This is a genomic window from Crossiella sp. S99.2 (assembly GCF_023094165.1).
Classification (GTDB): Bacteria; Actinomycetota; Actinomycetes; order Mycobacteriales; family Pseudonocardiaceae; genus Crossiella.
Genome location: NZ_JALMDK010000005.1, coordinates 228,800 through 457,027 on the forward strand (window position 1 = coordinate 228,800; position 228,228 = coordinate 457,027).

Here is a 228,228-nt window from a genome sequence, read left to right on the forward strand (position 1 = left end):
GTCGAGCAGCGCGCCGAGTTCGCCGCCCAGCTCGCCGAGGTCAACCCGGACGAGTGCACGATGAACTTCCTCATCCCGCAGCCGGGCACCCCGTACGAGAACTTCTCCATCGTGGAGGGCTCGGACGCGCTGCGCACCGTGGCCGCCTTCCGGCTGGCGCTGCCCCGCGCCATCCTGCGCTTCTCCGGCGGCCGCGAGCTGACCTTCGGCGACCTGGGCACCAGGCAGGGCATGCTGGGCGGCATCAACGCGATCATCGTCGGCAACTACCTGACCAACCTGGGTAGGCCGGCCAGCAGCGACCTGGACATGCTGGAAGAGCTGAACATGCCGATCAAGGCGCTCAATGACACGTTCTGACACGCCCCCGACTGACACGCCTCCCACCACGACGGCGATGACCCAGACATCCTTGTTCTGCGACATCTGCGGCAAACCCGAGATCGAGGGCGAGCACCGGGTCTGCCAGGCCCGGCGGGCCATCGACCCGCCGCGGTTCTGCCCGCAGTGCGCGCGCCGGATGATCGTGCAGGTCAGCCCGGCGGGCTGGTCGGCGAAGTGCAGCGTGCACGGTTCCACCGAGGGCGGCCAGGGAGGTCGGCTGTGATGAACGAGCCCCCACTGCCCGGACGGGCGGACCCACTGCGGATCCAGCCCGGCGGCGCGGTCGGCCAGCTGCCGGAAGAGGCGTACCTGCCCTTCCCGATGCCCCGGCCGATCCCGCGGGTGGTGGTCAAGCCCGATCTGCTGCCCGCGATCAGCATGGCCTCGCTGATCTCGTTGATCGGCATCCCGGTGGCGTTGCTGTGGTCGCTGCTGGCCCCGCCGATCCAGCGGCAGGTCGCCACCAACGGCCGCACCCCCGCGCTGCCCGGCGACTCCAACCACCAGTTCGACTCGCTGGCGGTGTTCGTGCTGCTCACCCTGGCCGCGGGCGTGATCACCGGCGCGGTGGTCTGGCTGCTGCGCCGGCGGCGCGGACCGGTGGTCATGATCGCGGCCACCGCCGGGTCGGCGCTGGCGGCCTACCTGGCCACGTTGATGGGCGGTCTGTTCACCGGTTTCTGGTACGACCTGCCCACCTCGGTGCAGCTCGGCGACGTCTACACGGTGGCGCCCGGCGCGGTGCACCTGACCGCGATCCTGGCTCAGCCGTTGGCTTTCATCGTGGTCTACGGCGCGTGCGCGGCCTGGAACGGCATGGACGACCTGGGCCGCAGGCTCGGCTAGCTCCGGTTCAGCCCGCGGGGCGCAGCTCGGCCGCGCTGGCCCGCAGTTCGGCGTGGAAGGCCAGCACCGCGGGGGAGCGGCGGGCGTGCCGCGGCACCGCCAGGCACACCGCGCGCCGCGGCGGATCCGGCGTGATCGGCCGCAGCACTACCTCCGCCGGGGTCCGGCCGGCCGCGATGCCGGGCACGATGGTCACCCCGAGCCCCTCGGCGACCAGGCCCAGCTTCGCGGTCCACTCGGCCACCCGCAGCGGGGTGTCCGGGGTGAACCCGGCACTCGCGCAGGTCGCGTTCAGCGCGCCGAGGGCCTCCGGGGTGTCCGCCACGATCCAGCTCTCCCCGGCCAGCTCGGCCAGCGGCACCCGCCGCCGGTTGGCCAGCCGGTGCGTCACCGGCAACGCGACCAGCAGCGGATCCTCCAGCACCGGCAGCAGCTCCGCGCCGGGCACATCCAGGCTCGGCCGTTTGTGCGTGCTGACCACGGCCAGATCCAGGTCACCGGCCTCTACCAGGGGCAGCAGCCGTTCCGTGGTGCCCTCGCGCAGGGTCAGCGTGATCTTGGGATAGGCGGTCCGGAACCGGGCCAGCGCACCGGGCAGCAGGGCCGCGTTGGCGCTGGCGAACGCGCCGATCCGCAGGCAGCCCGCGTCCAGGGTGCGCATCGCGTCCAGCGCCCTGGCGGTGTCGGTGAGCCGGTCCAGCAGCGACCGGGCATGGGGGAGCAGGTACTCCCCGGCCGGGGTCAGGCGCACACCGCGGGGGATCCGGGCGAACAGCTCCACGCCGCAGAGGTCTTCCAGAGCCGCCATCTGGCGGGACACTGCTGACTGGGTGTAGCCACCGGCTGAGGCAGCCCCGGTGAACGACCCGTGCTCGACCACCGACACGAAGGTCCGCAGCGCGATCGGGTCCAACAACTCCGCACGCACCCTCCGAGGTTACGCACCTGCGGCGCTGGTGAACACGCCCGCCCTGGCCGCGGCCAGGGCGGCGGCCACCGCCTGGGCGGTCAGCGGCTCGTCCAGGGGCTCCCTGGTCACGAACAACCGGAAGTACAGCGGCGCGGTCACCGCCCGGACCAGCGCCGCACCGTCGGTGCCCGCCGGCAGTTCGCCCCGGCGGACGGCGCGCGCGACGACCTCGGCGGAACGGGTGTGCCGGTCGGCGTAGAACCGCCGCAACGCGGCCGCGGCGCGCTCGGAGTCGAAGGCGGCCGCGACGAAGGCCGAGGGCGCGGCGGCCTGGGCCGGGTCGGTGAAGGTGCCGTACACCTGCCCGGCCAGTTCGGCCAGGTCACCGGCCAGCGAGCCGGTGTCCGGCGGGCGCCAGTCGTCCTCGCCTGCCAGTTCCAGGGCGTCCACCACCAGTCCGTCCGGCCCGCCCCAGCGGCGGTAGAGGGTGGTCTTGTGCACGCCGGAGCGCTCGGCCACGTTCTCCACGGTCAGGCCCTGGTAGCCGTGCCGGGCCAGCTCGGCGAGGGTGGCATCGCGGACCGCGGCCCTGGTCCGGGCGGTGCGCCCGCCGGGCCGGACGGTGCCCGGGGTGGTCTCGTCCACAGTCAAATGAAACTCCGGTTGCGTTAGTGCTCGGAAGTATGCCACTCTACATCTAACGCAACAACAGTTGCATTTGACTCGGAGGTACTGCTTGACGAACACCACCCAGCTGACCGCCCGCCGCCTGCGCAAGTCCTACGGCGAGCGACTGCTGCTGGACGACGTGTCCTTCTCGATCCGGCCCGGCGAGCGGGCAGGCATCGTCGGCGAGAACGGCGCGGGCAAGTCCACCCTGCTCCGCCTGCTGGCCGGGCTGGAAGCCCCCGACGATGGCGAGGTGATCGCGCAGGCCAACGGCATCGGCCACCTGGCCCAGGTCACCGCCCTGCCGTCGACCGCGACGGTCGCCGCGGCCATCGACGCGGCCCTGGCCGAGTTGCGCGCCATGGAGTCCCGCCTCCGCGAACTGGAGGCGGATCTGCGCGCACCCGCCGCGCTGGCCGAGTACGGCGACCTGCTCACCGCCTTCGAGCTGCGCGGCGGCTACGAGTCCGATGCCAGGGTGGACAAGGCCATCCACCACCTGGGCCTGGCCCAGCTCGACCGGCACCGCACCCTGGGCAGCCTCTCCGGCGGCGAACTCGCCCGCCTGGGCCTGGCCTGCCTGCTGGCCGCGGCCCCGGAACTGATGCTGCTGGACGAGCCGACCAACCACCTCGACGGTCAGGCCCTGGATTGGCTGGAGGACCAGCTCCGCGGCCACCACGGCACGATCGTCGTGGTCTCGCACGACCGGGTGTTCCTGGACCGGGTCGCCACGGTGATCCTGGAGGTCGACGCCGACCAGGCCAAGGTCACCCGCTACGGCCAGGACTACTCCGGCTACCTGGCCGAACGCGCCGCCGCCCGCCGCCGCTGGGAGCAGGACTTCGAGACCTGGTGCGAGGACATCCGGCAGCTCACCGTCGCCGCCACGGTCACCGCGCACCGGGTCGCCCCCGGCCGGGCGATCAAGGACGGCAACAAGATGGCCTACGACCGCGACGCGGGCCGGGTGCAAAGCTCCATCTCCAGCCGGGTCCGCAACGCCCAGGAACGCCTGCGCCGCCTGCACGAGACCCCCGTGCCCCGCCCCCCGGACCAACTCGCCTTCAGCGTGGCCCTGACCGGCGGCGCCACCGGCGATCTCCTGTCCCTACAAGGAATCCGGGTAGCCAACCGCCTCCAGATCGACACCCTCACCATCGCCGCCCAGGACCGCCTGCTGATCCACGGCCCCAACGGAGCGGGCAAATCCACCCTGCTCCGAGTCCTGGCCGCGGATCTGACCCCCGACACCGGCCAAGTCCACCGCCGAGGCCGAATCGGCTACCTGCCACAGGAAATCCCCACCCCCAACCCCCATGCCACCCTGCTCGCCGCCTACGCCCAAGGCCGCCCCGGCCCCGCTGAAGACCACGCAAGCCCCCTGCTCGCCCTCGGCCTGTTCCGCCCCCAGGACCTGCACGTCCCAGTAGGCGCCCTCTCCGCAGGCCAACGCCGCCGCCTGGCCCTGTCCCGCCTGCTCACTCAACCCTGGGACCTGCTCCTGCTGGACGAACCCACCAATCACCTCGCCCTGTCCCTGGTGGAGGACCTCGAACAGGCCCTGGCCCAGTTCCCCGGCGCGGTGGTCATCGTCTCGCACGACCGCCGCCTGCGCGCCAACTTCACTGGCACCCAACGCGAACTGACCGCGGGCCGCCTCACCGCCGGTGGTAGTGCCGGCTGACCCGAGCCCGATTCCCGCACGCAGGCGAACACCACCCCTGCCGCGGATGCGCGCGCAGGTAGTACTTCACACACCGAGGCCCCCGGCAAACCCGAAGCCCGAACCGCTCCGCAGACCCCAAGAACTCCACCGCCGCCCGCGCAAACCCATCCACCACAACCAAACCCCGCACAACCGCCTCCCCCGCAACGCCTATCTCCGCAGCGTCCGCCCCCACACCGTCCGTCCTCGCAACCGCCACCCCCGCAGCGCCCAGCCCCGCAACCTCCACCCGCGCAACGGGTTCATCCCCCCACTCCAGCACAGCCCGCGTCGGCAACACCGCCGCGTTGATCCGCCCCACCGCCTCCGCCACCGGCAACAGCCGACTCGCATCCGGCGCACTCGGCGGCTCCGGCGCGACCAGCACCGCGAACAGCGACCGCACCGCCCGCCGCAACCCCACCAACGCGAGTCGCCCCAGCTCATCGGCGTCCGGATCCCGCAACCAACGCCGATACCGGTCCAGGTCCCCGAGGTCGTCAGCCACCCCACCACGCCCGTCATGCCGGATCGTGCTCGCCAACGCCACAACCACCACACCACTGCCCACCACCCCACCCTAATGGTTAACTATCCAAAACCCATTAGGAGAGCGATGACCCCCGATCTGGTCCAGGGCCTGCACACCGCGAACAACCGCCTCCGCGCCCTGGTACGCACCGGTTTCGACACCACAGCCCCCTCCGCCCTCCCCGGCTGGACCCGCGGCCACGTGGTCGTCCACCTGACCAACCTGGCCGCCGCCTTCACCCGCCAGGCCGAATACGCCTACCGGGACGCCCAGATCGAGGTCTACGACGGCGGCCGCCCAGCCCGGGACGCCGCCATCGAGGCAGGCGCCCACCACCCACCCGAAGTCCTGCTCCCAGCCCTGCACCAGTCCCTGGACACCCTGGGCGCCACCTGGAACAGATCCACCCCGACCGACTGGCAACGCCCAGTCAGCTACCGCAACGGCACCCTGGAAGACACGGCCCTGGCCTGGTGGCGCGAAACAGAAATCCACACCACAGACCTACGGCTGGACTACACCCCCACCGACTGGACCCCAGCCTTCACCACCTACCTGACCACCTACCTGCAACCCCGCCTACCGCACCCGGTCCCCCTGCACGGCACCCCCACCGCCATCGCGGCCTGGCTGGCCGGCCGAGTCCCACCCACTCCGGTGACCACCACCGACGGCACCCCCTTGCCAACCCTCAACCCCTGGCCCTAACTCCCCCGCCGCCCTGCCTACAACCCCCACCCTCGCCTGCAACCCAGGTACCACCCCAGACCTGGCACCCCAGGTTGACGCCCCCGCCCCCTCAGCGTGAATACCTTCCAGCCACACCAAGGGAAGGTCTCCATGCGCCCCAACACAATCCGCACAATCCTGCCCGCCACCCTGCTGGCCCTCACCCTGCCCACAATGGCCACCGCCGCACCTCAACCCACCACCATCCCCGGCCCCGCCACCACCGGCCCCGGTCCCGCCGCCACCGCCGTCCCAGGCGCCACCGTCCCCAGTTCCGCCGCCCTCGCCATCACAGCCGCCGCCGCGCCGCACCTCACCGCCATCACCGCCGCGAACCCCAGCTCACCCGCAACCACAGCCCTTGCCCTGTCCCCACCCACTTCTCCTCCCACACACCCCTGCGCCACCGCCACCCAGCAGTGCGAAGGCACCCTCGAAGTCCCCCTCAACTGGTCAGACCCCACCGGTGAACGCATCCCCATCCCGTTCACCTACTACCCCCGCACCGACCAGTCCCGCCCCGCGGCGGGCACCGTCCTCGCTCTGGGCGGCGGCCCAGCGTCCTCCCTCGGCGGCGCCGTGCAAGGCCACCGCCGGGCCCTGGGCGCCGAATCGGCCAACTTCGACGTCCTCGCCGTGGAACGCCGAGGCTTCGGCCAGGCCGCCCCCTTCGCCTGCCCCGACCTGGACCTGACCACACCCCAGACCTTCACCGACTGCACCACCCGCATCGGTCCCCGGATCCAGTTCTTCACCACCGACCAGCGCGTCACCGACGTCGAAGCCGTCCGCACCGCCCTGGGCATCCCGGCCCTGATCCCCTACGGCACCTCCTACGGCACCCGCGACGCCACCGCCTACGCCGTCCGTTTTCCCCAGCGCACCAAGGCGATCATCTCCGACAGCAGCACCCCGGTGGGCCCCGACGGCTACGCGACCGGCGACACCTTCAACGACCGCCTCAAGATCACCGCGACCCAGCTCACCGCGATCTGCACCCCGTCACCGGCCTGCCGAGCCCTGCCCGGCACCCCCGTGAGCCGCTGGTCCGCCCTGATGGCCCGCCTCCGCGCGACCCCCGACCCCAAGCTCCCGCTGTTCGCCCTCAACGACATCATCGCCAAACCCGGCGAACCCTCGGTAGGCCGCGAAATCAACGCCGCCATCCACGCCTACCTCACCGACGACCCAGCCCCACTGCACCGCCTGGCCGCCACCGGCCCCACCCTCCCGCCCCGCGGATCTCCTTTCACCGCACCGTTCTTCGCCTACTGGTGCGCCGACAGCAGCTATCCCTTCTCCCGCAACGCCACCCCGGAAGCCCGTCGCGCGGAGTTGGCCCGCTACCGCCAGGCCAACCCGGAACGCCCGGTGACCGCCGCCGAGGTCATGGGTGCCTTCGGCTGGACCGAGGACTGGTGCGCCAACTGGCCCACCCCACGTCCCACCCCACTGATCCCACTCGGCGCCACCCTCCCCAACGTCCCCCTGCTCGCCATCGGCGGCCAGCTGGACCTGGGCGGCGACCAGGCAGCCCGCACCCTGGCGGCCGCCGTCCCCCAAGGCCGGGCCCTGATCATCCCCTTCGGCCAGCACGTCCCCAGCATCGCCAACTACGCCTACACCCCCTGCGCCGCCCAGGCAGTCCGCACCTTCTTGACCTCCCCGGCCAAACCCACCCCCACCTGCACCGCCGAGACCTACCAGGCCCAAGCCCACTTCCCCCGCACCACCCAAACCCTCCCCGCCCCCCAAGCCTCCACCCTCACCCGCCCCCAACGCACCGCCCTCGCGGTCGCCCTGACCACCGCCAACGACGCCCTGTCCCGCCGAAACCCCAACACCGCTCTCCAGGCGGGCCGCAAACAACTCCCCGGCGTCCGCGGCGGCACCATCCACTACGAGAACCCCCAGATCCGCCTGGACAACGTCCAGCACGTCACCGACGCCGCCGTCACCGGCACGATCACCATCCCCGCCCTGAACGAAGAAGCAACCGCCACCCTCACCGTCACCCAGGGCGCCACAACCACCCAGCTCACCCTGCGCTGGAACCCCTTCCACCCCAGACCCCTGCTCAAGATCCGCGGCGAGATCAACGGAACCAGCTTCACCGCGACCTTCCCGAACGCCACCTAGCCCGCGCGAGCCGCACCGCATCCACCGGGCCGGGCGCCCCGTGCCCCGGCTCGGTGCGCGGAGTCAGTTCCGGCCCTGCCGCCGCCCTGCCGCGCCCTGACCCTGCCTTGCCGCCCTGACCCTGCCTTGCCGCCCTGACCCCGCCTCGCCGTCCCGTCCCGCTCCGTCCCGGCTCCCGCCTCGATCCGCCACACCGTCCCGGCTCCCGCCCCGCCCTTCGTCTCTGCGCCACCCTCCACTCCCTCCTGCACCGGAGGTTAGGGTTGGCGGGTTGGCCAGGTGGTAATCGAGGACGGGGCTGGATGCGGCGCGGGCGGGAATCCAAGGGGCAGCGGAGCGTGGTGCGTGGCCCGGTGCCCGGCCAGTATCCGGTGCGGTTCGGCATGGCCGAGTTGCTCGCCGATCTCGACTGGCCCAATGGCTGGCTGCTCAGCGTCGACGGTGTCGCCCAGTCCTATGTGGACCTTGATGACCCGACCCACCTCGAATTCGATTACGTCCGCCGCATCGGTGACGTCATCGACTGTCTCGGCCAGCCCGAAGAAGCCCTGGACGCTCTGCACATCGGCGGCGGTGGCTGCACCGTCCCCCGCTACATCGCGGCCACCCGCCCCGGCTCGCGGCAACTTGTCTTCGACGCCGACGGCGACTTGATCGACCTGGTCCGCGAACACCTCCAGTTGCGCACCGTCCCAGCCCTGCGGGTGCGGGTGTGCGACGGCAGGGAGGGAGTCACCACGCGGCGCGACGACTCGGCGGATCTTGTTGTCCTGGACGCTTTCCAAAGCGCCTCCATGCCCGGCGGCCTGGCCACCCAGGAGTTCGTCGGAGATATCGCCCGGGTGCTCCGGCCGGACGGCACCGTGATCGTCAACGTCACCGACGGCCCCGGCCTGAAGTTCGCCCGTCGTGTCGTGGCCACTCTGCGCCTGGTCTTCCCACAGGTCCTGCTGGTCGCCGAACCCGCGGTGCTGCGCGGTCGCCGCTTCGGCAACCTGGTCCTGGTCGGCTCCACCGCGGACCTCCCGGTGGCGGAGATCACCACCCGGGTGCACTCGGCGGCCTTCCCGGCACGGTGTGTGGCCGATGCCGACCTGATCAAGCTGTGCGCGGGCGCCGAACCCATCACCGACACCGCGCCCATGGTCGCCCCGGTGCCGCCCAAACGCGCCTTCGGGGGTTGACCTCCAGTTCACTGGAGGTTTCATGCTGCTTGCATGAGTAGGGCTATGCGAGTTGGGGTGATCGGCGCCGAGCTGGCGCGGGGCTGGGCGACCCGCGCGCATTTCCCTGCGCTGCAAGGACTTCCCGGCATCGACCTGTTCGCAGTGGCTGACCCCGAACAGCCCGCCACCGCCGTCGCCGACCAGTGGGGCGCCCAGTTCACCTGCACCAGCCCCACCGAACTGGCCACCCATCGCCAGGTCGACATAGTCACCATCGCGGGTCCGGTCCCCGGGCACGACGACCTGGTGCGCACCGCGCTGTCCGCCGGGAAACACGTCTTCTGCGAGTGGCCCCTGACCACCAACGTCCACTCCGCCATCGAACTCCGCACCCTGGCCGCCCAATCCGGCGTCCATCACGTCGTCGGCCTGCGCGGCCGAGCCGACCCGGGCGTGCGTTTCGTCCGGGACCTCCTGGCACACGGCGAAATCGGCGAGGTGCTCGGCGTGACCCTGAGCGCCGCGCCCGCCACCTCACCGGAATTCTCGGTCGGCGAGTCCCTGCTCACCGGCGATGGCGGCCAGGCCCTGGACATCCTCCGCTTCTGCCTGGGCGAACTCGCCGAACTGTCCGCGACCTTCGCCACCCGCTGCCCCGGCGTGATCTCCCCGGACCAGGTGCTCGTCCAGGGGCTCCTGGAATCCGGCGTCGCCCTCTCCGTGCACCTGCAGGCCGGCGCTCCCGGTGGCACCGGCTTCCGCATGGAGGTACAGGGCCGTCGCGGAGCACTGATCCTGGTGTGCCCAGGTCGCATCGGCGAACAGGAGTCCACCGTGCTGCTGGCCCGGGGCTCGCGTGGCAGACCGAGCACGATGGCCAGCCGGACACCAACCGTCTCAGCGGAGGCAAGAATCGCCTCGCCCGCCACGGCAATGGCTGAGCCGGGGGCAGTCACGTCGCCGGATGAGGGCGAGGGGTTCGAGGCGGCCGCGCTGCGGGTGACCGGAACGCGAGCCGATGGCAGGCCATCGACTGTGCTCGCCGTGCCGGGCCAGCTCCCGTCGTGGGGAACGGCCGCAACACTGGAGTTGCTGTCGGCACTGGAGGTGCTTCCGGTGCCGGAGAGCTATCGGAGCGGGGTGGCCGCGGTGCCGGCGGGTCCCGCACAGGGCGTGGCCCGCCTGTACGCGGAACTTGTGCGGGCGGTGCGGACCGGGACACCGCAAGACCCGGACTTCACCACGGCGGTCGGATTGCACTGCCTGCTGGACACGGTGGCCGAAGCGGCGAGCAGCCGCCGGTGCCGCAGCTTCGGCTGACGGCAAGGCTCACTCCCGAGGGGGAACGGGTTCACCTCACAGCGGGAGGGGTCCCGCCGCACCGGTGCGAGAGTGTTGGCGGCAGGGGAGCCTGGGGGTGGGCACGGCGGCCCCGGCCGCCGTGCCCCGCGGCTCACCCGCGACGGCCCAGGCCGTGGAACAGTGTGGTGACAACGCGGTCGGCCAGTTCGTCGACATCGGTGCCGCGCTCGGCGCGTTCCCGCACCGCCTCACGCAGCAACGCGTAGTAGACCCGGGTCAGCCAATCCCGGCAGACCGCGGCATCCAGCAGCCCGGCCGCGGTGATCCGCTCGAACAGCGCCTGCGACTTGCCGCGGACCTGTTCCTCCGCCGTCAGCACCCGGGAATCGGCCAGCGCCTGCCTGTTCGGCGTGAACCGCCAGACGCTCTGCACCGTCACCAGGTTCGCGGTCAGTTGGTGCAAAGCGACCAGTGGCGGCGCGGTCTCCGTGCGGGCGGCATTGATCGCGCCCTCGACCTGGGCCATGATGGCGTCAATCATCGCCGCCACCAGGGCCTCCCTGGTGGCGAACCGGCGATGCACGGTCGTGCGGGCCACTCCGGCTGCGTCGGCGATCTGCTGCACTGTGGTCGTCGGATCCGCGCTCAGCAAGCGATCGGCCACCCGCAGGATCGCGTGGTGGGTGCGTTCCGCATCCGCACGTAGCGGCGGCTCCCAAGACATGGGTAGACGATACCCAGCCGTCGCATCTCTCCGTGAATACGCAACATGGGTGTTGTGTATTCACGTTAAGCCGATACGGTGATGTCTCGGGTCGAGCAGATCCGCTATCCCACCACAAACTGAGGGACACAAGACATGCGGCTGCGCACCCTCGGCGGCACCGGAATCAAGGTCAGCCCCTACTGTCTCGGCGCGATGATGTTCGGCGCCATGGGCAACGCCGACCACGACGAATCGGTGCGAATGATCCACACCGCGTTCGACGCGGGAATCAACTTCGTGGACACCGCCGACGTCTACTCCAACGGCGAGTCCGAGGAAATCCTCGGCAAGGCCCTCAAGGGCCGTCGCGACGACATCGTCGTGGCCAGCAAGGCGCACCTGCCGATGGGCGAGGACGCCAACCGGCGCGGCGGCTCCCGGCGGTGGCTGGTCCGCGCCGTGGAGGACAGCCTCCGCCGACTCGGCACCGACCACCTGGACCTGTACCAGCTACACCGACCCGACGAGGACACCGCCCTGGACGAAACCCTGGGGGCACTGTCGGATCTGGTGCGCTCCGGCAAGATTCGCGCGGTGGGCACCTCGACCTTCCCGGCCGAACTCATCGTGGAAATGCAGTGGGAGTCGGAACGGCGCGGCCATGTCCGGGTGCGCACCGAGCAACCGCCCTATTCGATTTTCAACCGTGCAGCCGAAACCTCCGTTCTGCCGACCTGCGCTCGCTATGGAATGGGCGTGCTGACCTGGGGCCCGCTCAACCGGGGCTGGCTCACCGGCCGCTACCGGCCCGGCTACCAACTGCCCGAAGGCGCGCACCCGGTGCAGCAGCAGATGTTCCACCCGGCGATCCCCGCCAACGCGCGGAAGTACGCCGTGATCGAACAACTGCTCAAACTCGCCGCGGACTCGGGCCATTCGCTGGCCCACCTCGCCGTGGCGTTCGTGCTGTCCCACCCCGCGGTGACCTCGGCGATCATCGGCCCGCGCACCCCGGAGCAGCTCGCGGACCTGTTGGCGGGCAAGGACACCGTGCTCGAGGACGAGGTGCTGAACCGCATCGACGAACTGGTCCCGCCAGGCACGGTCCTGAACCCCGACGACAGCTTCTACCAGCCGCCGGGCATCACCGACCTGACTCAGCGCCGCCGTCCACGGGAGACCAGGGCCGCGGTCTGACCCCGGCGCGCGGCGAGGACCACGCGCCGGGGGACAGACCCGCACCGGCCAGATCGGGCAGTGCCGTGCCAGCCTTGGCCCAACCCCCGTCCGGTCGGCTTCCACTGGGGCCGCTCGGGCAACACGGGATGGATCCGCTCCCGTGCTGGCCCGTGCGGTCCAGCGGAAGCCGCCGGCCGAGCTGAGGCAGTCGCGACCATGCCTCAACCCGCAGGGGCTTGCTGGGCAGTCCTCGCGGTTCGCGCCCCGGACGATCTGGCGGCTGAGCCGTCCTAGGCCGGCTCAGTGCCTGGATTGATGGGGTGCCGGCCGCGGGGACCTGGCTTGGCTGACCCGGCGCGGACATGTCGTCCTGCCTGGCCTGGCCGGAGCCCTTGTTGCCTCACCTCGGACCCGAGCCCTGACCGCGGCCGCACTGTGCGCCTGACAGGACTGGGTGCCTAACAGGACTGGGCGCCTGACAGCACTGCGTGCCTGCCGGGCAACGTGCCTGGCTGGTAGCCGGAGCCGGCTGACAACTGGACCTGCTCGGACGGTCCAGTGCGCCGATGCCCCGGCGGGCCTGCCGAACCAGCGGGATGGGTTCTCCGGCTTGGCTGGCCTCCGGACTTGCTCGATGACGTCCGGAAGCTGTGCCGCGCCTGGCCGCTGTGGGCTGGTTCAGCGAGGGCCGGGCCTGCCGCGCCGAGGTTGGCCTGAAAGGAATCGACTCGACTGCGGGTGCGTGCCGCGGTGGGGATGACCGGGGTGAGACGGGTCGGGCTGGGGGTGGTGGCCTGGTGGGGATATGGGTGTGGGGACCTCCTGATTCTGGTTGACATGGCGGAACCTGGGCGTGGATCGCACACACGCGGGGCAATACCGGGCTGCGTACTCGGCCCGCCTCCGGTTCGGCGGCACGGCGGGGGAGTTGCACAACGCGAACCAGACCCGGAGCTCTCGGGTCACCTGCAGCTGGTCGGCATCAGGAGCCACGCGATGCAGCAGAGGACGGAAGATACCTGGCCACCAGGGAACGTCCTCGCCATGCACAGTAGCGCCTCCGAGGGGAGGTTTCGACCAAGTCCTGGCCAAACGTAGCGAGTTCCCACGACCGTGGGATACCGCCGCCAGGGTCTTGCGGAATTGGCCGCACTATCAGTGACGTCTGGTGGTTTCGAGTACGTGAACTTGGGTCGGACTCCTACTTTGGGGGGTACCGGACAGGAGGTGGCAACCGATTGTGTTCGTCGCATTGACGGAACGACGACGCGCAAACGGGGCAACGACGATGAACGTGCTGCTGCTCGCCTATGGCTCGCTGGGGGACATCCAGCCTTTTGTCGCGCTCGGCCGCGCCCTCGATCGCGCTGGTCACAAGGTGGTGCTGGCCGCGCCCGCCCGCTTCGAGTCCTACGTCGGCGAGCACGATTTGCCTTTTGCGCCGATCAGTGATGCCCTTGTTGAGCTGGCCGACAGCGCGGACCTCCGGGCTTCGCGTGAAGGCGGCGCGCTGCAGTCCGGGGTGGCCTGGCTCGAAGCCCTCCGGCGCGGCGAGGACGCGGCGACCGCTGTGCTCGAGGACAGCTGGGCGGCCGCGGCGTTCGGGCCCGACCTGGTGGTGCATCACCCGATCACGGCTGGGCAGCACATCGCGGAGAAGCTTCGAGTTCCGTCAGTGCTGGCCTCGCCGCAACCTTCCTACGTGCCGACGGATGCGTTCCCCTGTTCGCTGATCTCGGTGCCGGACTGGCTGCCACCGGCGTTCAACCGGTTCACCTACACACTGCTCGCCTGGTCCGGCCGACTGCTGTCCGGACCGACCGACCGGTGGCGGGAGCAGGTGCTCGGCCTGCCTCGGCGCCGGGGAGCGCACGACCCGCTGCGCCAGCCGGACGGCAGGCACACGACGGTGCTGCACGCGTTCAGCCCACACGTGTTCCCGCCCGCGCCGGACTGGCCGGATTCCGTGCACAGCATGGGTTACTGGTTCCTGCCCGCGGCCACGGACTGGGCGCCGCCGCGAGCGCTGGTGGAGTTCCTGGACGCCGGTTCACCGCCGGTGTGCGTGACCTTCGGCAGCACTGTCGGCGGCGATCCGCGGCGCTCGGCGCGCACCGTCCTGGACGCGGTGCGGCTGGCGGGCGTGCGGGCGGTGCTGGTGTCCGGGTGGGGCGGTTTGCAGGCGGACGAACTGCCCGCGGAGGTCTTCCAGGCCGAGCACGTGCCGTTCGACTGGCTGTTCCCCAGGGTGTCGGCGGTGGTGCACCACGGTGGCGGCGGCACCAGCGCCGCGGCCGTCGCGGCTGGACGGCCACAGGTGACCTGTCCGTTCGGGGTGGACCAACCGCAGTGGGCACGGCGGATGCATCAGCTCGGGGTGGCGCCGCCGCCGATCCCGCAGCGCACGCTGACCACGGCCGCGCTGGCCGAGGCGATCCACCTGGCCGCCACCGACGCGGCGATGGCACGGCGTGCGGAGCGGCTCGGCAGGCTGGTGAACGCCGAGCCTGGAGCGGAGGCCGCGGTGGCGTTGCTGGAAAAACTCGTGTCGCGCAAGGGTTGACCTGGAGCGCGCTCCAGCCGACAGGCTCGGCGCATGCGAAAGATCACCCTTGGCGGCCCGGACGGACCGCGGGCCAGCGTGTTGTGCCTTGGCGCGTTGCCGTTCGGGTCTTCAGTGGACCGGGACACCTCCTTCGCCATCCTCGACCGGTTCGTCGAGGCCGGCGGGAACTTCATCGACTCCGCGAACAACTACGTGTTCTGGACCGAGAACGGAAAGGGTGACGAGAGCGAGAACCTGCTCGGCGATTGGTTGCGCACCAGGGGAAACCGGTCCGAGGTGGTGCTGGCGTCCAAGGTGGGCGCGCTGCCGGACCCGGCCAAGCCAGGGGCGTTCCCGGACAACGCGGAGGGCCTGTCCGCCGAGGTGATCAGCACCCAGCTCGACAACAGTCTGCGTCGGCTGGGCACTGACCACCTGGACGTGTACTACGCGCACATGGAGGACCGCTCGGTGCCGCTGGCCGAGACGGTCGGCGCGTTCGGCAAGGCCGTCGCGCAGGGCAAGGTACGGGTGCCCGGCTGCAGCAACCACCCGACCTGGCGGATCGACCGCGCGCGGGAACTCGCGAAGCAGGACGGGCTCGCGCCTTATGGCGTGCTGCAGTTCCGGCACAGCTACCTCCGGCCGCGGCCGGACATCAGGCTGCCCCAGGCCGGACATGTCCAGGCCAGCGATGAACTGCTGGACTACGTGCGCACCGAGGACAACCTGGTGCTGACCGCGTACACGACGTTGCTGTTCGGGGCCTACACCCGGCCGGACCGGCCGCTGCACGAGCACTACGACCACCCGGGCACCCAGCGCAAGATCGCCGTGCTCCAGGCCGTGGCCGCCGAGCTGGGCGCCACAGTGAACCAGGTGGTGCTGGCGTGGCTGTTGCACGGCAACCCGTTGGTGGTGCCAGTGCTGGGGGTCAGCTCGGTGGCGCAGCTGGAGGAGTCACTGGCCGCGGCGGAGTTGGAACTGAGCGTGGACCAGTTGGGCCGGCTGGCCGCGGCCTGCTGACTCCGGCGACTTCGGCCGGGTGCAGCGGGGCTGTGCGGGTCAGGCTGGGCGATGCGCCACTGGGGTGCGCGGGCCTGTCACGGCGAACCGCTTGTCCGGCATCGGTTGCTCTGCGCTTCGCGCCGGTTGCTCCGCGCGAGGCGGTGTGCGCCGGGTGGGGTGAACCTGTTGGTGCGACACGGTTCTGGGGATCGGTCGCGCGAGCCGGTCTTGTGGTCTGGCTGATGCGAAGCCCGGGTGACGCGATGCCGGGTGACGCGTCGCGGGGCATCGCGTGGCCGGGCGCAGCCGTGTTGGGCCGGCGGCGTGGGCGGCGGCGTGGGGCGTGACCGGAGTTCGGTCACGCCCCTGCCGTGCCGGTCACTGCTGCTCGTCCTCTTCGGCGAGGATCCGGTACAGATTTCGGCGGACCTCGGCGAGGAGTTGGCGGGCTCGGGCGGTCTGCTCCGGGGTGCCCGCGGCGGCGACCTGGAGGGCGGCCTGGTGGACCTGGCCGAGTAGCTCCTGGAGTTCGACCACGGTGGTGTCGACTCCGCCGCTGACGGTGTCCCAGACCACGGCCAGTCCGGCCTCGTTCTCAGCGACGTAGGCGCGGCCGGCGTCGGTCAGTTCGACCATCTGGCGGCCACCCTCCTTCTCCGAGACGACCAGGCCTTCCTCGGTGAGCTGCTTGAGCACCGGGTAGATCGAGCCGGGGCTGGGGCGCCAGAAACCGTCACTGCGTTCGGTGATGTCGGCGATGAGCTGGTAGCCGTGGGTCGGCCCGTCGACCAGTACGAGCAGCACCGCTGCCCGGACGTCGCCGCGACCGACCTTGGGGCGCTGCCAGCCGCTGCCGGGGCCGCCGAATCCGGGGGGCATGGGCGGGAACGGTACGCCGTGGCGCGGGCCGCCCGGTCCTCGGTCCGGGGTCCAGCCCCAGAAGTGGCGGTGGCCGCCTCGGCCTCGGCCGCCGTGGCCGCGCTCGCGGGGGCCGCCGCGCCGGTGGCCGCGCTCCTCGCGGTCGCCTCGGCGGTCGCGGTCGCCGCGATCCTCACGGTCACCGCGCTCGCCGCGGCCTTCGCCGGTGTCGTTGTGCATGCCCAACATGGTCCATGGCGTCCGCCGCGTGCGGGGGCCGCCGAACCAGGGGCCGAAAGCTGCTGCATGGGCAGTCATAGCGATCTCTCCTTGAACAGTCGCGACACGCTGATCGTGTCGTCGATGTGTTCACGATATATCGCGAACAGTCAGAGACGCAACCATGACTTGGGTTCGAACAGCGAAACGGCGGGCCCCTGGACCGGGACCCGCCGTGTTTGTGCAGCTCAGAGGCTAGGTGTTGGCTGGGACACGGTGCAGGGCGCGCAGGCGGTCGATGGCGCTGTGCAGGGTGTCGGGACGTTTGGGGAAGGCGAAGCGGATGAGCTTGCGGCCCTCCTCGGGGTTGGCGTAGAAGGACGAGCCCGGGACCACGGCCACGCCCAGTTCGGTGACCAGGCGGCGGGCGAACTCGATGTCGTGGCCGGCGGGGTCGAGATCCTCGGTGCCGCACAGCACGTAGTAGGCGCCGTCTGGCACGTGCAGCCGGAAGCCGATCTCGGTCAGCGCCGGGCAGAGCAGGTCCCGCAGCTCGCGGTAGTGCGCGGCCAGGCCGGTGTAGTACGTCGGCGGCAGGCCGAGCGCGGTCACCGAGGCCGCCTGCAACGGGGTGGGCGCGCCGACGGTGAGGAAGTCGTGCACGGTGCGGATCGCCTTGGTGGCCCAGGCCGGGGCGATGGTCCAGCCGACCCGCCAGCCGGTGACCGCGTAGGTCTTGGACACGCTGTTGATGGTGATCGTGCGGTCGGCCAGCCCCGGCACGGTGGCCGGCGGGATGTGGCCGCCGTCGCCGAGGAAGTGGATGTGCTCGTAGATCTCGTCGGTGATGCACAGGACGTCGTGTCGCTGGCACAGTTCGGCGATCAGTTCCAGCTCGGCGCGGCTGAACACCTTGCCGGTCGGGTTGTGCGGGGTGTTCACCACGATGGCCCTGGTGCGCTCGGTGAACGCGGCGCGCAGTTCGGCCTCGTCGATGGACCAGTCCGGGCGGTGCAGCGAGACGAACCGCGGGGTGGCGCCGGCGAGTACCGCGTCCGGGCCGTAGTTCTCGTAGTGCGGCTCGAACATGATCACCTCATCGCCCGGTTCGACCAGGGCGAGCATGGTGGCGACCATGGCTTCGGTGGCGCCGCAGGTCACGCAGATCTCGGTCTCCGGGTCGACCTGCCAGCCCGGGTAGGCCCAGGCGGTCTTGGTGGCGATGGCCGCGCGCAGCCCGGCCTCGCCATAGGTGATCGGGTACTGGTTCAGGTCGGCGTCCACCGCGTCCTTGACCGCCTGCTTCAACTCCGGCGGGCAGGCGAAGTCGGGCAGGCCCTGGGACAGGTTCACCGCGTCGTGCGCGGTGGCCAACCGGGTCATCTCCCGGATCACCGACTCGGTGAACGAGGCGACCTTGCTGCTGACCCGAGTGATCACGGGTTCTTCTCCTTGTGCATCGCGATGAGACTGATCAGTTCATAGGCGGTGTGCGCGGCGGCGATCGCGGTCAGTTCGGCGTGGTCGTAGGCCGGGCTGACCTCCACCACGTCCGCGCCGACCAGGTGACAACCCGCCAGGCCGCGCAGGATGCCGAGCAACTCCCGGCTGGTCAGCCCGCCCGCCTCCGGGGTGCCGGTGCCGGGGGCGTGCGCCGGGTCGAGCACGTCGATGTCCACCGAGATGTAGAGCGGGGCGTCGCCGATTCGGGCGGCGATGCGGGCCGCGATCTCGCGGGCGCTGGTCTCCTCCAGGTCCATCGAGGTGACCACCTGGAAGCCGAGCGCCGCGTCGGCGGCCAGGTCGCCGGGACCGTAGAGCGGGCCGCGGATGCCGACGTGGGTGAGCCGGGAGGTGTCGAGCAGGCCCTCGTCGGCAGCGCGGCGGAACACGGTGCCGTGGGTGTGCGCGGCGCCGAAATAGCTGTCCCAGGTGTCCAGGTGCGCGTCGAAGTGCAGCAGGGCCACTGGTCCGTGCCTGCCGGCGACCGCGCGCAGCATGGGCAGCGCGACGGTGTGGTCGCCGCCGAGAGCGACCGGGGTGGCGCCGGTGGCCACCAGGGCGGTGGTCGCGGCGGTCATCTGGGCCAGGGCCTCGGGGATGTCGAACGGGTTGGCGACGACGTCCCCGCAGTCGGCGACCTGGGCGCCGGCGAAGGGGGAGATCGCCAGGCCGGGGTGGTAGGGGCGGAGCAGGCGGCTGCCCTCGCGGATCGCGGCCGGGCCGAAGCGGGCGCCGGGGCGGTAGGAGGCGCCCGCGTCGAAGGGGAAGCCGAGGATGCCGATGTCGCAGTGGCCGACCTCGTCGCGGCGGGGCAGCCGGGCGAAGGTGGGCCAGCCCGCGAAACGGGGGACCTGGGCCGCGTCGACCGGGCCGAGGGTGGTGGATGAGCCGAGGGTGGTGGATGAGCCGAGGGTGGTGGATGAACCGCGGGTGGCGGAGGGATCGGGCACAGTTGGCGCGCCGGGGACGGCTGGGCTGCTGGCGGCTCCGGCCGGTGCGGGGGCGGTCATGGGGTTGGCACCGGTTTGGCTGGGTTGTCCTCGCCGGCGAGTCTGCGGGTCCAGGCGGCCAGTCGGGCCGGGTCGTCCGGTGGGGTGAGCAGGCTGACCGTGACGAAGCTGATCAGGCCGACGAGCAGACCGAGGTAGATCGGTTCCTGGGCGGAGAGGCCGAAGTAGGCCATGCAGCCGACGACGGTGAGGCCGCCCAGGGTCATCGCGGCCAGGGCGCCGGTGCGGGTGGCTCTGCGCCAGACCAGGCCGCCGAGGATGGGGACGAGTAGGCCACCCACCAGGAGGTTGTAGGCGACGTCCAAGGCCGTGACCACGTCGGAGACCAGGCAGGCGATGGCCACCCCGAGCAGGCCCAGGACCAGGGTGAACAGCCGGGTGGTGCGCAGGTCGTCGCCTGCTGTGGGGTTGCGGCGCAGCCGGGGCCACAGGTCGTTGCCGGCGACGGTGGCGCAGGCGATGAGGGCGCCGCTGGCGGTGGACATGACCGCGGCCAGCGCCGCGGCCAGGACCAGACCCTTGAGCCCGACCGGCAGGGCCTCGGTGACGATGGTGGCGAAGGCGCGGTCCCTGGATTCCAGAGCCGGGTAGAGGGCCTTGGTGGCGGTGCCGATGAGGGCGCCGGCGAAGGCGTAGACCAGGCAGTAGATGCCGGAGAAGGTGCCGCCGACGCGGGCGACCTTGTCATCGCGGGCGGTGAAGACCCGCTGCCAGATGTCCTGGCCGATGAGCAGGCCGAAGAAGTACAGCAGCACGTACTTGAAGATGTTGTCGCCGCCGATGGTCCACAGCGAGAAGAACTGCGGCTCCAGCTTCGCCGCCATCGCGCTGAAACCGCCCGCCTTGATGATCGCGGCGGGCAGCAGCACCAGCAGGATGCCGACGCTCTTGACCACGAACTGCACGATGTCGGTGGCGGTGATCGACCACATGCCGCCGAGCACCGAGTACAGCACCACGATGCCGCCGCCCAGCAGCACCGACGGGATGTGCGACATCCCGAACAGCACGCCGAAGATGGTGGCGCAGGCGATAGTCGAGGTGGCCATCAGCATCAGCGAATAGGCCCACATGACCACGCCCGAGACCGGCGCGGCCTTGCCGCCGTAGCGCAGGTCCAGCATCTCGCTGACCGTGTAGACCTTGAGCCGGGTGATCCGGGCGGCGAAGACCAGGCTCAGGCCGAGCACGCCGAGACCGATGGTCAGCACCATCCACGCCCCGGACAGCCCGAACTGGTAGCCGAGCCCGATGCCGCCGACCGTGGACGCGCCGCCGAGCACCACCGCGGACATGGTCCCGGAGTACATGACGTAGCCGAGCCGTCGGCCCGCGACCAGGAACTCGCTCTTGTTCTTGGCCCGTCGGGCCGCCCACCAGCCGATGACCACCATGGCCACCAGGTAGGTGATCATCACCGCCGAGTCGATCGTCACCGGTCCTCCTTCGCCGCGAGTGGAACCAGGTTGGTAGGACCGTAGGGATCCGCCGACCTGCTGCGAAGTGGATGATTCGCACAATGGATGCGACAGTCCAGGATGTTTCGTCCAGTAGCGGGGAGGTCGCGGCATGGCCACGGTGACCATTGGTCTGCACGAGCTGCTCGGCCGGGCCGATCTGGGGCTGACCCAGCTCAGCGGGCCGCGGGCGGACCGGACCATCCGCTGGGTGCACATCTGCGAGCTGCCGGATCCCGGGCTCTACCTCACCGGCGGCGAACTGCTGCTGACCGCGGGCGTGGACTTCCCGGACTCGCGGGTGGAGATCCACCGCTACGTGCGGCGGCTGGTCGCGGCGGGCGCGGCGGGGCTCGGGTTCGGGGTGACCCCGGTGCACGACGAGGTGCCGCCGGATCTGCTGACCGCGTGTCAGCGACACGGGTTGCCGCTGCTGCTGGTGCCCAGCCGGACCTCGTTCCTGGTGATCAGCCAGGTCGTCTCGTTGATGCTGGCCGCGCAGGAACGGGCCGGGCAGCACCGGATCTCGGTCGCGCAGGCCGCGCTGACCAGGGCGGCGGCCCGGCCGGACGGGGTGGCCGCGGTGGTCCGGCAGCTCGGGGCGGCACTGGGCGGGTGGGCGGTGCTGGTGGACGCCCGGCACCGGCTGAGCAGCGGGGGAGCGGTGCCCGCGGACGCCGGTGAAGTGGAGGAACTCGCCGCGCGGTTGCTGGCGCCGGGCGGGCCGTCCTCGGCGACCGCGCACCGGGACGGTGGCCAGGTGGTGGCCCTGGCGCTGGGCCGGACCGACCGGGTGCTGGTCGCGGGCAGGGAACCGGCCTTCTTCACCGCGGACCGGGCGATCCTGGAGGTCGGGGTGGCCCTGCTGACCGTGCTGAGCGGGGCGGACCGGCTGCCCGCGCCGGTGGCGGAGTCGGTGACGGCGCTGCTCGCGCTGGTGCTCGACGGCCCGGCGGCCGAGGTGGAGACCCATGTCGCGGCCGCCGCCGGGGTGCCCGCCGGGGGTGCGTGGCAGGTGGTGCGGGCGCGGCGGGCCGGGGCCGCAGGGGAGATCGACCGCGCCGAGGTGGCCACCCGGCTGGGCACCCCGCTGGCCGGACTGCTCGCCGACGGCGGGGTGCGGGCGCTGGTCCCGGCGACCGGGCCGTGCCCGCTGGCGGCGGATCCGCGCTGGCTGGTCGCGGTGAGCGCGCCGGTGCGCTGGGCCGAGCTGCCGGGCGCGGCGCGGCGGGTGGAGCGGTTGCTGCGGCAGGCGGTGGCGCAGGGCCACTCGATCACCGAGTCGCCGCGCGCCGGAGTGGACGGGCTGGTGCCCCAGGCGGAGGCGGCGGAGTTCGCCCTGGCCCGGCTGGCGCCGCTGTCCGGACACCCCGCGTCGCTGGTCGAGACGTTGCGGGCCTGGCTGGCCGGGGGCGGCAACTGGGAGACCGCGGCGGTGGTGCTGGGCGTGCACCGCAACACCGTGCGGCACCGGGTGGCCACCGCGGCGAAACTGCTCGGCTGCGATCCGCAGGACCCGGACATCCGCGCCGAACTGTGGCTGGCCCTGCGGTGGCTACCCGAAGACCGGCCTGCTCAAACGTGAGGTTTCTCCTGGTCAGGGCCGGTTCTCTGGGTGTTTCACCCACTAGTTTCGGCTAGGAGACAGCGGTGTCCGAGGTCATCGAAGGAGCCCGAGTGGTAGCCCGTGAGGCCGGAACCAACGGAAAACTCCTGGCCGGGAAGGCCAGTTTCGACCATATCTACGAACAGCGGGACCCGCGTGCCTACTTCAGCACGCTGGGCACGTTGGAGTACCAGATCCCGCACCACGCCCAGCGGGTCTTCCGCAGACTGCTGGAGGTGGGCCCCAGACCGTCGGCCGAGGCCACGGTGACCGATCTCTGTTGCTCCTACGGGATCAACACCGCCCTGCTGCGGCACGATCTGGTGCTCGACGACCTGTACGTGCGCTACGCGCAGGCCGAGGCGGACTCCACCGGGGACCTCGCCGCGCGGGACCGCCGGTTCTTCCACGGCCGTCGGCGTGCCAAGGCCCCGCGCACGGTCGGCATCGACCGTTCGGCCCGCGCGGTCGCCTACGCCCGCACCGCGGGCATGCTCGACGAGGGCTTCGGCGAGGACCTGGAAAGCGCCGAACCCAGTGCCGCCCTGCGCGCCGCGGTCGCCGACACCAGCATGGTCACCGTGACCGGCGGGGTCGGCTACATCACCCACCGGACCTTCCAGCGGTTGCTCGACTGCGTGCGCCGACCGCCATGGGTGGCTGCGTTCGTGCTGCGCGGGGTGGCCTACCAGCACATCGCCGAGGTCCTCGGCAAGCACGGGCTGGTCACCGAGAAACTGCCCGGCCGGACCTTCCGGCAGCGCCGGTTCGCCTCCCCCGAGGAGGCCAGAACCACCGTGAGCGCGCTGACCTCCGCGGGAATCCCGGTGCGGGACAAGGAGTCCACCGGCTACTTCCACACCGACCTGTACCTGTCCCGGCCCGCGGGCGATGTGGCCGCGCAGCCGCTGGACCGGTTGCTCGCGGACTGATCCAGCCCGCGGACCGATCTCAGTCGAAGGCGGCGGGATCCGCGCCCGGCCGGTGCGGCGGGGTCGCCCAGTACGGCGACTGACCGGCGATCGTGCCTGCCGGGCGCACGTGCCGGACCCGGCCGAACGGGGTGTCCGTCTCGGTCAGCAGGTCGGTGACCTCGACCTTCGGCAGGCCGAGCCCGTCGATCCGGCCCAGCCCGTCCAGCCAGGCGCCGGTGCGGGCCAGGGAGACCTCGGCGTGCCAGGAGCCGCCGTGCTGGGCGCGGCGGCGCAGCCCTTCGATCGCGGCCAGCGCGGCGAGGTGGCCGGTGGCGTGGTCGAGCAGTTGCGCGGGCAGCGGCACCGGGACGGCGGACTCGGCGGCGGTGGCCGTCTCGTGGGTGAACCCGGTGGCCACCTGCACCAGGCTGTCGAACCCGCGCCGCCCCGACCACGGACCGGCCTGGCCGTAGGCGCTGATGGACACGGTCACCAGGCCGGGGTTCAGCGCGGCGCAGTCCTCCACTCCCAGCCCGAGCTGGGCCAGCGCGCCGGGCCGGAACGCCTGGAGCAGCACATCGGCCTGCCGGATGAGCGCCCGCAGGCTGTCCCGGCCGGCCGGGGTGCGCAGGTCCAGGTGGCAGAAGCGTTTGCCAAAACCGGTGTCCACCACCAGCGCGTCCACCAGCTCCAGGTGGTCGGCGCCCACCCGCAGCACGTCCGCGCCGTGCGCGGCGAGCGTGCGCCCGGCGACCGGTCCGGCGATCACCCTGGTCATATCGAGCACCCGCACCCCGGACAGCGGCCGCCGCGCCGGGCCCAGCGGACGGCGCGGGGTGTCGAAACGGCTGGTCAGCGCCACCAGCGGCACCTTGGCCAGTGCTCGGGCCTGCGGCGTGGCCAGCCACTCGCTGCGGCTGCGCTGGGCGGCGGCCGCGCCACCGGCGGCCAGCACCGCCTCCTCCACCGCCACCGCTGAGGCGGTGCGCAGCGTGCGGGCCGCCGCGGACTCGGGCACCGCCAGCGCGCGCAGCACCGCCCGGTAGTGCGCCGGGTAGTTGGCGTGCAGCCGCACCCAGCCGTCCGCGGTCGGGTAGTCCCCGGACAGCGGCCCCCACACCGGCGGCGCCACGCCGTCCACCCGCAGGTAGCGCTCGCTGCGGAACGCGGTCACCGCGGCCCGGCCGTCCACCACCACCTCGGGGGCCGGACCACTACGGGTGTGCCACAACCTGGCCGCGGCCAGCGTGCTCGCCGCCACCGCCGCGGTGGCGGCCCCGGTCACCTTGAAGATCGACGGGAGGATCTCGTCCGGGCTGGTCACGGTGACCGAGGTCAGGTCGGCGGGCCTGCCGCCGATCGCGCCCCACACCTGTTGGAGAGCGTTCATGAATCGACGCTAGCCCTGAAAAAGCCCTGAGATCGGACATCCCCGTGCACATCACACCCGGCTGATAAGGCAGTCTGGTCGGGTGACATCCGCACCCCCACCACGTAACTCGCTGGCCGTGTTCGTCTCCGCGGTCCTGCGCCAGCCGAGCCTCATCGGCGCGGTCGTGCCCAGTTCCCCGGCGCTGGCGGCCCGGCTCGCCTCGGTCGTGCCCGGCCAGGGTGAGCCGCTGGTGGTCGAGCTGGGCGCCGGGACCGGTGCGGTCAGCGGCGCGATCGAGGCGCGGTTGGGTGGCCGGGGCCGCTACCTGGCCATCGAGCTGGAGCAGGACCTGGCCCAGCACGTGCAGTCGGCCTACCCGGCGATCGAGGTGGTCAACGCCAACGCGGCCGACCTGGACAAGGTGCTCGCCGACCGCGGTCACGGCGAACCCGGTTCGGTGGACGCGGTCGTCTCCGGCCTGCCCTGGGTGCTGATCCCGGAGCAGGTGCAGCGGCAGATCATCGGCCACGTCGCCGACGGCATCGGCCAGACCGGGGTGTTCACCACCTTCGCCTACGTGCACGCGCTCGGCATGGTCGGCGCGCGCAAGTTCCGCTACCTGCTCGAATCAGTCTTCGACGAGGTGCTGCTCACCCGGGTGGTCTGGCGCAACGTGCCGCCTGCCATCACCTACGTGTGCCGGCGCCCGAAGACATGATCGAGCTGCTGCGGGAGCATCTGAGCGGGCTCCCGCCGCTGCTGATCTGCCTGGCGGTCGGGCTGCTGCTCATCGCCGAGGCCGCGCTGGTCATCGGCGTGATCCTGCCCGGGGCCAGCGCGTTGCTCGTCTTCGGTTTCCTCACCCAGCTCGGCGCGGTGCCACTGGCCCCCGCGATGATCACCGCGGGCGCGGCGGCGCTGATCGGCTCGCAGCTGGCCTACTGGCGTGGCCGCAGCCTCGGCGGCACCGGTGATCTGCCGCGGAGCTGGACGGTCCGCCGGATCGGGCCGCGCCGCTGGCAGTGGATCAGCGGTCTGGTCGGCGATTTCGGCGAACGGGCCGTGCTGCTGGGCCAGTGGGTGGTCGGCGCGCGCACCCTGGTGCCGCGGCTGGCCGGCATGGCCGGGTTGCCCTATCACCGCTTCGCCCGGTGGAACGTGCCGGTCGCGCCGGTGTGGGGCGCGCTGTGGGTGCTCGTCGGCTGGGCCGCTGGCCGTTCCTACGAGCTGGTGGCCACCGTGTCCAGCTGGGTCAGCCTCGGTCTGCTCGGGGTGTTGGTGCTGGTAGCGCTGGTGCTGGCCTGGCGGCGGCGTCAGCCGAGCAGTTCGAGGGCTCTGGACCGGCCGTGTTCGGCGACCGCGCGGGCGGTGTCCGGGGAGAACCGGACGAACCCGGAGATGCTGAAGTCCGCGCTGGGCTCCACCAGCACCAGCTCCACCTGACGTTTCTCGGTCGCCCCGGTCTTGGCGAGTTCGTTGACCGTCTGCGCGTGCCGGAAGTCCTGCTCCACCGCGAACCGCGCCACGTTGGCGAAGAGCAGCCCGAGCGCCTCATCCAGTGAGTCCGGCCGGTCCGTGGCCTGTCGCCGGGAGGAGGCGGCCACCACCACCGTGTCCGGCTCGTAGGCCAGCGCGGGGGACAGCGGCGTGTTCGCGACCAGTCCGGCGTCGGTGTACTCCACCCCGTCGATCTCCACCGGCGGGAACAGCACCGGCGCGGCCGCACTGGCCAGCAGGTGGTCCACGGTCAGCTCGACCTGCCGGTACCGGTCGGTACGGCGGTGCTCCGGCGGCAGCGTGTTGGTGAACCGGGTGACCAGTCCGGTGGCGTGCTCCACCGCGGAGACCACCGCCACCACGTCCTCCCGGATGGACAGCCGGTCGCCGTCGAGCACCTTGGCCAGGGTCTTGCGCGCGGGGGAGGTGTCCAGCAGCCAGGTCCAGCCGATCACGCCCAGCGCGTTGCCCACCGGATCACCGGCCAGCCGCAGCAGTTGCCAGGGCCGCAGCAGCCGGTACAGGTCGGCGCGGAAACGGTAGACGTCGGAAGAACCCAGCTCGGCCCACAGGTGGGTCAGCGCGTCCGGTGTCATCCCGCCGGCCAGCAGCCCGATGTTCAGCGCGCCCGCCGAGGTCCCGGAGTAAATCCGCGGCGTGCGCCCCAGCTCGGCCAGCCCCTGCGCCACCCCCGCGCCGAAGTAGGCCGCCTGCGCCCCGCCGCCGGAGAGCACCAGCGCCAGTCCGCCGCTCATTCCTCGTCCTCGGGTCCGCGCGGGCCGTAGATCTCCCACAACCTGCCCAGGAACATCCGGCCGAACCGCTCCACCGATCCCAGCGGATCCGGCCCGGTGGCCCGGATCGTGGTGAGCTGCTGGAGGAAGTCCCGCTTGCGGATGTGCAGCACGCCCGCGCCGATCGGCTCGCCCGGCTCGTCGTCCTCGTAGACGTGCCCGGAGTACATCCGCACGTACAGCGTGGTGGTGTCCGACCACAGGTCAGGGCCCGCGTCGTCGTGCAGATCCTTGTGCCCGGTCAGGGTCAGCGGGTTGCCGGCCAGGTCGTCCAGGTGCAGCCGGTAGTACATGTGCCGGGTGTCCGTGGCCGAGCCCGGCACCAGCAGGTTGAACCGGCCGAAGGGCACCGCGAGCCGGCCGCCCAGGTCGTCGCAGTGCAGCCAGCCGGTGGCCTTGGCCAGGTGACTCGGGTCGTCCAGGAACCGGTCCAGGTCCTCGATGGCGATGGTGAGGCGGAAGGAGAGCCCGCGCTCATCCCGCCGTCCGACCAGCTCGCCCTGCCTGGGTTCGGTCTCGCCGAGGGCGAAGGAACCGGTCATCTCCTCGGTGAAGGACAACCCGGCGGAGCCGGCCGGCCCCCCTCGGCCGGCCGGCTCCTCGGTGACCCGCACCGCTCCCTCCGAACAGTGCGGGTCCATGGGCTCGACCGTCGATCCACAGTCGGACTCCCCTCCCCCGAGGAGCCGATCACAGAGGCGGTCCGCCCAGGCCGCGATGGTCATGGAGGGGTTCGGGCCAACTGGGCCCGGCATGGCCGAGCCGTCGGCGACGTAGAGCCCCGGGTATCCGTACACCTCGCCGTAGGGATCGCACAGGCCCTCGCCGGAGTGCTGCCCCATCGGCGCCCCGCCCAGCGGGTGCACGGTGATGATCCGCTTGGTCAGCCACATCGGGTTGTCCCGGTACTCCCCGCCCAGCACCTCGGACACCCCGCGCATGGTGGCGCGCACCCCGCTGAAGTACTCCTCGCTGGTCTCGGTGGTCCAGTCGACGTCCAGCCAGCCCTCGCGCATCCGGACCACCCCGTCCGGCACGTCCCGGCCCATGCCCAGCAGCGGCACCGAACTCTCGGTGAACACCCCGTCGTCGAGCAGTTCGGACAGGTCGTGCGAGAGCGAGGTGCTCGGCGACCGGTCGATCGCGTTGAGCAGCCGCTTGGCCGCGAACCCGAAGATCCGGTTGAGCTGGCTGGGCGCGTTGGCCGCCTCCACCAGCCAGGCCACGAAGCTCGGGTAGCCCGCGTCCTGGATGTAGTGCCCGCGCCCGGTGATGCCCTCCCCGTCCACCGCGTCCGGCACCCGGATCGCGCTGGTGATCACCGGTCCGCGGTTGGCCTCCAGATCGCGCACCCCGTCGCGGTCCTTGGCCTTGAGCAGGAAGGTGAGCAGGTCGCCGTTGCCGGTGAACCGGGTGCCCAGGGCCCGGCTCAGTCGCGGCAGCCGCGGCCGGTTGCGCAGCAGCAGGTGCAGGGTGCCGAAGGTGCCGGCGCCCAGCACCAGCCGGTCGCAGCTGATGGTGCGCGCCTTGGTGACCCCGTCCGGCTGGTGCTCCCGGTAGCCCACCTCGTAGCCGCCGCCCGGCAGCGGGCGGATCAACCGCACCTCGCACATGTCCCTGATGTCGGCGTCGTAGTGCTGCGCCGCGGACAGGTAGGTGTGGTCCAGGCTGTTCTTGGCGCCGTCGTTGCAGCCGATGTTGCACTCGCCGCACAACCGGCAGGTCCGGCGCTGCTCCCCGTGCAGGTTGCCGTAACCCGCCTCCTCGATCGGCAGCCCGGTTCCCGGCTCGCCCCCTGGCCGAGCCGCGAACCGGACTGCCAGCGGCGGTCGTTCGAACTCCAGGCCGAGCGCGGTCGCCGCCTCGCGCATGGCCTTCGTCCTCGGCATATCCGAGAAATCCGGGTGGTCCAGCGGGTACGGCGCCGGGGTCAGCATCCGTTCCACCGCGTCGTAGTGCGGGTCCAGTTCGGCCCGGCTGATCGGCCAGGTCTCGTAGCCGCCGCCGCGCAACGGCTCGTCGTGCACGAACCAGTTCTCGTCCTTGCGCTTGAGCACGTTGGCGTAGATCAGCGAGCCGCCGCCGACCCCGGCGGAGACCACCGAGGCGAAACCGCGGAAGCTCCACACGTCGAACAGCCCGTACTGGCGCCGCGCCGGGTCCCAGAAGTTGTTGCGCATCTCCGCGGGGGAGCGGGCGAAGGAGCCGGGCGGGTATTTCCGGCCGCGCTCCAGCACCACCACCGACTTGCCCGCCTCGGCTAGTCGATAGGCGCTGACGGAACCGCCGAATCCGGTTCCGACCACCACGACGTCGACGTGTTCGGCCATCTCAGCCGGCCTGTCGCTTGATGAAGTCGAGCAGGTGCGGGAAGACGTCCATATCGGCGTGCTCACCGATGAACGGGTCCAGGTGGCCGTAGCCGGGCAGGATGCGGAACTCGTGCCGCCCCGGCGTCATCTTCTCCAGCTTGCGGTAGCAGATCTCGTTGGAGTCGCCGAAGACCTTGTTGGCATCGCCGGTGGTCAGCAGGATCGGGGTGTCCACACTGGCCGCGTTGCCCAGGTAGTCGTTGGGCAGTTCCTCGTGCCGCTCGTCCTTGACGTCGTACTTCACCGCGCGCCCGGCCAGGTACATCTTGCGGACGTGCCGGTAGTAGTTCATCCCGCTGCCGCCGCACAGGTCGCCCAGCCTGCGGTGGGTGACCTCCAGCAGGTTCTCGTGCCGGTACATCGCCGGCCAGCCCGCTCCCCACAGGTGGCTCAGGATGTGGCAGGCGGACACATCGCATTCGCGGTGCATCGCCGAGATGACCTTCGCGGCCAGCCACGGCCGGGTGAACCGCGGCGCGTCGCCCCAGCGCGGGTCCATGTACTCAAAGCCCAGCACGTACTCGAACAGCTCTGGCTCGACGGCGATCTTGGCCGCGGAGTAGGTCGGCAGGTTCGGGGTGAGCGCGACGCTGTTGGCCACCACGCTGGTGATGCCGTCGACCACCCCGCCGAACAGGCTCATCAGGAAGGACACCGCGCCGAGGCAGTGCGAGATGACGTGCAGCCTGCGGTCAGGGCCGATCGCCTTGCGGATGGTCTCGATCGCCGCGGCGTTGTCCCAGTGCGCCACGTCGTCGAGGGTGTAGCGGTGCATGCCCTGGTTGTACGGGTGCCGGTTGCTGAGCCGGCTGTCCAGCGTCCACACGTCGCCGTAGCCGTTGTCCAGCAGGTAACTGACCAGGTTGCGGTGCTCGGGCATGATGTACATGTCGCTGGACTGGGTCAGTCCGGGGATGAGCAGCACGACGTCCTGGCTCTCCGCGCGCCGGAATCGCAGCATGCTGAGGCCGAGGCCGTCCTCGGTGGTGAACGGGTGCGTGGACACGTCCGCGTCGCGCACGCCGTCGAGCGTGTACAGCGGGATCTCGCGTTTCATGGGTCCTTCACCTGACCATCGTGTGTGTGTCCACCTTGGCCAGGACGCGTGGTCCCTGCCATCGTGGGAATCACTGACATCTTCATCCGGGTCGGGCCGCTGAGCTGCCCCGACCCCGATGCCGACGGTCGGTTCAGCCCTTGTCGTGGGCGTCCAGGGCGGGCCCGAGCACCCGGCCGACGCTGGCCCGTGAGGTCACGCCGAGCTTGGTGAACACGTGTGACACGTGGGTCTCCACCGTGCGGATGCCGATGAACAGCTTCTCAGCAATCTGCTGATTGGTGTGCCCGTCGAGCACAAGTCGGGCGATTTCGAGTTCTCGCGGTGACAATCCGAACGGCCCGCTCTGCTTCGGTCCACCTGGGACGGCCACCCGCACACCGAGGCGGCGGGTGGCGCGCAGAGCCTCGGCCCGCAGCGATTTCGCCTTGCAGGCGGCGAAGGCATCGGCCGCGGTCGCCAGTTCGGGCAGTGCCCTGACCCGGTCTTTCGCCGCGGTGTAGGCGAGTCCGGCGCGCAGCCGGGCGCGGGCTGCGTCCAGTTTGAGCCCGGCCTGTTCGAGCACGGCGGCCGAGCGCAGGGCCAGTTCGGCGGCGGCGGCCGGATCGGTGCCGGTCAGCGCGTGCGCCCGGACCGTGCCCGCCAGCGCCCGGTTGATCTCCAGGGCCGGGTCGGCGATCCGCTCGGCGCGGTCGGCCCAGGCTGCGGCCTCGGCCCAGCGGCCCGCGCCGGCCAGCAGGTGCGCCATGGCCTCGCAGCAGAACAGCAGCATCGGCTGGTCCCGCTGCACCGACTCCAGCAGATCGCACACCTCGTCCGCGGCGGCCCCGTCCAGATCGCCGGAGCAGGCCACCGCGATGGCCTGGGCGACCCGGGCCCGCAGGCCCCACCACTCGGGCACCAGGCCACCGGCCTCGGTCGCCTCGGCGGCCACCCGCAGTGCCTCGGTGTGCTCGCCGGACCAGGTGAGCAGCAGCGAGCGGGAACCCAGCGCCATCGCCATGGACTGCTGCGAGCCGCCGACCCTGGCCATGTCGATGGCCTCCTCGGTCAGCGTGAACGCCTCGTCCATGTCACCGAGCACCGCCGCCGCCTGGGCCTGACCGACCAGCAGCGGGGGGAGGATGTAGTTCTGGCCGGTGTTGCGGGCGATCTCCACCACCCGCTCGAACCGGGGCAGCGCGTTGCGGTAGCGGCCGGTGAGCAGGTCGCTGAAGCAGAGCCAGGTGAAGGCGTCCAGCCAGGGCGCGAGGTCGGTGGCGGTGGCGGTGGCCAGCACCCGGTCGGCCTCGTCGAGCAGGGCCAGGCCGCGCGCGCCGTCCCCGCCCGCGATGGCGGGCATCGGCCGGAGCGCGGCCACGGCGTAAGCGATCGGCTGCGGCACCGCGTCGGTGGGCACCTGGTCGAGCAGCCGGGTGGACTCGGCGTACTCCGCGGACCAGATGGCCTCCACGGCCAGGCGCAGGTGCAGTGGTCCGGCGTGCTGGATGGCCTCGGCCGGGACCGCGCGCAGCTCCCGCTGGAGCAGGGCCCGTGCCTCGACCGCCCGGCCGAGCAGCCGGGTCACCCTGGCGTAGATGTTGCCCGCGACCATCGCCCGCTGCTGGTATGCCTGCGCGGGCAGCCGTTCCAGCACGTCAAGGGCGGTGCCGCTGGCCTCGGTGAACTGGCTGGTCACGCCCTGGGCGGCGGCCAGTTCGATGAGCAGCTGGATCCGGTCGCCGGTGTTGGCCGGGATGTCCGGCAGCAGGCGCAGCGCCTGGGTGAGCCAGTAGGAGGCGGTCATCGGCGCGCGTGGCGCGACCGAGCGGGCGGCCTGGGTGAGCACGCCGACCGCGTCGACGTCGCCGAACCCGGCCGAGCGGACCACGTGCCGGGCCAGCTGCGGCGCGGGCGCGTTGAGCTTCTGCAGGTAGGCCGCGACCCGGCCGTGGGTGGCCATCCGCCAGCCCGCGGAGGCCGAGGTGTAGGCGGTGTGCCGGACCAGCGGGTGCCGGAAGCGGAAGCGGCCAGGGGTCGGCGCGATCCGCACCACGTCCCGGCCGACCAGCTCGTCCAGCACGGTCAGCGCCTCGGCGTCGGACAGCTCGGCGGCGGCGGCCGCGGCGGCGGGCTCGAACTCATCGCCCACCACGGCGGCGGCGTGCGCGATCAGCAGTGCCTTGGAGGAGAGCTGACCCAGTTCCACCTGGAGTGCCGAGCGCACCGCGTCCGGCACATCGCGCAGCGTGTCCTCGGCCAGGTCGCCGGTGATCTGGGACAGCGGGTTTCCGTTGCCGTTCTCCGCCCTGGACAACGCCTCCAGGTAGAACGGGTTGCCGCCGCTGGACTCGTACAGCCTGCGCCGCTTCGCCTGGCTCATCCCGGAACCGAGGAACTCCTCGGTCTCCTTCTGCGACAACGGACTCACCGTCACCCGGGTGCCCTGACCCGCGGGCACCTGGGACAGCGCGGTGCGCAGCCGGGCGGAGACCTGCGCAGGCCGGTAGGCCACCGCGATGACGACCTGCCCGCGCGGGGGATGCCGCACCAGGTAGTCGAGCAGTTCGATGGTGGCCTCATCGGCCCAGTGCACGTCGTCGAGCAGCAGGGTCAGGCCGGAGGACTCGGCGAGCACCTCCAGCAGCGTGCGCACGGCGCGGTGCAGCCGGTAGCGCGCGCCGCCGGCCCCGGCCGGGATCGGCACCTGTGGCAGGTCGATGGTCAGCCCGGGGAAGACCGAGGACAGCAACCGCGCCTCGGGCAACGGAAGTCGCCGGGTCAGCAGACCGATCTGGGATTCGAGGTGGTCGTCCAGGGCGTCCACCACCGCGGCGAAGGGCGCGTCCTGCTCGAACTCGGCCGCCCGGCCGGCCAGGGTGGCCATGCCCAGCTCGCGGGCCTGGTTCGCCACCTCGGTGACCAGCCGGGACTTGCCCACGCCGGGCTCGCCGACCAGCTCGACCAGGAAGAAGGTCTTGCGGGTGGAGCGTTTCAGCGTGTTGCCGAGGACCTTGAGCAATGGCTGCCGACCGACCAGCGGACGCAGCGTCGGGTCTGCCGTCGGGGTGATCTGCTGATCCCGCCGACCGGACATCGTTTCCGAACCCCCCACCCACATCGCCGCCGCGAAGTGATTATGCCAGTCCCACGGCGGCGACGCGGAGCCGTCCGATGGAGGGTTCTCCAGAGAAGGGCGTCAGCCGGGCAGCGTGACCGAGTCCAGTTCGGCCAGCAGCCTGGCCTTGGTGGCCGCACCGGCGAAGGACACCTCGACCCCGGTGCGCGCGATCTCGACCAGTTGTTTCGCGGTCAGGCCCATCTTCTCGTGCGCGGCCAGGTACTCGCGGTTGAGGTCGGTGTCGAACATGCCTGGGTCGTCGGTGTTGAGCACCACCGGCACGCCCGCCGCCAACAGTTTTGGCAGCGGGTGATCTGCCAGGTCGAGCACCTCGCGGGTGCGCAGGTTGGAGTGCGGGGAGATCTCCAGCGGGATGCGGTGCTCGGCCAGGTAGGCGACCAGCTCGGGGTCCTGCACCGAGTGGATGCCGTGCCCGATCCGCACCGCGCCCAGGTCGTGGATCGCCGACCACACCGACTCCGGGCCGGTGGTCTCCCCGGCGTGCGGCACGCTGGGCAGTCCGGCCTCGCGGGCCAGGTCGAACATGGGCTTGAACTGACCCCGGGGCACGCCGATCTCCGGCCCGCCCAGGCCGAAACCGACGGTGTGCTCGGGCTTGTGGTCCAGGTACCAGTTGACGGTCCGCCAACCGGCCTCGACGCCCTGCTCGCCGGGAATGTCGTAGATCCAGTTCAGCTCGACGCCGTGTTCGGCCTTGGCCCGCTCCCGGCCGGTGGCCAGCGCCCGCACCAGGGTCTCGTCGTCGATGCCTGCGTTGAAGAGGTTGACCGGGGTGACGGTGACCTCGGCGTAGCGGACCTGGTTGGCGGCCAGATCGCGGGCCAGGCCGACCAGCAGGGTGACCACGTCGGCCTCGGTGGTGACCAGCCTGCCCAGCGCGCCGATGACCTGGATGAAGTGCGCGAAGTCGGTGAACTCGTAGTACTTGGCGAGTTCGGCCCGGTCGGTGGGCACGCCGCGGTGCGGGTGCCTGCGGGCGAGTTCCAGCACGGTGTCCACCGAGGCGGCGCCGACGAGGTGCACGTGCAGCTCGGCCTTGGGCAGGGCGGCGACGAAGGAACGCATGTCCATGGGATGACCTTTCTGTTGGGGTGCGTGGGTGGAGGGCGGAAACCGCCGCTACCAGGCCAGGTCGCCCCGAGAGTGATCGCTGCCGTACAGCGGCAGCAGCGCATCGGTCACCAAGGTCACGCGGTCAGTCTTGACCATCGGCTGGGACCAGGTCAACGGGCTATTGACACGCGCCACACCTCGGGAAAGGGTGCCGATGCCAACCAGCACACAAGATCACCAGGAGTGCCCATGAGGCGTGCTCGCAGTGTTCCGTTGACCGTGGCGCTCGCGCTGGCCGCGCTGCCGCTGACCGTGGCCCCCGCCTCGGCCGCCCCGCCGAGCGGTCCGGTGTTCGCCGACGGCGCGGCCCAACCGGTGTTCGACCCGAAGGACGTGTTGCGGGAGAACGTTTGGGTGCGCGCGCCGGTCGACTCCGACCGGGACGGCAAGGACGACGAGGCGCACGCGCTGGTGGTGCGGCCCAAGGTGACCACGACGGGCCTGAAGGTGCCGGTGGTCTACCTGCCCAGCCCTTACTACGCGCCGACCAACGACGTGCCCAACCACAACGTCGACGTCGAACTGCACGTGCCCAGGCGCCCCGGCCGCGACGGCGCGGTCACCAGCGCCCGCACCGACGAGCGGGTCGAGGCCGCGGTGGGCGGACCGCGGGAGAAGCCGATCCCGGTGTCCCGCTACGAGGAGTACTTCACCTCCCGCGGGTTCGCGGTGGTCTACGGCGAGTCCCTGGGCACCGGCGAGTCCAGCGGCTGCCCCACCACCGGCGGCCGCAACGAGACCATCGGCGCGAAGTCCATTGTGGACTGGCTCAACGGCCGCGCCCCGGCCCGCGACGAGAAGGGCGCCGCCGCGACGGCGACCTGGAGCACCGGCAAGACCGGCATGATGGGCGTGTCCTACAACGGAACCCTGCCCAACGCGGTGGCCAGCACCGGGGTCAAGGGCCTGGAGGCCATCGTCCCGATCGCCGCGATCAGCAGCTGGTACGACTACTACCGCGCCGACGGCGCCGTGGTCGCCCCCGGCACCTACCAGGGCGAGGACGCCGACGTGCTCGCCGAGTACGTCTACACCCGCACCGACCGCGAGATCTGCAAGCCGATCATCGCCGAGGTCGCCACCGCCCAGGACCGGATCACCGGCGACTACAGCGAGTTCTGGGACGAGCGCAACTACCTCAACGACGTCCGCAAGGTGAAGGCCGCGACCCTGGTCGTGCACGGCCTCAACGACTGGAACGTCAAGACCAAGCACGCCGCGCAGTGGTACGAGCAGCTGCGCAAGCAGGGCACCCCGCACAAGATCTGGTGGCACCAGTCCGGCCACTCCGACCCGTTCAGCCTGCGCAAGGACGAGTGGCTCAAGACCCTGAACCGCTGGTTCACCCGGTACCTGTACAGCCAGCAGAACGGGGTGGAACAGGAACCCCGCGCCACCCTGCAGCGTGAGGACAAGAGCTGGGTGCAGGAGGCCGAGTGGCCCGCCCCCGGCACCCGCGAGGTCGGCTTCCACCCCCTGCCCGGCGGCAACACCACCGGCGCCCTGAGCCACGTCGACGGAGTCCATGGCCGACCGGTCCTGGAGAACATCGTCGATGACGCGACCAAGAAGGCGGAGGACCTGACCGCGGCCGCTGAGTCCCCGCACCGGTTGTCCTACTTCAGCGGCCCGGCCGCGGCCCCGCTGCGGGTGTCCGGCACCGTCGGCGTGGACCTCAAGGTCTCCTTCACCCGCCCCGCGGCCAACCTCACGGCGCTGCTGGTCGACCGAGCCCCCGACGGCAAGAACCACATCATCACCCGAGGCTGGACCGACCCCCAGAACCGCACCAGCGAAGACCGCACCCAGCCACTGCGCCCGGGAGTGCAGTACCGGGTGAACATCGAGATGCAGCCGGACGACTACGTCCTGCCCGCAGGCCACAAACTCGGCCTGGTCCTGCTCTCCAGCGACTACGACTACACCCTGCGCCCCAAGCCCGGCGCCGGCCTGTCGGTCAACCTGAACCAGACCGAGTTCACTCTCCCGGTCGTGGGCGGCACCTCCGCAGTCCGAGCAGCCTTCGGCTCGTAGCCCACAGCCCAACCATCGGCGACCCGGAGCCCAGCCCCAACCAACGGCGATTCAGCCGCTCAGCCCCAACCACCGAGGCCCTCGAGCACCCACGCTCGGGGGCCTCGGCCTGTCCCGCCCTGCTTCCGGTCCGGGTGCCTCGGCCACTGTCGCCTGGTCTCTACCTCTTCGCGCCCCATCCGCCCCGCCGGGCCGTCCAAACGTCGCCACCAGTCGTGATCAAGTCACCTGAACCGATTTCGAGAATTCTTAACCAAGTGACGCCGCAGTTTGTATATGGTTTGTAGGCGGGTTGTACAAGCCGCTGCTGTCCTGTGACCTCCTCATCCCTGCGGAGGTCACATGCCCAGCAAGCGTCTTGTCGCGGTGCTCGCCGGAGTCGTCGTCGCCCCTGTGCTGACCGTCGTGGTCGGCACGGGTTCGGCGAGTGCCGCACCCGCTTTCCAACTTCCGTTCCCCTGCGGGCAGGTCTGGTCCGGACAGACCCGCACCAACCACAACCCGCAGCTGTCCATCGACTTCAACCGCGCCAACGACGAGGGGGACATCGTGGACGCCTCGGCCGCCGGCACGGTGACGGTCGTCGGCAACCTCGGCTCCACCAGCTACGGCCGGTGGATCGAGATCGACCACGGCGCGGGCTGGCGGACCCGCTACGCCCACCTGTCGGTGCAACGGGTCAGCGTCGGCCAGCGGGTCGCCCGCGGCCAGCAGATCGGCAACGTCGGCAACACCGGTGGCTCCACCGGCGCCCACCTGCACTTCGAGCAGCGCCTCAACGGCGCCGCCGTCCGCATCGCGTTCAACGGCGCGGCCGCCCTGTACTACGGCACCCGGAACTACACCAGTCAGAACTGCTGACCCCTGACGTGGCGCGCCAGATCGCCCCCCCAGTGGCGCGTCACCCACGGACCTCCCGGTCTCACCCCCCTGGGCCGGGAGGTCCGCTTTTTCCTGGGCGTGTCATCCGGCGTCCATCTGGCGGCTAGTCAAACTTCCCCCAGGTGCGTTGTGCTTTCTGTTGGCAATTCACCAAACTGGATGTCCGTCCTGATCCGGAGGTCGCCGTGCGAGCCCTGCGCGCCACCGTCGCCCTGCTGTCGGTCCTCGCCCTCACCACCGCCGTCCCCGCCCCGGCTCTGGCCGAGCGACACGGCGTCACCGCTTCGCTGGGCCCGCGCCCGATCGAGGACGCCCCAGCCGCCTCCGCCGCCGACGGCGCCATCGCCACGCTCACCACGGCGGCGCCCCGCGCGGACGCCCTGCCGGTGAGCGAGGTGACCTCGCCGGTCGCCCCCGGCCTGGACCTGACCGAGTTCGACCGCCTGGACGCCCGCGGCTGGATCCGCGGCGACGTCCTCACCGCCGACCTGGGCCGTGGCACCCTGCGCCCCGCCTACCTGAGCCCAGGCATGGTCGCGGCCCGCAGCCCGCTGTCCGAACAGGCCGCCGCCCGAGGCGTGGTCGCCGGGGTCAACGGCGACTTCTTCGACATCAACGCCACCGGCGCCCCGCTCGGCGTCGGCATGGATGCGGGCGCGCTGCGCCACGCCCCTGCCGCCGGCCACAACCTCACCGCGGCCATCGGTCCCGCCGATCTGGGACGTCTCGCCGAGGTGTTCCTCGATGCCACCATCACCCTGCCCGGCGGCGTCAGCCTGACCGGCACCAACCTGAACTCACCGGTCGTCGCGGCCAACGGCGTCGGTGTGTTCACCGCGCTGTGGGGCCACGCGTCCCGCCGCACCGCCATCGGCACCGCGGCCAAGGCGACCGAGGTGGAACTGCGCGACGGCGTGGTGACCGCTATCCGCCCCGCACCGGGTGAGGGACCGATCCCGGCCAACACCGCCTACCTGCTCGGCGTCGACGCGGGCGCCGATCGCCTCGCCGGTCTCGTCCCGGGTCAACGGGTCGAGGTGGCCTACAAGCCGCGTACCGACGGCCCGGTCCCGCTCGCCGCGGTCGGCGGCAACCGGGTCCTGGTCAGGGACGGCGTCGTCCAGAACCTCGACGACACCACCATGCACCCGCGTACCGCCGTCGGCTTCTCCGCTGACAGCCGTCGCCTGTGGATGGTGACGGTCGACGGCAGACAGGCCGACAGCCGAGGCATGACCGAACGCGAACTCGCCGAACTGCTGCGCTCCTTCGGCGCCGACGACGCCCTGAATCTGGACGGCGGCGGCTCGTCCACACTGCTGGCCCGCCGTCCCGGCGACAGTGCCGCCGGCGTGCACAACCAGCCCTCCGACGGTGGCGAACGCTTGGTGCCCAACGGGATCGGCCTGACCGCGAATCGCGGCAGCGGTCGTCTGACCGCCTTCCGTGTAGAGCCGGCTGTCCGGGCCGGTGCGGCCGACCGAGTGCTTGCCGGTCAGACCCGAGTCGTGACTGCCCATGGTCACGACGAGACAGGTGCCCCAGTTCCCGGTGAACCCACCTGGCGTGTTGCCCCAACACGAGCAGGGAAGGTGTCCCGAGGTGTGTTCCACGCTAGCACTTCCGGGAAGGCGACTGTGACCGCTTCCCGGGGTTCTGCCAGGGGATCGACGACTTTCACCGTATTGGGTAAAGCCGCCCGGATCGACTCCGACACCGAGCGCGTCGCGCTGTCCGGCCTGGGCGCCCGCGGCCGGTTCCAGATCCTCGGGCAGGACGCCGAGGGCTTCAGCACCTGGCTCGAACCCGCCGACGTGACTCTCGAATACGACCAGCGCGTGGTGCAGATCAGCAAGGACCGCAACGGTTTCGTCGCCGCGGCCGTCACCGGCTCCGGCGCCACGGTGGTCAAGGCCAAGGTCGGCGATCTGACCACCCACCTGGGCGTCACCGTCGGCGTCAGTCCCCGCGTTGTGTCCACAATGGACGATCTGGCCGGCTGGCAGACGAGTGTGTTCCCCGCCGTGGTCGGCGCCGCGATTTCCCTGGTGCCAGGCCGAAACGGCGGCAAGGCGATCGGTCTCGACTACCGGCTGACCGGCACCACCGCGACCCGTGCCGCCTACCTGAACGCAGAACCGCCCGCCGTGCTGCCCCCGGGCACCCAACGGCTTGGCGTGTGGGCGCACGGCGACAACAGCAAGGCGTGGCTGCGCATGACCTTGCTGGACGCGGCGGGCACACCCACCGTCGTCGACCTCGCCCGCCAGGTCGACTGGACCGGCTGGCGCTACGTCGAGGCCCCGATCCCGGCCGCGCTGACCGGACAGCTCCGCCTGCAACGGCTCTACCTGGTGGAAACCGACCGCGAACGCCAGTACGAAGGCAAGATCGCCTTCGCCGAGCTGACCGCGCAGGCCGCCGTCCCGATCACCGTGCCCGGCGATCCCGCGGCCCAGGACCCGGCGATCATCCGCACCGGCACGCTGGAACCCCGTCCGGGCGCGGTGCGGGTGGCCGTGGTCAGCGACGCCCAGTTCACCGCGGACGCGCCCGAGGGGCCGCTGGTCGCACAGGCCCGGCGCACCCTCCGCGAAGCATTGGCCATCCGGCCTGACGTCGTGCTCATCAACGGCGACCTCGTCGACCGGGCCCTGCCCGCCGACATGGCCCTGGCCCGTCAGATCCTGGACAGCGAACTGGGCGACCGCGTTCCCTGGTTCTACCTGCCCGGCAACCACGAGACCTACGGACCGGGGGACACCTCCGAGTTCCGCAAGTACTTCGGCGCGACCCACCGGGTGGTCGACAAGAACGGCCTGCGCCTGATCCTGCTCGACTCCTCGCTGGGCTCACTCCGCGCGGGCGGGTTCGACCAGGTGCGCGCGCTGCGCACCGCGCTGGACACCGCGGCCACCGATCCGAACGTCAAGTCGGTGCTGGTCGCGATGCACCACCCGGTGGACGATCCGACTCCCGCCGCCGCCTCCGAGCTGTCCGATGCCAAGGAAGCCACCCTGCTGACCACCTGGCTGTCCGAATTCCGGGCCAGGAGCGGGAAACCGGCCGTGTCGGTGGCGGCGCACGCCGGCCTGTTCCACGCGACCAGGCGTGACGGCGTCCCCTACCTGATCAACGGCAACTCCGGGAAGGCACCGGCCGCGGCGCCGGCTGACGGCGGGTTCACCGGCTGGACGCTGCTCCGGGTCGACCCCGCCGCCGCGAATCCCGTGCAGGCCGAGCAGCGCCCGCACGTCGACGGCCTGACGCTGGACATCCCGGCCACGCTGGCCCCCGGCACCGGCCACCGGCCGACCCCGACCGTGCGGCAGGGCATCCGGACGTTCCCGATCACCTATCCCATCGCGGCCACCTACACCGCGACCGATGCCCTGCACCTGGGCCCACCGGCCACCGCGGGCCCGGCGCACATCGCCGCCTTCGACCCGGTGACCGGGATGCTCACCGCCCTGCGACCCGGCACGGCCACCCTCACGCTGACCGTCAACAACACGGCCACCAGCGCACCCGTCACCGTCCGCTGACCTGCGGCGGAATCCGAAATCCAGGAGGCGAGCCCGGCGCCCACCCCGCCGGGCTCGCCTTATACACCACCTCGCCGCCACCCCTGCCTGAAATCGCTCTCAAGATCGCGACCTATCCACAACAAGGCACCTGTCCACAGCCGACCCAGGAGCCGATTCCCTCCCCGCCCCCGCCCCGCCAAGCTCGACCCATGACCACAGCCACGGCCACCGCCGCCCCACCGCGCCCACCCCGGCAGACTGTCCACCTCTGGGAACCAGGCGACGTCATCGCCGCCCTCCCACCCCTCATCGGCTTCCACCCGACCGATTCGCTGGTGATCCTCTACCTCGTCGACCGCGCCAGACTGGAGATCCAACGCGTTCTCCGCGCCGATCTGCCCTCGCCGGCGGGCGAGGAGGAGTTCATCGCGTTCGCCTGCGACAACATCCTGGAGAGCGGAGCCACCTCGGTGCAGCTCTGCGTCATCGGCGGCGACACCCGAACAGCCGCCCAGCCGGAGGAATCCGGCACCGTCGTCGCCCTGCCCACCCGGCCGCCGCGGCGCGCGCTGGTCCTCGCCCTCACTCAGGTACTCCGCAAGCAAGGCATCGAGGTCATGGAATCGCTGTGGGCCGAAAGCACCCGGCACAACGCTTCTTGGCAGGACTACGAACACCCGGAGAACACCGGTGCCGTGCCCGATCCGGATGCCTCGCTGCTGACCGTGGCCACCGTCGCCGCGGGCGGTATCACCTACAACTCCCGCGAGGAGCTGGCCAAGAACCTGGAGGGTGAGGAACAGGCACTGAACAGGCGGAGTTGCCGGCTCGACTGGCACACGGACCACACGATCCCCGGTGGCGGCCCGACCCCCGCGGCCGGCATTCGCGCCATCCAGGCCGAGCTGAAGAACATCGCGGACGGCTCCTTCACGGTGACCGACAACCTCATCGTCCGCCTCGCGCTGGCCCTCAACGACCATCGGGTCCGGGACGTGGCCTTGACCATGACCCTGCGCGAGGAAGCCGGCGACGCCGCCGAGCGGCTGTGGCTGGAGCTGACTCGCGAGACCCCGGCGCCGGAATGCGCCGAACCGGCCACCCTGCTCGCCTTCGCCGCTTACCGCCGGGGCGACGGGGTGCTGGCCAACATCGCCCTGGAACACGCCACGAAGGCACAGCCGAGCCACATGCTGGCCTCGCTGCTCGGCCGGGCCATCGACGCCGGACTGCCGCCGAAGGACGTGTTGACCGCGGTCAACAACACCCACCGGCTCGGCATGGACATCGTCATCCCCCAGCAGTCGACCCCGGTGGACTGAATCGGGAGACCCCCGCCGGTCAGTCCGACCGGTACCGCAACAGCTCGCCCGGCTGACAGCCCAGTGCGTCGCACAGCAGGGTCAGCGTGGAGAACCGCATGGCTTTGGCCTTGCCGGTCTTGAGAATGGAGAGATTCACGATGCTGATCTGAACCCGATGGGACAGCTCGGTGAGTGTCATGCCCCGGCGCTCCAGGAGTTCGTCCAGCAACACCTCGATGCGATGCCCCTCGACCAGTTCGACCGGTGACATCAGACGGTGCCCTCCAGTTCATCCCGCAACACCACACCGCGCCGGACGATCTCCGACCCGGCCAGCGCGGCCAAGCCGACCAATGCCCAGGTCAACGCACGACCGTCCGGCCACTGGAACATTCCGGGGCTGGTCAGCACCACCTCGGTAAGCCCGGACCGCGCCACGGAGTCGAGTGCCCCGGCAGCCAGGTTGCCGAGCAGTAGCAGAAACCCTATGTGCCGCAACGATCTCACGGTTGCCGCGGCGAACATCGGCCGCTCACCCACATTGACCCGACGCATCACCCGAGCCACCAGGAGCAGTGCCACCACATCGATCAGCGCGTAAGGCAGCCAGGTCAGCAGCACCAACCAGAAGAACTCCGCCGAACCATCCTGAGTGAGGAAGGTGACGATCCCGCCGCCGACACGAAACCCCGGCGCCAGAGCCTCCGGCGCCGGCGCGGACATCGCCAGTCCGACGGACTGCTGCCCCACCGTCAGCCTGATCCCCATCTCGACCAGGCGGATGATCCCCAGGAACGCGGCGACCACCGCCAGCCACCGCAACCACCGGGTGGGCGTCCCGGCCCCCAACACAGCATGTTCCATGGTTCCCCCGAACTTCGGCCTTATCGAATAACGATAAGGCGTCCGGCCGCTGAACGGCTACCCCCGATCCTGCCGCTCAGCCACTGAACTCCCAGAGGTGATCCCGAGCCCACGACTCGAACCCCGTCGCGGCCCGCCCTGGCACTCGCGACCCGTCCTCGGTCACCACGGCGTTGTGCCCCCGCCGTGCCCAGGACGCCCCGGCGACGATCGCGTCCACGATCGCCGTGCCCATCCCCCGCGCAAGCAACCGAGCCCATGCCTCCGCCGGCGGCAGATCCTCTGTCACCACCGGACGGTTCAGCAGCTTCGCCAGGATCGCCGCCTGGTCCGGCACGCTGAGCGGCTCGGGGCCGGTCAATGTATAGGTCAGTCCATTGTGGATGGAAGAGAGGAGGGTCTCCGCCGCCACCGCGGCCACGTCCCGCGGATCGAGCACACCCTGGGGGGGCCGTGCCGGTCATGTTCGGCGCCGGTGCACCGGCCCGGAGCAGATCGGCCCAGTCCAGTGTGTTCGAGGCGAAGCTCGACGGCCGCAGGATCGTCCAGTCCGGCAAGCTGTCGCGCACCGCCCGCTCCGCCTCGGCGTGCCAGTGACCGATCACGGTGTCGCCGTCGCGTTCGCCCGAGCCGATCGCGGACAGCTTCACCACTCGCCGCACCCCGCCCGCCGCGGCGGCCGCCACCAGCGCTCGGTCCTGGTCGGCGGTCGGCGCAGGCGGGGCGGTCAACAGGAACACTGGGCTGAGGCATCGACCGAGGTGGTCAGAAACGCTGGATTGTCGTATCAGCCCGGTCAGGAAGGGCTGTTTATGGCCCTTGGAGGTTGCAGCTTGCCGTTGTGTCAAAGATGTAGGTGGCGCTGTGTCTAGTTTCGTTCGCATCGTTGCAATCGGTCAACTATATGGTAGGTCTTGGTCTCGTATAGATCCTAGTCTGCAGGACTTGTGTGAGGTGATTCGCGGGCTGACTGTTTGGCTGATTTTAATTGTTCGGAGCTTCATCTTGGGCTATAGCCTGTATGTCACGATGACAGGTTTGCGATGGTCGCCAATTAGGATAATGTGTTATTGCTGTTTGACGCGCGGCACCCCTCCCTTGCGTCCGATGTCGAACGCGATGCGGTAGACATCCGGTAGGTCCAATTTTTTGTTAGTGCGTATAGTCATGACTCCGAGATCGATTAGTTCCGAGATGAGGCCTTCGTAGTCGGTATTGAGTGGTCCTGTGGCGAACATTGCTTGGCCCCCATGGTCATCCTCGGGGAGCTCGCTGGTTCTGGATCGTTGCGTCGACAGCTCGCTAACCAATTCACTTTCTTCCCATCGGCGAATGACTTCATCTTTCTCGGTGGGTACCTGAGTTCCGCGTAGCGGTTCGATCGCGTTGGAAACCCAAGGTGTATCTTCTTTAACCTCCTGTACGCGGATCTGGGAGGCATGTTGTACGCCCTGGCGGATCGCGTCCCAATGTAGTGCGTACGCATGTCCCGAGAAATCTTCTTCGGTCCGCTGGGTGGCGCGCCAGAGGGCGCTGAGGAAACTTCGCGGGCTCACCTGTTGTCTGCCGTCAGCCAGATGGTTCGGCAACCAGGTATAGGTGTAACCTTTGCGATGGTCGGTTCCCATGTACTTGTTCGCGATACGTTCAAGGACGCCTCGCTGCTTGGCTTCGTCGCCGCTGAATCGGTCCGTCCAGCCAGTCTCCGATTTGAACCTTTTGCTATGCTCCGAGTCGGCGCCGCTCATGTAGTGAAATAGCAGTGCATATAGACTCGTCTCCGTCCAGCGCAGGTCGGTTATGTTAGCGATCAACTTTGATGCATCGGCGAAGTTGAGTCTGGCAGTGTCGAACATATCGTATCGGATGAACAGCTTTACTCGCAGATTTCGGGTGCTCGTACGCAGGTTTAGAGCCAACTCAAAGATCCCTTTAGCGAGTTGGTCTGCGATCCGGCGATCGCTGTGCAGGCGATCCATTGCGTCAAACAAGAGAAGTTTGATTCGGCCGTCTTGGCCTGCTTTTTCGTCCACTGTTAGGATTGAGTCTTCGACCTTGCCTGGGTTGTCGACAACCCACTGTACTCGCTCTGGCCAGTCCTCGAACGCTGTCAACTCTGGGATGCCGAATCCGAATAGTGCTACAGCGGTCCAGATGTCAGACGGTCGGAACTTGTCTACCAGGGACTGTAGCCTGCGGGGGTTGGGATACTGCTTGCTTAGATTCGCGCCGAATCCTGCCAGAGTGTCGACTCGGCCCAATCGGTCTAGTCGATAGTACTTTGCGGCAATTTCGCGGAGTGAGTTGTCTTGCAATGCTTTGAACCATACGGTCTTTCCGACGCCGCGTCCACCGCGGACGATGGTTGTGTCTGGGTCAAGCGCATTGCGATGACCAGAAGGGGTAAACAAAGTCTGTGGGTTCGGGTCGATGGTATCCGCGTCGACTACTGCAGGCAGTGCTGCGCCAAGCAGTTCTCGGTATTCAATGGCTGTCAGCATGTCAGGAACCTTCTTGAAGCATCGACGATACCGTAAGGGTAAATTCTCGGTATGCTGCCTCAATCAGGTCTGAGCTCGCCCAGGAATTGTTACGGCTTGGGTCGAGACCGATGAGGTCCGAGCTATGGGAGATGGACAACGGGTAGTGGGGGGCTGAGGGGTCGTCGGGAGCGAAGTTGAAGACCTCTAGATCTACGCTCCCTTCCTCGTCGTCGTATAGTGTAGTGGCGAAGCATTCCTGGGCGTTGTCAGCAAAGCTGCGCAGGTATACCTCGGCTCGGTTCGACGGGACCATGGCGGCGACCATTTTGATTCGGTTTCTGATGCGGTCTCTGGTCTCGGCATCTAGCCTGGTCCGCCACTGGTCGAACAGTGCATGGTATCCCTGCCAGGTCTGAGGATTGTCAGTCGCGAACAGCAAGGCCAGGGTGCTCAGCTGAGTGATAGCCACGGCGGCTACGTCGTGAATTCCTGCTCGGCTGTCCAACAGAACCACATCAGGTTGCCTGCTCCGTCTGGCGACTTGAGCTTCGCAGGCGGCAATGGCACTGGCGAGTCTACGGCCGAATGTCGTCACTTCCCCGTCCTGCTTGGATGGCAGGTCGAAGTAAGCGCGGTTGAGCTTGTCTAGGTAGGAGTAGCCGTCGCGCGGTCGGCCGCCCGCCGAGGCCAACCACACCTCGCCGTTGCCGTACAGTTCGCCGACGGAATCGCTCCTGGTGACCAGGTCTAGATCGCCCTGGTTTCCGACAGCCGACTCGACCAGGTGATCCACGATGCCGTGGTCGGCATACTGGAGGTCGGAATGGAGCAGCGAACTGACGCCTGGGGACTCTAGGTCGAGGTCAACTACTAGGACCGATTTGCCCTGACTGGCTAGATGACGGGCCAGGATGAAGGTGGCTGTGGAGCGGCCGACACCCCCCTTGAATCCATAGAGCGCAACGCGTTTGCCTGCTGGCTCCTGGGCAGGTCTGAGCCAGTCAGCCCCGACCGTGCCGCGCTCGATGACACTCACGCGTCCGGAGTCGGCAATGAAACTTGGGACCAAGTGCCGGTCCGAAGAATTAATGATCTGTTCTGGCGCAAAAAGGGTGCGGACCAATAGGACAGGCTGCTGGCCAATGAATGGACCACATGACTTGCGCAGGCTGTCTCGCAGGGCCGGGATCCTAGGATCGCTGTCGGGGAGGTCAACCACTATCGACGACCGGCCGAGCAAGTCGCGGAGGACGGTCACATCAACGTCAAGGTCCTTGGCGGCTCTGTTGGCGATCTTCAGTGCGCCGCGCCACGCATCGTCGAAGCGGATGGTCATGTCAACATCCCGTCGAGGTGAGCCTGTTCGAGGATCCCGATCACGGTACGTGCCGCGGAGAGATGGCTGGTTACGGCGGCCGGAGTCAGATGTGACCCGTCGCAATAGCGCTCATTGACGCTCCAGTCCGCGAACGGCTGGGAGGTGAGTACCGGTGTGAGTACGTTCGCAGCCCTGTCTCGCACGATGGTAGACATCTCTGGCCAGAGAGTGTTGATGTGTTGCTTGATCTGCTGGCCGGTATGTGGATGCACAACGAGGCTTTTCTGGTCGACGTGCCCGCCTAGGAAGCCCGCGATCAGGGCTTTAAGCGCGCACTCGGCAGCTAGGCCCGCTAGATGGTCTGCATTGGCTGGCCGGGACTGTACGTGTAGCAGCTCTGCGTCGGCCATGTGACGTTTGGCTGAGGAGTCGAAGTCGGCTCGGGGCGTGGTTGACACCGCGACAGAGTACCGGCCGATACCTCTGATAACAGATGACGAGGCCGTGTCGGGTGCGCCGTGATGAGTGTTCTTGGAAGGGAGCAGCAGGCTGCGTGGGGCTGCGGATGCTGTGCCTGTTGGGGAGTCTCGACTGGCTTGGCGACATCGATCGACGCACGGAGCCGCAACTTCAGGCGAGCAGCGCCGATGTTCCGCGCGTCGGCTCGGCGGGTTCTGGCACACAGCCTGTCGGCTTGCCAGACAGCCTTGGATGATCAATGCACGCAGGTGTAGATGGGTGGGCGGGTGGCGCGGCTGGTCTTGGCCCATCCGTTGAGCTAATAGACATAGACGCCGATCACAGCTGTCCACGTCGACGAGGTGATGTCCCGAACGGTCTGGCCCTGGCCGGACGTCATCAGCGCAAGCGCCCACCGAGTCTCGACAGAGTTGACGATTGTTCGACTACTCCATGCCGCCTCCGCCGTTCGTTCGGGGACAACGGCCGGACGAGCACTTTCGGCAGATGCTCCATTACCACCTCTCCCAGCCGGGTATGTGGAGTCAGCTTGGCTTGCTCACGTTGGAAGGCCAGCCACACGGCCTTGTCTTTGGACGAGGCACTAGCTGAGTTCGTCCGCCACCGCTGCCAGGACCTGTTCCCAAGGGATGCTGGGGCCGCTGGTGGTGGGCAGGATGCGGACGCCTGCATCGCGGAGGCGTTCCAGGTGGCCGGGCCAGGCTGGGTGGCGGGTGGAGTCCGGGGAGACCCTCGGGAGCAGGATGACCGGGGTGTTGGGCATGCCCAGGGCTTCGCACAGGTGGGTGAGGGCCTGGTTGTCGGACAGGCCCAGGGCGAGTTTGGCGATGGTGTTGGCCGTGGCGGGGGCTACCGCGTAGCAGTCCGCGGGCGGGTGTGGCTTGGGTTCCGTGGGCAGGCGGGAGGTCCAGCGGACCGGCAGGCCGGTGAGGTCTGCCAGGGGCGTGACCAGGTCGGCTGCCTCGAACCAGCGGGCGGCGGTGGGGGTCAGGGTGATGGCCACCTGCCAGCCCTGGGTGACGGCGGGGCGGACGAAGCCGTCGAGGAGTCCCTCGGCCCCGCCTGCCCCGGAGACGACCAGGCCGACCACCGGAGTGGCTGGGTCGACCACCGGGGTGGTCGGGGCGCTCGCCGGGGTGGCTGAGGTGGCCGCCGGGGCGGCGGGGGCGGGGGTGTCAGGCATGGGTCAGTTGGTCCTGGCCTTGGTGAACTCCCAGGCGTCGGCGACGATGCCGGCCAGGTCGGCGCGCTGGGGCTTCCAGCCCAGGTCCTCGCGGGCGCGGTCGCTGGCGGCGATCAGCACCGCGGGGTCGCCCGCGCGGCGGGGGGAGATCTTGGCGGGGATGGGGTGGCCGGTGACCGTGCGGCAGGTCTCGATGACCTGCTGGACGGAGAAGCCGGTGCCGTTGCCCAGGTTGAAGATCCGGTGTTCGCCGGCGGTGGCGTGTTCCAGGGCGAGGAGGTGGGCGTCGGCCAGGTCGACGACGTGGATGTAGTCGCGGACGCAGGTGCCGTCCTCGGTGGGCCAGTCGTCGCCGAAGACCTGGATCTGCTCGCGCTGGCCCAGGGCGACCTGGAGCACCAGTGGGATCAGGTGGGTCTCGGTGGCGTGGCGCTCGCCGAACTGGCCGTAGGCGCCGGCCACGTTGAAGTAGCGCAGGCTCATCGCGGCCAGGCCGTGGGCGGCGGCGTAGGAGGTCATCGCGTGGTCGATGGCCAGCTTGCTCGCGCCGTAGGTGTTGGTCGGGCTGGTCGGCGCGGTCTCCTGGATCGGGACCTCCTTCGGCTCGCCGTAGGTGGCGGCGGTGGAGGAGAAGACCAGGCGGGGGGTGCCGTGTTCCTTGATCGCGTCGAGGAGCTTCAGCGAGGTCACCACGTTGCCCTGCCAGTACTTGGCCGGGTCGACCATGGATTCGCCGACCAGGGACTTGGCGGCGAAGTGCAGCACGCCGTCGAAGCCCTCGGCGAGCAGGGTGCCCGCGACCTCGCCGATGTCGCCCTGCACGAACCGGGCGCCCGCGGGCACCGCGTCGGCGTGGCCGGTGGACAGGTCGTCCACCACGGTCACCTCATGTCCGGACTCCACCAACCGGGCAGCGCACACACTGCCCACGTATCCGGCGCCGCCCGTGACGAGAAGCCTCACTACGTCCAACCTTCCTGTGGGAGAAAAACTGCTGGTCAGCGTCGCCGCGAGGGAGATCCGCGGCGGCCGCCGACCGGGTCAACCTAGCGAAACGGCTACTTGTCCCTGCCGGCACCCGCCGCGGGCACCCCGCTGAACAGGCGCGGCGGGGTCAGCTTGCGTTCGGCGAAGGCGGCCGTGACCTCGGCGCGGACCCGCTCGCCCAGTTCGACCGGGACCAGGGCGATCGCCGAGCCGCCGAAACCGCCGCCGGTCATCCGGGCGCCCAGGGCGCCCGCGTTCAGGGCCGAGTCGACGGCGACGTCGAGTTCCAGGCAGGAGATGCGGTAGTCGTCGCGCATGCTCGCGTGCGAGGCGGTCAGGATCGGGCCGATCGCGGCGAGATCGCCCGCGCGCAGGTGGTCGACGGTGGCCAGGACCCGGGCGTTCTCGGTGACGATGTGCCGGAGAAGTGGGCGCAGGTTCTCCGGGAGGGCGGCTTCGGCCGCGGCCAGACCGTCCAGGGAGACATCGCGCAGGGCCGGGATGCCGAGCAGTTCGGCGGCCTGTTCGCAGCCGGCGCGGCGGGCGGCGTAGCCACCGTCGGTGTGCGAGTGGCTGGCCCGGGTGTCGATGACCAGGATTTCCAGGCCGTGGGCGGCGGCGTTGAAGGGGACCTGCTCGGTCTCGCCGGAGCGGACGTCCAGGAACAGGGCGTGGCCTTCGACGCAACGCAGGGACGCGGTCTGGTCCAGCAGGCCGGTGGGGGCGCCGACGAAGTCGTTCTCGGCGCGCTGGATCCAGCGCGCCAGGGTGGGCAGGTCGGGGGCGATGGTGCCGGCGGACCCGGGCTGGTCAGGGGCAGCGCCGGAGGCGGCGGGGCTGGCTGTGCCCGGGGCGGGGACTGGGGCGGGGCTGGCCGTGCCAGGGGAGGGGACCGCGGCAGGGCTGGCTGTGCCTGGTGCGGGGGCCGCAGCAGGGCTGGCTGCGTCCGAGGTGGGGACCGCGGCCGAGGTGGTGGCGGCGGTGTGCGGGTCGGACGCCGCGGGAGCGGGGACGGCGGGGTGGCCGGCGAGGTCCAGGAGGGCCAGGGCGGTGGCGCATTCCAGGGCGTGGGAGCTGGAGAGGCCGGCGCCCGCGGGGACGTCGCCCGCGATGAGCAGGGTGGCGCCGGTGACCGGGATGCCGTTCTCGCGCAGGGACCAGGCGACGCCGCTGGGATAGGCGGGCCAGCCGGAGAGCAGGCCGGGGGTCAGGGCGGCGACCGGGACGGGGTCGGCCTGGTTGAGCTTGCCGTCATCGCCCAGGGTGGCCACGGAGAGCAGGCCGTCGGTGCGAGGGGCGGCGGCCACGGCGATGCGGTGCGGGATGGCGAAGGGGAGCACGTAACCGTCGTTGTAGTCGGTGTGCTCGCCGATCAGGTTCACCCGGCCGGGGGCCGACCACACGCCAGTGGGTTCGCCGATGCGCGCGCGGAACTCCTCCGCCGCCCGTTGGGCCTGGTTCACACGTACTCCATTGGTGGGATAGCGGCGGCGGATGGTGAGCAAGCCGGTGGTGCGGCGCCCGAGGGATGGGCTGGCGGCGAGGCTTGGGGCCGGGCGCTGAGCGCGCGGTGGCGGGGCTGCCGGGCCGGGATGCCGCGTGCGGCCCAGGCCGCGTTGCCGGAGGCAGCCCAGGCCAGCGTTGCCGGAGGCGGCCCAGGCCAGCGTGCTGGGCGCCGCCCGGACCCGCTGCTGGTGGCCAGCGGGTCGGGCGGGTTCAGCTGGTTCGGACGAGCACCGCGTGCGCGATGTCGTAGGTCAGCTCGGCCGAGGCGGAGTCGCCGGTGACCCGCACGGGCTGGCTGGCGCCGGACTGGTGCACCCGAACGGTGCCGCCGGGGGTGATGCCCGCCGACTTCAGCTCGTTCATCAGGTCCGGGTCCGACTGGACGTGTTCGGCGATGCGGCAGACCTCCACCTCACCACCGCCCGCCCTGGCGATGTCGGTGAGCCGGCGCAGGTCCAGGTCCGCCGGCGGGGCCGGTTCGCCGACGCCCAGGCGGTCCAGGCCGGGGATGGGGTTGCCGTAGGGCGAGGTGGTGGGGTGGTTGAGGAGTTTGACGAGCTTGCGCTCGACGGCCTCGCTCATCACGTGTTCCCAGCGGCACGCCTCGCTGTGCACGTGCTCCCACTCCAGGCCGATGACGTCGACCAGCAGGCGTTCGGCGAGCCGGTGTTTGCGCATCACGGCGATCGCCCGGCTGCGGCCGGCGTCGGTCAGCTCAAGGTGCCGGTCGTCGGCGACAATGAGCAGGCCGTCGCGCTCCATCCGCGCGACGGTCTGACTGACCGTCGGCCCGCTCTGTTCCAGGCGCTCGGCGATGCGGGCGCGCAGTGGAACCACGCCCTCTTCCTCAAGCTCGTAGATGGTGCGGAGGTACATCTCGGTGGTGTCGATGAGGTCGTTCACACGCGCTCCCCTTCGTCGTGGGCAATGTTAGTCCTACTGGCTGACATCCATGGCGTTCACCCGGTGTCAGGAGTAGTGCGGGCGGGCAGTATGGGGTGGTGCACCCGTTGATCACTCCCGCCGCGCTGGCCGAGCTGCTCACCACTGACCGCCCGCCGGTGGTCCTCGACGTGCGGTGGCGGCTGGCCGGGCCGCCGGCCCGCGCCGACTACGACCGCGACCATCTGCCGGGCGCGGTCTTCGTCGACCTCGACGCCGACCTCTCTGCAACGCCGGGACCCCTCGGTCGTCATCCCCTGCCCGGCACAGATCACCTCCAGGCCGTGCTGCGCGCGGCCGGGGTGTCCGCCGGGACCCCCGTGGTGGCCTACGACGCGGGCGACGGATCGGTGGCGGCGCGGCTGTGGTGGCTGCTGCGCTGGGCCGGGCATCGCGAGGTCGCCGTACTCGACGGAGGTTACGCTGGGTGGACGAAGGCTGGACACCCGGTCACCGCCGACGTTCCCTCTCCACGGCCGGGTGACATCGTGGTCGAAGCGGGGCAGTTGCCGGTGCTGGACGCCGAGCAGGCCGGGAAATGGGCGCGGGAGGCGCTGCTGCTGGACGCCCGCGCGCCGGAGCGCTACCGCGGCGAGGTCGAGCCGATCGACCCGGCGGCCGGGCATGTGCCGGGGGCGGTGAACGCGCCGTTCTCCGGGCACATCGGGCCGGATGGGTCCTGGCGCACCGCCGAGGAGCTGGCGGCGCGGTTCCGGGAGCTGGGGGTCGCGGCGGGGCGGCCGGTGGGGGCCTACTGCGGGTCGGGGGTGACCGCGTCCTCGATCGTGCTCGCGCTGGAGGTGTCCGGGCTGACCAGTGCGGAGGCGCCGGCCGCGTTGTACGCGGGGTCGTGGTCGAACTGGTCGGCGGATCCGAGCCGTCCGGTGGCCACCGGCGAGCTGCCGGGCTGATTCGGAGGGTGCGGGCGGGCTGACCGGCTGACTCGGCGGGCGCCGCGAGGAAGGGCGGGGCGCGGCTAGGAAAGGCTGCGTGCCGCGGGAAGGCGAACGCCCCAGCAAATGCGAGCGCGGCCCGGAAAGGTGGGGCGCTGCCCGGAAAGCTGGGTGGGGTAAGGAAAATCGGATGACAGGGCATGGTGCGCCCTGTCATTCTTCGCGGCATGTTCGGGACCGTCCACAGCGCATCGCTCGCAGGCCACTGCCTGCCGGGCGCGCTGTCGGCCGTCTCAGTCTGGCTGTCCGGCGCGCGAAGCTGACCCTCCTCCCGCTGTGGAGAACCGAAGGAGGAGGGTGGCCCGCCCCGGCGGCCCCCGCTCCATCGTGAGTAGCCGGGGTCGTTGGTCGGTTCTCGCTTGACCCTCACCGAACGTGAGGGTCGAGCCTGGTCTCATCCGACCCGAGGAACAGTCATGAGCAAGCAGCAGTACACCCGGACCAAGCCGCACCTCAACATCGGCACCATGGGCCATGTCGACCACGGCAAGACGACCCTGACCACCGCGATCACCAAGGTGCTTGCCGAGCAGGCCGGGTCCACCACCGACTACGTGGCCTTCGACCGGATCGACAAGGCGCCGGAGGAGATCGAGCGCGGGATCACCATCAACATCGCGCACGTGGAGTACGAGACGCCGACCCGGCACTACGCGCACGTGGACATGCCGGGGCACGCCGACTACGTGAAGAACATGATCACGGGCGCGGCGCAGCTGGACGGGGCGATCCTGGTGGTCTCCGCCGAGGACGGGGTCAAGCCGCAGACCAGGGAGCACATCGTGCTCGCCCGGCGGATCGGGGTCGAGCACCTGGTGGTGGCGCTGAACAAGGCGGATGTGGTGGCCGATGAGGAGCTGCTGGACCTGGTGGAGCTGGAGATCCGGGATCTGTTGTCCCGGTACGGCTTCGACGGGGACGCGGTGCCGGTGATCCCGGTGTCGGGGCTGCGGGCGCTGGAGGGCGAGCAGCGCTGGGTGAACAGCGTGCTCGACCTGCTGCGCGCGGTGGACGAGCACGTGCCGGAGCCGGTGCGCCGCCTCGACCTGCCGTTCCTGATGCCGATCGAGAACGTGCTGACCATCACCGGTCGCGGCACCGTGGTGACCGGGGCGGTGGAGCAGGGCTCGATCGCGCTCGGCGACGCGGTGGAGGTGGTCGGGCTGGAGCCGACCTTCGCCAGCGTGTGCACGGGGCTGGAGACCTTCGGCAAGTCCCTGGACCGGGCGCAGGCCGGGGACAACGCGGCGATCCTGCTGCGTGGAGTGAAGCGGGAGCAGGTGCAGCGCGGGCAGGTGCTGGCGCTGCCCGGCAGCGTGCGGCCGCACACCGCGTTCACCGCGCAGGTGTACGTGCTCTCCACCCAGGAGGGCGGTCGCCGGACGCCGTTCCACGCCAACTACCGGCCGCAGTTCCACTTCCGCACCGCGGACGTGGTGGGCGAGATCGAGCTGCCCGAGGGTGTGGTGGTGCGTCCGGGCGACTCGGTCGAGCTGACCGTGCGGCTGGGCAAGCCGGTCGCGATGGGCGCTGGTCTGGGGTTCGCCATCCGTGAGGGTGGGCGGACCGTGGGCGCGGGCACCATCAGCGAGCTGCTCGACTGAAGCACTGGACTGACCTCGCGACCTCGCGTCGCGGGGTCAGTCCAGCAGGCCGTCGGGGGCGAAGACGGTGTTCTTGAGGTCGCAGTAGAAGTCGAAGCTCCACTGGCCGCCGCCGCGGCCGATGCCGGACTGCCGGGACCCGCCGTAGGGCGCGCGCAGGTCGCGCACCGCACCGCAGTTGACCCACACCGTCCCGGCGACCAGGTGCGCGGTGACCCGGCGGGCGCGGTCGGCGTTGCCGGTGAACACGGTCGCGGCCAGGCCGTGCCTGCTGTTGTTGGCCAGGGACAACGCCTGCGCCTCGGTGTCGAAGGTCTGCAGGGTGAGCACCGGGCCGAGGATCTCCTCGGTCAGGATCTCCCCGCCGGGCGGTGGATCGGCGAGCAGGGTGGGCCGGTAGTACAGGCCGCCGAGGCGTTCGTGCCGGGAGCCGCCCAGCAGTGGCCGGGCGCCGGCGGCCAGCGCGCGGGTGACAAAACCGTCGATGCGCTTGAGGTGGGTGCGGTGGATCTGCGGGCCGATGTCGGTGCGCACATCCCGCGGATCGCCTTGGCGCAGGGCGTTGGCGCGCACCAGGAGCCGGGTGCTGAACTCCTCGGCCACCCGCCGTTCCACCAGCAGCCGTCCGCCCGCGTGGCAGAACTGGCCGGCGTGGTCGAACTGCTCCACCGCGACCGCGGCGGCCCGGTCCAGATCGCTGTCGGCGAAGATGATGACCGGCGATTTTCCGCCCAGCTCCAACGAAACCGGGGTCAGCGTGGCCCCGGCCGCGGCGGCCACCCGGCGACCGGCGGGCGCGGATCCGGTGTAGGCCAGCCGGGCCAGTCCGGGATGCGCGGCCAGGGCGGCGCCCGCCTCGCTTCCGGTGCCCTGCACCAGGTTCAGCACCCCGTCGGGCAGGCCGGCCTCGGCGGTGATCCGGCACAGCAGCGCGGCGGTCAGCGGCGCCCACTCGGCCGGTTTCAGCACCACCGTGTTGCCGGCGGCCAGTGCCGGGGCGAGCCGCCAGCTCGCCTGCAGCAGGGGCGCGTGCCAGGGCGTGATCAGGCCGCACACCCCGGCCGGGTCCCAGCTCACGTGGTTGCGGTGCGCGCGCAGGTGGAAGTCGGGGTGGTGCAGTTCCAGCAGCCGGTCGGCGAAGAACCGGAAGTGGTGCGCGACCCTGGGCAGGGTGGCGCGCAGGTGGGTGCGCAGCAGGCCGCCGTTGTCCACCGTCTCCACCGCGGCCAGGTGGTCCAGCCGCACCAGCACCTCATCGGCGATGGCGTGCAACAGCTCGGCGCGTTCCTCCCTGGTGGTGCGGGAGAAATCGCGGAAGGCCCTGCGGGCGGCGGTGACCGCGGCGTCCACCTCGGCCGGGCCGCCGCGGGCCAGTTCGGCGATGGGCTGCTCGTCCAGCGGCGAGAGATCGGTGAACCGGCGGGCCGAGGGGACCCAGGCGCCGCCGATCCAATGCTCCTCGGGGATGCGCACCCCGGCCACGGTCGCGACCATTCCGCCCCCTGGCTTGTTCGGTTCCAAACAAGTTAGGTCGCGGCCGCAAGCGGGTCAACCGCCTGCCGGGCATGATGATTGGGCCGATCAGCCCTGTTCACGCAGGGCGGCCCGGCGCGGTTCGCCCTCGCGTTCGAGGTGGCCGATCAGCCCGCGCAGGGTGGTGGCCAGCTGCTGGCGGCGCGAGCTGGACAGCTCGTCGACCACGAAGGACTCCTCGGCGTTGAAGGCCGGGAACAGCTTGCGCATCAACCGCTTGCCCTTGGTGGTCAGGTGCAGCACCACCAGGCGGCCGTCCGCGGCGTGCTCGCGCCGTTCGACCAGGCCGCTCTGCTCCAGGGTCTTGACCACCCCGGTGAGCGTGCCCTTGGTGATCCCGGCCTCCGCGGCGACGTGCCTGGTCTCCATGTCACCCCAGATCCAGACCACCCAGAGCACCACGAACCCGGTCCAGGTCAGCCCCGCTGGGCGCAGGATGACGCTTTCCATGTGATTGCGCACCGCGACCGCGGCCCGGTGGATGTTGGCGACCGCGGCCATCGCCTCGAAGTCCAGCGGCAGGTCGCCGAGCCGCTCCCGGACCGCGTGCTCGGTCTCCTGGACGGTGCGCTGTGTCCTCACGCGATCATTGTGCGGGTAACCGGGCGCGCCGACCGAGTGAACGTGTCAGGCGTGCCCAAATCGTTTGCTTCCTTAATAGTGGACCAGACCGCTCAGTCGGTCGGTGCATGCGCATGCACATGGGCACCAAAGTTCATTTGGTGCCAAACGATTGACCCTTGTGTGCCGTGCGCTGCCCACTTATTGTTCGGATCCAAACAACTTTCCGGAGGGTCGGGTATGGCCGAAAGTGCGGGTGAGCGGGCCGCGGCGGTCGCGTCGGCGCTGGCCGCGGACGGCGTCGACCTGATCCGGGTGCTCTTCCCCGACCTGCTGGGCATCCCGCGCGGCAAGGAGATCCCGGTCCGGCTGCTGCCCCAGGTGGCCGAGCGCGGACTGTCCTTCTGCCGGGGCGTCTACTACACCAGCGCGCGCGGCGAGAACATCCCCGCGCCCACCGCGCTGGCGGCCGGACTGCCCGATGTGGTGGCCCGGCCGGTACTGGACACGGTGACCCGGTTGCCCTGGGCCGAGGGACTGGCCTGGTGCGTGGCCGAGGTGTCCGAGCCGGGCGGGTCGCCCGCGGTGGAGGATCCGCGGGCGGCCCTGCGCCGGGTGCTGGCGCACTTCGCGACCGAGGGGCTCAGCCCGGTGCTCGGCCCTGAGCTGGAGTTCTTCCTGCTGGAGGAGGCGGATGGCGGGCCCCGCCGGTACGGGCACGGGCTGGGCAACGTCTACACCACCGGCCTCAAGGGCGATCCGCGCGGACTGCTGCCGCAGTTCCTGCGCGGGCTGAGCGGGATGGGCCTGGACATCGTCGGCGGCAACCACGAGTTCGGCTCCGGCCAGTTCGAGATCAACCTGGGTCACACCGGCGCGCTTGCCGCCAGTGACGCCTGCTTCGGCTTCAAGCTCGGCGTGCGCGAGCTGGCCGCCACCCAGGGGCTGCACGCGACGTTCATGGGCAAGCCGTTCAACGACGACGGCGGCTCCGGCTTCCACCTGCACCTGTCCATAACGGACGGTGCGGGGGTGAACCTGTTCGACGATCCGGACGGCCCGCACGGACTGTCCGAGCTGGCCCTGTCCGCGGTGGCCGGGATCCTGGCGCACGCGCCCGCGCTGACCGCGCTGCTGGCGCCCACGATCAACGCCTACCGCCGGTTGCAGCCGGACACCCTGGCCCCGTTCCTGGTGGACTGGGGCCTGGACAACCGGTGCGCGCTGGTGCGGATCCCGCCCGAACGCGGTGGCGGGGCCCGGCTGGAGGTGCGGCTGGGTGATGCCGCGGCCAACCCGTACCTGGGCGCGGCCGCGGTGCTGGCCGCCGCCTACCTGGGCATCGCCGGGAAACTGCGGCCGGGCGACCCGCTGATCGGCTACGGCTACGACCCGGCCAAGGCGGGCGCGCTGCCGGGTGATCTGGGCGCCGCGGTGGACGCCCTGGTCGCCGACACCGCGCTCACCGAGGTGCTCGGCCCGGGGCTGGTCGAGGCATTCGCCGCGGTCAAGCGGTTCGAGGTGGCCGAGTTCGCCCGCTATGTCACCGACTGGGAGTTCCGCGAGTACGCCTACCACCTGTGAGGAGCTGACGGTGAATCTCCGGCACTGGCTGAGCGCCGCCGTTGACCAGCACGAGTCCTGGGCCAAGGGGTTCGGCGACTTCACCCCGCATCCGGCGCTGCAGGTGGACGAGACCCGCTTCGGCGAGGCACTCGGCGAGCTGGGGGAGCGGCTGCGGGACAACTACCCGTTCTTCCACCCGCGCTACGCCGGCCAGATGCTCAAGCCACCGCACCCGGCGGCCATCGTCGGCTACCTGGCCGCGATGCAGATCAACCCGAACAACCACGCCCTGGACGGCGGCCGGGCCACCGCGGAGCTGGAGAAGGAGGTGATCGCCCAGCTCGCCGGGATGTTCGGCTATGACACCCACCTGGGCCACCTCACCAGCAGCGGCACCATCGCCAACCTGGAGGCGCTGTTCGTGGCGCGGGAGACTCACCCGGGCAAGGTGGTGCTCTACAGCGCGGACGCGCACTACACGCACAGCCGGATGTGCCAGGTGCTCGGCATCACCGGTGAGGCGGTGCCCGCCGACGCCGGTGGGCGGATCGACCTGGACGCCCTGGAAGCGCGGCTGCGGCGCGGGGACGTCGGCACCGTGGTGCTCACCCCGGGCACCACCGGACTCGGCGCGCTGGACCCGATCCACGAGGCCCTCGCGCTCAAGGAGACCTACGGCGTCCGGATCCACGTGGACGCGGCCTACGGCGGGTTCTTCTCCCTGGTCGCGGGGGAGTTCGGCATCCCGGCCGCACCGTTCCAGGCCATCGCGCGCTGCGATTCGGTGGTGGTCGACCCGCACAAGCACGGCCTGCAGCCCTACGGCTGCGGCGCGGTGCTCTTCGCCGATCCCGCGGTGGGCCGCTTCTACCGGCACGACTCGCCCTACACCTACTTCACCTCCGGCGAACTGCACCTGGGTGAGATCTCCCTGGAGTGCAGCCGGGCCGGCGCCGCCGCGGCCGCGCTCTGGCTGACGCTGAAGGTGTTGCCACTGACCAGGTCCGGACTCGGCGAGGTGGTGGCCGCCGGACGGCGGGCCGCGCAACGCTGGACCGAGCTGATCGAGGACTCGGCGGAGCTGACCCTGTACCAGCGCCCCGAACTGGACATCGTCAGCTATTTCCCCACCAGGCCAACACTGTCCGAAGTGGACAGTGTCAGCGCCGGGACGATGGACCGGGGCATGACCAGTCAGACCGACCCGGTGTTCCTGGCCACCTACACCGTCACCCCCGAGGCGCTGCGGCAACGCGGGCACCGGCTCACCGAGGACGCCGCACACGCGCGGATCCTGCGCAGCGTGCTGATGAAACCCGAGCACGAGTCCACTGTGGACGCGCTACATGCCAGGGTGGAAGGTCTGGTCCGCGGCGGCGATCCGCTGGCGTAGCAGGTTCTTGCGCACCTTGCCCATCTCGTTGCGCGGCAGCTCGGCCACCAGCTCCAGTCGATGCGGCTGGTACCACTCGGTCATGCCGCGTTCGGTGAGGTAGGCGCGCAACTGGCTCAGCGTCGGCGGTGGACCGGCAGGCACCACCACCGCGCAGGCCAGCTCGCCCTGGAACCGGTCGGAATAGCCCACCAGCGCCACCTGGTCCACCGCCGGATGCCCGGCCAGCTCGTCCTCGACCTCCTTGACCAGGATCATCGAGATGCCGCCGATCCGGTCCACCCCGCGCCCGGTGACCCGGATCCCGCCGTTCCCGTCGGATCGGGCCAGATCGCCGGTGTCGTACCAGCCGTGCTCGGCCAGCACCCGGACCGCGCCGGAACCGGTGTCCAGGGTGCCCAGCGCCGCCGCCGCGCCGCGGATGAACAGCCGGGACTCCTCCGCGCTCGCGCCCGGCGCCAGCTCGAACTCCAGGTGCGGCCCGAACCGGCCGTCGCTGTAGGTGGCGGCATCGGCGGGATCCTCGGCCCTGGTCCAGCTGAACCCACCCTCGGTCATCGCCCACAGCGCGCGCAGTGGCAGCCCGTACTGCTCGGCCACCTCCCCGGGCAGTTGCCGGGGGATCGGCATGCCACCGGCCAGCACACACCGCCAGGACAGCGGCAGCGGCTCGGCCCGGTGCGCGGCCAGCAGCGCGGTGAGGAACGGTGGCGCGGCGGCCAGCACGGTGGCGCCCTCGGCCGAGATCAGCCGGTTCAGCCCGGCCGGATCCCACTCGTCCTGGTAGAGCGCGGTGCCGCCGCGCAGCAGCGGTAGCAGCACGCCGAAACCCAGTCCGGCGATCCGGGACAGCGAGTGCGGGGTCACCGTGATCACCGGATCACCCAGGTCCTCCTCGGCGGCGAAGTGGGCCAGGTTGGCGTGCAGGGTGTTGTGGCTGTGCAGCACGCCTTTGGGCTCGCCGGTGGTGCCGGAGGTGAACAGCACCAGGAACACCCGGTCCGGATCATCCGCTGACCCGTCGTCCGCACCGGTCCAGTCGCCGTCGAGGAAATAAGGCAGATCCTCGGCCAGCACACAGGTGCGCGCGCCGGTCCACTGCTGGAATTTGGCCCGTTCCCGCGGCCCCATGCTGGCCATGATCGGCGCGGCGATGGCGCCGACCACCGCGCAGGCCAGGGTCAGCGCGGCGTTCTCCCACCGGTTGGGCAGCTGGTAGGACACCACCTCACCAGGCCCGACACCCCGCGCCCGCAACGCGTCGGCGAACCGGAACACCTGGCGGTGCAGCTCGCGATAGGTCAGGCGCACCGGCTCCGCCCGTCCGGCGACCTGCGCGACTATCGCCCACCGCTCCGGAAACTCCGCCACGGCCCGGCGTAGATCGGACAACACGGTCGTGTCCCGCCACCCGCCGAGCGCGCGGTAGTGGTTGGCAAGCTCTCGATCCGGGGCGGAAATCCGAGGAATAGCCACGATGCACGATCGTGCCGGGGCACCATGGGCGCGTAAACACCCAGAACGAGCAAGGAGTGCCAAGGTGTCGGTGAACTCGGAGCTGCGCGCCACCCGTGAAGCGATCGTGCGGGAGCACATGGAGTCGGAGAATCGGCACGAGTTCGACGTCACCCTGGGCACCTTCGAGCACCCGCGCTACGAGATCGTCGCCACCGGGGACGTCTACGACGGCGCCGAGGCCGTGACCAGGTATTTCGACGAGAGCCGGACCGCGTTCCCAGACCAGCGCAACGAGCTGCTCGCGCTGCACCACGCCGACGACGCGGTGATCGTGGAGTTCTTACTCAAGGGCACCCACCAGGGCCCGTTGCGCGGCATCCCGGCCACCGGCCGCGAGTTCACCGTGCGGGCCACCGCGTTCTTCGTCTTCGAGGGCGCCCACCTGGTCTGCGAGCGGGTCTACACCGACATGCTGAGCATCCTGGTGCAGCTCGGGCTGGCCCCGATCCAGGGCTTGTCCGGCTGAGTTCGAGGTAGGTTTCACCTCATGGGTGACCGGGTCGCAGTCGTGTGGGACGAGTCGTTTCTGAGCTACGACCTCGGCGGGGACCATCCGCTCAACCCGGTCCGGCTCGACCTGACCGTGCGGCTGGCCCGCTCGCTGGGCGTCCTGGAAGGGGTGCCACTGCACCTGCCGGTGCCCGCCACCGAGGCCGAGCTGGAACGGGTGCACGAGCCCAGCTACCTGGCCGCGGTACAGGCCGCGCCGACCTCGGCCTGGGACGTCGGCCACGGCCTCGGCACCCCGGACAACCCGGTCTTCGAGCACATGCACGAGGCATCGGCGCTGGTCGCGGGCGGTTCGCTGGTCGCGGCTCGCGCTATCGGGGAGGGCCGGGCGGACCGCGCGGTCAACCTGGCAGGCGGCCTGCACCACGCGATGGCCGGGCACGCGGCCGGGTTCTGCGTCTACAACGACTGCTCGGTGGCCATCGCCGACCTGCTCGCCCAGGGCGTGGAACGAGTCGCCTACCTCGACGTCGACGTGCACCACGGCGACGGCGTGCAGGCGGCCTTCTACGACGACCCCCGGGTGCTCACCATCTCGCTGCACCAGCACCCGCTGACGCTGTGGCCGGGCACCGGCTACGCCCGCGAGCTGGGCATCGGGGACGCCGAGGGCACCTCGGTCAACATCGCGCTACCGCCCAGGGCCACCGACGCGGGCTGGCTGCGCGCCTTCCACGCCACGGTGCCCTCGCTGCTCAAGGCGTTCCGGCCGCAGGTGCTGGTCACCCAGTGCGGCGCCGACACCCACCGCGAGGACCCCCTGGCCGACCTGTCGCTGTCGGTGGACGGGCACCGGGCCACCTACCAGGCACTCCGCGAGCTGGCCGAGACCTACGCGGACGGCAAATGGCTGGTGCTCGGCGGCGGAGGCTACGCGCTGATGCGGGTGGTCCCCCGATCGTGGACGCACCTGCTGGCCACCGTGCTGGACCGCGACCTGGACCCCGACACCAGCCTGCCGGCGGACTGGATCGCGCACACGGCGCGACTCGCGCCACACGTGCCGCTGCCGACGAGCATGACCGACGAGTGCGACCCTACGTTCGTGCCATGGGACAACTCCGCCGAGGACGCGGTGGACTCGGCCATCCGGGACACCCGCCGAGCGGTGTTCCCCTTGCACGGCCTCGACCCCGATGATCCACGCGACTGAGGGACCGATGAGCGCGCCTGAGTCTGAACCGGATCCGTACGACTACCCGCGCCACTGGGAAGCCGACGTCGTGCTCTCCGACGGCGGCACGGTGCACCTGCGGCCGATCACCCCCGACGACGCCGAACGCCTGCGCGCCTTCCACGGCAGGCTGTCCGAGCGCACCCGCTACCTGCGCTACTTCGGCCCGTACCCACGCATCCCGGACCGCGACCTGAAACGGTTCACCACCGTCGACCACCAGCACCGGGTGGCCCTGGTCGCGCTGCTCGGCGACGACATCCTGGCGGTGGGCCGGTTCGACCGGCTCAGCGGCACCGGCAAGGCCGCGCTGATCAAATCCTCGGTCACCGCCCAGTCGCCCGACGGCGAGGTGGCCGAGGTCGCCTTCGTGGTGGAGGACCCGCACCAGGGCCGCGGCCTGGGCTCGATCCTGCTCGAACACCTCACCGCGGCCGGCCGTGAGGTCGGGGTGCGGCGGTTCGTGGCCGAGGTGCTCGCGGAGAACCGGCAGATGGTGCGGGTGTTCCGGGAAGCCGGCTACGAGGTGAGCCGGGCCTTCGACGAAGGCGTGCTGCACCTGGAATTCGCCATCGACCCCACCACCGAGTCACTCGCCGTCGCGCACTCCAGGGAGCAGGCCGCCGAGGCGCGCAGCGTGCACAACCTGCTGCACCCGCGCTCGGTCGCGGTGATCGGCGCCTCCACCGACCACGCCAAGGTCGGCCACGCCGTGCTCAGCAACCTCCTGGTCGCCGACTTCGCCGGACCCGTCTACCCGGTCAACGCCGAGCACCGCTCGGTCCGCGGCGTGCGCGCCTACCCCACGGTGCTCGACATCCCCGACGACGTGGACCTCGCGGTGGTCGCGGTGCCCGCCGCCAAGGTCGGCGAGGTGATGGACGCCTGTCTGGCCAAGGGAGTCAAGGCCCTGGTCGTGGTCAGCTCCGGGTTCGCCGAGACCGGCGCCGAGGGCGCCACCCGGCAGCGCGAGCTGGTCACCGAGGCCCGCGCGCACGGCATGCGGGTGGTCGGGCCCAACGCGCTCGGCGTGGTCAACATGGACGCGGCGGTGCGGCTCAACGCCAGCCTCGCGCCCACCCTGCCCGGCCGCGGCCGCACCGGCTTCTTCTGCCAGTCCGGCGCACTCGGCAGCGCCATCCTGGCCACCGCCGCCGACCGCGGACTGGGGCTGTCCACCTTCGTCTCCGCGGGCAACCGGGCCGATGTCTCCGGCAACGACCTGCTCCAGTACTGGGAGACCGATCCGGCCACCGATGTGGTGCTGCTGTACCTGGAATCCTTCGGCAACCCGCGCAAGTTCGGCAGGCTGGCCCGCAGGCTCGGCCGGTCCAAACCGATCATCGCGGTCAAGTCAGGGCGGCACGCGGTGCGGCCAGGGCTGGCGCTCACCTCGGTGGCGGTCGACGAGGCATCGGTGCAGGCGCTGTTCGAGCAGGCCGGGGTGATCCGGGTCGAGTCCCTCGCCCAGCTCTTCGACACCGCACTGCTCTTCGCCCACCAGCCGCTGCCGGCCGGAGGGCGGGTGGCCATCGTCGGCAACTCCTCGGCACTGGGCATGCTCGCCGCCGACTCCGCGCTCGCCCAGGGCCTGGAACTGGCCTGTGAGCCCATCGACGTCGGCCCGTCGGCCGCGCCGGAGGTCTTCGCCGAGGCCATCCGCGAGGCGGTGTGCCGGGACGATGTGGACGCCCTGGTCGCGGTGTTCGCCCCGCCGGTGGCGGTGCCGGGCACCGCCTACGCGCGGGCGCTGCGGGAAGCGGTCTCCGAGGGCTGCGGGGCGCGAAAGCCTGTGGTGTCCACGTTCCTGGCGGTGGAAGGCGTGCCGGCCGAGCTGGCCGTGCCCGGACCGGACGGCGCGCCAGGACCCGGCTCGCTGCCCTCCTACCCGAGCCCGGAACGCGCGGTGCTCGCCCTGTCCAGAGCGGTCCGGTACGCGCAGTGGCGATCCGCGCCCCAGGGCCACTTCTCCCGCCCCGAGGACATCGATCCGGCGCGGGCCCGTGCGCTGGTGGAGCAGTGGGTGACTGCCGAGGAGGTGCCGCTCACCGACGAGCAGGTGCTGGACCTGCTGGGCTGCTACGGCATCCGGATCGTGCCCTACCGGGTGGTGTCCGATGTGGACACCGCGATCGAGGCCGCCACCGAGATCGGTTACCCGGTGGCGCTCAAGTCCGCCAGCGCCCGCCTCCGGCACCGCGGCGACCTGGTCGGCGTGCGCCTGGACCTGCCCGGCCGGTACGCGGTCCGCTCGGCGTATGAGGACCTGCGCGAGGTCTCCGCCAACGACGAGGTCTACGTGCAGGCCATGGCCCCCAAGGGCGCTTCCTGTGTGATCGGCCTGCAGGACGACCCGTCCTTCGGCACCCTGGTCTCCTTCGGACTGTCCGGAGTGGTCAGTGACCTGCTCGGCGACCGCGCCTACCGGGCCGTGCCGCTCACCGACGTGGACGCGGACAGCCTGGTCCGCGCGCCCAAGGCGGCTCCACTGCTCACCGGCTACCGCGGCGACGTGCCCGCCGACCTGGACGCGCTGGCCGGGATCGTGCTCCGGGTGGCCGCGCTGGCCGAGGACCTGCCGGAGGTCCGATCGCTTGCCCTGGAACCGGTGCTGGCCTCCGCCGCGGGCGCGTTCGTGACCAGTGCCCGCGCCTGCCTCGGCCCGCCACCGTCCCGACCGGACAGTGGACCGCGCCGACTTCGCTGACTGGACATATGGTTGATCACATGCCACCTGCCCAGCCTGCCCACCGCGCCGGGGAACCGGTTCGCGACGGGATCCCCGAACACGGGCGGATCCCTCGTTACTACGCGGTCAAGGTCCAACTGCGCGCGGTGATCGAGGAGCTGGGCCCCGGCACCATGCTGCCGAGCGAACGCGAGCTGGCGGAACGGTTCGGCGTGTCCAGGGTCACCCTGCGGCAGGCCGTGGGGGAGCTGGTGCTGGAAGGCAAACTGCAACGGCGGCACGGCAGCGGCACCAGCATCGCGCCGCCCAAGCTGAGCCAGCCGCTGTCGCTGTCCAGCTACACCGAGGGCATGCGCGCCCAGGGCGTGCGGCCAGGACGCAACCTGATCACCATGGAACGGCTCACCGCTGACGCCGGCCTGGCCATCGACCTGCGGGTGGAGCTGGGCGCGCCGGTGATCCACATCGAGCGGGTGCTGCTGGCCGACGACGAGCGGGTCGGCCTGGAGTCGACCTACCTGCCCGAGGAGCGTTATCCCGGGCTGCTGGAGGTCTTCGACCCGGCCGAATCGCTCTACGCCTGCCTGCAGCAGCAGCTGGGCGTGGTCTTCGCCGAGGCGGAGGAACGGGTCGAGACGGTACTGGCCACCCCGCGGGAGGCGTTGCTGATCGGCACCAATCCGGCCCTGCCCATGCTGCTGCTGCACCGGATCTCCCTGGATCAGCACGGCAACCCGATCGAACGGGTCCGCTCACTGTTCCGCGGCGACCGGTTCAGCTTCGTCACCCGCCTCAGACCGCACTGAGGAACCCGAGCACCTCCGCCGCCCAGGCCGCGCCGTTCTCCTCGGCCACCGCGTGCCCGCAGTCCAGCTCCGCCAGCCGCGCCCCGGGGATGCCGGCGGCGAGCACCCGGGAATGCCCTGGCGTGCACAGCACATCGCCGCGGGCCGGGAGCACGAGTGTGGGCACCCGGACACCGGGCAGGTCGGGCCGCACGTCGACGTCGAGGGCCATGTCCAGTTGCGCGATCGCGCCCGGGATCGGGTCCTGGGCCAGCCACTTGGCCACCTCGCTCACCAGGGCGGGCACGTCGGCGGTGGCGAGGTAGTCGGTGCTGTGGCAGATCAGGGTCAGGTACTCGGCCAGCGCGGTCTGATCGCCGGACTCGATCAGCCGCCGCCAGACGTTGATGGCCAGGCGGAGGTGCGGCTCGGGATAGCCGAAACCGGCGGTGAGGATCAGTCCGTTGACGCGGTCCGGGTGCCGGGTGGCGATGCGCACGGCCACCGCGGTGCCGGTGGAGAAACCGAGCACGGTGAACGGGCCCTCGACCCCGGCGACCAGGCGGTCGGCCAGGCTGTCCAGGGTGAGCGGCTCGGGCGGGGTGGCGCCGGAGCCGGGGTAGTCCTGGGCGATGACGGTGTGCTCGCGGGCGAGGGTGTCCAGGATCGGGCCGAAGCTGTCCTCGATGGTGCTGCCGACGCCGTGGGCCAGCAGGACGGTATGGCGGGTCATGATCGCGACGGTAAACCCTGACATCCCTGTGAGAGTCAATACCGTCTCATCGGAACGTGGCGTGGCCGCCGAACGGGCGCTCAATGCGCACCCTGCGGCATGAGCGGAGGTCCTCCGGCGGTGTCCTACCGAACCGTGGTCCCGCTCGACACGTCAGGTGACACCTACGGCTTGGCTGATGAGGTGATCGGCGATCCGGCCGGGGCCGCGGAGTCCGGCACCCCCGCGTAGTCGGGCAGCTCGATGCCGTTGATCGCGCGCCCGACCAGCTCGGTGAACCATTCGCCGGCGAAATCGGGGCTCGGCTCGGCGTCTGGCCCGGGGGCCTCGCGGCTGCGGGCGTTCAATCGGCCGATCTCCTGGTTGGCCTCGACGAACGAGCGCATCCGCGCCTCGTAGCGGGCGAACCCGGTGTCGGGGTCCCACTCGGCGGCGGCCAGCTCTCCGGCCAGCAGGTAGGCGCCGACCAGAGCCAGCCCGGTGCCCTGCCCGGACATCGGCGACGAGCTGAACGCCGCGTCCCCGAGCAGGCCCACCCGTCCGCTCGACCAGCGGTCCAGCACCACCTGGGCGACCTGGTCGAGGTAGAAGTCCGGGGTGTCGTCCAGGTGCGCGAGGATGTCCGGGGCCAGCCAGCCCAGGCCCGCCATTCGCTCACGCAGCAGGCGCTTCTGGGCCGCGACGTCACGGTAGTCGACGTCGAAGTCAGCCGAGGCGAAGTAGAACATGGCCATCGCCCGGGTGGCGTCCTGGATGGGCCGCAGGAGGGCGGAGCGCCCGGACTCCTGGTATTCGAGCAGCCAGCGGTCCAGCCCGAACTCGTTGGGCACACTGTAGAAGGCCAGCACGTGCCCGAGGTGGCGGAGGAACCGCTCATGCGGCCCGAAGACCATCGCCCGCAGCGCCGAGTGCAGCCCGTCGGCCCCGACCACCAGGTCGAAGCGCCGCCGGTCGCCGCCCGCGAAGACCACGTCGACCCCGTCCGCGTCCTGGGCGAGCTCGGCGATCCGGTCGCCGAAGATGTACTCGACGCCGTCGCGGGTGTCGTCGTAGAGCACCTGGGACAGGTCCCCGCGCAGGATCTCGATGTCCGCGATGAACCCGTCGCCACCGTCGTCGTCCACGCGGAAGGTCTCCAGCACCTGCCCGTCCGCGTCCACGGTGTGCGCGCCGGCGGTGTCGGTGCACGCCGCGCGGACCGCCGCGTCCAGCCCCATGCGCCCGATGACCTCCTTGGCGACCCCGCGCGCGTCCACCGCCTGCCCGCCGGGACGCAGCTCGGAAGCCCGTTCCACCACGGTCACCTCGGCCCCCCGTCGGTGCAGCCAGTGGGCCAGCGCGGGTCCCGCGATGCTCGCCCCCGCCACCAACACCCTGGGACCGCTCACCCGCGTCCCCTGCTCGCCCGTCCGGATCGTGCGCTTGTGCTCGGAGTCGTCGACGCCCATCACTGCCTCCCTGTGCTTCCTCCCGCGCTGGAACGTGCCCAGCACAGGACCACCGCTGTCGGTGTGCCCAGTCGTACCGACCACGGATCCGCACAAAACTCATCGGTACGGCCGAAATCGCGCCCACGCTCCCCGCCAGCTACCCCCGAACACCGCCAACTTCACCCGGAAAGGACACCCAGCTCGTGGGCACCCCGATTGCCTTGGTAACGGGCTGATAACTGGTCTAGTTCATCTTTACCTGGGAGTTCACCCTTGGTTGGGCTGATGGTCCCGGGCTGTTCGGTTGCGCCGACAAGCGTGTGCCCGGTGCGAGTACTGATCGTGGGCGGCGGCGTGCTGGGGACCATGCACGCCTGGCAGGCCCTCTCCCGAGGCCATGACGTCATCCAGCTCGAACGCGAGGCCGAGGCCAGGGGCGCCTCGGTGCGCAACTTCGGCCTGGTCTGGGTGAGCGGGCGGTCCGAGGGCGCGGAACTGGCCACCGCGCTGCGCGCCAGGGAACTGTGGGAGCGGCTGGGTGTCGAGGTGCCGGGGCTCGGGTTCCGGGCGGCCGGATCGCTCACCGTGTTGCGGACCGACGCCGAACTGGCTGTGGCCGAGGCGTTCGCCGCCTCCGCCGCCGCGACCCAGCGCGGCACCACCCTGCTCGACCCGGAGCAGGCCCGGCTGCGCAACCCGGCGCTGCGCGGAGAGTTCCTGGCCGCGCTGTGGTGCGAGAAGGACGGGGCGGTGGAGCCGCGGACCGCGCAACCCGCGCTGCGCCGGCACCTCCAGGCCACCGGGCGCTACACCTGGCTGCCCGGCCGCGAGGTGCGCGAGCTGACCGCCACCGGGGTCCGGGACGATCACGGGCAGCGGCACGAGGCCGATCTGGTGCTGCTGTGCACCGGCGCGCAGCTCGGCGGACTGGCGCGGGAGGTGGCCGGGGAACTGCCGTTGCGGCGGGTGCGGTTGCAGATGATGCAGACCGAACCGCTCGGCGCGGACTTCCCGACCGCGGTGGCCGACGCGGACAGCCTGCGCTACTACCCCGCCTACGCCGGTCCCGCGCTGGAAGCCTTGCGCGCCAATCAGCCCCAGGCGCCGGTGGCCGCCGAACACGCCATGCAGCTGCTGGTCGTGCAGCGCCGCGACGGCGGACTGACCATCGGTGACACGCACGGGTACGAGGAACCGTTCCCGTTCGACACCGACGAAGCACCCTACGAGTACCTGCGCGAGGTCAGCGAATCCCTGCTGGGACAGGCACTTCCGCCGATCCGGCGGCGCTGGGCCGGGGTGTACGCGCAGAGCTTGACCGGCGAGATCGTGCACCGGGCCCGGCTCACCGACCGGGCCTGGGTCATCGCCGGACCCGGCGGGCGGGGCATGACCTGCTCGCCCGCGATCGCCGAAACCACCGCGCTGGAGGCCGGACTGTGACGATCACCTTGGCAGTGCTGGACATGGCGGGCACCACCGTGCTCGACGGCGGACTGGTCGAACGCGCGTTCACCGCCGCGGTCGGCGCGGTCGGCGTCGAACCGGACGCGCCCGCCTACCCCGGCATGCTCGACTACGTGCGCCGCACCATGGGCGAATCCAAGATCACCGTCTTCCGCGCGCTGCTCGACGGCGATGAAGATCGCGCCCAGACCGCCAACGAGGCCTTCGAGCAGGCATACGCCGACCTGGTCGACGCCGGGCACTGCGACCCGGTGCCCGGCGCGGCCGAGGCCATCACCCGCCTGCGGGACAACGGGATCAAGGTCGCCCTGGGCACCGGGTTCGCCGCGCCCACCCGGGACCGGCTGCTGGCCGGACTGGGCTGGGCCGGCCTGGTCGACCTCAGCCTCACCCCCGCCGAAGCCGGGCGCGGCAGGCCCTATCCCGACCTGGTGCTCACCGCGGTGCTGCGGCTGGGCATCGAGGACGTCCGCCAGGTCGCCGTGGTCGGCGACACCACCGCTGATGTCCACAGTGGACTCCGCGCGGGTGCGGGCGTGGTGGCCGGGGTGCTCACCGGCGCGCACGACCGCGCAGCGCTCACCGCCGCCGGGGCCACCCACGTGCTCGACTCCGTCCGTGACCTACCCGATCTGCTGATCAGCCCAAGCCGTTGAGGGAGAACACCATGCGCCGGTTGCTGGCCGCCGCCATCACCCTGACCCTGCTCGCCGTCGGTAGCGCCTGTGGCGGCACCGCGGGCGGCAGCGGCACTGACACCGTCGTCGTCTACAGCGCCGACGGCCTCAAGGACTGGTACGCCAAGCGCTTCGCCGAGTTCACCAAGAAGACCGGCATCGCGGTCAATGTGGTGGAGGAGGGCTCCGGCGGGATCGTGTCCCGGATGGAGAAGGAACGCGCCAACCCGCAGGCCGACGTGCTGGTCACGCTGCCGCCGTTCGTACAGCGCGCCGCCCAGCAGAACCTGCTTGCCGAGCACCGGATCCCGGGCGCGGACCAGGTCCCGGCCGACGCCCGCGACCCGGGCAACCGGTACGCGGCGATGATCAACAACTACCTGGTCATGGTCTACAACCCCGACCACGCCAAACCCGCCCCGCGCACCTGGGACGACCTCCTGGACCCGCGGTTCAAGGGCAAGCTCCAGTACTCCACCCCCGGCCAGGCCGGGGACGGCACCGCGGTGCTGTTGCAGCTCCAGCACGTGCTCGGCGCCCAGGGCGCCCTGGACTACCTCAAGCGCCTGGAAACCAACAACGTCGGCCCGTCCTCCTCCACCGGCAAGCTGCAACCCAAGGTGGCCAAGGGCGAACTGCACGCGGCCAACGGCGACCTGCAGATGAACCTGGCACTGATCAACAACGACAAGGCCAACATGCGGATCTTCCTCCCGGCCGACCAGACCGGAAAGCGGTCCACCTTCGCCATCCCGTACCACGCCGGGCTGGCCGCGCAGGCCCCGCACAGCGAGTCCGGCAAGAAACTGCTGGAGTTCCTGTTCTCCGCCGAGGTGCAGCGCACCGCGCCGGAGAGCTTCGGCACGCCGGGCCGCGCCGACATCAAGGCCGAGGGCGAACTGGCCACCCGGATCAGCGCGGAACTCGACGGCGTCGACCTCTGGCAGCCGGACTGGAACGCGGTGCTGACCCGCCTGGACGCCGACCTGGCCGCCTACGGCAAGGCAGTCGGCCGATGAGCGCGGTCCGCCTGGAACAGGTGAGTGTCCACTTCGGACGGACGGTGGCGCTGGCCGGACTCGACCTGGAGGTCGCGGTCGGCGAGACCCTCGCCCTGCTCGGCCCCTCCGGCTCGGGCAAGTCCACCGCGCTCAAGGCCATCGCCGGATTCCTGCGGCCCAGCGGCGGCCGGGTCTTCCTCGGCGGTGAGGACGTCACCGAGCTGCCGCCGCACCGGCGCGGCCTCGGCGTGGTGGTGCAGAGCTACGCGCTGTTCCCGCACATGCGGGTCTTCGACAACGTGGCCTTCGGCCTGCGCGCCCGCCGCACCGGACGCAAGGAGATCGAACGCCGGGTCACCGAGGTCCTCGATCTCGTGGGTATGGCCGCGTTCCGGGACCGCTACCCGCGCGAACTCTCCGGCGGGCAGCAGCAGCGGATCGCCATTGCCCGCGCACTGGCCATCCGGCCGCCGGTGCTGCTGCTGGACGAACCGCTGTCCGCGCTGGACGCCGCACTGCGCGAGGACATGATCGCCGAACTGCTGCGGCTGCGCGCCGAACTGCCGGACACCGCGATCATCCACGTCACCCACGACCAGGGCGAGGCACTCGCGCTGGCCGACCGGATCGCGGTCATGCGCGATGCCAGGCTGGTCGACATCGGCCCGGCCCGCGAGCTGTACCAGCGGCCGCCCTCGGCGTTCACCGCCTCCTTCCTCGGCTCGGCCAACCTGCTCCCGGTGCGGGTACTCGACATCGGCGCGGACGCCGGCGCACAGGTCCGGCTGGGTTCGCTGACCCTGCGCGCACAGACCACCGGCACGATGCTGGTCGGCCAGGAGGCCACCCTGGGCGTGCGCCCGCACCGGATCGCGGTGCACGCCGAGACGGCCGGCGGCCTGCCCGCCCGCCTGGTCGGCGTGCAGTGGCGCGGCAACGGATTCCGGCTCGATCTGGAACTCGACGGCCTCGGCCTGGCCCGCGCCGAAGTGTCCACAATGGACGGACTGCCCGCACTCGGTGAGCGGGTCGGGGTGACCGTGGCCGACGGCTGCCCGCTGGTCCCGGCCGGAGGCACCTGGTGAAACGGTTGCTGTGGCTGTTGCCGCCGCTGCTGGTGGTGCTCGGCTTCTTCGTCTACCCCCTGGTCTTGCTGGCCCAGCAGTCCTTCACCGGCGACGCCTGGGCGGAGGTGTTCGCCTCCGCCGAGTTCGGCCGCGCGGTGTGGCGGACCGTGCTGCTCGCGGTCTGCGCCACCTCCGGCTGTCTGCTGCTGGGCACTTTCCTGGCCCTGGTGCTGGCCTTCGCGCCGTTCCCCGGGGCGGGACTGGCGGCGAGGCTGGTGGACGCGGTGCTCGCGTTCCCGTCCTTCCTGATCGCGCTGTCCTTCACCTTCCTCTACGGCAGCGCGGGCGTGCTCAACGCGATCCTCGGCCAGGGCACCCTGGATTTCCTGTACACGCCCTGGGGAGTGCTGCTCGCCGAGATCACCTTCTACACCCCGTTCGTGCTGCGGCCCGCGCTGGCCGCGTTCCGGCAGGTCTCCGGCGCGCAGCTGGACGTGGCCGCCAGCCTGGGCGCGCGGCCGTGGCGGGTGCTGTGGCGAGTGGTGTTGCCCGAGGCCCGGCCCGCGCTGGCCGCCGGGGCCTGCCTCACCCTGCTGCTCACCATGAACGAGTTCGGCATCGTGCTCTTCGTCGGCGCCAAGGACGTGGTGACGTTGCCGATGCTGGTCTACACCAAGGGCATCGTCACCTTCGACTTCCCGCAGGCCAGCGTGGTCGCGGTGGTCAACGTGGCACTTTCCCTTGCTCTCTATGGTCTTTACCGCTGGGTCTTCAGCAGGACGGGAGCGGACCGTGTTGGTCTGGACAAGGCGTAGCCGGATCATTCTGTGGCTGCTGTTCGCCGTGCTCTTCGGCGTGATCGTGCTGGCCCCGCTGGCGATGATCGTGCTGGCCGCGATCGCGAGCAGCTGGAACAGCGTGCTGCCGGACGGGTACACCGCCGATCATCTGGCCACCGCGGTCTCCGGCGACGGACTGGCCAGCGCGGTGGTGAGCCTGCAAACCGCGGCGCTCGCCTCAGTGGCCGCGGTGCTGCTGGGCACCTGGGGTGCGGTCGTGGTGCGGAGTCTGCCGCGGATCCCGCGCCGGTTCGTGGACCTGGTGCTGCACCTGCCGATCGCGGTGCCCTCGGTGGTGGTTGGCCTCGCCCTGCTGGTCGCGTTCAGCCGGCAACCGTTGCTGCTCAACGGAACCCGGTGGATCGTGCTGATCGCGCACCTGGTGATCGTGCTGCCCTTCGCCTACAGCATGGTGGCCGCCGCGCTGGACCGGGCCGATCCGGCGCTGAACCAGGTCGCGGCCAGCCTGGGCGCGCGGCCGGGCCGGGTGCTGTGGCGGGTGCGGTTGCCGTTGCTGCTGCCCGCGATGTCCGGCGCGGCCGGGCTGGGCCTGGCGCTGTCCATGGGCGAGGTGGGCGCGACGATCATGCTGTACCCGCCGGACTGGCGCACGCTGCCGGTGAGCATCTTCGCGCACACCGACCGCGGCGAGGTGTTCCTGGCCGCGGCGAGCACCATGCTGTTGCTGGCACTCACCGTGGCCGGGCTGTTCGGGCTCAGCGCGGTGAAACCCCGTGGCGCGGAACGCTGATCCGCCCGGACAGCAGGAACAACCCGGTCACCGCGGCCAGCGCCAGCATCAGCCCGTCCGGCCGCAGCAGTTCCACCGCGAGCCCGCCCAGTGGCGGTCCGGCGAGGCTGCCCAGGCCCCAGACAGTGGTGGCGCAGGCGTTCGCGGTGACCAGGTCCGCGCCCCGGAACCCCTCGCCGATCCGCACCAGGCCCAGGGTGTAGACCCCGCCCGCCGCGCCACCGAGCAGCACCAGCGCGGGCCACAGCAGCACCGGATGCGGCATCAGCACCGGCAAACCCAAGGCCAGCACCAGCACCACCACCCCGCAGGTCAGGTGCAGCATGCCCCGGTCCACCCGATCGGCCAGCCAGCCCAGCGGCACCTGGAGTAGCGCGTCCCCGGCGAAGACCGCGCCGACCAGCAGCACCGCGATCTGCTCCGGGTGCCCGTAGGCCATGCCGTACAACGGGAACAACGCGAGCACCACGCTGTCGAAGAAGGAGAACATCAGCACCGCCAGCACGATCACCGGCGCCGCGCGGGCGAAGCCGAGCAGCCCGAACGACCGTTCCTGGTGCCCGACGCCGACCTCGCACCGGGTCAGCGTGAGCAGCAGCGCACCCGGCAGGTGCGCGGCCACCGTGACCAGGATCGGCCCGGACCCGCTGGAACCCAGCCAGGCCAGCAATCCCGGCCCGGAGACCTGGCAGAGGGTGAACACCGAGGTGTACACCGCGACCCAGCGCCCGCGCACCCCGTCCGCGGCCACCTCGTTGATCCAGGTCTCGCCCAGTGCCAGCAGGATCCCGGCCGCCGCGCCCACGGTGAACCGCAACACCAGCCAGGCGGACAGCTCCGCGGTCGTGGTGAGCAGCAGCAAACTCAGCGCGGAGAGCGCCAACGCGCCCAGCAGCACCGTTCTCACCGGCCACCGCCGGGTGAGCGGACCGGTCAGCGGAGCCGCGAACAGGATGCCCAGCGCGGGCAGCGCGGCGGCCGCGCCGATCACCGTGCCGGAGGCCCCCGCCGCGGCCAGCCGCAGTGACACCAACGGGATCGCCAGTCCGGTGGCCAGGCCGACCACCGCGACCGTGCTGACCGCGGCGACCGGTTCCCAGCGGCGGCTCAGCATGCCAGCCGCGGCGCCACGAGATGCTGGTAGATGTCCCGCTGCGGCGAGGTCGCGCCCGGCACCCGCTCCCCGTCCACATACCGGCAGGAGGCCGCCGGACCCTGGCCGCCGTAGGGCAGGTAACCCTTCTCGGTCAGGTGCAGATCGGTGTCGCGCAGAATGGAATCCGGCTCGTGCAGCGGGGTGTCCAGCAGCGAGTCCACGTACGGGCTGGTGCCGAACAGTGAGATGTACATGGCGTTCTGCCGGTAGCGGTGGTCGGTGAAGTAGCGCGCCAGGCTGGCGTCGGAGTCGTAGGGCTGGAGGTAGAACACCGGGGCGAAGAACTCCTGGAAGTTGCCGCCCAGCGCGAGATCCTTCTCGAACACCGTCGGCCGGATCAGGCCGCTCACCGGGTTGACCTCGCCGCCGTACACGCAGAACTCCCGGTCCTCCTTGAACATCCGGATCAGCTTGAGCGGGTGGTCCGGATCGCTGTTCGGGCCGACCAGGTTGTCCGGATCGGCGTAGGGGCCGACGCGATGCTCCAGACCCCGCAGCCGGAGCACCAGCGCCGAGCGGAACTCGGCCAGCCGGTCCCGGTGCACCAGGATCGCGTTGGGCCCGGCGCAGTCCTGACCCTGGTTGTAGAGCACCACCCGCAACGCGCTGTCCACCGCGCGTTCCAGGTCCGCGGACTCGGTGATCACGAGGGGGTTGTGCCCGGAACCGTTGAGGATGAACAGGGTCCGCTTCAGGAACAGCCGCCGGACTTTGGCCGCGTTGTCCGGGGACCCGGTGAACACCACCGCGTCGGTGCGCCGGGCCCGCTGCGCCACGAACACCTCACGGTCCTGATAGGACACTCGAAGGTTGGGAAAGTAGCGCGGCAGGTCCAGGACGTCGGCGAGTTGGCGGTAGTGCGGGTGCATCACGGTCGGCGGGCGCAGCGCGGCGTCCTCGGCCAGCAGCGACGGGATGACGCCGAAGCACACGGTGGCGTACAGCGGCTGGTTGAGCGGCAGGAAACTGGTCACCCCCTGGATGCGGCCCTGGAAGTACTCGCGGTTGTGGTGCAGGTTGTCCAGGAACTCCACCGAGCGCTCGATCTCGTCCAGGGCGACGTTCGCGCACTGGTAACCGGACAGGCTGCGCACGATCTCCTCGGTGCGCTCGCGCAGCTCGGCGGCGAAACAGGCGGCGCGCTGCCGGATCTCCGGGAAGTCCACAGTGGACACAGGGGCAGTGGTGACGGTCACGGCGAACCACCTTGTTCGGTGCGGGCGAGGGTCTCGCGCAACAGCCGGAGCGTGCGCTTGGGTCCGGTGATCCGGATCCAGGTGGCCAGCCGCGGGCCGTGCGGCCGGCCGAGCAGGGCCAGGTAGAGGGTTCGACAGGCGGCGGGCTTGCCGAGCGGGGAGACGGTGAGCAGCAGGCCGAGCCGGATACCTAGTTCGGCGGGCGGGGCCAGCTCGATGACCTCGGCGACCCGCTGGAGCAGGGCGGTGTGCGCGGGAGTGGGGAGCCAGGGGACCCCGGTGCCATCGTGAGGGCGAGAGGCGGACGGGGCGGCGGTGTTGGCCGGGTGAGCGGGGGGTGGGGCGGCGGCGAGTGGGCGGCGGGCGTCGTGGAAGTGCCACGCCTTCACCAGCAGCTCGTGGTCCACCTCGGCGAAGTACCGCCGGGCGAACTCCACCGCCGCCGCGAAGTCCACCGGCGCGCAGGCATCGAGGATCCGCACCAGCTTCCCGAACCCCGGCCCGGACACCCCTGCCCCCGCGCCGATCCGGTGCAGCCGCACCCGGGCGCCCGCGCCGCGCTCGGGGTCGGCCGCGCGCCGGAGTTCATGCCGCACCGCGTCGTTGATCCGCGCGGCCAGGGCCGGGGCGAACCGCCGGGGACGGCGCGGTTTCCGGTACAGCAACAGGCGCAGGGCCTCCCGGGTGAGGTAGTCCTGGGCCTCGGTCAGCGAGAAGCCGTTGCCGCGGGACTTGCTGATCTTGTGGCCGCGTTCGTCGGTGAACAGGCCGTAGCCGAACAGCACCGGTGGCTCGCGGCGCAGCCGGGCGAAGATCCGGCGGACCACCTGGGCCGAGGCGGCCAGGTCTTCGCCGTGCATCTCATAGGCCACGCCGCGGGCGAGCAGGCGCATGGCCCAGTCGGCCTTCCACTGGAGTTTGCAGGCGCCGCCCAGCGCGGACACCGTGATCGGCTCGCCGATGGGCTCGCCCGCGTAGTACTCCTGCGGTTCGACGCCGTAGTCCAGGCCGGGGCGCTGGATGATCACATCGGCCGGGATCTCGTAGGTGAGCGAGCCCACCACCGGATCCACCGAAAGGACCCTGGTGTGTTCGATGACGCGGCCGGTATAAGCCGAAACCGGCATCAGAATGCTGTACGAACCCCGGCGTACCGGACCCACCGAGGCGCCTACCAGTTCGTTGCATCCAGCCAGGTCCGCGAGTAGTGAACGGATCGTGTCATCGTACTTACCAGATGAATACGCGGCCGAGCTGCACACCAGGTCGTACTCGACTTCGAAGGTGTCCAGCACCCGGCGCAGTCGTGCGTTGATTCCGCTGGAAAGGCTTTCATGCTGCTCGAATGGATCCGGCACCCGATGCAGTGGCAGGCCCAGGTGCCGGGTCAGCAGTTCCCGGTTCGGAAAGCCGTCCGGGACTGTGCGCAACGCGTCCATGTCATCGGAGACCAGGACCAGCCTGGTCGGCCTGCCGGTGGTCTCAGCGAACGTTCGCTGAACGAAGCTCGTGCGCACTACCTCGCACAACGTGCCGATATGCGGTAACCCGGACGGTCCGAAACCGGCGCCGAAAAGGACTTCGCCGGTGGTGTCCCCGCGCGTTTCCAGCAACGCGCTTACTTTCGCTGACTCGGTTACGCACCAGTCTCGTGGCGGCATCGGACCTGCTCCCCGGAATTGTGCGATGGGGTGATGGGATGTCTCAAAACCTACGCAGCGGGAACCGGTTCTGTCCATGACGTCCCACTAACGGTGTAAGCCTTGCGGCGGGTGCCGTAAAACCGGAAAGGTAATGAACTGGTATAAGAAATCCACCCGACATGCCACGGTGATCCGGACGAAATGGAACAAATCAGGTTAAAAGGGTGTTAAGATCGCGTAAGTAGCCAGAATTGCTTTAGTTGGCGGCTGTGAAACGACTCACCGCGGGCGGCGGTGCAGCAGCCCGGTGGTGGCCAGCAACAGGCCCATCACCACGAACCAGACGGTCTGCCACGGATCCGAGCGGGTCGAGCCGAACATCCCGTATCCGGCCTGGGCCAGGGCCAGCGCCGCGCCGGTCCACACCACGGTCAGCAGCAGCGGCCGGGGGAAGTTCGCGCCCCAGGGCTGGGTCAGCGCCAGCGCGATCACCCCGCCGGCCGGGATCAGCAGGCTCGCCGCGAGCTGGAGCAGCCACAACGTCGGCGAATCGCCGGTGGGCAACAGGGTCAGACCCCAGCCGTCCTGCGCGGACCGGTCGGTCAGGAACACCATCACCGCGAACCCGAGCGCCCACACGCACGCCGCGTAGCCGAGCCACGCGGTGCCACGGGTCGCGCGCTGGGACGTCGGCATGATCGGCACCTCCGGCTCGTAGTGTGCCCCCAGCCTGCCGCAGCCCCTGGTCCGGGGCATCCCGCCGCCGGTCCACCGAACTCCCCCACACGGGGGAAGGCCACGCCTCCCCGGAGTGAGCCCGCGCGGGCGGCGGACCTGTCAGGATCGTCCGCGTGCCCGGTGTCCTCGGCAAGCTGCTCGCCCCGCTGACGAGCAGGTCCACCCTGTTGCGGTGGATCTACCTCGTGCTCGGCGGCGCGTTGCTGACCCCGTACTTCATCGCGGGCACCGCGGTGGCCGAGCTGCTGCGCGACTTCGTGGTGCTGCCGATCCCGCAGGGCTGGACGCTGGCCACCCTCTCGGTCTTCTTCGCCATGGCCACCCTGCTGCTGACCACGCTCATCCCGGCGCTCGGCGTGCTGGAGACCACCGCGGTGCGCACCCTGCTCGGCATCCAGGTCACCGACCTCTCCAGCGGGCTGCGCTCGCCGTGGGCGCGGCTGCGGGTCGCGGGCTGGCTGCTGATCCACCTGATCACCGGATTCCTGGTCAGCCTGCTGACGCTGATCATCCCGGTGTTCCTGGTCGGCGCGTTCACCCTGCCGTTCAGCCGGTACTCCACCTACCTCATCCTCGACGTGATCCCGCTGCAGGGCGGCCCGGACAAGTGGTGGGCGCCGCTGGTCGCGCTCGGCCTGGCCCTGATCGCGGTGTACCTGGTGGCCGGGGTCGGCGAGATCATGGCCCGGCTGGCCGGGTTCTTCCTCGGCCCGACCCCCGCCGAACGGCTGGCCGAGCTGGAGCGCACTGCCGAGCGGCTGGCCCAGCGCAACCGGCTGGCCCGCGAGCTGCACGATTCGGTCGGGCACGCGCTCAGCGTGGTCACCATCCAGGCCGCGGCCGCCGGGCGGGTGCTGGACACCGACCGGGAGTTCGCCAGGGCCGCGCTCGGCGCGATCGAGGAGGCCGCCCGCAGCGCGCTGGCCGACCTGGACCACGTGCTGGGCATCCTGCGCGAGGAATCCGGCGGCAGCACCGCGCCGCAACCCACCCTGGCCGACCTGGACGGTCTGCTGCGCAGCACCCGGCTGGCCGGGGTGGACATCGACGCCCGACTCGAACCCGACCTGGACCGCGTGCCCAAAGCCGTGTCCAGGGAGGCGTACCGGATCGTCCAAGAAGGACTCACCAACGCGATGCGGCACGCCGGCAAGGTGCCGGTCACCCTGCGGCTGCTCGTGCGCGCGGACAACCTGGAGCTGGAGATGACCAACCCGTTGGGGGAGCGGCCGTCCGGTCGCGGACACGGTGGCGGGCGCGGCCTGCGCGGTATCGGGGAACGGGTGACCGTGTTGCGCGGCACCCTGACCGCGGGGGAGTGCGACGGGCTGTGGCGGGTCGCGGCCACCCTGCCGATGCGGGCGGCCGGCTCATGACCGGGGTGCTGCTGGTCGACGACGAGGACCTGATCCGGGCCGGACTGCGCGCGATCATCAACGCCGAACCCGATCTGGAGGTCCTCGGCGAGGCCGCCGACGGGGCCGAGGTGCCAGGACTGGTGCACCGGCTGCGCCCGGACGTGGTGCTGATGGACGTGCGGATGCCCGCGGTGGACGGCATCCAGGCCACCCGGCACCTGCTGGACACGGTGGCCGAACCACCCAAGATCCTGGTGGTCACCACCTTCGAGAACGACGAGTACGTCTACGACGCGCTGCGGGTGGGCGCCAGCGGTTTCCTGCTCAAGCGGGCCCGGCCGGAGGAGATCGTGCACGCGATCCGGATCGTGGCCGGCGGGGACACCCTGCTGTTCCCGACCGCGATCCGGGCCCTGGCCGCCGAGCACCACAGCAGGCGGGCCGAGGACACCCTGGCCAGGGCGCAGCTCACCGAACGCGAGGAGGCGGTGCTGCGGCTGATGGCCACCGGGCTGTCCAACGCCGAGATCGCGGAGAAGCTGTTCGTCGGGTTGCAGACGGTGAAGACCCACGTCGGCAACGTGCTGGCGAAACTGCAGGCCAGGGACCGCACCCAGGCGGTGATCGCGGCCTATGAGTCCGGGTTCATCACCCCGCGGTGATATTGGCGGCGGAGTAGCGCTAAAGTAGCGCTATGGCGACCATCCAGATCCGCGACGTGCCGGATGAGACCTACGAGGCGCTCCGCAAGAGGGCTCAGGTGGCCGGCATGTCCCTGCAGGCGTACATGCGAGAGGAACTGATCAAGATGGTGAAGCGCCGTCCCAAGGATGAGGTGATGGACGGGATCGAGGCGATGATCGCGAACTATCCGCCAGGTATCCGGTTGCCCACCGTGGCCGAGACCGTGGCCGCGATCCGGGAGTCGCGTGGTGAATAGGGGAGGTCAAGACCTCGTCGCGGACGCCTCGGCGCTGGTCAACACGCTCATCCTGCCTGACCTGCACGAGCTGCGGCAGCGACTGCGCGATGCCACCTGCCACGCCCCGCACCTGGTTGACGCCGAGGTCGGCCAGGCGCTGCGCAAGCACGCCAGGAAGGGACTGATCTCGGCGGAGATGGGCCAGACCGTGCTCACCGGGGCGTCCCAGCTGGTCGACCACCGTTATCCACACACCGGCCCGATCGCTCAGCTCGCCTGGCAGCTGCGGCATTCGGTGAGCTTCTACGACGCGCTGTACGTCGCGCTGGCCGCCGCGCTGGACGTGCCGCTGCTCACCGCCGACTCGAAGTTGGCCAACGCCCATGGCCTGCCCTGCAAGGTGGAGGTGGTGGGGTGAGCACCCGGTGGCAGAGGTTCGTCGCCGTGGGCGACAGCGTGACCGAGGGACTCGGCGACCCGGACGGCGACGGCGGGTTCCGCGGCTGGGCGGACCGGCTGGCCGAGGCGATCGCGGCCCGGCAGGGCGAGGTGCGCTACGCGAACCTGGCCGTGCGTGGGCTGACCACCCGGCGCATCCTGCACAGCCAGCTCACCGCGGCCCAGGAGCTGCGGCCGGATCTGGTGACCGCGGTGGTCGGGATGAACGACGTGATCCGGCCCGGTCTGGACCCACTGGAGTTCGCCGCCGACCTGAACGCGCTGTTCAGCGGGTTGCGGGTGACCGGTGCGGTGGTGCTGACCTCGACCATTCCCGCGCCCGGCCTGTTCGCGCCGCTGCCGCAGGCGCTGCGGCGGCGGATGGACACCCGGATCACCCGGATGAACGCGGTGATCACCGCCGCGGCGCACCGGCACGGCCTGCTGTGCCTGGACCTGGCCGCGATGACCCCCGCCGGCATGGCCGCCTGGGCCGAGGACCGGCTGCACCCGGGGCCGATCGCGCACGAGGCGATGGCCGCGGCGGCGCTGGCCGCGCTGGACGGACTGGCCCCGGCGGTGGCGGTCGACGGCGCCGAACAGCCCGACCCCGACCACCTGCGCTGGCTGCGCACCTTCCTGCTGCCCTGGCTGATCCGCCGCTTGCGCGGCCAGAGCAGCGGCGACGGCCGGGTCGCCAAACTCCCGGCCTACCGCCTGCTCCCCGCCACCTGACCGTACGAGTTGGGCCAACCGGTACGCCCACTTGGGCAAACCGGGCGTACGAGTTGGCCCAACTCGGTGGGTCAGCCCTTGATGCAGATGATCTGGCGGAGCTTGGCGACCACCTCGACCAGGTCGGCCTGGTTCGCGATGACCTTGTTGATGTCCTTGTAGGCCGCCGGGATCTCGTCGACCACGCCGGAGTCCTTGCGGCATTCCACGCCCGCGGTCTGCTCGGCCAGGTCCTGGGCGGTGAACCGCTTGCGGGCCTGGTTCCGGGACATCCGCCGGCCGGCGCCGTGGCTGGCCGAGCAGAACGAGTCCGGGTTGCCCAGCCCGCGGACGATGTAGGAACCGGTGCCCATCGAACCCGGGATGATGCCCAGGTCGCCCTGGCCCGCCCGGATCGCGCCCTTGCGGGTCACCAGCAGGTCCGCGCCGAAGTGGGTTTCCTCGGCGACGTAGTTGTGGTGGCAGGAGATCGGTTCCTCGAAGGCGACCTGCGGGAACTGCTTGGCCAGCACGGTGCAGGCCAGCCGCATCATCACCGAGCGGTTCCGGCGTGCGTAGTCCTGCGCCCAGTACAGGTCGTGCCGGTAGGCCGCCATCTCCGGGGTCTGGGCCAGGAACACGGCGAGGTCCGGGTCCGGCAGCTCGGAGTTGTGCGCGAGCCCGCGGGCCACGCTGATGTGGTACTGCGCCAACAGGTTCCCGATCCCGCGGGAGCCCGAGTGCAGCATCAGCCAGACCTGGTCGTCCTCGTCCAGGCAAACCTCCAGGAAGTGGTTGCCGCCGCCGAGGGTGCCCATCTGCAACAGTGCCCGCTTGGTCTCGGCCTTGACCGCCTCGGTCAGGTTGTCGAAGCCGGACCAGAACGAGTCCCAGTCGGTGGCGTCCTGGTCACCGAAGGCGATGTCGCGGTGCATGCCGAAACCGACCGGCACCACCTTCTCGATCCCGGACCGCAGCGCACGGAGGTCGTCGGGCAGATCGTTGGCACGCAAGGAGGTTCGGACCGCGGTCATCCCACAGCCGATGTCCACGCCCACCGCCGCCGGGGACACCGCGCCCTGCATGGCGATGACCGAACCGACCGTGGCGCCCTTGCCATAGTGCACATCCGGCATGACGGCGACGTGCTTGAACACCCAGGGCAGCGCGGCGATGTTCTGCAGCTGCTGCATCGCTTGGCCCTCGACCTCATTGGCCTTGGTCCACATGCGGATGTCGACCTGCTTACCAGGGATCACGTCTCCCTGGAACGACTTCTGTGCCATGCGCCCAGGCTAGGGGCGGCGCGCGGAAACCGCTCCCGAATAAGTGAAAGGCCCGGTTCACGCGGGGTCGGGGTCACCGCGCGAACCGGGCCTGGCTCACTGTGTTTCCGTGCGGGCGTTCAGTGCGTGCCGAGCACCCCGTCCCGGCGGCGCGGGATGCCCAGCGGGTTGGCGTCCTGGAGTTCCACCGGCAGCAGCGCGTCCGGCCAGGACTGGTAGGTCACCGGCGCGATCCAGCGGCGGATCGCGGTGGCGCCCACCGAGGTGTGCAGTGCGGAGGTGGTGGCGGGCCACGGACCGCCGTGGTGCTGGGCCCAGCTCACCGCGACCCCGGTCGGCCAGGCGTTGAACACCAGCCGGCCGGCGATCCGGGCGAGCACAGTGGACAGTGCGCCCGCCGCGTCGTGATCGCCGTCGGCGGCGTGCACGGTGGCGGTGAGCGTGCCCTCCAGCTTGGCCAGCACCGGCAGCAGCTCGGCCGGATCGGAGTAGGTGACCGCGATGGCCGCCGGGCCGAAGCACTCCTCGCTCAGCTTGGCCTGATCGGCGGCGAAGTTCGCCACCGTGGTGCGGTACAGCCGCGGCGCCACGGTCCAGCCGCCCTCGGGCGCCTCGCCGACCGCGACCAGCTCGACCGCGTCCCGCGCGGACAGTCCGTCCACAGTGGACTCATACGAGTCGCGCATGCGGGCGGTGAGCATGGCCCCGCCGTTGGCCCCGCCGACCGCCTTGCCAAGTGCGTCCACAATGGACTCCGGCACGAATACCAGGCCGGGGTTGGTGCAGAACTGGCCCACGCCCATGGTCAGCGAGGCGGCGAAGCCGGTGGCCAGTTCCTCGGTCTGTGCGGCCGCCGCGCCCGGCAGGATCACCGTCGGGTTCACGCTGCCCAGCTCGCCGTAGAACGGGATCGGATCCGGCCGCCCGACCGCCAGGTCGAACAGCGCGCGCCCGCCACCGGTGGACCCGGTGAAGCCGACCGCCTTGATCGCGGGGTGCTTGACCAGCTGCGAACCGGCCGGGGTGCTGTAGACGATGTTGAACACCCCGGCGGGCAGCCCGGCCGCGGCGATGGTCTCGATCAGCACGGCGGCGGTGGCCACCGAGGTGTTGGGGTGCGCCGAATGCGACTTCACCAGCACCGGGCAGCCCGCGGCCAGCGCGGAGGCGGTGTCGCCGCCGGCCACCGAGAAGGCGAACGGGAAGTTGCTGGCCGAGAACACCGCGACCGGGCCCAGCGGCTGCAGCATCCGGCGCAGGTTGGGCCGCGGCGGGATGATGTCCGGGTTGGGCGAGTCGATGGTGGCCTCGGTGTAGCTGCCCTCGCGCAGCACCTCGCCGAACAGCCGGAGCTGGTTGGTGGTGCGCTTGAGTTCCACGGTCAGCCGGGGCACGCCGAGCGCGGTCTCGGTGTCCGCGATCTCGATCAGCGTCTCGCTTGTCGCGTCCAGCGCGTCCGCGATCTGCTCCAGCAGTTCGGCCCGCTGGGCCAGTGTCAGTCCGGACAGCACCGGGAACGCCTCGGCCGCGGCCTTGGCCAGCCGGTCGACCTCGGCCGGCGGGGTGGCCGGCACCGGCTCGCGGTAGGTCCCACCGGTCCGTGGGTTGTAGCCCTGCACGCCCTGGACGGTCACCGTCCGGCCTCCTTCTTCGCGGTGTCGTAGTCGGGCGAGCACCAGATGCCGCCGACGAGGTGGTGCGGTGACGCGCTGACGTCCGGCTCGCCGTGCTCGGCGATCAGTTCCGCCGCGTGCGCCTCGGAATCGTCCTGCGAGACATAGCCGATCGCCTTGGCCTCGGCCAGGGAGAACCAGCGGCGGGTGTTGTCCGAGACGCCCCACAGCACCCGGAAGCCGGGGTCCGGAGTGGACAGACACGCCTCGAAAAGCCTTGCCCCGTCAGCGGGGGAGAGCCAGGTGGAGAGCATGCGCAGGTCCTTCGGCCGCTCGAAGCAGGAACCGATGCGCACGCACAGCACGTCCAGGCCGTACCGGTCGGCGTAGTGGCTGGCGATGGCCTCACCGGCCACCTTGCTCACGCCGTAGTTGGTGTCCGGGCGCGGGAACGCGTTCCCGGCCACCTCGCCGTCCGAGCGCGGCGCGAAGCCGACCGCGTGGTTGGAACTGGCGAAGACCACCCGGGGCACGCCCTGCCGCCGGGCCGCCTCGAACACGGTGTACGTGCCGTTGATGTTGACATCGAGGATGTCCGCCCACACCCGCTCCAGGCTGTGCCCGCCGAGGTGGATCACCGCGGACACGCCGGCGCAGGCCGCCTCCATCGCCGCCATGTCGGTCACCGAGGCCGTCACCAGCTCGACCGCCTCACCGTCACCCGCCGGTGGCAGTTCGGCGATGTCCAGTAACCGGAGGATGCGGCCGTCGCGGGCCAGGCGGGGCCGCATCAGCGTGCCCACGCCACCGGCCGCGCCGGTGATCAGAATGCGTTCGGTCACTCCGAGACCCTTCGTGCGTCCTGTTTTTGACTGTCCAAAATGGACTGTTCGCCGATGGCGGTGCGGCTCACAGCGGCGTGAGACCGGGCTGGCGGAGCAGCTCGGTGAGGGTGCGGGCCGCGCCCAGCAGCGCGTCCACGATCTGCTTCTCGTGCTCGGGGGTGAGCCGGGCGACCGGCACCGAGCAGCTCATCGCGTCGGTGACCGGGTTGCGGTAGGGCAGCGCGACCGCGAAACAGCCCAGGCCGGGGGTGTTCTCCTCGCGCTCGAAGGAGTAGCCGACCCGGCGGAAGTCCTCCAGCTGGGCCAGCAGCGCGTCCCGGTCGGTGACCGTGTTCGCGGTCAGCGGGGCGATCGTGTCCGGCACCAGCGCGGCGGCGTCGGCGGCCGGGCGGGCCGAGAGCAGCGCCTTGCCCAGCGCGGTGCTGTGCGCGGGCAGCCGGCGACCGACCCTGGAGACCACCCGCAGGTGGTGCTCGGACTCGCGGCTGGCCAGGTACACCACGTCGTCGCCTTCCAGGCGGGCGAGGTGCACGGTCTCGTTGATCTCCTGCCGCACCTGCTCCATCACCCGGATGGCGGTGCGCACCACGGGATCGTGATCCAGGTAGGAGGTGCCGACCAGCAGTGCGCGCACGCCGATCCCGTAGGTGCCGCGGTCCGGTTCCACCTCGACCCAGCCGCGCGCCACCAGCGTCTGGAGCAGCATGTACAGGCTCGACTTGGGGTAACTCAGCTCGCGGTGTAGCTCGGTGAGCGTCAGCCTGCGGTCGAAGGAGGCCAGGACCTCCAGCAGCTCCACCGTGCGGTCGGCGGACTTGACCGCCGCCGGCCGGGTGGGGGCGACCGCGGCGTCCTTGACGGCTTCCGTCATCTCGGCCTCCAGGTCCAATCGGGTTCTTCTCCCGTGCCGCCCTCTTGACAGGGGCACGGCCTGATTTTTACAGTCCCGCAACAAGGTTCACAAGTACGACTCAGATTCACATATCTGAACGAATCTGTCCAGAGGGCAGTTCGGGTGAACCCACCGCCGAAGTTGAGGGAGCCGGGCATGCAGCGTCGTACCGCCAGAACCCGCACCGCGTTACTCGCGGGTGCGGTGGCCGTCGGGCTGGTCCTGTCCGCCTGCTCCGGCGGGGCTCCGCAGGGCGACCCGAACGCGCCGATCGAGGTGTGGACGCGCAGCCAGGACGACACCAAGAAGGTCTACGAGAAGATCTTCAAGGCGTTCACCGACAAGACCGGCATCCCGGTCAACTACAACCCGCCGCCGTTCAACGACTTCGACAAGCGGGTGCAGGAACGCGCCCAGTCCAAGGACCTGCCGGACCTGGTGATCACCGACACCGGCTCGCTGGGCCCGTACCGCAAGCAGGGCTTCGTGGTCGAGGTGGACCGCAACGCCTTCGCCGGCCAGGGTGACCTGGTCGAACGGGCCTGGAACAACGGCAAGACCGCCGACGGCAAGTACTTCGCGGTCCCGTTCTCCACCCAGGCCCAGGTGCTGCTGGTGCGCAAGGACTGGCGGGAAAAGCTGGGCAAGCCGGTCCCGAAGACCTGGGACGAACTGGCCGCGCTGGCCAACGACTTCACCACCAAGGACCCCGACGGCAACGGCGACGCCAAGGACACCTTCGGCATCGTCGCGCCCGGCTCCACCGACCGCGGCTACCTGGCCTGGTGGGCGGCCAACTACATCTGGCAGGCCGGCGGGGACATCCTCAGCGAGTCCGGCGGCGAGTACAAGGTCGCGGTGAACTCCGCGCAGACCACGCAGGCGGTGAACTGGCTCAAGGGCCTGTTCTGCGACACCAAGGTGACGTTGCCCAACTCGCTCACCATGGTCACCAACGACGCGCACAACTACTTCGAGCAGGGCAAGGCCGGGATCTACCTGACCGGCCCGTACATGTTCACCCGCTTCGACAAGGCGCCGGGCAAGGACAAGTACGAGGTCATCCCGTCCCCGGCCGGCCCGAGCGGCTCCACCGTGCTGGGCGAGGGCGAGGTCATCTACCAGATGGCCGGTTCGGCCAAGACCGCCGAGCAGAAGAAGCTGGCCGAGTTCCTGGTGTCCCCGGAAGCCCAGCAGCTGGGCATGAAGCCGGACGCCGGCCAGCGTCCCGTGGTGCGGCTGTCGGTGAACAAGAACGTCGACGTCAAGTCGGTCTACAACGACCCGCGCTGGGACACCGTGGCCAAGGTCTACGCCGAGAACGCCCGGCCGTTCCCGAACGTGCCCAACTTCCAGCCCTTCCGGCAGCAGACCGCGGAGACGCTGAACAGCCTGTTCGCCAAGTGCGGCAGCGATGTCAGCGCTGAACTGACCAAGCTGGCAGGCAACCTCGACAAGGAACTGAAGTCGCAGAAGGCGGCTCAGTGACCGTCACAGACGTGGGCTCGGCGGCTAGTGGCGGCGGTGCCGTCGAGTCCCACTCCGCGAGGCGGCGCCCTCCTCGGCGCCGCCTCGCGGTCACCATCATCCCGTGGCTGTTCCTGCTGCCCGCGCTGGTGTTGTTCCTGGTCTTCAAATACGTCCCGATGGCAGAGGGCATCCGGCTCAGCCTGTTCGAGGTGCGCCCGTTCCTCGGTGACCTGTGGGTGGGCCTGGACAACTACGCCAGGGTGCTCGGCGACGAGCGCTTCCACAACGCGCTGAACAACACCCTCATCCTGGCCATCGGACAGACCGCGGGCGCGATGCTCATCGGCTTCGGCCTCGCGCTTCTTCTTGAGGGCACGGCACGGTCGCTGTGGTTCGTGCGCTCGGCGGTGTTCCTGCCGGTGGTCGCGGCCACCGCGGTGGTCGGCGAGATCTGGCGGCTGCTCTACTACCCGGCCGAGGGCGGCTTCCTCAACTCGCTGCTCTCCTGGGTGGGCCTGGGCCCGTCCACCTTCCTGGACCACCCGGACACCTCGCTGTGGTCGGTGATGGCGGTGGGCATCTGGAAGGGCGCCCCCTACGACATGGTGATCCTGCTGGCCGGACTGGCCGGGATCGACCGCCAGCTCTACGAATCCGCCGCGATCGACGGCTGCACCACCTGGCAGCGCATCCGCTACATCACGCTGCCCGCGCTGCGCCCCGCCATCACGATCCTGCTCACCCTGGCCTCGATCCGCGGTCTGCGCGTGTTCACCGAGGTCTACGTGCTCACCGGCGGCGGCCCGGCCGGTTCCACCGACGTCTGGATGACCCGGGTGTTCTCGCTGGGCTTCGAGACCAGCGAGCTGGGCGTGGCCTCGGCCGGTTCGGTGGTGCTGTTCCTGGTGACCCTGCTGCTCACCCTGGGCGTGCAGCTGCTGCGCCGACGGCGGGAGGCCTGATGACCACCACCGAACTCCGGCCCGCCACACCGTCCACTTCGGACCGTCCGGGCACCGGGCGCAAACCGATCGGGGTCGCGCAACAGTGCGAGACCGCGCTCGGCTGGGCCGGCGTGCGCGCCTCCCCGGTGGGCGCCACCGGCCGGATCCTGTTGTGCGTTGCGGTGTTCCTGGTCTTCTGCGGGCCACTGATCACCGTGGTCTCCGGCGCCTTCGACTTCAGCCCGGACCCGACCAAACTCTCCGTGCTGCCCAACCGCCCCTCGCTGGTCAACTTCGACGTGGCCACCCAGAAGGGCATCTGGGGCTACCTGCTCAACTCGCTGATCATCGCCGGCGGCGGGCTGCTGCTCCAGGTCAGCGTCAGCGTGTTCGCCGCGTACGCCTTGGCGCGCAAGAAGTTCCGCGGCCAGGCCATCGTGATGCTGGCCATCCTCACCACCATGATGCTGCCCGAGGAGGTCATCGCGATCCCGCTGTCGATGGTGATCGGCGACCTCCCGCTGCTGGGCATCAGCCTCAAGGGCACCCTGCTCGGCGTGATCCTCCCGTTGGGCGCCTGGGGATTCTCCATCTTCGTGATGACCGAGTTCATGCGGGAGATCCCCCTCGAACTGGAGGAGGCGGCCCGCGTCGACGGCGCCGGCGAACTCCGCATCTTCGCCCAGATCGTGGTGCCGCTGTGCCGGCCCGCACTCGGCGTCGTCGCCGTGTTCGGGTTCACCATGATCTGGGACCAGTACCTGTTGCCGTTGATCGTGGCCACCGATCCCGGCGACTACACGCTCACCGTCGCCCTCGCCACCCTGCGCTCCGACGATATGGTCGGACCGGGTGTGGTGCTGGCGGGTGCGCTGCTCGCCCTGGTACCGAGTTTGATCGTGTACCTGTCCTTGCAGAAATCGTTCCTGCGCGGCATCACCAGTGGTGCTGTGAAGGGATAGGGAACCGCGTGCGGTTCCCGCCATCGCCGGTCTCGACGTCGTGAGGTCTGACATGCAGCTGGATGGAGTCTTGTTCTTCCCGGTGACCCCGTTCACCGGGACCGGCGAGGTGGCCGAGGACGTGCTCGCCGAGCACGTCAAGCGTGGTGTGGACGCCGGACCCGGCGGCGTCTTCGTGGCCTGTGGCACGGGTGAGTTCCACGCACTGGAACCCGGAGAGTACGAACGTGTGGTCGCGGTCGCGGTGGAGGCCACCGCCGGCCGCGTCCCGGTGCTCGCCGGCACGGGCGGCGCGCTACCCCTGGCCAAGCAGTTCGCCGCCGCGGCCAAGCGGGCCGGTGCGGACGGCCTGCTGCTGCTCCCGCCGTACCTGGTGGGCTCGCGGCCGGAGGGCCTGCTCGACTACGTGCGCCAGGTCGCGGGCAGCACCGATCTGCCGGTGATCGTCTACCAGCGCAACAACGCGCTGTTCACCCCGGAGACCGCGGTCGAGGTGGCCAAGCTGCCCAACGTGGTCGGTTTCAAGGACGGCCTGGGCGACCTGGACCTGATGCAGCGCATCGTGCTCGCCGTCCGGTCCACAGTGGACAAGCCGTTCCAGTTCTTCAACGGCCTGCCCACCGCGGAGATGACCCAGCCCGCCTACCGCGGCATCGGCGTGGAGCTGTACTCCTCCGCGGTGTTCTGCTTCGCCCCGGAGATCTCCCTGGCCTTCTACCGCGCGGTGGACGAGGGCGACACGGCGAAGGTCAACGCGCTGCTGCACGGCTTCTACGGCCCGCTGGTGGCCTTGCGGGACAAGTCCCCGGGCTACGCGGTGTCGCTGGTCAAGGCCGCGGTCAAGCAGCGCGGTCTGGACTGCGGCGGCGTGCGCGCCCCGCTGACCGACCCGACCCCGGAGCACCTGGCCGAACTCGAACAGATCGTGGCCGCGGGTCTGGAGCTGGTGTGAGCACCGGCACCCGGATCCAGCGGATCACCATCACCCCGATCGCCTTCCGGGACCCGCCCCTGCTCAACTCCGCCGGGGTGCACGAACCCTGGGCGCTGCGCTCGATCATCGAGGTGGTCACCGAGGACGGCGTGCTCGGCCTCGGCGAGAGCTACGGCGACACCGGACACCTGGCCCGGATGGAATCCGTGGTACCCGGGCTGATCGGCCTGGATGTCTACGCGCTCAACCAGATCCACGCCAAGGTCGCCGAGGCACTCGGCGGCGTGGCCGGCTCGGACAAGCACGGGCTCACCGGCGACTTCACCTCCGGCGGCACCGTGGACCGGGTGTTCTCCCCGTTCGAGGTGGCCTGCCTGGACATCCAGGGCCACCTCCTGGGCCGCCCGGTGCACGACCTGCTCGGCGGCAAGGTCCGCGACACGGTGCCCTACAGCGCCTACCTGTTCTACAAGTGGGCCGGGCACCCTGGCGCCGAGGCCGACGAGTGGGGCGAGGCGATCGACCCGGCCGGGATGGTCGAACAGACCCGGAAGATGGTGCGGGAGTACGGGTTCGGCTCGATCAAGCTCAAGGGCGGGGTGTTCCCGCCCGAGCAGGAGATCGCCGCCATCCACGCCCTGCGGGAGGCGTTTCCGAGTCACCCCTTGCGGATCGACCCGAACTGCGCTTGGTCGGTGCCGACCTCGCTGCGGGTGGCCAAGGAACTGGACGGGGTCCTGGAGTATCTGGAGGACCCCACCCCCGGCATCAACGGCATGTCCGAGGTGGCCAAGCAGGCATCAATGCCGTTGGCCACCAACATGTGCGTGGTCTCCTACGACCAGCTGCCCGAGGCCATCGCCAAGGACGCGGTGCAGGTCATCCTCTCCGACCACCACTACTGGGGCGGCCTGACCCGCTCCCGGCACCTGGGCGTCATCTGCGACACCTTCGGCATCGGGCTGTCCATGCACTCCAACTCGCACCTGGGCATCAGCCTGGCCGCGATGACCCACCTGGCCGCGGCCACCCCGAACCTGTCCTACGCCTGCGACACCCACTACCCGTGGAACGCCAAGGACGAGGTGATCGAACCCGGCGTGGTGTCCTTTGTGGACGGTGCGATGGCGGTGCCGACCACGCCTGGGCTCGGCGTGACCCTGGACCGGGATCAGTTGGCGCGCCTGCACGAGAACTACCGCACCTGCGGGCTGAAGGTGCGCGACGACACTGGCTACATGCAAAAGTTCCAGCCTGACTACGAGAGGAAGCGGCCGCGGTGGTGAAGTCCGTCGCCCACGTCTACCCGTGGGACATCATCGGCGATCCCGGTGCGGTGCAACGGATCGTCGACCTCGGCGTGGACGCGGTGGCCCTCGCCGCCTCGTACCACACCGTGCGGGCCGCCACCCCGCTGCACCCGGAGCACCGGCTGATCGACGCCCGGCACGCCGCGCTGTACCTGCCGGTGCGGCCGGAGGTCTGGGAAGGGCGCAGGCTCACCCCGGCCGAACCGTCCTGGGTGGACAGTCCGGATTCCTACGGTCAGGCCAGGGACGCGCTCAAGGCCGCCGGACTGCCGGTCTACGCCTGGACCGTGCTCACCCACAGCAGCCGCCTGGGCGACCTCGCGCCGGACCTGGTGGTGCGCAACGCCTTCGGCGACCGGTACCCGTACGCGCTGTGCACCACCCAGCCGGAGGTCGTCGAGTACGCCCGCACCCTGGTCCGCGAAATCGTGACCCGGGGCCAGCCGGACGGCGTGGTCCTGGAAGCCTGCGGACCGCTGGGCTTCTTCCACGGCGGGCACCACGAGAAGACCGAGGGCGGTGACTGGGGCAAGGTCCGCCAGGCACTGCTGTCCCTCTGCTTCTGCGGAGCGTGTGCGGCCGGTTACACCGAGGCCGGCATCGCGGTGGACGCGCTGCGCGCGCGGGTGCGCGCGGCCGTGGACGCGGGCGAACCGGACAGCGTGGACTCGGCACTGGGCGCGGAACTGGCCGCACAGGTGGCCGCCGTCCGGACCAGTGCGGTGGCGCGACTGCGCGCGCTGCTGGTCGGCGAGATCCGCCAACTGGCCCCGGCGGCCAGGGTTATCGTGCACGCCAACGCCGACCCGTGGGCCACCGGACCCTTCGCCACCGCGGCGCCCGAACTGGGCGTGGAGGTGGACGCGATCGTGGCGATGTGCTGGCCGGGACCGGAGGCGAGCGTCCCCGGTATCGAGGCCCTGCGGAAGCTGGCCCCGCAGACCAGGATCGCCGGCTACGTGCTGGCCCTGCCACCCAAGCCGGTCGACTCCTCGGCCATGCGGGCCGAACTGACCGCGCTCTCCGCGGCCGGGGTCGAGGAATTCCACCTCTATCACGCCGGACTCGCCTCCGGGGCGCGATTGGCGATGATCCGATCAGCACTGGACTCACTGGGGTAGCGCCCGACGTCTCCCCTGGTGATGCCGTGGGATCGACCTCTCCTGCCGGGAGGTCGATCCCACGGCTGTTTTTCTGTTTAACCCGCGCGTGCAACCCGCCGTGGCTACCGTTCCGTCCTGTGCACATGAGACGTCTAGCTACCGTGGTCAGCGCCGGGGCGGCGCTGGTGCTCGCGTTGAGCGCCTGTGCGGAGCCCACGGCTGGTTTTGGCGGACAGCCGACCCCGCCTCCTTCGTCCGCTCAGCCGACGCCGGAACCGGGTCCGGAGATGGACCCGCCCGCCGGCGGAAAACCGTTGGCGAAGAACAAGGCCGACCTGTCGGCATTGCCCGCGGACTTCCCCAAGCGGGTGTGGACCGAGGGTGACGGCACCGTGGTCGGCACGTTCGGCAAGGAAGGCGGCTGCAGCAAGGTGCGCGCCGACCTGACCGAACAGACCGACACCGGCGTGAAGATCACGCTGGTGGAGACCACCCCCGCCAACAGCGAGGCTTGCACCATGGACCTGCGGTTCCCGCCGGTCACCGTGAAGCTGGCCAAACCGTTGGGGGAGCGGACGGTCGCCGTCACCGCCAAGCAGGAGACCAAGTAACCCGACCAACCGAATGCGGCGCCCCGGCAGGCGCGGAACCCAGCCGGGGCGCCGACACTTATCCGTTCATCCAGGAACTGAACGCCGCGCCCGCGCAGATCGAGAATCCGTAGCAGGCAACCAGATTCGCCCGGTCCAGCAGGTGCCAGCGCACCCGTCCGGGCGCCCAGGACAGTCGCTGGGCCGCTGATTCCGTTGGCACGCCGAGATTTCCCAGCAGCGGCCGCAGAGGCCGATCGGTCAAGTCGGTGGCGGTGGCGGCCAGCAGCAGACCGGTGTACGCGGTGCCGGACAGTTCCGGCCACGCGCCAGGCGTCAGCTCCGGCGCCTGCCCGGCCGCGCTGATCGTGTCCAGCCGCCGCAACCAGCGCTGCGTCCACTCCGGACTGACCGGGGTGACCACGTCACGCTCCTGCTCCCAGGCCAGGTCCCGCGCACCCTGGGCGAGCAGTTCCGCGCGCAGCACCGCGATCCGCGCCGGCACCAGCATCGCCCGCACCTCAGCGGGCGGCAGAGTGTCCAGAATGGACGGCCAGCCACGCGGCAGACCCAGGTCCAGCACCAGATCCACCTCGCTCGGCTGCGCGTGCCCGGCGAAGGCGGCCTCCAGCCGGTGCGCGGGCGCGGCCCCGACCCTGGCCAGCGCACGCACATCGTCGTAGCCGACCCTGGTCACGTTCGGCCCGTGCCGCTGCACTGGCAACCGGTCCCTGGCCACCCCGAGCCAGCCGAACGGCAACAGCCCGGTCCCGGACTCGTCGGACAGCTCGTAGCCGTGCACCGCGAACGCGGCCCGCTCATCCCGCAGCAGGTAGCCGCTCTCGCCGGTGCCGTACTCGAATTCCTCGTCCTCGTCCCAATCCGACACCGAGGTCGTCTCGGCCAGCCCGGTCGCGTCCAGGAACCGGGCGTGCGCCGCGGTGGCCGCGGTGGCCCAGGACCGCTGGACGAGCTGGATCTCACCCGACCGCACCCAGGTCACCACCCCGGGCGCCGGTCCGGTCCGGTCCTTGTCCCCGGAGTCCACCCGGCCGAGCCGCGCCGGCTGCCGGACCAGCCAGCTGGTCGGGTACTGCGGCCGCTGGGCGAACCCGAACCCCAGCGTGGCCCACACCGCCAGCCCGGCGCCGATCAGCAACCAGGCCCAGCGCGGCAGCCACATCGGCACGGCCATCAGCACCAGCGCGGCCACGCCGAGGGTGAGGTAGCGACCGGCCGGGCGGGCGTGCGGCTCGCCCAGATTGAGCGGGAACGCGCCCTCAGGCAGCCAGCGGTAGCGGGTGAAGGTGCTCACCGCGTCAGTATGCGTCCCCGCCCGGCCACGGGCAGTCGGATATCGGCTCAGCCGGGTTTCCGCGCCACCACCAGATCGCGGATGATCGACTGGTCCACCCGGTGCTCGAACTCCCGCCACGGACCGTCATCGAGCGGCTGCAACCCGTTGTCCGCCAGGATCTTCACCAGATCGTCCCGGCCGGCCACGTGCGTGTTCCAGGAAATGCCGATGGCGCCGCCGGGCCGCAGGATCTGACTCCACCCGGGCACCGCGTTGTACAGCAGTTCCAGTGGGCTGCGGGACAGGTGTTTCTGGGTGGGCCGGGAGCCGTGCTGCACGCCGTAGGGCGCGTCGGTGACGATCGCGTCCACGGTCTCGGCGCGGAAGAACTCCCGGCTGCGCACGGTGTCGGCGTTGACCACCATGAGCTGGTTGGCCTCGCCCGCCTTGTACAACTCCTTGGTCAGCCCCAGTTTCACGCTGAGCCGCTTGCCGATCAGCGACTTGTCCCGGCGGATCGGGGTGACCTCGTGCTGATGCTTGACCCGGTGGTTCTTCAGCCAGGTGGCCAGGAAGTGCGCGTAGGCCTCGAAGTCCTTGCTGTCGGTGTCCATGCCGAAGGCGTCGTGGCCGTACATCAGCGCCTGGTTCAGCGTGGTGCCGCGCCCGCACATCGGGTCGAAGACAGCGAGCTTTTTCTCCATCAGCTCGCCGGGTTCGGCGCGGGCCAGCAGGGTGACGTTGAGCAGCAGCTTGGTGAAGTGCTCGTTGGTCTTGCCCGAGTACTTCTGGATGGTCAGCAGATCGCTGCTGAACTTGTCCAAAGGGGACACTCGCAGCGGCCGCAGCAACTCGCCCTCGACCGCGAACAACGCGTACACCGAGGACAGGTTGGACAGCACCGAGATGTCGTACTCGTCCAGCTGCCCGGACTCGAAGGTGACGTAAGGGACGCCGCCGATCTCCGTCTCGGCGACCTCGGCGACCTCGGTGTGCAACGCGGTCTCGCTGAACACCGCCAGCTCGGTGCGGGTCAGCCGGATGGCCGACTCCCCGTACACCCGGTTGAACGCGGGCAGAATCAGCAGCGCGTACCTTGCCATGTGCTCACAATCGTTGCGGAGTAACAAAAATCAGCGTCGGAAGGACACCTGCAGCGTGGGCTGGCTGGTGCCGGCGAAGAAGTCGTTGCCCTTGTCGTCGACCACCACGAACGCGGGGAAGTCCTCGACCTCGATCTTCCACACCGCCTCCATGCCGAGTTCGGCGTACTCGAGCACCTCGACCTTGCGGATGCAGTCCTGGGCCAGCCGGGCCGCCGGACCGCCGATGGAACCGAGGTAGAAACCGCCGTGACTCTGGCACGCCTCGGTCACCTGCTTGGACCGGTTTCCCTTGGCCAGCATGACCAGCGAGCCGCCCGCAGCCTGGAACTGCTCCACGTAGGAGTCCATCCGGCCCGCGGTGGTCGGCCCGAACGACCCGGAGGCGTAGCCCTCGGGCGTCTTGGCCGGACCGGCGTAGTAGACCGGGTGATCACGCAAGTACTGCGGCATGCCCTCGCCCGCGTCCAGCCGCTCCTTGATCTTGGCGTGCGCGATGTCGCGGGCCACCACCAGCGGACCGGTCAGCGAGACCCGGGTCTTCACCGGCAGCTGGGACAGCGTGGCGCGGATCTGCTCCATCGGCAGTGTGAGGTCGATGTTGACCACCTCGTCGGACAGTTCGCCGTCGCCGATCTCCGGCAGGAACCGGGCCGGATCGCGTTCGAGCTGCTCGATGAACACGCCCTCGGGCGTGATCTTCGCCCGCGCCTGGCGGTCCGCCGAGCAGGACACCGCCACGCCGACCGGGCAGGAGGCGCCGTGCCGGGGCAGCCGGATCACCCGCACGTCGTGGCAGAAGTACTTGCCGCCGAACTGCGCGCCGATGCCGAACTGACGGGTCAGCTCCAGCACCTGCTGCTCCAGGTCGACATCGCGGAAAGCGTGTCCCAGCGGCGATCCCTCGGTGGGCAGCTCGTCCAGGTAGCGGGCCGAGGCCAGCTTGGCGACCTTGAGGTTCTGCTCCGCGGACAGACCGCCCACCACCACCGCGAGGTGGTACGGCGGGCAGGCCGCGGTGCCCAGGCTGCGCAGCTTCTCGTCCAGGAACTTGGCCAGCCGCACCGGGTTCAGCAGCGCCTTGGTCTCCTGGTACAGGAAGGTCTTGTTCGCGCTGCCGCCGCCCTTGGCCATGAACAGGAACTCGTACTTGGGCTCGGTGCCGGGCTTGGTGAACACCTCGATCTGCGCGGGCAGGTTGGACCCGGTGTTCTTCTCGTCCCAGAAGGTCACCGGCGCCATCTGCGAGTAGCGCAGGTTCAGTTCCTGGTAGGCGTCGAAGATGCCGCGGGAGAGCGCCTGCTCGTCCGCGCCGCCGGTGAGCACGGTCTCGGTGCGCTTGCCCATCACGATCGCGGTGCCGGTGTCCTGGCACATCGGCAGCACCCCGCCGGCGGCGATGCAGGCGTTGCGCAGCAGGTCCATCGCGACGAACCGGTCGTTGCCGCTGGCCTCCGGGTCGTCGATGATCGCGCGCAGCTGGGCCAGGTGCGAGGGCCGCAGCAGGTGCTGGATGTCCTTGATCGCCTCCCGGGCGAGCAGGGTCAGCACCTCGGGGTCGACCTCGAGGAAGCGCCGCCCCGCGGCCTCGACCAGCCGCACGCCCTCGCTGGTGACGAGGCGGTACTCGGTCTGGTCCGGGCCGAGCGGCAGGACGTCGGTGTACTCAAACGCCGTGGTGGTGGCAGTCACGCGGGCTCCCTTGCCTGCGATTCGGGTATCTGCTGAAACTACCGCGTGCGCTCCGGCGGCCTGGCGCTGACCGGGTGTGATCCCCGTCCGGATCGAGCAGGGCGGGACCCCCGCGTAGGTTTGGACTGGCAATTCAACTCAGCCGAGGGGGACATGGTGACCACGGGACTCGTCAACGGCCGCGACCTGGGCGGGCTGCGCACAGCGGACGGCAGACTGACCCGGCACGGCGTGCTGCTGCGCAGCGAGGCTCCCCTGGCCGGCGACACCGTTCCGGAACTCGCGGGCTGGCCGCCCGCGGTGGTGCTCGACCTGCGCGGTAGCAAGGAAGGCCACGCCGAGCACCCCCTGCTGGTCAACGGCACCGTGGTGCACCGCATCCCGATGCTGGACCTGATCATGGCCGCCGCGGCGGCCGACCCAGCCGCGATCGACCTCGGCAAGCTCTACCTCCAGCTGCTGGCGGAGTCCGCGGCCGGCCTGGTCGAGGTGGTCCGGCTGGCCAGTGCGGCCGACGGCGCGGTGCTGGTGCACTGCTCGGTGGGCAAAGACCGGACCGGGGTGTCGGTGGCGCTGCTGCTGCGGGTGGCCGGGGTGCCGAGGGAGACCGTCATCGCGGACTACGTGCGCACCGAGACCAACATGAGCGGCGTCATCCGCCGGGTCGCCACCAGCCTGGGCCGTCCGGAACCGACCGACGACCAGCTCGCCGCGATGAGACACCTGCTGGCCGCACCCGCCGCCGCCATCGTGGGCGTGCTCGACGCCCTGGACGCGCACGAGGGCGGCCCTCGCGGCTGGCTACTCGCCAACGGCGCCACCGAGCAGGAAATCGACCGCTGGATCACCCGCATCCTGGCTGACTGACCCCGCCCACAACGGCCAACCCGGCGTACGACAACGGCCAACACGCCGGGTGGGGTGAGCGGGTCCGGACATGTCGGAAGGCCGGACCCGCCCCCGACGGGTCCGACCTCCCGGGGTGTGCAATCCGGCTGTAGTGGTACAGCCGAACTGCGCAGTCTGTGTTGTCTTGGAGAACCGTGCCGTGAGGCAGGTCACAAGTCAACGCGGCTATCTGGGTGAGGTGGGGGACTACTCAGCGTCAGCTCGCGTACGCGCGCAACCGCTCGGCCCGGTCGCCCTGGCGGAGCTTGGACATGACCTCCCGCTCGATCTGGCGGACTCGCTCGCGCGAGAGGCCGAACCGGCGGCCGATCTGGTCCAGGGTCCGGGGCTGGCCGTCGTCCAGGCCGTAGCGGAGGCGGATGACGTGCTGCTCGCGGTCGTCCAGGGTGGCCAGCACCCGGCGCAGGTCGTCCTGGAGCAGGCCCGAGATGACCGCGCTTTCGGCGTCGGTGGCCTCGGAGTCCTCGATGAAGTCGCCAAGGGGGGCGTCTTCCTCGGCGCCGACCGGCATGTCCAGGCTCACCGGGTCGCGGGCGTGGTCGAGCAGGTCGGAGATCTTGTCCGCGGGCAGGCCCGACTCGGCGGCCAGCTCCTCGTGCGTGGCCTCGCGGCCCAGCTGCTGGTGCAGGTCGCGCTTGATCCGGGCCAGCTTGTTGACCTGTTCCACCAGGTGCACGGGCAGCCGGATGGTGCGGCCCTGGTCGGCCATGCCGCGGGTGATCGCCTGCCGGATCCACCAGGTCGCGTAGGTGGAGAACTTGAAGCCCTTGCTGTAGTCGAACTTCTCCACCGCGCGGATCAGCCCGAGGTTGCCCTCCTGGATCAGGTCCAGCAGCGGCATACCGCGTCCGGTGTAGCGCTTGGCGAGGCTGACCACCAGGCGCAGGTTCGCTTCCAGCAAATGGTTCTTGGCGGTGTGCCCGTCACGAACCAGAGTCTTCAGGTCGGCTCGGCGTTGCGGGGAAAGCGACTTCGCCTCGTCCAGCATGTGGCGGGCGAATACCCCCGCTTCGATGCGCTTGGCGAGATCGACTTCCTGCGCCGCGCTCAACAGCGCGGTGCGGCCGATTCCGTTCAGGTAGACTCGAACCAGGTCAGCCGCCGGGCTCTGCGCGTCGAGGTCGTGCGCCTCGATCTGTGCAGCTTCCTGTGGCTCCTGCTCGGTAAGTTTCAGTAGGGCGGTCATCGGAGCTCCCTCCCTGGTCGCGGGCAAACGGCGTCGTGCGGGCATGCGTCACCAAGCCGACGCCCCGTTGCGCGGCGGCCCCTTCAGTGCGGGGGTTCCGTCCCTGTGCGGTTTCCCCGCCCCGTCCTGGCTGGACACTTGGATAACGAAGCCGATCTCGGTTTCGTTCCCGGTACCCACTCTCAATTAGCAAGACGTCAGGCTGACCTGCGGGGTTGCTTCCGCAGGCTGAGGATTCGCTGAGAAGGCGTAAAGAGAACCCTTAAAGATCGACCAGCACGGTGAATGGCCCGTCGTTCACGCTTTCCACCGCCATGGCCGCGCGGAACCGCCCGGTTTCCACCCGCGCACCCCGGCTACGCAGGGCTTCTACCACCGCGACCACCAACGGCTCGGCCACCTCCGGCCGGGCCGCCTCGGTCCAGGACGGGCGCCTGCCCTTGCGGGTCTGGCCGTAGAGCGTGAACTGGCTCACTACGAGCAGTGGCGCCCCGGTTTCGGCGCAGGACCGCTCCTCCCGCAGGATGCGCAACTCGTGCAGTTTCCGGGCCATGGTGGCCGCGGTCACCTCGGTGTCGGTGTGCGTGACACCGAGCAGCACCAGCAGTCCGGGCTCCTCGATCGCGCCGACCACCTCGTCCTCGACGGTGACCCTGGCCCGGGTGACCCTGGAGACGACCGCCCTCACGCCACGACCCAGTCGGCGGGCACCAGCATCCCGTGCTTGATCAGGTTGCGGACCGCCGGCAGCGCGCCCATGACCAGCACCTCCGTCGGCAGGCCGTGCGCGGCGGCGAGCAGCCCGAGCAGGTCGCCCAGGTCCAGGTGCCCCCGGCAGCCGGCCAGCAGCGCGGCGGCCAGGTCGTCCAGGTCGTGCTGCCAGCCCGGCCCGTCCTGCCGGTGCAGCCTGCGCACCACCGAGGTCCAGCCGTCCTCGGCAGGCCCGGAGATCTCCTCCAGGGCCACCGAGGCGGGCACGGTGAGCCGGGCGGCGAGCAGGTCCTCGTCCGCGCGGTGCTGACGCAGCCAGGCCACCCGGTCCAGCCAGCCCGCGGTTTCCGGGCCCAGCGGGTCGTCATAGGCCTGGCGCAGGTCCTCGCAGACGATGTCGGCGGGCCCGGTCTGGGTGTGCCGCAGGGTCACGAAGCCGAATCCGATGCCCTCGACCTGGTGCTCGGCGAACCAGTCCAGCCACCGCCCGGCCTGCTCCCGGCCTGCCGGCGATCGCGGATCCACGCCCGCGTCGCGTAGCCAGGTCCCGACGTACAGCGCCGGATCGGCCACATCGCGCTGCACCACCCAGGCGTCCATGCCCTGCGCGGGCAGCCAGGAGGCGACCCGCTCACTCCAGTCCTGGCCCTTGACGTGCAGCCAGGAGGCGAGCAGCTGCCCGACCCCGCCGTCGGCGAGGTGCTCGGGCAGCTGCCGGATGACCAGTTCGCTGGCGCTGTCCCCGGACAGCCCGGAGTCGCGGTAGACGTAGTCCACCCGCGGCGGCCCGACCACGAACGGCGGGTTGCACACGATCTGCTGGAACCGGCGGCCCGCGACCGGCTTGAACCACTCGCCGCGGCCGAGTTCCACATCGAGCTGGTTGAGCCGGAAGGTGGCCGAGGCCAGCGCCAGCGCCCGCCCGGACAGATCCGTGGCGGTGACGTGTTCGGCGTGCCTGCTGGCGTGCAGCGACTGCACCCCGCAGCCGGTGCCCAGGTCGAGTAGCGCGCCGACCGGGCGGCGGGCGGTGGCCCTGGCCAGGCTGAGCGAGGCGTGCCCGACGCCGAGCACGTGATCGGCGGGCACCGGGCCGCCGCGGGCGTCGGAGTCCAGGTCCGAGAGCACCCACCAGGAGCCCTGGTCATCGCCGTAGGGCCGCAGGTCCAGCGCGGCCCGCGCGGACTCGCCGTCGGTGTGCAGCAGCCCGGACCGGACCGCGTCGGCCAGTGGCAACGGCCGCAGCGCGGCGGCCAGCTCGGCCTCCGGCACCGGCTCGTTGAGCAGGAACAACCGGACCAGGGCGCCCAGTGCCCCGCCGTCGGCGCAGGCTCGGGCGGCCGGCTCCAGCTCGCCGCGGCCCAGCGCGGCGTGCGCGGTGGGCCCGAGCAGTTCGAGCACGCCGTCCGCGTGGTAGTCCGCGGACAGCAAGGCCGTCCGCAACTGGTCGCATACCTGGTCGTCGATCGCTACGCCGAACACGCGAAGATCCTCACACGTTTCGCCGATCCCCACTTCTCCGCCCGTCCGCCTATGTTGAGAACGCACGGAGAAGGGGGTCATCCCATGTCTGTCGCGGTCACGGTCGCCGAGCTGGACGGGTTGCGCTGGGCCGGTCTGCGCGGCCCCCGGATCGAGGTCTTCCGCGCCCTCGGCGAGCAGTTCCGGGCCGAGATCACCGAGGCCGTGCACACCCTGCCCGAGTGGCCGGGGCTCACCGACTACGCGCGCACCGACCAGGGCCTGGTCCGACTGTCCAGACTGAGCGCGTTGACCAGGACCAGACACCCGCGGGAATATGCCGAACTCCAGGCAATGGCGGCGGGCGCGAACCTGCCTGAGCAGACGTTGCTGCTGGTCAACCTGCGTGGCGACCTGCCGCCGCCGTCAACAACGGCCGGTTGTTCGGACCTGGCCTGGCCGGGCCGGGCGCTCGCGCACAACGAGGACGGCGGGGCCGGGCTGATCGGCCGCCTGCTGCTGCTCACCCTGCACTGCGACGGGGACCTGCCGGTCACCGCGCTCTGGTATCCGGGCATGCTGCCCAGCAACGCCTTCGCGCTGACCGGGCACGGCCTGGCCGTCGGCCTGGACCACCTGCCGGTGGCCGAACCGGCGATCGCTCCCGGCCGCCATTTCGTGGCCCGCGCCCTGCACCGGGCGCGCGATCTGGACGAGGCGATCCGGCTGCTCACCACGCTGCCCTCGGCCGGCGGGTTCGCCTACAACCTGGCCGAGCTGAGCACCGGCCGGGTCGCGCACGTGGAGGCGGTGGCCGGGGCCAGCGCGGTCCAGGAAGCCGGGGACGAGCCGCTCTGGCACACCAACCATCTGCGCCATCTGACGCTGCCCGAGCTGGTCACGCTGTCCAGCCGGGAACGCGCCAAGGTCCTGGACAGCCTGGAACCGCCCGCCGAACCGGGCGTCGACTGGTTCCTGGACGTCCTGACCAGCGCGCACCCGCGCGGTGTCGGTGTCAATGCTCGACCCCGCGAGCGGGTCTTCGGCAGTCCGCCGGGCACCGATGATTCGGCCACGCTGTGCACCTGCGTGGTGGACCTGGCCGCGGCCGAGTTCACCGTGCTGCCGCGTGGCGGTCGGCGCTTCACCTGCTCGGTGGCCGCCGCGCTGGCCGGACCGCCAGCCGGGTCTGCACCGCGCGGATGACCAGGGCCAGGAACACGAAGCCGCCGATCAGCACGAGCGTGTAAGGCAGGTTGGCCATGATCGGAATGGTCCGGCCGCCACCGGGTCGCCGACCACCCCCGTTCACGGCTCCTTGACGCCGCTACCAGCGATCTTTACGCGTTCCTTGCGCCGGCAGCGCGGCCAGTGCGACGGTCAGCGCGAGCCGCTGGTCCGGATCGTCCAGGCGCAGCGCGGTGAGCGCTTCGATCTTGCGCAGCCGGTAGCGCAGGGTGTTGGGGTGCACGGCGAGTTTGCGCGCGGCGGCCTTGCCGTCGCCACCGGCGGCCAGCCAGGCGCGCAGGGTGGCCAGGTACTCGGTGCCGTGCTCGGTGTCCTGGCGGAGCAGGTCGGCGACCGGGCCGCGGGTGGGCAGCCGGCCGGCCTCGGCGGCGGTGCGCAGCCGGAGCAGCAGCACCGCGGCCCAGTGCTCGTCGTAGTCCACGGTGTCCGCCTCGACCAGTCCGGCGACCCGGGTGGCCAGGCATTCCTCGGCTTCCAGGCGGCTGGCGGGCAGGTCGGCGGGGCTGGCCCTGCCGCCGATCCCGGCGTGCACGGCCACGTCGGCGGGCAGTTCGCGCAGCAGGGAGCGCAGCCAGTCGCGAGCCGGGTTGTCGTCGGGCAGCACGGTGTAGAGCACGTTGCCGAGCAGCGCGCTGCGGCCGGGCCGGGACCAGCCGAAGCCGGAGGTGGCGCGTTCGAAGGCGAGCAGCGCGGCGCCGTGTTCGTTCATCCCGGCGTGCGCGTGCAGGGCGACCACCCGCAGTCCGGCGGCGGCCAGGCCGAGGCGGGACAGCGTGCCGGGCGCGTCCGCGGTGCCGTCGAGGAGGCTGAGCACGGCGTCGGCTTCGGCGCGGCGTTCCAGGTCGGCGCCCGCTCTGGCGCGCAGCAGGTGCAGGGCGGCGGTGCGGGCGCCGTCGACCATGGCCGAGTAGGCCTGCGGCCGGACCGGCGGGGTGACCTCCACCCAGACCGAGCCCAGGAGTTCCCGCCCGGCCCGGATGGCCACGATCAGGCGACCCAGCAGGCCGGGGGTGAGTGCGGGGACCAGCAGTGGTTCGTCGGAGTTGGCCAGGTGTTTGAACACGCCGTGGTCGGCCAGGGCCTTGAGCACGTCGGGCGGGACCCGGCGGCCGAGGATGGTCTGCACCCGGGCGGCGTCCACGTCTTCCTGGCGGTTGGAGTAGGCCAGTACCCGGGACTGGAGGTCCTCGATGGTGACCGGCCCGCCGACCACCGCGGCGATCGCGTCGGCCACCGCGAACAGGTCGCCTGGCACGTCCCGGCTGGGACCTTGGCCGCTGAGCACCAGGGTGTGGATCAGTCCGGCGAGGTGGCTCCAGGGCACCGCCGGGTCGACCATGAGCACCGCCGCGCCGGAGCTGCGGGCGGCGGCGAGCACGCGTTCGTCCAGCTCAGGCGGTCCGTGCAGGACGACGGCGGCGGCGGTGGTGCCGCGCACGAGGCGGGCGGCGGCGGTGACCGAGCCGGTGCCGATGCCCAGCAGCACGTCGGTGGGGCTGGTCGGGTGGGTTTCGGTGGGATCGTGCAGGGAGAGCCCGCGCAGTTCGACGTCCCGGCCGCGCGGCGCGCAGCACAGCCGGGTGCCCAGGCCGCCGAGCACGTCGACCAGTCGCTCAAGCGTGACCACGGGCCGCCTCCTGCCGGACGCGCTGCTTGGCCCGGTTGCCGCAGCGCTGCATCGAGCACCAGCGCCGGGCGCCGGGGCGTGAGGTGTCCACGAAGAGAAGATGGCAGTCCGCCGCGGCGCAGTGCCGGACGCGGTGCCGGTACGGCCCGCCGAACAACTCGATGGCGTCCCTGGCGAAGGCGGACAGCAGCGCCGCGCCGCTGATCGGCTCCCGCCAGCGCCGCCCTTGACCGGTCAGTTCGGGCACCGGCGGCGGGGCCTGGGCGAGCCGGTTCCAGTCCTCGAACGCGCCGGGGGCCTTGCCGCGGGCGACCCGGCCGGCGCTGAACCAGATCGACTCGCGCAGCACCTTCAACTCGGCCAGTTCTGCGGCGCTCATCCTGATCCTGGCCGGGCCGAGCCGGGTGTGCTTCAGCCACTCCCGCAGGTCCGCGACCCGGTGCAGCACCTCCCACTTCGCCCGCTCGCCCGCGCCGCCGCTGACCAGCAGTTCCAGGCACAACGCACCCGGGTTGAACCGGTAGTGCTGCCCGTCCTGCCCGACCATCGGCAACCCGGCCGACTCCTCGCCCATGACACCACTATAACCGGTGCACACCGGTTATAGTGGTGTCATGGAGCTGGGGGCGGACCAGGCGCTGGCCTGGCGATTGCGGCGGCACGAGCTGATCAATCCGGCCGGGCTGGACGCGGTCGCGCTGGCGGATCGGCTGTGCGGGGTACAGGCCCAGGTGCTCTCGGCGGCCGAGCTGGCGGTGCGGATCCGCCAGGTCAAGCCCGAACCGGGGGAGATCGGCCGGGCGCTGACCGCGGATCGCACGCTGGTGCGGATGTGGGCGGCCCGGGGCACCCTGCACCTGCTGCCCGCCGGACTCGCGCCGAGTTTCGTGGCCGCGGTGGGCGCGCTCCGGTTCTGGGAGAAGGGCAGCTGGCAGCGCGGCCACGGCATCACCGCCGACGAGTTGACCAAGGTGCTGGCCGCGCTGGCCGAGGTCCTGGACCACCGGCTGCTCAGCCGGGAGGACCTGGTCGCCGAGGTGCTGGACCGGGTCGGCTCGGCCCGGCTGGCCGAGGCGCTCGGCTCGGGCTGGGGCGCGCTGTTCAAACCCGCCGCCTACCTGGGCCTGCTCTGCCACGGCCCGGCCGAGGGCAACCGGGTCACCTTCACCAGCCCGGCGCACTGGCTGCCCGGCTGGACCGTGCCGGACCCGGACCAGGCGGGCCAGGACCTGGTCCGCGCCTACCTGCGCGCCTTCGGCCCGGCCGGGCACGACGAGTTCGCGCAGTGGTTGTTCCGCAACGGCAAACCCGGGCTGACCAAACGCTGGTTCGCCGCGGTCCGGCCCGAGCTGACCGAGGTCAGCGTGGCGGGCAAGCCCGGGTTCGTGCTCACCGAGGATCTGGCCGAGTTGCGCGAGACCAAGCCGTCGAAGGCGGTCCGGCTGGTGCCAGCCTTCGACCAGTACGTGGTGGCGGTGTCCAGGGACCTGATCCCGAAGCAGCACCTGGGCAAGGTCAGCCGGGCCGCGGGCTGGATCTCGCCGGTGGTGCTGCACGGCGGCCGGGTGGCCGGGGTGTGGAGCCGGGACAACGGCGTGATCAGCACCGAACTGTTCGCCGAACTGCCCGCGCGGGCACTGTCCGCGGAGATCGAGCGGGTCGGCGCGCTGTTCTGACGCGCCCGCCGACCGGACCGGCCGGGTCCGGGCCTACTGTCGCGGCATGACGCAGGTTCCGCTCTGGGTGCCGGTGGCCGTGGGGCTGCTCGGCTTCCTCGGGGTGCTCGGCGCGCAGTTCATCGCGGCCTGGCGGGAGGACCGCCGGTGGAACCGGGAGAAAAGCCGCGATGAGGACAACAAACGATTTGACGCGCGGCGGACCGCCTATGCCGAGGTGATCGGCGCGCTGGAGTCCTGGGACTGGGTGCTGCACCCGCTCAAGGACAAGGCACGCGGTAAGGACTTGGAAATCGGCGAACCAGAACTTGTCGATCTGCGCACGGCCTGGATCGAAGCCAAGAATGTGCTTGGACCGATCAATCTGGTGGCGACCACGGAGATTCGCGATTTGTTGCGCACCGCAATGATCGCACGGTCCCGGCTCTCCCGGGAACTGACCGCCGACGGACCCGAGAACGCGCGGTTGGAACTGGTCGAGAAGCACTGGGCCCAGGCCCAGGATGCCTATGCGCGACTACGCAATGTCATGCGACGGGATCTCGGCTTCGAACCTGTCGATCCCCAGCACTCTCCCGCCCAGCCTCGGCAGGTGGAAAGATGAGGAAAGGAGGTGGTGTCGGATGACCACACAACGGGACGGCACCCCGGTCCTGATCACGGAGGCGCAGCAGTCGTACGAGGACCAGCTCGCCGCCCGCAAGCGCAAGTACATGCTGATGATGTCGCTGCGTATCCCGTGTCTGGTGGCGGCAGCCGCCTGCTACCAGATCCCGTGGCTGGCCATCGGTCTGGTGCTGTTGTCGGTGCCGCTGCCGTGGATGGCGGTGCTCATCGCCAACGACCGTCCACCGCGAAAGGCGGAGAAGGTGAACAGGTTCCGCCGGGTGCGTGACGATACCGCCATCGAATCGAAACAACATCCTGTAATCGAGGGCTGATCTCCACCCGGAGTGGCGGTATGGTTACGTTCCGCTCAATCACAGGGGGCTCAGGTGGACGGTGCGGAAACTCGCCCAGTAGTTGTCGGTACGGGAACTGGTCAGAGTCCGAGGTCAGGGATGTACGGAGCGATCCATTGGGACCGGGCCAACGAGCTGGTCGTCGGGAACTTCACCTCGGCCCAGGCCAGTTGGCTACGGCGGCACCTCTCCGGTTTCGCCTCCCTTGTCCAGTGGCGAATGGACCAGTACCACACGGACTATCCGCTCGGGGCTGAGCTGGGTCTGCCGCTGCCGACCGAGGCGACCGAGGACCGCAGGCTGAACGCGATCCTGGACTGGCACTGTTGTGAGGAAGAGTCCGAGGAGGTCCGCCTCTGGCACGAACCGGATCTGTTCGCCGGTCTGTACAAGGACATCAACCTGGTCTGGGCGACCCTGCCCGAACGCGGCGGCATGGTGGTGCTGCGGGAGGAACGGCAGATCCGCGCCTGGTTCCGGGTGCTGCTGGACTACCGGATCACCGCCGCGATCAGCTGGCGGGTGCCGGATGCCATCTACGACCTGCGCCGGGAGCAGCCCGAACCCGGCGACGAACTCGGCCGCGCCTTCTACCTGACCACCTGGCTGTGGGATGTGGCGCACGAACTGGCCGAGATCAGCAAGATCACCGTTTCCCGCTAGGCCGACAGCGGATTCTCCGCCCGGGTATCCGCCGTTGTTGTTCGCAGTACGTGGTTGCACCGCACGACGCGGCCGAGCGCTCGATGCCCCGAGGACACCGAGCGCCGCCGCACCCCTGACTTCTTCTTCCCGCGGGTTGATCAGCCCCGCACGCTGAGCGGACTCGGCGGCTGCGCGCCGACGAGTTGCACCGCCCGTGCCCCCGCGGACACCCCCGCCGCCAGCGCGGCGCCGATCTCCGCCCCGCCCCGCCAGGCCGCGAGCAGTCCCGCGTTGAAGGCGTCGCCGGCCCCGGTGGAGTCCACGCAGTCCACCACCGGCGCGTCCGCATTGACCGTCGCGCCGGGGGACACCCAGTGCGCGCCGCCATCGCCCGAGGTCACCGCCACCGCGCCGACCACGGAGAGCAGTTGCCGCGCCGACTCCGGATCGGTCGAGGAGGTGAGCACGGCCAGCTCGTCGGCGTTGGGCAGCAGCAGGTCCACCCCGGCCACCAGGTCCAGGAACTCGGCCGGGCCCAGCCGGGCGATCAGCGTGGCGGCCTGCGGATCCACCGAGGTGGTCAGCCCGGCCGCGCGGGCCGCGGCCAGCGCCGCCACCCCCGCCGGGCGGGAGCCCTCGTCCAGCAGCACGTAGCCGGACAGGTGCAGGTGATCCGCGCCGAGCAGCGCCTCCGGCGCGATGTCGGCCGGGCACAGCCGGGCGTTGGCGCCGCGGTCGGGCAGCATCGTGCGCTGGCCCTGGGCATCCACCAGGACCACCACACAGCACGTGGGAGCGCTCTCGTCCACCACCAGTGCGGTGGTGACTCCCGCCGCGTCCAGCTCCGCGCTGACCCGGTGTCCGGCGATGTCGCCGCCGATCCGGCCGACCAGCACCGCCTCGGCGCCGCAGTGCGCCAGCCAGGCCGCGGTGTTCGCCCCCGCGCCGCCGACCACCATGCGCACCGCCGAGCGGGTGTCGCCGCCGTGCACCAGGGGTCCGTCGTGCCGGGCCACCACGTCCAGGCCGGCGTCCCCGACCACCACGATCCGCGCCATCTCAGTTGGCTCCGCTCAGCTCGACCGCCACCCGTGCGGCCAGGTCCGCGTTGGATCGCACCAGCGCCGCGTTCGCGTCCAGACTCACACCCGCGCTGGCCTGGTGGAAATGGGCCAGAAGCACGGGAGTGACGTCCTTGCCCTGCACTTTCCGCTCGGCGAGCAGGGCCAGCCCCTCGGCCAGCAGCCGGTCGTGCAGGTCGCGGTCCATCTCGGCCTCGGCCGGAATCGGATTGGCCAGCAGCACCCCAGCCGACCCCGGCACCTGGGCCCGGTGCGCGGCCACCACCGCGGCTGCCTCGGCGGGGGAGTCCACCCGCCATGGCACGGACTGGTCGGATTCCCGCAGGTAGAAGGCGGGGAATCGATCGGTCCGGTACCCCAGCACCGGCACCGACGAGGTCTCCAGCAGTTCCAGCGTGGCCGGGATGTCCAGCACCGACTTCACCCCCGAACACACCACCAGCACCGGCGTCTCGGCCAGCACCGCCAGGTCAGCGGACACATCCCAGCTCTCCCGGGCCCCGCGATGGACCCCACCCAGCCCGCCGGTGGCGAACACCCCGATCCCGGCGACCTGGGCGAGCGCGGCCGTACTGGCCACCGTGGTCGCCCCACTACGCCCAAGCCCAATGGCCGCGCCCAGGTCCCGCCGAGAGAGTTTGACCAGCTCAGAGGCTGGATCGCAGACCCGCTCCAACTCGGCGGCGGACAGCCCCGCCACCGCCTCGCCGTCCAGCACCGCGATCGTCGCCGGCACCGCGCCGGCCGCGCGCACGATGTCCTCCAGCTCCCTGGCCACGGTGAGGTTGCGGCCCGGCGGCAGCCCGTGCGCGAGGATCGTGCTCTCCAGCGCGACCACAGCGCCCCCGTCCGCCAGCGCCGATCGCACCTCGTCACTCACCCGCAGCACCGCTGCCTCCTTCTCGCTGAACTCCATCTGTCCGTGAGGCATCATGGTGCACGTGAGCACCCAGACTCTTCCCGAGGTCGACACCACCCCGGACGCCACGGACAGCACCAGCGACGACTCGCCGAAGATGTTCCACTACGTGCGCAAAGCCAAGATCGCCGAAAGCGCGGTCATGGGCACGCACGTGGTGGCGCTCTGCGGCGAGGTCTTCCCGGTGACCAAGTCGGCCAAGCCCGGCTCCCCGGTCTGCCCCGACTGCAAAAAGATCTTCGAGAGCCTCCCGCCCGGCGGCGAGTGACCCGAGTGTTGGCCGAACTCGTACGCCGAGTTGGCCGTTACGGACACCGAGTTGGCCCAAGTCGTACGGGTAGTTGGCCCAACTCGGCGTACCAGTTGGGCCAAGTCGACCGCCGTGTGTCCATAACGGCCAACGTGGCGTCCGTAACGGCCAACGTGGTGTACGACAACGGCCAACACGCGGGTGGGTTAGGTGCGGAGTAGGACGCAGGCTGCGGTGCCGGTGGCGAGCAGGGTGGCGCCGAGCACGGTCTGCCAGTGGCCGCGGATCGGGTCCAGCAGGGCGGCCGAGCCGAACAGGGCCGCGGCCACGCCGCTGGTTCCGCCGGCCAGTGCCGCCGCCAGCGGTCCGGTCAGGCTCGCGGCGATCGCCAGCAGCACCCCGAGCACGACCACCGACCACGCCCAGGCGCGGGCCGGTCGTCCCGGCACGCTGATCAGATCGTCCACCGGGCCGAAGGTAGTCCTCGAACACGCTGTGGCATCACCACTTCAGGGATTCCGCACGCCTGGCCGGGATCTTTGCCCGATCGGTGACTCAATCGTTTCCCCGCCGGTGCCGATGGTGATCAACATCGGTCTGCGGAAAGGAGACGTGGATGTCTGCCCGTCGTGCTGTGCCCGCCCTGCTCGGTGCCGTGGTACTGGCCACGTCCCTGCTCGACGCGCCACCAGCGGCCGCGCAGACGCGTGACTTCCACCTGGACTGTTCGGCGGCCTGGCCGGGTAACGGGTCACCGGACTCGCCATGGCAGCGGTTGGACCAGGCCAACGGGTTCACCTTCCAGCCGGGGGATCGGCTGTTGCTGCGCCGGGGCACCGAGTGCGCGGGGGTGCTCAGCCCGCGGGGGTCGGGCGCGCCGGGGCGGCCGGTGCAGCTCGGCGCGTACGGCGAGGGCGGGAAGCCGCACATCGCCGGCGGTGGCGCGCGGGCCGCGGTGCACCTGCGCAACGTGCAGTACTGGGAGATCCGGGACATCCGGGTGAGCAACTTCGGGCCGCCGCCGGGACCGGAGGAGCGGCGGGCCGGGATCTACGTGACGCTGACCGACTTCGGCGTCGGCCACCACTACGTCGTGGCCGATGTGGAGGTGCACGACGTCAACGGTTCCGACCACAAGGACCCCGACCCCAGCGGCGGCATCCTCTTCGGCGCGCTGGGCGCGTTGCGGCCGACCCGGTTCCAGGACATCGTGATCGAGCGCAACCGGGTCAGCCGGGTGGACCGGACCGGGATCGGCACCATCTCGCACTGGGCCCGGCGGGCCGAGCACCCCAACGGGCCGGGCAGCTCGTTCGCGCCGATCCGGAACCTGGTGGTGCGGGACAACGCGGTCACCGATGTCGGCGGCGACGGCATCGTGCCGCAGAACACCCTGGGCGCGCTGGTGGAGCGCAACCGGGTGCACCAGTTCAACATGCGCTCGGCCGGCTGGAACGCCGGGATCTGGCCGTGGAACTCCGATGACACGCTGATCCAGTTCAACGAGGTCTCCGGCGGGTTCGGCACCAGGGACAGCATGGCCTTCGACTTCGACGGCGGGTCCAGGAACGTGCTCTACCAGTACAACTACAGCCACGACAACGACGGTGGCGCGCTGCTGGTGTGCAACGACAAGGACATGGTCAACGACGGCGGCGTGTTCCGGCACAACATCAGCCAGCATGACGGGCACCCGGACGTCGCGGTGATCTCCGTCGGCTGCGCGCGGGCGACCAACGTGCGCATCCACCACAACACCTTCTTCACCGGCCGGGACACCCGGCTGGTGGCCAACTACACCGACACCCAGATCGTGGCCGCCAACAACGTCTTCGCCCGGGCCGGCGGCAACTCGATGATCCAGGACCCGCACGGGCGCTATCAGGCCAACGCCTACTTCAACATGCCGGTGCCGGAGCGGGACGGCCGCGCGGTCACCGCGGACCCGCAGCTGCTCAACCCCGGTTCGGCCAGCGGCCTGCTGGACCTGGGCGGCTACCGGCTGCGCGCGGGCTCGCCCGCGCTGCGGGCCGGGGAGCCGGTGCCGGGGGCGGGCAACCGGGACTTCTTCGGTAACCCGATGCCCAGCGTGCCCAACATCGGCGCCTACCAGGGGCCGGGCGTACTCGGCGACTGAGCAGCACTGGGCAGGACTGAGCAGTGGATGAGCAATGGACCGGTCTGGGAAATGAGCAATCCTCGATCCCATGATTCCCTCACCCCGGCGACAGCGCCGGGGGAGGAATCAGGGAGATCGAGATGGGTTCCATTCAGAGGAAGCTGACCGCGGCCCTGCTCGGCGCCGCCGCGATCGGTGGCGCGTTGCTGCCGGTGGCCACCGCACAGGCTGCCCCGGCGCAACCGGAATCGGTGGCGGCCGCGCAGGCGGCCGGGTTCAGCATTGACGTGACCAAGAGCGTCGTGGACATCACCAACCGGCTCTACGACATCATCAGCAATTCCATCGCGCACAACCAGAACCGCTCCGGTTTTGTGAACGGCATCATGGAGGGCTCCTTCTACGACGCCGGTCAGCGGTACAACGTGATGGTCACCAAGCAGAACCATCCGTACACGGCGAATCTGCACAACATCGTCTACGACGCCATCGTGCACAGCGGCTACCCCGATTTCCGGGTCATCGTCTTCGAATCCGGCACCTTCACCAATCGCGGCGACGGCGGGCACATCAACTGGGCCTTCCGCGGCTGGTTCACCCGCGACGGCATGACCGTGCACTTCCGCAAGCCGTGATGCCGGAATCGAAGGGACCAGTCATGAAGCTCAAGGCGATGCTCGCCGCCCTGCCGTTGACCGCGCTGACCTTGCTCGGCGTGGCCGCGCTGCCCGCCCAGGCCGCCGAGGCCGGGACAGTGTCCGCGCAGGCCGCCTCCGGCGCCGGGGTCACCATCCACCTGGACAACGGGGCCAACGGTTTCCAGGTGGCCAACGCGATCAGCAACATCAACGAGGACAACCGCGGCAAGTTCGTGGAGAAGGCGGTGGACACCGCGTTCGAGGTGAGCGGCGGCCGCTACAACGTCGTCATGATGAACCTCAGCCAGGGCTACAACGAGCGGCTGACCGGAAAGAAGCTGTACGCGAATGTCCGCTACGGACACGTGAACTACGGCCTGTGGATCTCCGAGGCCGGGCAGTTCACCAACAACGGTGACGGCGGCTGGATCAACTGGGGAATGCGCGGCTGGTTCGACCGCGATGGCAAGACCGTCAACTTCCGCCGCCCCTGACCTTCCGCTCTGGTGTAAAGGACGACAAGACATGAGTATTCGGCAGAAAGTGGCCGGTTATGGCGCGGCGGTGCTCGCCCTGGTCGGTGCGTTGAGTGTGGCGGCCCCGCAGGCCGCGCTGGCTGACATCAACCCGTGCGATCTGGGCGCGAAGGTCCAGGAACTGCGCGGCTGGGACGCCAATGACCAGTACAACATCGTGGTGTGGAAATCGACCGCGCGAGAATCCAGCCATTTCAACGGGATCGCGCTCCAGGGGCATGAGACCGCGCAGGAGTGCAAGGGATTCTTCGGCAACACGGTGCACATCTTCTGGATGGTGTTCAAGGACGGCCATTTCACCCGCAAGGGCGATGGCGGTTACCGGAACTGGGCGTTCAGCGGCCGGTTCGAGCGCAATGACACGCACGTCAAGTTCCTGGCCCGCTGAGCGACGAGGACAACGCAGATGAAGATCAAGAAGATCGCCGCCCGCGGCCTGGCCGCCGTCGCGGTGACGGGTGCCCTGGCGCTGGCCGTGCCGCAGGCCGCGGTGGCCGCGGAGTTCATCAACCCGTGCAACCTGTCCGAGAAGATCGACGAGCTGCAGGGCTTCGGCTCGGACAAGTCCAGCAACATCCTGGTGTACAAGGCCACTGCCTGGGGTGGCGGGCACTTCAACGACATCGTCACCCAGGGCACCGCCAAGGCCGTGCCGTGCGGGAACGCCTTCCCGCGCAACCACGACTACCACTGGGTGGTGTTCAAGGGCGACGGCGAGTTCACCCGCAAGGGCGACGGCGGTTTCCGGAACTGGGCCTTCTACGGCAGCTTCGACCGCAACGACAACGTGGTGAAGTTCCACCGCCGATGACCACCGGGATGCGGGGTGGGGCAACGGGTGCCCCCACCCCGCATCCGGCCGTCAGTTCTCGGGCAGCCGCACCGAGGTGTGCAGACGCAGGTCCCGGGAACTCGCGCCCACCATGATCTTGTGCTCGCCGGGCGCCACCCGCCAACGATGCTTGCCGGTGTCCCAGTAGCTGAACGAACGGGCGTCCAGGGTCAGCTCGACCCGCTTGGCCTGACCCGCCTCCAGGGTCGCCTTGGCGAAGCCCTGGAGCTGGGACGGCGGTTCCGGCGCGGCCGCGGTACCCGGATCGCCGACGTAGAGCTGCACGGTCTCCACCCCGGCCCGGCTCCCGGTGTTGCGGACCTCCACACTCACCCGCACCTTGTCTCCGTCCCGCCGGGCGGTCAGGCCGCGGTAGTCGAAGCTGGTGTAGGACAGGCCAAAACCGAAGGGGAACAACGGCTCTACGCCCTTGGCGTCGTAGTGCCGGTAGCCGACGAAGATCCCCTCCGAGTACCGGACGTCCACGCCGATCCCCGGGTACCGCTCGGGCGTGTTGGCCGGGACGTCGCCCTCGGCCCGCGGGAAGGTGATCGGCAGCCTGCCCTCCGGGTTGACCGCGCCGAAGAGCACATCGGCCACCGCGTTGCCGTCCTCCTGACCCGGATACCAGGCCTGCAGCACCGCGGGCGCCTGGGCCAGCCAGGGCATCAGCACCGGGCCGCCGGACTTGACCACCACCACGGTGCGCGGGTTGGCCGCGGCCACCGCCTTGACCAGCGCGTCCTGCTGACCTTCCAGGGACAGGTTCGGTTTGTCCCTGCCCTCGGTCTGGTTGTCCCCGACCATCACCACCGCCACCTGGGCCGCTGCAGCCGCTGCGGTCGCGGCGGCCAGATCGGCTCCGTCGTGCAGGGTGACCTTGGCGTCGGCGGGCAGCTTGGCGCGCAACCCGTCCAGCGGCGGCACCGTGTAGAGCGGTTTGACCTTGGAGCTGCCGCCACCGCCGGTCTTGGCCTCGGTGGCGAACGGCCCGATCAGCGCCACCGAGCGCAACTCCTTGGCGGACAACGGAAGCAGCCCGCCCTCGTTGCGCAGCAGCACCATGCCGCGGGCGGACAGGTCGCGGGCGATCGCGCCGTGCTCGCGCGCCGGGATCGGCGTGACGGTGGCGGGTTTGTCGAACAGCCCGGCCCGGATCATGGTGGTGTAGCGGCGGATCAGCTTGTCGTCGAGGGTCGCGGTGGACACCTGACCGGCCTGCACCGCCTTCTTCAGCTCCGCGCCGAAGAACTTGCCGGTGGGCATTTCCACGTCCAGCCCGGCGTTCGCGGTGGGCACGGTGGAGTGCACCGCGCCGAAGTCGGAGGTGACGAAGCCCTGGAAACCCCACTCCTGCTTGAGAATCTTGGTCAGGAACAGGTGGTTCTCGCAGCTGAAGGTGCCGTTGATGCGCGGGAACGCGCACATCACCGAGTCGACCCCGGCCTCCTTGACCGAGGCCTCGAAGGCGGGCAGGTAGATCTCCCGCAGGGTGCGCTCGTCGATGATGTCGTTGACCTTGAACCGGTTCTGCTCCTGGTTGTTGCCCAGGTAGTGCTTGACGTTGCCCATGATCCCGTTGCGCTCGATGCCGCGGATGTTGTCCACCGCGAGCCTGCTCACCAGGTACGGGTCCTCGCCGTAGCCCTCGAAGGTGCGCCCGTTGACCGGCACCCTGGCGATGTTGACTGTGGGCGCCTCCATCAGGTTCCGCCCGACGTGCCTGGTCTCCTTGCCGAGCAGGTCGCCGTAGCGGTGCGCGGCCGCGGTGTCCCAGGTGGCCGCCAGGGAGATCGGCGCGGGCAGTGCGGTGGCCGAGGGCTGCACCACGTCACCGGGGCCGACCCCGGCCGGTCCGTTGGTCACCAGCAGCGGCGGGATCTTCAACCGGGCCAGGCCGGGCACCACCCGGTACTGGGCCTCGGTGCGGATCCCGTGCAGCTGGGCGATTTTCTCGTCCAGGGTCAGCTGGGCGACCACCGCCCGCGCCCGTACCTCCGGCGGCACGGCCGCGCTCGCGGCGGCGGGCAGCGTGGCGGCCGCGGACAGGGTGAGCACCAGGGCCAGTCGAAGCGTTCTCATCACAGCGCTCCCGCGGTCGAGGGGTACAGCTGACTGCGCGGCACGATCTGCTGCGGCTGGTTCGGGCTGGACCACAGCAACTTGGCGAATGCCTCGCCGGTCTGCTCCCGGTACTCGATCCGGATGGCGTGCCGCTGCCCGGCCGTCAGCGCGAGGCTGGTCTTGTCCACCCTGGTCTCGTGCGGACTGTTCGCGTCGATCACCAGTTTCCCGTCCACCCAGACCCGGATCGCCTCATCGGAGACCGTGCGCAGGGTGTAGGTCTCGGAGAACCGCGGCTGCAGGAAACCCTGCCACCGCACCGAGAACCGGTCCCCGGCGAACCGCCAGGCGAAGTTGACCTCCGGGTCGATCCGGCGCAGCTCCGGCGGACCGGCGAGGTCGGGGTTGCCGAAGTATTCCGCGCGCAACCCGGTGCCATTCCCCGGTGGCGCAGGCGATTGCGGGCGGATGCGCAACTCGATCACGCTGGCCGCATCGTTGGTGAACTTGCCGCTGGGCGTGATGTCGTAGCCGTCGCCGGACGGGGTCACCCGGACCGGCTGCGGGCTGCTGAGCACCCGGGCGCCGAGCACGGTGAACGGCGCGATCGCCTTGAGGTGCAAGGACTTCCCGGGTTGCGGCCACTGGTAGACCGCGGCGTGCAGGGTGTCGCCGGTGCGACTCACCGCGCCCCAGTCCGGATCGGCCACCACCCCCGGCTCACCCGCGCCGAACACGGCCGCGCCCTGACCCGCGGTGCGCAGCCAGTTTCCCATGGCGCGCAACCGATCCGCGGCGATCGTCGGCACCACGCCGTGGCGGTCCGGGCCGACGTTGAGCAGGTAGTTGCCGCCGCGACCGGCGATGTCGGTCAGGTTGCGGATGAGCTGGGTGTGGTTCTTCCAGTTCGTGTCCCAGCGGGCGAAGCCCCACTTCGCGGCGATGGTCATGCAGGACTCCCACAACTGGGCGTCCACCGTGCCGGTCGGGAAGGTCTGTTCCGGCGTGCCGAAATCACCGTCGACCACCCGCCGCTCCTTGACCCCGGCCGGCCGGTAGCTGATCCGGTTGTTGATCAGCAGGTTCGGCGACTTCGCGCGCAGGTAGCCCTCCAGCTCGGCGCCGTCGCGGCGGGTCCAGTGCAGGGTCGGGCTGTCCGCGGCCCAGTCGCCGTCGAACCACAGCACCGCCGGGTCGTAGCGGTCGACCAGCTCGGCGAGCTGAGCCCGCAGCCGCGCCTTGTACTTCTCGTAAGTGGCGAGCTGGGCGGCGTCCGGGTCGTGCCAGTCCCAGATCGAGTAGTACAGCCCGAACTTGATGCCCTGCCGGTCCGCCTCGGCCTTCAACTCGGCCAGGATGTCCCGGTTCTGGTCGAACGCCGAGTGCTCGCGCAGGTTCCACTTGTTCACCGCGGTGGGCCACATCGCGTAGCCGTCGTGGTGCTTGCTGGTGATCACCAGGTACCGCTGGCCCGCGGCCTTGGCCAGGCCGACGATCTCCTTGGCGTTGAACCGGGCCGGGTTGAACGCCTTGGCCAGGCGCTCGTACTCGGTCACCGGCACCTTGCACTTGCGCATGATCCACTCGGCGTCCTGGCAGAGCGAGCCGTCCGGCCTGCGGTACTCGCCCTCCAGCTGCGAGTACGCGCCGAAGTGGATGAACATGCCGAATCGGGCGTCTCGCCACCACTGGGTGCGGGCGGCGGTGAACGGGTCGTCGGCGGCTGCCCCCGGCGGTGGGGCGGGCGGTGCGGCTGAGGTGATCGGGCTCGTGCTCAGCAGCGCCGCCAGGATCACGGCGCACAGTGCGGCCATCCGGCGCATCGCTCCTCCTTGAGCTTGGCTGCCACCGACGCTAGGAGCGGCATACATCGGACGTCAATCGGCCTTCGGTAGGGAAGTTGCCGATGAAAGCGTTCATCATCCAGTCATAGATCGGATCTATTTCCGAGGGCTACTGGCCCTATGCTCAGCCCGTGCGACTGGGTGGATGGACACGGCGGATCGGCGTCACCGCGGGTGTGCTCGCGGTGCTGGGCAGCGTTCTCGCGTCACCGGAGGTCTCGGCGGCGGAGGCGGAACCAGGGCAGCCGGTGCTGCCGCATGTGGTGGTCGGCAAGGCGGGCCCGCTGGGCGCCTGGCAGGCCGAGCGCGCGGTGCGCCAGGCGGGCGGCACCGTGGTCGCGGCCTACCCGCGGATCGGCGTGGTGGTGGCCTACTCGGCCAGGGACGACTTCGCCGCCACCGTGCGCAAGTCCCGCGGCGTGACCGAGGTCGGCGCCACCCGCACCACCAAGCTGCCGCTCGACTACTTCAAGCCGCGCCGCGACCTGCGCTACACCGGCCCTGGTTCACCCACCAGCGCCCAGGTTCCGCCGGAGGGCACCGCCTGGGACGTGCCCGCGCTCGGCCTGGACGAGGCGCACCGGGAAACCACCGGCAGCAGGCACGTCGTGGTCGGCGTGCTGGACACCGGCGTGGACGACACCCACCCGGACCTGCGGCACGCGGTGGACACCCGCAAGTCGGTCTCCTGCGTCTCCGGCTGGGCCGACCGCAGCCCCGGCGGCTGGCGGCCCACCCTGGACGGCCACGGCACGCACGTGGCGGGCACCATCGCCGCCGCCCGCAACGGATCCGGCGTCGTCGGCGTCGCGCCGGGCGTGCGGCTGGCCGCGGTGAAACTGGCGGAGCGGGACGACACCGAGACCGCGGAAAGCATGATCTGCGGCTTCATGTGGGCCGCCGAGCACAACTTCCGCATCACCAACAACAGCTACCGGGCCACCCCCTGGCGTTACCACTGCCCCGGCCAGGTCGACCAGTCCGCGATCCGCACCGCGGTCGGCCGCGCGGTCGCGCACGCCCAGTCCCGCGGCGTGCTGGTGGTCGCCTCCGGCGGCAACGGCGCGCTCGACCTGCACAACCGCACGGTCGACACGGAAAGCCCTGCCGACGGCACCCCGGCCCGCAGGGAGATCAGCAACGACTGCATCCGGCTGCCACACGAGCTGCCCGGCGTGCTCGGCGCGGGCGCGGTGGACGAGAAGCTGGTCAAGGCCCGCTTCTCCAACCACGGCATCGGCCCGATCGGCCTGGCCGCGCCCGGCGTGCGGGTCTGGTCGACCGTGCCCAACGGCGAGTACGCGGCCTACAGCGGCACGTCGATGGCCGCCCCGCACGTCAGCGGGGTGGCCGCGCTGCTGGCCTCCCGGCACCCGTTCTGGCGTGGCGACCGGCTGGCCGCCGAACTCCAGGACCGGGCGAATCCGTTGCCCTGTCCCGAGTTCTACGACCCCAACGGCGACGGCAAGCCCGATGCCACCTGCGTCACCGGCGCGGGCCGCAACAGCTTCTACGGCACCGGCCTGACCCACGCCGGGGCGGCGCTCACCCGCTGACGCAGTCGAACCGCTCGCGCAGGTCGGCCATGAACTGGACCAGCTGATCCCGGCTGGTCACCAGGTCGTCGATGCGCGCGTTGATGGTGCTGAGCTGAGTGTCCAGCATCTTCATCAGCGGCGGGCAGTCCTCGGCCGTGACCGGGTACTCGGGCTGCTCGCCGTGCAGGGCCTGCAACACCGGCGCGACCAGGTGCGAGGGCAGCGCCGAGGAGATCATGCAGCGGATCTTGCCGACCCGGTCCACATCGGCCTCGGCGTAGACCCGGTAGCCGGACTCGGTCCGGTCCGGGCGCAACAGCCCCTGCTCCTCGTAGTATCGGAGCATCCGGATGCTCACCCCGGTGCGCTGGCTCAGTTCGCCGATTCGCATCTGACCTCCGGTTATTCCCATCGCGAGTGAAGAGAGCGATGGGTCACCCGCAGGTTGACCCTCACACTCATGTCAGACTTTAGCGTCTGTCCCGTGATCGCTTTCGTCCTGATGTTGTGCGCGTTTGCTGTGGGGACCTCCGAGTTCGTCGTTGTCGGCGTGCTGCCGGAGGTCGCGTCCGACCTGGGCGTCCCCCTGTCCGTGGCCGGGTTGCTGGTCACGGGCTATGCCGTCGCCGTCGCTGTCGGTGGCCCCGTGCTGACCGTGTTCACCCGCCGCCTGCCCCGGCGGCCCGTGCTGATCGCGGTGATGGCCCTCGGCGTCGCGGGCAGCCTGCTCTCCTCCATCGCCGAGAACTACACCGTGCTGATGGGCGCCCGGATGGTGGCCGCGCTGGCCCAGGGCCTGTTCTTCGCGGTCGCCTCCCAGGTGGCCACCGCCTCGGTGCCGCCGGAACGCCAGACCGCGGCCATCGCCAAGGTGGTCAACGGCGTCGCACTGTCCACTGTGGCCGGTGTGCCGGTGGGCACCCTGGTCGGCCAGGCCTACGGCTGGCGGGCCTCCTTCGTGCTGGTGACCGCGCTGGCCTTCATCGGCATGCTCGGCGTGATCCTGGCCTGCCCCAAGGTGGAGCACGCGCCGGACGCCGGTTTCCGGGCCAGCATGCACGTCTTCGGCCGCCGCTCCATCCTGCTCGGCCTGACCACCACCGTGCTGGCCTTCACCGGCATGATCACCACCTTCACCTACGTCACCCCGGCCCTGCGCGAGATCACCGGGTTCTCGCCCGGCTGGGCCACGGTGGTGCTGCTGGTCTACGGCCTGGGCACGGTGGTGGGCAGCAACATCGCCGGCCGGGTCCGGCCCGAGCTGATCCCCAGGGTGCTGCCGTTCACCATCGGCGCGCTCAGCCTGGTGCTGCTGGTGCAGGGATTGGCCATGCACACCAAGGCGACCAGCGTGCTCGCGCTGTTCCTGCTCGGCGCCTCGGCCTTCGCCACCGGTCCGCTGCTGCACACCTGGCTGATGCGGCAGGCCGAACCGGCGGGTGGGCTGGTGGCCTCGGTGAACATCTCCGCGTTCAACGTGGCCGCCGCGCTCGGCCCGGTGCTCGGCGGCGCGGTGATCACCGGCGGGTTCGGGCTCGACCTGGTCGGCCCGGTGGCCGCGCTGCCCGCGCTGGCCGGACTCGGGGTCGCCTTCCTGGTGCGTGGCTGGGCCCGGCGGCAGGACCGGGTCGAGCAGCCGGACGGGGCGGCCCGGCCGCTCCCGGTGGCTGTCTGATTTGTCCTGATTCTCGCTGGGCGGAAACTCCCGCGTTGACCGTCGGCGTCGCCGGTGCCCACGATCAGGACCATGCCCAAGGTCCTGATCGTCACCGGCGACGCCGCCGAATCGCTGGAGGTCCTCTACCCGTACCAGCGGCTGCGCGAGGAGGGCTACGACGTGGACATCGCGGCGCCCTCGGCCAAGCGGTTGCAGTTCGTGGTGCACGATTTTGTGGACGGGCACGACACCTACACAGAGAAGCCCGGCTACACCTGGCCAGCCGACCTGGCCTTCCGCGAGGTGGACCCGGCCGGGTACGTGGCGCTGGTCATCCCGGGCGGGCGGGCGCCGGAGTACCTGCGCAACGACGAGCACGTGCGCCGGATCGTGACCCACTTCTTCGAGACCGGCAAACCGGTCGCGCACCTGTGCCACGGCGCGCTCGTGCCGGCCGCCGTCGGCCTGCTCAAGGACCGGCGCACCGCGGCCTACCCGGAATGCGCGCCGGACGTGCTGGCCGGTGGCGGCGAGTTCGTCGACGACGAGGTGGTCGTGGACGGTCCGATGATCACCGCCCGCGCCTGGCCGGACCACCCGGCCTGGATGCGCGAGTTCGTGGCTGTTTTACGGGCCAGGGCGCCCATCGCGTAACCAGGTAATGCCCGGAAGGTCCTTGTGCCAGGCCCCATCGGGCGGCAACCCTGTCGGGCATGCCTGACCCGGAACCACCGCCACTGCCGGCGCCTGCCGGGCTGCTCGGCTCGGTGCGCCGCGCCCTGCAGGTCCTGGAGGCGGTGGCCGACTTCGGCGACGGCGTCACCGCCAAGGCGGTCGCCCGGCGGCTCGGACTCAACCTGTCCACCACCTACCACCTGCTGAACACGTTGGTGTACGAGGGATATCTGGTCCGGCTCAACCAGCAGCGGGGTTACGGCCTCGGCTACAAACTGACCACTTTGGACAGAGCGCTGCGCAGTCAGCTGGAGGTCTGCCCCGAGGTCTCCGGGCTGCTGCGCGAGGTGCACGAGCTGGCCGGGGTGCCCGCCTACTACACCGTGCTGCGGGACAACGACATCGTGGTGGCCGAGATCGCCGACTCGGTGGCGGCGCCCCGGGTCGAACCCCTGGACGTCGGCTTCCACGAGGCGGCGCAGGGCACCGCGTTCGGCAAGGTGCTGCTGGCCGCGATGAGCCCGCAGCGGCGCCGGGAGTACTTCGCCGGGGCCGGTATGCGGCGGGCCACCGAACGCACGCTGACCTCGCTGCCGGAGCTGGAGGAGCAGCTGCTCGCGGTCCGGCACACCGGGGTGGCCGCCGAGATCGAGGAGTTCCGTCCGGAGCTGGCCTGCGTGGCCGCGCCGGTGCGGGACTGCGCCGGGCGGATCAGCGGGGCACTGGCCTTCTCGGTGCCGCTGGCCGAGTTCGGGGTCAGACGCGCCGAGCTGACCGAACAGGCCAGGGCGGGCGCGGCCCGGTTAGGGCACCTGCTCGCCCTGCGGGCCACCCTGGGCTGACCCGGTCCGCGGCACCCGCACGGTCGGATTGGTGTCCGCGGGCGAGCTGACCGGCGGCAGTTCCACGGTCGGTCCCAGCGGCGACACGCCCGGACCCGGCGGCGGACCGGGTGGTTCCGGCGCAGGCCGGACCGGCCCGTCGTGCGCCGGCTCGTTCTCCTCCGCGACCTGCCGCCACGCCTCCTGCTCGGCCTGGCTGCGCAGCTTCTCCGCGGTGCGCACCATCTCCAGCCGCCGCCAGCGCCGCCGCTCCCGGCGGGTCATGCTGGCAGGCCACAGCTCCTGGATGGCCGCGTTGAAGTGCGCGCCGAGCACGATCGCGATCCCGATCACGAAGGCGAACAGCAGGAAGGCGATCGGGGTGGCCAGCGCGCCGTAGGTGAACCCGGTGCTGGTCACCCAGGAGATGTAGAGCCGCAGCCCGTAACTGGAGATCAGGAAGAACACCATGGCCAGCGCCGCGCCCGGCAGCCCGCGGTGCCAGGGCAGCTTGCGCGGCAGCGCGACCTTGTACAGCGTGGCCAGCGCCAGCACCAGCAGCAGGCCGGTGCCCGGGTAATAGAACCGGTTCACCCACAGGCTGACCGTGGGTTTCCAGCTCTCCGGGAACACCTCCGGCAGCAGCTCAGGGCCCAGGGCCAGCACCGGCAGCCCGATGATCAGCAGCACCAGCGTGACCAGGTAGAGCAGCAGGGACAGGATCCGCTGCCAGACCAGGTTGCGGGCGCCGTACTGGCCGTGCGCCACGGTGATCGCGTCCACGAAGGAGGCGGTGGCCGAGGAACCCGCCCACAGCGAGATCAGGAAGCCGACCGAGACGATCTCGCCCTGGCCCTTGGTCAGGATGTTGCTGACGGTGTCGCCGATCACCCCGTCCACCACGTTCGCGGTGAACACCTTCCCGGACAGCTCGATGATCCGGCTCTGCACGATGCCGATCACGTCCGGGCCGATCCACTCCGCGATGAAGCCCAGCGAGCCCAGCAGCCCGAGCAGCAGCGGCGGCAGGGACAGCGTCTGCCAGAACGCGGCCTCGGCGGCCTCACTGAAGATGGAGTCGTCCCAGGCCTTTTGCAGGGTGCGCGCCAACAGCCGCAGCGGCCCGCGTCGAGCACGCTTCGGCTTCGCGGCGCTCGTACCGCGTTCGTCCGGGTCTTCCTGCGGCGAAGTCATCGCACCGCCAAGCATGCTGCATGGCCCGCCGTGGTGATGCGGAACCCCGCAAAACGGGTGTGTCGTCACCCTCATCGGTTACCCGCCGGCCGGGTCGTGGAGCGGAGCACCCCCGTCGGCGGGGTAGGCTCGCAGGGCCCTCGGGGACCACTGTCGCGGAGGGCTTTCGCATGTGACCCAATGGGTGTGGATCTTCGAGCGTCGAGGGGAGCGCGAGAGTGACCGAGGCTCTGGAAGCCGAGACTGACTCCGACCCGTCGCTGCGCTCGCCACGCACTCAAGTCGCCACGAGGCCGCTCCGCGCCTGGCAGCGCCGCGCGCTGACCAAGTACCTGGCGGCGAAACCGCAGGACTTCCTGGCCGTGGCGACCCCCGGCGCGGGCAAGACCACCTTCGGGCTGCGGGTGGCGCTGGAGCTGCTGGCCGACCGCACGGTCGAGTCGGTCACCATCGTCACGCCGACCGAGCACCTCAAGCACCAGTGGGCGCAGGCGGCCAGCGAGGTCGGCATCGCCATCGACCCGAACTTCCGCAACACCACCGGCGTCACCTCGCGGGACTACCGCGGCGTCGCGGTCACCTACGCCCAGATCGCCGCGCACCCCACGCTGCACCGGGTGCGCACGGAGAACCGCAAGACGCTGGTCATCCTGGACGAGATCCACCACGGCGGGGACGCCAAGAGCTGGGGCGACGCGGTCCGCGAGGCGTTCACCCCGGCCGTGCGGCGGCTGTCGCTGACCGGCACGCCCTTCCGCAGCGACGACTCGCAGATCCCGTTCATCACCTACGAGCGTGGCGGCGACGGCTTCGAGCGCAGCCGGGCCGACCACTCCTACGGCTACGCCGACGCGCTGCGGGACGGCGTGGTCCGCCCGGTGATCTTCCTGGCCTACTCGGGCGAGGCGAGCTGGCGGAACAACGCCGGCGAGGAGTTCAGCGCCCGCCTCGGCGAGCCGCTGACCCAGGAGCAGACCGCGCGGGCCTGGCGCACCGCGCTGGACCCGGCAGGCGAGTGGATGCCCGCGGTGCTCAAGGCCGCCGACCGCCGACTCACCCAGAAGCGGGCCGAAGTGCCCGACGCCGGCGGCCTGGTCATCGCCACCGACCACGTCACCGCCAAGGCGTACGCGAACATCCTGCACCAGGTCACCGGCACCGAGCCGACCATCGTGCTCTCCGACGACCCCAAGGCGTCGAGCCGGATCAGCCAGTTCGCCCAGAGCGAGGACCGCTGGCTGGTCGCGGTGCGGATGGTCTCCGAGGGCGTGGACGTGCCCAGGCTGGCCGTGGGCGTCTACGCCACCAGCGCCTCCACCCCGCTGTTCTTCGCCCAGGCCATCGGCCGCTTCGTGCGGGCCAGGCGGGCGGGGGAGACCGCGAGTGTGTTCCTGCCCAGCGTGCCGGTGCTGCTGGGCCTGGCCAGCGAGCTGGAGGCGCAGCGCGACCACGTGCTGGGCAAGCCGCACCGGGAGAAGGACGGCTGGGACGACGAACTGCTCCAGCAGGCCAACCAGCAGCAGGACGAGCTGGGCGAGGACGAGAAGGCGTTCACCGCGCTGAGCGCCTCGGCCGAACTGGACCAGGTGATCTACGACGGTTCCTCCTTCGGCACCGCCGCGATGGCGGGCACCGAGGAGGAGCAGGAGTACCTGGGCCTGCCCGGCCTGCTGGAACCCGACCAGGTCCGCACCCTGCTCCGCCAGCGCCAGGAACAACAACTGGCCAATGCCACCAAGCGCAAGAACACCCAGCCGGTCGCCGCGCCCCCGCCCCCGCGCGCCGTGTCGGTCTCCGAACGCATCCACAGCCTGCGCAAAGAACTGAACACCCTGGTCGCGATGATCCACCACCGCACCGGCAAACCCCACGGCGTGATCCACAACGAACTCCGCCGCCAATGCGGCGGCCCGCCAACCCCCATGGCCAGCATCGAGGAACTAGAAGAACGAATAGTCACCCTCCGAACCTGGTAACCCCCACCGGAGTGTTGGCCGTTGTCGTACGGGGTCTTGGCCGTTGTCGTACGGCACGGTGGCGAATCGGCGGCGTGAATCCGCATCCCCGTACCATTTGGGCCAACTGGTACGCCCACTTGGGCCAATCCGGCGTACCAGTTGGCCCAACTCGCCGGACAACAGCGGCGAACACTCCCGGTGGCGACCGCCCTCGCGCGTCCACAACCGCCAAACCGGTGTCCCATTCCGGCCAACACTCCGTCCGTAACGGCCAACACTCCGTCCGGGACCGGCCAACACGCCGTCCCGGCACCCTCCGTGGTCGTCACGCGATTGGGCGTAGGTGCTGCTACCTCTGCGAACGCGCTCTCACGTCGGTTACGGTCCGGTTATCAGGCCGTGCCACCATCGTGTCTCTTCTGTCCTTCTGTATGGATTCAGAGGACTTCCGCCTCGCCTATCCGAGGCATACGTTGTGACCCACAACATTTCCGGGTCGTGACGCTCGTCGCGGAGTGTCACAACCACGGCAGTAGGAGGAACGGGCGGATGCGGAGCAAGACGCTTGGCCTGATCGCCGTCGGCTCGGGGCTGGCCCTGGCCCTGTCGGCGTGCGGAGCGAACAGCACGGGTGGTGGCGGTAGCACCACCGGCGCGAGTGGGTCCGAAGGCAGCGGACCCAAGGTCGGTGTGATCCTCCCCGACACCAAGACCTCGGCCCGGTGGGAGGGCTTCGACAAGCCCCTGCTGGAGAAGGCGCTCAAGGAGGCGGGAGTCACCCCGCTGATCCAGAACGCGGAGAACGACCCCGGCAAGTTCTCCACCATCGCCGACTCGTTCATCACCCAGGGCGTCAAGGTCCTGATGATCGCGCGCCTGAGCAACGAGGGTGGCGCGGCGGTGCAGAAGAAGGCCAAGGCCGCAGGCATCCCGACCATCGACTACGACCGCCTGACCCTGGGCGGTTCGGCGGACTACTACGTCTCCTTCGACAACACCAAGGTCGGCGAGCTGCAGGGGCAGGGGCTGGTGGACTGCCTCAAGGGCAAGCCTGCCCCGAACATCGTGCAGATCAACGGCGGTCCCGAGGACTACAACGCCACCCTGTTCAAGAACGGCGCGGACAAGATCCTCAAGCCGCTCTACTCCTCCGGTCAGGCCAAGCTCGGCGGCGACCAGTGGGTGCAGAAGTGGGACAACCAGCTCGGCAACACGATCTTCGAGCAGGAGCTGACCCGCAACAACGGCAAGGTTGACGGCGTGCTCGCGGCCAACGACGGCCTCGCCTCCGCGGTGATCACCGTGCTGAAGAAGAACGGCCTCAACGGCAAGGTCCCGGTCACCGGCCAGGACGCCGACCCGGCCGCGCTGGCCAACATCCTGCGTGGCGACCAGTGCATGACCGTGTTCAAGCCGATCGCCGAGGAGGCCGGCAACGCGGCCAAGATCGCGATCGCGCTGGCCAAGAACGACAAGGCCTCGGCCGACGCGCTGGCCACCGGCATCGAGAAGGACCCGGAGGGCAAGCGCGACGTGAAGTCGGTGCTGCTGTCCGCGCAGACCATCACCAAGGCCAACGTCAAGGTCGTGGTGGACTCGGGCTTCGTCAAGGCCACCGAGTTCTGCAAGGACGACCTGATCGCGAAGTGCAAGGAAGCCGGAATCACCGTCGGCTGAGCCGACAAATGAGACGCGGTCGGCTGAGTCCGATTGCACGCGCCGCAATCGGGTAGCCCCGATTGCATTGAACGCCACGGCAGGGCGGCGCCCCCCGACCCGCCCTGCCGTTGGCTCATGCCTGAGCACTTTCTTCTCAACCTGGAGTTCCAGCAGTGAGCAACATTCTCGAACTGCGCGGCGTGAACAAGAGCTTCGGTCCGGTGCACGTGCTGCACGACGTGGACCTGGCGGTCAAGGCCGGTGAGGTCACCGCGCTGGTCGGTGACAACGGCGCGGGCAAGTCCACGCTGGTCAAGTGCATCGCGGGAATCCACCCGATCGAATCGGGCGAGATCCTGTTCAACGGCGAACCGGTGGCCATCGGCAGCCCGCGGGACGCGGCCGCGCTGGGCATCGAGGTCGTGTACCAGGACCTCGCGCTCTGCGACAACCTCGACATCGTGGACAACATGTTCCTCGGCCGGGAGAAGACCAACGGGCTCACCCTGGACGACGCGGCCATGGAACAGGCGGCCCGCCAGGTGCTCGCCGACCTGTCCGTGCGCACGGTGAAGTCGGTGCGCACCCCGGTCGCCTCGCTCTCCGGTGGGCAGCGGCAGACCGTGGCCATCGCCAAGTCGGTGCTGTGGGACAGCAAGGTGGTGCTGCTCGACGAGCCGACCGCCGCGCTGGGCGTCGCCCAGACCCGCCAGGTCCTGGACCTGGTGCGCAGGCTCGCCGACAACGGGCTCGGCGTGGTGCTGATCAGCCACAACATGAACGACGTGTTCGAGGTCTCCGACACCGTGGCCGCGCTCTACCTGGGCCGCCTGGCCGCCCAGGTGCCGACCAAGAGCCTGACGCACGGCCAGGCGGTCGAGCTGATCACCGCGGGCCGCACCGGCGACATCGGCATCGCCAAGCCGGAAGCCGCCACGATCTGACGATCGAGGCCCAGCCCGCCTGAAGACCTTCCCGCGCACTTTTTCACCCAAGGAACTCCAGATGACCGAGACCCAAGCCGACACCGGGGCCGCCAAGCCCGATGGCGGCTCGACCGCCGTCGCCGACTTCGGCATCGACAACACGCAGCGCAGCTTCGGCCAGTCCGTTGGCGACTACGGCGCCCGGCTGCGCGGCGGTCAGCTCGGCGTGCTGCCCGCCCTGGGCGGACTCGCCGTGCTCTTCGTCTTCTTCGCCAGCCAGTCCAGTGACTTCCTCACCCTGGGCAACCTGTCCAACCTGCTCGCCCAGGGCGCCGGCACCGTGGTCATCGGCATGGGCCTGGTGTTCGTGCTGCTGCTCGGCGAGATCGACCTGTCCGCGGGCACCGCCTCCGGGGTCACCGCGGCGATCTTCGCGCTGCACCTGTCCACCGGCGGCAACCTGCTCGGCAAGATGGGCCTGGCGGTCTTCATCATCACCATCGTCGGCCTGCTGCTGGCCGCGGTGATGGCCGTGCTGACCAGGCTCTGGGTGGCCGCCATCCCGGCCGTGCTGGCCGCCGGGATCATGATCGTGGGCGTGCCGGCGAACCCGTGGGTGGAGATCCTGCTCGCGATCTGCTTCGGCACCGCGATCGGCTGCCTCACCGGCTTCCTGGTCGCCAGGGTGGGCATCCCGTCCTTCGTGGTGACCCTGGCCCTCTTCCTCGCCTGGCAGGGCGTGGTGCTCCAGTACATCGGCGAGGGCGGCACCCTCGGCGTCGGCGACGGCGTGCTGTTCGAGGTGGCCAACGGCAACCTGTCCACCGGGCTGAGCTGGCTGCTGCTGGTGCTGGCCGTCGGCGGTTACGCGGTAGCCGTGCTGACCAGGCACTTCGGCAGGCTGAAGAAGAAGCTGGTGGCCCCGCCGACCTCGCTGGTGCTGGTCAAGGTCGGCGCGGTGGTGGTGCTCGGTTCGATCGGCACCTACCTGCTCACGCTCAACCGCAGCCTGAACGAGGCGATCACCATCTCCGGCGTGCCCTACGTGGTGCCGATCGTGCTGTTCCTGCTGGTCATCGGCACCTTTGTGCTCGACCGCACCCGCTACGGCCGGCACGTCTACGCCGTCGGCGGCAACGCCGAGGCGGCCCGCCGGGCCGGTATCGACGTGCGCAAGATCCGGATGTCGGTGTTCGTGATCGCCTCCACCGTCGCCGCGATCGGTGCGATCATCTACTCCTCGAAGGTCGGCTCCGTCGACCCGCAGGCCGGTGGCGGCAACACCTTGCTCTTCGCTGTCGGCGCGGCGGTCATCGGCGGCACCTCGCTCTTCGGCGGCAAGGGCCGGGTCCGGGACGCGGTCGTCGGCGGCGCGGTGATCGCGACCATCGAGAACGGTCTGCGACTGCTCGGCGAGCCCGCCGCGGTGGTCTCCATCGTCACCGGGCTGGTGCTGTTGCTGGCGGCCAGTGTGGACGCGCTGTCCCGGCGGCGTGCGCCGGCCGGGGTGCGCTGAGCTGACGCGAGTCGGACCGGGTTCGGCGGGGGCCGAGGACGTCCCCCGCGTGCGTCGAGCAGGGGAGTGACGTTGAGCAGCGCGCCCACCGCGGGCACCAGACCGGACGAGGTCCGCAGGCACAACCGGGCCGCGCTGCTCCGACGGCTGCATGTGGACGGCCCGAGCACGCGAGCCGAACTGGCCACCGAACTCGGGCTGAACCGCAGCACGATCAAGGCACTGGTGGACGAGCTGACCGCGCTCGGCCTGGTCACCGAACAGGTCCCCACGCACCGCCAGGGCGCCGGACGGCCCTCGCTGCTGGTGCTGCCGCAGGCGCGGGCGGTGCCGGTGCTGGCGGTGGACGTGGGCGTCGAGCAGGTGACCGTGGCCGCGGTCGGCATCGGCGGCGTGGTGCTCGGCGGCAGGCACTGGGCCCAGGCCAGGGGCGGCGGCGATCCGGAGACGGTGCTGGCCAAGGTGGCCGCCGCCTGCCGGGAACTGGCCACCGAACTGGGCAGGCCGCCGGTGCGCATCGGCGTGTCCGTGCCCGGCGTGGTGCGACGCGCCGACGGCCTGGTGCACGAGGCGCCGAACCTGCACTGGACCGGAGTGCCCTTCGGCCGGATGCTCTCCACCGAACTACGGCTGCCCGTCCAGGTCGGCAACGACGCCGATCTGGGTGGGCTGGCCGAGCACATCCGCGGGGCGGCCAGGGACGCCGCGGACATCGTGTTCCTGTCCGCGGAGGTCGGCGTCGGCGGCGGGGTGATCGTCGGCGGCGCGCCGTTGCGCGGCACCGGCGGCTACGTCGGCGAGCTGGGGCACATGGTGGTCAACCCGCAGGGCCGGTCCTGTTACTGCGGCTGCCGGGGCTGCTGGGAGACCGAGATCGGCGAGGACGCGCTGTGCCGGGCGCTCAACCTCACCGGGGGCGCCGCCCGATCGGAGATCGCGGCTGAGCTGGCCTCGCTGGCGCTGCGGCCCGAGGACGCCAGGCACCGGCTCGAGGGGTTCGCCGGGTGGCTCGCCCTTGGTCTGACCAACGTGGTCAACGTGGTCGCGCCCGAACTGGTGGTGCTGGGAGGACTGCTGGCCGTGCTGCCGCCCGTGGTGGTGACCGAGGTGGCCGAGACGGTGTCCCGGCGCAGTCTGGTCGGGCGGGCCGCGGGCCGGCTACGGATGGTGACGTCCACGCTGGGCGCGGACGCCGCGCTGGTGGGCGCGGCCGAACTGGCGTTCGAGCAGGTGTTCGCCAACGGCTGAATCAGCGGCCCGCGCTGATCCGGTGCCAGTCCCGCGCACCGCCGTCCGTCAACACCTGCTCGTGCAATGGCAACCCTGCTGTCGGCCGCCGTTGGCCCGTTGCGTGTTCGCTGAGAGCTGAAAAAGATCCGGGATGTGTCACGGGCGGAGATCCCGGTCAAAGGATCTCCGCCCGTGGGGCTCGTCGGATCAGGGACTGTGCGCCGATCACCCTTCCTGGATGTTCGCCGCAAGCTCCTTCAGCTTGGTCTCGTGTTCCCTGGCGTGGTGACCGCAGAACAGGAGCTCGCCCCCGGACTGCAGAACGGCACGAACTCGAGCAGCGGCCCCGCAACGGTCGCAACGGTCGGCAGCGGTCAGCTCGGGGCGGGTGAGTGTTCCAGGCATGTGAATCTCCCTCCGTCCCGGCACCGGCTCATCCGGTGCCCGTTGTTGCCAGCGAAACTCCGAGGCGGTGTGGCTGCTGCCGCGGTGTCGCGCTGGTTCCACTCTATGCAGACGTCCGGCGGTTCGTCAGTGTTCCCGACCTCGTGGCGATGCCGGTCACGTCCGAACTACCCGGTTGTCGCAGGGTTGAACACTACGAGTGTGCATGGGCGGTTGTGAAGATCGCCCACCGACATCCAGATGCCTTATCAAGTTGCCGCCGTTCGTCCTCAATAACCGTGACATGGCGGCAACTCGTGCCCAGGCTAGGGCTGACCTTGTGAAACTGTGGTGGAGTCACCGTTGCTGTGGGTAACCGGGCTGGTCAGCGCTGCGGCAACCAGTGGGCTCCGGTTGACCTGATGCGGTTCGAAGTCCAGTACGTGTCTGTTTTGTTGTACTGGTCCGGAGTATGGGTTCCCGAATTCTGGGAATCAGACCGCGACCGGCTGGCGGACGATCCCGTTCGGCACCGGCATCATGGCCATCCGCATCGAGGGCTCCTCGGCCAGCGGCTGGAAGAACGCGTGCAGATCGCTCTGGGTGCGGATGGTCGAGTTGTGCGGCCACAGCGCCGAGTTGAGCCGGATGTCCACGCCGGCGGCGCCCACGGTGAAGCCGAGGCCGCGCAGGTGGGTCAGCCAGGCGTCGTTGCCCATCCGGCACTGCCCGAACACCCACTGGAACCCGGCCTCGCGGTAGTGCTTGGCCATCCCGCTCAGCAACCGGCCGACCAGGCCGTGCTGGACCGTCTGCGGCAGCACCGCGACCCCGTTGACCGCGATCAGCGAGCGCACCAGCAGCCGGTTGGCCTCCGCGGGCAGCCCCAGCCCGCCGATCAGCGTGCGCGGCACCCCGGCCGCGGCCATCCCGACCAGTTTCTCCTCGTGCCGCCGGTCGGCCGCCACCAGCACCAGCCCGTGCGAGCCGTCGGTGCCGTCGGCGCGGTCGGCGTCCACCGAGGCCCGCAGCGCCTTCCCGGTGGCCGGATCCGACACCAGAAGCTGCTCGACCTGGCGGCCCTCACCGGGGCGCGCGGGCCGGAGCCACACCGAACTACCGAGGGGGCGGTCACTCCGCCGAGTCTGCGTCTTCCGTTTCGTCACGCGGAGTACGGTAGCGCTCACCGGTCGTGCACCGCCGAGTGGGGGTACGGGTACCGCCGTTCGCCCCGGTCACTCCCTAGGGGACGAAATCCGGGGCGTCTCAGGTGCCGCCCGCCCCCACGTGCCCCCGCCTCTGGGCAGCCTGGAAGGTGAGTCCCCGAGCCCCGCCCGAGGAGCACCCCGTGTCCTGCCGCGACTGCCGCACCTGCACCGACCCCGGCTTCGTCTGGCTGGTGAAGCGGCTGTTCATCGCCGCCGTCTACCTGGCCACCCTCGGCCTGCTGTACCTGCTCAAGCACTTCCTGCGCCGGCACTGCCCGCAGTGCGGCCACATCCTGGCCAACCACCGCCGCCGCGCCGACGGCTCGTTCAAGGACTGAGCACCCGGGAACTGAGCCCGGCACGGCACAGGCCGCCGAACCCTGGAGGGAGGGGTCGGCGGCCTCGTGCTGTTGGTGCCGGAACTCAGTCGAGGTAGTCGCGCAGCACCTGCGAACGGGACGGGTGGCGCAGCTTGGACATCGTCTTGGACTCGATCTGGCGGATCCGTTCCCTGGTCACGCCGTAGACCTGGCCGATCTCGTCCAGGGTGCGCGGCTGGCCGTCGGTGAGCCCGAACCGCAGCCGGACCACGCCCGCCTCGCGCTCGGACAGCGTCGCGAGCACCGACTGGAGCTGGTCCTGCAGCAGCGTGAAGGAGACCGCGTCGACCGCGATCACGGCCTCGGAGTCCTCGATGAAGTCGCCCAGGTGCGAGTCGCCCTCGTCGCCGATGGTCTGGTCCAGCGAGATCGGCTCGCGGGCGTACTGCTGGATCTCCAGGACCTTCTCGGGGGTGATGTCCATTTCCTTGGCGAGTTCCTCAGGAGTGGGTTCGCGGCCCAGGTCCTGGAGGAGTTCGCGCTGTATGCGGCCGAGCTTGTTGATGACCTCGACCATGTGCACCGGGATGCGGATGGTGCGGGCCTGGTCGGCCATGGCCCTGGTGATGGCCTGCCGGATCCACCAGGTCGCGTAGGTGGAGAACTTGTAGCCCTTGGTGTAGTCGAACTTCTCGACTGCCCGGATCAGGCCCAGGTTGCCCTCCTGGATCAGGTCCAGGAAGGCCATGCCGCGGCCGGTGTAGCGCTTGGCCAGGCTGACCACCAAGCGGAGGTTGGCCTCCAGCAGGTGGTTCTTGGCGCGTTCGCCGTCCCGGATGATCCAGCGCAGGTCACGCCGCATCTGGGTGGAGAGCTGCGCGCCCTCCTCCTCGATCTGGCGGTAGCGCTCGGCGGCGTAGAGGCCGGCCTCGATCCGCTTGGCCAGGGCCACCTCCTCTTCGGCGTTGAGGAGGGCGACCTTGCCGATCTGCTTGAGGTAGGCGCGGACCGAGTCGGCGGAGGCGGTGAGTTCGGCGTCCTTGCGGGCCTGCCGCAGCGCCTCGGACTCCTCCTCGTCCCAGACGAAGCTGCCGGTCTTCTGCGGCTCCTCCTCGGCGGGCTCCGGCTCGTCCGCGACAACGAGATCGGCCTCGAGTTCGAGGTCCTCCTCGATGTCCTCCAGGACCGGCTCGTCGCCGTCAGCCGGTTTGGCCGCGGCCTTGCCTGCCGGACCGGCCTTCTTCGCCGGGGCCTTGGCGGCCGGGGTCTTGCCCGTGGCGGCCTTGGTGGTCCGGGCGGCGGGCTTCTTGGCGGCTGGCTTGGCCGCCGTCTTGGCCGGGGCCTTGCGGGCCGGGGTCGCCTGCTCGTCGGCCTCCAGCGCGGGGGAAGGCCGGGTAGCGGTGTCTGCGGTGGCCACGTACGCCCTTTCGCGGGGATCGTTCACTGGCAGGCCAAGGGCGCGAACCTAGGCCGCCGGAGTGTTCGGGGGAGCGCCCCCGGCGCAGAGTGCCGCGGGCGTCCACCATTGTAACGACGGGCCTGGCCCGGCCGTTGCGGGCCGGGAAAGGGAAATCAGCCGCGCAGCCCCGCCGCGGCACTGGCCGCGCCGACGATGCCCGCGTCGTTCTTCAACGTCGCCGCCACCACCTCGGTGCGCACCTCCAGCAGCGGCAGCCACTTGTGCGCCTTCTTGCTGACCCCGCCGCCCGCGATCACCAGGTCCGGCCACACCAGGTCCTCCAGCACCCGCAGGTACCGGGTGACCCTGGGCGCCCATTCCTCCCAGGACAGGTCCAGGTCCTCCTTGACCGAGGCCGCGGCCTGCTTCTCCGCGTCGTGCCCGTCGACCTCAAGGTGGCCGAACTCGGTGTTGGGGACCAGTTTGCCGTCCAGGAACACCGCGCTGCCGATGCCGGTGCCGAAGGTCAGCAGGACCACCGTGCCGTCCTTGCCCAGGCCCGCGCCGAAGCGCATCTCGGCCAGGCCCGCCGCGTCGGCGTCGTTGAGCACGACCACCTCGGTGGTGGCCCGGCCCAGTTTGCCGGCGAACAGGGCGGCCGCGTCCGTGCCGATCCAGCCGGGGTCGACGTTGGCGGCGCTGTGCGCGACGCCCCGCTTGACCACACAGGGCAGGGTGACGCCGACCGGCCCCTCCCAGCCGAACTTCCCGACGATCTCCGCGACGACCTCGGCCACCGCCTCGGGCGTGGACGGTTGCGGAGTGGGGATGCGTAGCCGCTCGCCCTCGAGCACACCGGTCTCAAGGTCCACGACACAGCCCTTGATGCCGGAGCCGCCGATATCGACTCCGAACCCGCGGGTAGCGCTCATCCCCGTGGTCCTTCCTGCTCGATTCAGAAACGTGGTGCGCAGACCATAACGGTCATGTGGTCGTATGGTCCCGTGGGTCTGGCTGATGAGGTACCGACGTTGGTGGATCCGGCCCGGTTGCGCACCGTCGCGATCGAGGTGGCGAGCGCGGCAGGCGAACTGGTCGCGGCCATGAGAGGTGGTCAGCGGCGGTTCTCCGGCGCGGTGGACACCAAGAGCACGGCGACGGACGTGGTCACCGCGGCCGATCGCGCGGCCGAGGACCTGATCCGGTCCCGGCTGGCGGAACTGCGTCCCGCGGACGGGGTGCTGGGCGAGGAAGCGGGCGATGACGCCGCGGGCGCCAGGGTGCGCTGGGTGGTCGACCCGATCGACGGCACGGTGAACTACCTCTACGGCCTGCCGCAGTACGCGGTCTCGGTGGCCGCCGAGGTGGACGGGATCGCGGTGGCCGCCTGCGTGGTCGAGCCGGCGGCGGGCCGGGTGTGGAGCGCGGCGCGCGGTCAGGGGGCCACCCTGGACGGCGAGCCGCTGCGGACCTCGGCCACCGTCGAACTGCCGCTGGCGCTGGTCGCGACCGGGTTCGCGTACAAAGTCGAGCGGCGCGGCAGGCAGGCCGACCTGGCCGCGCGGCTGGCCAGGGGCGTGCGCGATCTGCGGCGCAGCGGCTCGGCCGCGATCGACCTGTGCTCGGTGGCGGCGGGCTGGGTGGACGCCTACTTCGAGCACGGGCTCGGGCACTGGGACTGGGCGGGCGGCGGCCTGATCGCCGAGGAGGCAGGCGCGGTGCTGCGCCGCCCGAACACCGACGGCGCCGACCCGGACGGCCTGGGCGCCGACCTCACCCTCGCCGTGACCCCCGGCGTGGCGGCAGAACTGACAGAACTACTCCGCCGCTCCGGCGCCGCCGAGATCTGAGAATGCCGAGTTGGCCCAACCGGGACGCCCGGTTGGGCCAACTTGGTGTACCACTTGGGCCAACTCGGCGTACGAGTTCGGCCGACACTTGGTGGTCAGCAGTGCACGTTGCGGGCGCTGGCGAGCTGTTCGGCGTCGAGTTGCGGGGGCGGCGGAGCGGCCTGCTGGCCGCCCTTCTCGGGCTGCTGTTCGGCCCATTCCTTGAGCTTGTCCAGCAGCTGCCGGGTGCTCGGGGCGGGCTTGATCCCGTCGAACTTCTTGCCCAGCACCACGTCCACAGTGGAGTCCTGGCGCTCGTCCCTGACCAGCTGCACGCACGGGGCCAGCAGGCTCATCGTGCGTGCCGCGCCTGCCCCGTTCGGGCCGTAGCGGAGCTGGCCGTGGCAGCTCAGCTTGTCCGCGTAGACCGGGTCGTCGCCCGGCTCACCGGCCTTGTTGAAGCCGAAACCGATCAGCTCCTCGTTGACCAGTTTGGCCTGTCCGCGCAGGCCACCGCCGTTGAGCACGCGGATCTTCACATCGCTGGCCGGCCACGGGTCGGTCTTGTCCAGGGCGTCCCTGGCCTGGCCCTGACCGTTGTAGGGGGTCTTGCCCGCCTCCACCGCGGGGGGTCCGTCACAGCGGACCGCGGCCTCCACGTCGTCGACGTTGCGGAAGACCTTGCTCCACACGAACGTCGCTATCACACCCAGCAAGGCCAGGATGATCAGCGCCGGTAGCGGGCGTCGCCTCCGATAACGTCCGAGGCCCTGCCTCACGCTCCCCGCTGCCACGTCCTCCGCCCTCCCCGGCGTTGTCCGCCATCGCCTGAACCCACGTCGACGATCAGCCTAGGCGGTAACGGCTCGGCATGCGTGACCAGTTTCGTCTTCCTTGTCGGCCGATGGGGTGCTACTGGCCACATCCGCCGCGCTTATGGGTGACCCAGTGAATGCGACAGGCCGCGATGGGCTACCCTCTCGGCGCTCCGGCCCGCCGGTAAGCCGATTTACCTGATCGACTTCTCCGGCGGCACCGCGGTTCTCGAAGAGAGACGGCCGTCACTGGGGACGGCGGGCACAAAACGGTGCGCTGGAACGTTAACCAGCGGCACGAACCACCATCTTGAGCAAAACGCAGGGGTGACTACACGATGGCGACCGACTACGACGCACCGCGCCGTGGCGAGACCGACGACCTCGCCGAGGACTCGCTTGAAGAGCTGAAGGCGCGGCGTAACGAGACGCAGTCCGGGGTGGTCGATGTCGACACCGACGCGCCGGACGAGAACTTCGAGCTGCCCGGCGCCGACCTGTCCGGCGAGGAGCTGACCGTCAAGGTGCTCCCGAAGCAGGACGACGAGTTCACCTGCTCCCGCTGCTTCCTGCTGCACCACCGCAGCCGGTTGTCCCGGGAGAAGGCCGGGCAGTACATCTGCCGCGACTGCGACTGAGCGGGCACGGGCACCAGCCTGGGGATGGCTGGTGCCCGGACCGACGGTCGCGATGGCAGCGTCATCGACGCTGCCCGCGGTCCCTATCGGGCGGACTTGGCCGCCAATTCGCGCAGCAGTCCGGCCAGCTTCTCCGCCTGCCGGACGCTGAAGATCCAGTACGGGGTGGGGTCGTCCGGGTCGGTCAGCTCGACCAGCACCGCGGGTCCGACCCAGCCCTGGTGCGCCACGAACGCGGCCGGGTCCAGGTCCCGGCCCAGCGCCGGGCGCTTCTCCTCGGCGTCCAGCACGGTGACCCTGCCGACGAACTCCAGCGGCAGGTGGGCCTCGCCCACCCACAGCTCACCGCCCTTGACCTGCACCTGCCGCCTGCCCAGCCACAGCATGGTCACCACGACCAGCGGCACCAGCAGCAGGTACGGCAGCCAGGAGCGCACCCCCGGGTAGCCCATGTGGATCTCCGCGGCCAGCAGCACCGCGCCGGCCAGGGGTAGCGGCCAGCCCCACCACGGGAGGTAGAGCCGCTCACTGAAGTGGACATCCCCGGCCGTATCGACCGCGCGCGCGTTCCTGCTCACGGGCATCAGGGTAATGTCGCCCGCCGTGCCCAGCGTTGAGGTGCTCCTGACCCGGCTTGATCCGGATGTGCCCGTCCCGTCCTACGCCCGTCCCGGCGATGCCGGCGCCGACCTGGTGACCACCAGCGACCTGGTGCTGCCACCGGGGGAGCGCGCGGTGGTCGGCACCGGGGTGGCGATCGCGCTGCCCATCGGGTTCGCCGCCTTCGTGCATCCCCGCTCCGGGCTGGCGGCCCGAGCTGGGCTCAGCGTGGTCAACACACCTGGCACCATCGACGCGGGATACCGCGGCGAGATCAAGATCTGTCTGGTCAACCACGACCTGCGCGAACCGATCAAGCTGCTCCGCGGCGACCGGATCGCGCAGCTGGTCATCCAGCGGGTCGAACAGGCCGAGTTCCGCGAGGTCGCCGAGCTGCCCGAGTCCGTGCGCGGTGCGGGCGGCTACGGGTCGACCGGGGGAGCCGCGGCACTGGCCGGGCAGCGAGCCGGGCAGCACGGCGGTTCGCCTGATGTGACGGAGGTCTGAGGGGATGTTCGGGTTCGGGCGGCGCGGCAAGCGGCGCAAGGCGGCCGGCGAGCAGGCCGGCGGCGGGGAACACCTCGAGCCGGGCGGCGAGTCGGCCGAGGAGGGTTTCGACGGGCCCTACGACGAGCGGGAGGCGCCCGCGGACCAGCTGTCCCGGCTGGACCTCGGCTCGATCCGGGTGCCGGTGCCCGACGGCACCCAGCTCCAGGTGGAGGTGGCGCCGGAGGGCGAGGTGCAGGCCGTGCACCTGGTGACCCCGGTGGCCCGGCTCACCGTGAGTGCCTTCGCCGCCCCCCGTTCGGGTGGGCTGTGGCAGGAGGTCAGCAAGGAACTGGCCGAGCAGCTGCGCAACGACGGCGCCCGGGTGGTGCTGGAGGGCGGGGACTGGGGCACCGAGCTGGTGGCCTCCTCGCCGGAGATGTCGCTGCGTTTCGTCGGGGTGGACGGGCCGCGCTGGATGCTGCGCGCGGTCGCGGCCGGACCGACCGAGCACTCCGCCGCGGCCGGCGAGGCGCTGCGCGAGATCGTGCGCGGCACCGTGGTGGTGCGCGGTGAATCGCCGCTGCCGGTGCGCACCCCGCTGCCGCTGGAATTGCCGGACGCGATCGCCAAGCACCTGGCCCAGGAACAGGGCTAGACAAACCGCACCCGGGCCCGGATCAGGGTCCGGGTGTGATCTGGCCTGCTGTGCCCAAGCACACCCCCGCCGAGCAGCGTGAACGGGGCGGGAACTTTGTCCCGTTTGTAGGCGTTCTAAACGGTGAAACCGCCGGTCAGCCCGTCTGGAGTAAAAACAACCCCGGATGGTTACCCTGGCGGTATATCGGGGCCACAACGGAGGGCCCCTTTCGTATGGGGAGCGCCGGAATGAGTGGCAGCGGGGGCTACTGGCGGCGGATGGTCCGCAAGCTGACGAGCGATGTCAGCGAGCTGGACGCCGACGACCTGTCCCGAAAAGCCGAGGCACAGGGCGCCGTGAAGGCGTGTGACTGCCGATCCGGCGAGGAGGTCACCGTGCTGGGGCGGCTGCGCAGCGTGGAGCTGTGCCCGCGGGACGCGGTGGCGACCCTGGAGGCCGAGTTGTACGACGGCACCGAGGGGGTCACCCTGGTGTGGCTCGGCAGGCGCCGCATCCCCGGGATCGAACCGGGCCGCACGATCAAGGCGCGGGGGCGGATCGCGGTGCGGGACGGGCGTAAAGTGCTCTACAACCCGTACTACGAGCTGCAGACCACCTCCTGATCGTGAGCGTATGAGCGAATCCACCACTCCGCAGGCCGGTCCGACCGCCGTGCCGGAGCAGCCCGAGTCCCCGGACCCCAGGTCCGCCGATCTCGAACCCGCCAAGGATGCCGCTGAGGACGTCGCCGAAGACGCCGCAGCGGATGCCGCGGAGCCCATGCCCACAATGTGGGAGCAGATGGGCGGCCTGGTCGGCTTCATCTCGGCCTCCGTGCCCGTCGCGGTGTTCGTCTTCGTCAACTGGGCCACCAGCATGTGGCCGGCGATCTGGAGCGCCCTTGGCGTGGCCGTGGCGATCGGCCTCTGGCGGCTGATCCGCAAGGAGAAGCTGATGCCCGCCGTCTCCGGCGTGCTGGGCGTGGGCATCGCCGCGTTCATCGCCTACCGGGTCGGCGAGGCCAAGGGCTTCTTCCTGTACGGCATCTGGGTCAGCCTGATCTTCGGCGGCCTGTTCCTGGTCTCCCTACTGGTGCGCTGGCCGTTGGTGGGCGTCATCTGGTCCGGCCTCAACGGGCACGGCTTCGGCTGGCGCGAACACCCCAAGGCCCGCTTCGGCTACGACCTGGCCACGGTCTTCTGGACGCTGGTGTTCGCGGCCAGGTTCGTGGTGCAGAACTGGCTGTACGAGGGCGACCAGACCACGCTGCTGGGCATCACCCGGCTGGCCATGGGGTACCCGTTGACGGCGGTCGCGCTGCTGGTCACGGTCTGGGCGGTGCGCCGCGCCAAACAGATCGAAGAGGCCCACGCCTCGGCGACCCAGCCCGCCCCCGCGGGCACCCCAGCCCCCGGCCAAGCCTGACCGTACGAGTTGGCCCAAGTGGTACGCCAACTTGGGCCAACTCGGCGTACCGCTTGGGCCAACTCGGCGGCTGGGGTGGGTGGGTCAGCTCAGGAGGGCTTGCTGGACTTCGTTTTCCACGTCGCTGGTGGCTACGAAGAGGAGTTCGTCGCCGGCTTCGAGGGTGTCGTCCGGTTGCGGGACGATGACCCGGCCGCCGCGCAGGATGGTGACCAGGGCGGCGTCCCGGGGGAGGCGGAGGGCCTTGACGGCGCGGCCGGAGAGCGGGGTGTCCTCGGGGAGGGTCACCTCGACCAGGTTGGCGCCGCCCTGACGGAAGGTCAGCAGGCGGACCAGATCGCCGACCGTGACGGCTTCCTCGACCATGGCGGCGAGCATGCGCGGGGTGGAGACCGCCACGTCCACGCCCCACGCCTCGGTGAACAGCCATTCGTTGCGGGGGTCGTTGACCCTGGCGACCACCCGGCGGACCGCGAACTCGGTCTTGGCCAGCAGGGCCACCACCAGGTTGACCTTGTCATCGCCGGTGGCGGCGATGACCACGTCGCACAGCTCCATGCCCGCCTCCTCAAGAGAGGAGAGTTCGCAGGCGTCGGCGTGCACCCACTCGGCCTGTTCGACGGCGTGCGGGTCGAAGTGGTTGCGGTCCCGCTCGATCAGCATGACCTGGTGCTCGGAGTCGAGCAGTTCGCGGGCGATGGACCGGCCGACCGCCCCGGCCCCGGCGATGGCGACGCGCATCAGTTGTTCTCCTCGGGAGCCTGGGCAGCGGCCGCGCTGACATCGGTGACGGTGCCGGAGAGGGCGGCGACGTAGACCTGGTCGCCGGACTGCACCACGGTGTCCCGGTCCGGGAGCACGCCGGTGCCGAAGCGCATCACGAAGGACACCCTGGCGCCCACCGCCTCCTCGACCTCGCGCACCTCGCGGCCGACCCAGCCCTCGTGCAGCGGCAGCTGGAAGACCGCCACCGTGCCCGAGGGGTCGCGCCAGGCGGTGGCCACGCCGTCGGGTAGCAGCATCCGCAGGAACCGGTCGGTGGTCCAGGGCACGGTGGCCACGGTGGGGATGCCCAGCCGCTCGTAGACCGCGGCCCGCTTGGGGTCGTAGATCCGGGCGACCACGTGCTCCACGCCGAAGGTCTCACTGGCCACCCTGGCGGAGATGATGTTGGAGTTGTCGCCGTTGGAGACCGCGGCGAAGGCCCCGGCCCGCTCGATCCCGGCCTCGATGAGCACCTGCCGGTCGAAGCCGATGCCGACCACCTGCTGGCCGTGGAAGTCCCCGCCCAGCCTGCGGAAGGACTGCACGTTCTTGTCCACCACCGCGACGGTGTGGCCGAGCCGTTCCAGCCCCTTGGCCAGCGAAGCCCCCACACGGCCGCAGCCCATGATGACCACGTGCACTAAGTTCCTCCTCCAAGCACGGCGGTACATCTAACCTTCCCCCAAACGGGGGATGGCCGCGACCCGTGTTCCGACTTTGCCAACATACCGACGGCTGACCGGGCCCGGTGCTGGTGGCCCCGTCTACGCTGCGTCCCGTGTCCAAGTTCGCCACCGCGGCCAAACGCCTCCTGGTGGGGCGGCCGTTCCGCAGTGACCGGCTCTCCCACACGCTCTTGCCCAAGCGCATCGCGCTGCCGGTGTTCGCCTCCGACGCGTTGTCCTCGGTGGCTTACGCGCCGGAGGAGATCTTCCTGGTGCTCTCCATCGCCGGGCTCTCGGGCTACGTGTTCGCGCCGTGGATCGGGGTGGCGGTGGCGGTGGTCATGATGACCGTCGTCTTCAGTTACCGGCAGAACGTGCACGCCTACCCCTCCGGCGGCGGCGACTACGAGATCGCGAACGCGAACCTGGGGCGCTACGGCGGCCTGACCGTGGGCAGCGCGCTGCTGGTGGACTACATCCTCACCGTGGCCGTGTCGATCTCCTCGGCGATGGCCAACATCGGCTCGCTGATCCCGTACGTGGCCGAGCACAAGGTGATCTTCGCGGTGGTGGCCATCGTGCTGCTCACCGCGGTCAACCTGCGCGGCATCCGGGAGTCCGGCAGCGCCTTCGCCATCCCGACCTACGCGTTCATGATCGGCATGATCCTGATGATCCTGTTCGGGATGTTCCGCGGGTTCATCCTGGGCGAGAGCATGCCCGCGGAGAGCGCCGGGTTCACCCTGAACGCCGAGCACGACGAACTCATGGGCCTGGCGCTGGCGATGATCGTGCTGCGCTCGTTCACCCAGGGCTGCGCCGCGCTGACCGGGGTCGAGGCGATCAGCAACGGCGTGCCCGCCTTCCGCAAGCCGAAGTCGCGCAACGCCGCCACCACGCTGCTGATGATGGGCCTGATCGCGGTGATCATGCTGATGGGCCTGGTGGTGCTGGCCCAGCTGACCGGGGTCAAGATCGCCGAGCACCCGGCGACCCAGCTCGGCGGCGCCCCGGCGGACTACCACCAGAAGACCATGGTGGTGCAGATCGCCAACGCGGTCTTCAACGGCTTCCCGGTGGGCGCGGTGTTCATCGCCGCGGTCACCGCGCTGATCCTGGTGCTGGCGGCCAACACCGCCTTCAACGGCTTCCCGGTGCTCGGCTCGATCCTGGCCCAGGACCGCTACCTGCCGCGCCAGCTGCACACCCGCGGCGACCGGCTGGCCTTTTCCAACGGCATCGTCTTCCTCGCCGGGTTCGCCATCCTGCTGGTCATCCTCTACGAGGCCGAGGTCGGCAGGCTGATCCCGCTCTACACCGTCGGCGTGTTCGTCTCCTTCACGCTCAGCCAGGCCGGCATGGTCCGGCACTGGAACAAGCTGCTGCGCGGCGAGCAGGACACCGCGGTGCTCACCCGGCTCAAGCGGTCCCGGCTGATCAGCGGCTTCGGCATGATCATGACCGGCGTGGTGCTGATCGTCGTGCTGATCACCAAGTTCACCCTGGGCGCCTGGGTGGCGATCGCGGCGATGGCCGCGGTGTTCGCGCTGATGACCGGCATCCGCAAGCACTACGACCACGTGGCCCAGGAGCTGGAGGCGGCCGAGGCGGACCGCTCGCACACCTTGCCCGCGCGCAACCACGCGGTGGTGCTGGTCTCCAAGCTGCACATGCCGACCCTGCGCGCGATCAGCTACGCCAGGGCCACCCGGCCGGACGTGCTGGAGGCGGTCACGGTCAACGTGGACGACACCGACACCCGGCGGCTGGTCACCGAGTGGGAACGGCAGGACATCCCGGTGCCGCTCAAGGTGGTCGAATCGCCCTACCGCGAGATCACCAAGCCGGTGCTGGACTACGTCAAGCGGATCCGCACCAGCAACCCGCGGGACGTGGTGACCGTGTTCATCCCGGAGTACGTGGTCGGCCGCTGGTGGGAGCATGTGCTGCACAACCAGAGCGCGCTGCGGCTCAAGGGCAGGCTGCTGTTCCAGCCCGGTGTGATGGTGGTGTCGGTGCCCTGGCAGCTGGTCTCCTCCGAACGCCGGGTCGCCGAGGCCCCGGTGGTCGTGCCCGGCGCCATCCGCCGCGGCTTCGACCCGGTCCACGCCACCCGGAAGGCCGCCGAGGACCGCCGCAAGAAGGCAGCCGCCAAGGCCGCCGCGAAGAAGGAGAGCAGCAAACCGTGACGCAGGACCGCCTGGACTGGACCGGCCGCCGCCTGGAGGTCGAGATCGGCCCGGTGGCGCACGGCGGCCACTGCGTCGCCCGGCACGAGGGCCGGGTGCTCTTCGTCCGGCACGCCCTGCCGGGGGAGAAGGCCCTGGTCCAGGTCACCGAGGACAACGGCGGCTCGTTCTGCCGCGCCGACGCGATCACCGTGCACACCCCGTCCCCGGACCGGGTCAGCCCGCCCTGTCCGCTGGCCGCGCCCGGTGAGTGCGGCGGCTGCGACTGGCAGCACGCCAGCCCCGCCGCCCAGCGCGCGCTCAAGGCCGCCGTGGTCATGGAACAGCTGCGGCGGATCGCCGGCCTGGACCGCAAGGTGACGGTGGAGGAACTGCCCGGCGGCTCCCTGGAATGGCGCAGCCGGGTCCGGCTGGCCATCGGCCAGGGCGGCCGCGCTGGTCTGCGGGCGCACCGCAGCCACCGGGTGATCCCGCTGCGGGACTGCGCCATCGCCCTGCCCGGGGCCCTGGAGCCGGTGCTGAACCGGAGCTGGAAGCCCGGCACGGAGCTGGAGGTGGCCAAGGACGGCACCGGCCAGGTGCACATCGCGGAGATCCGCAAGGACCGCCCGCCCAGGGTGATGGCGGGCGACGGCCTGGCCCACGAACACGCCGCGGGCCGGGACTGGCGACTGGCCGCGAGCGGCTTCTGGCAGGTCCACCCGGCCGCCGCGGACACCTTCGCCCAGGTCGTGGACGACTGGGCGCAGGCCCCCGTCGGCGGCACCGCCTGGGACCTCTACGGCGGCGTCGGGCTCTTCGGCGCGGTGCTGGCCCGCCAGGTCGGCCCGACCGGCTCGGTGCTGGTGATCGAGTCCTCGAAGCGGGCCGTCGTGGACGGCACCGCGAACCTGGCCGACCTGCCCCAGGTGCGGCTACGGGTGGGCCGGGTGGAGCGGGTGCTGGGCACGGCGGAACTGCGCGCGGAACGGCCCGACGTGGTGGTGCTGGACCCGCCGCGCAAGGGCGCGGGCAAGGACGTGGTGGCGGCGGTGGCGGCGGCCGGACCTGATCGAGTGGTGCACATCGCCTGCGATCCGGCGGCGCTGGCCCGGGATGTCGGACTGTTCGCCACACACGGTTACCAGCTGGCCGAGCTGCGTGCGTTTGACGCCTTCCCGATGACCCACCATGTTGAGTGCATAGCTCTGCTGACCCGCTGACCGGGGCAAGGCCCAGGAGGTAGCCATGAGCGATGCCAACTCCGAGTGCCCACCACACGACTGGAGCGGGGGTGACGAGGCGACCGGCCGGTATTGCGTCAAGTGTGGCGAGGGCCTGCACTGAGCGTGCGCAGAGGCGTGAAACCTGTTGTCACCCAGTGTTTCTCCGCGATTTGTGGTCGAAGCCAGAGCATGATGGGATCGCAGTCCGACGGGTCGTTCCCCTGTCGGTGATCATGTGATCCTGGGAGGTTCTGGCCGGTGTCTGGCGACTCATTCGTCCACCTGCATGTGCACACCGAGTACTCCATGCTCGATGGGGCGGCCAAGATCGCGCCGTTGTTCGCGGAGGCCAGTCGGCTGGGCATGACCGCGGTCGGCATGTCCGACCACGGCAACATGTACGGGGCGGACGAGTTCTTCCAGACGTCCAGGAAGCACGGGATCAAGCCGATCATCGGCATCGAGGCGTATGTCGCCCCCGGCAGTCGTCTGCACAAGAAACCGGTCTTCTGGGGTGACCCCGGACAGCGGAGCGACGACGTGTCCGGTGCTGGCGCGTTCACGCACATGACCATGTTCGGCCGCAACTCCACCGGTGTGCGCAATCTCTTCAAGCTGTCCAGCATCGCGAGTATGGAGGGCCTGTACTACCGGCCCCGGATGGACCGGGAGATCATCGCGGAGAACGCCGAGGGGATCATCGCGACCACCGGGTGCCCCTCCGGCGAGGTGCAGACCCGGCTCCGGCTCGGGCACGAGGCCGAGGCGTTGCAGGCCGCGGCGGACTATCGGGACATCTTCGGCGCGGACTACTTCTTCCTCGAACTCATGGACCACGGGCTGTCCATCGAGCGGCGGGTGCGGGAGGGGCTGCTGGAGATCGGGCGCAAGCTCAACATCCCGCCGCTGGCCACCAACGACTCGCACTACGTCACCAAGGACCAGGCCGACGCGCACTCGGCGTTGCTGTGTGTGCAGTCCGGCAAGATGCTCTCCGACCCGAACCGGTTCAAGTTTGACGGCGACGGCTACTACCTGAAGTCGGCCGCGGAGATGCGTGAGCTGTGGGACGGGCAGGTGCCCGGAGCCTGCGACTCCACCCTGGTGATCGCGGAGATGGTCGAGTCCTACGACGACGTGTGGGCGCACCGGGACCGGATGCCGGTCTTCCCGGTGCCCGAGGGCGAGACCCAGGAGTCCTTCCTCTTCAAGCAGGTCATGGAGGGGTTGCACCGGCGGTTCCCGGAGGGCGTCCCGGAGGGCTACGCCGAGCGGGCCGAGTTCGAGCTGAACGTCATCGCGGGCAAGGGATTCCCGGCCTACTTCCTGGTCGTCGGCGACCTGGTGGACTACGCCAAGTCGGTGGGCATCCGGGTCGGGCCCGGTCGTGGCTCGGCCGCGGGCGCGCTGGTCGCCTACGCGCTGGGCATCACCAACATCGACCCGATCCCGCACGGCCTGCTGTTCGAGCGGTTCCTCAACCCCGAGCGCACCGCCATGCCCGATATCGACATCGACTTCGACGACCGCCGCCGCGGCGAGATGGTCCGCTACGCCACCGAGAAGTGGGGCAGCGACCGGGTCGCCCAGGTGATCACCTTCGGCACCATTAAGACCAAGGCGGCCATCAAGGACTCGGCGCGCGTGCACTACGGGCAGCCCGGGTTCGCCATCGCGGACAAGATCTCCAAGGCGCTGCCGCCGCCGATCATGGCCAAGGACATCCCGCTCTCCGGCATCGTCAACCCCAAGCACGAGCGCTACGGCGAGGCCGCCGAGGTCCGCACCCTGATCGAGAACGACCAGGACGTGGCCAAGATCTTCGAGACCGCGCGCGGGCTGGAGGGCCTGATCCGCAACGCGGGCGTGCACGCCTGTGCGGTGATCATGTCCTCCGAGCCGCTGATCGAGTCCATCCCGCTGTGGCGGCGCGACGACGGTTCGATCATCACCGGCTGGGACTACCCGTCGTGTGAGAACCTCGGCCTGCTCAAGATGGACTTCCTCGGTCTGCGCAACCTCACCGTCATGGGCGACGCGATCGACAACATCAAGGCCAACCGTGGTCTGGACATCGATCTGGACACGCTCACGCTGGACGACAAGGCCACCTACGAGCTGCTCTCCCGCGGCGACACCCTCGGCGTGTTCCAGCTCGACGGCGGCCCCATGCGCGACCTGCTGCGCCGCATGCAGCCCAACGCCTTCGGCGACATCGTCGCGGTCGGCGCGCTGTACCGGCCGGGCCCGATGGGCATGAACGCGCACAACGACTACGCCGACCGCAAGAACAAGCGGCAAGAGGTCAAGCCGATCCACCCTGAGCTGGAGGTACCGCTCAAGGAGATCCTCTCCGAGACCTACGGCCTGATCGTCTACCAAGAGCAGATCATGTTCATCGCGCAGAAGGTCGCCAGCTACTCGATGGGCCGCGCGGACGTGCTGCGCAAGGCGATGGGCAAGAAGAAGCAGGAGGTCCTGGAGAAGGAGTACGAGGGCTTCCACGCGGGCATGCAGGCCAACGGCTTCTCCGACCAGGCGGTCAAGGCGCTGTGGGACACCATCCTCCCGTTCGCCGGGTACGCGTTCAACAAATCGCACGCGGCCGCCTACGGCCTGGTCTCCTACTGGACCGCCTACCTCAAGGCGAACTTCCGCGCCGAGTACATGGCCGCGCTGCTCACCTCGGTCGGTGACAACAAGGACAAGTCCGCGGTCTACCTCTCCGAATGCCGACGGCTGGGCATCAAGGTGCTGCCGCCGGATGTCAACGAGTCCGCGCTGCGCTTCGCCGCGGTCGGCACCGACATCCGCTTCGGCCTCGGCGCGATCCGCAACGTCGGCGCCAACGTGGTCGAGTCGATCATCGCCAGCCGGGAGAAGAAGGGGAAGTACGGCTCCTTCACCGACTTCCTGGACAAGTCCGAACTGGTCTGTTGCAACAAGCGGGTCATCGAATCGCTGATCAAGGCAGGCGCCTTCGACTCCTTCGAGAGCACCCGGCTCTCCCTGATGCAGGTGCACGAGGAGGCGGTGGACGCCGTCGTCGGGCTCAAGCGCCAGGAGGCGATGGGCCAGTTCGACCTCTTCGGCGGCGGTGACGACAGCGCGGACGCGGAAAGCTCCTCCCCGCTGGCGCACCTGAAGTTCGGCGCCGAGGAATGGCCGCGCAAGCAGATGCTCGGCTTCGAGCGGGAGATGCTCGGCCTCTACGTCTCCGCGCACCCGCTGGACGGCGCCGAGCGCATCCTGCGCAAGAACGCGCAGAAGACCATCGCCGAACTGCTCAACGACCCGCCCAAGGAGGGTGAGGTCGTCATCGCCGGGATGATCTCCGGCCTGGAACGCCGGGTGAACAAGAACGGCGAACCCTGGGCCATCGCCACGGTGGAGGACCTGGACGCCGCGATCGAGGTGCTGTTCTTCCCCAAGAGCTACAGCGTGCTCTCCGCCGACCTGGTCGAGGACGCCGCGGTGGCGATCAAGGGCCGGGTGAACTGGCGCGAGGACAAGATGTCCATCTTCGGCGGCGGGGTGATCCCCCTCGATATCGCCGACGCGGAGAACAACCCGGGCATGGACCCGCCGTTCGTGCTGGCCTGCAACCCGGAGAAGCTCAGCGAGGAAGTCCTGCTGGAGCTGAAGCGGACGCTGTCCATGCACAAGGGCGACACCCCGCTGCACCTCAAGCTGTGCTTCCGCCGGGAGGCCACCCTGATGGCCGTGGACGACTACCCGATCAAGGTCAGCCCGGCCTTCCTCGGCGAGATCAAGGCCCTGCCCGGAATCGCCGTCGGCGCCTGACCCGCGCCTGGGTCGAGTTGTCCAGTCAAGACTCGTAATCTGGCAGACGTCCACCCGTTCGAGTGGCGGGTGGCGTCCTGCCCTGGGTCTTGAGTGGGAGGCCGGAAGTTTTAGGACCCGGCAGGAGTGGTGGCCGGACGCGATCAGGCCGTGACCACTCCAGCCGTCTCCGTAGACTGGCCGACAGCCGCCGAACGGGCGGCGTTTCCCGTTGTGGAGCGGGATGACAGGCGAGCTACAGCGTAACGAGGGGTGTGAGGTGCAACTACTCGAATCCGTGCGTAGCCCGGCGGATCTGAAACGGATGAGCCAGGAGGAGCTGGCCCTGCTGGCCGCGGAGATCCGCGCGTTCCTGGTGGACAAGGTCTCGCGTACCGGCGGGCACCTGGGTCCCAACCTGGGCGTGGTCGAGATCACCCTCGCCATTCACCGGGTCTTCGACTCCCCGCACGATGCCGTGCTGTTCGACACCGGGCACCAGTCCTACGTGCACAAAATGGTCACCGGCCGCCTCGACGGCTTCGACAAGCTGCGCCAGCGCGGCGGGCTCTCCGGCTACCCGAGCCGCTCCGAGAGCGAGCACGACCTGGTCGAGTCCAGCCACGCTTCGACCGCGCTGTCTTACGCCGACGGCCTGGCCACCGCGTTCAAGCTCTCCGGCAAGCGGCGGCACGTGGTCGCGGTGGTCGGCGACGGCGCGCTCACCGGCGGCATGTGCTGGGAAGCGCTGAACAACATCGCGGGCGACAAGTCCCGGCCACTGGTGATCGTGGTCAACGACAACGGCCGGTCCTACTCGCCGACCATCGGCGGCCTGGCCGACCACCTCGCCTCCCTGCGGCTGCGGCCCGGGTACGAGCGCGCGCTGGAAAGCGGCAAGCGGACGCTGCAGAACACCCCGGTCGTCGGCAAGCCGCTCTACGCGGCCCTGCACGCGGCCAAGCGCGGCATCAAGGACGCGCTGAGCCCGCAGGTGATGTTCGAGGACCTGGGCCTGAAGTACTTCGGTCCGGTGGACGGGCACGACCAGCAGGCCTTCGAGGCCGCGCTGGAGCGGGCCAAGGCCTTCGGCGGCCCGGTCATCGTGCACGCGGTCACCCAGAAGGGCCGCGGCTACGCCCCCGCGGAGAACCACGTCGCCGACGTCATGCACGCCATCGGCGTGATCGACCCGGTCACCGGCAAGGCCACCAAGAAGAAGGCCGCCGACTGGACCGGCGTTTTCGCCAACGAGATCGTCAAGATCGGCGCCGAGCGCGAGGACGTGGTGACGATCACCGCCGCGATGCTCGGCCCGACCGGCCTGGCCAAGTTCGCCGAGACCTACCCCGGCCGCTGCCTGGACGTGGGCATCGCCGAACAGCACGCGATGACCGCCGCGGCCGGCCTGGCCATGGGCGGCATGAAGCCGGTGTTCGCGGTCTACTCGACCTTCCTCAACCGGGCCTTCGACCAGCTGCTGATGGAGGTCGCGCTGCACAAGCAGCCGGTGTCCATCGTGCTGGACCGCTCCGGTGTCACCGGCGACGACGGCGCCAGCCACAACGGCATGTGGGACCTGTCCATCCTCGGCATCGTGCCGGGCATGCGGGTCGCGGTGCCGCGGGACGCGGTCACCCTGCGCGAGGAACTGCGCGAGTCGGTGGCCATCGACGACGGCCCGTCCGCGATCCGCTACGGCAAGGGCGCGGTGATCGAGGAGATCCCCGCACTCGAACGGATCGGCGTGGTCGACGTGCTGCGCCGCCCGGCCGAGGGCGAGGGCAAGGACGTGCTGCTGGTCGCGGTCGGCTGCTTCGCCGAGCTGGCCCTGGAAGCGGCGCAGCGGCTCTCCGATCAGGGCGTCGGAGTGACCGTCGTCGACCCGCGGTGGGTTGTTCCCGTTCCCACCGAACTGGTCGCGATGGCCGCCGAGCACCGCCTCGTGGTCACCGTCGAGGACGCGGGCCGCCACGGCGGCTTCGGCTGGGCGACCTCGGCCGCGCTGCGCGATGCCAACCTGGACGTGCCACTGCGCGACCTGGCCATCCCGCAGCGCTTCCTGGACCACGCCTCGCGTAACCAGGTGCTGGCCGACCTGGGGCTCACCGCCCAGGACGTGGCCCGCCGGGTGACCGAGTGGACCGCGGAGTACCTCGGCGAGGACGCCGAGCAGGACACCCCGGCCGAGGCGTCCGCGCCGCAGGCCAAGGAGTCCACTGTGGACAAGACCCCGGCCAGCCGGTCGCGCAAGCGCCCGCAGAGCTGAGTCTCCGCACACAGCAACCGCCGGCCCGTCCCCGCGTCCTGGGGGCGGGCCGGTGGCGTGCTCAGCCAATCCTCAGCTCATCGACAGGGTGTCGACAGCCCTGCTGGTCCACTGTGGTCCACGGCCGTGGCATCGTGGTGGGGTGCGGATCCTGATTGTGGAGGACGAACAGCCCCTGGCCGACGCCATCGCGCGCGGACTGCGCCGGGAGGGCATGGCCGTGGACGTGGCCTACGACGGGGAGTCGGGGCACGAGAAGTCCGCGGTGACCCGGTACGACGTCGTGGTGCTGGACCGGGACCTGCCCGGCATGTCCGGCGACGAGCTGTGCAGGCAGATCGTCGACTCCGGCGCGCTCACCCGGGTGATCATGCTGACCGCGAGTGGCACCGTGCAGGACCGCGTTTCCGGCCTGTCCCTTGGCGCCGATGACTACCTGGCCAAGCCCTTCGCCTTCCCCGAACTGGTCGCCAGGGTCCGGGCGCTGGGCCGCCGGGCCACCCCGGCCATGCCGCCGGTGCTCACCGTGGCCGACGTGGTGCTCAACCCGGCCCGGCGCAGCGTGCAGCGGGCCGGTGCGCCAGTCGAACTGACCCGCAAGGAGTTCGGCGTGCTGGAGGTCCTGCTCGCCGCGGGCGGGGCCGTGGTCAGCAGCGAGGAACTGCTGGAACGGGTGTGGGACGAGAACGCCGACCCGTTCACCACCACCGTGCGGGTCACCGTGATGACGCTGCGCAAGAAGCTCGGCGAACCGGGCATCATCGAAACCGTGGTCGGCTCCGGCTACCGGGTGCCGGTCAACGCCGGAGCGGAGCCCGCTGATTCCTGACACCCAGCCGGCCGCCGAGGCCGGGGCGCTGCGCCGCCGCCGCGGCCCGGGGCTGCGGGTGCGGCTGACTCTGCTGGCGACCTCCCTGGTGGCGGCCGTCAGCCTGCTGCTGCTCTGGCTGGGCTGGATGCTGGTCGGCGGGGTGGTCGACCAGTACCCGACCTTCCCGCCGAACGCCAAGATCCGGGTGCTCGGCCAGGACCTGCCGCCCTCCCAGGTGCACGAGATCCTCAAGGACAACGCGCGCGACGTCGTGCTCAACTCCGGCGCGATCGCCTTCGTGTGCATGGTGCTGGCCACCGCGATCCTGGCCTGGGCGCTGACCGGCCGGGTGTTGCGGCCACTGCACGAGGTCACCCACACCGCGCACCGGCTGTCCGTGGAGTCCATGGACGAACGCATCGCGCTGCGCGGCCCCCGGGACGAGGTGGCCGAACTCGCCGACACCTTCGACGCCATGCTGGACCGGCTGCAGGCCGCCTTCGAGTCCCAGCGCCGCTTCGTGGCCAACGCCAGCCACGAACTGCGCACCCCGCTGGCCGTGGTCCGCACCGAACTCGACGTCACCCTGGCCGACCCGGACGCCGACGCAGCCGAGCTGCGCCGGATGGCCGGCGTCGTGCGCACCGCCACCCAGCGCGCCGAACACCTGGTCGAAGCCCTGCTGCTGCTCGCCCGCACGGACGCGGTCGGCGTCTCCGTCCGCGAACCCGTTGACCTGTCCGCGGTCGTGCACAGCGCCTGGTCCGCCGCCCGCGCCGCCGCCCAGGACCGCGCCCTGCACACCGAGTTCCACACCCCCGCCGTCCAGGCCGTCGGCGACCCGGTGCTGCTCGAACGGCTGGCGGGGAATCTGCTGGAGAACGCGGTGCGGCACAACGTGGACGGCGGCTGGATCAAGGTCCACACCGAGGCCGACTCGAAGCGCGCGACGCTGCGGGTGACCTCCTCGGGCGGTCAGATCTCCCTGGAACGGGTGGCCGAGCTGTTCGAGCCGTTCCGGCGCGGCGGCGCCGAACGCACCGCCCACCGCGGCGCCGGGCTGGGGCTGTCCATCGTCCGCTCCGTGGTGCAAGCCCACGGCGGCGAGGTCACCGCCGACCCCGTCCCCGGCGGCGGCCTCGACGTCACGGTCACCCTGCCGATCGCGCCCTGACCGCCAGTTGGGCAAACCGGGCGTACCAGTTGGCCCAAGCCGGCGTACGACTTGGGCCAACTCGGCGTACCAGAGCGGCCAACACTCGGGGTGCTCAGCGGACGTCGACGAACACCGGGTTCGCGTAGCACCACAGGTCCTGCCACGGGTTGGCCGCGCCGACCACGTCCTGGATCGGCTCGATGCCGCCCGGGGCGTGCCGGCGGCCGTCGGTGCCGCGGGCCCGGACGTAGAAGGACTCCCGGACATCGCGGAAGGTGTGCCGGAACCCGACCACGTGCCCGGCGCGGAACCGCGGCTCGTAGGAGCGGGCCACCGTGGTCTCCGGTGCGCGCAGGCGCTGCCGGTCCGCCGCCTTGCCGGTGACCGCGCCGCGCACCAGGTCCAGCCGGGCCAGTTTGGGCAGCTCGCCGCCGGAGTGCGGGCGGGCGGCCAGCCGGGCCAGCACCACCACGGTGATGTCCGTGCCGCGCCGCACCCGCAGCCGTCCGCCCATCCCGACCGGCCAGGACAGCCGGTCCTCGGCGAAGACGTGCGTCTCCAGCTGCTGCACCAGGCCGCCGTGGCTGACGAAGGTCCGGCCGGCCCGCAGACCGTCCGTGACACCCCGGTAGCTGCGCTCGGTCGCGCCGACCACGGTGCGGCTGAACTCGCCGGGGTAGAAGTCGCAGTACGGGGGCTGGGTCTGCACCGGGCCGCCGGGGAGTGGGTCCAGGTGCTTGCCGACCCGGTCGTACAGGTCGCCCGCCTCGGGCTGGCGGATGATGGTGTCGCGGAAGTTGAAGTGGCTGTCGGAGTTGCTGGTGATCCACCAGTTCCGGCCCTCGGCCAGCAGCGAGTCCCACAGGCCGCCCAGGGTGGCGGTCATCCAGTCGAAGCCGCCGAAGGTGCGGTAGGCCTCGGCCGGGAAACCGGGCCACGAGTCGCCGCCGGGGGAGTTGCCGTAGCCGCCACGGTGACCGCCGCTGCCGTCCGGTTTGGGGTAGCCATCGCCCTGGGCGCCGGGCGCGCCCTCCATGCCGATCACCACGCCGGGGGCGGCGTCATGCCAGTTACGCAGCTCGGCTGGCGCGATCCGGCCGTTGCGGGACGGGTGGTTCACCACGACCAGTCCGCCGCGTTTATCCAGCCAGCGCAAGGCTTCCAGGGCCTTGGCCTCGTTCGCGGGGGTGCTCGCGCCGGTGTTGGTCAGCCGGGAGTCGAAGGTGCGCTCGAACTCGCGCAGCAGCGCGGCCTCGTCCCGGCTGGGCGGCAGGAACACCGTGGCATGCTCGGCCGCCGGCATGTTCCACTCCAGGCCCTGCCACAGCAGCAGACCGGGGTGCCTGCGCCGGGCGGCCACGATGTCGGCGTGCGCCGGTTCCACCGAGTTCGCCTCGTGCGCGACGTGCCCGTGGTCGGAGAAGACCAGCCACTCCGCGCCGTGCCGCCGCGCGCCCGCGACCACCTGGTCCACGGTGTACATCGCGTCGTTGGAGTACTGGGTGTGGATGTGGTGATCACCCACCAGCCAGCGGTGCGCGCCCGGCAGCCGGGGCAGCCCCAGGTCCAGATCAAGATCGACGTTCAGGTCGATCCCCGCGTTCGCCGTGCCCGCGCCGAGCAGCGGCGCACCCACCGCGGCCGCACCCACACCGCGCAGGAACCCGCGGCGACCTACCTCACCCATCCTGACCTCCTGGTTGGCCCGGGTGACGGTAAACAGCCGAGATGACCGGCAGGTGGACTCGGTGGAAACGTTTAACCGGCGACTCGGTGCACGGACGGACTGACCCCCCGGGTGCGCTTGAACGCCGAGCTGAAGGCGAACCCGTCCGCGTAGCCGACCCGCCGGGCCACCCTGGCCACCGTCTCGTCCGGATCGCGCAGCAGGTCCGCGGCCAGCGCCATCCGCCAGCCGGTCAGGTAGGTCAGCGGCGGCTCGCCGACCAGTTCGGTGAACCGGCGGGCCAGCGTCGCCCTGGACACCCCGACCTCCCCGGCCAGTGCCGCCACCGTCCAGGCCCGAGCCGGATCGGCGTGCAGGGCACGCAGCGCGGCCCCGGCCACCGGATCGCTCAGCGCCAGGTACCAGGCCGGTGGGTTGGCCTCAGGCATGTTGAACCAACAGCGCATGGACAGCACCAGCAGCAGATCCAGCAACCGGTCCAGCACGAGCTGCTGACCGGGTTCCTCGCTGTCGATCTCCAGTTCCAGGATGCGCAGCAGCGCGCACGGACCCTGGTCATCGGGCAGCACCAGCAGTGGCGGCAACGCGCTGAGCAGCCGCTCGCTGATATCGCCGTGCACCTGGTAGGCGGCGCTGATCAGCACCGCCGGGCCGGTCGGCGCCTCGCCGTAGGTGCGCGGGCCCAGGCACAGCTGCTCGCAAAGATCGGTGCCGTCCGGGCGCACGCAGCGCTCCGCGTCCAGCACGATCACCCCGGCCGGGGTGTCCGGGCGGTCGGCGACCTTGTACACCTGCGGGCCGCGCACCAGCGCCACGTCCCCGGCCCGCAGCAGCCGCGGTTCGCCGTGCTCCGGCACGATCCACGCCTCGCCGCTGAGCAGCGTGCACAGGGTCAGCCGGGCCGGGTTGCGGAACTCCAGCCCCCACGGCGGACTCATGATCGACCGGCTGAACAGCGCACCCCGCGCCCGCACTCCCTGCAACAGATCAGCCAACGCGTCCATGCCCTCATCTTAGACGGATGGACATGCGGTCGAGCTTCCTGGCCATAGATCGTCTCAGTTTTCGCTGTTTGACTAGCGGACATGAGCAAGCAGACGATCTTGGTGCAGGCAGGGACCGGCAAGACCGGCAAGCGGGTGGCCCGGCTGCTGCGCGAACAGGGCCACACCGTGCGGGTGGCCTCCCGCTCGGGCGAGCCCCGGTTCGACTGGGCGGAGGAGTCCACCTGGGGACCGGCGCTGGCCGGGGTGGACGCGGTGTACGTGGTGCCGCTGGACGCCACCGGCGAGGAGCACGAGCAGCTGACCCGGTTCGTGCGCCAGGCCACGGCCGCCGGGGTGCGCAGGCTGGTGATGCTCTCCGCGCGGGACATCGACACCTTCGAGGGGGAGAACAACCTGGCCGCCGAGCGCGCGGTGCGGGAGAGCGGGGTGGCCTGGACCATCCTGCGGCCGGGCTGGTTCAACCAGAACTTCGACGAGGACTACTTCGACGAGGCGGTGCGGGCCGGTGAGGTGCTGCTGGCCACCGGGGACGGCCTGGAGCCGTTCATCGACGCCGAGGACATCGCCGAGGTCGCGGTGGCCGCCTTCACCCAGGACGGCCACGACGGGCAGATCTACGACCTCTCCGGCGCCGAGCTGCTGACCTTCCCGCAGGCGGTGGGCATCATCGCCGCCGAGCTGGGCCGGGAGATCCGGGTGGTCGACCTGGACCCGGCCGCCTACGCGGACAAGCAGGTCGAGCTGGGCATGCCGCGGGAGTTCGCGGAGCTGATCGCCGGGCTGTACCAGCGGATCCGGGAGGGCAAGGAAGCCCACCTCTCCGACGGCGTGCAGCGGGTGCTGGGCCGCGAGCCGCGCTCCTTCGCCGCCTACGTCAAGGCCGCCGCGGCGGCCGGCTCCTGGAGCTGACCCATCCCCGCCCAGTTGGCCCAACTGGTACGGCGGGTTGGCCAAACTGGGCGTACCAGTTGGGCCAACCCGCCGTCCGGGTCAGGCGGTGTGTCCGGTCAGGCGGTGGGGCTGGTCAGGCGGTGGGCACGCTGGCCACGCCGGGGGCCAGGAACCGCTTGCCGGTGACCTTCTCCGAGATGCCGGTCCGGTCCAGGTACGGCGTGATGCCGCCCAGCCAGAACGGCCAGCCCGCGCCGAGGATCATGCACAGGTCGATGTCCTGTGCCTCGGCCACCACGCCCTCGTCGAGCATGATCCGGATCTCCTGGGCCAGTGCCTCCAGGGCCCGGTTCTTGACCTCGTCGCCGGTCAGCGGCTTGTCGCCGAACTCCCAGAGCGCGGTGACCTCGGGGTCCACGCTCTGCTTGCCCTGGGCGTCCCACTGCCAGACGGCGGCCTTGCCCGCGGCCACGAACTTCTTCATGTTCGCGCTGACGGTGAACCGGTCCGGGAACGCGTGGTGCATGGTCTCCGAGACGTGCAGCGCGACCGCGGAACCCACCAGCTGCAGCAGGATCATCGGGGTCATCGGCAGGCCGAGCGGGTCGGTGGCCTGGTCGGCGACCTCGAAGGAGGTGCCCTCGTCCACCGAGTTGATGACCTCGCCCATGAACCGGGTGAGCAGCCGGTTGACCACGAACGCCGGGGCGTCCTTGACCAGCACGCTGGACTTCTTCAGCTCCTTGCCGACCGCGAAGGCGGTGGCCAGGGTGGCGTCGTCGGTCTGCTCGGCGCGCACGATCTCCAGCAGCGGCATGACCGCGACCGGGTTGAAGAAGTGGAAGCCGACGACCCGCTCCGGGTGCGCCAGCTTGCTCGCCATGTCGGTGATGGACAGCGAGGAGGTGTTGGTGGCCAGCACGCACTCGGCGGAGACGTGCTGCTCCACCTCGGCGAAGACCTGCTGCTTGACCGACAGCTCCTCGAAGACGGCCTCGATGACGAAGTCGGCGTCGGCGAAGGCGGCCTTGTCCAGCGAGCCGGAGACCAGCGCCTTGAGCCGGTTGGCCTCATCGGGGGAGACCCGCTTCTTGCCGAGCAGCTTGTCGATCTCGCCGTGCACGTAGCCGACACCCTTGTCGACGCGGGCCTGGTCGATGTCGGTGAGCACCACCGGCACCTTGAGGCGGCGCGCGAACAGCAGCGCCATCTGGCTGGCCATCAGGCCGGCGCCGACGATGCCGACCTTGGTCACCGGGCGGGCCAGCTTGCGGTCCGGCGCGCCGGCCGGGCGCTTGGCCCGCTTCTGCACCAGGTTGAACGAGTACAGCCCGGCGCGCAGCTCATCGCTCATCACGACGTCGGCGAGCGCCTGGGTCTCGGCCGCGTAGCCCTTGGTCAGGTCGTTCTCGCGGGCCAGCGCCAGCAGCTCAAGCGCCTTGAGCGCACCGGGAGCGGCGCCCTTGGTCTTGCCGTGCACGATGGCCTTGGCCCGCGCGAGCGCCTGGTCCCAGCCCTCGCCGCGGTCGATCTCCTTGCGCGGCGGGGTGATCTCGCCGCCGAGCACCTTGGTCAGCCAGACCAGCGACTGCTCCAGGTAGTCCGCGGATTCCAGCACCACGTCCACGATGCCCAGTCCGGCGGCCTGCGCGGGCTTGAGCATCTTGTTCTGGTTCAGCGCGTTCTCGAAGATCACGGTGACCGCGTCGTTCGCGCCGATCAGGTTCGGCAGCAGCTGGGTGCCGCCCCAGCCGGGGAACAGGCCGAGGAAGACCTCGGGCAGCGCCAGCGCCGCGGTGTTGCTGGACAGCGTGCGGTAGTGGCAGGACAGCGCCAGTTCCAGGCCGCCGCCCATGGCCGCGCCGTTGACGAAGGCGAAGGTGGGGATCGCCGAGTCGGTGAAGCGGCGGAACACGTCGTGGCCGAGCTGGCCGATGGCCAGTGCCTGGTCCCGGGAGGTGGCCTTCTCCACCGCGGACAGGTCGGCGCCGACGGCGAAGATGAACGGCTTGCCGGTGACCGCGATGGCCGCGGGCCCGGCCTCGGTGGCCGCGGTGAAGGCGGCGTCCAGGCTGAGCAGGCTCTGCGGCCCGAAGGTGGACGGGCGGGTGTGGTCGTGCCCGTTGTCCAGGGTGATCAGCGCGACCGGCTTGGCCAGGCCGGGCACGCGCAGCAGGCGGGTGACCGCGTGGGTCACGACCTCGTCCGGGAAGAGGGTTTTGGCTTCCTCAAGGGTGAAGGTGCTCACTTGTTCTCCCCGGTCCAGTTGGGGTTCTCCCAGATCACGGTGCCGCCCATGCCGATGCCGATGCACATGGTGGTGATGCCGTAGCGCACGTCGGGGCGCTCGGCGAACTGGCGGGACAACTGGGTCATCAGCCGCACGCCGGAGGAGGCCAGCGGGTGACCGGTGGCGATCGCGCCGCCCCACTGGTTGACCCGCGGGTCGTCATCGGCGATGCCGAAGTGGTCCAGGAAGGCCAGCACCTGCACCGCGAACGCCTCATTGACCTCGAACAGGCCGATGTCCTCGATGGTCAGGCCGGCGATCTTGAGCGCCTTCTCGGTGGCCGGCACCGGTCCGACGCCCATGACCTCGGGCTCGACCCCGGCGAAGGAGTAGGCGACCAGGCGCATGCCGATGGGCAGGCCCAGCTCGCGCGCGGTCTGCTCCTCGGCCAGGATGCAGCCGGTCGCGCCGTCGTTGAGACCGGCCGCGTTGCCCGCGGTGATCCGGCCGTGCGGGCGGAACGGGGTCTTCAGCTTGCCGAGGTCCTCGACCGTGGTGCCCGGCCGCGGCGGCTCGTCGGCCGAGGCCAGGCCCCAGCCGTGCTCCGCGGAGCGGGTGGCGACGGTGACGAACTCGGGGCCGATCTTGCCCGCCTTGACCGCCGCGTCGTACTTGGCCTGCGAGGCCGCGGCGAAGGTGTCGGTGCGCTCCTTGGTCAGGTGCGGGAACCGGTCGTGCAGGTTCTCCGCGGTCTGCCCCATGACCAGCGCCGAGGTGTCGACGAGCCGGTCGGCCAGGAACCGCGGGTTCGGGTCCACGCCCTCACCCATGGGGTGCCGGCCCATGTGCTCGACACCGCCGGCGATGGCGACGTCGTAGGCGCCGAAGGCGATGCCGCCGGCGACCGTGGTCACCGCGGTCATCGCGCCCGCGCACATCCGGTCCACCGCGTACCCGGGCACCGACTTCGGCAGCCCCGCCAGCAACGCGGCGGTCCGCCCGATGGTCAGCCCCTGGTCGCCGATCTGCGTGGTCGCGGCGATGGCGACCTCGTCAACTCGCTCCGGCGGCAGCTCCGGATGCCGTCGCAGTAGTTCGCGGATGACCTTGACGACCATGTCGTCGGCGCGGGTCTCCGCGTAGATGCCCTTGGCACCGGCCTTGCCGAACGGCGTGCGAACGCCGTCGACGAAGACCACGTCCCGAACGGCGCGCGCGCTGGCGCTGCCGGGTTTCGCCGGCGCAGGTGCGACCACGGCGTGCTCCTCACTCAGTGCTGAACCCCTGACATCGGCCCGCGGCGGCTTCCGCTGCGCTGCTACCGGCCGGTAACACCACTCTAGCGCGTATTACTCACTGGTAACTACGGGGTTCGCGCTGTCGAGTGGGTCACACCGGTCCTTCGGCGCGGGCGGCTGCTCGGGTGCCTGGGGGCAGTGTGCCGGGGTGGGGGTCTACGTCGACGCCTTCAACGTCTACTACGGCGGTCGCGAGATGCTCGGCTCGGCGACACCCGGCTGGAAGTGGCTGGACATCGCCGCCCTCGCCGCCGGCCTGATCAACCCGTGGGTGTGGCCGGGAGCGCGGATCGATCGGGTCGTCTACTGCACGGCCATGCGTGAGCGGGAGGGCGACCCCAGCTCACTGGCTGACCAGCAGACCTACCTCTCGGCATTGCGGCAGGCCAACCCCTCGCTGACGGTGGCACTGGGCAAGTACGTGCCACGGACCAAATCCGGCGTGCTGGTCGAACAGGGCACGGGCTACCCGCCACGCCGGGTCCGGTCGCCTGGAGCCGGAAGCCTGCCGTCCTGGCTTCCCGTCCGCGAGGTCCCTGGCCCCAGTGGCGACACCGGCCTGCTCGCCCGGATCTCGACCTTCGAGGAGAAGGGGTCGGACGTGAACGTCGCCAGTCACGTCCTGATCGACGTGCTGACCGGACAGGTCGACGCGGTCATGGTCCTGTCCAATGACAGCGACCTGAGCTTCCCACTGGCGCAGACCCGGTTGCGGGTCCCGGTCGCGACCGTCAACCCCAGCGTCAAGCCGACCACCGCCGCGCTGCGCGGTGACCGGGACGAGGGAGTCGGGCGACACTGGTGGCGCAGACTCAGGAGTCATGACTTCCTGGCAAACCAACTGGTCGACCCAACAGGCTCGTTCCAGAAGCTGCGAGGCTGGTGACCTGGGCCCACACGAGGCCCAGCTTGCGCCTGGAATAGGCCCTCGCTAGCATGGACCCATACCACCCGGTTCTCGTGCTTCACCGCACGGGGCCGGGTCTTTTTCTGCCCGGACTCAGACCGAGGTGGAGGCAGGCGTCGGCCCGCCCCCACCACCGCCTCAGTCCTTCTCGACGGCCTTCTCCGCTGCCTTCGGCTGCGCCAGCAACGCCGTCGCCAGCAGCTCACCCACCTGCTCCACCTGCCAGTTCCGCGCCCCGCCGGCGGCCAGCGCCGCGCGCACCGAGGCCAGGTCGATCTCCGCCGGTGGCTGCCAGCACAACCGGCGCACCAGGTCCGGCTGGGCCAGGTTCTCCACCGGCATCCGCAGTTGCTCGGCCAGCGTGGTCAGCGCGCCGCGCGCGGCGACCAGGCGGGCCGCCGCGGCCGGGTCGCGTTCGGCCCAGCGGTTGGGGGGTGGCGGGCCGTCGTGTTGCGGGGAGGGGTCCGGGAGTTCGGACTTGGGGAGTTCGCGGGCCTCGTGCAGGGCGCCGGACCAGACGTCGGCCATCCGGCGCTGGGCGCGGCCGCGGAAGACCGGGAGGGACAGCAGCTCGGCGTGGCCGGTGGGGTCGTGCAGGGCGGCCTCGACGATGGCGGAGTCCGGCAGGACGCGGCCGGGGGCGATGTCGCGTTGCTGGGCGATGGTGTTGCGGGCCTGCCAGAGCGAGCGGACCGCGGCGTACTGGCGCGGGCTGCGCAGGCGGTGGATGCCGGAGGTGCGGCGCCACGGTTCGGCGCGCGGGGGCGGCGGAGCGGCGGTGCGCACCGCCTCGAACTCCTCCAGGCCCCAGGCCAGCTTGTTCTGGCTGATCAGCTCGGCCTCCAGGGAGGCGCGTAGCTCCAGCAGCAGTTCGACGTCCAGGGCGGCGTAGGCCAGCCAGTCCGCGGGCAACGGCCTGCGGGACCAGTCGGCGGCGCCGTGGCCCTTCTCCAGCCGGAAGCCCAGCTGGCGTTCGACCAGGGCGCCCAGAGCGACCCGCTCGAAGCCGGCCAGCCGTCCGGCCAGCTCGGTGTCGAACAGGGTCTCCGGACCCAGGCCAAGCTCGTGCAGGCACGGCAGGTCCTGGCTGGCGGCGTGCAGCACCCACTCAGCGGGGTTGAGCACCTCGGCCAGCGCTTCCACCCGGCCATTGACCGCGACCGGGTCGATCAGCACCGTGCCGGCGCCCTCGCGGCGGATCTGCACCAGGTAGGCCCGCTGCGAGTACCGGTATCCGGAAGCACGTTCGGTGTCCACCGCGAATGGCCCCGTACCGGCGGCCAGCATCGCGGCGGCCCGCCTGACGCCATCGACGGTGTTGATGACATCAGGAACGCCACCGGAGGGGGTGGTGAGCAACGTCAGTTCCGGTTGCTCACCCGAGTCGTTGACAGCGGTTCGGCCTACATCCACGGCCGTGACCCTATGCGTCAACGGTGCGCTCAGACAGTCGAGATCCACTGAAGTAGGCTGACCGGCACGGTGCGCCAACCGGAAACCGCTGGTCAGAGGCTGATCCAACGCTTTCCGATCTTTCCGTACCGGCCAACCACACCCCGGTCGTCATGGGGTCCAGGCTTCGTGTGCCGGGCGTGTCCGCGCTCTGCAACGCACCCGACCGCGAAACTCGAACCCCCTCGGCTGAGGAGTCAGCGGATAACGCCGGCACGCATGGCCAGCGCTACCATCTGAGCCCGGTCCCCGGTTCCCAGCTTGCGCCCTATCCGCGACAGGTGAGACTTCACCGTGAGCGCGGACAGGTTCAGTGCTTCGCCGATCTCCTTGTTCGAGCGGCCGTCGGCTACCAGTTGCAGCACTTCGACCTCTCGCGCGGAGAGTTCTCTCGGCGTGTTGTCCGTACCGGGCACCCTGGTTCCGGCAGCAAGCACCGGAGCCACGCTGGGATCGGCATAGACGCCACCCTCGAGGACCCTGCGCACCCCGTCGGTGACCACCATCGGCGAGGCGGACTTCAGCAGGTAGGCCTGAGCGCCTGCCTGGAAGGCCGCACGCACCGCGTACGGGTCATCGGAGGATGCCAGGACCACGATTCGTGGCCAGCCCTGGGCACGAAGTTCCGTGACCAGGTCAATGCCGCTCCCATCCGGAAGCCCGAGATCCAGTATCGCGAGATCGCATGGCCCCGTGGCCAGGGCACGCGCCCTCGCCTCGGCCACCGATGCGGCCTCGTGCACCGTGCCGGCTCCCATCTGCATCAGTCGAGCCGCAATGGCCTCCCTCAGCAATGGGTGGTCATCGACCACCAGCACCGAAAACAGCTCTTCCCGCGGGTGCGGGACCATGTTCGCCGGCAAAGTGCCGGCTGGCGTGGTTCGAACGGCCTGTCCTAAGCCGACGGCAGCCACGTCACTACCTCCCTGGAGTCGGTCGTGCCCCCCGACCGGCACCGGGACTTTCGACCGATCGGCCGCGCCACCGATCGACCGAAAGTGGTGTCGTCGGGAGGAGCGTAGCCGCCCAAGCGGGTCAGTGGGACGATCAATTGGGTATCTGTCCCGATCGGGTTGTCACTTTGACGTGGTCTGATCACACGATCGGGCGGTCCCTCGGATGGTGGTTAACGCCGGGCCGTACACAAACGACATGAAGGATTTGCACTATGCCAACCAGCGGGTCGTTAGGCCGTTCGCAGGAGCTTCTCCGGCGGGTTCCGCTCGTCGACGGGCACAACGATCTGCCGTGGGCGATTCGGGACAAAACGGGCGGGGACCTCACCGCGATCGAGCTGACCGTCGAGCAACCCGGTCTGCACACCGACCTCGTCCGGCTGCGCCACGGTGGCGTGGGCGCTCAGTTCTGGTCGGTCTACGTGCCGTGCCGCTTCCTCGAGCATCGCGCCGTGACGGCGGTGCTGGAACAGATCGAGCTGGTTCACGAGCTGGTCGAACGGTACCCCGAACAGCTCCGGCTCGCTCGGTCCGCGGCCGAGGTCCAGTCCGCCTTCGCCGACGGCCGGATCGCCTCCCTGCTCGGCGCCGAGGGCGGGCACTGCATCGGGGAGTCCCTTGGCGCGCTGCGGGCGCTGTTTCGCCTGGGTGTGCGCTATCTGACGCTCACCCACAACGACAACACGCCGTGGGCCGACTCGGCCACCGACCAGCCCGCCGCGGGCGGTTTGACCGATTTCGGCCGCGAGGTCGTGCGCGAGATGAACCGCCTGGGCATGCTGGTCGACCTCTCCCACGTCGCGCCCAGCACCATGTGGCACGCGCTGGAGACCAGTGCCGCGCCGGTGATCTTCAGCCACTCCTCCTGCCGGGCGGTCACCGACCACCCGCGCAACGTGCCGGACGAGGTGCTCCGCGAGCTGCCCGGCAACGGCGGCGTGTGCATGATCACGTTCGTGCCCGCGTTCGTCTCGGCCGACCCGGTGCGCCGCGCCGGCCGGGCCGACGTCGTCGCACATCTGGAACACGCGCGCGAGGTCGCGGGCATCGACCACATCGGCATCGGCGGCGACTACGACGGAACCGGCGAACTTCCGGACGGACTGGAGGATGTCTCCAGGTATCCGGAGTTGTTCGCCGACCTGATGGACCGCGGCTGGTCCGAGCAGGACCTGACCAAGCTGGCGGGCGGCAACGTGCTGCGGGTGCTGGAGCAGGCGGAGAAGGTCGCCGCCGAACTCCGCGGACCCGGCTGATCGCCCGCTCCCGCCGCCGCCCGAGTGCTCGCGGTGGTCAGTCGCCCTTGCGCTGGCTGATCATCGCGATCCCCACCGGCGGCAGCCCGGCCGCGCTGGAGAGCAGCTCGCAGAATGCCTCCGCGTGCGCGGCCAGCTCGGTGTCCCGCGCCGTCCAGGAAGCCCGTAGCTCCAGGTCATGGGTGCTGCTGGGCCCGGAGATGTCGCCGAAGCGGGCGGAGGAGGTCTGGGTGACCGTGCCGCCCAGCGCGGTGAAGGCCGCCCCGGACAACTCCAGCGCCTCGGTCAGCCAGGACCAGCCCACCGCCGGTAGCAGTGGGTCAGCGGCAAGCTCGGTGTCCAGCTCGGCCCGGACGTAGGCCACTAGTCGCAGCACCCCGTCCCAGGCTTCGGCCCCGTCCGGATCGTGCAACAGCACCAACCGGCCCGTGGCCAGCTCCCCGGCCGGTCCGTTGGCCTCGGCGCTGAGGGCGAAGCTCCATGGCGCGAGGCGTTGCGGGGCACGGACTTCGCCCAGCTCGACCTCGGGTCGTGGATGCATCGACCGCAACGCGGCAACAGCCTGCCGGAACACCTCGGGTTCGCCCGATATCCCGGTCACGTTGGCGAACTCTAGGCCGCGCGGAGCGGGTGCGTCGGTAGCCACGCCGACGCCGGACAAGAGCAGTCCTGAACCCGTGGGAACATGGGAGGGAGATGACTAACGCTGCCCAGGTCTCGGCGCGTCGAGACCTTCCCGAAGCCCCGCTGCTGGTCGCCGCGCGTGGCGGCACGCCGAGCCGGACCCCGGTGTGGTTCATGCGCCAGGCCGGCCGTTCCCTGCCGGAGTACCGCAAGGTCCGCGAGGGCATTCCGATGTTGCGCTCCTGCTTCATGCCGGAGCTGGTCTGCGAGATCACCATGCAGCCGGTCCGGCGGCACGGTGTGGACGCGGCCATCCTGTTCAGCGACATCGTGGTGCCGCTGGCCGCCGCCGGGGTCGATCTGGACATCGTGCCCGGCACCGGCCCGGTGGTCGCGAACCCGGTCCGCTCCATCCACGACGTGGAGAAGCTGCCGGTGCTCGACCCCGAGCAGGTCGCCCCGGTCGCCGAGGCGGTCGGGTTGCTGACCAAGGAGCTGGGCGAGACGCCGCTGATCGGCTTCGCCGGCGCGCCGTTCACGCTGGCCTCCTATCTGATCGAGGGCGGGCCCAGTCGCAACCACGAGCGCACCAAGGCGCTCATGTACAGCGACCCGGCCGCCTGGCACGCGCTGCTCGGCCACCTCGCCGACATGGCGCTGACCTTCCTGTCCGTGCAGGTCCAGGCCGGGGTGGACGCGATCCAGCTGTTCGACTCCTGGGCAGGCGCGCTCTCCGAACGGGACTACCGCGAGTTCGTGCTGCCGCATTCGGCGAAGGTCTTCGCCGGGCTGGCCGAGGCGGGCGTGCCGCGGATCCACTTCGGCGTGGGCACCGGCGAGCTGCTGGTGGCCATGCGCGAGGCGGGCAACGACGTGGTCGGCGTGGACTGGCGGGTGCCGCTTGACCAGGCGGTCGACCGCCTGACCAGCGCCCGGCCGGACCTGCCCAAGCCGGTGGTGCAGGGCAACCTGGACCCGGCCGTGCTCTTCAGCGGCGAGGACGTGCTCGCGCGCGAGATCAACCGGATCGGCGCCGAAGGCCGGGCCGCGGCCGGGCACATCTTCAACCTGGGCCACGGCGTGCTGCCGGAGACCGACCCCGGGAAGATCACCCGCGCGGTCGAGCTGGTGCACGGCCTGCGGCCATGACCAGCGCTGCGCAGCGGGTCGCGGTGATCGGCGGCGGCATCGCCGGGCTCACCGTGGCGCACCGGCTCCGCGGCCTGCTCGGCGAGCAGGTCCGGGTCACCGTGCTGGAGCAGACCGACCGGCTCGGCGGCAAGCTGCGCACCGAGGAGCTGGCGGGCGGACCGGTGGACGTGGGCGCGGAAGCCTTCGTCACCCGCCGCACCGAGGGCCTGGAGCTGGTCACCGAACTCGGCCTGACCGCGGGCCTGCGGCACCCGCTGCGGGCGGCCCCGACCATCCGGGCCGGCGGGGCCACCCGGCCGCTGCCGGCACGCACCTTCCTGGGCGTGCCCGCCGAGCCTGCCCTGCTGCGCGAGGTGCTCAGCGCGGACGGCTTCGCCAGGGCGATGGCCGAACCGGAGCTGCCGCCGCTGCGCCCGGACGGCCCCGGGTGGGATGCCACGGTCGCGGACCTGCTCGGCACCCGGTTCGGGCCGGAGGTGGTGGACCGGCTGGCCGAACCACTGCTCGGCGGGGTCTACGCGGGCCGCGCCGAGGGCCTCGGCGTGCGCGCCACGATGGCGCCGCTGGTCGACGCCCTGGAACGCGGCGCCGGCTCGCTGACCGCCGCGGCCGCCCAGACGCTCGGTCCGGGCCCCAAGCCAGGTGAGACCCGGCCGCCGGTCTTCGGCACCCTCACCGGCGGCCTGGGCGACCTGGTGGCCCGGCTGGCCGAGACCTCGGGCGCGGAGCTGCGGCTGGGCGTGACCGTGCGCGGACTGCGCCGCACCGCCGAGGGCTGGCGCCTCGAACTGGGTTCGGCGGCCAGTCCGGAATTCCTGGACGCCGACGCCGTGGTGCTGGCCGTGCCCGCCCCGGCCGCGCGCAAACTGCTCGCCGAGGACGTCCCGGCCGCCGCCGCGGCCTACGGGCGGATCGAGGTCTCCTCGATGGCGGTGCTCGCCCTCGCACTGCCGCCGGACACAGAACTGCCTGCCGCGTCCGGAGTTCTGCTGGCCGTCGGCGAGAAACACACGGACGGCACGCCGTTCACCGCCAAGGCGTTCACCTTCTCCAGCCGCAAGTGGGGTCACTTCGCCGAGCGCGGCACGCTGCTGCGCGCCTCGGTCGGCCGCTTCGGTGAGACCGCCACCCTGCAACGCGACGACGCCGAGCTGATCGCCGCGGTGCGCGCGGACCTGGCCGAACTGACCGGGGTGCGGGCCGAGCCGGTGGACTCGGTGGTGCGGCGCTGGGGCGGCGGACTGCCGCAGTACGCGCTCGGGCACACCGCGACCGTGGCCGCGATCGAGGCCGCCGTGGCCGAGGTGCCGGGGCTGGCCGTGGCGGGCGCGAGCCTGCACGGGGTGGGCATTCCGGCCTGCATCGCGACCGGGCAGGCCGCGGCGACCCGTGTCGCCACTCACCTGGCCGTCGCCCGCCGCCCGACTGGTGCGAGTATGGGGACATGGCCCGCCTGAACTACAACGAACTCAACGACACCATCCGGTACACCATGTGGTCGGTCTTCCGGATCCAGCAGGGCGCCCTGCCCGAGGACCGCGCGCAGGCCGGGGCGGCCACCGCGGAGTACCTGGAGTCGTTGGAGGGCAAGGGCGTTGTCGTCCGCGGCGTCTACGACGTCGCCGGGCTGCGCGCCGACGCCGACTTCATGATCTGGTGGCACGCCGAGGAGATCGAGCAGGTGCAGGAGGCCTACAACGGCTTCCGCCGCACCACCCCGCTCGGCCGCGCCAGCACCCCGGTGTGGAGCAACGTGGCGCTGCACCGGCCCGCGGAGTTCAACCGCAGCCACATCCCGGCGTTCCTGGCCGGGGAGGAGCCGCGCAAGTACATCTGCGTGTACCCGTTCGTCCGCTCCTACGAGTGGTACCTGCTGCCGGAGGAAGAGCGTCGCAAGATGCTCGCCGACCACGGCAAGGAAGCCCGCGACTACCCGGACGTGCGGGCCAACACGGTGGCCTCCTTCGCCCTCGGCGACTACGAGTGGATGCTGGCCTTCGAGGCGGACGAGCTGCACCGGATCGTCGACCTCATGCGGCACCTGCGCGGCACCGAGGCGCGGCTGCACGTGCGCGAGGAGATTCCGTTCTACACCGGCACCCGGCTCCCGGTCGCCGACCTGATCACCAACCTGCCCTAGCCCCTGGAAAGTGCTGATGCGCAAGGCAGTTCGCGTCGCCGTAGCCGCGGGAGCCTGGACGGCCCTCGCCGGTGCCACCTGGTTCGCGCTGGCCAGACTGGCCACCGCGGTGAGCCTGCGGCGCGGCGCCGAACTGCAGCGCTGGCGCTGGCTGCACGAACTGCTGCCCCTGCACCTGCGCCGGTTCCTGCTGGTCACCGCAGGGGTGGACGAGTCGGTGCCCGCCCTGCGCAGCGTGCTGGCCCCCGCCCGCGGCCTGGTCGTGGACGTGATCGCGCACCGGCGGGCCGTGGTCAGCCTGCTCCGCCCGGAGACGGTGCGGGTGGTCCCAGCCCGCCCGGAATCGCTGCCCGGCAGGCCGGGTTCGGTGGACGTGGTGCTGGCCGTGTTCGCCGCGCACGAACTGCGCGAACCGGCCGAGCGCGAGGCGCTGTTCGCCGAGGCCAGGAGGCTGCTCAGCGCGGACGGCCGGATGGTGCTGATCGAACAGCACCGGACCGTGCGCACCCTGGCCGCGTTCGGGCCCGGGGCGTGGCAGTTCTACCCGAGCGAGGAGTGGCGGCGGGCGGCGGCGCTGGCCGGGCTGAAGGTGGTGGCCACGCGGCAGGTGAGCCCGTTCGTCACCGGCTGGGCCCTCGCGGCCGGCTGAGTCGCGCGCGTCTCAGTAGTGCCGGATGCCCGCGGACAGGGTTTCCGCCCAGGGCGCGTCCACCTGCTCGGCGCCCATGGCCACCACCAGGTGGCAGAGCGCTCCGCGGGAGAAGAACTCCTGGACCTGGTAGTCGGTGCCGCCGGAGGCGTCGCGGACGTACTCGACCAGCCGCGCGTAGCCCCGCTGCACCGCCGCCCGCACGAGTTCGTCGGAGGCGGCCGCGGCCTGGGCGTGCAGCTGGAGCAGCAGTAGATCGCGGTCGGCGACCAGGCGGGCGTAGGCCTCGCCCATGGCGCTGAGCACGACTTCGGGCGCACTCGCCTCGACCGCCGCCGCGCCCCCGGTGAGGGCTTCCTGGATCTGGTCGAAGCATCGTTGGACCACGGCCACGAACAGCGCTTCCTTGTTGGGGAAGAGGCGGTAGATGTAGGCCTGGGAGATCCCGGCGAGCTTGGCGACCTCGGTGGTGGTGGTGCCGTAGTAGCCCTTGGCCGCGAACGCGCCGACCGCGGTGCGCAGCACGGTCTCCCGCCGTTCGTCGGCCGTGGAGAGGACTCGTCCGGTGGGGCTCATGTGAGTAATAAACCACTCACACTTGGCGTGGTCAAGTCGTGGCGTGGTTGGCGAGCAAGATCAAAGTCAAGGGCGAAGGTCAAGATCAAGGGCGTTCTCGCCGGACGGGCAGGAATCAAAGGATGGGGAACCGCTCGGGGAGGGTTTGAAAAGCCAGCCCGGCTGCCTGTTCGGGCTTCGCCCGGTCGCGGGGGCTTGGAACCGCCTGGCTCCGGGCTTCGCCCGCCTGCTCCCCACGGTCGCCGCCTGGCGCGCCCACAACGGCCAACCCGGCGTACGACAACGGCCAACACACCGTCCACAACGGCCAACACGCCGGTGGGGTTTCAGGCTTTGTCGGCGTGTTGGCCGTTCTTGTACGGGGTGTTGGCCGTTGTGGCGCGGCGGGGCCACCAGCGGCGGCGGGGTTTGGGGAGGTGGCCGGATTGGGTTAGCCAGGTGGCGAAGGTGTTGGCGTCTGTTCGGGCGCCGGTGCCTTCGTGGCGGGGGTGGGTGGTGGCGTACTCGTCGAACAGGGGGCGGAAGCGGGGGCCCAGGCGTTCGGGGAGGTCTGGGCGGAGGGCGGCGGTTACCCGGCGGCGTTTTGCGCGTAGGGCGAGGGATTGGGCATGCAGGCGGGCTGGGTCGAAGCCCGCGGGTGCCGGGCCGTTGGCCAGGAGGGCTTGGAGGAGTTCGGCCTGGGCCTTGGCCAGGCGGGTGCGGTCGGGGGTGGTCATCTGGGGGCCTCGACCACGGCGCGGATGGCTGCCAGTTCCGCGGCCAGTTCGGCGTCCGGTGGGTAGGCGTCGTCGCGTTCGAGCAGGACGCCGGGTGGGGTTGCCCGGGCGCACAGGTCGGCCAGTAGGTCGAGGACTTCCTGGGGGACGGCGTGGGCGTGGGTGTCGTGGTAGAGGCCGTGTTCGGTGGTGCCGCCGGCGACGTGCACGTAGGCCAGGCGTTCCAGCGGGAGGGTGCTGAGGAATTCCTCGGGGTTGGTGCCCAGGTTGAGGTTGTTGGCGTGCAGGTTGGCCACGTCGATGAGGAGGTGGCAGCCGGTTCGGTCGGCCAGTTCGGTGAGGAACTGGGCTTCGGTGAACTCGTTGCCGGGCCACTCGATCAGGGCCGCGACGTTCTCCAGGGCCAGTGGGACCGGGAGGTCCTGTTGGGCGGCTTTGACGTTGGCACACAGGACGTTGAGGGCGTCCCGGGTGCGGGGGACGGGCATCAGGTGGCCGGCTTCCAGGCCGCCCGCGCGGACGAAGGCCACATGGTCGCTGACCAACGGGGCGCCCAGGCGTTCGGCTACCTCGGCCAGGTGGCGGACCCGGTCCGGCACAACGGGATCCGCGCCGCCCAGGGACAGCGTGACCGCGTGCGGGAGGACCGGGATTCCCCTGGCGCGCAGGATTTCCAGGGACTCCGGGAGGGTGGGGCCGGACAGGTTCTCGGCCACCACCTCCACGAAGTCCACCTGGGGCAGGCGTTCCACGGTCAGGTCGATCTCCGGGCGCCAGCCGATGCCGACGCCCAGCCGCGGGATTCCACTCATCCGCCGCAACCTCCGCCGCCGCCCCCACCGCCGCCACTGCAACCGCCGCCGCCACCGGAGCAGCCGCTGCCTCCGCCACCCCCACCGCCGCCGTCGGTGGCCAGGCCCGAGGCCACGGCCGAGTCCGGGTGGCCGCTCATTCCGCTCAGTGCCACCAGGAGCACCACATCGCCTGCCACAAAGCCACCGGCGGTGACGCCGGCCAGCCTGCGACGGTGGGCGTCGGCGCGGGCGCTGTTCAGCGCGCGCTGGCCCAGCGTGGTCGCCCTCGGTCCCGGCACGAGGGTGATGACCAGGGCGAGCACGGTGGTCACGGCCAGCAGGAAGATCAGGATCGCGATCGGCTTGCCGTTGCTGGCCCCGTCGGAGAGTCGCAGCGCGCCGATCAGCGCGATCGGCAGGAACACCATGGCCGCGGCCATCCGGCACGCGCGGGAGCGTTCCGTGCTCACCAGCAGGTGCGCCCAGAGCAACCGCTGCCGCAACTCGCGCAGCTCCGGGGACCGGTCGAGTTGCTGGGTGGCGTCCTCGACGCCGACCCTGGTCTTGCGGTCCCGCACCGCGGTCAGCACCCGGGCGTCCATTGTGGACTCGGCGGGCCTGCCGGTGGCCGCGGGCGGATTGCCGCGGCTGACCCGCAGCGCGTCGCCGGCGACCAGCCGGGCCAGCGCCGTCTCCACCAGCCTGCGGGTGCCGCCTGCGAGGTAGGCCGCCTCGTCCGCGGTCAGCGCTGGCGCGGTCGGGTGACCGGGCGGGAGCTTGCGGGCGGCCAGGCGGCGGCGGATCGCCACCGCGACGGTGATGATCAGCGCCAGTACGTAGAGACCGATGAACTCCGGGCCGGTGAGGCCCCAGGTGTTGTGCATGTCGCCACCCCCAGGGTGCCGTGGTGAGTTACGGGATCAGCCCCCGCAGCCGCCTCCGCCGCCACCCCCGCCGCTGTCGCCGGAGGAGGAGGAACAGGAGGAGCTGCTGGAACTGGACGAGCTGCTGCCGGAACAGGAACTGCCGCCGCTGGAGCCGCCGCCGGAGGACGGCAGCGCCAGCACCCGGCTGACGGTCTCGTCCGGGAACGCGGCGAGCCCGCCGAGCGCGACCAGCATGGCCGCGCCACCGATCAGTGCCAGTTGGTCGTGATCGTCCGCCGCGGGCTTGCGGAAGACGTTGGTGCGGAAGTGGTTCAGCGTCTGCTCGCCCGCGAGGGTGAGCCGGTTCATCTTGGTGATCAGCAGGACCAGGGCCACCGGCGCGGTCAGCCCCAGCAACCCGGCCAGGTAGCCGATCGGCCTGCCGTTGCCGACCCCGTCGACCACCCGGGCCACCCCGATCAGCAACAGCAACCCGAAGGCCGCCGCGCCGCGCAGGCGGGCCAGCGCCTGCCGCCGCCGGGGCACCACCAGGCCCAGCGTTTCCAGCCGGTTGCGGACCTGACCAACCAGCGGGTGGTCCGCGTACTTCGCGCGCAGGCTGCCGAGGGTGGCAGCGGGGGAGGTGCGGGCGTTCAGCTCGGCCAGGATCACCCGGTCCAGCGGGTGCTGGGCGGCCAGGCCGGTGACGCTGAGCCAGCTGCCCCTGGAGGCACGCAGGCTGCCCGCCTCCAGCATCCTGGCCACCGCGGTGAAGACCACCTGGTCGCCACCGCCTGCCAGGTAGGCCACATCGTCCGCGCTGAGCCGCCCCGCTCCCGGGGCCGCCTCGGCCCGCCGGACGGACCGGCGGGCCCAGACGGCCACCACGATCGAGACAAGCAGCCCCATGCCGTACAGGAGCAGGAACTGCGGGCCGGTCAGGCCCCAGGTCTCGGTCATACCCCCACCTCGCGTCGCTCTTGGTTGGGGCGACGGTAGCGCGTCAGCTGCCGCCACCGCCGCCGCAACCACCCCCGCCCCCACCACAGCCGCCGCCCCCGCCGCCCCCACCGCCACTGTCTCCGCCACCGCCACCACCGGCGGAGAACCCACCGGCGTAGCCCCCGGCCAGAAAACCGGTGTCGTTGAGGCCCCGGGAGCGGCGACCGCCCCTGGTTCCGTGCACCTGCTGCCGCGCCGAATGACCCAGCAGCGCCGAACGCACCGAGGCGTCCGGGTAGGCCGCGATGCCGTCCCGGGCAACGTGTTCGGCCGCACTGTCCGAAGTGGACTTCAGTGCCCGCTCGACCGCGGCGTCCCCGGCCTGGGTGCGCCAGGCCACCGGCAGCCAGGCGGCGAAGGCCGCCAGCACACCGGTCAGCACCAGCAACAGCATCAGGTAGCCGACCGGGAAGTCCCGGCTGGCGCCGTCGATCGCCCGCACCACGCCGAGCGCGCCGAGCGCGATCAGTGGCAGCGCCGAGCGGAAACCCATGCCGGGCAACCGATCCGGCGGCACCAGCAGTCCGCGGTCGACCAGCCGGGCGCCCACATCGGTGACCGCCTGGCTGTCCGCGACCCGGTGCACCAGCAACCGCAGCGTGCCGCGACCGGTGTCCCCGGTGTACTCCCGCACCTGCCGTGCCACCGGGTCCTTGAGCAGCAGCGGACCGGTGCCGCTGACATAACCGCCCCTGGCGGCCCGCAGCGCCTCCCGTTCCAGCAGCCCCGCGACCACGGTCTCCACCGCCCGGGACGAGCCCCCGACCAGGTACGCGAGTTCGACCGTGGTCACCTCGCCGACCTGGGTGGTGGCGTGGGCGTCCGGTCGCCTCCCCGCGATCCGGATCCACCCCGCCAGCACCAGCGCCACCGCCAGTCCGACGGCGTACAACTGCAAGAACTCCGGGCCGGTCAGTCCCCATGGATTGTCCATCGTGACCCCCTCTCACCAGCAAGGAAGCCTCATGGTGCGGTCTGGGTCACATCGGGACAAGAGTATTTGATACAGGATTGGGCAGAACTTAGGGAAGGCTTGAGCTTGGCCGGATTTCGCTCAACCACAACGAAATCCGGCCGTTACACAGCTACGCCGAGCGGCCGATCAGCTCTCCTCGGACTCCGGGGCGGCGACCAGGCGCAAACTGACGCTGTTGATGCAGTAGCGCTGGTCGGTCGGCGTCGGGAAGCCCTCGCCCTCGAAGACGTGCCCCAGGTGGCTGTGGCAGGTCCCGCACAGCACCTCGGTGCGCACCGCGCCCATGCTGCGGTCCTCGCGCAGCACGACGGCCTCGCCGGCCAGCGGGGTGAAGAAGGACGGCCAGCCGCAGTGCGACTCGAACTTGGTGTCGCTGCGGAACAGTTCGGCCCCGCACGCCCGGCACTCGTAGACGCCCGCGGTCTTGGTGTCGGTGTACTCGCCGGTCCACGCCCGCTCGGTGCCCGCCTGGCGCAGCACCCGGTACTCCTCGGGAGTGAGCTGCTCCCGCCACTCCTGCTCGGTCTTGACGACCTTCGGACCCTGATCCATGCCACCACGCTAATACGCCGCGCCCGGGGGTGCCCGTGGGCGGATCTTTCAGAACAGGAACAACAGGATGGTGTTGAGCGCGCCGGTGAAGGTCAGGATCAGGCCGAGCACGATCAGCCCGGCCAGCACCACCGCGGTGAGCCTGCGGCCGCCGCCGACCCGGTTGGCCGAATCGGCGAACTCGCTGACCCCGGCCAGGTAGCCCTCCACGGTGTAAGGCTTGGGCGCGTGCTCGATCCGGTCGAGGTGCTGGGCGAAGGCCCGCGCCTCGGGATCGTGGGGGTCCAACCCCACCAGGTCCTCACCGAACCGCCCTGGCGGGCCCTGCGGCTCGTCGTCCGGTGCTGCTGCGCGCATACCCGCAACGGTAGCGTGCGGAGCTGTGAACAGGGCAGACACCGACACCACGCCGCATTATGATCCCGCACTCGGACTGGCCGGGCTGCCGAGCGCACCCCGCTGGGAATCCGCAGGTCAGCGCAGCCTGTACCGCAGTGACTGGGTCAGCCTGGACCTGATCGCGGTGCGCCCGCCCACCGCGCCGCCCTATGAGCACCACGTGGTCCGCACCGCCGACGCGGTGGCCGTGGTGCTGGAGCACCCCGAGCGCGGGGTGCTGATGCTGCACCGGCACCGGTTCATCACCGAGACCACCGGCCTGGAACTCCCGGCGGGCGGCATCGACCCTGGCGAGGACCCGGTGGCCGCCGCGGTCCGGGAGACCGCCGAGGAGACCGGCTGGGCCGCGGTGCGCCCCCGGCTGTTCCTGACCAGGTGCGTCTCCAACGGCAACAGCGACCAGCTCTTCCACTTCGTGCACGCCGAGGTAGGACAGTGGCTGGGCGGGCCGGAGAGCCCCGATGAGGGCCCCGCGGTGTGGGTCCGGCATGAACACCTGCGGGACGTGCTGGGCCGCGATCTGGTGAGCTGTGCGCCCTCCAGTCTGGGGCTGTTGCACGCGATGACCTTCGGTCTGCTGCGCGCGGGGGCCGGGGCCGGTAGCGTCCAGGCCCGTGAGCAGGGGTGAAGCACTTGAGCTGACCGTGGACGGCCCGGCGGGACCGCGTGCCGTGCGGGTGTCCAGCCCGGACAAGGTGTACTTCCCGGAGCGCGGCATCACCAAGCGCCAGGTGGTCGAGTACTACCTGGCGGTGGCCGAACCGCTGATGCGCGTGCTGGGGGAGCGCCCGACCACGCTGAAGCGGTTCCCCGACGGCGTGGCAGGCGAGCCCTTCTACGCCAAGCGGGTGCCCAAGGGCGCGCCGGAGTGGGTGCAGCCGGTGCGGATCACCTTCCCGTCCGGCCGCACCGCCGAGCAGGTCTGCCCGACCGAGCCCGCGGTGCTGGTCTGGGCGGCCAACCTGGGCACCCTGGACTTCCACCCGTGGCCGGTCCGGCGACCCGACGTGGACCACCCGGACGAACTGCGGATCGACCTGGACCCGCAGCCGGGCACCGACTTCCACGACGCGGTCCGGGTGGCGGGCGTGCTGCGCGAGGTCCTGGAGGAGGCGGGCATGACCGGTTTCGCCAAGACCTCCGGCGGCCGCGGCATCCACGTGCTGGTCCGCATCCGCCCCGAATGGGACTTCATCGAGGTCCGGCACGCGGTGATCGCACTGGGCCGCGAGGTCGAGCGCCGCCTGCCGGAGCAGGCCACCGTGGCCTGGTGGAAGGAACAACGCGGCGAACGGGTGTTCCTGGACTACAACCAGGCCGCGCGGGACCGCACGGTCGCCTCCACCTGGTCGGTGCGCGGCACCCCTCGCGCGACCGTGTCCTTCCCGCTGGACTGGGCTGATCTGTCCACTGTGGACCCGGACGATTTCGACGTGCTGACCGTGCCGGGGCTGCTGGCCGAACGCGGGGACGCGCACGCGAGTATGGACGAGAAGGCCTTCGGGATCGAGACCGCGTTGGAGTGGTACTCCCGGGATGAGCGGGATCATGGGCTGGGTGAGATGCCGTATCCGCCGGACTACCCGAAGATGCCGGGAGAACCGCCGCGGGTGCAGCCGTCCAAGGCCCGTAAGGTCACGGACGAGAGCTAGGCCAACTGGCCGGATTCCCTAGAGCGGTAAGGCATTTCCAGCCGGATCGGGCAGACCATGGGGCGGGGCTTCGCGCCTCATGGGGCTGAATCACCTTGGTACGGCGGGATTCCTGGCAGCGTCGGCGGTAGTCGCACGACGGTCTTCTGGGAAGGGATGAACCGATGCTGCGCATTACCGCAGATATTTTCTCCGGCCGGTCGAACCCGGTGTGGGAGGTGCGGGACGGGGCCGAGGCGCGGGCCGCGTTACGCGCGCTGACCGCGGACCGGGGGTTGCTCACCGAGTCCGCGCCGGCGGCGAGTGGGCTGGGTTTCCGGGGCTTTCAGGTGGAGACGCTGGGGGACGACCACGCCTCGGACCTGGGGCTCGCCAGTGTGTACCTGCCGGTGGGCGCGCTGGCCGGTGGGGCGGGCGCGGCCGAGCTGGGGGAGCGGCTGATCAGCCTGATCGGGCGCAGTGAGAGCGCGGGGTACGCGGCCGAGGACGCGTTGCCGCTGGATGAGTCACTGGCCACGTTCCTGGGTTCGCAGCTGGAGGCGGTCAGCTCGGCCGCGGGCACCGCCTCCCGGTCGATCAGGGACACCCGCAGCGGCGAGGCCACCGCCGCGCCGGGGCAGGAGCAGTCGCCGGCGGACGCCGAGTCCGCCGCCGCGGTGGTCTGCTACATCGAGCGGACCGCGTTCAACCCCGGGTTCTGGAACAACGACGCCACCACGTTGCGCAACAACAACTGCTACAACTACGCCAGCAACTGGCGGACCAACACCTTCGCCCAGCCGGGCCGTGGCGCGGGCGCGATGTACACCGCGGTCACCTGCGCCGAGGTGACCAGGGGCGCGCTGGCCGACGGCATGCACCGCCGGTTCGACTGCTTCCCGGACACCGAGAAGCCGCGCCCGCTGACGGCGCTGGTGGTCGCACCCGGCCCCGGTTTCATCGACTACCACTGGTACCGCTTGCAGTCCGAGCCGTTCTGGGGGCACAAGCCGGGCGGCACGGCGGCCCGCAACACCGACAACAGCGGTGTGGTGATCAGCAACCCGGAGACCGCCAACCGCGGTGCCTACACCCAGTTCTGCGGTTACTTCTACGGCTGCAACACCCAGCGCAACCGGATTCGCTGACACCGTAGGGTTTTTCACTCCGGCGGGCGGGCCACCTCTCGCCCGCCGGGGCCACCCAGCCCAGCCCCGAGTGTCACGGCCAACACGATGGAGGGTGGGCACTTCTGGCCGCGAGAACGCGTTGCGGGCACCTCGACCGAGCGCCTACCTGTTGCGAAAAGGCGTGGCGCGCCAGCGACACGGCGGGCTCTTCACCTGCGGCGGGGTGCCGATTTTTCGCGTTGCCTTGTCGTGCGTCCGACGCATCCGAAGCTTGCTTCGCGTGCGGCGGATGCACGACGAGGCGACTCAAGAGCGAAAAATCCAGCGTGCGGAGCACGCCAATCGACTCAGTTCTTGTCGGTCTGGCCGGGGTCGGTGGAGCAGATCTGGTTCAGCGAGTCCGGCGGCGCGATGTTCGGTGAGCTGCCGGCGGGCGGCTGGGTGCCGCTGGTGCGCACCGGCGGCTTGCCGGTGGGCGCGCCCGGCTTGCCGGGGGTGCTCGACGGCGGGGTCGCGGTGCTGGTGGTGGTCGGGCTGGCCGAGGTCGAGGTGGTCATCGCCTGGGCGTTGCGCACGACCTCGCGCATGTAGTTGAAGTCCGGCATGGCGGTGGAGAATTTGCCGCCGTTGCGGGTGGACAGGTTGGGGTCGAAGGAGATGCTCTGGATCGGCAGCGCGCGGGCCTTGTTGGCCAGGCCCAGCAGCGCGGGCAGCACGTCCTGCGGGATGTTGGTGGACACGTTGTCCTGGGTGGCCGCGGCCACGCCCTGGAAGTTGGTCAGCATGTCCATCGGGCTCTTCTGCTCGATGACGTACTTGATCAGGCAGCGCTGGCGGCTCATCCGCATGTAGTCGCTGCCGTCGCTGCGCGCCCGGCCGTACCAGAGCGCCTGCTCGCCGTTGAGGTGCTGCTGCCCGGCCGGGATCCAGCCCTTGGGCCGGATCTGCTCGCCGTGCGGGCCGAGGCCGTTGATCGGGATGGGCCGGGGGCCGACGTTGACGTCCACGCCGCCGAGGGCGTCGATGATCGAGGCGAACCCGGCCATGTTGACCTGGATGTAGTAGTCCAGTTCCACGCCCAGCATCTGGCCGATCGAGGAGTTGAGCAGGTTCAGCCCGGCCACCGTGCTCGGGCCGCTGGGCGCCAGCTGCGGGTGCTCGTTGCCGTACTTGTACAGCGCGTTGAGCAGGTACTCGCCCGAGTTCGGGTCCCGGCCGTCGTGGAAGCCGTTGGGGAACTGCCTGGCCATCGGCGAACCGGGCGGGAACTGGGCGCGCTGCAGGTTGCGCGGGAGTCCGAACAGGACGGTCTGGCCGCTGCGGGTGTCCAGGCTGGCCACCATCATGGTGTCGGTGCGGGTGCCGGTGCGGTCCGGGCCCGCGTCGCTGCCCACCAGCAGGATGTTGAGCCGCGGCTTCTTGATCGCCTCCACGTCGCCGCCCTGGCTGGGCTGGGTGCCGCCCTGGCCGCCCGCGGTGCTTCCGTTGGTGGGGAACAGGTTCTGCAGCAGCGAGCGGTAGGTGTTGACGGTGTAGGCGGCGTAGCCGAACGGTGCGGCGATCACCGCGCACAGGGTGACCACGACCAGGGTGGCCGCGATCCGGCCGCCCGCTCGCATGCCGCCGCGCGGGCGCGCCAGCGCGAAGGTGCGCAGCACCACGGTGATCCACAGCAGCGCGAGCACGGCGCAGGCGATGATCGCCCCGAGCAGCACCCGAGGTGACACCGCGTACTTGAGCAACTCCTCCTGGGTGAGGGTCAGCCCGAGGTAGAGCCCGCCGCCGAGCAGCAGCAGGAAGATCGCCAGCAGGAACCAGCCTGCCCGCTTGCGCAGGGCGAGGTGCCCGGAGCCGGGCACGATGGTGGATCCCAGGGTGAGCAGCAATGCCTTACCCAGAGTGCGGGATTGCTCACTCTCTCGCGATCGTCGGCCCATGTGTCCAGCTCCTCGGTTCTGTCCTGCGCTGTTCATACGCCGCAGTCCCGAACCGGGTTGCACCGCTGACCAGTGGTTCCACTGGGCCGCCGCGGGTGGCGCCGGCCCTCGGCCGTTAAACGTACCGATAGTCGAATTGGTTGCCGCACGTGACCGGAATCGCGTCGATCCCCTCTCCCGGGGGAGTGCGCTGGTTCCTGTGGGGGAGTTGTCACTGACCGCTTCGCAGCAGGCTCGACAGGGCCAGTGCAGAGCGTCACGAACGGGGAGAGCGATGAGCGGACCGCAACGGATCGTCGTGGTCGGGGGCGGCTATGTCGGCATGTACACCGCGCTGCGACTCCAGAAGAAGCTGAGCGCGGGCGAGGCGACGATCACCGTCGTCGACCCGCAGCCGAACATGACCTACCAACCGTTCCTCCCCGAGGCCGCGGCGGGCTCGATCGAGCCGCGCCATGTGGTAGTACCGCTGCGCAAGGTCCTGCGCAAGTGCACCGTGCTCACCGGACGGGTGTCCACGGTGGACGCCGGACGCAAGATCGTCACCGTGCTGCCGGTGGAGGGCCTGCCGACCGAGCTGCCCTACGACCACCTCGTGCTCGCGCCCGGCGCGGTCGCCAGGACCCTCCCGGTGCCCGGTCTGGCCGAGTGCGGGATCGGCTTCGGATCCGTCGGCGAGGCCATCCACCTGCGCAACCACGTGCTGTCCAGGCTGGACGTGGCCTCCACCACCGACGATCCGGCACTGCGTCGGCGGGCCCTCACCTTCGTCGTGGTGGGTGGGGGATATGCCGGGATCGAGGTGTTCGGCGAACTGGAGGACATGGCCCGCGCGGCCCTGCGACAGCACCCCCGACTGTCCGAAAAGGACATGCGCTGGGTGCTGGTGGAAGCAGCCGATCGGGTGTTGCCGGAAGTGAGCCCGAGCATGGCCGACTACACCGTCGGCCGGTTGCGCAAGCGCGGCATGGAGGTGCTCCTGGGCACCCGGGTGTCCGCAATGGACGGTGGGCACGTGGTGCTCACTCCATCCATGCTCGACCCCGCGAGCGGGTCTTCGGCAGCCGAGGAATTCGACGCCGACACCATCGTGTGGACCGCCGGAGTCAAGGCCAACCCGCTCGCCGCCCGATCGGGTCTGCCGGTGGACGCGCGCGGCCGGGTGCAGTGCGATCCGGAACTCCGGGTGATCGGCACCGACGGGGTGTGGTCGGCCGGTGACTGCGCGGCCGTGCCCGACCTGTCGGCCAGCGGGCTGAGCGTGTGCGCGCCCAGCGCCCAGCACGCGGTCCGGCAGGCCAAGGTGCTCGCGGACAACCTGCGGGCCGCGGTGCGCGGGCGGCCGGTGCGCGGGTACCGGCACAAGCACGTCGGCTCGGTGGCCAGCCTCGGGCTGCACAAGGGGGTCGCCGAGGTCTACGGCATCCGGCTGCGCGGGTTCCTGGCCTGGCTGCTGCACCGGCTGTACCACCTGAGCCGGGTGCCCACGCTCAACCGGAAGGTGCGGGTGGTCGGCGACTGGGTGCTCACCTTTTTCTGCGGCCGCGAGGTGGTGTCACTCGGCCAGGTGGAGCATCCGCGCCGGGACTGGGCCGCCATCGTGGCCGAGGTGGAGTCGAATCCCCAGATCACAGTCCCGAAACCGTTCTCCGGAACGGACCGGTGAGTCTGATTGACTGTTCAACCGTGCGAATTGTGCTGGACACCGATCCGGGGATCGACGACGCGCTCGCGATCCTGTATTTGGCCGCGCAGGCAGACGTGGAGATCGTCGCTGTGGGTAGCGTCCACGGGAACGTGCCCGCGCAGGTCGCCGCGGACAACAGCAGGCGGATCCTGGACGTGCTCGGGCTGGACGCGGTCCCAGTGGCCGTCGGCGCCGCCCGGCCGCTCGCCCAACCCCTGCTGACCTCGGAGTTCGTGCACGGCCCGCACGGCCTCGGCCGCTGGGAGGGCCCTGAGCCGTCCCGGCCCGCGGTGCGCGAGTCCGCGGCCGAACAGATCGTCCAGCTCGCCCGGCAGCACCCGGGCGAGCTGGACCTCCTCGCGCTCGGCCCGCTCACCAACGTGGCGCTGGCCCTGCTGCTGGAACCCGAACTGCCCAGCCTGCTGCGCTCGGTGATGGTGATGGGCGGCGCGGTGGACGCCCCCGGCAACGCCACCCCGTTCGCCGAGGCCAACATCTGGCACGACCCGGAGGCCGCCGACCTGGTCTTCGCCGCCGGTTTCGCGCTGACCCTGGTGGCCCTGGACGTCACCCACTCCGCCCGCGCCGACGCCGACTGGCTGGACACCCTGGCCGCCAGCACCGGCCCGCGCGGCAAGTTCGCGCACGACGTGCTCGGCTTCTATGTCGACTTCTACAGCCGGATGCTCGGCGAACGCTGCTGCACCCTCTACGACCCCCTCGCCGCGGCCATCCTGCTGCACCCGGACCTGGCCACCTACCGCGAACTGCCGGTCAGCGTGGAGCTGCGCGGGGAGAAGACCCGCGGCCAGACCGTGGCCGACCTGCGCGGCTACGGCAAGGAGATCTCGGCCGAACTCGGCGGGATCACCGACCGGCCCGCCATCAAGGTGGCCCGGACGGTGGACGGTCAGGCCTTCTTCAAGCAGCTCACCGAGGCCCTGATCGACCGGGTCTGACCGTCGCCCGGTCCGGACCGGCCTGCGGTTACGGTGAGCAGGTGAGAAGTTCCGCGAGCGAACGCGGCCCCCGGGTCTTCCGCGGCGAGCCGCCGCTGACCGCCGAGTTGATCGTGGACGCCGCCGAACGGCTCACCGCCGAAGCAGGCCTGGCCGGCTGGACCGTGCGCAAGCTCGCCACCGAGCTGGACTGCTGGCCCACGGTGATCTACCACCACGTCGGCGACCGGGCCGCCGTGCACCACGCGGTCGCCGACCGGGTGGTGTCCCGGATGCCCTGTCCGGCCGAGGACCTGGACTGGCGGGAGTGGTTCACCGAACTGCTCCTCGGCGCCCGCCCGGTGCTGCGCGGCTACCCCGGCGTGGCCCGCTGGCTGGTGCTGCGCGGCCCGATCGTGCCCTCCGCCCTGCGCATCCTGGACCGCGGCGTGCGGGTGCTCCAGCGCGCGGGCTTCGGCGCGGAATCACCGATGGTCTACAGCACCCTGCTCAACGCGGCCATCCTGCTGATCATGTCCTACGACGAGCGGTCCGCGGAGGACGCGAACACCAAGATCACCATCACCGAGGCACTGGGCGCCTACCGGGACGACCCGCGCGAGGGCCTGGCCGCGATGGCCGAGTACCTGCTCACCCCCGGCATGTCCGAGCAGTTCTACGCCTTCACGATCGATCGGGCCATCGCCGGGGCGCAGGCGCGGCTCACCGAGCTGGGCTGCGGGTGAGACGCTGCTAACGCGGTGACCCACCCGCTCCGGCGGCTACCGTCTTCCTCGACATTGTTCGTTGAGTTCGAGGAGGCCACCCCGTGACCGGGCCCTGGGTTCGCTGCTACCAGTCCCGTCCGCAGGCACGGCTCCGGCTGTTCTGCTTCCCGCACGCGGGCGGCACCGCCAGCGCGTACCGGTTGTGGCCGCCGCTGTTGCCAGCCGGGGTGGAGATGCTGGCGGTGCAGTATCCGGGGCGGGAGGAGCGGTTCAGCGAGCCCGCGTTGACGACGATGGACGAGCTGGTCACGCAGTTGGTCGCGGGGTTGCGGGCTGAACTGGACCGGCCGTTCGTGTTCTTCGGGCACAGCATGGGCGCCTCGGTCGCGTACGAGACCGCGCTGGCGTTGCGGGCGGCCGGGTTGCCGATGCCGCAGCGGGTGGTGGTGTCGGGCAAGGAGGCGCCGGAGCACGCGGTGCCGGGGGAGGTGCATCTGCGCGATGACGAGGGATTGGTGCGCGAGCTGACCGCGCTGGGCGGGACCGGGTCCGCTGTGTTGGAGCACCCCGAGTTGCGGGAGTTGTTGCTGCCGATCGTGCGGGCGGACTATCGGTTGATCGAGACCTATCAGCCAACGGCCGCGGATGCGCTGGAGTGTCCGGTGACCGCGTTCGTGGGGGACAGCGATCCGGAGCTGACCGTGGATCAGGCCCGGGATTGGGACAAGACCACGAGTGGTGGCTTTGATCTACAGGTTTTCCCCGGTGATCACTTCTACCTGATGGACGGGCGGGCTCAGGTTGTCGCCGCGCTCAACCGGCGGCTGCCGCTCGCGCCATCTCGGCCGACCGCTCCTTGAGGTCCGTCCACAACGGCCAACGTGGCGTACGACAACGGCAAACACTCCGGGGGCTGGTGCGGCCGGCGGCTGCTCCCAACGCGTTAACGTGACGGCCAACGTTGGTACCCACCGGCATACTGTTGGGAAGACACTTGTCGCCGCAACGGTGGAAAGGACCCGGTGCACACGTTCCTGGCGCGTTTCGTCGGCGGTCCGCTGGACGGCCGGTGGCAGACGTTCACCTCCGCCAGTCCAGCCGCACTGGCGACGGTGACCCACGTCCACCTGCACCAGGGGCCCAAGATCGTGCACCACTACGACCTCCGGCACAGCGAGGAACACGGCTGGGAGTACCACCTGCGGCAGGACGTCGACGCCGAGGAGTGCTAGCCCCCACCCCGGTTAGGATGTCCGCCGGAACTGGGGGTTCTTTCATGGTGAAGGTGGCGGCGGGCGTCCGCGAGCAGGTGCAGGCCGAGTTGTCCCGGCAGTGGCGGGAACCGGTGCGGGTGGTGCACATCAGCAAGGTGCGGCCCGAGTTCCGGGTCAAGGGACGGCGCAGCGACGGGACCGTGATCGGGACCCGGCTGCTCCGGCGGTGCGCCTGGAACCTGGTGCGCTTCGCCGGGGTGCTGGTGCAGCTCGTGCTGACCGATGACGGCGATCTCGACCTGCGGCGGGGCACGGTGACCGCGCCGCCGACCTCGCCCGCGGTCGGGTTCGCGGACACGGCGCGACGGGTGCGGCGGCGGTTGTGGCTGGGCTGGACGCCGTGGCGGGTGGCGTTGCTGGTGGTGGACAGTGGCGGGCCGCGGATCGTGTGGCAGGGCCAGGCGCAGTTCGCCACCCGGCAGTTCGCGGTGGTGTGGCCAGACGGCGGCCGGGTGGTGCTGCCACCGGACCGGGCGGAGCGGGCCCGGATCAAGCGGGAACTGGGGTGAAACCGGAGGTCGCGGCCCGGCGGGCGGCCGAGGCCGGGGAGTGGGCGCGCCGGGAATGGGGGCAGGACGCGCGGGCGGTGCCGTTGGGGGAGCTGCGGTTCCGGTACCACGTGCGTGGGCGGCGGGTGGACGGGTCGGCGCGCAATCCCGGCCAGCCCGGGTCCAGCAGCGCGGAGGAGATCGTGGCCGCGCCGCTGGGTGAGGCCAACGGGCTGGGGGAGTTGCTGGTGGCGGCGGTGGTCTCGGCGCTGCTGTGGGTGTTGCTGCTGGGGGTGCGGCTGGTCTGGCTGCTGATGCGGCTGGTCAGGCGGAAGGTGGCGCAGCGGACCGCGACCGTGCTCGGCCGGACCCGGCAGCTGGGGGTGCGGTTCGCGGACGCGGCGAACCGGCAGGACGACGTGTGGCTGGTGTGGACCGGGCGGCGGATGGCGTTGCTGCACGTCCGGCCCAAATGGTGCCGGCCGTTGTGGCAAGGCGAGGGGGAGTCGGCGCCGCGGATCGAGCGGCGCACGTTGCGCTGGGCCGACGGCTCCCGGGTGCGACTGCCCGCAGGCACGCTGGAGGGCTGAGTCGCCGGCGCGGGGCTGGGCGGAGGGCTGCCGCGGCAACCTCCGTGGGGCCGCCGGTGTCCTTGCCGTTGAGGTGCGGACCTGGCCGGTTGGCGTGGGGAGGCGTGGTGGCCGAGCAGCGGGTGCGGGAGTGGACCGGGCACTGGGGGGAGCCGGTGCGGGTGACCGAGGTGAGCGAGGTCGTGTTCCGGTACCGGGTGCCGGGGCGGCTGCGCAACGGGCAGGACGGGCGGGCCGCGGCCGCCGATGAGGCCACTGACCTGGCGTGGACCGCGGTGTTCGGCGGCTGGGCGAACTGGCTGGGCGGCCAGGTGATGGAACTGCTGACCAGGGTGGGCGTCCGGCTGTTCGACCGGAAGGCGGCCAGATATCGCGCGCTGGTGCGGGCCCCGGCGGCGGCGGAGGCCGTGCGGTTCGCGGACGTGGTGAACGAGGACGGGCGGTTGTGGCTGGTGTGGTCGGCCCGGCGGATGGCCGTGCTGGAGGTCGCCGAGGACTCGATGTCGGTGCGCTGGCAGGGTGCGTCGCCGACCTGGCTGGACCGGCGCGGGTTGCGCTGGCCGGATGGGGGCCGGGTGTGGTTGCCGGAGCGGATTTTCCACGACTGAGCCGGGTTCGCGACAACCTTCCCGGGCTCGCCGGTGTCCTTGCCGGTGACTGGGGAGTTGGCCGGCTGGGGAGGTTGGCGTTGGGGGACTTGGTGGTGGCGGGTGTCGCGCCCGAGGGTGTCGAGGCTGAACAGCGGGTGCTGGGTGTCTGAGCGGCAGGTGCGCGAGTGGGCCCAGGACTGGTCGGGGCCGGTGCGGGTGGTCGAGGTGAGCGACCTCGAGTTCCAGCACCGGTTGACCGGGCGGCGGGACCGTGAGCCGCAGCCGGGGCAGAGCCAGGACGGCTGGGCCGCCGAAGCGCTGCTCGATCACGAACCGCACCTGCTGACGGGGCTGGCGAGCTGGCTGATGGGCCGGGTGTTCCGGCGGCCGCGGCCGGTGTACCTGGCCTGGGTGCGCGGTGAGCCGGAGCAGGTCGCCGTGGAGTGTCACAGTCGCGGCGAACGGGCCGGGGCGGCGGTGGCTGGTCTGGGCGGAGGACTGGCTGGCGGTGCTGTGCGTGTACCCGGACCGGGTGGAACCACGCTGGGCCGGGCGGGTGGAGTGGCTGGACCCCGGCGAGCTTCGCTGGGCGGACGAAGGGTGGGTGCAGCTGCCCTCGTGGGTGGCCGCCGGTCGTCCACCTCGGCCCCGTTGGCGGACACCGGGATAGGGGGCGTGTCCCCTAGGCTGCGGCTCGGATGCTGAGCAGGGAGGTCCGCATGTCCGGCAAGCCGTTCGCCTCCGCCGCCGACCTGGCGCCCAAGGAACAGACCCTGGAGGTGCTCGGGGAGGGCGTGTACGCGCTCACCGCCGCCGGGGATCCCAACGTGGGTGCGATCGAGGGCGAGGACTTCCTGGTCTGTTTCGAGGCCATGGCCACGCCCGTGGCGGCCCGGCGCTGGCTGGCCCGGCTGCGCGAGCACACCGACAAACCGGTGCGGTACCTGGTGCTCAGCCACTATCACGCGGTGCGGGTGCTCGGCGCGAGCGCCTTCGAGGCGCCGGTGGTGGTGGCGCAGGAGCACACCAGGGCGCTGATCGCCGAGCGCGGGGAGGCGGACTGGGCCTCGGAGTTCGCCCGGATGCCCCGGCTGTTCCAGGAACCCGAGACCATCCCCGGGCTCACCTGGCCCACGCTGACCTTCTCCGACCGGCTCACCATCCCGCTCGGCGGCGACCGCGGCGACCTGGAACTGCGCTACTGCGGCCGCGGCCACACCGAGGGCGATCTGGTGGCCTGGCTGCCGCGGCAGCGGATCCTGTTCGCCGGTGACCTGGTGGAGTCCCAGGCCGCGCTCTACACCGGGGACGCCTACCACCGGGACTGGGCATCGTCCACTTTGGACACTGTGGCCGCGTTGCGGGCCGAGGTGCTGGTGGGCGGGCGGGGCGCGGTGGCCCGCGGCCGGGTGGCGGTGGACGCCGCGATCGCGCAGACCCGGCATTTCCTGCAGGTGCTGCAGGCCCAGGTGGCCGCGGTGCACGTGCGCAACGGCAGCCTCAAGGAGGCATTCGACGCCGCGCACGCCGCACTGGCCGGGCGCTACGGCGGCTGGCCGATTTTCGAGCACTGCCTGCCGTTCAACGTGGCCAGGCTGTGGGACGAGCTGTCCGGCGTGGAACGACCGGTGATCTGGACCGCGGAACGAGACCAAGAAGTCTGGTCCCAGCTCCAGGGAAGGTAGGCCGTGTTTGGCGGATCTTGGTCGCGACCAATTTCCACCAAACGCGGCCTAGGAGCTGGGACCAGAAAGCCAGGCTGAGGTGGTCAGCCGGCCAGTACGTCGGCGATCGCGGTCAGCGGCAGGTCGTGCGCTTCGGCGACACCGGCGTTGGTCAGCAGGCCGTCGTGGGTGTTCAGGCCCAGGGCGAGCGAGGCGTCCTCGGACAGGGCGCGCTGCCAGCCCTTGTTGGCCAGCGCGATCGCGTACGGCAGGGTCACGTTGGTCAGCGCGAAGGTCGAGGTCCGCGGCACCGCGCCGGGCATGTTCGCCACGCAGTAGAACTGGGTGTCGTGCACCGGGAAGGTCGGCTCGGCGTGCGTGGTCGGCCGGGAGTCCTCGAAGCAGCCGCCCTGGTCGATGGCGATGTCCACCAGCACCGCGCCCGGCTTCATCCGCTTGACCAGGTCGTTGCTGATCAGCTTGGGCGCCTTGGCGCCGGGCACCAGCACCGCGCCGACCACCAGGTCGGCCTCCAGCACCGCGCGCTCGACCTCGTAGGCGTTGGACACCACGGTGGTCAGGCGGCCCTGGTAGTAGGAGTCGGCCGCGCGCAGCTTGTCCACGGACAGGTCCAGCACGGTGACGTCGGCGCCCATGCCGACCGCGATCGCGATCGAGTTCATGCCAGAGACGCCCGCGCCGAGCACGGTCACCTTGGCCGGGTGCACGCCGGGCACGCCGCCCAGCAGCACGCCGCGGCCGCCGCGGGACTTCATCAGGGTCTCGCCGCCGACCTGGGTGGCCAGGCGACCGGCGACCTCGGACATCGGGGCGAGCAGCGGCAGCGCGCCGGAGGGCAGCTGCACGGTCTCGTAGGCGACACCGGTGACCTTGCGCTCCAGCAGCGCGTCGGTGCAGGCGCGGTCCGCGGCCAGGTGCAGGTAGGTGAAGAGCAGCTGGCCGGGCCGCATGCGGTGGTATTCCTCCGCGATGGGCTCCTTGACCTTGAGCACCATGTCCGCGATGGCCCACACCTCGTCGGCGGTGGGCAGCACCTTGGCGCCCGCCGTGACGTACTCCACGTCCGCGATGGCCGAACCGGCGCCCGCGTCGTGCTCGATGAAGACCTCATGGCCATGACGGACCAGTTCGAGCACACCGGCCGGAGTGATCGCGACTCGGTACTCGTGGTTCTTCACTTCGCGGGGAACGCCGATCCTCATGGCAAGACTCCTCGTGGGTGACTGCGGCTAAACCGATGGTCAGGCCCCCGCGTGGCGTGCGTCATTGGCATCCGTCGACAACATTCCATGATCACTTAGTGCTGATCGGACAACCATCACTCCTACGGAGCACTCGATCCGCCACCGCGAGGTCCCCGGGCGCTTCACGCTGAGTGAATCTTGCCGCCACCCGTTCGCGCTGTTCGACCGGCTTGTTGCCGCCGAACTTGAACTTCGCCCGCACCCCGGTGACGGTGAGTTCGAGGCCCCGGATGCCGGGCAGCAGCCGCCGGTCGGGGTTCTCGGTGGCGGAGACCGGGGTGCGCGCGCCGTCCGGCTCGAAGTGCGCGAGCTGGCGGCGCAGGATGGCCGCCTTGGCCGCAGGCTCGTCCTCGATCCGGACATCGCATTCGAGCTGCACGGTGGCGTAGTAGGAGGTGGGCACGCCCAGGGCCGGGTCGGCCTCGGGCGCGGAGTTCCAGTCGGCGCGCACGTAGGCGACCTCGCCGGTGACCACCAGCAGACAGCGCGGGTGTTCGGTGAGCGCGCCCCAGACCGGGTTGGGCCGGGCCAGGTGCAGCCAGACGGTGGCCGGGTCGTCGTAGGTGAAGTGGGTGGGCACGACCACCGGCAGGTCCCGGCCGCGGCCGGGCGCGATCAGCTCGCCGAAGTCGTGCCGGGACAGGAAGGTTCGCCACTGCTCGTCGGACTCGGCGGCGTCCCAGGGATGGATCAACACCCCGCCAGCCTGCGCTGCCTCGCCAGGACGGGACAGGGCCACTCACTCGCCCGTTCGGATGGCCACCCGGCTGGGTTGTTCGACTCCTGTGCTGATGTGGTGAGAGTCCGCCGCGCGCACTTGCCGGGTGGCCCGGCCGGACCGAAGACTGTCCGATATGGACAGACGTCTGCCGCTTTTCGTGTTGCTGGCCTTCGCCTGCGTGTCCTGCGCCACACCGGAACCCGCGCCGGCGGTGACCACCGCCAAGGGCCTGGTCTGGGGCGACTGCGCGCCGTTCGCCGGTGACCCCGAGCGCAAGGCCGCCTTCGACCGCCGCTCGCTGGACTGCGCCGCGCTGGAGGTCCCGCTGGAGCACGCCAGCCCGGCAGGCCGCAAGATCCGCATCGGCCTGCTCCGCCAGCGCGCCACCGACCCGGATCGCCGGATCGGCGCGCTGGTGTTCAACTTCGGCGGACCCGGCGCCTCCGGCATGGCCCAGCTCGCCGAACTCGGCGGCACCCTGGCCCAGCGCGGCGACGAGGTGTCCGCCCGGTTCGACCTGATCGGCTTCGACCCCAGGGGCGTGGGCGCCTCCGAACCGGTGCTGCGCTGCCTGACCGGCCCGGAACAGGACGCGCAACGCCTGGAGTACCTCGATCTGTCCACTCCGGACGGTGTGGCCCGGATGGAGGCCCGCAACAAGGACCTCGCGGACAAGTGCGCCGAACGCACCGGCCGCACCGAACTGGCCAACCTGGGCACCCGCGAGGTGGTGCGCGACCTGGACCTGCTGCGTGCCGCGCTGGGCGAGCACAAGCTGAACTACGTCGGCTTCTCCTACGGCACCCAGATCGGCACCGCCTACGCCGAGGCCTACCCCGGCAACGTGCGGGCGATGGTCCTCGATGGCGCCTCCTCCTTCGAGCTGGACGGGGTTGCCTCGGGTTCGGAACAGGGTGAGGGCTTCGCGGCCACCTTCCGCAGCTACGCCAAGGACTGCGCCGCCCGCCAGGGCTGCCCGGTCGGCACCAGCCCGGCCAAAGCCCAGGACCGCCTGGACGCCCTGACCACACCCCTGCGCACCCGCCCGCTGCCGGTCGGCGACCGCAAGCTCTCCGCCGACGACGTCTCCGGCGCGGTGGACCACCTCCTCTACTCCTCGGCCAACTGGCCCCGGCTGACCGAGGCCCTGGACGCGCTCAAGGCGGGCGACGGCACCGACCTGCTGGCCGCCGCCGACGAGTTCCTTGGCCGCCGCCCGGACGGCGGTTACGACGCCAGCCAGGCCGCGCTCACCGCGGTGAACTGCGTGGACTCACCGCCGACCAAGGACCGCGGCAAGCTCAAGGGCGACCCGCCGGTGCTGGACACCTGCGCGTTCTGGGCCGTCCCGCACACCTCCACCCCGCACCGCCCCAAGATCGACGGCCTGCCGCCGGTGGTGGTGGTGTCGAGCACGGGCGACCCCGCCACCCCGCATGCCTGGGGGATCAAGCTGGCGGAGGCACTGCGCGCGCGACTGCTCACCTTCGAGGCGGACCAGCACACGATCTACCTGCAGGGCAACCGTTGTGTGGACCGGCCGGTGACGGAGTACCTGGTGGGCGGGGCGTTGCCGGCGGAGGGTCTGACCTGCCGGTGAGCCGGCCGCGACCGGCGGAAATCGGGTTGCCGCCACTCCAGGGCTCGACGAGGGTCACGGGTCATGATCGGACTGGTGGAGTTGGCCGTGACGGACTGGCCGCGGTGGCGGGAACTGCGGCTGGCCGCGCTGACCGAAGCGCCGCAGGCGTTCGGCACGCAGCTGGCGGAGTGGTCGCAGGTGCCCGCGGAACGCTGGGTGGGGCGGCTGGCTGAGGCGGACCTGAACCTGGTCGCGGAACTGGACGGCCGGGACGCCGGGATGGTCAGCGCGACCCTGGTCGAGGCCGGGACGGTCAAGCTGCGCTCGATGTGGGTGGCCCCGTTCGCCCGCGGCCGCGGGGTCGGGGACGCGCTGATCGAGGCGGCGGTGCGCTGGTCGGCGGAGCGTGGCGTGGACCGGGTCACGCTGGATGTCATGGCGGACAACGAGAGTGCGGCCGCGCTGTACCGGCGGCACGGGTTCGTCGAGACCGGCACCTTCGAGGATGAGGGTGTGCTGGAGCGGGTGATGGTCCGGGTGGGTGCGGGTTAGCGGTGGCATGTGGCCAGCCTGCGCTGTGCCAGGCGGGCAAGGTTGGCGGATTTGTCGCACAATCAGGTGAGAGATGCCAGCTGTCGCACCACTTCCGCCAGTGGGACGGCGGTGTTGATCTCCAGCGTGGCCGACTCGCGGAGCAGCGGTTCGACGAAGGCCAGGTGTTCCAGGATTGCGGCGCGTTCCGCCGGGGTTTTGCCGTACGGATTGGTGGTGCGGGCCGCGATCCGGGCCAGCAGCACCTCGGCGGGGGCGGACAGCAGCACGATGAGGTCGAAGAGCGGGTAGAAGTCGGTCTGGTTGGACTTGCAGCCGGCCACGAAGAGGTTGCCCTCCCCGTGGCCGGTCAGCAGTTCGGTGATGGCCTGCTCCCGCCACACCCAGTCCGGCTCGCCGTCCTCATCCGGCACCCAGTGGCTCCACTGATCGGTGTCGGTGTCGACGGTGCGTTGTCCCTGCGCGGCCAGCAGTTCGAGTGCGCTGGACTTGCCGGTGCCGGACATGCCGGTGATCAGGACCTTCGCCATATTCCCAGGTTAGGGCAGCCCCCACTGCGGTGCGGCGGCGTTGGCGGGCACGTCGCGCGGACGCAGGTCCGGCTTGTGCCCGCGCCGGGTGATGATCGCCGTCTCGCCGCGGCGCAGGGCCACCGAGATCCGGCCGGGGGCCACCTGGCGCCACTGGAGCCTGCGGCCCAGGGGCGTGCGGACGTCCAGGTCGCCGGGGATGCGGTGTTCCAGGACCAGGGGTTCGCCGGCTTCGCTGTGCACGCGGATCCATTCGGTGGCCCCGTCGCGGCGGGAGGCGTCCACCAGGAAGGCGCCCTGGGCGCGCAGGCTGTCGAAGGCTGCCTCGCGCCAGGCCGCCGGGACCGCGGGGAAGACCTTGAGCACGCCGGATCCGCTGTCCAGCAACAGGTGCAGCACTGATTCGGCCGCGGACAGCGGGCTTTCCAGGGCCAGGTTGTTGCCCTCCACGTACATGGTGTTGGGGGTCAGCTTGGCCACGCCGATCACGTTGCCGTCCAGGAGGTGCCGGAGGTGGCCGATGGCCTGGTCCGGCTCGCCCATCAGCGCGGACATCATCGCCGCCGCCGGGTAGCTGTACCCGGCCCAGGCCGAGCGGTCGTGCGTCCAGTGCTCGAAGGTGCGGCGGATCAGGTCGCGGTCGCCGGTCTCCCAGGTGATCTCGCGCAGTGGGTGGAACCACAGCATGTGCGAGAAGTGCCGGTGCGAGCCGCTGAGTGTGACGCCCTCGCCGACCAGGACGCCCTGCTCACCGCGGTGGTACGGCACCAGTTTGGCCAGCACCTCGCGCCAGCGCGGCGCCAGTGGGTCCTCGATCCGCAGTTCGCTGGTGGTTTCCAGCAGGGTGCGGGCGGCCCAGCGGATCAGGGACAGGTCGTAGGTGGCGTCCACCGCGTCGGCGAACTCGGGTGAGCGGGTCAGCGGCAGGTGCAGCAGGCCGTCCGCGCCGGGCTTGAGGAAGTGCAGGTAGAAGTTGAGTGCCTTGCGCAGCAACGGGTAGAGCACATCGCGCTGGATCCGGCGGTCCATGCTGTGCCGGTAGCTGAGCCAGACGTTGTGCAGACCCCAGATGAGGTTGCCGGTCTGGTCGGTCTTGGTGCTGGTGCCGGGTCGGCCCACGGTGGCGTTGCCGGGGATCTGCGCGCCCAGCTTCGGACCGCCGGAGCGCAGGGTGCGGTCGCCGGGGTGGGCCAGCGCGTAGGTCTCGCCGTCGCGCAGTTCCGGCGGCACGCTGAACTCGAGGTTCTTGTGGTGCTTGCGGAAGGTGGCGGTCACCGCGTCCAGTTCGGGGTGGTTGGCGATGCCCGCGAACGGATAGGTGATCTGCACGTTCAGGTTCCACCACACCGCGGTCCAGCTGCCGCCGCCCTCGGGGAACCACGGGCCCCACTCACTGGTGACCGGGGCGTTCTCCCTGGTGGCGCAGGCCATCTTGTACAGCTGGATCCAGTAGAACCGCTGCACCCACTTGTCCGGCACCGACACCAGGCTGCGGGTGTGGAACCGGTGCCACCACGCGCGGTGGGCGAAGACCAGCGGGTCAAGGCCGAGCAGCAGGGCGTGCCGGACCGCGGTGACCGCGTCCCCGGTGGAGGTCTTGTGCGGGAAGCCGTAGGCCACGGTGGCGGCCAGCAGCCGGGTGGTGCCGATCCGCTTCTCCTGCCAGGCGGTGGTGTAGCCGCCGCCCGCGTGCAGGGGTTGCTCCACAAAGGACACCCCGGTGGAGCTGCCGGTGCGCGGGTCCGGGTTGGCGGTGTAGTCGGGTGGGATGCGGATCTGGCGGGTGGTCTTGGACGGCATGGCGGTGAAACCCCAGGCCGCCGCCTCCTCACCCGCGCTTGGGGTCAGCGAGACGAGCAGCACGCCGCGGTCGTTGTGCACCAGCGCGCGGAAGCTCAGGCTGCCCGCGGTGGTGGTGACCGTGCCGGACAGCTCGGCGTCCCACAGGTCCAGTTGCCAGTCCACCGCGGTGATCTCGCCGGCCAGGGTCAGTGTCAGGTAGCCGATCGGCAGCCGGGACAGGCCGACCGCGGCCTCCCACTGGGGACGCTGGTCCTGCACCTCGCTGTGACTGAGCATGAACCGCAACTGGTTCGCGGTCGCGCCGCGGTAGACCTGCACGCCGAGGAAGCCGTTGGCCAGGAACGGGGCGTCCTGCCAACTGCCGGGGAGTTTCCGCCAGAGCATGCGGGCGTCCCTGGCGATGTCGCGGTGCACGTTCTTGGGCCCGAACGCTTCGGCGGAGGGTTCGGCCCATGCGGTGGTCGCGGCGCTGGTCCAGCCTGCGCCGAGAGTCACGAGTCCGGCGGCGGCCGAACCACGGTGTAGGAAACGTCGCCTGGAAAGGGGTGACATGGGGGCGAATCATACGATGTTTACCCGAACTTGGGCAGGATTCGTTTGGGGTATTCCCAGTTCACGGACCTGAACCGCACCCCAGTCATCCGATGACTGAAAAAGTCAGGGGTGGGTCCGCCCACGACTAGGGGTTTCAGGCGGCGCATCCTGACTACGATCCGCTGCATGACGTTGCCTGGCGAGCAGCTCTCCCTGGCCGCGGAGTTCCCGCAGCCTGGGCTGGAGCAGTGGCGTGAGCTGGTCGCGGGCGTGCTCCGCAAATCCGGCGTGACAGAGCTGCCCGAGTACCCGGAATCCAGGCTGTCCCGCACCACATATGACGGCATCAAGGTCAACCCGCTCTACACCCGGGACGACGCCGCCCCCGAGACCGGCCTGCCCGGTCTGGCGCCCTACACCAGGGGCAGCAGGCCGGAGGGCGCGGTCGCCGGCGGCTGGGACATCCGGCAGCGGCACAGCCACCCCGATCCGGCCACCGCCCGCGAGGCCGTGCTGGCCGATCTGGAGAGCGGGGTCAGCTCGCTCTGGCTGACCCTGGGCGGGGACGCGCTGCCGATCGCCGCGCTGCCGCAGGTGCTGGACGGGGTTTACCTGGACCTGGCGCCGATCGTGCTGGACGCGGGCGCGGAGACCGAAGCGGCAGCGGAGGCGCTGTTCGCGCTGGCGACGCAGCGCGGGGTGGCCGACACCGAACTCACCGGCAACCTGGGCGCCGACCCGCTCGGCCTGCGCGCCCGCACCGGCGCGGACACCGAGGTGGCCGCCGCCGCGGCGCTGGCCGCCAGGGTCGCCGCGAAGTACCCGGGGCTGCGCACGCTGACCGTGGACGCCACCGTCTTCCACGACGCGGGCGGTTCGGACGCGGAGGAGCTGGGTGTCTCGCTGGCCGTGGCCACCGCCTACCTGCGCGCGCTCACCGAGGCCGGGCTGGACATCGACGCCGCCTTCGGCCAGCTGGAGTTCCGCTACGCCGCCACCGCGGACCAGTTCCTGACCATCGCCAAGTTCCGCGCCGCCCGCAGGCTGTGGGCCAGGGTCGGCGAGGTCTGCCAGGCAGGCGCGCCGGCGCAGCGGCAGCACGCGGTGACCTCCACCGCGATGATGACCGCGCGCGACCCGTGGGTGAACATGCTGCGCACCACGCTGGCCTGCTTCGGTGCCGGCGTGGGCGGCGCGGATTCCGTTACTGTGCAACCCTTTGACGCCTGCCTCGGCCTGCCGGACGACTTCGCCAGGCGGATCGCCCGCAACACCCAGTCGCTGCTGGTGGAGGAATCGCACGTGGCCAGGGTGATCGACCCGGCCGGCGGCTCCTGGTACGTGGAGCGGCTCACCGAGGACCTGGCCACCGCCGCCTGGGCCTTCTTCACCGAGATCGAGCGCGCCGGCGGGTTCGAGACCGCGTTGGCCGACGGGTTGATCGAGTCCCGGCTCACCGCCACCCAGGCCAAGCGCGCCAAGCGGATCGCGCACCGCAAGGACGCGATCACCGGCGTCAGCGAGTTCCCGAACCTGACCGAGAAGCTGCCCGTCCGGCAGCCGAATCCGGCTCCGCGCACCGGCGGCCTGCCGCGGGTGCGTTACGCCCAGGACTTCGAGGACCTGCGTACCGCGGCGGACAACGCGTCGCAGCGGCCCACGGTCTTCCTGGCCACCATTGGTGCGGTGGCGGCCTACACCGCGCGGTCCACCTTCGCCGGGAACCTGTTCCAGGCCGGGGGGATCGCCACCCCGGACAGTGGGCCGGGCACCGACGCCGCGCAGATCGCGGCCGCGTTCAAGGAGAGCGGCGCGAGCGTGGTGTGCCTGTGCGGCAACGACAAGGCCTACGCCGAGCACGCCGCCCCGATCGCTGAGGCCCTGAAAGCCGCTGGCGCGCAACGGATCTGGCTCGCGGGCAAGCCCGGTGATCGGGCCGAGAGCGACAAGGCCGCCGGGATCGACGACTACATCTTCGCCGGGTGTGACGCGCTGGGCGTCCTCCGCGGCACGCTCTCCGAACTGGGGGTGGCTTTCTGATGCCGCGCAACCTGATCCCGGACTTCGGCCAGGTCGGGCTGGGCAGTCCGAGCGCCGCCACCGATCCGGCGGGCTGGCGCTCCGCGCTCGCCGAGGCCACCGGCAAGGACGCCGAGAACCTGGTGTGGGACACGCCGGAGGGCATCGCGGTCAACCCGCTCTACACCGCCGCGGACACCGCGGACCTGGACTTCCTGGGCACCTACCCGGGCATGGCGCCGTTCCTGCGCGGGCCGTACCCGACCATGTACGTCAACCAGCCCTGGACCATCCGCCAGTACGCGGGTTTCTCCACCGCCGCGGAGTCCAACGCCTTCTACCGCCGCAACCTGGCCGCCGGGCAGAAGGGCCTGTCGGTGGCCTTCGACCTGCCCACCCACCGCGGTTACGACAGCGATCACCCCCGGGTGCCCGGCGATGTCGGCATGGCGGGTGTGGCGATCGACTCGATCTATGACATGCGCCAGCTCTTCGACGGCATCCCGCTGGACAAGATGAGCGTGTCGATGACCATGAACGGCGCGGTGCTGCCCGTGCTGGCGCTCTACATCGTGGCCGCCGAGGAGCAGGGGGTGGCGCCGGAGCAGCTGGCCGGGACCATCCAGAACGACATCCTCAAGGAGTTCATGGTCCGCAACACCTACATCTACCCGCCGCAGCCCTCGATGCAGATCATCTCCGACATCTTCTCCTTCACCTCGCAGAAGATGCCCCGGTACAACTCGATCTCCATCTCCGGCTACCACATCCAGGAGGCCGGGGCCACCGCCGACCTGGAGCTGGCCTACACCCTGGCCGACGGGGTGGAGTACCTGCGCGCGGGCCGGGACGCGGGGCTGGACATCGACGCGTTCGCGCCGCGGCTGAGTTTCTTCTGGGCCATCGGCATGAACTTCTTCATGGAGGTCGCCAAGCTGCGCGCGGCCCGGTTGCTGTGGGCCAGGCTGGTCAAGCAGTTCGACCCGAAGAACGCCAAATCCCTGTCCCTGCGCACGCATTCGCAGACCTCGGGCTGGTCGCTGACCGCGCAGGACGTGTTCAACAACGTGGTGCGCACCTGTGTGGAGGCGATGGCGGCCACCCAGGGCCACACGCAGTCCTTGCACACCAACGCCTTGGACGAGGCGCTGGCACTGCCCACCGACTTCTCCGCGCGCATCGCCCGCAACACCCAGCTGCTGCTGCAACAGGAATCCGGCACCACGCGGGTGATCGACCCGTGGGGTGGCAGCAACTACGTGGAGCGGCTCACCTACGACCTGGCCCGCCGCGCGTGGAGCCACATCGAGGAGGTCGAGGCCGCCGGTGGGATGGCCAAGGCCATCGACGAGGGCATCCCGAAGCTGCGGGTGGAGGAGGCCGCGGCCCGCACCCAGGCGCGGATCGACTCCGGGCGGCAGCCGGTGATCGGGGTGAACAAGTACCGGGTGACCGCGGATGAGGCGATCGAGGTGCTCAAGGTGGACAACGCGGGCGTGTACGCCCAGCAGGTGGAGAAGTTGCGCCGGCTGCGCGCGGAACGCGACAGCGTCGAAACCCAGTCCACTTTGGACGCTTTGACCAAGGCCGCGGGCGACGCGCGTGAGGGCAGGCGCGGACCGGGCCTGGAGCAGAACCTGTTGGCGCTGGCCATCAACGCGGCCAGGGCCAAGGCCACCGTCGGCGAGATCTCCGACGCGCTGGAGAAGGTCTACGGTAGGCATTCCGGGCAGATCAGGGTGATCTCCGGGGTCTATCGGGAGGAGGCCGGGGCGGTGAGCAATATCGACCGCACCCGCAAGGCCGCCGAGGCGTTCGAGGAAGCCGAGGGCCGCCGGCCGCGGATCCTGGTCGCCAAGATGGGCCAGGACGGGCACGACCGCGGCCAGAAGGTCATCGCGACCGCCTTCGCCGACCTGGGCTTCGACGTGGACGTGGGTCCGCTGTTCCAGACCCCGGCCGAGGTCGCGCTGCAGGCCATCGAGGCCGACGTGCACATCGTCGGCGTCTCCAGCCTGGCCGCCGGGCACCTCACCCTGGTGCCCGCGCTGCGTCAGGAGCTGGAGACCCTGGGCCGCGAGGACATCCTGATCGTGGTCGGCGGCGTGATCCCGCCCCAGGACTTCGACGAGTTGCGCGCCGCCGGGGCCGCCGCGATCTTCCCGCCGGGCACGGTGATCGCCGACGCCGCCATGGACCTGCTGCAGGTCCTGTCCGACCGCCAGCAGAGCTGATGCGCGGTCCCATCGACATCGGCGCGTACGCCGAAGGAGTGCTCGCGAGCGACCGCGCTTGGGTCGCCCGCGCGGTGACCCTGGTCGAATCCCGGCGTGCCGACCACCGGGTGGCCGCGCAGACCCTGCTCACCGAACTGCAACCGCACGCGGGCAAGGCCAGGCGGGCCGGCATCACCGGTGTCCCCGGCGCGGGCAAGTCCACCTTCATCGACGCCCTGGGCAGCAGCCTCACCGCCCAGGGCCACCGCGTCGCGGTACTGGCCGTCGACCCGTCCTCGACGAAGAGCGGCGGCAGCATCCTGGGCGACAAGACCAGGATGACCCGCCTCTCCGCCGACCCGAACGCCTTCGTCCGCCCCAGCCCCACCGCAGGCACCCTGGGCGGGGTCGCCAAGGCGACCAGGGAAACCATCGTGGTGATGGAGGCCGCGGGTTACGACGTGGTGCTGGTGGAAACCGTTGGGGTGGGCCAATCCGAGGTCACCGTCGCCGACATGGTCGACACCTTCCTGCTGCTGACCCTGGCCCGCACCGGCGATCAGTTGCAGGGCATCAAAAAAGGCGTCCTGGAACTCGCCGACGTCATCACGGTGAACAAGGCCGACGGCGACCACGCCAAGGAAGCCGCCCGCGCCGCCCGGGAACTCGCCGGTGCGCTCCGGCTGTTGCGTGCCCCGGATTCCACCTGGGACACCCCGGTGCTCACCTGTAGCGCCCGGGACAACCAGGGCGTGGACGAGGTCTGGGCCCAGGTGGTCCGCCACCGGGACCAGCTTTCCGCCAGCGGGGACCTGGATGCCAAGCGACGCAACCAGTTGCTGGGGTGGACGTGGGCGATGGTGCACGACCGGTTGCTGCATGACCTGCACGGGCATCCGGGGGTGCGGGAGCTGGCGCCGGAGCTGACCAGCCAGGTGGCCGAGGGCACGATGACTCCGGCCCAGGCGGCACAACGGATTCTGGAGACTTTTCAGGCCGGACCGGGCAAGGCTGACCTGGACTGAGGCAAGGCCGGCTGCCAAGTCACCGGTTTGTGCGCCGCCGTCACGCTGCTGGCGGTACGAACTGAACACGAAAGTTGCTTACCGTAGTTGAGCAGGCACAGCATGCGATCATCGGAGGCTGCTATGGCAGGTTGTGGTTGTTGCGCCAAGTGCACCGGCTGCGGGGACAACTGCTGCCCCAACTGCTGACTAAACCGACTGCTGATCAACCGAGCCGAACGGTGTGTCACCCGGTCACGGGGGGCACACCGTTCCGTTCGTCGGGGCCTTGCCCTCAACCAGGAACAGCCTGCTCGCCTCGTTCACGCACGCCGATTTCGCGAACGCGCCATGACCGGCGCCCTGCCAGTTGACCTGCACCGCCGACGCTAGGGCCTCCGCCGTCTTCGTCGTCCCGGGCAACGGGGTGATCGCGTCCTTTTCCGTGCCCAGCACCAGCATCGGCGGTGCCTCGGGCGCCCTCGGCACCGGCAATGGCTGGGCGGGAACGGGCCAGGGCATGCACCAGGCCAGCTCGTGTGCGCTCATCGCGCCGAAGATCGGGTACTTGGCCGACCACTCCTGGGCCAGGGTGGCCGCGCGGGCCGGGTCGACCCTGGTGGTGGTGTCGTTGCAGGTGGTCACCAGGCCGCCGTCGAGTCTGATCATGTCGCGGTCGGGGCCGTTCCACAGCGGGATGACGAAGCTTTCCAGGCCGCTGACGTCGCCGTCCCTGGCCTTGACGATGGCGTCGGCCAGTTCGGGCCAGCGGGGGCGGTCGGCCAGGCCGGCGGCGATGGCCCGCAACGCGGTGCCCGCCTGGAAGGTGAGCCGGGGGCCGCGCACCGGCTGGGTGCGCAGTTTGTCCAGCAGGGCGGTGACCACCTGGTCGGGGCTGGCGCCCAGGGCACAGCCGCGGGTGGCGCAGTCGGCGGTGAAGGCGGCGAAGGTGTCCTTCAGGCCGGAGGCGCGGGCCTCGGCCTGGCCGACCGCGTCCACGCTGGGATCGGGGGAGCCGTCCAGCACGAACCGGCCCACCTCGTTGCTGAACCGTTCGGCGAAGGCGGTCAGCACCCGGGAGGCGTCGCCGCGGGCGACCGCGTTGAGCCGGGGCACGCCGAGTGCTTCACGCAGCGAGTTCATGTCGTTGGCGGTGCGCCAGGTGTCGTAGGCGCCGAGCTGTTCGTCCAGGTCCAGCATGCATTCCTGGGCGGCGTCCCTGGTGGTGTCCAGCAGCTGGCCCAGGGTGGCGGCGTCGGTGATCGAGGGGTCGAAGCCGACCATCGCGGTGCGCGAGGGCTGGTTGACGCAGCGCACGCCGTCGGAGTCGCCGGTGCCGCGCCGGTCCACCCCGATCAGGTGGTAGACGTCCAGGATCTCCTTGGGCAGCTGCGCGGCCAGCCGCACCGCGTACAGCGAACCGGGTTCGCCGAGGGCGTCGTTGAGCACCACCAGGGGCTGTTTGCCGTCGCCGATCTTGGTCAGCTGGACCCGGTTGCTGCCGCGGCCGGGCCGGGTCGGCGAGTCCAGGGTGGTGCTCAGCTTCGCGCAGCCCACCCGGAGTCCGTTGACACCACCGAGTTTGCGGTTGACCGTGTCCGTGCAGTCCGTCCAGGACAGTGCGCTGTCCTGCGGGTCGGTCAGCGGCGGGATCGGCTTCTGCGGCGCGGAGGTGGTCGGCTGCCCTGGGCCACCGGCGCTGGCGCCGTCGTGTGCGACCGCGGGCCGGTCCGAGGGGCCGACCGCGCAGGCGGCCAGGGTCAGTGCGGAGACCACGGCCATCGCGCCGACGCTGATGGAGGCTCGACGGCGCGGCACTGATGATCTCCCCAAAGTCCGGTGGCAGGCTCGTCGTAGCTTGGCACGCCCGGGGTGAGGCCCGGGTGAACGCGCACAACGGCCAACGTGGCGTACGACAACGGCCAAACTGGTGTACAAGAACGGCCAACACGCGGGGTGGGGGTGGGTCAGGCGGGTTTGACTTGGCCGGCGAGGACTGAGTCGAGGTCGTAGCGGGCGGGCTGGTCGAGTTGGTCGTAGCGGCAGGAGGCGGCCTCGCGGTCGGGGCGCCAGCGGAGGAATTGGCCGTTGTGGCGCAGGCGGGCGGGGGCGCCGCCCTCGGTTTGGGTGTAGGCGATCTCGACCACGCGTTCCGGTCGCAGGGGGACCCAGGTGGCTTCGTTGCTGCGCCAGCGGTTGATCGCGCCGGGCAGGCGCTGGCCCTCGGACTCGCCGGTCAGCCAAGGGTGCGTGTCCTCGGCGCCTTCGCGTAGTTCGGCGAGTTCCTCGACCAGGGCCTTGCGGCGTGCGGCGGGGAAGGCGCCGATCACGCCGACGTGGTGCAGCACGCCGTGGTCGTCGTAGAGCCCGAGCAGCAGCGAGCCGACCGCGGTGCCCGGTTCGGTCTTGACGTGCCAGCGCAGGCCGGCCAGCACGCAGTCCGCGGTCCGGGCGTGCTTGATCTTCACCAGGGTGCGTTTGCCCGGCGCGTACGGCGCGGCCGCGGGCTTGGCGATCAGTCCGTCCAGCCCGGCGCCCTCGAACAGGGTGAACCACTCGCGGGCGGTGGCCACCTCGGCGGTCACCGGGGTCAGGTGCACCCGATCGCCCTTGACCTGTGTGAACAGTGCCTCTAGGCGGGCCCGCCGGTCGGTGAAGGGCAGCTCCAGCAGCACCTCGTCGCCGTGGGCGAGCAGGTCGAAGGCGATGAACCTGGCCGGGTTCTGCCCGGCCAGCAGGGTGACCCGGCTGGCCGCCGGGTGGATGCGTTCGGTCAGCGCGTCGAAGTCCAGCTCACCGCCCACCTCGACCACCAGCTCACCGTCGAGGACCACCCGGTCCGGCAGTTCGGCGCGCAGGAAGGCCACCGCCTCCGGGAAGTAGCGGGCCAGGTCCTTGCCGGAGCGGGACTGCAGGAACACCGAGTCGCCGTCGCGGAAGACCACGCAGCGGAACCCGTCCCACTTCGGCTCGAACAGCAGGCCGTCGCGGTCGGGCACCTCGTCCACCGGGCTGGCCAGCATGGGCTGGACGGGCGGGGTCAGCGGCAGCGTCATGCGGGCCATCATGACTGCTCGGGGCGGGGACCGCAGCGGTTCAGCTGACCCGGCGGCGGCGGGCGCTGTCCAGTTCCAGGCGGACCGCGGTGGGCAGCGCGGTCACGCCGAGGGACTCCCGGGCGCGACTGAGCACGGTCTCGTCCAGCTGCTGCCAGACCGCGCGCACATCGGTGCCCTCGGCCAGCCACAGCTGCACTCGCAACGCGGGCCGCTCGGTGCTGCCGACCAGCCGCGCCTGTGCCCGGCTGACCCCGGTGACCTGGGCCGCGTCGGTGCGCACGGCCTCGGCGAAGGCGGCCGCGGTGATCGTCACCCGCCCCGGTCCAGTGCCGTCGAGCCGCAGGTCCGGGCGGGACTCGGGCCGCAGCGAGCGCACCACCCAGCGCAGTCCCAGCACGAACACCAGCACGCCGAGCGCGATACCCACGCCCAGCACCCAGGGCCGGTTGGCCAGCAGCCAGTCCCGGATCATCGGGTCGAGCACCGGCCGGGCCGCCCGGCCGGTGCCCAGCCAGCCCAGGCCGAGCACCAGCGCGCCCGCGCCGAGCAGGATGGCCAGGATTCCGGCGCCGCCGGTCAGCACGCGTTCGGCGCGGGCGGAGCGGGCCACCGCGGCCGCGGATCGGGTGCTCATCGGCGCTCCTTCGGCGAGGCCACGACCACGGACACCTTGGGCGTGCGCGGCAGCGGCAGGTCGGTGACCACGGTCCGGGTGACCTCCAGGACCTTGGGCCGCAACTCGTCCTTGGCCAGCAACCGGCTGGACGCGCGCACCCGGACCTTCGCCCTGGACGCGGTCACGGTGGCCGCGTGCACCCCGTCCTGCGCCCGCACCCGGGTGCCGACCAGGCGGGCCAGCGAACGCGGCGAGGTGGTCACGGTGACCTCCGGCGCCGGATCGGCCAGTCGCACATCGCGCCGCCGCGCGCCGGTGGCCGCCCACACCAGGATCAGCCCGAGCAGCACCAGCCCGCCCGCGACCAGGCGGGTCGGTGTCGCGGTCCAGTCCACCGAGCCGAGCCGGTCCGCCCAGTCCCGCCACGGCACCAGCGCGTGCTGCCCTGGTTTCCAGGCGGCCCAGGCGAATTCGACCGCGAGCAGGCCGCCCGCGCCGGCCAGGGCCAGCCCGAGCAGGGTCGACAGCAGTCGCACGATCAGCCGCATCGTCTCACTCCACCCTCGCCCTGGTCTCCGGCAGCAGCGCGGAGACGGTCACATCGACCACGCGCACCCGGTACCCGGTGATCCGCTCGACCTCCTCGCCGACCGCGACCCGCACCGCGTCCACAGTGGACCGGACGGGTGCGGGGTAGCACAGCGCGAGATCCAGTCGCACATCGATCTCGTTGCCAGATAGGGTGATCCGCGCGCTCGACCCGTGTTCGCCGAGGCCGAGCCCGGCCAGTTTCCTGGGCACGCGCAGGGTTCCCGGCACGCCGTCGGCGCTGTGTTCGACCACCTTGCGCAGCACGCCGGGGTCGATGCTCAGCCCGCCGCGCTCGCCCGGATCGTCCTGGCTCACCGGTCCTTCCCGCGGCCGATCAGCTCGCCGAGGTCCAGCTCGCCGTCCAGGACCCGGCCCACGACCAGGCCGATCGCGCCGACCAGCAGGGTGATCAGGAAGGCGGTGAACCCGCCGAGGGCGCCTGCCGCGCCGAGGACGAGCCCGGCCAGCAGGCCGGTCTGGGTGCCGTTCATCATCGAACCTGCTTTCGCTAGCTCACCCGGGGCGGGCGTTTGCGTCTGGCTCGCCACCGGCCGATCCGGGTGGCGATACCGCGGATTCCCCTCGGTGTCACCACGAACTCCACCGGCCCGTCGAACCGTTCGTCCACTTCGGACACTGGTTCGCCTAGTTCTCGTTGCCGTCGCCGGTATTCCTCGACCCCGGCCGCGAACACGGCTGGATCGCCGCCGACATCGGGATGGTGCCGCCGGACGAACTCGCGGAAGGCCGCCCGGTCCGCCGGGGGCTCGCCGCCGGTGTGCACCATCGGCTCCTACTCGCCGGGCTCCAGCACGTCGACCACGGTGATGTCCACCGGCACCGCGCCGGTCACCTGACGCACCCGGTTCCGCAGTTCGCTGACCACCTCGGGCAGCGGTTCGCCGATCCGCAGCACCACGCCCACCTCCACCGGTTCACCGGCGCCGGTGCTGCGCACGCCGATCACCTTGCGACCGGGCAGGTAGGACAGCACCGCGCCGTACGCGCCGCCGTGCAGGGCCACCACACTCGGGTGGGTCAGCACGACCTCGGCGATCCGGTCCGCCAGTTCGGCGGCCATCACTCGACCCGCGAGCCGTCCGGCCCGGCCTCGTCGTCCTCGCTGGGCAGCCGGATGTCGTTGACCGCGATGTTGACCTCGATCACCTCAAGGCCGGTCATCCGCTCCACCGCGGTGATCACGTTGCGGCGCACCGCCTTGGCCAGGTCCACGATGGACGCGCCGTACTCGACCACGATGTCAAGGTCGATCGCGGCCTGCTTCTCCCCGACCTCCACCTGCACGCCCGAGGTGGCCGAGGTGCCGCCGCCGGGAATGCGCTCGCGCAGCGCGCCGAACGCGCGGGAGACCCCGCCGCCCATCGCGTGCACCCCGGAGATCTCCCTGGCGGAGATGCCGGCGATCTTCTGCACCACCGAGGCGGAGATGGTGGTCTTGCCCTGCGAGGTGTCATCGGCCAACCGGGCCGGTGTGGCACCGCCGCGGGCGGCGGGCACGGACTCGGCGGTGGTGGACTGCGCCATGGGGGGACTCCTTCGCATCGGCTACGACGTCAGGGTGTTCGTCCTGCACCTGACATCGGTTCGGATGCCCGCTGGCTCCACCGCATCGCGGTTTGTCACTCGAACTGGGGAAGTCCGATACCCGGTCGGGGTGGCAGCACGTCCACCACCTCGACGATCACCTCCGGCGCGGCCGCGTCCAGTGATTCGGCCAGCCGGGAACGCAGGGTCTGCCGCAGCCGCAGCGCGGTGAGGTCGGCGGCCACGCCGTAGCGCACCGAGATGGCCACCGTGATCGCCGCGCCGTCGCCGGTGAGCCCGCGCAGGTGCACCCCGGGCAGCTCGTGCACCGCGTCCACCGCGAACTGGCGGGCCAGGGTCAGCACCGCGCGCGCGGACACGGTGAGCCGCCCGTCGCCCTGGTCCAGTTCGGCGTCGGCGGCGGCGAAGGTGCCGCGCAGTCCGCGCACCCCGGCCAGCATCCGGGCGGCCAGCCCGTCCGGCACCGGCACCGGCGCCTGGGCGGCGGCCCGGACCGCGCCCCAGCGGCCGTCCAGCGCGCCGAGTTCGGCCTGGCAGTGCGGGCAGTCCCGGGCATGCGCGGCCAGTTCGGCGTCGGCGGGTTCCAGTTCGCCGTCGACGACCAGCGCGAGGAGGTCGCCGCGCAGACGGCCGCACGGCAGGACCGCGTCAGCTCCGGTCATCGCAGTTCCTCCAACTTGGCGAGCAAGGCCACCCTGGCCCGGTAGAGGCGCGAGCGCAATGTCGGCACCGGCACGTCCAGGACCTCGGCGACCTCCTCGTAGCTGAGTTCCTCCAGCTCACGCAGCACCAGCGGCACCCGCTGGCTGGGTTCCAGGGTGGCGATGGCGCGCAGCACCAGATCGGTCTGCTCGTTGCGCAGCGCGGCCCGCTCCGGATCGGCGGCCACATCGGTCATCACCGGCTCGGCGGTGCCCTCCAACGGCACGGTCGGCCGGCGTTTGCGCAGGTGGGCCAGTGCGGTGTTGGTGACGACGCGGAACAGCCAGGTGGTCGGCGCGGCCTCACCGCGGAACTTGGCCAGCCCCCGCCAGGCCGAGACCCAGGCGTCCTGCACCACGTCCTCGGCCTCGGCCGGATCGCCGACGATGCGCAGCGCGATCCGGTACATCCGGGTGGTGTGCCGCCGGACCAGGTCGTCGAAGGCGGCGTCGTCCCCGCGTGCCGCCGCGGCGAGCAGATCGGTGTCGGCCCTGGTCACGGTAGGTCCCGCAGGTAGCGGAGGAACAACGCGTGGTCCTCGTGCAGCACTGAGACCAGGCGCAGCGGCAGTGGGCGGTCCGGGTGCGCGCCGTGCGCGATCCGGGCCGCGTCCCCGGCGGCCAGCAGCGGCGAGACGGTCAGGCACAGCTCGTCCACCAGGCCGGCGGCGATCATCGAGCCGAACAGCGTCGGCCCGCCCTCGCAGTCCACCCGCCGCAACCCGCGCTGGTCCAGTTCGGCCAGCACCCGGGTCAGGTCCACCTCGTCCTCGCCGGTGAGCACCACCTCGGCGCCCGCCTCGGCCAGCGCCCTGCGCCGGGTTTCCGGCGCGCTCGCGCAGGTGAAGATCATCGGCGGCACCCGGGTGTCGGTGAGCAACGGCGACTCCGGCTCCAGCGCGCAACTCGCGGTGACCAGCGCGATCGGCGGCGTCGCGGACAACCCGTGCCGGGCCCGCCGGGCCTGCCGCGCCGGCCCGGGTTTCGCCCCCGCGTAGCCCTCGATCAGCGCGGTGCGCAGCCCGACCAGGATGACATCGGCCAGATCCCTGGACAGCAGGAAGATCTCCTTGTCCAGCTCGGTGCCCAGCCCGCGCGAACGCCCGTCCACGGTCACCGCACCGTCCACACTGGACACGAAGTTGACCCGGACCCAGGGCCGCGCCAGGTCCTCGGGGTAGGCGTAACGCGCTTCCAGCCCGCTCGCGTCCGCGGGGGTCGCGACGGCGGGGGAGTCCGAGGGCCAGAGCCAGTCCACGGCTCTATCTGAGCACGCGGCGCGACCGGTGTGCTCGGTGGGCTCAGGTCACGATGTGACAAGGACCACCGGTGCCCGGTCCGGGGGCCGTGTTTTGCTCGTATCCAGGGTGAGAGGTTTCGACACTGACGTCGGGGGCGGTGCCCGTGGATGAGACCAGGCGGACCAAACGATCGGACTCGTTGTTGCCGGCGGCCGCGGTGCTGCTGGCCTGTTGCGCGGCCGGGGCGCTGGGACTGAGTCCCGCGTTCGGGCTGCTCGTGGCGGTGGCGGTGGCGCTGGGCGGGCTGGTGGTCGGCGGGATCGCGCTGGCCCTGCTGGACCGGATGGCGGTGCGGCGGCCGGTGCCGACCGGGGTGGCCGCGGCGTTGCTGGGGCTGCTGGTGGCGGCGCTGGCGGGGCAGTTGTTGCTGTGGGCGGCCTTGCACTGAGCCTTGAGGACGCCGGTTACGCTGCCGGAATGTCGAGCGCGCGCCTGGCCGATCGTCGTCCGGAGATCGACCCGGCCGACCTGGTCGCGGCCATGGTCCCGCCGCCCCGGTTCGACGCGGTGCGGTTCGAGACCTACCTGCCCAACCCGGAGGAGCCCAGCCAGGCCGCCGCGGTCGAAGCGGGGCAGGCGTTCTGCGGCCGGGTGCTTGTCGGGCCGCCGCGCAAGTCCTGGATCGGCGGGCTCTTCGGTGGCAAACCGGCCGCGGTGGCCAAGCCGGGGCTGTACCTGGACGGCGGGTTCGGGGTGGGCAAGACGCACCTGCTCGCCTCGGTGTGGCACGCGGTGCCGGGGCCCAAGGCCTACGGCACCTTCGTCGAACTCACCCACCTGGTGGGCGCGCTCGGGTTCGCCGAGGCGGTGCGCAGCCTGTCCGGGCACCGGCTGCTGGCCATCGACGAGTTCGAGCTGGACGACCCCGGCGACACCACCATGGTCACCCGGCTGCTCCAGGAGCTGACCAGCGCCGGGGTGTTCGTCACGGCCACCTCCAACACGTTGCCGGACAAGCTCGGCGAGGGCCGGTTCGCCGCCGAGGAGTTCCTGCGCGAGATCCAGGCGATGTCGGCCAAGTTCACCGTGGTGCGGGTGGACGGCCCGGACTACCGGCACCGCGGTCTGCCGCCCGCGCCGGAACCGGTGGCCGCCGGGGAACTCGACGCGCTGGCCGCGGCCCGGCCCGGGTCCACTGTGGACGATTTTGACGATCTCTGCGCGCACCTGGCCACGCTGCACCCGTCCCGGTACGGGCGGCTGCTGGACGGGGTCAGCGCGGTGCACCTGCGTGGGCTGCACGCAGTGCCGGACCAGGACGTGGCACTGCGGGTGGTGGTGCTGGCCGACCGGATGTACGACCGGGCGATCCCGGTGGTGGTCTCCGGGCAGCCGCTCTCCGAGCTGTTCACCGAAGAGATGCTGCGTGGCGGTTACCGCAAGAAATACCTGCGCGCGGTGTCCCGGCTGGTCGCCCTTTCGCGCGATTCCGCGGCCGCGGACCGGTAAAGGGTTCGCCAGTGGGTGCCGGACTCGGGCACCATCGGCGGCGTGGGTTATCTGGAGGCCGGCGGCCTGTCCTGTGTGCTCCCGGACGGGCGTGAGTTGTTCGCCGAGGTGTCGGTGAAGGTCAGCGCCGGGCAGGTGGTCGCGCTGGTGGGCGCCAACGGCGCGGGCAAGACCACCCTGTTGCGCATCCTCAGCGGTGAGCTGAAGCCGGTGGACGGCAGTGTGTCGCACCAGGGCGGGCTGGCGGTGATGCCGCAGTTCGTCGGTTCGGTGCGCGATGACCGCACGGTCCGGGACCTGTTGCTGGCAGTGGCGCCGGAGCCGATCCGGGCAGCCGCGGCCGAACTCGACGACGTCGAGCTGAAGCTGATGGACACCGACGACGAACCCACCCAGATGCGCTACGCCGCCGCGCTGGTCGCCTGGGGCGAGGCCGGTGGCTACGAGGCCGAGGTGCTGTGGGACACCGTCACGGTGGCCGCGCTGGGCGTGCCGTTCGACCGGGCGCGCTTCCGCGGCGTGAAGACCCTCTCCGGCGGTGAGCAGAAACGCCTGGTGCTGGAGGTGCTGCTGCGTGGCCGGGAACAGGTGCTGCTGCTGGACGAGCCGGACAACTACCTGGACGTGCCCGGCAAGCGCTGGCTGGAACAGCGACTGTCCACTTCGGACAAAGCGATCCTGTTGGTGAGCCACGATCGGGAGCTGCTCGCCGAGGCGGCCACGCACGTGGTCACCGTGGAGGGGCATTCGGCCTGGACGCACAGCGGCAGCTTCCGCACCTGGCACGCCGCCCGCGAGCACCGCTGGGACCGGATCGCCGAACTGCACCGCCGCTGGGAGGAAAAGCACCAGCAGCTCAAGGACCTGGTCCGGATGTTGCAGCAGAAGGCCGAGTACAACGACGGCATGTCCTCGCAGTACCAGGCGGCGCAGACCCGCCTGCGCAAGTTCGAGGAGGCGGGCCCGCCGCCGGAGCTGCCGCGCAACGAGAAGCTCGCCCCACGGTTGCGCGGCGGCCGCACCGGCCTGCGCGCGATCACCTGCGCCGGGCTGGAGCTGACCGGGCTGATGCAGCCCTTCGACACCGAGATCTTCTTCGGCGACCGGGTGGCGGCGCTGGGCTCCAACGGCTCCGGCAAGAGCCATTTCCTGCGGCTGCTCAACGAGGATCCCTCGGTTGTCCACAGTGGAGTGTGCAAACTCGGCGCCAGGGTGCGGCCGGGACTGTTCGCGCAGACCCACGACCATCCGGAGTGGCTCGGTCGCACCCTGGTCGAGCTGTTGTGGACCGGCGAGGACGAGCGGGCCGGGCTGGATCGCGGCAAGGCCATGTCGGCGTTGCGCCGCTACGGCCTGCACACCAGCGGCGACCAGCGGTTCGAGACCCTCTCCGGCGGCCAGCAGGCCCGGTTCCAGATCCTGCTGCTGGAGCTGTCCGGGGCTACCCTGCTGCTGCTGGACGAGCCCACCGACAACCTCGACCTGACCTCGGCCGAGGCGTTGCAAGAAGCGCTGGAACAGTTCTACGGCACCGTGGTCACGGTCACCCACGACCGCTGGTTCGCGGCCAGCTTCGACCGGTTCCTGATCTTCCGCGCCGACGGCACGGTGGCCGAGTCGGACACGCCGGTATGGGACGAGACCAGGGTGCGCCGGGCCCGCTGACGGCCAACACCCCGTCCACAACGGCCAACACTCGGTACGACAGCGGCCAACACGCGGTGGGTTGAGCGACCCGGCGGCGTGTTGGCCGTTGTCGTGCGGTGTGTTGGCCGAAGTGGGACGGGGTGTTGGCCGTTAGTCCCGGTCCTCGATCTCCGCGGCCAGGTCGCCGCGCTGGACCGCGGCGGTAAGGGCGGCGTGGTCGGCCTCGGTGGCGTCGGCGTAGCGGACCGCGTACCGAGTCACCGCCTCGTCCAGTTCCTCGTCCTCGCCGCAGTAGCCCGCGATCAGCCGGGGGTCGGCGGAGCGGCAGTGCGCGCGGGCCAGCAGCGCGCCGGCCAGCCTGCCGTAGTCGTCCAGGTGGTCCTTGCGCAGCGCGGTCGGGTCGATGTCGCCCTTCATGTTGCGGAACTGGCGCACGATGTAGTGCCGCCCGTCCACCGTGGTCCAGCCGAGCAGGATGTCCGTCTCGGCCTGCACCAGCCTGGCGCCCTCGACCACCCGCTTGCCGTCGTGCTCGTGCGCGGGCAGGTCCAGGTACTTGCTCAGGCAGGACGGGTTGGCCTGCTTGACCTGGAGCACCAGCGCGTCATCCTCGTTGCCGTGCAACAGGACCAGGTAGTTGCGCAGGCCCACGCTGCCGGTGCCGACCACCCGGAAGGCCACATCGGCCACGCTGTAGCGGCGGATCAGGTTGCGCCGGGACTCGCGCAGCGTGCTCACGTAGGAGTCCAGGCTGGCCGCGACGGCCTCGGCGGTGGGGCCGCTGACCTGGCGCAGCACCGGCAGTTCCTGCACGAACCGCCAGTGGTCCCGTTCGACCTGCCGGGTCCACTTGGCCGCGACCTTGCGGCTGGTGTTCTTGCGGGCCTTCTTGGACGCCTTCTCGAAGTCGTCCAGCAGCTCGTCCGCCTTGACCTTGCTGATGGTGGAGGCGTCGGCCAGGGCGTTCCAGGACTCCAGGAACGGCATCTCGGCCAGTCGGGTCATGGTCTTGCGGTAGGCGCGCACCGAGTCCTCGGCGGCCTTGGCACAGCCGTCCTCGGACACCCCGCCCTCCCGCCCGGCCAGCACCAGGCTGACCGCCAGCCGTTTGAGGTCCCACTCCCACGGGCCGGGCGCGGTCTCGTCGAAGTCGTTGATGTCCATGACGATCCGGCCCTCGTTGGTGCCGAACAGCCCGAAGTTGGCCGCGTGCGCGTCGCCGCAGATCTGCGCGGTGATCCCGCTGGCCGGGGTGGCGGCCAGGTCGGCGGCCATCAGCTCGGCCGCGCCCCGGAAGAAGGCGAACGGCGAGGCCAGCATCCGGCCCACCCGCAGCGGCACCAGCTCCTGCAGCCGGGGCGCGTTGCTGGCGTGCACGAACTCCACCGCCCCCGGCCGGTCCGCGCCCAGCGCGGCGTGGTCGTGCAGTTTCGGTCGTACCTTCTCCCGCAGCGCACGTCCGCGCGCGTAGATCTCACTCGGCTTGACCCAGGCGTGCGACACCGCGTTCTCTCCCCTATCCACTCCGCCATCATCCCCCTAACGTGTGAAAGATGCCGCCACGGACCGCCCTGCGTCTGCGCCGGGCCCAGTTGGAGCGGGAATGGGCCCGCTGCGTGGCGAGGGGCGCACCCGGCGCGGCCACCGAGGTGGCGCCCGAGGTCACCCAGTCCTGGGCCAGGGCGTTGCCCGCGGTGAGCCCGGCCCGCGACAGCGCGCCCAGCGCGGATGCCCGCTGGCAGGACTCGCCGCTGCGGGAACCGGTGCTGGCCTGCGCGGCCGAACTGCGCGGCATCGCTGAGGACGCCGGGTACGTGGCCGCGGTGGCCGACGCGCAGGGCACCATCCTGTGGACCTTCGGCGGCCGGGTGATGCGCGGCCGGGCCGAACGGGTCAACTTCGCCGTCGGCGGGCGCTGGTCGGAGACCGCGATGGGCACCAACGCGCTCTCCCTGGCCCTGGACCACAACCGCCCGGCCAGCTGCTTCTCGGCCGAACACCTGGTCCAGGCGCTGCACGGCTGGGTCTGCTACTCGGCTCCGGTGCACGCCCCCAACGGCCAGGTGCTCGGCGTGCTCGACCTCTCCACCACCTGGGACCGCTCGCACCCGCTGGCCATGCCCACGGTCCGCGGCCTGGTCACCGCCCTGGAGGGCCGCCTGGCCGAGTCGCCACTGGACCTGGCCCCGGCGGGCTGGTCACTCAACTGTCTTGGTCGCGGTGAACTGCTCGACGGCGGTGCGCCGGTCCCGTTGCGCCCGCGTCAGCTGGAGATCCTCACCCTGCTGACCCTGCACCCCGACGGCCGCACCCCGGAGCTGCTCCAAGACGCCCTCTACGCCGACCGCCCGGTGCACCGCGGCACGCTCAAGGCCGAGGTCAGCCACCTGCGCCGGGCCCTGCGCGGCGGCCTCACCACCCGCAGCTACCACCTGAGCACGCCGGTCCGCTCCGACGCCCGCGCCGTGCTGGACGCGCTGTCCGCCCGCGATCTGACCACCGCGCTGCGGCACTACCGCGGCCCGCTGCTGCCGGAGTCGGAGGCGCCGGGCATCCGGGAGTGGCGGGAAGTCATCGAGGTGGCGTTGCGGGAGGCGGTTCTCCAGTCACCGCAACCGGATCACCTGCTGACCTACCTGTCCCGGCATCCGTACGACCTCCAGGCCCACCAGCACGCGCTGGCCCGGCTGGACCCGGCCGATGCCCGGCGAGGGGTGGTGCTGGCCCGGCTGCGCACGCTGCTGCCGGGCTGACCCCCACCACCCCTGGCCGGATCAGCTCAGACGCAGACGCCGATGGCGGTCATCGAGTCGTTCGGCGACAGCTGGTGCGCGTCCAGGAAGTAGGACGGGTGGTCGTGCCTGCCCGAGACCGCACCGGTGCGCGGGTCCGCGTGCTCGTACCAGCAGAGGTCGCGGCCGGTCTTGTTCGACAGCGAGGAGGCCACGTCGTTCGGCCACGCGCCGCTGAAGAAGTAGTTGATCGAGCCCGGGTTGCCGACGTAGAACGGCTTGCCCTGGAACCGGGCCGCGTCCCACACGCAGATGTTGCCGTTCGGACAGTCGGCGAGCGCGGCTTCGGCCGGGGTGGCCCCGGCCAGGCCGAGGGTGGCGGCGGTGGCGAACGCGGCGAGCGCGGCCCCGGCGAGTCGTGCCTTGGACATGTCTGCCCCTCTCTCAACAGTTACATCATGTCGCAATTATTGCGCTGGGTGATTCTGCGTCACCGCCGCCGCGATCGGTAGCGACTTCCGATTGCTTGTGACGTGGTTCTCAGGGGGCGGACTGCGCCAACCGGGCTGCACGCCAACCTCGCGCCAACCTGCGCCCGCCACCGTGGACCGGACCGCACCGGCGCGTGAAGGGAAGTCCGATGGCGTACGCCCAGCCGGGAACCGACGGCAGCATCGTCCGGTTCGCCGCCCGCTACGACAACTTCATCGGCGGCAAGTGGGTGCCCCCGGTCGACGGCCGCTACTTCGACAACCCCAGCCCGGTCACCGGGCAGACCTGCTGCGAGGTGGCCCGCTCCGGCGCGGCCGACATCGAACTGGCCCTGGACGCCGCGCACGCCGCCGCCGACGCCTGGGGCGCGACCTCGGTGACCGAGCGCTCGCTCGTGCTCAACCGGATCGCGGACCGGATCGAGGAAAACCTGGAACGGCTCGCGGTCGCCGAGACCTGGGAGAACGGCAAACCCATCCGCGAATGCCTGGCCTCGGACATCCCCCTTGCCGTGGACCACTTCCGCTATTTCGCCGGGGTGATCCGGGCTCAGGAGGGCAGCATCGGGGTGCTGGACGCGGACACCGTGGCCTACCACTTCCAGGAACCCCTCGGCGTGATCGGGCAGATCATCCCGTGGAACTTCCCGATCCTGATGGCCACCTGGAAACTCGCGCCCGCGCTGGCCGCCGGGAACTGCGTGGTGATCAAGCCGGCCGAGCAGACCCCGGCGAGCCTGCTGCTGCTGATGGAGCTGATCGCGGACCTGCTGCCGCCGGGCGTGGTCAACGTGGTCAACGGCTTCGGCATCGAGGCAGGCAAACCCCTGGCCACCAGCCCGCGGGTGGCCAAGGTGGCCTTCACCGGGGAGACCACCACCGGGCGGCTGATCATGCAGTACGCCAGCGAGAACATCATCCCGGTCACTCTGGAGCTGGGTGGCAAGAGCCCCAACATCTTCCGCGCCGACGTGGCCGCGGCCGACGACGACTTCCTGGACAAGGCGGTCGAGGGCTTCGTGATGTTCGCGCTCAACCAGGGCGAGGTGTGCACCTGCCCGTCCCGGGCCTTGATCCACTCCTCGATCTATGACGAGTTCATGGCCCGCTGCATCGCCCGCACCGAGGCGATCACCGGCGGCGACCCGCTCGACCCCGACACCATGATCGGCGCGCAGGCCAGCAACGACCAGTACGAGAAAATCCTGTCCTACATCGAGATCGGCAAGCAGGAGGGCGCGGAACTGCTCACCGGCGGCGGCACCCGCACCGTCGAGGGCTACCCGGACGGCTACTACGTCGAACCCACGATCTTCCGCGGTACCAACGACATGCGGATCTTCCAGGAGGAGATCTTCGGCCCGGTGGTCTCGGTGACCACCTTCGACTCCGACGAGGAAGCGCTGAAACTGGCCAACGACACGCTGTACGGGCTCGGCGCGGGCGTGTGGACCCGCGATGGCGCGCAGGCGTACCGGTTCGGCCGGGAGATCAAGGCCGGGCGGGTCTGGACCAACTGCTACCACGCCTACCCGGCGCACGCGGCCTTCGGTGGGTACAAGAAGTCCGGCATCGGGCGGGAAAACCACCTGCGCATGCTGGAGCACTACCAGCAGACCAAGAACCTGCTCGTCAGCTACTCGCCGAAGAAACTCGGATTCTTCTGATGGCGCAACGGGTCGAGCTGACCGCGGCCGCCGCGGCGCTGCTCGGGACGCTGCGCGCCCGGCACGGGCCGCTGATGTTCCACCAGTCCGGCGGCTGCTGCGACGGCAGCGCGCCGATGTGCTACCCCCGGGACGAATTCCGGGTCGGCGCGGCCGATCTGCTGCTCGGACTGGTGGACGGGGACACGCCGTTCTGGATCAGCCGGGACCAGTACGCCTACTGGTCGCACACCCACCTGACCGTGGACGTGGTGCCCGGCCGCGGCAGCGGATTCTCCCTGGAGGCGCCCGAGGGCGTGCGGTTCCTGCTGCGCTCCCGGCTGCTCACTGAGGAAGAGGTGGTGGAACTCGCCCGCAACCCACCGCGATCGGGCGCCGACCTCACCCCCTGAACCCCGGCCTGGCCCGGCCCACGGCGCGGATCGGGCCAGGTCGGGCCCCGTGTGGACCAACGCGTTCAATCGACATTGTCGACCGACAAAGTCGATCGGTACAGTAGGAGGTAACCGCAGGCCGTCACCCCCCCCCGGAGAGGCAGGACGATGACCAGCACCAGCCGCCAGGACGTGCTCGAACCGATCCCGGAGCGCCCGGCCTTGCCGCTGATCGGGCACGCCCTGCGGATCCCCAGTGGCGCCGACGGCCTGCTGTACGCGATCCGCGAGGCCAAGGAGATGGGGCCGATCTTCCGGGTCCGGGCGTTCGGCCAGGAGTTCACCTTCGTCTCCGGCCTGGACCTGGTCACCGAACTCGCCGACGAGTCCCGGTTCCGCAAGAACGTGCACGCGGATCTGGTGCAGGTGCGCGAGATCGCCGGGGACGGGCTGTTCACCGCGTTCAACGACGAGCCGAACTGGCGCAAGGCGCACGAGGTGCTGATGCCCGCCTTCTCCCTCGGCGCGATGCGCGGCTACCACTCGACCATGCTCGACGTGGCCAGGGAGCTGATCACCCAGTGGGACAAGGCTTCCGGGCAGTTCCCGGTGGACGTGGCCGAGGACATGACCCGGCTGACCTTCGACACCATCGGGCTGTGCGGCTTCGGCTACGACTTCGGGTCCTTCCGCCGCGCGGACACCCATCCGTTCGTAGCGGCCATGGCCCGTGCGCTGGAACGGGTGCAGGAGCGCAGCGAGTCGATCCCGGGCGCCGCATTCCTCCAGTGGCGCAAGGAAGAGCGGTTCCGCGCGGACAACACGCTGATGCGGGAACTCGTCGGCGAGGTCATCCGGGAACGCCGCGCCTCCGGGGACACCGGTACCGGCGACCTGCTCGGGCGGATGCTGCACACGCCCGATCCGGCGACCGAGGCGGTGCTCGACGACGACAACATCCTGCACCAGGCGCTGACCTTCCTCATCGCCGGGCACGAGACCACCAGCGGCGCGCTGTCCTTCGCCCTGCACTACCTGACCAAGCACCCGGAGGTGCTGGCCAAGGCACAGTCCGAAGTGGACACTCTGTGGGGCGACACGGACCGCCCGGAACCGGTCTACGGCGACATCGGCAAGCTGACCTACCTGCGTCAGGTGCTCAACGAGAGCCTGCGGCTGTGGCCGACCGCCCCCGCCTTCGCGGTGGAACCCCTGGCAGACACGGTGATCGGCGGTCGCTACCAGGTGCGCGCGGGGGAGACGCTGATGGTGCTGACGCCCGCGCTGCACCGGGATCCGGCCTGGGGGGACAACGTCGAGTTGTTCGACCCGGAGCGGTTCGCGCCCGAGCGGGAACCGCACCGCCCGGTGCACCTGTTCAAGCCGTTCGGCACCGGTGAGCGGGCCTGTATCGGCAGGCAGTTCGCGCTGCACGAGGCCACCCTGGTGCTGGGGCTGATCGTGCACCGCTACCGGCTGATCGACCACGCCGACTACCAGCTCAAGATCAAGTCCACCCTCACCATCAAACCGGACGGCTTCACCCTGAAGCTGGCCCGCCGGGACCGGACCGAACGCAGGCTGCCCGTCGCCGCCGAGGTCGGCGCCCCCACGGCGCGGATCACCCGCCGGGCGGCCGGGACCGCGCTGACCGTGTTGCACGGCTCCAACCTGGGCACCTGCGCCGGGATCGCCCGCGATCTGGCCGCCGAGGGCGACGGGCACGGCTTCGCACCCTCGGTCGCCGCCCTGGACGACGCTGTGGGGACCCTGCGGCCCGGCGCGGACCCGGTGGTCATCGTGGCCGCCTCCTACAACGGCCGCCCCACCGACGACGCCGCGAAGTTCCTGTCCTGGCTGGAAAACCGGAAGCCGGGGGAGCTGGACGGCCTGCGGTACGCGGTGCTCGGCGTCGGTGACCGCAACTGGGCCGCCACCTACCAGCGGATCCCCACCCTGATCGACGAACGGCTGGCGGCCGCGGGAGCCGTCCCGGTGCTGCCGCGCGGGATCGCGGACGCCGCGGGCGATTTCGCGGGCACGGTGGACCGCTGGACCGCCGAGCTGTGGGCGGCACTGCTCGGCGAACATGGCGTTGAGACGGCCACGGAAGACGTTGCGGAACAAGGGATGTACCGGCTGGAGGACGCGCCCGAGTCGGTCACCGGCGCGCTCACCGCCCGGCACGGCGTGCAACCGATGGAGGTCCTGGAAACGCGCGACCTGGTCGACCTGACCCACCCGCTCGGCCGCGCCAAGCGCTACCTCCGACTCCGGCTGCCCGACGGCGTCACCTACCGCACCGGTGATCACCTCGCGGTGCTCCCACGCAACCCCGCCATCCTGGTCCAGCGGGTCGCCGACCGCTTCGACCTGGACCTGGACCGCACGGTGCGGTTGCGGTCCCGCGGGCGGCAGGCCCTGCCGGTCGACCGGCCGCTGACCCTGCGACTGCTGCTGACCGAGTTCGTGGAACTCCAGGCCGCCGCCACCCCGGCTCAGGTCGCCGTGCTGGCCGCGCACACCGGCTGCCCGCCCGAGCGCGCCGCGCTGGTGGCCTTCGACGGGTACCCGGCCGGGCACAGCGTGCTGGACCTGGTGCAGCGCAACGAATCCTGCGCACTGCCGTTCGAGCAGTTCCTGGAGTTGTTGCCGGTGCTGCGGCCCCGGCACTACTCGATCTCCTCCTCGGCCAAGGCATTGCCCGGCGAGGTGGAGCTGATGGTGTCCCGGCTCGCGGGTCCGCATCGCGGTGGTGTGGACGAGTTCCACGGGATCGCCTCCGGCTTCCTGCAGACCGTGGCGGTGGGCGACATCCTGCACTGCCGGGTGCTGCCCTGCGCCGAGGCTTTCCGTTTGCCAGCACAGGATGCCGTGCCGGTGATCGTGGTCAGCGCGGGCACCGGACTGGCCCCGTTCCGCGGCGCCGTGCTGGACCGGGTGCACACCGGGTCGACCGGAAAGCTGTTGTGCTACTTCGGTTGTGACCACCCGGACGTGGACTACCTGCACCGGGCGGAACTCGAAGCCGCCGAGCACGCGGGCGCGGTCAGCCTGCGGCCTGCCTTCATGCACGCCCCCGAACACGGGAACCGGTTCGTCCAGGACCGGATCAGGCGGGAGAGCGCGGAGGTCTGGGCGGTGCTCCAGGCAGGCGGCCGGGTCTACGTCTGCGGCGACGGCCACCGTCTGGCGCTCGCGGTGCGCGCGGCGTTCCAGGCCGTGCACCGCGAACACACCGGCGCGGACGAGCAGGCTGCGGCGGACTGGCTGGCCGGGCTGATCGAGGTGGGCAGGTACGTCGAGGACGTCTACGCGGGCTGAGCCGGATCCAGTCGCCCGTCGGCCAGGGCGACCAGGGCGGCGACCAGGTTCCGCAGTCCGGCCTGCTCACTGGCCTCGTCGGGCAGTGCGAGGTGCTGGGCCACCAGGCCCTCGAACCCGGCCAGGTAGAACCGGGCCAGCAGCGCGGGTGGCTGGGCGAGCGTGTGCCCAGTGCGCTGCGCGGCCTCGCCGATCAGCTCCGCGGTCACCTCGACGATCTCGCCGTAGTGGCTGCGCGGGGCGTCGCTGAGCGCGGGGGTCCGGACCGCGTACAGCAGCAGTTCGGTGAGCAGCTGGTAGTGGCTGGGCTGTTCGCGCACGGTCCGCCACTGGGCGGCGGCCAGCGCGCCGAGGGTCTGCTCGAACGAACCGTCGTCCGGCACGGCCTGCTGGACCCGGTCGATCAGGTCCAGGGTGACCTGCTCCAGCACCGCCCGGTACAGCCCTTCCTTGGTGCCAAAGGTGTAGTGCACGGTCGCCTGGGCCACGCCGAGTTCGGTGGCGATGGCCCGGGTGCTGCCTGCGCTGATCCCCTCCCGGCCCATCAGGTCGATGGCCGCCCTGACCAGCTGCGGACGGCGTTCGGAAGCCGGAACGTGAGCCACGCGCGGACTATAACCGACTCAGTCGGGCGCTGAAGTTGCCCGACTGAGTCGGCTGATCGGGTCTCCGCTCAGCGGCTGACGACCTCGGAGAGGGCGTCGATGCCCAGGTCCAGCTCGTCCTTGGTGATCACCAGCGGCGGGGCCATCCGCAGCGTGTTGTCGTGCGTTTCCTTGCACAGCACGCCCCGCGCGGCCAGCGCGGTGGACGCCTCGCGCCCGGTCGGGCCGCCCGGCGCGATCTCCACCCCGGCCCACAGGCCACGCCCGCTGACCTTGGCGATGCCGCGGCCGATCAAGTCGCCCAGCCGGGTGTGCAGGTGCGCGCCCAATTCGGCCGAGCGCTGCTGGAACTCGCCGGTGGCCAGCAGGCCGACCACCGCGCGACCCACCGCGCAGGCCAGCGGGTTGCCGCCGAAGGTGGAACCGTGCTGGCCGGGCTGCAGCACGCCGAGCACGGCGGCGCTGCCGACCACCGCGGACACCGGCAGGATGCCGCCGCCGAGGGCCTTGCCCAGGGTGTACAGGTCCGCGCGCACGCCTTCGTGGTCCAGCGCGAGCAGGCGGCCGGTGCGGGCCAGGCCGGACTGGATCTCGTCGGCGATCATCAGCACGTTGCGCTCATCGCAGAGCCGCCGGACCTCGGCCAGGTAGCCGGGGCCTGGCACGACCACGCCCGCCTCGCCCTGGATCGGCTCGACCAGCACCGCGGCGGTGTGCTCGGTGATCGCCGCGGCCAGCGCAGCCGCGTCGCCGTAGGGCACCACCACGAAGCCGGGGGTGTACGGGCCGAAGTCGGCGCGGGCGTCCTCGTCGGTGGAGAAGGAGATGATCGTGGTGGTGCGGCCGTGGAAGTTCGAGCCGGCGACCACGATCTGGGCCTGGCCCTGCGGCACGCCCTTGACCCGGTAGGCCCACTTGCGGGCGACCTTGATCGCCGACTCCACCGCCTCCGCGCCGGAGTTCATGGTCAGCACCATCTCGGTGCCGGTCAGCTCGGCGAGTTCGCGGCAGAACAGGCCGAACTGGTCGTGGTGGAAGGCGCGGCTGGTCAGGGTGAGCCGGTTGAGCTGCGCGGTGGCCGCGGCGACCAGCGCCGGGTGCCGGTGGCCGAAGTTCAGGGCCGAGTAGCCGGCCAGGAAGTCCAGGTAGCGGCGGCCGGACACGTCGGTCACCCAGGCGCCCTCGGCCTCGGCGATCACCACCGGGAGCGGGTGGTAGTTGTGCGTGCTCCATGCCTCGTCCAGCGCGATGTACTCGGCGGAAGAGCGCGGCGCGCCGGTCGTGGTGGGGTGCTCGGCAATGGCGGTCATGACCGTAAGGCTAAGCCCACGATTGCGGAGATTTCATCCGCCAGGCATTGCGTATGCCAGTGATATGTTGCGCAATCGTCAGATTGGGTGGCGATGTGTTGCATCGAGGTTAAAACCGCGAATCGATCGGGTGAGTTGCGTCAGGCGCAATCTTCGTTGCGCCCTCTTCCCAAACCGCAGTGGTCCAGTCCACTGTGAGCGCGGTGAGCACGACGACGACAGGAGCGGTGACATGGCAGATGTTGGGCGTCGCACTTTCCTCGGCGCACTCGGCGCGGCCGTCGTCGGCGGTGGTCTGATGAGCGCCGCGGGCACCGCCTCGGCCGGGACGCCGGAGGCAGGCGGCGAGGTCTGCGCGCCGACCGGACGGGTCTACCTGGGCACCTACACCGACGCGGCCAGCGGCGGCAAGGGCATCGGCCTGGCCAAGGCAGGCGCGGGCGGCGGACTGACCGTCGAGTCCACTGTGGCCACTGAGAGTCCGTCCTATATCGCGGTAGGCCCCGGCGGCCGCACGGTGTACGCGGTCAACGAGCTGGACAAGGGCACGGTCAGTGCGTTCGCGTTGGCGGACAACGGATCCCTGCGTTCCCTGGGCGCCCGTTCCAGCGGTGGCGCGCACCCCTGCCACCTGACCGTGCACCCCAGCGGCAAGTACGTGCTGACCGCCAACTACACCTCGGGCACCGTCGGCGTGCTGCCGATCCGGGCCGGCGGCGCACTGGGCAACCCGACCCACATCGTGCAGCACCCTGGCAAGCCGCACGCGCACCAGGTGGTGGTCAGCCCGGACGGAAAGCACGTGCTGGCAACGGATCTGGGCACCTCCTCGGTCTACACCTACACCCTGGACCTCAACTCCGGCCGGCTCACCCTGCGCTCCACGCTGGCCCTGGCCAAGGGCGCCGGTTCGCGCAACCTGGTGTTCCACCCTGACGGCCGCACCGTCTACATCCTCAACGAGCTGGACTCCACACTCGTTGTGGCGGCTTATGATCCGGCCACCGGCAAGCTCACCGCGGGGCAGCGGATCTCCACCCTGCCGCCGGGCACCACCACCCCGAACTTCCCCGGTGGCATCGCCATCTCCCCGGACGGCCGGTTCGTCTACGGGGCCAACCGCGGGCACAACAGCGTGGCGGTCTTCGCCACCAGTGAGGGCGGCCGCAAGGTCACCCTGGCCGGCACGCCGGGCAGTGGCGGGGACTGGCCGCGGCACCTGGAGATCACCCCGGACGGCCGCACGCTCTACAGCTCCAACCAACGCGGCAACGTGATCGGAATCTTCGGTGTCGACCCGGTGAACGGACTGCTGAAGCCCAGCGGTGAGCTGCGCACTCCTACTCCGGTGTGCGCGGTTGTAGCTTAAAACGCCTGGCCAGAACACCCGCTCACGGCGGTACCGGATATGTTACTGGCCGGTTAATTTGTGGTCCACCTCACTTACCCTGCTCGGAGGTATGGACCATGAACCAGAACCGGTTACTGGCCTCTTTAGCGGCTCTGCTCATCGCCGGTGCGGTCACCGCCGCACCGGCGATGGCCGCTCCGGCGAAGGCCGCGGCGCCCGTGGACTACGTGGCGCTCGGCGACTCCTACCACTCGGGTGTCGGCACCCGGCAGTACGACTCCGCCAGCGGTGACTGCCGCCGGAGCCCGCTGGCGTATCCCGCGCTCTGGGCGAAGTCGCACCAGACCAGCTCGTTCACCTTCGCCGCCTGTTCGGGCGCGCGCACCGCGGATGTGACCGGCAAGCAGCTGGGCGCGCTCAACGCCAATACCGACCTGGTCACCGTCGGGATCGGCGGCAACGACGCGGGCTTCGCGGACATCCTCACCCGCTGTCAGCTGGGCAGTGACAACGACTGCCGCAGCGCGGTGGACGGCGCGATCGCCTTCGCCCAGCGGGACCTGCCGGCCCGCCTGGACTCGGTGTACCGGGCGATCAAGGCCAAGGCGCCCAACGCCAGACTGGTAGTGCTCGGCTACCCGCGGCTGTTCGACGGCGGGCCCTCCTGCTCCTTCGGCGGCATGGGCCAGACCAAGCGGGTCAAGCTGAACTCGGCCGCGGACATCCTCTCCGACGTGGTCTCCGGCCGGGCCTCGGCCAACGGGGCCACCTATGTGGATGTGCGCTCGGCCTTTGCCACGCACGGGATCTGCTCGTCCAATGAGTGGGTCAACGGGCTGAGCTGGCCGATCGTGGAGTCCTACCACCCCAACAGCAAGGGCAACGCCGACGGCTTCCTGCCCGCGCTCAACCGCGTCACCGGCTGACCGGCAACCGCAGATCGCGCCACAGCCGCACGGCTCGGCGCAGGTGCTCCTCGGCCAGTGCCTCCCGGCGCTCGCCGCGGAGCACCTCGCCGAGCAACTGGGTGGCCCCGGCCTCGCCGTGCCGGTCGCCGAGTCGCTGGTAGAGCAGCACCGCGCGTTCCAGTGAGCTGCGCCCGCAGGCCCGGCGGCCGTCCGCGGAATGCAGTTCGCCCATGGCGCGCAACACATACGCCTCACCGTGCGCGTCCCGGATCCGCTCGAAAATGGACAGCGCTTCGTCCAAACAGGACAGTCCGCGGTCCGGGCGGCCCTGGCGCTGGTGCAGCACGCCGAGCTGGTGCAGCACGTGTGCGGCCCGGTGCTCGTCCCCGGCCAGCCGGGACAGCCGGAGCGCGTCGGTGAAGGCCAGCAGCGCCTCGTCGTTGCGGTGCTGGGCCAGCCGGGCGGAGCCGATAGCGTTGCGCACGTAGGCTTCCGCGCAGACATCGCGGGCGGCGCGGAAGGCGGTCAGCGCGGCCTGGTGGTGGTCGAGGGCCTCGGCCGGACTGCCCAGCACTCTGGCCAGCGCGCCGAGTCCGCAGCGGGCCAGGGCGTGGCCGTAGTCGTCGGTGAAGAGTTCGTGCGCGGCGGTGAAGCGTTCCCTGGCGCGGGCGTACTCGTCGCGGTAGAGGTGCAGCTGGCCGAGTCCGCGCAGCAGCGCCGCGCGCTGATCTCCTTGTGCCACCGCCAACGCGGTCTCGTGCGTGCGTTCCCAGTCCTCGTGGTGGCTGCCCAGGTCGAAGTAGGGGACCAGGGCCAGTGCGAGGTCGGCGGCCAGGCCGGCTTCGCCGTGCCGGGTGGCCAGGTCCACGGCCTCGACCAGGGCGGGGCGTTCGCCGTCCAACCAGGCCAGGGCGCGCGGCAGTGAGTCGGTGGCCGCGGTGTCCCGCTGGCCGGGGGCGAAGATGTTGACCGGCAGCGCGGCGGTGGCGGCGCGGGCGCGGTGCAGCCAGCGGTCCAGTACCTGGCGCACCCAGGCCGGATCCGTTGCGGCGGCGGCGATCGCGGCGCAGCGGGGGAGTTCGGGCAGCCGGTAGCGCGGGCCGCCGGTGGCCGCGGCCCCGGCCACCTCGGCGAGTCCGGCGTCCACCAGTTCCTCCACCGCGGCCGGGTCGCCGAGCGTGTCCGCGTCCACCGGGGCCGGTCCGAGCAGTCCCCAACGGCCGAAAGTCGTTGCGGCGCCAGGGCTAAGTCGCGCCTGGCTCGCGGCGATGCCCGCGCCCGCGTCCAGGTCACCGCAGCGCAGTTCGGCCAGGCGGCTCGCCGGGTCGGCCAGCCGGGCGGCCAGGGTGCTCAGCCGCCAGCCGGGCCGGGCGGCCAGCCGGGCGCCCGCGATCCGCACCGCCAGGGGCAGGCCGCCGCAGGCCCGCAGGATGGTCGCGGCGGCCTCGGGTTCGGCCGCGATCCGGGCCGAGCCGACGATCCTGGCCAGCAGCCGGTCGCCCTCGGCCGGGGTGAGTGCCTCGACCGGGATCTCATGTGCGCCAGGCAGTTCGGTGAGCCGGCGGCGGCTGGTGACCAGTACCGCGCAGCCGCTGGTGGCCGGGAGCAGCGAGCGCACCTGGGCGGCGCTGGCGGCATCGTCGAGCCACACCAGCACCCGCCGGTCGGCCAGTGCCGAGCGGTACCGGGCGGCGCGTTCGGCGAGTCCAGCGGGGATATCGGTGATGCCCAGGGAGCGCGAGAGTTCGGCGAGCAGGCGGCCGGTGGGCGCGGGCCGGTGCGAGCCGCCGAGGTCGAGGTAGAGCTGGCCGTCCGGGAACCGGGTGCGCACCGCGTGCGCGGCCTGGGCGGCCAGCGCGGACTTGCCACAGCCCGCCGGTCCGGTCAGCACCGCGATCCGGGCCGCGCCCAGTTGCGGGGACACCGGTTGCAGCAACGCGGTGAGCTGATCGAGGGCGGGCTGCCGGCCGGTGAAATCGCCCTCGGCCGGCGGCAACTGGCTGACCGCGGACCGGATGACCGGCGCGGCGGCGGGTTCGGCGGCGGGCAGTTCGCCGGAGAGCAGCGCGGCGTGGATCCGCCGGGATTCCTGCCCCGGTTCCACGCCGAGTTCCTCCAGCAGGCCGCGGCGCAGGTCGGCGAAGGTTTGCAGGGCCTCGGCGTCCCGGCCGGTCCCGGCCAGCGCGAGCATGAGCTGCTGGCACAGGCCCTCCCGGAACGGGTGCCGGGCCAGCAGCTCGCGCAACTCGGCGATGGCGGGCTCACAGCGGCCCAGCGCCACCAGCACGGCCAGCCGCTCCTCGGTGGCCTGGAGCACCCGTTCCTCCAGCCTGCGCAGCAACGCGGCCCAGCCAGGGGTCGGCGGCAGGT

The 228,228-nt window shown here is 70.8% G+C and carries 210 protein-coding genes and 2 pseudogenes (2 of these 212 only partly in view); 113 read left to right on the forward strand and 99 right to left on the reverse strand.

Translation table 11 applies throughout. The annotated features are described in order from the left end of the window. The 3 genes in view from bioB to MZC64_RS20805 are tightly spaced (at most 37 nt apart) and all read left to right on the forward strand, a layout consistent with a single transcriptional unit that may run on beyond the window. Window positions 1-360: the end of a biotin synthase BioB gene (gene bioB / locus MZC64_RS20795; RefSeq protein ID WP_247758700.1), read on the forward strand. 681 nt of this gene lie to the left of the window's left edge; the window shows 360 of its 1,041 coding nt (coding positions 682-1,041); the start codon falls outside the window, past its left edge; it ends in the stop codon at window positions 358-360. A gap of 37 nt (window positions 361-397) precedes the next feature. Then, window positions 398-607 carry a hypothetical protein gene (locus MZC64_RS20800; RefSeq protein ID WP_247758699.1) on the forward strand — a complete coding sequence of 70 codons (210 nt, stop codon included), beginning with the start codon at window positions 398-400 and terminating at the stop codon, window positions 605-607. Next, window positions 607-1,230, forward strand: a complete 624-nt coding sequence (locus MZC64_RS20805) for a DUF2567 domain-containing protein (protein WP_247758698.1) — start codon at window positions 607-609, stop codon at window positions 1,228-1,230. The genes MZC64_RS20800 and MZC64_RS20805 overlap by 1 nt, the downstream gene beginning before the upstream one ends. A 7-nt stretch (window positions 1,231-1,237) precedes the next feature. On the opposite strand, the gene MZC64_RS20810 is transcribed toward MZC64_RS20805, so the two are convergent. Together MZC64_RS20810 and MZC64_RS20815 are read right to left on the reverse strand one after the other, a co-directional pair. Further along, on the reverse strand, window positions 1,238-2,158 hold the full coding sequence (locus tag MZC64_RS20810) for a LysR family transcriptional regulator (RefSeq protein WP_247758697.1): 921 nt from the start codon (window positions 2,156-2,158) through the stop codon (window positions 1,238-1,240). A 9-nt stretch (window positions 2,159-2,167) separates the two neighbouring features. Continuing rightward, window positions 2,168-2,785 (reverse strand): TetR/AcrR family transcriptional regulator, encoded by a 618-nt coding sequence (locus MZC64_RS20815; RefSeq protein ID WP_247758696.1) that lies wholly within the window; start codon window positions 2,783-2,785, stop codon window positions 2,168-2,170. Window positions 2,786-2,876: 91 nt separating this feature from the next. Here MZC64_RS20815 and abc-f point away from each other — a divergent pair, with 91 nt between their 5' ends. Then, window positions 2,877-4,496, forward strand: coding sequence for a ribosomal protection-like ABC-F family protein (gene abc-f / locus MZC64_RS20820; protein ID WP_282105631.1), 1,620 nt, complete (start codon window positions 2,877-2,879; stop codon window positions 4,494-4,496). On the opposite strand, the gene MZC64_RS48750 is transcribed toward abc-f, so the two are convergent. Next, window positions 4,471-5,091 carry a CGNR zinc finger domain-containing protein gene (locus tag MZC64_RS48750; RefSeq protein WP_308301043.1) on the reverse strand — a complete coding sequence of 207 codons (621 nt, stop codon included), beginning with the start codon at window positions 5,089-5,091 and terminating at the stop codon, window positions 4,471-4,473. The two genes, abc-f and MZC64_RS48750, sit on opposite strands and share 26 nt — an antisense overlap. A 42-nt stretch (window positions 5,092-5,133) precedes the next feature. On the opposite strand from MZC64_RS48750, the gene MZC64_RS20830 reads away from it, so the two are divergent. From MZC64_RS20830 to MZC64_RS20850, 4 genes are all read left to right on the forward strand, one after another. Further along, window positions 5,134-5,757 (forward strand): maleylpyruvate isomerase family mycothiol-dependent enzyme, encoded by a 624-nt coding sequence (locus MZC64_RS20830; RefSeq protein WP_247758695.1) that lies wholly within the window; start codon window positions 5,134-5,136, stop codon window positions 5,755-5,757. Window positions 5,758-5,889: 132 nt separating this feature from the next. Then, window positions 5,890-7,917: an alpha/beta fold hydrolase gene (locus MZC64_RS47935; RefSeq protein ID WP_282105633.1), complete on the forward strand. Its 2,028-nt coding sequence runs from the start codon at window positions 5,890-5,892 to the stop codon at window positions 7,915-7,917. A gap of 302 nt (window positions 7,918-8,219) precedes the next feature. After that, on the forward strand, window positions 8,220-9,101 hold the full coding sequence (locus MZC64_RS20845; RefSeq protein WP_247758694.1) for a spermidine synthase: 882 nt from the start codon (window positions 8,220-8,222) through the stop codon (window positions 9,099-9,101). Between the two features lie 45 nt (window positions 9,102-9,146). After that, window positions 9,147-10,403, forward strand: coding sequence for a Gfo/Idh/MocA family protein (locus MZC64_RS20850; protein WP_247758693.1), 1,257 nt, complete (start codon window positions 9,147-9,149; stop codon window positions 10,401-10,403). A 133-nt stretch (window positions 10,404-10,536) separates the two neighbouring features. Here the strand turns inward: MZC64_RS20850 and MZC64_RS20855 are convergent, their stop codons facing one another. Beyond that, entirely contained in the window at window positions 10,537-11,109 is a 573-nt protein-coding gene (locus MZC64_RS20855; protein ID WP_247758692.1) for a TetR/AcrR family transcriptional regulator, read from the reverse strand. A 135-nt stretch (window positions 11,110-11,244) separates the two neighbouring features. Between MZC64_RS20855 and MZC64_RS20860 the strand changes: the two genes are divergently transcribed. The 3 genes from MZC64_RS20860 (at window position 11,245) to MZC64_RS20870 (ending at window position 15,841) form a co-directional block, all read left to right on the forward strand. Continuing rightward, the gene (locus MZC64_RS20860) at window positions 11,245-12,288 is read left to right on the forward strand and encodes an aldo/keto reductase (RefSeq protein ID WP_247758691.1); all 1,044 of its coding nucleotides are present in this window, start codon (window positions 11,245-11,247) and stop codon (window positions 12,286-12,288) included. 1,270 nt (window positions 12,289-13,558) lie between these two features. Continuing rightward, window positions 13,559-14,833, forward strand: a complete 1,275-nt coding sequence (locus tag MZC64_RS20865; RefSeq protein WP_247758690.1) for a glycosyltransferase — start codon at window positions 13,559-13,561, stop codon at window positions 14,831-14,833. A 33-nt stretch (window positions 14,834-14,866) separates the two neighbouring features. Continuing rightward, the gene (locus tag MZC64_RS20870; protein ID WP_247758689.1) at window positions 14,867-15,841 is read left to right on the forward strand and encodes an aldo/keto reductase; all 975 of its coding nucleotides are present in this window, start codon (window positions 14,867-14,869) and stop codon (window positions 15,839-15,841) included. A 360-nt stretch (window positions 15,842-16,201) separates the two neighbouring features. On the opposite strand, the gene MZC64_RS20875 is transcribed toward MZC64_RS20870, so the two are convergent. The 4 genes from MZC64_RS20875 to MZC64_RS20890 form a co-directional block, all read right to left on the reverse strand. Next, on the reverse strand, window positions 16,202-16,921 hold the full coding sequence (locus tag MZC64_RS20875; RefSeq protein WP_247758688.1) for a PadR family transcriptional regulator: 720 nt from the start codon (window positions 16,919-16,921) through the stop codon (window positions 16,202-16,204). 234 nt (window positions 16,922-17,155) lie between these two features. Then, a complete protein-coding gene (locus MZC64_RS20880; protein WP_247758687.1) occupies window positions 17,156-18,340 on the reverse strand; it encodes a pyridoxal phosphate-dependent aminotransferase in 1,185 nt (394 codons plus the stop codon). After that, window positions 18,337-19,413: an agmatinase gene (gene speB / locus MZC64_RS20885; protein ID WP_247758686.1), complete on the reverse strand. Its 1,077-nt coding sequence runs from the start codon at window positions 19,411-19,413 to the stop codon at window positions 18,337-18,339. Before speB ends, MZC64_RS20880 begins: the two co-directional genes overlap by 4 nt. Next, the gene (locus MZC64_RS20890; RefSeq protein WP_247758685.1) at window positions 19,410-20,849 is read right to left on the reverse strand and encodes a sodium:solute symporter; all 1,440 of its coding nucleotides are present in this window, start codon (window positions 20,847-20,849) and stop codon (window positions 19,410-19,412) included. The genes speB and MZC64_RS20890 overlap by 4 nt, the downstream gene beginning before the upstream one ends. Window positions 20,850-20,982: 133 nt before the next feature. On the opposite strand from MZC64_RS20890, the gene MZC64_RS20895 reads away from it, so the two are divergent. Together MZC64_RS20895 and MZC64_RS20900 are read left to right on the forward strand one after the other, a co-directional pair. Then, complete coding sequence (locus MZC64_RS20895) at window positions 20,983-22,455, forward strand: PucR family transcriptional regulator (RefSeq protein WP_247758684.1); 1,473 nt, start codon at window positions 20,983-20,985, stop codon at window positions 22,453-22,455. A gap of 92 nt (window positions 22,456-22,547) precedes the next feature. Continuing rightward, a complete protein-coding gene (locus tag MZC64_RS20900; RefSeq protein WP_247758683.1) occupies window positions 22,548-23,408 on the forward strand; it encodes a class I SAM-dependent methyltransferase in 861 nt (286 codons plus the stop codon). Window positions 23,409-23,427: 19 nt separating this feature from the next. On the opposite strand, the gene MZC64_RS20905 is transcribed toward MZC64_RS20900, so the two are convergent. Then, on the reverse strand, window positions 23,428-24,780 hold the full coding sequence (locus tag MZC64_RS20905) for a CoA transferase (protein WP_247758682.1): 1,353 nt from the start codon (window positions 24,778-24,780) through the stop codon (window positions 23,428-23,430). Between the two features lie 82 nt (window positions 24,781-24,862). Here MZC64_RS20905 and MZC64_RS20910 point away from each other — a divergent pair, with 82 nt between their 5' ends. Then, a complete protein-coding gene (locus tag MZC64_RS20910; RefSeq protein WP_247758681.1) occupies window positions 24,863-25,480 on the forward strand; it encodes a methyltransferase domain-containing protein in 618 nt (205 codons plus the stop codon). Beyond that, a pseudogene (locus MZC64_RS20915) lies at window positions 25,477-25,956 on the forward strand (DedA family protein); the annotation flags it as partial. The gene MZC64_RS20910 and the pseudogene MZC64_RS20915, both read left to right, overlap by 4 nt. A gap of 119 nt (window positions 25,957-26,075) precedes the next feature. Here MZC64_RS20915 and MZC64_RS20920 read toward each other — a convergent pair. The 6 genes from MZC64_RS20920 to MZC64_RS20945 all read right to left on the reverse strand — a co-directional run bounded on the left by MZC64_RS20920 (window position 26,076) and on the right by MZC64_RS20945 (window position 34,884). Further along, the gene (locus MZC64_RS20920) at window positions 26,076-27,014 is read right to left on the reverse strand and encodes a patatin-like phospholipase family protein (RefSeq protein WP_247758680.1); all 939 of its coding nucleotides are present in this window, start codon (window positions 27,012-27,014) and stop codon (window positions 26,076-26,078) included. Further along, window positions 27,011-29,383: an FAD-dependent oxidoreductase gene (locus MZC64_RS20925; protein WP_247758679.1), complete on the reverse strand. Its 2,373-nt coding sequence runs from the start codon at window positions 29,381-29,383 to the stop codon at window positions 27,011-27,013. The genes MZC64_RS20920 and MZC64_RS20925 overlap by 4 nt, the downstream gene beginning before the upstream one ends. Window position 29,384: 1 nt before the next feature. Continuing rightward, window positions 29,385-30,482 carry an alpha/beta hydrolase gene (locus MZC64_RS20930; RefSeq protein WP_247758678.1) on the reverse strand — a complete coding sequence of 366 codons (1,098 nt, stop codon included), beginning with the start codon at window positions 30,480-30,482 and terminating at the stop codon, window positions 29,385-29,387. Window positions 30,483-30,615: 133 nt separating this feature from the next. Continuing rightward, window positions 30,616-33,558 carry a LuxR family transcriptional regulator gene (locus MZC64_RS20935; protein WP_247758677.1) on the reverse strand — a complete coding sequence of 981 codons (2,943 nt, stop codon included), beginning with the start codon at window positions 33,556-33,558 and terminating at the stop codon, window positions 30,616-30,618. Between the two features lie 102 nt (window positions 33,559-33,660). Continuing rightward, window positions 33,661-34,674 (reverse strand): adenosine deaminase, encoded by a 1,014-nt coding sequence (gene add, locus MZC64_RS20940; protein WP_247758676.1) that lies wholly within the window; start codon window positions 34,672-34,674, stop codon window positions 33,661-33,663. A gap of 48 nt (window positions 34,675-34,722) precedes the next feature. After that, complete coding sequence (locus MZC64_RS20945) at window positions 34,723-34,884, reverse strand: hypothetical protein (protein WP_247758675.1); 162 nt, start codon at window positions 34,882-34,884, stop codon at window positions 34,723-34,725. A gap of 21 nt (window positions 34,885-34,905) precedes the next feature. Between MZC64_RS20945 and MZC64_RS20950 the strand changes: the two genes are divergently transcribed. From MZC64_RS20950 to MZC64_RS20965, 4 genes are all read left to right on the forward strand, one after another. Further along, window positions 34,906-36,750, forward strand: coding sequence for a Xaa-Pro dipeptidyl-peptidase (locus tag MZC64_RS20950; protein WP_247758674.1), 1,845 nt, complete (start codon window positions 34,906-34,908; stop codon window positions 36,748-36,750). A gap of 342 nt (window positions 36,751-37,092) precedes the next feature. Continuing rightward, on the forward strand, window positions 37,093-37,611 hold the full coding sequence (locus tag MZC64_RS20955; RefSeq protein ID WP_247758673.1) for a M23 family metallopeptidase: 519 nt from the start codon (window positions 37,093-37,095) through the stop codon (window positions 37,609-37,611). A 206-nt stretch (window positions 37,612-37,817) separates the two neighbouring features. After that, window positions 37,818-41,177 (forward strand): phosphodiester glycosidase family protein, encoded by a 3,360-nt coding sequence (locus tag MZC64_RS20960; RefSeq protein ID WP_247758672.1) that lies wholly within the window; start codon window positions 37,818-37,820, stop codon window positions 41,175-41,177. A gap of 191 nt (window positions 41,178-41,368) precedes the next feature. Beyond that, window positions 41,369-42,481 carry a DUF4192 domain-containing protein gene (locus MZC64_RS20965; protein ID WP_247758671.1) on the forward strand — a complete coding sequence of 371 codons (1,113 nt, stop codon included), beginning with the start codon at window positions 41,369-41,371 and terminating at the stop codon, window positions 42,479-42,481. 19 nt (window positions 42,482-42,500) lie between these two features. Here the strand turns inward: MZC64_RS20965 and MZC64_RS20970 are convergent, their stop codons facing one another. The 11 genes and pseudogenes from MZC64_RS20970 to MZC64_RS21015 all read right to left on the reverse strand — a co-directional run bounded on the left by MZC64_RS20970 (window position 42,501) and on the right by MZC64_RS21015 (window position 52,187). Next, on the reverse strand, window positions 42,501-42,734 hold the full coding sequence (locus tag MZC64_RS20970; protein WP_247758670.1) for a helix-turn-helix transcriptional regulator: 234 nt from the start codon (window positions 42,732-42,734) through the stop codon (window positions 42,501-42,503). Next, window positions 42,734-43,270 carry a DUF2975 domain-containing protein gene (locus MZC64_RS20975; protein WP_247758669.1) on the reverse strand — a complete coding sequence of 179 codons (537 nt, stop codon included), beginning with the start codon at window positions 43,268-43,270 and terminating at the stop codon, window positions 42,734-42,736. The genes MZC64_RS20970 and MZC64_RS20975 overlap by 1 nt, the downstream gene beginning before the upstream one ends. A 133-nt stretch (window positions 43,271-43,403) precedes the next feature. After that, window positions 43,404-43,739, reverse strand: coding sequence for a hypothetical protein (locus MZC64_RS20980; protein ID WP_247758668.1), 336 nt, complete (start codon window positions 43,737-43,739; stop codon window positions 43,404-43,406). A gap of 115 nt (window positions 43,740-43,854) precedes the next feature. Beyond that, window positions 43,855-44,211: pseudogene (locus tag MZC64_RS49145) on the reverse strand (NAD(P)H-binding protein); the annotation flags it as partial. A 183-nt stretch (window positions 44,212-44,394) separates the two neighbouring features. Beyond that, window positions 44,395-45,828: a hypothetical protein gene (locus MZC64_RS20985; protein ID WP_247758667.1), complete on the reverse strand. Its 1,434-nt coding sequence runs from the start codon at window positions 45,826-45,828 to the stop codon at window positions 44,395-44,397. A 1-nt stretch (window position 45,829) separates the two neighbouring features. Beyond that, window positions 45,830-47,146: a KGGVGR-motif variant AAA ATPase gene (locus MZC64_RS20990; RefSeq protein ID WP_247758666.1), complete on the reverse strand. Its 1,317-nt coding sequence runs from the start codon at window positions 47,144-47,146 to the stop codon at window positions 45,830-45,832. Beyond that, window positions 47,143-47,586 (reverse strand): hypothetical protein, encoded by a 444-nt coding sequence (locus MZC64_RS20995; RefSeq protein WP_247758665.1) that lies wholly within the window; start codon window positions 47,584-47,586, stop codon window positions 47,143-47,145. The genes MZC64_RS20990 and MZC64_RS20995 overlap by 4 nt, the downstream gene beginning before the upstream one ends. 605 nt (window positions 47,587-48,191) lie before the next feature. Further along, a complete protein-coding gene (locus MZC64_RS21000; protein ID WP_247758664.1) occupies window positions 48,192-48,791 on the reverse strand; it encodes a flavoprotein in 600 nt (199 codons plus the stop codon). Window positions 48,792-48,794: 3 nt separating this feature from the next. Beyond that, window positions 48,795-49,754, reverse strand: coding sequence for a UDP-glucose 4-epimerase GalE (gene galE, locus MZC64_RS21005; protein ID WP_247758663.1), 960 nt, complete (start codon window positions 49,752-49,754; stop codon window positions 48,795-48,797). A 95-nt stretch (window positions 49,755-49,849) separates the two neighbouring features. Further along, window positions 49,850-51,241: a galactokinase family protein gene (locus tag MZC64_RS21010; RefSeq protein WP_247758662.1), complete on the reverse strand. Its 1,392-nt coding sequence runs from the start codon at window positions 51,239-51,241 to the stop codon at window positions 49,850-49,852. Between the two features lie 253 nt (window positions 51,242-51,494). Further along, window positions 51,495-52,187: a metal-dependent transcriptional regulator gene (locus MZC64_RS21015; RefSeq protein ID WP_247758661.1), complete on the reverse strand. Its 693-nt coding sequence runs from the start codon at window positions 52,185-52,187 to the stop codon at window positions 51,495-51,497. A 98-nt stretch (window positions 52,188-52,285) separates the two neighbouring features. Between MZC64_RS21015 and MZC64_RS21020 the strand changes: the two genes are divergently transcribed. Together MZC64_RS21020 and tuf are read left to right on the forward strand one after the other, a co-directional pair. After that, on the forward strand, window positions 52,286-53,137 hold the full coding sequence (locus MZC64_RS21020) for a sulfurtransferase (RefSeq protein WP_247758660.1): 852 nt from the start codon (window positions 52,286-52,288) through the stop codon (window positions 53,135-53,137). Window positions 53,138-53,595: 458 nt separating this feature from the next. After that, window positions 53,596-54,783, forward strand: a complete 1,188-nt coding sequence (gene tuf / locus MZC64_RS21025; protein WP_247758659.1) for an elongation factor Tu — start codon at window positions 53,596-53,598, stop codon at window positions 54,781-54,783. 36 nt (window positions 54,784-54,819) lie between these two features. Here the strand turns inward: tuf and MZC64_RS21030 are convergent, their stop codons facing one another. Continuing rightward, window positions 54,820-56,277: an aldehyde dehydrogenase family protein gene (locus MZC64_RS21030; RefSeq protein ID WP_247758658.1), complete on the reverse strand. Its 1,458-nt coding sequence runs from the start codon at window positions 56,275-56,277 to the stop codon at window positions 54,820-54,822. 87 nt (window positions 56,278-56,364) lie between these two features. After that, window positions 56,365-56,898 carry a MarR family winged helix-turn-helix transcriptional regulator gene (locus MZC64_RS21035; protein WP_247758657.1) on the reverse strand — a complete coding sequence of 178 codons (534 nt, stop codon included), beginning with the start codon at window positions 56,896-56,898 and terminating at the stop codon, window positions 56,365-56,367. 219 nt (window positions 56,899-57,117) lie between these two features. Between MZC64_RS21035 and MZC64_RS21040 the strand changes: the two genes are divergently transcribed. Next, window positions 57,118-58,461 carry a glutamine synthetase family protein gene (locus MZC64_RS21040; protein WP_247758656.1) on the forward strand — a complete coding sequence of 448 codons (1,344 nt, stop codon included), beginning with the start codon at window positions 57,118-57,120 and terminating at the stop codon, window positions 58,459-58,461. Window positions 58,462-58,471: 10 nt separating this feature from the next. After that, complete coding sequence (locus tag MZC64_RS21045; protein ID WP_247758655.1) at window positions 58,472-59,836, forward strand: aminotransferase class I/II-fold pyridoxal phosphate-dependent enzyme; 1,365 nt, start codon at window positions 58,472-58,474, stop codon at window positions 59,834-59,836. On the opposite strand, the gene MZC64_RS21050 is transcribed toward MZC64_RS21045, so the two are convergent. Continuing rightward, entirely contained in the window at window positions 59,786-61,312 is a 1,527-nt protein-coding gene (locus MZC64_RS21050) for an AMP-binding protein (protein ID WP_247758654.1), read from the reverse strand. The genes MZC64_RS21045 and MZC64_RS21050 overlap by 51 nt on opposite strands. Before the next feature lie 64 nt (window positions 61,313-61,376). Here MZC64_RS21050 and MZC64_RS21055 point away from each other — a divergent pair, with 64 nt between their 5' ends. Genes MZC64_RS21055 through MZC64_RS21070 form a run of 4 tightly spaced genes read left to right on the forward strand, consistent with a single transcriptional unit; the run spans window position 61,377 to window position 66,533 of the window. Continuing rightward, window positions 61,377-61,820, forward strand: a complete 444-nt coding sequence (locus MZC64_RS21055) for an ester cyclase (protein ID WP_247758653.1) — start codon at window positions 61,377-61,379, stop codon at window positions 61,818-61,820. Between the two features lie 21 nt (window positions 61,821-61,841). Next, window positions 61,842-63,017 (forward strand): acetoin utilization protein AcuC, encoded by a 1,176-nt coding sequence (locus MZC64_RS21060; protein ID WP_247758652.1) that lies wholly within the window; start codon window positions 61,842-61,844, stop codon window positions 63,015-63,017. A 7-nt stretch (window positions 63,018-63,024) separates the two neighbouring features. After that, window positions 63,025-65,745: a bifunctional GNAT family N-acetyltransferase/acetate--CoA ligase family protein gene (locus tag MZC64_RS21065; protein ID WP_247758651.1), complete on the forward strand. Its 2,721-nt coding sequence runs from the start codon at window positions 63,025-63,027 to the stop codon at window positions 65,743-65,745. Window positions 65,746-65,765: 20 nt separating this feature from the next. After that, window positions 65,766-66,533, forward strand: a complete 768-nt coding sequence (locus MZC64_RS21070; protein WP_247758650.1) for a GntR family transcriptional regulator — start codon at window positions 65,766-65,768, stop codon at window positions 66,531-66,533. Here MZC64_RS21070 and MZC64_RS21075 read toward each other — a convergent pair. Further along, entirely contained in the window at window positions 66,520-67,245 is a 726-nt protein-coding gene (locus tag MZC64_RS21075; RefSeq protein WP_247758649.1) for an alpha/beta fold hydrolase, read from the reverse strand. The two genes, MZC64_RS21070 and MZC64_RS21075, sit on opposite strands and share 14 nt — an antisense overlap. A gap of 164 nt (window positions 67,246-67,409) precedes the next feature. Next, window positions 67,410-68,693, reverse strand: coding sequence for an FAD-dependent monooxygenase (locus MZC64_RS21080; protein ID WP_282105639.1), 1,284 nt, complete (start codon window positions 68,691-68,693; stop codon window positions 67,410-67,412). 309 nt (window positions 68,694-69,002) lie between these two features. Between MZC64_RS21080 and MZC64_RS21085 the strand changes: the two genes are divergently transcribed. Genes MZC64_RS21085 through MZC64_RS21110 form a run of 6 tightly spaced genes read left to right on the forward strand, consistent with a single transcriptional unit; the run spans window position 69,003 to window position 74,477 of the window. Further along, entirely contained in the window at window positions 69,003-70,118 is a 1,116-nt protein-coding gene (locus MZC64_RS21085) for a TIGR03364 family FAD-dependent oxidoreductase (RefSeq protein WP_247758648.1), read from the forward strand. Further along, window positions 70,115-70,798, forward strand: coding sequence for a phosphonatase-like hydrolase (locus tag MZC64_RS21090; RefSeq protein ID WP_308301044.1), 684 nt, complete (start codon window positions 70,115-70,117; stop codon window positions 70,796-70,798). Before MZC64_RS21085 ends, MZC64_RS21090 begins: the two co-directional genes overlap by 4 nt. A gap of 11 nt (window positions 70,799-70,809) precedes the next feature. Then, window positions 70,810-71,838, forward strand: coding sequence for a 2-aminoethylphosphonate ABC transporter substrate-binding protein (locus MZC64_RS21095; RefSeq protein ID WP_247758647.1), 1,029 nt, complete (start codon window positions 70,810-70,812; stop codon window positions 71,836-71,838). Beyond that, window positions 71,835-72,905 (forward strand): ABC transporter ATP-binding protein, encoded by a 1,071-nt coding sequence (locus tag MZC64_RS21100; RefSeq protein WP_247758646.1) that lies wholly within the window; start codon window positions 71,835-71,837, stop codon window positions 72,903-72,905. Before MZC64_RS21095 ends, MZC64_RS21100 begins: the two co-directional genes overlap by 4 nt. Beyond that, on the forward strand, window positions 72,902-73,702 hold the full coding sequence (locus MZC64_RS21105; RefSeq protein ID WP_247758645.1) for a 2-aminoethylphosphonate ABC transporter permease subunit: 801 nt from the start codon (window positions 72,902-72,904) through the stop codon (window positions 73,700-73,702). Before MZC64_RS21100 ends, MZC64_RS21105 begins: the two co-directional genes overlap by 4 nt. After that, the gene (locus MZC64_RS21110) at window positions 73,680-74,477 is read left to right on the forward strand and encodes an ABC transporter permease subunit (protein ID WP_247758644.1); all 798 of its coding nucleotides are present in this window, start codon (window positions 73,680-73,682) and stop codon (window positions 74,475-74,477) included. Before MZC64_RS21105 ends, MZC64_RS21110 begins: the two co-directional genes overlap by 23 nt. Here the strand turns inward: MZC64_RS21110 and MZC64_RS21115 are convergent. The 4 genes from MZC64_RS21115 to MZC64_RS21130 all read right to left on the reverse strand — a co-directional run bounded on the left by MZC64_RS21115 (window position 74,443) and on the right by MZC64_RS21130 (window position 79,168). After that, on the reverse strand, window positions 74,443-75,591 hold the full coding sequence (locus MZC64_RS21115) for an MFS transporter (RefSeq protein ID WP_247758643.1): 1,149 nt from the start codon (window positions 75,589-75,591) through the stop codon (window positions 74,443-74,445). The genes MZC64_RS21110 and MZC64_RS21115 overlap by 35 nt on opposite strands. After that, complete coding sequence (locus MZC64_RS21120) at window positions 75,585-76,829, reverse strand: aldehyde dehydrogenase family protein (RefSeq protein ID WP_247758642.1); 1,245 nt, start codon at window positions 76,827-76,829, stop codon at window positions 75,585-75,587. The genes MZC64_RS21115 and MZC64_RS21120 overlap by 7 nt, the downstream gene beginning before the upstream one ends. Next, on the reverse strand, window positions 76,826-78,568 hold the full coding sequence (locus MZC64_RS21125) for a hypothetical protein (protein ID WP_308301046.1): 1,743 nt from the start codon (window positions 78,566-78,568) through the stop codon (window positions 76,826-76,828). Before MZC64_RS21125 ends, MZC64_RS21120 begins: the two co-directional genes overlap by 4 nt. A 183-nt stretch (window positions 78,569-78,751) precedes the next feature. Next, window positions 78,752-79,168 (reverse strand): hypothetical protein, encoded by a 417-nt coding sequence (locus MZC64_RS21130; protein ID WP_247758640.1) that lies wholly within the window; start codon window positions 79,166-79,168, stop codon window positions 78,752-78,754. Window positions 79,169-79,323: 155 nt separating this feature from the next. On the opposite strand from MZC64_RS21130, the gene MZC64_RS21135 reads away from it, so the two are divergent. From MZC64_RS21135 to MZC64_RS21155, 5 genes are read left to right on the forward strand one after another with little or no spacing between them, the layout of a single operon-like run. Continuing rightward, window positions 79,324-80,586, forward strand: coding sequence for a histidine kinase (locus MZC64_RS21135; protein ID WP_247758639.1), 1,263 nt, complete (start codon window positions 79,324-79,326; stop codon window positions 80,584-80,586). Continuing rightward, window positions 80,583-81,230, forward strand: a complete 648-nt coding sequence (locus MZC64_RS21140; protein WP_247758638.1) for a response regulator transcription factor — start codon at window positions 80,583-80,585, stop codon at window positions 81,228-81,230. The genes MZC64_RS21135 and MZC64_RS21140 overlap by 4 nt, the downstream gene beginning before the upstream one ends. Window positions 81,231-81,262: 32 nt before the next feature. Beyond that, entirely contained in the window at window positions 81,263-81,508 is a 246-nt protein-coding gene (locus MZC64_RS21145) for an antitoxin (protein ID WP_247758637.1), read from the forward strand. Beyond that, window positions 81,501-81,908, forward strand: coding sequence for a PIN domain-containing protein (locus MZC64_RS21150; protein ID WP_247758636.1), 408 nt, complete (start codon window positions 81,501-81,503; stop codon window positions 81,906-81,908). The genes MZC64_RS21145 and MZC64_RS21150 overlap by 8 nt, the downstream gene beginning before the upstream one ends. Continuing rightward, window positions 81,905-82,663: an SGNH/GDSL hydrolase family protein gene (locus tag MZC64_RS21155; protein WP_247758635.1), complete on the forward strand. Its 759-nt coding sequence runs from the start codon at window positions 81,905-81,907 to the stop codon at window positions 82,661-82,663. The genes MZC64_RS21150 and MZC64_RS21155 overlap by 4 nt, the downstream gene beginning before the upstream one ends. A gap of 71 nt (window positions 82,664-82,734) precedes the next feature. On the opposite strand, the gene MZC64_RS21160 is transcribed toward MZC64_RS21155, so the two are convergent. The 4 genes from MZC64_RS21160 to MZC64_RS21175 all read right to left on the reverse strand — a co-directional run bounded on the left by MZC64_RS21160 (window position 82,735) and on the right by MZC64_RS21175 (window position 87,257). Further along, complete coding sequence (locus MZC64_RS21160) at window positions 82,735-83,928, reverse strand: RtcB family protein (protein ID WP_247758634.1); 1,194 nt, start codon at window positions 83,926-83,928, stop codon at window positions 82,735-82,737. A gap of 119 nt (window positions 83,929-84,047) precedes the next feature. Then, complete coding sequence (locus MZC64_RS21165; RefSeq protein WP_308301048.1) at window positions 84,048-85,562, reverse strand: aldehyde dehydrogenase (NADP(+)); 1,515 nt, start codon at window positions 85,560-85,562, stop codon at window positions 84,048-84,050. Next, complete coding sequence (locus tag MZC64_RS21170) at window positions 85,559-86,383, reverse strand: NAD(P)-dependent oxidoreductase (RefSeq protein ID WP_308301049.1); 825 nt, start codon at window positions 86,381-86,383, stop codon at window positions 85,559-85,561. Before MZC64_RS21170 ends, MZC64_RS21165 begins: the two co-directional genes overlap by 4 nt. 67 nt (window positions 86,384-86,450) lie before the next feature. Beyond that, window positions 86,451-87,257 carry an IclR family transcriptional regulator gene (locus MZC64_RS21175; RefSeq protein ID WP_247758633.1) on the reverse strand — a complete coding sequence of 269 codons (807 nt, stop codon included), beginning with the start codon at window positions 87,255-87,257 and terminating at the stop codon, window positions 86,451-86,453. A gap of 177 nt (window positions 87,258-87,434) precedes the next feature. Here MZC64_RS21175 and MZC64_RS21180 point away from each other — a divergent pair, with 177 nt between their 5' ends. The 7 genes from MZC64_RS21180 (at window position 87,435) to MZC64_RS21210 (ending at window position 94,612) form a co-directional block, all read left to right on the forward strand. Then, window positions 87,435-88,766 (forward strand): ABC transporter substrate-binding protein, encoded by a 1,332-nt coding sequence (locus MZC64_RS21180; protein WP_247758632.1) that lies wholly within the window; start codon window positions 87,435-87,437, stop codon window positions 88,764-88,766. After that, window positions 88,763-89,710, forward strand: coding sequence for a carbohydrate ABC transporter permease (locus MZC64_RS21185; RefSeq protein WP_247758631.1), 948 nt, complete (start codon window positions 88,763-88,765; stop codon window positions 89,708-89,710). Before MZC64_RS21180 ends, MZC64_RS21185 begins: the two co-directional genes overlap by 4 nt. Beyond that, the gene (locus tag MZC64_RS21190; RefSeq protein ID WP_247758630.1) at window positions 89,710-90,654 is read left to right on the forward strand and encodes a carbohydrate ABC transporter permease; all 945 of its coding nucleotides are present in this window, start codon (window positions 89,710-89,712) and stop codon (window positions 90,652-90,654) included. Before MZC64_RS21185 ends, MZC64_RS21190 begins: the two co-directional genes overlap by 1 nt. A gap of 52 nt (window positions 90,655-90,706) precedes the next feature. Next, window positions 90,707-91,606 carry a 5-dehydro-4-deoxyglucarate dehydratase gene (locus MZC64_RS21195; protein ID WP_247758629.1) on the forward strand — a complete coding sequence of 300 codons (900 nt, stop codon included), beginning with the start codon at window positions 90,707-90,709 and terminating at the stop codon, window positions 91,604-91,606. Then, entirely contained in the window at window positions 91,603-92,874 is a 1,272-nt protein-coding gene (locus MZC64_RS21200) for a glucarate dehydratase family protein (protein WP_247758628.1), read from the forward strand. The genes MZC64_RS21195 and MZC64_RS21200 overlap by 4 nt, the downstream gene beginning before the upstream one ends. After that, window positions 92,868-94,019 (forward strand): hypothetical protein, encoded by a 1,152-nt coding sequence (locus tag MZC64_RS21205; protein ID WP_247758627.1) that lies wholly within the window; start codon window positions 92,868-92,870, stop codon window positions 94,017-94,019. Before MZC64_RS21200 ends, MZC64_RS21205 begins: the two co-directional genes overlap by 7 nt. A 125-nt stretch (window positions 94,020-94,144) precedes the next feature. After that, window positions 94,145-94,612, forward strand: a complete 468-nt coding sequence (locus MZC64_RS21210; RefSeq protein WP_247758626.1) for a hypothetical protein — start codon at window positions 94,145-94,147, stop codon at window positions 94,610-94,612. A gap of 58 nt (window positions 94,613-94,670) precedes the next feature. Here the strand turns inward: MZC64_RS21210 and MZC64_RS21215 are convergent, their stop codons facing one another. From MZC64_RS21215 to MZC64_RS21225, 3 genes are read right to left on the reverse strand one after another with little or no spacing between them, the layout of a single operon-like run. Continuing rightward, window positions 94,671-95,906 (reverse strand): hypothetical protein, encoded by a 1,236-nt coding sequence (locus MZC64_RS21215; RefSeq protein WP_247758625.1) that lies wholly within the window; start codon window positions 95,904-95,906, stop codon window positions 94,671-94,673. Window positions 95,907-95,953: 47 nt separating this feature from the next. Continuing rightward, entirely contained in the window at window positions 95,954-96,991 is a 1,038-nt protein-coding gene (locus MZC64_RS21220; protein WP_247758624.1) for a TRM11 family methyltransferase, read from the reverse strand. A 30-nt stretch (window positions 96,992-97,021) separates the two neighbouring features. Continuing rightward, a complete protein-coding gene (locus MZC64_RS21225) occupies window positions 97,022-98,683 on the reverse strand; it encodes a fumarate hydratase (RefSeq protein ID WP_247758623.1) in 1,662 nt (553 codons plus the stop codon). A 156-nt stretch (window positions 98,684-98,839) separates the two neighbouring features. Here MZC64_RS21225 and MZC64_RS21230 point away from each other — a divergent pair, with 156 nt between their 5' ends. Continuing rightward, complete coding sequence (locus tag MZC64_RS21230) at window positions 98,840-99,550, forward strand: tyrosine-protein phosphatase (protein ID WP_247758622.1); 711 nt, start codon at window positions 98,840-98,842, stop codon at window positions 99,548-99,550. Between the two features lie 238 nt (window positions 99,551-99,788). Here MZC64_RS21230 and MZC64_RS21235 read toward each other — a convergent pair whose 3' ends face one another. The 3 genes from MZC64_RS21235 to MZC64_RS21245 form a co-directional block, all read right to left on the reverse strand. Beyond that, window positions 99,789-100,778 carry a sigma-70 family RNA polymerase sigma factor gene (locus MZC64_RS21235; protein ID WP_246492520.1) on the reverse strand — a complete coding sequence of 330 codons (990 nt, stop codon included), beginning with the start codon at window positions 100,776-100,778 and terminating at the stop codon, window positions 99,789-99,791. 262 nt (window positions 100,779-101,040) lie between these two features. After that, a complete protein-coding gene (gene dtd, locus MZC64_RS21240; protein WP_247758621.1) occupies window positions 101,041-101,466 on the reverse strand; it encodes a D-aminoacyl-tRNA deacylase in 426 nt (141 codons plus the stop codon). Then, complete coding sequence (locus MZC64_RS21245; RefSeq protein WP_374205778.1) at window positions 101,463-102,971, reverse strand: methyltransferase; 1,509 nt, start codon at window positions 102,969-102,971, stop codon at window positions 101,463-101,465. Before MZC64_RS21245 ends, dtd begins: the two co-directional genes overlap by 4 nt. Before the next feature lie 84 nt (window positions 102,972-103,055). On the opposite strand from MZC64_RS21245, the gene MZC64_RS21250 reads away from it, so the two are divergent. Then, window positions 103,056-104,156, forward strand: coding sequence for a C45 family peptidase (locus tag MZC64_RS21250; protein WP_247758620.1), 1,101 nt, complete (start codon window positions 103,056-103,058; stop codon window positions 104,154-104,156). Window positions 104,157-104,277: 121 nt separating this feature from the next. On the opposite strand, the gene MZC64_RS21255 is transcribed toward MZC64_RS21250, so the two are convergent. Both MZC64_RS21255 and MZC64_RS21260 read right to left on the reverse strand, forming a co-directional pair. Continuing rightward, complete coding sequence (locus MZC64_RS21255) at window positions 104,278-105,825, reverse strand: helix-turn-helix domain-containing protein (protein WP_247758619.1); 1,548 nt, start codon at window positions 105,823-105,825, stop codon at window positions 104,278-104,280. Further along, window positions 105,812-106,399 (reverse strand): ABATE domain-containing protein, encoded by a 588-nt coding sequence (locus tag MZC64_RS21260; RefSeq protein ID WP_247758618.1) that lies wholly within the window; start codon window positions 106,397-106,399, stop codon window positions 105,812-105,814. The genes MZC64_RS21255 and MZC64_RS21260 overlap by 14 nt, the downstream gene beginning before the upstream one ends. Window positions 106,400-106,439: 40 nt before the next feature. Between MZC64_RS21260 and MZC64_RS21265 the strand changes: the two genes are divergently transcribed. From MZC64_RS21265 to MZC64_RS21280, 4 genes are all read left to right on the forward strand, one after another. Next, on the forward strand, window positions 106,440-107,501 hold the full coding sequence (locus MZC64_RS21265) for a winged helix DNA-binding domain-containing protein (RefSeq protein ID WP_247758617.1): 1,062 nt from the start codon (window positions 106,440-106,442) through the stop codon (window positions 107,499-107,501). Between the two features lie 46 nt (window positions 107,502-107,547). Continuing rightward, window positions 107,548-108,105: a hypothetical protein gene (locus MZC64_RS21270; RefSeq protein WP_247758616.1), complete on the forward strand. Its 558-nt coding sequence runs from the start codon at window positions 107,548-107,550 to the stop codon at window positions 108,103-108,105. Between the two features lie 19 nt (window positions 108,106-108,124). After that, window positions 108,125-108,442: a DUF3099 domain-containing protein gene (locus MZC64_RS21275; protein WP_247758615.1), complete on the forward strand. Its 318-nt coding sequence runs from the start codon at window positions 108,125-108,127 to the stop codon at window positions 108,440-108,442. 120 nt (window positions 108,443-108,562) lie between these two features. Continuing rightward, window positions 108,563-109,126, forward strand: a complete 564-nt coding sequence (locus MZC64_RS21280) for a DUF2017 family protein (protein ID WP_185002753.1) — start codon at window positions 108,563-108,565, stop codon at window positions 109,124-109,126. Between the two features lie 140 nt (window positions 109,127-109,266). Here the strand turns inward: MZC64_RS21280 and MZC64_RS21285 are convergent, their stop codons facing one another. Together MZC64_RS21285 and MZC64_RS21290 are read right to left on the reverse strand one after the other, a co-directional pair. Then, on the reverse strand, window positions 109,267-110,166 hold the full coding sequence (locus tag MZC64_RS21285; protein ID WP_247758614.1) for a carbohydrate kinase family protein: 900 nt from the start codon (window positions 110,164-110,166) through the stop codon (window positions 109,267-109,269). 1 nt (window position 110,167) lies between these two features. Beyond that, window positions 110,168-111,121 carry a pseudouridine-5'-phosphate glycosidase gene (locus MZC64_RS21290; protein ID WP_247797729.1) on the reverse strand — a complete coding sequence of 318 codons (954 nt, stop codon included), beginning with the start codon at window positions 111,119-111,121 and terminating at the stop codon, window positions 110,168-110,170. Between the two features lie 10 nt (window positions 111,122-111,131). On the opposite strand from MZC64_RS21290, the gene MZC64_RS21295 reads away from it, so the two are divergent. After that, complete coding sequence (locus tag MZC64_RS21295) at window positions 111,132-111,377, forward strand: DUF3039 domain-containing protein (protein ID WP_247758612.1); 246 nt, start codon at window positions 111,132-111,134, stop codon at window positions 111,375-111,377. 188 nt (window positions 111,378-111,565) lie between these two features. Here the strand turns inward: MZC64_RS21295 and MZC64_RS21300 are convergent, their stop codons facing one another. Then, window positions 111,566-111,826: a hypothetical protein gene (locus MZC64_RS21300; protein WP_247758611.1), complete on the reverse strand. Its 261-nt coding sequence runs from the start codon at window positions 111,824-111,826 to the stop codon at window positions 111,566-111,568. 149 nt (window positions 111,827-111,975) lie between these two features. Here MZC64_RS21300 and MZC64_RS21305 point away from each other — a divergent pair, with 149 nt between their 5' ends. The 5 genes from MZC64_RS21305 (at window position 111,976) to MZC64_RS21325 (ending at window position 115,463) form a co-directional block, all read left to right on the forward strand. Further along, window positions 111,976-113,496: a right-handed parallel beta-helix repeat-containing protein gene (locus tag MZC64_RS21305; protein WP_247758610.1), complete on the forward strand. Its 1,521-nt coding sequence runs from the start codon at window positions 111,976-111,978 to the stop codon at window positions 113,494-113,496. Window positions 113,497-113,618: 122 nt separating this feature from the next. Continuing rightward, entirely contained in the window at window positions 113,619-114,113 is a 495-nt protein-coding gene (locus tag MZC64_RS21310; protein WP_247758609.1) for a hypothetical protein, read from the forward strand. Window positions 114,114-114,136: 23 nt separating this feature from the next. Next, on the forward strand, window positions 114,137-114,610 hold the full coding sequence (locus tag MZC64_RS21315; RefSeq protein WP_247758608.1) for a hypothetical protein: 474 nt from the start codon (window positions 114,137-114,139) through the stop codon (window positions 114,608-114,610). Between the two features lie 31 nt (window positions 114,611-114,641). After that, window positions 114,642-115,040 (forward strand): hypothetical protein, encoded by a 399-nt coding sequence (locus tag MZC64_RS21320; protein ID WP_247758916.1) that lies wholly within the window; start codon window positions 114,642-114,644, stop codon window positions 115,038-115,040. A gap of 18 nt (window positions 115,041-115,058) precedes the next feature. Next, complete coding sequence (locus tag MZC64_RS21325) at window positions 115,059-115,463, forward strand: hypothetical protein (protein WP_247758915.1); 405 nt, start codon at window positions 115,059-115,061, stop codon at window positions 115,461-115,463. Window positions 115,464-115,514: 51 nt separating this feature from the next. On the opposite strand, the gene MZC64_RS21330 is transcribed toward MZC64_RS21325, so the two are convergent. Both MZC64_RS21330 and MZC64_RS21335 read right to left on the reverse strand, forming a co-directional pair. Further along, window positions 115,515-117,566: a beta-glucosidase gene (locus tag MZC64_RS21330; RefSeq protein ID WP_247758607.1), complete on the reverse strand. Its 2,052-nt coding sequence runs from the start codon at window positions 117,564-117,566 to the stop codon at window positions 115,515-115,517. After that, window positions 117,566-119,371 (reverse strand): alpha-L-fucosidase, encoded by a 1,806-nt coding sequence (locus MZC64_RS21335; RefSeq protein WP_247758606.1) that lies wholly within the window; start codon window positions 119,369-119,371, stop codon window positions 117,566-117,568. The genes MZC64_RS21330 and MZC64_RS21335 overlap by 1 nt, the downstream gene beginning before the upstream one ends. Before the next feature lie 152 nt (window positions 119,372-119,523). Between MZC64_RS21335 and MZC64_RS21340 the strand changes: the two genes are divergently transcribed. Further along, window positions 119,524-120,948, forward strand: a complete 1,425-nt coding sequence (locus tag MZC64_RS21340; protein ID WP_308301050.1) for a S8 family serine peptidase — start codon at window positions 119,524-119,526, stop codon at window positions 120,946-120,948. Here MZC64_RS21340 and MZC64_RS21345 read toward each other — a convergent pair. Further along, window positions 120,938-121,321: a MerR family DNA-binding transcriptional regulator gene (locus MZC64_RS21345; RefSeq protein ID WP_247758605.1), complete on the reverse strand. Its 384-nt coding sequence runs from the start codon at window positions 121,319-121,321 to the stop codon at window positions 120,938-120,940. The two genes, MZC64_RS21340 and MZC64_RS21345, sit on opposite strands and share 11 nt — an antisense overlap. Before the next feature lie 93 nt (window positions 121,322-121,414). On the opposite strand from MZC64_RS21345, the gene MZC64_RS21350 reads away from it, so the two are divergent. From MZC64_RS21350 to MZC64_RS21360, 3 genes are all read left to right on the forward strand, one after another. Continuing rightward, window positions 121,415-122,605, forward strand: a complete 1,191-nt coding sequence (locus MZC64_RS21350; RefSeq protein WP_247758604.1) for an MFS transporter — start codon at window positions 121,415-121,417, stop codon at window positions 122,603-122,605. A gap of 72 nt (window positions 122,606-122,677) precedes the next feature. Further along, complete coding sequence (locus tag MZC64_RS21355) at window positions 122,678-123,241, forward strand: DJ-1/PfpI family protein (protein ID WP_247758603.1); 564 nt, start codon at window positions 122,678-122,680, stop codon at window positions 123,239-123,241. Between the two features lie 59 nt (window positions 123,242-123,300). Beyond that, on the forward strand, window positions 123,301-124,104 hold the full coding sequence (locus MZC64_RS21360; RefSeq protein ID WP_247758602.1) for an IclR family transcriptional regulator: 804 nt from the start codon (window positions 123,301-123,303) through the stop codon (window positions 124,102-124,104). Here MZC64_RS21360 and MZC64_RS21365 read toward each other — a convergent pair. Beyond that, window positions 124,066-125,277 carry a YihY/virulence factor BrkB family protein gene (locus MZC64_RS21365; RefSeq protein ID WP_247758601.1) on the reverse strand — a complete coding sequence of 404 codons (1,212 nt, stop codon included), beginning with the start codon at window positions 125,275-125,277 and terminating at the stop codon, window positions 124,066-124,068. The genes MZC64_RS21360 and MZC64_RS21365 overlap by 39 nt on opposite strands. Before the next feature lie 260 nt (window positions 125,278-125,537). Between MZC64_RS21365 and MZC64_RS21370 the strand changes: the two genes are divergently transcribed. From MZC64_RS21370 to MZC64_RS21390, 5 genes are all read left to right on the forward strand, one after another. Beyond that, window positions 125,538-127,253 (forward strand): DEAD/DEAH box helicase, encoded by a 1,716-nt coding sequence (locus MZC64_RS21370; RefSeq protein WP_247758890.1) that lies wholly within the window; start codon window positions 125,538-125,540, stop codon window positions 127,251-127,253. Between the two features lie 531 nt (window positions 127,254-127,784). After that, window positions 127,785-128,912: a sugar ABC transporter substrate-binding protein gene (locus MZC64_RS21375; protein WP_247758600.1), complete on the forward strand. Its 1,128-nt coding sequence runs from the start codon at window positions 127,785-127,787 to the stop codon at window positions 128,910-128,912. A gap of 155 nt (window positions 128,913-129,067) precedes the next feature. Continuing rightward, window positions 129,068-129,838 carry an ATP-binding cassette domain-containing protein gene (locus tag MZC64_RS21380; protein WP_247758599.1) on the forward strand — a complete coding sequence of 257 codons (771 nt, stop codon included), beginning with the start codon at window positions 129,068-129,070 and terminating at the stop codon, window positions 129,836-129,838. Window positions 129,839-129,899: 61 nt separating this feature from the next. Continuing rightward, complete coding sequence (locus tag MZC64_RS21385; RefSeq protein ID WP_247758598.1) at window positions 129,900-131,336, forward strand: sugar ABC transporter permease; 1,437 nt, start codon at window positions 129,900-129,902, stop codon at window positions 131,334-131,336. Window positions 131,337-131,408: 72 nt separating this feature from the next. Then, the gene (locus MZC64_RS21390) at window positions 131,409-132,584 is read left to right on the forward strand and encodes an ROK family transcriptional regulator (protein ID WP_247758597.1); all 1,176 of its coding nucleotides are present in this window, start codon (window positions 131,409-131,411) and stop codon (window positions 132,582-132,584) included. 207 nt (window positions 132,585-132,791) lie between these two features. Here the strand turns inward: MZC64_RS21390 and MZC64_RS21395 are convergent, their stop codons facing one another. Both MZC64_RS21395 and MZC64_RS21400 read right to left on the reverse strand, forming a co-directional pair. After that, complete coding sequence (locus MZC64_RS21395) at window positions 132,792-132,971, reverse strand: hypothetical protein (protein WP_246492521.1); 180 nt, start codon at window positions 132,969-132,971, stop codon at window positions 132,792-132,794. Between the two features lie 473 nt (window positions 132,972-133,444). Then, on the reverse strand, window positions 133,445-134,116 hold the full coding sequence (locus tag MZC64_RS21400) for a hypothetical protein (RefSeq protein WP_247758596.1): 672 nt from the start codon (window positions 134,114-134,116) through the stop codon (window positions 133,445-133,447). Window positions 134,117-134,298: 182 nt separating this feature from the next. On the opposite strand from MZC64_RS21400, the gene MZC64_RS21405 reads away from it, so the two are divergent. Then, entirely contained in the window at window positions 134,299-134,496 is a 198-nt protein-coding gene (locus MZC64_RS21405) for a hypothetical protein (protein ID WP_185002789.1), read from the forward strand. A gap of 85 nt (window positions 134,497-134,581) precedes the next feature. Here MZC64_RS21405 and MZC64_RS21410 read toward each other — a convergent pair whose 3' ends face one another. Beyond that, window positions 134,582-135,922 carry an RNA polymerase sigma factor gene (locus MZC64_RS21410; RefSeq protein WP_374205779.1) on the reverse strand — a complete coding sequence of 447 codons (1,341 nt, stop codon included), beginning with the start codon at window positions 135,920-135,922 and terminating at the stop codon, window positions 134,582-134,584. 128 nt (window positions 135,923-136,050) lie between these two features. Beyond that, window positions 136,051-136,809, reverse strand: a complete 759-nt coding sequence (gene ppgK, locus MZC64_RS21415) for a polyphosphate--glucose phosphotransferase (protein ID WP_185002793.1) — start codon at window positions 136,807-136,809, stop codon at window positions 136,051-136,053. A gap of 54 nt (window positions 136,810-136,863) precedes the next feature. On the opposite strand from ppgK, the gene MZC64_RS21420 reads away from it, so the two are divergent. Beyond that, entirely contained in the window at window positions 136,864-137,727 is an 864-nt protein-coding gene (locus tag MZC64_RS21420; RefSeq protein ID WP_247758594.1) for an inositol monophosphatase family protein, read from the forward strand. A 95-nt stretch (window positions 137,728-137,822) separates the two neighbouring features. Here the strand turns inward: MZC64_RS21420 and cei are convergent, their stop codons facing one another. Then, a complete protein-coding gene (gene cei / locus MZC64_RS21425) occupies window positions 137,823-138,500 on the reverse strand; it encodes an envelope integrity protein Cei (RefSeq protein ID WP_308301051.1) in 678 nt (225 codons plus the stop codon). Window positions 138,501-138,859: 359 nt separating this feature from the next. On the opposite strand from cei, the gene MZC64_RS21430 reads away from it, so the two are divergent. Continuing rightward, window positions 138,860-139,159 (forward strand): DUF4193 domain-containing protein, encoded by a 300-nt coding sequence (locus MZC64_RS21430; protein WP_185002796.1) that lies wholly within the window; start codon window positions 138,860-138,862, stop codon window positions 139,157-139,159. A gap of 83 nt (window positions 139,160-139,242) precedes the next feature. Here MZC64_RS21430 and MZC64_RS21435 read toward each other — a convergent pair whose 3' ends face one another. Continuing rightward, window positions 139,243-139,743: a DUF3093 domain-containing protein gene (locus tag MZC64_RS21435; protein WP_247758592.1), complete on the reverse strand. Its 501-nt coding sequence runs from the start codon at window positions 139,741-139,743 to the stop codon at window positions 139,243-139,245. Between the two features lie 19 nt (window positions 139,744-139,762). Between MZC64_RS21435 and dut the strand changes: the two genes are divergently transcribed. The 4 genes from dut (at window position 139,763) to MZC64_RS21455 (ending at window position 142,310) form a co-directional block, all read left to right on the forward strand. Further along, the gene (gene dut / locus MZC64_RS21440) at window positions 139,763-140,266 is read left to right on the forward strand and encodes a dUTP diphosphatase (RefSeq protein ID WP_247758591.1); all 504 of its coding nucleotides are present in this window, start codon (window positions 139,763-139,765) and stop codon (window positions 140,264-140,266) included. 4 nt (window positions 140,267-140,270) lie between these two features. Next, window positions 140,271-140,903 (forward strand): DUF3710 domain-containing protein, encoded by a 633-nt coding sequence (locus MZC64_RS21445; protein WP_247758590.1) that lies wholly within the window; start codon window positions 140,271-140,273, stop codon window positions 140,901-140,903. Between the two features lie 230 nt (window positions 140,904-141,133). Beyond that, window positions 141,134-141,508: an OB-fold nucleic acid binding domain-containing protein gene (locus tag MZC64_RS21450; protein WP_185002801.1), complete on the forward strand. Its 375-nt coding sequence runs from the start codon at window positions 141,134-141,136 to the stop codon at window positions 141,506-141,508. A 10-nt stretch (window positions 141,509-141,518) separates the two neighbouring features. Further along, window positions 141,519-142,310 carry a DUF3159 domain-containing protein gene (locus MZC64_RS21455; RefSeq protein ID WP_247758588.1) on the forward strand — a complete coding sequence of 264 codons (792 nt, stop codon included), beginning with the start codon at window positions 141,519-141,521 and terminating at the stop codon, window positions 142,308-142,310. A gap of 84 nt (window positions 142,311-142,394) precedes the next feature. Here MZC64_RS21455 and MZC64_RS21460 read toward each other — a convergent pair whose 3' ends face one another. Beyond that, on the reverse strand, window positions 142,395-143,051 hold the full coding sequence (locus tag MZC64_RS21460) for a TrkA family potassium uptake protein (RefSeq protein ID WP_185002805.1): 657 nt from the start codon (window positions 143,049-143,051) through the stop codon (window positions 142,395-142,397). Then, window positions 143,051-143,716 (reverse strand): TrkA family potassium uptake protein, encoded by a 666-nt coding sequence (locus MZC64_RS21465; RefSeq protein ID WP_185002806.1) that lies wholly within the window; start codon window positions 143,714-143,716, stop codon window positions 143,051-143,053. Before MZC64_RS21465 ends, MZC64_RS21460 begins: the two co-directional genes overlap by 1 nt. Window positions 143,717-143,853: 137 nt before the next feature. On the opposite strand from MZC64_RS21465, the gene MZC64_RS21470 reads away from it, so the two are divergent. From MZC64_RS21470 to MZC64_RS21495, 6 genes are all read left to right on the forward strand, one after another. After that, a complete protein-coding gene (locus tag MZC64_RS21470; RefSeq protein WP_247758587.1) occupies window positions 143,854-145,929 on the forward strand; it encodes an APC family permease in 2,076 nt (691 codons plus the stop codon). After that, window positions 145,926-147,131: a TRAM domain-containing protein gene (locus MZC64_RS21475; protein ID WP_247758586.1), complete on the forward strand. Its 1,206-nt coding sequence runs from the start codon at window positions 145,926-145,928 to the stop codon at window positions 147,129-147,131. The genes MZC64_RS21470 and MZC64_RS21475 overlap by 4 nt, the downstream gene beginning before the upstream one ends. Before the next feature lie 261 nt (window positions 147,132-147,392). After that, window positions 147,393-150,938, forward strand: coding sequence for a DNA polymerase III subunit alpha (dnaE, locus tag MZC64_RS21480; protein WP_247758585.1), 3,546 nt, complete (start codon window positions 147,393-147,395; stop codon window positions 150,936-150,938). A gap of 259 nt (window positions 150,939-151,197) precedes the next feature. Further along, window positions 151,198-153,186, forward strand: coding sequence for a 1-deoxy-D-xylulose-5-phosphate synthase (dxs, locus tag MZC64_RS21485; RefSeq protein WP_247758889.1), 1,989 nt, complete (start codon window positions 151,198-151,200; stop codon window positions 153,184-153,186). Between the two features lie 142 nt (window positions 153,187-153,328). Further along, complete coding sequence (locus MZC64_RS21490; RefSeq protein WP_247758584.1) at window positions 153,329-154,015, forward strand: response regulator transcription factor; 687 nt, start codon at window positions 153,329-153,331, stop codon at window positions 154,013-154,015. Window positions 154,016-154,067: 52 nt separating this feature from the next. After that, window positions 154,068-155,171 carry a HAMP domain-containing sensor histidine kinase gene (locus MZC64_RS21495; RefSeq protein WP_282108266.1) on the forward strand — a complete coding sequence of 368 codons (1,104 nt, stop codon included), beginning with the start codon at window positions 154,068-154,070 and terminating at the stop codon, window positions 155,169-155,171. Window positions 155,172-155,265: 94 nt separating this feature from the next. Here MZC64_RS21495 and MZC64_RS21500 read toward each other — a convergent pair whose 3' ends face one another. Continuing rightward, on the reverse strand, window positions 155,266-156,840 hold the full coding sequence (locus MZC64_RS21500; RefSeq protein ID WP_247758582.1) for a CehA/McbA family metallohydrolase: 1,575 nt from the start codon (window positions 156,838-156,840) through the stop codon (window positions 155,266-155,268). A gap of 71 nt (window positions 156,841-156,911) precedes the next feature. Next, the gene (locus MZC64_RS21505) at window positions 156,912-157,844 is read right to left on the reverse strand and encodes an AraC family transcriptional regulator (protein ID WP_247758581.1); all 933 of its coding nucleotides are present in this window, start codon (window positions 157,842-157,844) and stop codon (window positions 156,912-156,914) included. 81 nt (window positions 157,845-157,925) lie between these two features. Here MZC64_RS21505 and MZC64_RS21510 point away from each other — a divergent pair, with 81 nt between their 5' ends. Further along, window positions 157,926-158,756 (forward strand): NAD(P)H-binding protein, encoded by an 831-nt coding sequence (locus MZC64_RS21510; RefSeq protein WP_247758580.1) that lies wholly within the window; start codon window positions 157,926-157,928, stop codon window positions 158,754-158,756. Between the two features lie 115 nt (window positions 158,757-158,871). Here the strand turns inward: MZC64_RS21510 and MZC64_RS21515 are convergent, their stop codons facing one another. Both MZC64_RS21515 and MZC64_RS21520 read right to left on the reverse strand, forming a co-directional pair. Beyond that, window positions 158,872-160,986: a 3-hydroxyacyl-CoA dehydrogenase NAD-binding domain-containing protein gene (locus MZC64_RS21515; protein WP_247758579.1), complete on the reverse strand. Its 2,115-nt coding sequence runs from the start codon at window positions 160,984-160,986 to the stop codon at window positions 158,872-158,874. Beyond that, window positions 160,983-162,224 carry a thiolase family protein gene (locus MZC64_RS21520; RefSeq protein WP_247758578.1) on the reverse strand — a complete coding sequence of 414 codons (1,242 nt, stop codon included), beginning with the start codon at window positions 162,222-162,224 and terminating at the stop codon, window positions 160,983-160,985. The genes MZC64_RS21515 and MZC64_RS21520 overlap by 4 nt, the downstream gene beginning before the upstream one ends. A 190-nt stretch (window positions 162,225-162,414) precedes the next feature. Between MZC64_RS21520 and MZC64_RS21525 the strand changes: the two genes are divergently transcribed. Next, window positions 162,415-163,152, forward strand: a complete 738-nt coding sequence (locus MZC64_RS21525) for an NYN domain-containing protein (protein WP_247758577.1) — start codon at window positions 162,415-162,417, stop codon at window positions 163,150-163,152. A 159-nt stretch (window positions 163,153-163,311) separates the two neighbouring features. Here MZC64_RS21525 and MZC64_RS21530 read toward each other — a convergent pair whose 3' ends face one another. After that, the gene (locus tag MZC64_RS21530; RefSeq protein ID WP_247758576.1) at window positions 163,312-164,586 is read right to left on the reverse strand and encodes a ribonuclease D; all 1,275 of its coding nucleotides are present in this window, start codon (window positions 164,584-164,586) and stop codon (window positions 163,312-163,314) included. Window positions 164,587-164,822: 236 nt separating this feature from the next. Next, window positions 164,823-165,476 carry a response regulator transcription factor gene (locus tag MZC64_RS21535; protein WP_221490790.1) on the reverse strand — a complete coding sequence of 218 codons (654 nt, stop codon included), beginning with the start codon at window positions 165,474-165,476 and terminating at the stop codon, window positions 164,823-164,825. A gap of 317 nt (window positions 165,477-165,793) precedes the next feature. Between MZC64_RS21535 and MZC64_RS21540 the strand changes: the two genes are divergently transcribed. Then, the gene (locus MZC64_RS21540; RefSeq protein ID WP_247758575.1) at window positions 165,794-166,837 is read left to right on the forward strand and encodes a dipeptidase; all 1,044 of its coding nucleotides are present in this window, start codon (window positions 165,794-165,796) and stop codon (window positions 166,835-166,837) included. Window positions 166,838-166,874: 37 nt separating this feature from the next. Here the strand turns inward: MZC64_RS21540 and MZC64_RS21545 are convergent, their stop codons facing one another. Further along, entirely contained in the window at window positions 166,875-167,438 is a 564-nt protein-coding gene (locus MZC64_RS21545; protein ID WP_247758574.1) for a DUF3000 domain-containing protein, read from the reverse strand. Between the two features lie 95 nt (window positions 167,439-167,533). Between MZC64_RS21545 and hemE the strand changes: the two genes are divergently transcribed. From hemE to MZC64_RS21565, 4 genes are read left to right on the forward strand one after another with little or no spacing between them, the layout of a single operon-like run. Further along, the gene (gene hemE, locus MZC64_RS21550; protein ID WP_247758573.1) at window positions 167,534-168,610 is read left to right on the forward strand and encodes a uroporphyrinogen decarboxylase; all 1,077 of its coding nucleotides are present in this window, start codon (window positions 167,534-167,536) and stop codon (window positions 168,608-168,610) included. Beyond that, window positions 168,607-170,070 (forward strand): protoporphyrinogen oxidase, encoded by a 1,464-nt coding sequence (gene hemG / locus MZC64_RS21555; RefSeq protein WP_247758572.1) that lies wholly within the window; start codon window positions 168,607-168,609, stop codon window positions 170,068-170,070. The genes hemE and hemG overlap by 4 nt, the downstream gene beginning before the upstream one ends. Further along, a complete protein-coding gene (hemQ, locus tag MZC64_RS21560; protein WP_247758571.1) occupies window positions 170,058-170,753 on the forward strand; it encodes a hydrogen peroxide-dependent heme synthase in 696 nt (231 codons plus the stop codon). Before hemG ends, hemQ begins: the two co-directional genes overlap by 13 nt. Window positions 170,754-170,769: 16 nt before the next feature. Beyond that, a complete protein-coding gene (locus MZC64_RS21565; protein WP_247758570.1) occupies window positions 170,770-171,402 on the forward strand; it encodes a class I SAM-dependent methyltransferase in 633 nt (210 codons plus the stop codon). A gap of 12 nt (window positions 171,403-171,414) precedes the next feature. Here MZC64_RS21565 and MZC64_RS21570 read toward each other — a convergent pair whose 3' ends face one another. The 8 genes from MZC64_RS21570 to MZC64_RS21605 form a co-directional block, all read right to left on the reverse strand. Continuing rightward, a complete protein-coding gene (locus MZC64_RS21570; RefSeq protein ID WP_247758569.1) occupies window positions 171,415-171,978 on the reverse strand; it encodes a TetR/AcrR family transcriptional regulator in 564 nt (187 codons plus the stop codon). Between the two features lie 326 nt (window positions 171,979-172,304). Continuing rightward, complete coding sequence (locus MZC64_RS21575; RefSeq protein WP_247758568.1) at window positions 172,305-172,694, reverse strand: hypothetical protein; 390 nt, start codon at window positions 172,692-172,694, stop codon at window positions 172,305-172,307. Further along, a complete protein-coding gene (locus MZC64_RS21580) occupies window positions 172,691-173,506 on the reverse strand; it encodes a DUF692 domain-containing protein (RefSeq protein WP_247758567.1) in 816 nt (271 codons plus the stop codon). The genes MZC64_RS21575 and MZC64_RS21580 overlap by 4 nt, the downstream gene beginning before the upstream one ends. Then, the gene (locus MZC64_RS21585; protein ID WP_247758566.1) at window positions 173,503-174,372 is read right to left on the reverse strand and encodes a TIGR04222 domain-containing membrane protein; all 870 of its coding nucleotides are present in this window, start codon (window positions 174,370-174,372) and stop codon (window positions 173,503-173,505) included. The genes MZC64_RS21580 and MZC64_RS21585 overlap by 4 nt, the downstream gene beginning before the upstream one ends. Window positions 174,373-174,408: 36 nt before the next feature. Next, window positions 174,409-175,314, reverse strand: a complete 906-nt coding sequence (locus MZC64_RS21590; RefSeq protein ID WP_247758565.1) for a TIGR04222 domain-containing membrane protein — start codon at window positions 175,312-175,314, stop codon at window positions 174,409-174,411. Between the two features lie 43 nt (window positions 175,315-175,357). Next, on the reverse strand, window positions 175,358-176,290 hold the full coding sequence (locus MZC64_RS21595) for a TIGR04222 domain-containing membrane protein (RefSeq protein WP_247758564.1): 933 nt from the start codon (window positions 176,288-176,290) through the stop codon (window positions 175,358-175,360). Between the two features lie 168 nt (window positions 176,291-176,458). Then, complete coding sequence (gene msrB / locus MZC64_RS21600) at window positions 176,459-176,884, reverse strand: peptide-methionine (R)-S-oxide reductase MsrB (RefSeq protein ID WP_247758563.1); 426 nt, start codon at window positions 176,882-176,884, stop codon at window positions 176,459-176,461. A gap of 48 nt (window positions 176,885-176,932) precedes the next feature. Continuing rightward, window positions 176,933-177,241 carry a hypothetical protein gene (locus MZC64_RS21605; RefSeq protein WP_247758562.1) on the reverse strand — a complete coding sequence of 103 codons (309 nt, stop codon included), beginning with the start codon at window positions 177,239-177,241 and terminating at the stop codon, window positions 176,933-176,935. A 25-nt stretch (window positions 177,242-177,266) separates the two neighbouring features. Between MZC64_RS21605 and MZC64_RS21610 the strand changes: the two genes are divergently transcribed. From MZC64_RS21610 to MZC64_RS21620, 3 genes are all read left to right on the forward strand, one after another. After that, complete coding sequence (locus tag MZC64_RS21610) at window positions 177,267-177,911, forward strand: NUDIX hydrolase (RefSeq protein WP_247758561.1); 645 nt, start codon at window positions 177,267-177,269, stop codon at window positions 177,909-177,911. Beyond that, window positions 177,898-178,935: a non-homologous end-joining DNA ligase gene (gene ligD, locus MZC64_RS21615; protein WP_247758560.1), complete on the forward strand. Its 1,038-nt coding sequence runs from the start codon at window positions 177,898-177,900 to the stop codon at window positions 178,933-178,935. The genes MZC64_RS21610 and ligD overlap by 14 nt, the downstream gene beginning before the upstream one ends. A 164-nt stretch (window positions 178,936-179,099) precedes the next feature. Continuing rightward, a complete protein-coding gene (locus MZC64_RS21620; RefSeq protein WP_247758559.1) occupies window positions 179,100-180,062 on the forward strand; it encodes a hypothetical protein in 963 nt (320 codons plus the stop codon). Between the two features lie 329 nt (window positions 180,063-180,391). Here MZC64_RS21620 and MZC64_RS21625 read toward each other — a convergent pair whose 3' ends face one another. Further along, the gene (locus tag MZC64_RS21625) at window positions 180,392-181,981 is read right to left on the reverse strand and encodes an LCP family protein (protein ID WP_247758558.1); all 1,590 of its coding nucleotides are present in this window, start codon (window positions 181,979-181,981) and stop codon (window positions 180,392-180,394) included. A 274-nt stretch (window positions 181,982-182,255) separates the two neighbouring features. Between MZC64_RS21625 and MZC64_RS21630 the strand changes: the two genes are divergently transcribed. The 10 genes from MZC64_RS21630 to MZC64_RS21675 all read left to right on the forward strand — a co-directional run bounded on the left by MZC64_RS21630 (window position 182,256) and on the right by MZC64_RS21675 (window position 189,961). Then, window positions 182,256-183,647, forward strand: coding sequence for an NAD(P)/FAD-dependent oxidoreductase (locus MZC64_RS21630; protein WP_247758557.1), 1,392 nt, complete (start codon window positions 182,256-182,258; stop codon window positions 183,645-183,647). A gap of 20 nt (window positions 183,648-183,667) precedes the next feature. Continuing rightward, on the forward strand, window positions 183,668-184,627 hold the full coding sequence (locus MZC64_RS21635) for a nucleoside hydrolase (RefSeq protein ID WP_247758556.1): 960 nt from the start codon (window positions 183,668-183,670) through the stop codon (window positions 184,625-184,627). 41 nt (window positions 184,628-184,668) lie between these two features. Continuing rightward, a complete protein-coding gene (locus MZC64_RS21640; protein WP_247758555.1) occupies window positions 184,669-185,352 on the forward strand; it encodes a TetR/AcrR family transcriptional regulator in 684 nt (227 codons plus the stop codon). An 83-nt stretch (window positions 185,353-185,435) separates the two neighbouring features. After that, window positions 185,436-186,194 (forward strand): thioesterase II family protein, encoded by a 759-nt coding sequence (locus MZC64_RS21645; RefSeq protein WP_247758554.1) that lies wholly within the window; start codon window positions 185,436-185,438, stop codon window positions 186,192-186,194. Window positions 186,195-186,356: 162 nt separating this feature from the next. After that, window positions 186,357-186,566 (forward strand): hypothetical protein, encoded by a 210-nt coding sequence (locus MZC64_RS21650; RefSeq protein ID WP_185002870.1) that lies wholly within the window; start codon window positions 186,357-186,359, stop codon window positions 186,564-186,566. Window positions 186,567-186,610: 44 nt separating this feature from the next. Then, window positions 186,611-187,117 (forward strand): hypothetical protein, encoded by a 507-nt coding sequence (locus tag MZC64_RS21655; protein WP_247758553.1) that lies wholly within the window; start codon window positions 186,611-186,613, stop codon window positions 187,115-187,117. Then, window positions 187,114-187,686: a hypothetical protein gene (locus MZC64_RS21660; protein WP_247758552.1), complete on the forward strand. Its 573-nt coding sequence runs from the start codon at window positions 187,114-187,116 to the stop codon at window positions 187,684-187,686. Before MZC64_RS21655 ends, MZC64_RS21660 begins: the two co-directional genes overlap by 4 nt. A gap of 107 nt (window positions 187,687-187,793) precedes the next feature. Beyond that, window positions 187,794-188,294 carry a hypothetical protein gene (locus MZC64_RS21665; protein ID WP_247758551.1) on the forward strand — a complete coding sequence of 167 codons (501 nt, stop codon included), beginning with the start codon at window positions 187,794-187,796 and terminating at the stop codon, window positions 188,292-188,294. A gap of 400 nt (window positions 188,295-188,694) precedes the next feature. Next, window positions 188,695-188,946 carry a hypothetical protein gene (locus MZC64_RS21670; RefSeq protein WP_247758550.1) on the forward strand — a complete coding sequence of 84 codons (252 nt, stop codon included), beginning with the start codon at window positions 188,695-188,697 and terminating at the stop codon, window positions 188,944-188,946. A 49-nt stretch (window positions 188,947-188,995) separates the two neighbouring features. Then, complete coding sequence (locus tag MZC64_RS21675; protein ID WP_247758549.1) at window positions 188,996-189,961, forward strand: MBL fold metallo-hydrolase; 966 nt, start codon at window positions 188,996-188,998, stop codon at window positions 189,959-189,961. Between the two features lie 83 nt (window positions 189,962-190,044). On the opposite strand, the gene ald is transcribed toward MZC64_RS21675, so the two are convergent. After that, entirely contained in the window at window positions 190,045-191,163 is a 1,119-nt protein-coding gene (gene ald, locus MZC64_RS21680; protein ID WP_247758548.1) for an alanine dehydrogenase, read from the reverse strand. 91 nt (window positions 191,164-191,254) lie between these two features. Beyond that, entirely contained in the window at window positions 191,255-191,902 is a 648-nt protein-coding gene (locus MZC64_RS21685; protein WP_247758547.1) for an FMN-binding negative transcriptional regulator, read from the reverse strand. Between the two features lie 157 nt (window positions 191,903-192,059). Between MZC64_RS21685 and MZC64_RS21690 the strand changes: the two genes are divergently transcribed. Further along, on the forward strand, window positions 192,060-193,526 hold the full coding sequence (locus MZC64_RS21690; protein ID WP_247758546.1) for an alpha/beta hydrolase: 1,467 nt from the start codon (window positions 192,060-192,062) through the stop codon (window positions 193,524-193,526). A 63-nt stretch (window positions 193,527-193,589) separates the two neighbouring features. Beyond that, a complete protein-coding gene (locus MZC64_RS21695; RefSeq protein ID WP_247758545.1) occupies window positions 193,590-194,060 on the forward strand; it encodes a GNAT family N-acetyltransferase in 471 nt (156 codons plus the stop codon). A 62-nt stretch (window positions 194,061-194,122) separates the two neighbouring features. Here the strand turns inward: MZC64_RS21695 and MZC64_RS21700 are convergent, their stop codons facing one another. Beyond that, window positions 194,123-194,590, reverse strand: a complete 468-nt coding sequence (locus tag MZC64_RS21700) for an AAA family ATPase (protein WP_247758544.1) — start codon at window positions 194,588-194,590, stop codon at window positions 194,123-194,125. A 9-nt stretch (window positions 194,591-194,599) separates the two neighbouring features. Next, entirely contained in the window at window positions 194,600-196,945 is a 2,346-nt protein-coding gene (locus tag MZC64_RS21705; protein WP_247758543.1) for a glycoside hydrolase family 95-like protein, read from the reverse strand. 168 nt (window positions 196,946-197,113) lie between these two features. Between MZC64_RS21705 and mutA the strand changes: the two genes are divergently transcribed. The 3 genes from mutA to meaB are packed head-to-tail and all read left to right on the forward strand — an operon-like array spanning window position 197,114 to window position 202,187. After that, window positions 197,114-198,967, forward strand: coding sequence for a methylmalonyl-CoA mutase small subunit (mutA, locus tag MZC64_RS21710; protein ID WP_247758542.1), 1,854 nt, complete (start codon window positions 197,114-197,116; stop codon window positions 198,965-198,967). Next, window positions 198,967-201,180 (forward strand): methylmalonyl-CoA mutase, encoded by a 2,214-nt coding sequence (gene scpA, locus MZC64_RS21715; protein ID WP_247758541.1) that lies wholly within the window; start codon window positions 198,967-198,969, stop codon window positions 201,178-201,180. Before mutA ends, scpA begins: the two co-directional genes overlap by 1 nt. Further along, window positions 201,180-202,187: a methylmalonyl Co-A mutase-associated GTPase MeaB gene (meaB, locus tag MZC64_RS21720; protein WP_247758540.1), complete on the forward strand. Its 1,008-nt coding sequence runs from the start codon at window positions 201,180-201,182 to the stop codon at window positions 202,185-202,187. Before scpA ends, meaB begins: the two co-directional genes overlap by 1 nt. Window positions 202,188-202,421: 234 nt before the next feature. On the opposite strand, the gene MZC64_RS21725 is transcribed toward meaB, so the two are convergent. The 12 genes from MZC64_RS21725 to MZC64_RS21780 form a co-directional block, all read right to left on the reverse strand. Next, window positions 202,422-203,984, reverse strand: coding sequence for an alpha/beta hydrolase (locus tag MZC64_RS21725; RefSeq protein ID WP_247758539.1), 1,563 nt, complete (start codon window positions 203,982-203,984; stop codon window positions 202,422-202,424). Window positions 203,985-204,133: 149 nt separating this feature from the next. Beyond that, window positions 204,134-205,222, reverse strand: a complete 1,089-nt coding sequence (locus tag MZC64_RS21730) for an ATP-dependent DNA ligase (RefSeq protein ID WP_247758538.1) — start codon at window positions 205,220-205,222, stop codon at window positions 204,134-204,136. A gap of 40 nt (window positions 205,223-205,262) precedes the next feature. Next, window positions 205,263-205,859 (reverse strand): alkaline shock response membrane anchor protein AmaP, encoded by a 597-nt coding sequence (amaP, locus tag MZC64_RS21735; RefSeq protein WP_247758537.1) that lies wholly within the window; start codon window positions 205,857-205,859, stop codon window positions 205,263-205,265. After that, on the reverse strand, window positions 205,856-206,389 hold the full coding sequence (locus tag MZC64_RS21740; RefSeq protein WP_247758536.1) for a DUF6286 domain-containing protein: 534 nt from the start codon (window positions 206,387-206,389) through the stop codon (window positions 205,856-205,858). Before MZC64_RS21740 ends, amaP begins: the two co-directional genes overlap by 4 nt. A 4-nt stretch (window positions 206,390-206,393) precedes the next feature. Beyond that, complete coding sequence (locus MZC64_RS21745; protein ID WP_247758535.1) at window positions 206,394-206,747, reverse strand: Asp23/Gls24 family envelope stress response protein; 354 nt, start codon at window positions 206,745-206,747, stop codon at window positions 206,394-206,396. Next, the gene (locus MZC64_RS21750; RefSeq protein ID WP_185010704.1) at window positions 206,744-206,923 is read right to left on the reverse strand and encodes a hypothetical protein; all 180 of its coding nucleotides are present in this window, start codon (window positions 206,921-206,923) and stop codon (window positions 206,744-206,746) included. The genes MZC64_RS21745 and MZC64_RS21750 overlap by 4 nt, the downstream gene beginning before the upstream one ends. A 17-nt stretch (window positions 206,924-206,940) precedes the next feature. Further along, window positions 206,941-207,219, reverse strand: coding sequence for a hypothetical protein (locus MZC64_RS21755; protein ID WP_247758534.1), 279 nt, complete (start codon window positions 207,217-207,219; stop codon window positions 206,941-206,943). Between the two features lie 6 nt (window positions 207,220-207,225). Further along, the gene (locus MZC64_RS21760; protein WP_247758533.1) at window positions 207,226-207,513 is read right to left on the reverse strand and encodes a hypothetical protein; all 288 of its coding nucleotides are present in this window, start codon (window positions 207,511-207,513) and stop codon (window positions 207,226-207,228) included. Next, window positions 207,513-207,977, reverse strand: a complete 465-nt coding sequence (locus MZC64_RS21765; RefSeq protein WP_247758532.1) for an Asp23/Gls24 family envelope stress response protein — start codon at window positions 207,975-207,977, stop codon at window positions 207,513-207,515. Before MZC64_RS21765 ends, MZC64_RS21760 begins: the two co-directional genes overlap by 1 nt. Before the next feature lie 95 nt (window positions 207,978-208,072). Continuing rightward, on the reverse strand, window positions 208,073-208,660 hold the full coding sequence (locus tag MZC64_RS21770) for a hypothetical protein (RefSeq protein WP_247758531.1): 588 nt from the start codon (window positions 208,658-208,660) through the stop codon (window positions 208,073-208,075). Next, on the reverse strand, window positions 208,657-209,199 hold the full coding sequence (locus tag MZC64_RS21775) for a sigma-70 family RNA polymerase sigma factor (RefSeq protein WP_247758530.1): 543 nt from the start codon (window positions 209,197-209,199) through the stop codon (window positions 208,657-208,659). Before MZC64_RS21775 ends, MZC64_RS21770 begins: the two co-directional genes overlap by 4 nt. After that, complete coding sequence (locus MZC64_RS21780) at window positions 209,196-209,957, reverse strand: pyrimidine reductase family protein (RefSeq protein ID WP_247758529.1); 762 nt, start codon at window positions 209,955-209,957, stop codon at window positions 209,196-209,198. The genes MZC64_RS21775 and MZC64_RS21780 overlap by 4 nt, the downstream gene beginning before the upstream one ends. Before the next feature lie 146 nt (window positions 209,958-210,103). On the opposite strand from MZC64_RS21780, the gene MZC64_RS21785 reads away from it, so the two are divergent. From MZC64_RS21785 to MZC64_RS21795, 3 genes are read left to right on the forward strand one after another with little or no spacing between them, the layout of a single operon-like run. Further along, a complete protein-coding gene (locus MZC64_RS21785; protein WP_247758528.1) occupies window positions 210,104-210,388 on the forward strand; it encodes a hypothetical protein in 285 nt (94 codons plus the stop codon). A 29-nt stretch (window positions 210,389-210,417) separates the two neighbouring features. Beyond that, complete coding sequence (gene zapE / locus MZC64_RS21790; RefSeq protein ID WP_247758527.1) at window positions 210,418-211,449, forward strand: cell division protein ZapE; 1,032 nt, start codon at window positions 210,418-210,420, stop codon at window positions 211,447-211,449. 42 nt (window positions 211,450-211,491) lie between these two features. Beyond that, window positions 211,492-213,114, forward strand: a complete 1,623-nt coding sequence (locus MZC64_RS21795) for an ABC-F family ATP-binding cassette domain-containing protein (protein WP_247758526.1) — start codon at window positions 211,492-211,494, stop codon at window positions 213,112-213,114. Window positions 213,115-213,246: 132 nt separating this feature from the next. On the opposite strand, the gene MZC64_RS21800 is transcribed toward MZC64_RS21795, so the two are convergent. Then, window positions 213,247-214,620: a DUF2252 domain-containing protein gene (locus MZC64_RS21800; RefSeq protein WP_247758525.1), complete on the reverse strand. Its 1,374-nt coding sequence runs from the start codon at window positions 214,618-214,620 to the stop codon at window positions 213,247-213,249. A 29-nt stretch (window positions 214,621-214,649) separates the two neighbouring features. Between MZC64_RS21800 and MZC64_RS21805 the strand changes: the two genes are divergently transcribed. Continuing rightward, entirely contained in the window at window positions 214,650-215,849 is a 1,200-nt protein-coding gene (locus MZC64_RS21805; RefSeq protein WP_247758524.1) for a transcriptional regulator, read from the forward strand. Between the two features lie 26 nt (window positions 215,850-215,875). Here the strand turns inward: MZC64_RS21805 and MZC64_RS21810 are convergent, their stop codons facing one another. Further along, the gene (locus MZC64_RS21810; RefSeq protein ID WP_247758523.1) at window positions 215,876-216,259 is read right to left on the reverse strand and encodes a peptidase inhibitor family I36 protein; all 384 of its coding nucleotides are present in this window, start codon (window positions 216,257-216,259) and stop codon (window positions 215,876-215,878) included. Between the two features lie 209 nt (window positions 216,260-216,468). On the opposite strand from MZC64_RS21810, the gene MZC64_RS21815 reads away from it, so the two are divergent. The 3 genes from MZC64_RS21815 to MZC64_RS21825 all read left to right on the forward strand — a co-directional run bounded on the left by MZC64_RS21815 (window position 216,469) and on the right by MZC64_RS21825 (window position 221,684). Beyond that, on the forward strand, window positions 216,469-217,986 hold the full coding sequence (locus MZC64_RS21815) for an aldehyde dehydrogenase family protein (protein ID WP_247758522.1): 1,518 nt from the start codon (window positions 216,469-216,471) through the stop codon (window positions 217,984-217,986). After that, entirely contained in the window at window positions 217,986-218,378 is a 393-nt protein-coding gene (locus MZC64_RS21820) for a DUF779 domain-containing protein (protein ID WP_247758521.1), read from the forward strand. The genes MZC64_RS21815 and MZC64_RS21820 overlap by 1 nt, the downstream gene beginning before the upstream one ends. A gap of 150 nt (window positions 218,379-218,528) precedes the next feature. Continuing rightward, on the forward strand, window positions 218,529-221,684 hold the full coding sequence (locus MZC64_RS21825) for a bifunctional cytochrome P450/NADPH--P450 reductase (protein WP_247758520.1): 3,156 nt from the start codon (window positions 218,529-218,531) through the stop codon (window positions 221,682-221,684). Here the strand turns inward: MZC64_RS21825 and MZC64_RS21830 are convergent. Both MZC64_RS21830 and rocD read right to left on the reverse strand, forming a co-directional pair. Further along, window positions 221,672-222,289 (reverse strand): TetR family transcriptional regulator, encoded by a 618-nt coding sequence (locus MZC64_RS21830; RefSeq protein ID WP_247758519.1) that lies wholly within the window; start codon window positions 222,287-222,289, stop codon window positions 221,672-221,674. The genes MZC64_RS21825 and MZC64_RS21830 overlap by 13 nt on opposite strands. A 68-nt stretch (window positions 222,290-222,357) precedes the next feature. Continuing rightward, window positions 222,358-223,599, reverse strand: a complete 1,242-nt coding sequence (gene rocD, locus MZC64_RS21835) for an ornithine--oxo-acid transaminase (protein ID WP_247758518.1) — start codon at window positions 223,597-223,599, stop codon at window positions 222,358-222,360. A gap of 232 nt (window positions 223,600-223,831) precedes the next feature. Between rocD and MZC64_RS21840 the strand changes: the two genes are divergently transcribed. Together MZC64_RS21840 and MZC64_RS21845 are read left to right on the forward strand one after the other, a co-directional pair. Beyond that, window positions 223,832-224,968 (forward strand): lactonase family protein, encoded by a 1,137-nt coding sequence (locus tag MZC64_RS21840; RefSeq protein WP_247758517.1) that lies wholly within the window; start codon window positions 223,832-223,834, stop codon window positions 224,966-224,968. A gap of 98 nt (window positions 224,969-225,066) precedes the next feature. Then, window positions 225,067-225,876, forward strand: a complete 810-nt coding sequence (locus MZC64_RS21845; RefSeq protein WP_247758516.1) for an SGNH/GDSL hydrolase family protein — start codon at window positions 225,067-225,069, stop codon at window positions 225,874-225,876. Here MZC64_RS21845 and MZC64_RS21850 read toward each other — a convergent pair. Further along, window positions 225,866-228,228 carry the 3' portion of a BTAD domain-containing putative transcriptional regulator gene (locus MZC64_RS21850; protein WP_247758515.1) on the reverse strand. 430 nt of this gene lie beyond the right edge of the window, so the window shows 2,363 of its 2,793 coding nt (coding positions 431-2,793); its start codon lies off the right edge, out of view; it ends in the stop codon at window positions 225,866-225,868. The genes MZC64_RS21845 and MZC64_RS21850 overlap by 11 nt on opposite strands.

Coding starts and splice junctions, on each gene's coding strand:
- MZC64_RS20800 (WP_247758699.1), top strand. CDS start 398: ATGACCCAGACATCCTTGTTCTGCGACATCTGCGGCAAACCCGAGATC.
- MZC64_RS20805 (WP_247758698.1), top strand. CDS start 607: ATGAACGAGCCCCCACTGCCCGGACGGGCGGACCCACTGCGGATCCAG.
- MZC64_RS20830 (WP_247758695.1), top strand. CDS start 5,134: ATGACCCCCGATCTGGTCCAGGGCCTGCACACCGCGAACAACCGCCTC.
- MZC64_RS47935 (WP_282105633.1), top strand. CDS start 5,890: ATGCGCCCCAACACAATCCGCACAATCCTGCCCGCCACCCTGCTGGCC.
- MZC64_RS20845 (WP_247758694.1), top strand. CDS start 8,220: ATGCGGCGCGGGCGGGAATCCAAGGGGCAGCGGAGCGTGGTGCGTGGC.
- MZC64_RS20850 (WP_247758693.1), top strand. CDS start 9,147: ATGCGAGTTGGGGTGATCGGCGCCGAGCTGGCGCGGGGCTGGGCGACC.
- MZC64_RS20855 (WP_247758692.1), bottom strand. CDS start 11,109: ATGTCTTGGGAGCCGCCGCTACGTGCGGATGCGGAACGCACCCACCAC.
- MZC64_RS20860 (WP_247758691.1), top strand. CDS start 11,245: ATGCGGCTGCGCACCCTCGGCGGCACCGGAATCAAGGTCAGCCCCTAC.
- MZC64_RS20865 (WP_247758690.1), top strand. CDS start 13,559: ATGAACGTGCTGCTGCTCGCCTATGGCTCGCTGGGGGACATCCAGCCT.
- MZC64_RS20870 (WP_247758689.1), top strand. CDS start 14,867: ATGCGAAAGATCACCCTTGGCGGCCCGGACGGACCGCGGGCCAGCGTG.
- MZC64_RS20875 (WP_247758688.1), bottom strand. CDS start 16,921: ATGCACAACGACACCGGCGAAGGCCGCGGCGAGCGCGGTGACCGTGAG.
- speB (WP_247758686.1), bottom strand. CDS start 19,413: ATGACCGCCCCCGCACCGGCCGGAGCCGCCAGCAGCCCAGCCGTCCCC.
- MZC64_RS20895 (WP_247758684.1), top strand. CDS start 20,983: ATGGCCACGGTGACCATTGGTCTGCACGAGCTGCTCGGCCGGGCCGAT.
- MZC64_RS20905 (WP_247758682.1), bottom strand. CDS start 24,780: ATGAACGCTCTCCAACAGGTGTGGGGCGCGATCGGCGGCAGGCCCGCC.
- MZC64_RS20920 (WP_247758680.1), bottom strand. CDS start 27,014: ATGAGCGGCGGACTGGCGCTGGTGCTCTCCGGCGGCGGGGCGCAGGCG.
- MZC64_RS20925 (WP_247758679.1), bottom strand. CDS start 29,383: ATGGCCGAACACGTCGACGTCGTGGTGGTCGGAACCGGATTCGGCGGT.
- MZC64_RS20930 (WP_247758678.1), bottom strand. CDS start 30,482: ATGAAACGCGAGATCCCGCTGTACACGCTCGACGGCGTGCGCGACGCG.
- MZC64_RS20935 (WP_247758677.1), bottom strand. CDS start 33,558: ATGTCCGGTCGGCGGGATCAGCAGATCACCCCGACGGCAGACCCGACG.
- add (WP_247758676.1), bottom strand. CDS start 34,674: ATGGACATGCGTTCCTTCGTCGCCGCCCTGCCCAAGGCCGAGCTGCAC.
- MZC64_RS20950 (WP_247758674.1), top strand. CDS start 34,906: ATGAGGCGTGCTCGCAGTGTTCCGTTGACCGTGGCGCTCGCGCTGGCC.
- MZC64_RS20955 (WP_247758673.1), top strand. CDS start 37,093: ATGCCCAGCAAGCGTCTTGTCGCGGTGCTCGCCGGAGTCGTCGTCGCC.
- MZC64_RS20965 (WP_247758671.1), top strand. CDS start 41,369: ATGACCACAGCCACGGCCACCGCCGCCCCACCGCGCCCACCCCGGCAG.
- MZC64_RS20970 (WP_247758670.1), bottom strand. CDS start 42,734: ATGTCACCGGTCGAACTGGTCGAGGGGCATCGCATCGAGGTGTTGCTG.
- MZC64_RS20985 (WP_247758667.1), bottom strand. CDS start 45,828: ATGCTGACAGCCATTGAATACCGAGAACTGCTTGGCGCAGCACTGCCT.
- MZC64_RS20990 (WP_247758666.1), bottom strand. CDS start 47,146: ATGACCATCCGCTTCGACGATGCGTGGCGCGGCGCACTGAAGATCGCC.
- MZC64_RS21000 (WP_247758664.1), bottom strand. CDS start 48,791: ATGCCTGACACCCCCGCCCCCGCCGCCCCGGCGGCCACCTCAGCCACC.
- tuf (WP_247758659.1), top strand. CDS start 53,596: ATGAGCAAGCAGCAGTACACCCGGACCAAGCCGCACCTCAACATCGGC.
- MZC64_RS21030 (WP_247758658.1), bottom strand. CDS start 56,277: ATGGTCGCGACCGTGGCCGGGGTGCGCATCCCCGAGGAGCATTGGATC.
- MZC64_RS21040 (WP_247758656.1), top strand. CDS start 57,118: ATGGCCGAAAGTGCGGGTGAGCGGGCCGCGGCGGTCGCGTCGGCGCTG.
- MZC64_RS21060 (WP_247758652.1), top strand. CDS start 61,842: ATGGGTGACCGGGTCGCAGTCGTGTGGGACGAGTCGTTTCTGAGCTAC.
- MZC64_RS21065 (WP_247758651.1), top strand. CDS start 63,025: ATGAGCGCGCCTGAGTCTGAACCGGATCCGTACGACTACCCGCGCCAC.
- MZC64_RS21070 (WP_247758650.1), top strand. CDS start 65,766: ATGCCACCTGCCCAGCCTGCCCACCGCGCCGGGGAACCGGTTCGCGAC.
- MZC64_RS21075 (WP_247758649.1), bottom strand. CDS start 67,245: ATGACCCGCCATACCGTCCTGCTGGCCCACGGCGTCGGCAGCACCATC.
- MZC64_RS21080 (WP_282105639.1), bottom strand. CDS start 68,693: ATGGGCGTCGACGACTCCGAGCACAAGCGCACGATCCGGACGGGCGAG.
- MZC64_RS21095 (WP_247758647.1), top strand. CDS start 70,810: ATGCGCCGGTTGCTGGCCGCCGCCATCACCCTGACCCTGCTCGCCGTC.
- MZC64_RS21100 (WP_247758646.1), top strand. CDS start 71,835: ATGAGCGCGGTCCGCCTGGAACAGGTGAGTGTCCACTTCGGACGGACG.
- MZC64_RS21115 (WP_247758643.1), bottom strand. CDS start 75,591: ATGCTGAGCCGCCGCTGGGAACCGGTCGCCGCGGTCAGCACGGTCGCG.
- MZC64_RS21125 (WP_308301046.1), bottom strand. CDS start 78,568: ATGGACAGAACCGGTTCCCGCTGCGTAGGTTTTGAGACATCCCATCAC.
- MZC64_RS21130 (WP_247758640.1), bottom strand. CDS start 79,168: ATGCCGACGTCCCAGCGCGCGACCCGTGGCACCGCGTGGCTCGGCTAC.
- MZC64_RS21140 (WP_247758638.1), top strand. CDS start 80,583: ATGACCGGGGTGCTGCTGGTCGACGACGAGGACCTGATCCGGGCCGGA.
- MZC64_RS21145 (WP_247758637.1), top strand. CDS start 81,263: ATGGCGACCATCCAGATCCGCGACGTGCCGGATGAGACCTACGAGGCG.
- MZC64_RS21160 (WP_247758634.1), bottom strand. CDS start 83,928: ATGGCACAGAAGTCGTTCCAGGGAGACGTGATCCCTGGTAAGCAGGTC.
- MZC64_RS21175 (WP_247758633.1), bottom strand. CDS start 87,257: ATGACGGAAGCCGTCAAGGACGCCGCGGTCGCCCCCACCCGGCCGGCG.
- MZC64_RS21180 (WP_247758632.1), top strand. CDS start 87,435: ATGCAGCGTCGTACCGCCAGAACCCGCACCGCGTTACTCGCGGGTGCG.
- MZC64_RS21190 (WP_247758630.1), top strand. CDS start 89,710: ATGACCACCACCGAACTCCGGCCCGCCACACCGTCCACTTCGGACCGT.
- MZC64_RS21195 (WP_247758629.1), top strand. CDS start 90,707: ATGCAGCTGGATGGAGTCTTGTTCTTCCCGGTGACCCCGTTCACCGGG.
- MZC64_RS21210 (WP_247758626.1), top strand. CDS start 94,145: ATGAGACGTCTAGCTACCGTGGTCAGCGCCGGGGCGGCGCTGGTGCTC.
- MZC64_RS21220 (WP_247758624.1), bottom strand. CDS start 96,991: ATGGCAAGGTACGCGCTGCTGATTCTGCCCGCGTTCAACCGGGTGTAC.
- MZC64_RS21235 (WP_246492520.1), bottom strand. CDS start 100,778: ATGACCGCCCTACTGAAACTTACCGAGCAGGAGCCACAGGAAGCTGCA.
- MZC64_RS21250 (WP_247758620.1), top strand. CDS start 103,056: ATGTCTGTCGCGGTCACGGTCGCCGAGCTGGACGGGTTGCGCTGGGCC.
- MZC64_RS21260 (WP_247758618.1), bottom strand. CDS start 106,399: ATGGGCGAGGAGTCGGCCGGGTTGCCGATGGTCGGGCAGGACGGGCAG.
- MZC64_RS21265 (WP_247758617.1), top strand. CDS start 106,440: ATGGAGCTGGGGGCGGACCAGGCGCTGGCCTGGCGATTGCGGCGGCAC.
- MZC64_RS21270 (WP_247758616.1), top strand. CDS start 107,548: ATGACGCAGGTTCCGCTCTGGGTGCCGGTGGCCGTGGGGCTGCTCGGC.
- MZC64_RS21275 (WP_247758615.1), top strand. CDS start 108,125: ATGACCACACAACGGGACGGCACCCCGGTCCTGATCACGGAGGCGCAG.
- MZC64_RS21280 (WP_185002753.1), top strand. CDS start 108,563: ATGTACGGAGCGATCCATTGGGACCGGGCCAACGAGCTGGTCGTCGGG.
- MZC64_RS21285 (WP_247758614.1), bottom strand. CDS start 110,166: ATGGCGCGGATCGTGGTGGTCGGGGACGCCGGCCTGGACGTGGTGGCC.
- MZC64_RS21290 (WP_247797729.1), bottom strand. CDS start 111,121: ATGCCTCACGGACAGATGGAGTTCAGCGAGAAGGAGGCAGCGGTGCTG.
- MZC64_RS21305 (WP_247758610.1), top strand. CDS start 111,976: ATGTCTGCCCGTCGTGCTGTGCCCGCCCTGCTCGGTGCCGTGGTACTG.
- MZC64_RS21310 (WP_247758609.1), top strand. CDS start 113,619: ATGGGTTCCATTCAGAGGAAGCTGACCGCGGCCCTGCTCGGCGCCGCC.
- MZC64_RS21315 (WP_247758608.1), top strand. CDS start 114,137: ATGAAGCTCAAGGCGATGCTCGCCGCCCTGCCGTTGACCGCGCTGACC.
- MZC64_RS21320 (WP_247758916.1), top strand. CDS start 114,642: ATGAGTATTCGGCAGAAAGTGGCCGGTTATGGCGCGGCGGTGCTCGCC.
- MZC64_RS21325 (WP_247758915.1), top strand. CDS start 115,059: ATGAAGATCAAGAAGATCGCCGCCCGCGGCCTGGCCGCCGTCGCGGTG.
- MZC64_RS21330 (WP_247758607.1), bottom strand. CDS start 117,566: ATGAGAACGCTTCGACTGGCCCTGGTGCTCACCCTGTCCGCGGCCGCC.
- MZC64_RS21335 (WP_247758606.1), bottom strand. CDS start 119,371: ATGCGCCGGATGGCCGCACTGTGCGCCGTGATCCTGGCGGCGCTGCTG.
- MZC64_RS21345 (WP_247758605.1), bottom strand. CDS start 121,321: ATGCGAATCGGCGAACTGAGCCAGCGCACCGGGGTGAGCATCCGGATG.
- MZC64_RS21355 (WP_247758603.1), top strand. CDS start 122,678: ATGCCCAAGGTCCTGATCGTCACCGGCGACGCCGCCGAATCGCTGGAG.
- MZC64_RS21360 (WP_247758602.1), top strand. CDS start 123,301: ATGCCTGACCCGGAACCACCGCCACTGCCGGCGCCTGCCGGGCTGCTC.
- MZC64_RS21365 (WP_247758601.1), bottom strand. CDS start 125,277: ATGACTTCGCCGCAGGAAGACCCGGACGAACGCGGTACGAGCGCCGCG.
- MZC64_RS21375 (WP_247758600.1), top strand. CDS start 127,785: ATGCGGAGCAAGACGCTTGGCCTGATCGCCGTCGGCTCGGGGCTGGCC.
- MZC64_RS21385 (WP_247758598.1), top strand. CDS start 129,900: ATGACCGAGACCCAAGCCGACACCGGGGCCGCCAAGCCCGATGGCGGC.
- MZC64_RS21395 (WP_246492521.1), bottom strand. CDS start 132,971: ATGCCTGGAACACTCACCCGCCCCGAGCTGACCGCTGCCGACCGTTGC.
- ppgK (WP_185002793.1), bottom strand. CDS start 136,809: ATGAGCGCTACCCGCGGGTTCGGAGTCGATATCGGCGGCTCCGGCATC.
- MZC64_RS21420 (WP_247758594.1), top strand. CDS start 136,864: ATGTGGTCGTATGGTCCCGTGGGTCTGGCTGATGAGGTACCGACGTTG.
- MZC64_RS21430 (WP_185002796.1), top strand. CDS start 138,860: ATGGCGACCGACTACGACGCACCGCGCCGTGGCGAGACCGACGACCTC.
- MZC64_RS21435 (WP_247758592.1), bottom strand. CDS start 139,743: ATGCCCGTGAGCAGGAACGCGCGCGCGGTCGATACGGCCGGGGATGTC.
- MZC64_RS21445 (WP_247758590.1), top strand. CDS start 140,271: ATGTTCGGGTTCGGGCGGCGCGGCAAGCGGCGCAAGGCGGCCGGCGAG.
- MZC64_RS21450 (WP_185002801.1), top strand. CDS start 141,134: ATGAGTGGCAGCGGGGGCTACTGGCGGCGGATGGTCCGCAAGCTGACG.
- MZC64_RS21455 (WP_247758588.1), top strand. CDS start 141,519: ATGAGCGAATCCACCACTCCGCAGGCCGGTCCGACCGCCGTGCCGGAG.
- MZC64_RS21460 (WP_185002805.1), bottom strand. CDS start 143,051: ATGCGCGTCGCCATCGCCGGGGCCGGGGCGGTCGGCCGGTCCATCGCC.
- MZC64_RS21500 (WP_247758582.1), bottom strand. CDS start 156,840: ATGGGTGAGGTAGGTCGCCGCGGGTTCCTGCGCGGTGTGGGTGCGGCC.
- MZC64_RS21505 (WP_247758581.1), bottom strand. CDS start 157,844: ATGGACGCGTTGGCTGATCTGTTGCAGGGAGTGCGGGCGCGGGGTGCG.
- MZC64_RS21510 (WP_247758580.1), top strand. CDS start 157,926: ATGAGCAAGCAGACGATCTTGGTGCAGGCAGGGACCGGCAAGACCGGC.
- MZC64_RS21535 (WP_221490790.1), bottom strand. CDS start 165,476: ATGGTCCCGCACCCGCGGGAAGAGCTGTTTTCGGTGCTGGTGGTCGAT.
- MZC64_RS21540 (WP_247758575.1), top strand. CDS start 165,794: ATGCCAACCAGCGGGTCGTTAGGCCGTTCGCAGGAGCTTCTCCGGCGG.
- hemE (WP_247758573.1), top strand. CDS start 167,534: ATGACTAACGCTGCCCAGGTCTCGGCGCGTCGAGACCTTCCCGAAGCC.
- hemG (WP_247758572.1), top strand. CDS start 168,607: ATGACCAGCGCTGCGCAGCGGGTCGCGGTGATCGGCGGCGGCATCGCC.
- hemQ (WP_247758571.1), top strand. CDS start 170,058: ATGGCCCGCCTGAACTACAACGAACTCAACGACACCATCCGGTACACC.
- MZC64_RS21565 (WP_247758570.1), top strand. CDS start 170,770: ATGCGCAAGGCAGTTCGCGTCGCCGTAGCCGCGGGAGCCTGGACGGCC.
- MZC64_RS21570 (WP_247758569.1), bottom strand. CDS start 171,978: ATGAGCCCCACCGGACGAGTCCTCTCCACGGCCGACGAACGGCGGGAG.
- MZC64_RS21575 (WP_247758568.1), bottom strand. CDS start 172,694: ATGACCACCCCCGACCGCACCCGCCTGGCCAAGGCCCAGGCCGAACTC.
- MZC64_RS21580 (WP_247758567.1), bottom strand. CDS start 173,506: ATGAGTGGAATCCCGCGGCTGGGCGTCGGCATCGGCTGGCGCCCGGAG.
- MZC64_RS21585 (WP_247758566.1), bottom strand. CDS start 174,372: ATGCACAACACCTGGGGCCTCACCGGCCCGGAGTTCATCGGTCTCTAC.
- MZC64_RS21590 (WP_247758565.1), bottom strand. CDS start 175,314: ATGACCGAGACCTGGGGCCTGACCGGCCCGCAGTTCCTGCTCCTGTAC.
- MZC64_RS21595 (WP_247758564.1), bottom strand. CDS start 176,290: ATGGACAATCCATGGGGACTGACCGGCCCGGAGTTCTTGCAGTTGTAC.
- msrB (WP_247758563.1), bottom strand. CDS start 176,884: ATGGATCAGGGTCCGAAGGTCGTCAAGACCGAGCAGGAGTGGCGGGAG.
- MZC64_RS21605 (WP_247758562.1), bottom strand. CDS start 177,241: ATGCGCGCAGCAGCACCGGACGACGAGCCGCAGGGCCCGCCAGGGCGG.
- MZC64_RS21620 (WP_247758559.1), top strand. CDS start 179,100: ATGCTGCGCATTACCGCAGATATTTTCTCCGGCCGGTCGAACCCGGTG.
- MZC64_RS21625 (WP_247758558.1), bottom strand. CDS start 181,981: ATGGGCCGACGATCGCGAGAGAGTGAGCAATCCCGCACTCTGGGTAAG.
- MZC64_RS21630 (WP_247758557.1), top strand. CDS start 182,256: ATGAGCGGACCGCAACGGATCGTCGTGGTCGGGGGCGGCTATGTCGGC.
- MZC64_RS21655 (WP_247758553.1), top strand. CDS start 186,611: ATGGTGAAGGTGGCGGCGGGCGTCCGCGAGCAGGTGCAGGCCGAGTTG.
- MZC64_RS21675 (WP_247758549.1), top strand. CDS start 188,996: ATGTCCGGCAAGCCGTTCGCCTCCGCCGCCGACCTGGCGCCCAAGGAA.
- ald (WP_247758548.1), bottom strand. CDS start 191,163: ATGAGGATCGGCGTTCCCCGCGAAGTGAAGAACCACGAGTACCGAGTC.
- MZC64_RS21690 (WP_247758546.1), top strand. CDS start 192,060: ATGGACAGACGTCTGCCGCTTTTCGTGTTGCTGGCCTTCGCCTGCGTG.
- MZC64_RS21695 (WP_247758545.1), top strand. CDS start 193,590: ATGATCGGACTGGTGGAGTTGGCCGTGACGGACTGGCCGCGGTGGCGG.
- MZC64_RS21700 (WP_247758544.1), bottom strand. CDS start 194,590: ATGGCGAAGGTCCTGATCACCGGCATGTCCGGCACCGGCAAGTCCAGC.
- MZC64_RS21705 (WP_247758543.1), bottom strand. CDS start 196,945: ATGTCACCCCTTTCCAGGCGACGTTTCCTACACCGTGGTTCGGCCGCC.
- mutA (WP_247758542.1), top strand. CDS start 197,114: ATGACGTTGCCTGGCGAGCAGCTCTCCCTGGCCGCGGAGTTCCCGCAG.
- scpA (WP_247758541.1), top strand. CDS start 198,967: ATGCCGCGCAACCTGATCCCGGACTTCGGCCAGGTCGGGCTGGGCAGT.
- meaB (WP_247758540.1), top strand. CDS start 201,180: ATGCGCGGTCCCATCGACATCGGCGCGTACGCCGAAGGAGTGCTCGCG.
- MZC64_RS21730 (WP_247758538.1), bottom strand. CDS start 205,222: ATGACGCTGCCGCTGACCCCGCCCGTCCAGCCCATGCTGGCCAGCCCG.
- amaP (WP_247758537.1), bottom strand. CDS start 205,859: ATGAGCACCCGATCCGCGGCCGCGGTGGCCCGCTCCGCCCGCGCCGAA.
- MZC64_RS21740 (WP_247758536.1), bottom strand. CDS start 206,389: ATGCGGCTGATCGTGCGACTGCTGTCGACCCTGCTCGGGCTGGCCCTG.
- MZC64_RS21750 (WP_185010704.1), bottom strand. CDS start 206,923: ATGAACGGCACCCAGACCGGCCTGCTGGCCGGGCTCGTCCTCGGCGCG.
- MZC64_RS21755 (WP_247758534.1), bottom strand. CDS start 207,219: ATGGTGCACACCGGCGGCGAGCCCCCGGCGGACCGGGCGGCCTTCCGC.
- MZC64_RS21760 (WP_247758533.1), bottom strand. CDS start 207,513: ATGGCCGCCGAACTGGCGGACCGGATCGCCGAGGTCGTGCTGACCCAC.
- MZC64_RS21765 (WP_247758532.1), bottom strand. CDS start 207,977: ATGGCGCAGTCCACCACCGCCGAGTCCGTGCCCGCCGCCCGCGGCGGT.
- MZC64_RS21770 (WP_247758531.1), bottom strand. CDS start 208,660: ATGACCGGAGCTGACGCGGTCCTGCCGTGCGGCCGTCTGCGCGGCGAC.
- zapE (WP_247758527.1), top strand. CDS start 210,418: ATGTCGAGCGCGCGCCTGGCCGATCGTCGTCCGGAGATCGACCCGGCC.
- MZC64_RS21805 (WP_247758524.1), top strand. CDS start 214,650: ATGCCGCCACGGACCGCCCTGCGTCTGCGCCGGGCCCAGTTGGAGCGG.
- MZC64_RS21810 (WP_247758523.1), bottom strand. CDS start 216,259: ATGTCCAAGGCACGACTCGCCGGGGCCGCGCTCGCCGCGTTCGCCACC.
- MZC64_RS21815 (WP_247758522.1), top strand. CDS start 216,469: ATGGCGTACGCCCAGCCGGGAACCGACGGCAGCATCGTCCGGTTCGCC.
- MZC64_RS21820 (WP_247758521.1), top strand. CDS start 217,986: ATGGCGCAACGGGTCGAGCTGACCGCGGCCGCCGCGGCGCTGCTCGGG.
- MZC64_RS21825 (WP_247758520.1), top strand. CDS start 218,529: ATGACCAGCACCAGCCGCCAGGACGTGCTCGAACCGATCCCGGAGCGC.
- rocD (WP_247758518.1), bottom strand. CDS start 223,599: ATGACCGCCATTGCCGAGCACCCCACCACGACCGGCGCGCCGCGCTCT.
- MZC64_RS21840 (WP_247758517.1), top strand. CDS start 223,832: ATGGCAGATGTTGGGCGTCGCACTTTCCTCGGCGCACTCGGCGCGGCC.
- MZC64_RS21845 (WP_247758516.1), top strand. CDS start 225,067: ATGAACCAGAACCGGTTACTGGCCTCTTTAGCGGCTCTGCTCATCGCC.